At 49.5% G+C, this 230,686-nt stretch carries 216 protein-coding genes, 1 tRNA gene, 3 pseudogenes and 1 other annotated feature (1 of these 221 running past the window's edge); of the genes and pseudogenes, 59 read left to right on the top strand and 161 right to left on the bottom strand.

Annotated features, from left to right (window positions below; genetic code table 11):
* The first annotated feature begins 158 nt into the window (after window positions 1-158).
* Window positions 159-380 carry a hypothetical protein gene (locus ACSFXJ_RS25000; RefSeq protein ID WP_435923007.1) on the top strand — a complete coding sequence of 74 codons (222 nt, stop codon included), beginning with the start codon at window positions 159-161 and terminating at the stop codon, window positions 378-380.
* A 190-nt stretch (window positions 381-570) separates the two neighbouring features.
* A complete protein-coding gene (locus ACSFXJ_RS25005; RefSeq protein ID WP_435923008.1) occupies window positions 571-1,251 on the top strand; it encodes an ABC transporter substrate-binding protein in 681 nt (226 codons plus the stop codon).
* A 333-nt stretch (window positions 1,252-1,584) separates the two neighbouring features.
* Here the strand turns inward: ACSFXJ_RS25005 and ACSFXJ_RS25010 are convergent, their stop codons facing one another.
* From ACSFXJ_RS25010 to ACSFXJ_RS25025, 4 genes are all read right to left on the bottom strand, one after another.
* Window positions 1,585-2,346 carry an AAC(3) family N-acetyltransferase gene (locus ACSFXJ_RS25010; protein WP_435923009.1) on the bottom strand — a complete coding sequence of 254 codons (762 nt, stop codon included), beginning with the start codon at window positions 2,344-2,346 and terminating at the stop codon, window positions 1,585-1,587.
* A 142-nt stretch (window positions 2,347-2,488) separates the two neighbouring features.
* Window positions 2,489-7,651 carry a bacterial Ig-like domain-containing protein gene (locus ACSFXJ_RS25015; RefSeq protein WP_435923010.1) on the bottom strand — a complete coding sequence of 1,721 codons (5,163 nt, stop codon included), beginning with the start codon at window positions 7,649-7,651 and terminating at the stop codon, window positions 2,489-2,491.
* 142 nt (window positions 7,652-7,793) lie between these two features.
* Window positions 7,794-8,279, bottom strand: a complete 486-nt coding sequence (locus ACSFXJ_RS25020) for a pyridoxamine 5'-phosphate oxidase family protein (protein ID WP_435923012.1) — start codon at window positions 8,277-8,279, stop codon at window positions 7,794-7,796.
* 126 nt (window positions 8,280-8,405) lie between these two features.
* Window positions 8,406-9,851 (bottom strand): glycoside hydrolase family 1 protein, encoded by a 1,446-nt coding sequence (locus ACSFXJ_RS25025; RefSeq protein ID WP_435923013.1) that lies wholly within the window; start codon window positions 9,849-9,851, stop codon window positions 8,406-8,408.
* Window positions 9,852-10,004: 153 nt separating this feature from the next.
* Between ACSFXJ_RS25025 and ACSFXJ_RS25030 the strand changes: the two genes are divergently transcribed.
* The 4 genes from ACSFXJ_RS25030 (at window position 10,005) to ACSFXJ_RS25045 (ending at window position 14,502) form a co-directional block, all read left to right on the top strand.
* Complete coding sequence (locus tag ACSFXJ_RS25030) at window positions 10,005-10,700, top strand: winged helix-turn-helix domain-containing protein (protein WP_435923014.1); 696 nt, start codon at window positions 10,005-10,007, stop codon at window positions 10,698-10,700.
* Window positions 10,697-11,704, top strand: a complete 1,008-nt coding sequence (locus ACSFXJ_RS25035) for a sensor histidine kinase (RefSeq protein WP_435923016.1) — start codon at window positions 10,697-10,699, stop codon at window positions 11,702-11,704. The genes ACSFXJ_RS25030 and ACSFXJ_RS25035 overlap by 4 nt, the downstream gene beginning before the upstream one ends.
* A gap of 100 nt (window positions 11,705-11,804) precedes the next feature.
* Window positions 11,805-12,566 (top strand): ABC transporter ATP-binding protein, encoded by a 762-nt coding sequence (locus ACSFXJ_RS25040; protein ID WP_435923018.1) that lies wholly within the window; start codon window positions 11,805-11,807, stop codon window positions 12,564-12,566.
* Complete coding sequence (locus ACSFXJ_RS25045; protein ID WP_435923019.1) at window positions 12,556-14,502, top strand: FtsX-like permease family protein; 1,947 nt, start codon at window positions 12,556-12,558, stop codon at window positions 14,500-14,502. The genes ACSFXJ_RS25040 and ACSFXJ_RS25045 overlap by 11 nt, the downstream gene beginning before the upstream one ends.
* Before the next feature lie 37 nt (window positions 14,503-14,539).
* Here the strand turns inward: ACSFXJ_RS25045 and ACSFXJ_RS25050 are convergent, their stop codons facing one another.
* Entirely contained in the window at window positions 14,540-15,667 is a 1,128-nt protein-coding gene (locus ACSFXJ_RS25050; RefSeq protein WP_435923020.1) for an SGNH/GDSL hydrolase family protein, read from the bottom strand.
* Window positions 15,668-15,789: 122 nt separating this feature from the next.
* Here ACSFXJ_RS25050 and ACSFXJ_RS25055 point away from each other — a divergent pair, with 122 nt between their 5' ends.
* Together ACSFXJ_RS25055 and ACSFXJ_RS25060 are read left to right on the top strand one after the other, a co-directional pair.
* Window positions 15,790-16,338, top strand: a complete 549-nt coding sequence (locus tag ACSFXJ_RS25055; RefSeq protein ID WP_435923021.1) for a PadR family transcriptional regulator — start codon at window positions 15,790-15,792, stop codon at window positions 16,336-16,338.
* A 13-nt stretch (window positions 16,339-16,351) separates the two neighbouring features.
* Window positions 16,352-16,837: a DUF4188 domain-containing protein gene (locus ACSFXJ_RS25060; RefSeq protein WP_435923022.1), complete on the top strand. Its 486-nt coding sequence runs from the start codon at window positions 16,352-16,354 to the stop codon at window positions 16,835-16,837.
* Window positions 16,838-17,143: 306 nt separating this feature from the next.
* Here ACSFXJ_RS25060 and ACSFXJ_RS25065 read toward each other — a convergent pair whose 3' ends face one another.
* The 5 genes from ACSFXJ_RS25065 to ACSFXJ_RS25085 all read right to left on the bottom strand — a co-directional run bounded on the left by ACSFXJ_RS25065 (window position 17,144) and on the right by ACSFXJ_RS25085 (window position 24,497).
* Window positions 17,144-19,966 (bottom strand): sugar-binding domain-containing protein, encoded by a 2,823-nt coding sequence (locus tag ACSFXJ_RS25065; RefSeq protein WP_435923023.1) that lies wholly within the window; start codon window positions 19,964-19,966, stop codon window positions 17,144-17,146.
* A 432-nt stretch (window positions 19,967-20,398) separates the two neighbouring features.
* Window positions 20,399-20,968, bottom strand: a complete 570-nt coding sequence (locus tag ACSFXJ_RS25070) for a hypothetical protein (protein WP_435923024.1) — start codon at window positions 20,966-20,968, stop codon at window positions 20,399-20,401.
* Window positions 20,969-21,479: 511 nt separating this feature from the next.
* A complete protein-coding gene (locus ACSFXJ_RS25075) occupies window positions 21,480-22,967 on the bottom strand; it encodes a protein adenylyltransferase SelO (RefSeq protein ID WP_435923025.1) in 1,488 nt (495 codons plus the stop codon).
* Window positions 22,968-23,003: 36 nt separating this feature from the next.
* The gene (locus ACSFXJ_RS25080; protein ID WP_435923026.1) at window positions 23,004-23,417 is read right to left on the bottom strand and encodes a YugN family protein; all 414 of its coding nucleotides are present in this window, start codon (window positions 23,415-23,417) and stop codon (window positions 23,004-23,006) included.
* A 75-nt stretch (window positions 23,418-23,492) separates the two neighbouring features.
* Complete coding sequence (locus ACSFXJ_RS25085) at window positions 23,493-24,497, bottom strand: asparaginase (protein ID WP_435923027.1); 1,005 nt, start codon at window positions 24,495-24,497, stop codon at window positions 23,493-23,495.
* Between the two features lie 168 nt (window positions 24,498-24,665).
* Between ACSFXJ_RS25085 and ACSFXJ_RS25090 the strand changes: the two genes are divergently transcribed.
* A complete protein-coding gene (locus ACSFXJ_RS25090; protein ID WP_435923028.1) occupies window positions 24,666-25,022 on the top strand; it encodes a helix-turn-helix domain-containing protein in 357 nt (118 codons plus the stop codon).
* On the opposite strand, the gene ACSFXJ_RS25095 is transcribed toward ACSFXJ_RS25090, so the two are convergent.
* A complete protein-coding gene (locus ACSFXJ_RS25095) occupies window positions 25,008-25,715 on the bottom strand; it encodes a response regulator transcription factor (protein WP_435923029.1) in 708 nt (235 codons plus the stop codon). The genes ACSFXJ_RS25090 and ACSFXJ_RS25095 overlap by 15 nt on opposite strands.
* Window positions 25,696-27,258 (bottom strand): sensor histidine kinase, encoded by a 1,563-nt coding sequence (locus ACSFXJ_RS25100; protein WP_435923030.1) that lies wholly within the window; start codon window positions 27,256-27,258, stop codon window positions 25,696-25,698. Before ACSFXJ_RS25100 ends, ACSFXJ_RS25095 begins: the two co-directional genes overlap by 20 nt.
* A 208-nt stretch (window positions 27,259-27,466) precedes the next feature.
* Here ACSFXJ_RS25100 and ACSFXJ_RS25105 point away from each other — a divergent pair, with 208 nt between their 5' ends.
* The 4 genes from ACSFXJ_RS25105 (at window position 27,467) to ACSFXJ_RS25120 (ending at window position 31,980) form a co-directional block, all read left to right on the top strand.
* Window positions 27,467-28,756: an ABC transporter substrate-binding protein gene (locus ACSFXJ_RS25105; protein WP_435923031.1), complete on the top strand. Its 1,290-nt coding sequence runs from the start codon at window positions 27,467-27,469 to the stop codon at window positions 28,754-28,756.
* Window positions 28,757-28,839: 83 nt separating this feature from the next.
* Complete coding sequence (locus tag ACSFXJ_RS25110; protein ID WP_435923032.1) at window positions 28,840-29,730, top strand: carbohydrate ABC transporter permease; 891 nt, start codon at window positions 28,840-28,842, stop codon at window positions 29,728-29,730.
* 21 nt (window positions 29,731-29,751) lie between these two features.
* A complete protein-coding gene (locus ACSFXJ_RS25115; protein WP_435923033.1) occupies window positions 29,752-30,591 on the top strand; it encodes a carbohydrate ABC transporter permease in 840 nt (279 codons plus the stop codon).
* A 42-nt stretch (window positions 30,592-30,633) separates the two neighbouring features.
* Window positions 30,634-31,980: a glycoside hydrolase family 5 protein gene (locus tag ACSFXJ_RS25120; protein ID WP_435923034.1), complete on the top strand. Its 1,347-nt coding sequence runs from the start codon at window positions 30,634-30,636 to the stop codon at window positions 31,978-31,980.
* Between the two features lie 45 nt (window positions 31,981-32,025).
* Here ACSFXJ_RS25120 and ACSFXJ_RS25125 read toward each other — a convergent pair whose 3' ends face one another.
* From ACSFXJ_RS25125 to ACSFXJ_RS25140, 4 genes are all read right to left on the bottom strand, one after another.
* Window positions 32,026-32,925, bottom strand: coding sequence for a 3-hydroxyacyl-CoA dehydrogenase (locus ACSFXJ_RS25125; protein ID WP_435923035.1), 900 nt, complete (start codon window positions 32,923-32,925; stop codon window positions 32,026-32,028).
* A 137-nt stretch (window positions 32,926-33,062) separates the two neighbouring features.
* Window positions 33,063-33,983, bottom strand: a complete 921-nt coding sequence (locus ACSFXJ_RS25130; protein WP_435925865.1) for an SMI1/KNR4 family protein — start codon at window positions 33,981-33,983, stop codon at window positions 33,063-33,065.
* 57 nt (window positions 33,984-34,040) lie between these two features.
* The gene (locus ACSFXJ_RS25135) at window positions 34,041-35,378 is read right to left on the bottom strand and encodes an enhanced serine sensitivity protein SseB (protein WP_435923036.1); all 1,338 of its coding nucleotides are present in this window, start codon (window positions 35,376-35,378) and stop codon (window positions 34,041-34,043) included.
* Window positions 35,379-35,395: 17 nt separating this feature from the next.
* Complete coding sequence (locus ACSFXJ_RS25140; RefSeq protein ID WP_435923037.1) at window positions 35,396-35,995, bottom strand: TetR/AcrR family transcriptional regulator; 600 nt, start codon at window positions 35,993-35,995, stop codon at window positions 35,396-35,398.
* Between the two features lie 174 nt (window positions 35,996-36,169).
* On the opposite strand from ACSFXJ_RS25140, the gene ACSFXJ_RS25145 reads away from it, so the two are divergent.
* Window positions 36,170-36,586 carry a VOC family protein gene (locus tag ACSFXJ_RS25145; protein WP_435923038.1) on the top strand — a complete coding sequence of 139 codons (417 nt, stop codon included), beginning with the start codon at window positions 36,170-36,172 and terminating at the stop codon, window positions 36,584-36,586.
* An 80-nt stretch (window positions 36,587-36,666) separates the two neighbouring features.
* Here the strand turns inward: ACSFXJ_RS25145 and ACSFXJ_RS25150 are convergent, their stop codons facing one another.
* The 3 genes from ACSFXJ_RS25150 to ACSFXJ_RS25160 all read right to left on the bottom strand — a co-directional run bounded on the left by ACSFXJ_RS25150 (window position 36,667) and on the right by ACSFXJ_RS25160 (window position 39,533).
* The gene (locus tag ACSFXJ_RS25150) at window positions 36,667-37,851 is read right to left on the bottom strand and encodes an amidohydrolase (RefSeq protein ID WP_435923039.1); all 1,185 of its coding nucleotides are present in this window, start codon (window positions 37,849-37,851) and stop codon (window positions 36,667-36,669) included.
* 110 nt (window positions 37,852-37,961) lie between these two features.
* Entirely contained in the window at window positions 37,962-38,735 is a 774-nt protein-coding gene (locus ACSFXJ_RS25155) for an SDR family NAD(P)-dependent oxidoreductase (protein ID WP_435923040.1), read from the bottom strand.
* Between the two features lie 60 nt (window positions 38,736-38,795).
* A complete protein-coding gene (locus tag ACSFXJ_RS25160) occupies window positions 38,796-39,533 on the bottom strand; it encodes an SDR family NAD(P)-dependent oxidoreductase (protein WP_435925866.1) in 738 nt (245 codons plus the stop codon).
* A gap of 202 nt (window positions 39,534-39,735) precedes the next feature.
* Here ACSFXJ_RS25160 and ACSFXJ_RS25165 point away from each other — a divergent pair, with 202 nt between their 5' ends.
* Window positions 39,736-40,338 carry a TetR/AcrR family transcriptional regulator gene (locus ACSFXJ_RS25165; RefSeq protein ID WP_435923041.1) on the top strand — a complete coding sequence of 201 codons (603 nt, stop codon included), beginning with the start codon at window positions 39,736-39,738 and terminating at the stop codon, window positions 40,336-40,338.
* A gap of 51 nt (window positions 40,339-40,389) precedes the next feature.
* Here the strand turns inward: ACSFXJ_RS25165 and ACSFXJ_RS25170 are convergent, their stop codons facing one another.
* Both ACSFXJ_RS25170 and ACSFXJ_RS25175 read right to left on the bottom strand, forming a co-directional pair.
* Window positions 40,390-41,502: an amidohydrolase family protein gene (locus ACSFXJ_RS25170; RefSeq protein WP_435923042.1), complete on the bottom strand. Its 1,113-nt coding sequence runs from the start codon at window positions 41,500-41,502 to the stop codon at window positions 40,390-40,392.
* Between the two features lie 20 nt (window positions 41,503-41,522).
* Window positions 41,523-42,539: a LacI family DNA-binding transcriptional regulator gene (locus tag ACSFXJ_RS25175; protein WP_435923043.1), complete on the bottom strand. Its 1,017-nt coding sequence runs from the start codon at window positions 42,537-42,539 to the stop codon at window positions 41,523-41,525.
* 214 nt (window positions 42,540-42,753) lie between these two features.
* On the opposite strand from ACSFXJ_RS25175, the gene ACSFXJ_RS25180 reads away from it, so the two are divergent.
* On the top strand, window positions 42,754-43,212 hold the full coding sequence (locus tag ACSFXJ_RS25180; protein ID WP_435923044.1) for a CBS domain-containing protein: 459 nt from the start codon (window positions 42,754-42,756) through the stop codon (window positions 43,210-43,212).
* A 32-nt stretch (window positions 43,213-43,244) separates the two neighbouring features.
* On the opposite strand, the gene ACSFXJ_RS25185 is transcribed toward ACSFXJ_RS25180, so the two are convergent.
* Window positions 43,245-44,192: a VanZ family protein gene (locus tag ACSFXJ_RS25185; RefSeq protein ID WP_435923046.1), complete on the bottom strand. Its 948-nt coding sequence runs from the start codon at window positions 44,190-44,192 to the stop codon at window positions 43,245-43,247.
* Between the two features lie 136 nt (window positions 44,193-44,328).
* Window positions 44,329-45,834 carry a malate:quinone oxidoreductase gene (locus ACSFXJ_RS25190; protein WP_435923047.1) on the bottom strand — a complete coding sequence of 502 codons (1,506 nt, stop codon included), beginning with the start codon at window positions 45,832-45,834 and terminating at the stop codon, window positions 44,329-44,331.
* A gap of 924 nt (window positions 45,835-46,758) precedes the next feature.
* Between ACSFXJ_RS25190 and ACSFXJ_RS25195 the strand changes: the two genes are divergently transcribed.
* Window positions 46,759-47,997 (top strand): saccharopine dehydrogenase family protein, encoded by a 1,239-nt coding sequence (locus ACSFXJ_RS25195; protein ID WP_435923048.1) that lies wholly within the window; start codon window positions 46,759-46,761, stop codon window positions 47,995-47,997.
* A gap of 1 nt (window position 47,998) precedes the next feature.
* Complete coding sequence (nspC, locus tag ACSFXJ_RS25200) at window positions 47,999-49,126, top strand: carboxynorspermidine decarboxylase (protein ID WP_435923049.1); 1,128 nt, start codon at window positions 47,999-48,001, stop codon at window positions 49,124-49,126.
* A 158-nt stretch (window positions 49,127-49,284) separates the two neighbouring features.
* Here nspC and ACSFXJ_RS25205 read toward each other — a convergent pair whose 3' ends face one another.
* Window positions 49,285-52,191: a glycoside hydrolase family 3 C-terminal domain-containing protein gene (locus tag ACSFXJ_RS25205; RefSeq protein WP_435923050.1), complete on the bottom strand. Its 2,907-nt coding sequence runs from the start codon at window positions 52,189-52,191 to the stop codon at window positions 49,285-49,287.
* Window positions 52,192-52,349: 158 nt separating this feature from the next.
* Window positions 52,350-52,664 carry an antibiotic biosynthesis monooxygenase family protein gene (locus ACSFXJ_RS25210; protein WP_435923051.1) on the bottom strand — a complete coding sequence of 105 codons (315 nt, stop codon included), beginning with the start codon at window positions 52,662-52,664 and terminating at the stop codon, window positions 52,350-52,352.
* A 245-nt stretch (window positions 52,665-52,909) separates the two neighbouring features.
* On the opposite strand from ACSFXJ_RS25210, the gene ACSFXJ_RS25215 reads away from it, so the two are divergent.
* On the top strand, window positions 52,910-54,364 hold the full coding sequence (locus tag ACSFXJ_RS25215) for a hypothetical protein (RefSeq protein WP_435923052.1): 1,455 nt from the start codon (window positions 52,910-52,912) through the stop codon (window positions 54,362-54,364).
* Between the two features lie 148 nt (window positions 54,365-54,512).
* Window positions 54,513-55,370 (top strand): hypothetical protein, encoded by an 858-nt coding sequence (locus ACSFXJ_RS25220; protein WP_435923053.1) that lies wholly within the window; start codon window positions 54,513-54,515, stop codon window positions 55,368-55,370.
* 47 nt (window positions 55,371-55,417) lie between these two features.
* On the opposite strand, the gene ACSFXJ_RS25225 is transcribed toward ACSFXJ_RS25220, so the two are convergent.
* From ACSFXJ_RS25225 to ACSFXJ_RS25255, 7 genes are all read right to left on the bottom strand, one after another.
* On the bottom strand, window positions 55,418-56,254 hold the full coding sequence (locus ACSFXJ_RS25225) for a TIGR02452 family protein (protein ID WP_435923054.1): 837 nt from the start codon (window positions 56,252-56,254) through the stop codon (window positions 55,418-55,420).
* Window positions 56,255-56,296: 42 nt separating this feature from the next.
* Window positions 56,297-56,851, bottom strand: a complete 555-nt coding sequence (locus tag ACSFXJ_RS25230; RefSeq protein WP_435925867.1) for an NADAR family protein — start codon at window positions 56,849-56,851, stop codon at window positions 56,297-56,299.
* Complete coding sequence (locus ACSFXJ_RS25235) at window positions 56,851-57,744, bottom strand: NUDIX domain-containing protein (RefSeq protein ID WP_435923055.1); 894 nt, start codon at window positions 57,742-57,744, stop codon at window positions 56,851-56,853. The genes ACSFXJ_RS25230 and ACSFXJ_RS25235 overlap by 1 nt, the downstream gene beginning before the upstream one ends.
* Before the next feature lie 25 nt (window positions 57,745-57,769).
* Complete coding sequence (locus ACSFXJ_RS25240; protein ID WP_435923056.1) at window positions 57,770-58,786, bottom strand: AAA family ATPase; 1,017 nt, start codon at window positions 58,784-58,786, stop codon at window positions 57,770-57,772.
* Window positions 58,783-59,460: a nicotinamide riboside transporter PnuC gene (gene pnuC / locus ACSFXJ_RS25245; RefSeq protein WP_435923057.1), complete on the bottom strand. Its 678-nt coding sequence runs from the start codon at window positions 59,458-59,460 to the stop codon at window positions 58,783-58,785. The genes ACSFXJ_RS25240 and pnuC overlap by 4 nt, the downstream gene beginning before the upstream one ends.
* A 399-nt stretch (window positions 59,461-59,859) precedes the next feature.
* Window positions 59,860-60,522: a deoxynucleoside kinase gene (locus ACSFXJ_RS25250; RefSeq protein WP_435923058.1), complete on the bottom strand. Its 663-nt coding sequence runs from the start codon at window positions 60,520-60,522 to the stop codon at window positions 59,860-59,862.
* Between the two features lie 76 nt (window positions 60,523-60,598).
* Window positions 60,599-61,351 (bottom strand): spermidine synthase, encoded by a 753-nt coding sequence (locus ACSFXJ_RS25255; protein ID WP_435923059.1) that lies wholly within the window; start codon window positions 61,349-61,351, stop codon window positions 60,599-60,601.
* Between the two features lie 176 nt (window positions 61,352-61,527).
* Here ACSFXJ_RS25255 and ACSFXJ_RS25260 point away from each other — a divergent pair, with 176 nt between their 5' ends.
* Window positions 61,528-62,457 (top strand): copper amine oxidase N-terminal domain-containing protein, encoded by a 930-nt coding sequence (locus tag ACSFXJ_RS25260; protein ID WP_435923060.1) that lies wholly within the window; start codon window positions 61,528-61,530, stop codon window positions 62,455-62,457.
* A gap of 37 nt (window positions 62,458-62,494) precedes the next feature.
* On the opposite strand, the gene ACSFXJ_RS25265 is transcribed toward ACSFXJ_RS25260, so the two are convergent.
* The 3 genes from ACSFXJ_RS25265 to sfsA all read right to left on the bottom strand — a co-directional run bounded on the left by ACSFXJ_RS25265 (window position 62,495) and on the right by sfsA (window position 64,691).
* Window positions 62,495-62,962 carry a DinB family protein gene (locus tag ACSFXJ_RS25265; RefSeq protein ID WP_435923061.1) on the bottom strand — a complete coding sequence of 156 codons (468 nt, stop codon included), beginning with the start codon at window positions 62,960-62,962 and terminating at the stop codon, window positions 62,495-62,497.
* Between the two features lie 11 nt (window positions 62,963-62,973).
* On the bottom strand, window positions 62,974-63,888 hold the full coding sequence (hprK, locus tag ACSFXJ_RS25270; RefSeq protein WP_435923062.1) for an HPr(Ser) kinase/phosphatase: 915 nt from the start codon (window positions 63,886-63,888) through the stop codon (window positions 62,974-62,976).
* Between the two features lie 116 nt (window positions 63,889-64,004).
* A complete protein-coding gene (gene sfsA / locus ACSFXJ_RS25275) occupies window positions 64,005-64,691 on the bottom strand; it encodes a DNA/RNA nuclease SfsA (protein WP_435923063.1) in 687 nt (228 codons plus the stop codon).
* A 153-nt stretch (window positions 64,692-64,844) separates the two neighbouring features.
* On the opposite strand from sfsA, the gene ACSFXJ_RS25280 reads away from it, so the two are divergent.
* Window positions 64,845-65,918, top strand: a complete 1,074-nt coding sequence (locus tag ACSFXJ_RS25280) for a hypothetical protein (RefSeq protein WP_435923064.1) — start codon at window positions 64,845-64,847, stop codon at window positions 65,916-65,918.
* A 23-nt stretch (window positions 65,919-65,941) separates the two neighbouring features.
* Here the strand turns inward: ACSFXJ_RS25280 and helD are convergent, their stop codons facing one another.
* The 3 genes from helD to ACSFXJ_RS25295 all read right to left on the bottom strand — a co-directional run bounded on the left by helD (window position 65,942) and on the right by ACSFXJ_RS25295 (window position 70,305).
* Window positions 65,942-68,356 (bottom strand): RNA polymerase recycling motor HelD, encoded by a 2,415-nt coding sequence (helD, locus tag ACSFXJ_RS25285; protein ID WP_435923065.1) that lies wholly within the window; start codon window positions 68,354-68,356, stop codon window positions 65,942-65,944.
* 232 nt (window positions 68,357-68,588) lie between these two features.
* Entirely contained in the window at window positions 68,589-69,047 is a 459-nt protein-coding gene (locus ACSFXJ_RS25290) for a C40 family peptidase (protein WP_435923066.1), read from the bottom strand.
* Between the two features lie 355 nt (window positions 69,048-69,402).
* Window positions 69,403-70,305, bottom strand: a complete 903-nt coding sequence (locus ACSFXJ_RS25295; RefSeq protein WP_435923067.1) for a methyl-accepting chemotaxis protein — start codon at window positions 70,303-70,305, stop codon at window positions 69,403-69,405.
* 209 nt (window positions 70,306-70,514) lie between these two features.
* On the opposite strand from ACSFXJ_RS25295, the gene ACSFXJ_RS25300 reads away from it, so the two are divergent.
* Window positions 70,515-70,694 (top strand): hypothetical protein, encoded by a 180-nt coding sequence (locus ACSFXJ_RS25300; RefSeq protein WP_435923068.1) that lies wholly within the window; start codon window positions 70,515-70,517, stop codon window positions 70,692-70,694.
* Between the two features lie 156 nt (window positions 70,695-70,850).
* Here the strand turns inward: ACSFXJ_RS25300 and ACSFXJ_RS25305 are convergent, their stop codons facing one another.
* The 10 genes from ACSFXJ_RS25305 to ACSFXJ_RS25350 form a co-directional block, all read right to left on the bottom strand.
* Window positions 70,851-71,723: a cysteine ABC transporter substrate-binding protein gene (locus ACSFXJ_RS25305; protein ID WP_435923069.1), complete on the bottom strand. Its 873-nt coding sequence runs from the start codon at window positions 71,721-71,723 to the stop codon at window positions 70,851-70,853.
* A 27-nt stretch (window positions 71,724-71,750) separates the two neighbouring features.
* Entirely contained in the window at window positions 71,751-72,503 is a 753-nt protein-coding gene (locus tag ACSFXJ_RS25310; RefSeq protein ID WP_435923070.1) for an amino acid ABC transporter ATP-binding protein, read from the bottom strand.
* Between the two features lie 20 nt (window positions 72,504-72,523).
* Window positions 72,524-73,201 (bottom strand): amino acid ABC transporter permease, encoded by a 678-nt coding sequence (locus ACSFXJ_RS25315; protein WP_435923071.1) that lies wholly within the window; start codon window positions 73,199-73,201, stop codon window positions 72,524-72,526.
* Entirely contained in the window at window positions 73,182-73,847 is a 666-nt protein-coding gene (locus ACSFXJ_RS25320; protein ID WP_435923072.1) for an amino acid ABC transporter permease, read from the bottom strand. Before ACSFXJ_RS25320 ends, ACSFXJ_RS25315 begins: the two co-directional genes overlap by 20 nt.
* A 205-nt stretch (window positions 73,848-74,052) precedes the next feature.
* Window positions 74,053-75,714 (bottom strand): 2-isopropylmalate synthase, encoded by a 1,662-nt coding sequence (leuA, locus tag ACSFXJ_RS25325; RefSeq protein ID WP_435923073.1) that lies wholly within the window; start codon window positions 75,712-75,714, stop codon window positions 74,053-74,055.
* A 79-nt stretch (window positions 75,715-75,793) separates the two neighbouring features.
* Window positions 75,794-76,059, bottom strand: a binding site (T-box leader).
* A gap of 44 nt (window positions 76,060-76,103) precedes the next feature.
* Window positions 76,104-76,619: a DinB family protein gene (locus ACSFXJ_RS25330; protein WP_435923074.1), complete on the bottom strand. Its 516-nt coding sequence runs from the start codon at window positions 76,617-76,619 to the stop codon at window positions 76,104-76,106.
* A gap of 86 nt (window positions 76,620-76,705) precedes the next feature.
* Complete coding sequence (locus ACSFXJ_RS25335) at window positions 76,706-77,689, bottom strand: helix-turn-helix transcriptional regulator (RefSeq protein ID WP_435923075.1); 984 nt, start codon at window positions 77,687-77,689, stop codon at window positions 76,706-76,708.
* A gap of 139 nt (window positions 77,690-77,828) precedes the next feature.
* Window positions 77,829-80,750, bottom strand: a complete 2,922-nt coding sequence (locus ACSFXJ_RS25340) for a glycosyl hydrolase 115 family protein (protein ID WP_435923076.1) — start codon at window positions 80,748-80,750, stop codon at window positions 77,829-77,831.
* A 187-nt stretch (window positions 80,751-80,937) separates the two neighbouring features.
* Window positions 80,938-81,405, bottom strand: a complete 468-nt coding sequence (locus tag ACSFXJ_RS25345; protein WP_435923077.1) for a phage tail protein — start codon at window positions 81,403-81,405, stop codon at window positions 80,938-80,940.
* A gap of 21 nt (window positions 81,406-81,426) precedes the next feature.
* Complete coding sequence (locus ACSFXJ_RS25350) at window positions 81,427-81,912, bottom strand: GyrI-like domain-containing protein (RefSeq protein WP_435923078.1); 486 nt, start codon at window positions 81,910-81,912, stop codon at window positions 81,427-81,429.
* Between the two features lie 109 nt (window positions 81,913-82,021).
* Here ACSFXJ_RS25350 and ACSFXJ_RS25355 point away from each other — a divergent pair, with 109 nt between their 5' ends.
* On the top strand, window positions 82,022-82,996 hold the full coding sequence (locus tag ACSFXJ_RS25355; protein WP_435923079.1) for a helix-turn-helix transcriptional regulator: 975 nt from the start codon (window positions 82,022-82,024) through the stop codon (window positions 82,994-82,996).
* Between the two features lies 1 nt (window position 82,997).
* On the opposite strand, the gene ACSFXJ_RS25360 is transcribed toward ACSFXJ_RS25355, so the two are convergent.
* Both ACSFXJ_RS25360 and yeiL read right to left on the bottom strand, forming a co-directional pair.
* Window positions 82,998-83,861, bottom strand: a complete 864-nt coding sequence (locus ACSFXJ_RS25360) for a GNAT family N-acetyltransferase (RefSeq protein WP_435923080.1) — start codon at window positions 83,859-83,861, stop codon at window positions 82,998-83,000.
* Between the two features lie 28 nt (window positions 83,862-83,889).
* The gene (gene yeiL, locus ACSFXJ_RS25365) at window positions 83,890-84,561 is read right to left on the bottom strand and encodes a transcriptional regulator YeiL (protein ID WP_435923081.1); all 672 of its coding nucleotides are present in this window, start codon (window positions 84,559-84,561) and stop codon (window positions 83,890-83,892) included.
* An 81-nt stretch (window positions 84,562-84,642) separates the two neighbouring features.
* Here yeiL and ACSFXJ_RS25370 point away from each other — a divergent pair, with 81 nt between their 5' ends.
* On the top strand, window positions 84,643-85,815 hold the full coding sequence (locus ACSFXJ_RS25370) for an MFS transporter (RefSeq protein ID WP_435923082.1): 1,173 nt from the start codon (window positions 84,643-84,645) through the stop codon (window positions 85,813-85,815).
* A gap of 96 nt (window positions 85,816-85,911) precedes the next feature.
* On the opposite strand, the gene ACSFXJ_RS25375 is transcribed toward ACSFXJ_RS25370, so the two are convergent.
* Window positions 85,912-86,268, bottom strand: coding sequence for a winged helix-turn-helix transcriptional regulator (locus ACSFXJ_RS25375; RefSeq protein WP_435923083.1), 357 nt, complete (start codon window positions 86,266-86,268; stop codon window positions 85,912-85,914).
* A gap of 161 nt (window positions 86,269-86,429) precedes the next feature.
* On the opposite strand from ACSFXJ_RS25375, the gene ACSFXJ_RS25380 reads away from it, so the two are divergent.
* Window positions 86,430-87,344 carry a hypothetical protein gene (locus ACSFXJ_RS25380; RefSeq protein ID WP_435923084.1) on the top strand — a complete coding sequence of 305 codons (915 nt, stop codon included), beginning with the start codon at window positions 86,430-86,432 and terminating at the stop codon, window positions 87,342-87,344.
* A gap of 90 nt (window positions 87,345-87,434) precedes the next feature.
* On the opposite strand, the gene araA is transcribed toward ACSFXJ_RS25380, so the two are convergent.
* Genes araA through ACSFXJ_RS25395 form a run of 3 tightly spaced genes read right to left on the bottom strand, consistent with a single transcriptional unit; the run spans window position 87,435 to window position 91,206 of the window.
* On the bottom strand, window positions 87,435-88,859 hold the full coding sequence (araA, locus tag ACSFXJ_RS25385; RefSeq protein WP_435923085.1) for an L-arabinose isomerase: 1,425 nt from the start codon (window positions 88,857-88,859) through the stop codon (window positions 87,435-87,437).
* 36 nt (window positions 88,860-88,895) lie between these two features.
* Complete coding sequence (locus ACSFXJ_RS25390) at window positions 88,896-89,591, bottom strand: L-ribulose-5-phosphate 4-epimerase (RefSeq protein ID WP_435923086.1); 696 nt, start codon at window positions 89,589-89,591, stop codon at window positions 88,896-88,898.
* Window positions 89,560-91,206, bottom strand: a complete 1,647-nt coding sequence (locus tag ACSFXJ_RS25395; RefSeq protein WP_435923087.1) for a xylulokinase — start codon at window positions 91,204-91,206, stop codon at window positions 89,560-89,562. The genes ACSFXJ_RS25390 and ACSFXJ_RS25395 overlap by 32 nt, the downstream gene beginning before the upstream one ends.
* A gap of 291 nt (window positions 91,207-91,497) precedes the next feature.
* Between ACSFXJ_RS25395 and ACSFXJ_RS25400 the strand changes: the two genes are divergently transcribed.
* The gene (locus ACSFXJ_RS25400) at window positions 91,498-92,583 is read left to right on the top strand and encodes a GntR family transcriptional regulator (protein WP_435923088.1); all 1,086 of its coding nucleotides are present in this window, start codon (window positions 91,498-91,500) and stop codon (window positions 92,581-92,583) included.
* Window positions 92,584-92,605: 22 nt separating this feature from the next.
* Here ACSFXJ_RS25400 and ACSFXJ_RS25405 read toward each other — a convergent pair whose 3' ends face one another.
* The 6 genes from ACSFXJ_RS25405 to ACSFXJ_RS25430 all read right to left on the bottom strand — a co-directional run bounded on the left by ACSFXJ_RS25405 (window position 92,606) and on the right by ACSFXJ_RS25430 (window position 97,976).
* The gene (locus ACSFXJ_RS25405) at window positions 92,606-93,685 is read right to left on the bottom strand and encodes an ankyrin repeat domain-containing protein (protein WP_435923089.1); all 1,080 of its coding nucleotides are present in this window, start codon (window positions 93,683-93,685) and stop codon (window positions 92,606-92,608) included.
* 196 nt (window positions 93,686-93,881) lie between these two features.
* Window positions 93,882-94,304, bottom strand: coding sequence for a VOC family protein (locus ACSFXJ_RS25410; protein ID WP_435923090.1), 423 nt, complete (start codon window positions 94,302-94,304; stop codon window positions 93,882-93,884).
* 150 nt (window positions 94,305-94,454) lie between these two features.
* Window positions 94,455-95,840: an MATE family efflux transporter gene (locus ACSFXJ_RS25415; protein WP_435923091.1), complete on the bottom strand. Its 1,386-nt coding sequence runs from the start codon at window positions 95,838-95,840 to the stop codon at window positions 94,455-94,457.
* 124 nt (window positions 95,841-95,964) lie between these two features.
* Window positions 95,965-96,390, bottom strand: a complete 426-nt coding sequence (locus ACSFXJ_RS25420; RefSeq protein WP_435923092.1) for an SRPBCC family protein — start codon at window positions 96,388-96,390, stop codon at window positions 95,965-95,967.
* A gap of 72 nt (window positions 96,391-96,462) precedes the next feature.
* Complete coding sequence (locus ACSFXJ_RS25425; protein ID WP_435923093.1) at window positions 96,463-97,467, bottom strand: sigma-70 family RNA polymerase sigma factor; 1,005 nt, start codon at window positions 97,465-97,467, stop codon at window positions 96,463-96,465.
* Window positions 97,468-97,532: 65 nt separating this feature from the next.
* Window positions 97,533-97,976, bottom strand: a complete 444-nt coding sequence (locus tag ACSFXJ_RS25430) for an SgcJ/EcaC family oxidoreductase (protein WP_435923094.1) — start codon at window positions 97,974-97,976, stop codon at window positions 97,533-97,535.
* A 139-nt stretch (window positions 97,977-98,115) separates the two neighbouring features.
* Here ACSFXJ_RS25430 and ACSFXJ_RS25435 point away from each other — a divergent pair, with 139 nt between their 5' ends.
* Window positions 98,116-98,604 (top strand): MarR family transcriptional regulator, encoded by a 489-nt coding sequence (locus ACSFXJ_RS25435; RefSeq protein ID WP_435923095.1) that lies wholly within the window; start codon window positions 98,116-98,118, stop codon window positions 98,602-98,604.
* Between the two features lie 119 nt (window positions 98,605-98,723).
* On the opposite strand, the gene ACSFXJ_RS25440 is transcribed toward ACSFXJ_RS25435, so the two are convergent.
* The 7 genes from ACSFXJ_RS25440 to ACSFXJ_RS25470 all read right to left on the bottom strand — a co-directional run bounded on the left by ACSFXJ_RS25440 (window position 98,724) and on the right by ACSFXJ_RS25470 (window position 104,009).
* Window positions 98,724-99,956, bottom strand: coding sequence for an endo-1,4-beta-xylanase (locus tag ACSFXJ_RS25440; RefSeq protein WP_435923097.1), 1,233 nt, complete (start codon window positions 99,954-99,956; stop codon window positions 98,724-98,726).
* A 220-nt stretch (window positions 99,957-100,176) separates the two neighbouring features.
* Window positions 100,177-100,545: an iron chaperone gene (locus tag ACSFXJ_RS25445; protein WP_435923098.1), complete on the bottom strand. Its 369-nt coding sequence runs from the start codon at window positions 100,543-100,545 to the stop codon at window positions 100,177-100,179.
* 18 nt (window positions 100,546-100,563) lie between these two features.
* Window positions 100,564-101,262, bottom strand: a complete 699-nt coding sequence (locus ACSFXJ_RS25450; protein WP_435923099.1) for an FAD-dependent oxidoreductase — start codon at window positions 101,260-101,262, stop codon at window positions 100,564-100,566.
* A gap of 59 nt (window positions 101,263-101,321) precedes the next feature.
* Window positions 101,322-101,720, bottom strand: a complete 399-nt coding sequence (locus ACSFXJ_RS25455) for an SRPBCC family protein (RefSeq protein ID WP_435923100.1) — start codon at window positions 101,718-101,720, stop codon at window positions 101,322-101,324.
* Entirely contained in the window at window positions 101,717-102,046 is a 330-nt protein-coding gene (locus tag ACSFXJ_RS25460; RefSeq protein WP_435923101.1) for an ArsR/SmtB family transcription factor, read from the bottom strand. The genes ACSFXJ_RS25455 and ACSFXJ_RS25460 overlap by 4 nt, the downstream gene beginning before the upstream one ends.
* A 232-nt stretch (window positions 102,047-102,278) precedes the next feature.
* Window positions 102,279-102,824, bottom strand: coding sequence for a 50S ribosomal protein L25 (locus ACSFXJ_RS25465; RefSeq protein ID WP_435923102.1), 546 nt, complete (start codon window positions 102,822-102,824; stop codon window positions 102,279-102,281).
* A 237-nt stretch (window positions 102,825-103,061) separates the two neighbouring features.
* Complete coding sequence (locus ACSFXJ_RS25470; protein ID WP_435923103.1) at window positions 103,062-104,009, bottom strand: helix-turn-helix transcriptional regulator; 948 nt, start codon at window positions 104,007-104,009, stop codon at window positions 103,062-103,064.
* 126 nt (window positions 104,010-104,135) lie between these two features.
* Here ACSFXJ_RS25470 and ACSFXJ_RS25475 point away from each other — a divergent pair, with 126 nt between their 5' ends.
* Window positions 104,136-104,861, top strand: coding sequence for an alpha/beta fold hydrolase (locus tag ACSFXJ_RS25475; RefSeq protein WP_435923104.1), 726 nt, complete (start codon window positions 104,136-104,138; stop codon window positions 104,859-104,861).
* A gap of 76 nt (window positions 104,862-104,937) precedes the next feature.
* On the opposite strand, the gene ACSFXJ_RS25480 is transcribed toward ACSFXJ_RS25475, so the two are convergent.
* A complete protein-coding gene (locus tag ACSFXJ_RS25480; protein ID WP_435923105.1) occupies window positions 104,938-105,288 on the bottom strand; it encodes a DoxX family protein in 351 nt (116 codons plus the stop codon).
* Window positions 105,289-105,326: 38 nt separating this feature from the next.
* Entirely contained in the window at window positions 105,327-105,761 is a 435-nt protein-coding gene (locus ACSFXJ_RS25485) for a VOC family protein (protein ID WP_435925868.1), read from the bottom strand.
* 241 nt (window positions 105,762-106,002) lie between these two features.
* Between ACSFXJ_RS25485 and ACSFXJ_RS25490 the strand changes: the two genes are divergently transcribed.
* Window positions 106,003-106,884: a sigma-70 family RNA polymerase sigma factor gene (locus ACSFXJ_RS25490; protein ID WP_435923106.1), complete on the top strand. Its 882-nt coding sequence runs from the start codon at window positions 106,003-106,005 to the stop codon at window positions 106,882-106,884.
* 165 nt (window positions 106,885-107,049) lie between these two features.
* Here ACSFXJ_RS25490 and ACSFXJ_RS25495 read toward each other — a convergent pair whose 3' ends face one another.
* The 5 genes from ACSFXJ_RS25495 to ACSFXJ_RS25515 form a co-directional block, all read right to left on the bottom strand.
* Complete coding sequence (locus ACSFXJ_RS25495; protein ID WP_435923107.1) at window positions 107,050-109,341, bottom strand: DEAD/DEAH box helicase; 2,292 nt, start codon at window positions 109,339-109,341, stop codon at window positions 107,050-107,052.
* A 20-nt stretch (window positions 109,342-109,361) separates the two neighbouring features.
* Complete coding sequence (locus tag ACSFXJ_RS25500) at window positions 109,362-110,087, bottom strand: ABC transporter permease (RefSeq protein WP_435923108.1); 726 nt, start codon at window positions 110,085-110,087, stop codon at window positions 109,362-109,364.
* Window positions 110,084-110,929 carry an ATP-binding cassette domain-containing protein gene (locus ACSFXJ_RS25505; RefSeq protein ID WP_435923109.1) on the bottom strand — a complete coding sequence of 282 codons (846 nt, stop codon included), beginning with the start codon at window positions 110,927-110,929 and terminating at the stop codon, window positions 110,084-110,086. The genes ACSFXJ_RS25500 and ACSFXJ_RS25505 overlap by 4 nt, the downstream gene beginning before the upstream one ends.
* A gap of 139 nt (window positions 110,930-111,068) precedes the next feature.
* On the bottom strand, window positions 111,069-112,004 hold the full coding sequence (locus ACSFXJ_RS25510; protein ID WP_435923110.1) for a LytTR family transcriptional regulator DNA-binding domain-containing protein: 936 nt from the start codon (window positions 112,002-112,004) through the stop codon (window positions 111,069-111,071).
* A gap of 169 nt (window positions 112,005-112,173) precedes the next feature.
* On the bottom strand, window positions 112,174-113,442 hold the full coding sequence (locus tag ACSFXJ_RS25515) for an acyl-CoA dehydrogenase family protein (RefSeq protein WP_435923111.1): 1,269 nt from the start codon (window positions 113,440-113,442) through the stop codon (window positions 112,174-112,176).
* Window positions 113,443-113,577: 135 nt separating this feature from the next.
* On the opposite strand from ACSFXJ_RS25515, the gene ACSFXJ_RS25520 reads away from it, so the two are divergent.
* Window positions 113,578-114,135 (top strand): TetR/AcrR family transcriptional regulator, encoded by a 558-nt coding sequence (locus tag ACSFXJ_RS25520; RefSeq protein WP_435923112.1) that lies wholly within the window; start codon window positions 113,578-113,580, stop codon window positions 114,133-114,135.
* Between the two features lie 107 nt (window positions 114,136-114,242).
* Here ACSFXJ_RS25520 and ACSFXJ_RS25525 read toward each other — a convergent pair whose 3' ends face one another.
* Entirely contained in the window at window positions 114,243-114,929 is a 687-nt protein-coding gene (locus tag ACSFXJ_RS25525; RefSeq protein ID WP_435923113.1) for a TetR/AcrR family transcriptional regulator, read from the bottom strand.
* Window positions 114,930-115,059: 130 nt separating this feature from the next.
* Between ACSFXJ_RS25525 and ACSFXJ_RS25530 the strand changes: the two genes are divergently transcribed.
* The gene (locus tag ACSFXJ_RS25530) at window positions 115,060-116,412 is read left to right on the top strand and encodes an MATE family efflux transporter (protein WP_435923114.1); all 1,353 of its coding nucleotides are present in this window, start codon (window positions 115,060-115,062) and stop codon (window positions 116,410-116,412) included.
* Window positions 116,413-116,485: 73 nt separating this feature from the next.
* On the opposite strand, the gene sigJ is transcribed toward ACSFXJ_RS25530, so the two are convergent.
* The 9 genes from sigJ to ACSFXJ_RS25575 form a co-directional block, all read right to left on the bottom strand.
* The gene (gene sigJ / locus ACSFXJ_RS25535; protein ID WP_435923115.1) at window positions 116,486-117,394 is read right to left on the bottom strand and encodes an RNA polymerase sigma factor SigJ; all 909 of its coding nucleotides are present in this window, start codon (window positions 117,392-117,394) and stop codon (window positions 116,486-116,488) included.
* Window positions 117,395-117,420: 26 nt separating this feature from the next.
* Window positions 117,421-118,701 carry a phytoene desaturase family protein gene (locus ACSFXJ_RS25540; protein WP_435923116.1) on the bottom strand — a complete coding sequence of 427 codons (1,281 nt, stop codon included), beginning with the start codon at window positions 118,699-118,701 and terminating at the stop codon, window positions 117,421-117,423.
* A gap of 127 nt (window positions 118,702-118,828) precedes the next feature.
* Window positions 118,829-119,287, bottom strand: a complete 459-nt coding sequence (locus ACSFXJ_RS25545; protein WP_290406513.1) for an OsmC family protein — start codon at window positions 119,285-119,287, stop codon at window positions 118,829-118,831.
* Window positions 119,288-119,526: 239 nt separating this feature from the next.
* Window positions 119,527-120,720, bottom strand: a complete 1,194-nt coding sequence (locus ACSFXJ_RS25550) for a sugar ABC transporter permease (protein ID WP_435925869.1) — start codon at window positions 120,718-120,720, stop codon at window positions 119,527-119,529.
* A 2-nt stretch (window positions 120,721-120,722) separates the two neighbouring features.
* Complete coding sequence (locus ACSFXJ_RS25555; protein WP_435925870.1) at window positions 120,723-122,234, bottom strand: xylose ABC transporter ATP-binding protein; 1,512 nt, start codon at window positions 122,232-122,234, stop codon at window positions 120,723-120,725.
* A gap of 74 nt (window positions 122,235-122,308) precedes the next feature.
* On the bottom strand, window positions 122,309-123,412 hold the full coding sequence (gene xylF, locus ACSFXJ_RS25560; RefSeq protein ID WP_435923117.1) for a D-xylose ABC transporter substrate-binding protein: 1,104 nt from the start codon (window positions 123,410-123,412) through the stop codon (window positions 122,309-122,311).
* A 183-nt stretch (window positions 123,413-123,595) separates the two neighbouring features.
* Complete coding sequence (locus ACSFXJ_RS25565) at window positions 123,596-125,176, bottom strand: response regulator (RefSeq protein WP_435923118.1); 1,581 nt, start codon at window positions 125,174-125,176, stop codon at window positions 123,596-123,598.
* A 19-nt stretch (window positions 125,177-125,195) separates the two neighbouring features.
* Complete coding sequence (locus ACSFXJ_RS25570) at window positions 125,196-126,632, bottom strand: histidine kinase (RefSeq protein ID WP_435923119.1); 1,437 nt, start codon at window positions 126,630-126,632, stop codon at window positions 125,196-125,198.
* Window positions 126,629-127,615 (bottom strand): sugar-binding protein, encoded by a 987-nt coding sequence (locus ACSFXJ_RS25575; RefSeq protein WP_435923120.1) that lies wholly within the window; start codon window positions 127,613-127,615, stop codon window positions 126,629-126,631. The genes ACSFXJ_RS25570 and ACSFXJ_RS25575 overlap by 4 nt, the downstream gene beginning before the upstream one ends.
* Window positions 127,616-127,916: 301 nt before the next feature.
* Here ACSFXJ_RS25575 and ACSFXJ_RS25580 point away from each other — a divergent pair, with 301 nt between their 5' ends.
* The 4 genes from ACSFXJ_RS25580 to ACSFXJ_RS25595 all read left to right on the top strand — a co-directional run bounded on the left by ACSFXJ_RS25580 (window position 127,917) and on the right by ACSFXJ_RS25595 (window position 131,176).
* Entirely contained in the window at window positions 127,917-129,092 is a 1,176-nt protein-coding gene (locus tag ACSFXJ_RS25580) for a sensor histidine kinase (RefSeq protein WP_435923121.1), read from the top strand.
* Window positions 129,079-129,723 carry a response regulator gene (locus tag ACSFXJ_RS25585; protein ID WP_435923122.1) on the top strand — a complete coding sequence of 215 codons (645 nt, stop codon included), beginning with the start codon at window positions 129,079-129,081 and terminating at the stop codon, window positions 129,721-129,723. Before ACSFXJ_RS25580 ends, ACSFXJ_RS25585 begins: the two co-directional genes overlap by 14 nt.
* A gap of 87 nt (window positions 129,724-129,810) precedes the next feature.
* The gene (locus tag ACSFXJ_RS25590; RefSeq protein WP_435923123.1) at window positions 129,811-130,701 is read left to right on the top strand and encodes a CPBP family intramembrane glutamic endopeptidase; all 891 of its coding nucleotides are present in this window, start codon (window positions 129,811-129,813) and stop codon (window positions 130,699-130,701) included.
* Entirely contained in the window at window positions 130,694-131,176 is a 483-nt protein-coding gene (locus ACSFXJ_RS25595) for a DUF1772 domain-containing protein (protein ID WP_435923124.1), read from the top strand. The genes ACSFXJ_RS25590 and ACSFXJ_RS25595 overlap by 8 nt, the downstream gene beginning before the upstream one ends.
* Here ACSFXJ_RS25595 and ACSFXJ_RS25600 read toward each other — a convergent pair.
* The 6 genes and pseudogenes from ACSFXJ_RS25600 to ACSFXJ_RS25625 all read right to left on the bottom strand — a co-directional run bounded on the left by ACSFXJ_RS25600 (window position 131,151) and on the right by ACSFXJ_RS25625 (window position 135,730).
* A complete protein-coding gene (locus ACSFXJ_RS25600) occupies window positions 131,151-131,978 on the bottom strand; it encodes a permease prefix domain 1-containing protein (RefSeq protein WP_435923125.1) in 828 nt (275 codons plus the stop codon). The two genes, ACSFXJ_RS25595 and ACSFXJ_RS25600, sit on opposite strands and share 26 nt — an antisense overlap.
* Window positions 131,975-132,316: a PadR family transcriptional regulator gene (locus ACSFXJ_RS25605; protein ID WP_435923126.1), complete on the bottom strand. Its 342-nt coding sequence runs from the start codon at window positions 132,314-132,316 to the stop codon at window positions 131,975-131,977. Before ACSFXJ_RS25605 ends, ACSFXJ_RS25600 begins: the two co-directional genes overlap by 4 nt.
* 317 nt (window positions 132,317-132,633) lie before the next feature.
* A complete protein-coding gene (locus tag ACSFXJ_RS25610) occupies window positions 132,634-134,178 on the bottom strand; it encodes a tetratricopeptide repeat protein (RefSeq protein ID WP_435923127.1) in 1,545 nt (514 codons plus the stop codon).
* Entirely contained in the window at window positions 134,179-134,541 is a 363-nt protein-coding gene (locus ACSFXJ_RS25615; RefSeq protein ID WP_213653351.1) for a nucleotide excision repair endonuclease, read from the bottom strand.
* A 146-nt stretch (window positions 134,542-134,687) separates the two neighbouring features.
* A pseudogene (locus tag ACSFXJ_RS25620) lies at window positions 134,688-134,798 on the bottom strand (DUF6953 family protein); the annotation flags it as partial.
* 14 nt (window positions 134,799-134,812) lie between these two features.
* On the bottom strand, window positions 134,813-135,730 hold the full coding sequence (locus tag ACSFXJ_RS25625) for an AraC family transcriptional regulator (RefSeq protein ID WP_435923128.1): 918 nt from the start codon (window positions 135,728-135,730) through the stop codon (window positions 134,813-134,815).
* A gap of 217 nt (window positions 135,731-135,947) precedes the next feature.
* On the opposite strand from ACSFXJ_RS25625, the gene ACSFXJ_RS25630 reads away from it, so the two are divergent.
* Together ACSFXJ_RS25630 and ACSFXJ_RS25635 are read left to right on the top strand one after the other, a co-directional pair.
* Window positions 135,948-136,202: an Atu4866 domain-containing protein gene (locus ACSFXJ_RS25630; protein WP_435923130.1), complete on the top strand. Its 255-nt coding sequence runs from the start codon at window positions 135,948-135,950 to the stop codon at window positions 136,200-136,202.
* Window positions 136,203-136,282: 80 nt separating this feature from the next.
* The gene (locus tag ACSFXJ_RS25635) at window positions 136,283-137,020 is read left to right on the top strand and encodes an SDR family oxidoreductase (RefSeq protein WP_435923131.1); all 738 of its coding nucleotides are present in this window, start codon (window positions 136,283-136,285) and stop codon (window positions 137,018-137,020) included.
* 132 nt (window positions 137,021-137,152) lie between these two features.
* On the opposite strand, the gene ACSFXJ_RS25640 is transcribed toward ACSFXJ_RS25635, so the two are convergent.
* Window positions 137,153-137,785, bottom strand: a complete 633-nt coding sequence (locus ACSFXJ_RS25640; protein WP_435925871.1) for an NAD(P)H-dependent oxidoreductase — start codon at window positions 137,783-137,785, stop codon at window positions 137,153-137,155.
* A gap of 133 nt (window positions 137,786-137,918) precedes the next feature.
* On the opposite strand from ACSFXJ_RS25640, the gene ACSFXJ_RS25645 reads away from it, so the two are divergent.
* The gene (locus tag ACSFXJ_RS25645) at window positions 137,919-138,278 is read left to right on the top strand and encodes a winged helix-turn-helix transcriptional regulator (protein ID WP_435923132.1); all 360 of its coding nucleotides are present in this window, start codon (window positions 137,919-137,921) and stop codon (window positions 138,276-138,278) included.
* Between the two features lie 75 nt (window positions 138,279-138,353).
* Here ACSFXJ_RS25645 and ACSFXJ_RS25650 read toward each other — a convergent pair whose 3' ends face one another.
* Window positions 138,354-139,232, bottom strand: a complete 879-nt coding sequence (locus ACSFXJ_RS25650) for a helix-turn-helix transcriptional regulator (RefSeq protein WP_435923133.1) — start codon at window positions 139,230-139,232, stop codon at window positions 138,354-138,356.
* Window positions 139,233-139,424: 192 nt separating this feature from the next.
* Between ACSFXJ_RS25650 and ACSFXJ_RS25655 the strand changes: the two genes are divergently transcribed.
* Genes ACSFXJ_RS25655 through ACSFXJ_RS25665 form a run of 3 tightly spaced genes read left to right on the top strand, consistent with a single transcriptional unit; the run spans window position 139,425 to window position 141,106 of the window.
* Entirely contained in the window at window positions 139,425-139,994 is a 570-nt protein-coding gene (locus ACSFXJ_RS25655; RefSeq protein WP_435923134.1) for an NADPH-dependent FMN reductase, read from the top strand.
* Between the two features lie 24 nt (window positions 139,995-140,018).
* On the top strand, window positions 140,019-140,321 hold the full coding sequence (locus ACSFXJ_RS25660) for a Dabb family protein (RefSeq protein ID WP_435923135.1): 303 nt from the start codon (window positions 140,019-140,021) through the stop codon (window positions 140,319-140,321).
* Between the two features lie 41 nt (window positions 140,322-140,362).
* Entirely contained in the window at window positions 140,363-141,106 is a 744-nt protein-coding gene (locus tag ACSFXJ_RS25665) for an SDR family oxidoreductase (RefSeq protein WP_435923136.1), read from the top strand.
* Between the two features lie 169 nt (window positions 141,107-141,275).
* On the opposite strand, the gene ACSFXJ_RS25670 is transcribed toward ACSFXJ_RS25665, so the two are convergent.
* The 7 genes and pseudogenes from ACSFXJ_RS25670 to ACSFXJ_RS25700 all read right to left on the bottom strand — a co-directional run.
* The gene (locus ACSFXJ_RS25670; protein WP_435923137.1) at window positions 141,276-142,085 is read right to left on the bottom strand and encodes an aminoglycoside phosphotransferase family protein; all 810 of its coding nucleotides are present in this window, start codon (window positions 142,083-142,085) and stop codon (window positions 141,276-141,278) included.
* Window positions 142,086-142,294: 209 nt separating this feature from the next.
* Window positions 142,295-143,374: a phosphotransferase enzyme family protein gene (locus ACSFXJ_RS25675; RefSeq protein ID WP_435923138.1), complete on the bottom strand. Its 1,080-nt coding sequence runs from the start codon at window positions 143,372-143,374 to the stop codon at window positions 142,295-142,297.
* 168 nt (window positions 143,375-143,542) lie between these two features.
* Complete coding sequence (locus ACSFXJ_RS25680; RefSeq protein ID WP_435923139.1) at window positions 143,543-143,965, bottom strand: VOC family protein; 423 nt, start codon at window positions 143,963-143,965, stop codon at window positions 143,543-143,545.
* A 79-nt stretch (window positions 143,966-144,044) separates the two neighbouring features.
* Window positions 144,045-144,716, bottom strand: a complete 672-nt coding sequence (locus tag ACSFXJ_RS25685) for a DUF4386 domain-containing protein (RefSeq protein WP_435923140.1) — start codon at window positions 144,714-144,716, stop codon at window positions 144,045-144,047.
* Window positions 144,717-144,802: 86 nt separating this feature from the next.
* Window positions 144,803-146,995, bottom strand: a complete 2,193-nt coding sequence (locus ACSFXJ_RS25690; protein WP_435923142.1) for a LuxR C-terminal-related transcriptional regulator — start codon at window positions 146,993-146,995, stop codon at window positions 144,803-144,805.
* A complete protein-coding gene (locus ACSFXJ_RS25695; RefSeq protein ID WP_435923143.1) occupies window positions 146,949-147,383 on the bottom strand; it encodes a LysR family transcriptional regulator in 435 nt (144 codons plus the stop codon). The genes ACSFXJ_RS25690 and ACSFXJ_RS25695 overlap by 47 nt, the downstream gene beginning before the upstream one ends.
* Before the next feature lie 107 nt (window positions 147,384-147,490).
* Window positions 147,491-147,583: pseudogene (locus ACSFXJ_RS25700) on the bottom strand (DUF6953 family protein); the annotation flags it as partial.
* 158 nt (window positions 147,584-147,741) lie between these two features.
* On the opposite strand from ACSFXJ_RS25700, the gene ACSFXJ_RS25705 reads away from it, so the two are divergent.
* From ACSFXJ_RS25705 to ACSFXJ_RS25715, 3 genes are read left to right on the top strand one after another with little or no spacing between them, the layout of a single operon-like run.
* The gene (locus tag ACSFXJ_RS25705; RefSeq protein ID WP_435923144.1) at window positions 147,742-148,083 is read left to right on the top strand and encodes a PadR family transcriptional regulator; all 342 of its coding nucleotides are present in this window, start codon (window positions 147,742-147,744) and stop codon (window positions 148,081-148,083) included.
* A complete protein-coding gene (locus tag ACSFXJ_RS25710; protein ID WP_435923145.1) occupies window positions 148,076-148,558 on the top strand; it encodes a hypothetical protein in 483 nt (160 codons plus the stop codon). The genes ACSFXJ_RS25705 and ACSFXJ_RS25710 overlap by 8 nt, the downstream gene beginning before the upstream one ends.
* Window positions 148,555-149,082 (top strand): permease, encoded by a 528-nt coding sequence (locus ACSFXJ_RS25715; protein WP_435923146.1) that lies wholly within the window; start codon window positions 148,555-148,557, stop codon window positions 149,080-149,082. The genes ACSFXJ_RS25710 and ACSFXJ_RS25715 overlap by 4 nt, the downstream gene beginning before the upstream one ends.
* 145 nt (window positions 149,083-149,227) lie before the next feature.
* On the opposite strand, the gene ACSFXJ_RS25720 is transcribed toward ACSFXJ_RS25715, so the two are convergent.
* From ACSFXJ_RS25720 to ACSFXJ_RS25745, 6 genes and pseudogenes are all read right to left on the bottom strand, one after another.
* The gene (locus ACSFXJ_RS25720; RefSeq protein ID WP_435923147.1) at window positions 149,228-149,464 is read right to left on the bottom strand and encodes a DUF6953 family protein; all 237 of its coding nucleotides are present in this window, start codon (window positions 149,462-149,464) and stop codon (window positions 149,228-149,230) included.
* 48 nt (window positions 149,465-149,512) lie between these two features.
* Complete coding sequence (locus ACSFXJ_RS25725) at window positions 149,513-150,253, bottom strand: YwqG family protein (protein ID WP_435923148.1); 741 nt, start codon at window positions 150,251-150,253, stop codon at window positions 149,513-149,515.
* Window positions 150,254-150,465: 212 nt separating this feature from the next.
* Window positions 150,466-151,341 carry a DUF4261 domain-containing protein gene (locus ACSFXJ_RS25730; RefSeq protein ID WP_435923149.1) on the bottom strand — a complete coding sequence of 292 codons (876 nt, stop codon included), beginning with the start codon at window positions 151,339-151,341 and terminating at the stop codon, window positions 150,466-150,468.
* 107 nt (window positions 151,342-151,448) lie between these two features.
* On the bottom strand, window positions 151,449-152,642 hold the full coding sequence (locus ACSFXJ_RS25735; RefSeq protein WP_435923150.1) for a winged helix-turn-helix domain-containing protein: 1,194 nt from the start codon (window positions 152,640-152,642) through the stop codon (window positions 151,449-151,451).
* Window positions 152,643-152,857: 215 nt separating this feature from the next.
* Window positions 152,858-153,280, bottom strand: coding sequence for a DoxX family protein (locus ACSFXJ_RS25740; RefSeq protein WP_435923151.1), 423 nt, complete (start codon window positions 153,278-153,280; stop codon window positions 152,858-152,860).
* Window positions 153,281-153,324: 44 nt separating this feature from the next.
* A pseudogene (locus ACSFXJ_RS25745) lies at window positions 153,325-153,500 on the bottom strand (transcriptional regulator); the annotation flags it as partial.
* Window positions 153,501-153,764: 264 nt separating this feature from the next.
* On the opposite strand from ACSFXJ_RS25745, the gene ACSFXJ_RS25750 reads away from it, so the two are divergent.
* Window positions 153,765-154,220 carry a hypothetical protein gene (locus tag ACSFXJ_RS25750; RefSeq protein WP_435923152.1) on the top strand — a complete coding sequence of 152 codons (456 nt, stop codon included), beginning with the start codon at window positions 153,765-153,767 and terminating at the stop codon, window positions 154,218-154,220.
* Window positions 154,221-154,347: 127 nt separating this feature from the next.
* Here ACSFXJ_RS25750 and ACSFXJ_RS25755 read toward each other — a convergent pair whose 3' ends face one another.
* Window positions 154,348-154,761: a VOC family protein gene (locus ACSFXJ_RS25755; protein ID WP_435923153.1), complete on the bottom strand. Its 414-nt coding sequence runs from the start codon at window positions 154,759-154,761 to the stop codon at window positions 154,348-154,350.
* A 296-nt stretch (window positions 154,762-155,057) separates the two neighbouring features.
* On the opposite strand from ACSFXJ_RS25755, the gene ACSFXJ_RS25760 reads away from it, so the two are divergent.
* Window positions 155,058-155,432 carry a MerR family transcriptional regulator gene (locus tag ACSFXJ_RS25760; protein WP_435923154.1) on the top strand — a complete coding sequence of 125 codons (375 nt, stop codon included), beginning with the start codon at window positions 155,058-155,060 and terminating at the stop codon, window positions 155,430-155,432.
* Window positions 155,429-156,190, top strand: a complete 762-nt coding sequence (locus tag ACSFXJ_RS25765) for an SDR family oxidoreductase (RefSeq protein WP_435923155.1) — start codon at window positions 155,429-155,431, stop codon at window positions 156,188-156,190. The genes ACSFXJ_RS25760 and ACSFXJ_RS25765 overlap by 4 nt, the downstream gene beginning before the upstream one ends.
* A gap of 110 nt (window positions 156,191-156,300) precedes the next feature.
* Here ACSFXJ_RS25765 and ACSFXJ_RS25770 read toward each other — a convergent pair whose 3' ends face one another.
* From ACSFXJ_RS25770 to ACSFXJ_RS25800, 7 genes are all read right to left on the bottom strand, one after another.
* On the bottom strand, window positions 156,301-158,298 hold the full coding sequence (locus tag ACSFXJ_RS25770; protein WP_435923156.1) for a CBM35 domain-containing protein: 1,998 nt from the start codon (window positions 158,296-158,298) through the stop codon (window positions 156,301-156,303).
* A 260-nt stretch (window positions 158,299-158,558) separates the two neighbouring features.
* Complete coding sequence (locus ACSFXJ_RS25775) at window positions 158,559-159,386, bottom strand: carbohydrate ABC transporter permease (protein ID WP_435923157.1); 828 nt, start codon at window positions 159,384-159,386, stop codon at window positions 158,559-158,561.
* Window positions 159,387-159,398: 12 nt separating this feature from the next.
* Window positions 159,399-160,286: a carbohydrate ABC transporter permease gene (locus tag ACSFXJ_RS25780; RefSeq protein WP_435923158.1), complete on the bottom strand. Its 888-nt coding sequence runs from the start codon at window positions 160,284-160,286 to the stop codon at window positions 159,399-159,401.
* A gap of 64 nt (window positions 160,287-160,350) precedes the next feature.
* Window positions 160,351-161,685: an ABC transporter substrate-binding protein gene (locus ACSFXJ_RS25785; RefSeq protein WP_435923159.1), complete on the bottom strand. Its 1,335-nt coding sequence runs from the start codon at window positions 161,683-161,685 to the stop codon at window positions 160,351-160,353.
* 127 nt (window positions 161,686-161,812) lie between these two features.
* Window positions 161,813-163,183 (bottom strand): ABC transporter substrate-binding protein, encoded by a 1,371-nt coding sequence (locus ACSFXJ_RS25790; RefSeq protein WP_435923160.1) that lies wholly within the window; start codon window positions 163,181-163,183, stop codon window positions 161,813-161,815.
* Window positions 163,165-165,024: a sensor histidine kinase gene (locus ACSFXJ_RS25795; protein WP_435923161.1), complete on the bottom strand. Its 1,860-nt coding sequence runs from the start codon at window positions 165,022-165,024 to the stop codon at window positions 163,165-163,167. The genes ACSFXJ_RS25790 and ACSFXJ_RS25795 overlap by 19 nt, the downstream gene beginning before the upstream one ends.
* Window positions 165,025-166,572 (bottom strand): response regulator, encoded by a 1,548-nt coding sequence (locus ACSFXJ_RS25800; protein ID WP_435923162.1) that lies wholly within the window; start codon window positions 166,570-166,572, stop codon window positions 165,025-165,027. It lies immediately after the preceding gene.
* Between the two features lie 402 nt (window positions 166,573-166,974).
* Between ACSFXJ_RS25800 and ACSFXJ_RS25805 the strand changes: the two genes are divergently transcribed.
* The 5 genes from ACSFXJ_RS25805 to ACSFXJ_RS25825 all read left to right on the top strand — a co-directional run bounded on the left by ACSFXJ_RS25805 (window position 166,975) and on the right by ACSFXJ_RS25825 (window position 173,995).
* Window positions 166,975-167,955, top strand: a complete 981-nt coding sequence (locus ACSFXJ_RS25805; protein ID WP_435923163.1) for an ABC transporter permease — start codon at window positions 166,975-166,977, stop codon at window positions 167,953-167,955.
* Window positions 167,956-167,969: 14 nt separating this feature from the next.
* Complete coding sequence (locus tag ACSFXJ_RS25810; RefSeq protein ID WP_435923164.1) at window positions 167,970-168,884, top strand: carbohydrate ABC transporter permease; 915 nt, start codon at window positions 167,970-167,972, stop codon at window positions 168,882-168,884.
* Window positions 168,885-168,950: 66 nt separating this feature from the next.
* Window positions 168,951-170,546 carry an ABC transporter substrate-binding protein gene (locus ACSFXJ_RS25815; protein ID WP_435923165.1) on the top strand — a complete coding sequence of 532 codons (1,596 nt, stop codon included), beginning with the start codon at window positions 168,951-168,953 and terminating at the stop codon, window positions 170,544-170,546.
* 80 nt (window positions 170,547-170,626) lie between these two features.
* Window positions 170,627-172,363 carry a histidine kinase gene (locus ACSFXJ_RS25820; RefSeq protein ID WP_435923166.1) on the top strand — a complete coding sequence of 579 codons (1,737 nt, stop codon included), beginning with the start codon at window positions 170,627-170,629 and terminating at the stop codon, window positions 172,361-172,363.
* Window positions 172,364-172,366: 3 nt separating this feature from the next.
* On the top strand, window positions 172,367-173,995 hold the full coding sequence (locus ACSFXJ_RS25825; RefSeq protein ID WP_435923167.1) for a response regulator transcription factor: 1,629 nt from the start codon (window positions 172,367-172,369) through the stop codon (window positions 173,993-173,995).
* A gap of 237 nt (window positions 173,996-174,232) precedes the next feature.
* On the opposite strand, the gene ACSFXJ_RS25830 is transcribed toward ACSFXJ_RS25825, so the two are convergent.
* Window positions 174,233-174,733: a DinB family protein gene (locus ACSFXJ_RS25830; RefSeq protein ID WP_435923168.1), complete on the bottom strand. Its 501-nt coding sequence runs from the start codon at window positions 174,731-174,733 to the stop codon at window positions 174,233-174,235.
* Window positions 174,734-174,925: 192 nt separating this feature from the next.
* Here ACSFXJ_RS25830 and ACSFXJ_RS25835 point away from each other — a divergent pair, with 192 nt between their 5' ends.
* Window positions 174,926-175,282, top strand: a complete 357-nt coding sequence (locus tag ACSFXJ_RS25835; protein ID WP_435923169.1) for a DUF4190 domain-containing protein — start codon at window positions 174,926-174,928, stop codon at window positions 175,280-175,282.
* Between the two features lie 453 nt (window positions 175,283-175,735).
* Here ACSFXJ_RS25835 and ACSFXJ_RS25840 read toward each other — a convergent pair whose 3' ends face one another.
* A complete protein-coding gene (locus ACSFXJ_RS25840; RefSeq protein WP_435923170.1) occupies window positions 175,736-176,437 on the bottom strand; it encodes a DUF4386 domain-containing protein in 702 nt (233 codons plus the stop codon).
* Between the two features lie 89 nt (window positions 176,438-176,526).
* Between ACSFXJ_RS25840 and ACSFXJ_RS25845 the strand changes: the two genes are divergently transcribed.
* Entirely contained in the window at window positions 176,527-177,396 is an 870-nt protein-coding gene (locus ACSFXJ_RS25845) for a helix-turn-helix transcriptional regulator (protein ID WP_435923171.1), read from the top strand.
* A gap of 271 nt (window positions 177,397-177,667) precedes the next feature.
* Complete coding sequence (locus tag ACSFXJ_RS25850) at window positions 177,668-178,333, top strand: hypothetical protein (protein ID WP_435923172.1); 666 nt, start codon at window positions 177,668-177,670, stop codon at window positions 178,331-178,333.
* Window positions 178,334-178,531: 198 nt separating this feature from the next.
* On the opposite strand, the gene istB is transcribed toward ACSFXJ_RS25850, so the two are convergent.
* The 11 genes from istB to ACSFXJ_RS25905 form a co-directional block, all read right to left on the bottom strand.
* On the bottom strand, window positions 178,532-179,317 hold the full coding sequence (gene istB, locus ACSFXJ_RS25855; protein WP_435921273.1) for an IS21-like element helper ATPase IstB: 786 nt from the start codon (window positions 179,315-179,317) through the stop codon (window positions 178,532-178,534).
* Window positions 179,314-180,525: an IS21 family transposase gene (gene istA, locus ACSFXJ_RS25860; RefSeq protein ID WP_435921274.1), complete on the bottom strand. Its 1,212-nt coding sequence runs from the start codon at window positions 180,523-180,525 to the stop codon at window positions 179,314-179,316. The genes istB and istA overlap by 4 nt, the downstream gene beginning before the upstream one ends.
* Before the next feature lie 659 nt (window positions 180,526-181,184).
* Entirely contained in the window at window positions 181,185-182,348 is a 1,164-nt protein-coding gene (locus ACSFXJ_RS25865; RefSeq protein WP_435923173.1) for an Abi family protein, read from the bottom strand.
* Window positions 182,349-182,882: 534 nt separating this feature from the next.
* On the bottom strand, window positions 182,883-184,661 hold the full coding sequence (locus ACSFXJ_RS25870) for an ATP-binding protein (RefSeq protein ID WP_435923174.1): 1,779 nt from the start codon (window positions 184,659-184,661) through the stop codon (window positions 182,883-182,885).
* Entirely contained in the window at window positions 184,654-185,871 is a 1,218-nt protein-coding gene (locus tag ACSFXJ_RS25875; RefSeq protein WP_435923175.1) for a hypothetical protein, read from the bottom strand. The genes ACSFXJ_RS25870 and ACSFXJ_RS25875 overlap by 8 nt, the downstream gene beginning before the upstream one ends.
* 268 nt (window positions 185,872-186,139) lie before the next feature.
* Window positions 186,140-186,619: a 23S rRNA (pseudouridine(1915)-N(3))-methyltransferase RlmH gene (gene rlmH, locus ACSFXJ_RS25880; RefSeq protein WP_435925872.1), complete on the bottom strand. Its 480-nt coding sequence runs from the start codon at window positions 186,617-186,619 to the stop codon at window positions 186,140-186,142.
* Between the two features lie 79 nt (window positions 186,620-186,698).
* Complete coding sequence (locus ACSFXJ_RS25885; RefSeq protein WP_435923176.1) at window positions 186,699-187,424, bottom strand: hypothetical protein; 726 nt, start codon at window positions 187,422-187,424, stop codon at window positions 186,699-186,701.
* 834 nt (window positions 187,425-188,258) lie between these two features.
* Window positions 188,259-188,426, bottom strand: a complete 168-nt coding sequence (locus ACSFXJ_RS25890; protein WP_435923177.1) for a CxxH/CxxC protein — start codon at window positions 188,424-188,426, stop codon at window positions 188,259-188,261.
* A 185-nt stretch (window positions 188,427-188,611) separates the two neighbouring features.
* On the bottom strand, window positions 188,612-190,138 hold the full coding sequence (locus tag ACSFXJ_RS25895) for a CAP domain-containing protein (RefSeq protein WP_435923178.1): 1,527 nt from the start codon (window positions 190,136-190,138) through the stop codon (window positions 188,612-188,614).
* Between the two features lie 112 nt (window positions 190,139-190,250).
* Window positions 190,251-192,290 carry a glycerol-3-phosphate dehydrogenase/oxidase gene (locus ACSFXJ_RS25900; protein ID WP_435923179.1) on the bottom strand — a complete coding sequence of 680 codons (2,040 nt, stop codon included), beginning with the start codon at window positions 192,288-192,290 and terminating at the stop codon, window positions 190,251-190,253.
* Between the two features lie 461 nt (window positions 192,291-192,751).
* On the bottom strand, window positions 192,752-194,011 hold the full coding sequence (locus tag ACSFXJ_RS25905; protein ID WP_435923180.1) for a S1C family serine protease: 1,260 nt from the start codon (window positions 194,009-194,011) through the stop codon (window positions 192,752-192,754).
* Between the two features lie 386 nt (window positions 194,012-194,397).
* Here ACSFXJ_RS25905 and ACSFXJ_RS25910 point away from each other — a divergent pair, with 386 nt between their 5' ends.
* Window positions 194,398-194,607 (top strand): hypothetical protein, encoded by a 210-nt coding sequence (locus ACSFXJ_RS25910; RefSeq protein ID WP_435923181.1) that lies wholly within the window; start codon window positions 194,398-194,400, stop codon window positions 194,605-194,607.
* Here the strand turns inward: ACSFXJ_RS25910 and ACSFXJ_RS25915 are convergent.
* The 23 genes from ACSFXJ_RS25915 to rpsF all read right to left on the bottom strand — a co-directional run bounded on the left by ACSFXJ_RS25915 (window position 194,576) and on the right by rpsF (window position 218,989).
* Window positions 194,576-195,382, bottom strand: a complete 807-nt coding sequence (locus ACSFXJ_RS25915; RefSeq protein ID WP_435923182.1) for an MBL fold metallo-hydrolase — start codon at window positions 195,380-195,382, stop codon at window positions 194,576-194,578. The genes ACSFXJ_RS25910 and ACSFXJ_RS25915 overlap by 32 nt on opposite strands.
* A 9-nt stretch (window positions 195,383-195,391) precedes the next feature.
* Window positions 195,392-196,141, bottom strand: coding sequence for a two-component system regulatory protein YycI (yycI, locus tag ACSFXJ_RS25920; RefSeq protein ID WP_435923183.1), 750 nt, complete (start codon window positions 196,139-196,141; stop codon window positions 195,392-195,394).
* 23 nt (window positions 196,142-196,164) lie between these two features.
* Window positions 196,165-197,457 carry a YycH family regulatory protein gene (locus ACSFXJ_RS25925; RefSeq protein WP_435923184.1) on the bottom strand — a complete coding sequence of 431 codons (1,293 nt, stop codon included), beginning with the start codon at window positions 197,455-197,457 and terminating at the stop codon, window positions 196,165-196,167.
* Window positions 197,454-199,277 carry a cell wall metabolism sensor histidine kinase WalK gene (gene walK / locus ACSFXJ_RS25930; RefSeq protein WP_435923185.1) on the bottom strand — a complete coding sequence of 608 codons (1,824 nt, stop codon included), beginning with the start codon at window positions 199,275-199,277 and terminating at the stop codon, window positions 197,454-197,456. The genes ACSFXJ_RS25925 and walK overlap by 4 nt, the downstream gene beginning before the upstream one ends.
* 1 nt (window position 199,278) lies before the next feature.
* A complete protein-coding gene (yycF, locus tag ACSFXJ_RS25935; protein WP_435923186.1) occupies window positions 199,279-199,995 on the bottom strand; it encodes a response regulator YycF in 717 nt (238 codons plus the stop codon).
* Between the two features lie 135 nt (window positions 199,996-200,130).
* The gene (locus ACSFXJ_RS25940; protein ID WP_435923187.1) at window positions 200,131-201,705 is read right to left on the bottom strand and encodes a peptidoglycan DD-metalloendopeptidase family protein; all 1,575 of its coding nucleotides are present in this window, start codon (window positions 201,703-201,705) and stop codon (window positions 200,131-200,133) included.
* 252 nt (window positions 201,706-201,957) lie between these two features.
* Window positions 201,958-202,713, bottom strand: a complete 756-nt coding sequence (locus ACSFXJ_RS25945; RefSeq protein ID WP_435923188.1) for a hypothetical protein — start codon at window positions 202,711-202,713, stop codon at window positions 201,958-201,960.
* Window positions 202,714-202,938: 225 nt separating this feature from the next.
* Window positions 202,939-204,225, bottom strand: a complete 1,287-nt coding sequence (locus ACSFXJ_RS25950) for an adenylosuccinate synthase (protein WP_435923189.1) — start codon at window positions 204,223-204,225, stop codon at window positions 202,939-202,941.
* Window positions 204,226-204,436: 211 nt separating this feature from the next.
* Window positions 204,437-205,798 (bottom strand): replicative DNA helicase, encoded by a 1,362-nt coding sequence (dnaB, locus tag ACSFXJ_RS25955; protein WP_435923190.1) that lies wholly within the window; start codon window positions 205,796-205,798, stop codon window positions 204,437-204,439.
* A 3-nt stretch (window positions 205,799-205,801) separates the two neighbouring features.
* Window positions 205,802-206,245 carry a 50S ribosomal protein L9 gene (gene rplI, locus ACSFXJ_RS25960; RefSeq protein ID WP_435923191.1) on the bottom strand — a complete coding sequence of 148 codons (444 nt, stop codon included), beginning with the start codon at window positions 206,243-206,245 and terminating at the stop codon, window positions 205,802-205,804.
* Window positions 206,242-208,227 (bottom strand): DHH family phosphoesterase, encoded by a 1,986-nt coding sequence (locus ACSFXJ_RS25965; RefSeq protein ID WP_435923192.1) that lies wholly within the window; start codon window positions 208,225-208,227, stop codon window positions 206,242-206,244. Before ACSFXJ_RS25965 ends, rplI begins: the two co-directional genes overlap by 4 nt.
* Window positions 208,228-208,238: 11 nt before the next feature.
* Window positions 208,239-209,159, bottom strand: a complete 921-nt coding sequence (locus ACSFXJ_RS25970) for a YybS family protein (protein ID WP_435923193.1) — start codon at window positions 209,157-209,159, stop codon at window positions 208,239-208,241.
* A 6-nt stretch (window positions 209,160-209,165) separates the two neighbouring features.
* Window positions 209,166-209,468, bottom strand: a complete 303-nt coding sequence (locus ACSFXJ_RS25975) for a MazG-like family protein (RefSeq protein WP_435923194.1) — start codon at window positions 209,466-209,468, stop codon at window positions 209,166-209,168.
* Window positions 209,469-209,616: 148 nt separating this feature from the next.
* Window positions 209,617-210,045 carry a CBS domain-containing protein gene (locus ACSFXJ_RS25980; protein ID WP_435923195.1) on the bottom strand — a complete coding sequence of 143 codons (429 nt, stop codon included), beginning with the start codon at window positions 210,043-210,045 and terminating at the stop codon, window positions 209,617-209,619.
* A gap of 145 nt (window positions 210,046-210,190) precedes the next feature.
* On the bottom strand, window positions 210,191-211,288 hold the full coding sequence (locus ACSFXJ_RS25985) for an LCP family protein (RefSeq protein ID WP_435925873.1): 1,098 nt from the start codon (window positions 211,286-211,288) through the stop codon (window positions 210,191-210,193).
* A 198-nt stretch (window positions 211,289-211,486) separates the two neighbouring features.
* Window positions 211,487-212,530 carry an ABC transporter ATP-binding protein gene (locus ACSFXJ_RS25990; RefSeq protein WP_435925874.1) on the bottom strand — a complete coding sequence of 348 codons (1,044 nt, stop codon included), beginning with the start codon at window positions 212,528-212,530 and terminating at the stop codon, window positions 211,487-211,489.
* Window positions 212,531-212,544: 14 nt separating this feature from the next.
* Window positions 212,545-213,573, bottom strand: a complete 1,029-nt coding sequence (locus tag ACSFXJ_RS25995; RefSeq protein WP_435923196.1) for an ABC transporter ATP-binding protein — start codon at window positions 213,571-213,573, stop codon at window positions 212,545-212,547.
* Entirely contained in the window at window positions 213,540-214,490 is a 951-nt protein-coding gene (locus ACSFXJ_RS26000) for an ABC transporter permease (RefSeq protein ID WP_435925875.1), read from the bottom strand. The genes ACSFXJ_RS25995 and ACSFXJ_RS26000 overlap by 34 nt, the downstream gene beginning before the upstream one ends.
* Window positions 214,491-214,546: 56 nt before the next feature.
* A complete protein-coding gene (locus tag ACSFXJ_RS26005; RefSeq protein WP_435923197.1) occupies window positions 214,547-215,518 on the bottom strand; it encodes an ABC transporter permease in 972 nt (323 codons plus the stop codon).
* Between the two features lie 118 nt (window positions 215,519-215,636).
* The gene (locus tag ACSFXJ_RS26010; RefSeq protein ID WP_435923198.1) at window positions 215,637-217,379 is read right to left on the bottom strand and encodes a peptide-binding protein; all 1,743 of its coding nucleotides are present in this window, start codon (window positions 217,377-217,379) and stop codon (window positions 215,637-215,639) included.
* Between the two features lie 508 nt (window positions 217,380-217,887).
* Window positions 217,888-218,157: a 30S ribosomal protein S18 gene (gene rpsR, locus ACSFXJ_RS26015; protein ID WP_082207605.1), complete on the bottom strand. Its 270-nt coding sequence runs from the start codon at window positions 218,155-218,157 to the stop codon at window positions 217,888-217,890.
* A gap of 21 nt (window positions 218,158-218,178) precedes the next feature.
* Window positions 218,179-218,661: a single-stranded DNA-binding protein gene (ssb, locus tag ACSFXJ_RS26020; protein WP_435923199.1), complete on the bottom strand. Its 483-nt coding sequence runs from the start codon at window positions 218,659-218,661 to the stop codon at window positions 218,179-218,181.
* Between the two features lie 43 nt (window positions 218,662-218,704).
* Window positions 218,705-218,989 (bottom strand): 30S ribosomal protein S6, encoded by a 285-nt coding sequence (rpsF, locus tag ACSFXJ_RS26025; protein WP_155604535.1) that lies wholly within the window; start codon window positions 218,987-218,989, stop codon window positions 218,705-218,707.
* Between the two features lie 223 nt (window positions 218,990-219,212).
* Here rpsF and ACSFXJ_RS26030 point away from each other — a divergent pair, with 223 nt between their 5' ends.
* Window positions 219,213-219,410, top strand: a complete 198-nt coding sequence (locus tag ACSFXJ_RS26030) for a YjzC family protein (RefSeq protein WP_435923200.1) — start codon at window positions 219,213-219,215, stop codon at window positions 219,408-219,410.
* 384 nt (window positions 219,411-219,794) lie between these two features.
* On the opposite strand, the gene ACSFXJ_RS26035 is transcribed toward ACSFXJ_RS26030, so the two are convergent.
* The 4 genes from ACSFXJ_RS26035 to ACSFXJ_RS26050 all read right to left on the bottom strand — a co-directional run bounded on the left by ACSFXJ_RS26035 (window position 219,795) and on the right by ACSFXJ_RS26050 (window position 221,479).
* A tRNA-Ser gene (locus tag ACSFXJ_RS26035) sits at window positions 219,795-219,885 on the bottom strand.
* 161 nt (window positions 219,886-220,046) lie between these two features.
* Window positions 220,047-220,283 (bottom strand): DUF951 domain-containing protein, encoded by a 237-nt coding sequence (locus ACSFXJ_RS26040; RefSeq protein WP_435923201.1) that lies wholly within the window; start codon window positions 220,281-220,283, stop codon window positions 220,047-220,049.
* Between the two features lie 15 nt (window positions 220,284-220,298).
* Window positions 220,299-221,216 carry a mechanosensitive ion channel family protein gene (locus tag ACSFXJ_RS26045; protein ID WP_435923202.1) on the bottom strand — a complete coding sequence of 306 codons (918 nt, stop codon included), beginning with the start codon at window positions 221,214-221,216 and terminating at the stop codon, window positions 220,299-220,301.
* Entirely contained in the window at window positions 221,213-221,479 is a 267-nt protein-coding gene (locus tag ACSFXJ_RS26050; RefSeq protein WP_435923203.1) for a DUF3343 domain-containing protein, read from the bottom strand. The genes ACSFXJ_RS26045 and ACSFXJ_RS26050 overlap by 4 nt, the downstream gene beginning before the upstream one ends.
* 148 nt (window positions 221,480-221,627) lie before the next feature.
* On the opposite strand from ACSFXJ_RS26050, the gene yyaC reads away from it, so the two are divergent.
* Window positions 221,628-222,239, top strand: a complete 612-nt coding sequence (gene yyaC, locus ACSFXJ_RS26055; protein WP_435923204.1) for a spore protease YyaC — start codon at window positions 221,628-221,630, stop codon at window positions 222,237-222,239.
* Here the strand turns inward: yyaC and ACSFXJ_RS26060 are convergent.
* The 8 genes from ACSFXJ_RS26060 to mnmE all read right to left on the bottom strand — a co-directional run.
* Entirely contained in the window at window positions 222,211-222,711 is a 501-nt protein-coding gene (locus ACSFXJ_RS26060) for a DUF4446 family protein (protein ID WP_435923205.1), read from the bottom strand. The two genes, yyaC and ACSFXJ_RS26060, sit on opposite strands and share 29 nt — an antisense overlap.
* Before the next feature lie 17 nt (window positions 222,712-222,728).
* Entirely contained in the window at window positions 222,729-223,889 is a 1,161-nt protein-coding gene (locus tag ACSFXJ_RS26065) for an aminotransferase class V-fold PLP-dependent enzyme (RefSeq protein WP_435923206.1), read from the bottom strand.
* Window positions 223,890-224,051: 162 nt separating this feature from the next.
* Entirely contained in the window at window positions 224,052-224,891 is an 840-nt protein-coding gene (locus tag ACSFXJ_RS26070; protein ID WP_435923207.1) for a ParB/RepB/Spo0J family partition protein, read from the bottom strand.
* Window positions 224,884-225,645 (bottom strand): ParA family protein, encoded by a 762-nt coding sequence (locus tag ACSFXJ_RS26075; protein ID WP_435923208.1) that lies wholly within the window; start codon window positions 225,643-225,645, stop codon window positions 224,884-224,886. Before ACSFXJ_RS26075 ends, ACSFXJ_RS26070 begins: the two co-directional genes overlap by 8 nt.
* A 162-nt stretch (window positions 225,646-225,807) precedes the next feature.
* Window positions 225,808-226,626: a nucleoid occlusion protein gene (noc, locus tag ACSFXJ_RS26080; RefSeq protein ID WP_435923209.1), complete on the bottom strand. Its 819-nt coding sequence runs from the start codon at window positions 226,624-226,626 to the stop codon at window positions 225,808-225,810.
* A 217-nt stretch (window positions 226,627-226,843) separates the two neighbouring features.
* Window positions 226,844-227,566, bottom strand: a complete 723-nt coding sequence (gene rsmG, locus ACSFXJ_RS26085; protein WP_435923210.1) for a 16S rRNA (guanine(527)-N(7))-methyltransferase RsmG — start codon at window positions 227,564-227,566, stop codon at window positions 226,844-226,846.
* A 5-nt stretch (window positions 227,567-227,571) separates the two neighbouring features.
* A complete protein-coding gene (gene mnmG / locus ACSFXJ_RS26090) occupies window positions 227,572-229,458 on the bottom strand; it encodes a tRNA uridine-5-carboxymethylaminomethyl(34) synthesis enzyme MnmG (RefSeq protein WP_435923211.1) in 1,887 nt (628 codons plus the stop codon).
* Window positions 229,459-229,728: 270 nt separating this feature from the next.
* A protein-coding gene (gene mnmE / locus ACSFXJ_RS26095; protein ID WP_435923212.1) for a tRNA uridine-5-carboxymethylaminomethyl(34) synthesis GTPase MnmE crosses the window boundary here: on the bottom strand, window positions 229,729-230,686 show its 3' portion. It continues 422 nt past the right edge of the window; only the last 958 of its 1,380 coding nucleotides appear in the window; the start codon falls outside the window, past its right edge; its stop codon occupies window positions 229,729-229,731.

Consider the following 230,686-nt stretch of genomic DNA (forward strand, 5'->3'; position numbering starts at 1 on the left):
AGCGGTCGCAATTGCCGCGATATGTCCTTGATCCGCCTCGCTCAACGGATCCAAAATTATTTACAAAATTTACTTGTCACAGGGATAGAACCATCGTATCATATCTAACTGAGAATGAAAATCATTATTATTTGGCTTAGGAAGGGATTTGGAATTCCATGCAAAAAAATATAAAGCGCGTCAGCGCCCTGATGGCCATGTCCGCGCTTCTTCTGATTGTGTCCGCCTGCGGGAACGGAGCGGAACCGACGGCAAGCACGTCCTCATCCGATGCCGCGTCAGCCGGGAACCAAACATCGGAAAATGCCTCGACGACGCCGGCCTCCGCCGAAGCTGCCTCATCCGCCGATACGAAAGACGGCCTAACCGCACACGGATAGCAACTACGGCAGCGACTGAACTTGAGCAAACCTTCGATAAAGCACCGCGGCGGGTTGTCGCCAACACCCGAGGCGTAACGGAGCTGTCTGCTGAAGCTCGGGCCGGTGGATCGCATCGTTGGAACCGCCGCCTCTACGGAAAGCCGTATCCGGATGTGGTGAGGATTACGCGCCCTAAATCACGGTATTGGTGAGTGACGATACAAACAAGGAATTGGTGCTCGGCGCGAAGCCGGACCTCGTGGGGTGCCGGGGCGAGCAGTTTACGATTGAAGAGTGGGGGCATGGAACGGTGAAAGACTTGAACACATTGGGAATACGAACTTATATGCAGCATGCCAGCCGTCCCGGCACGACGATGGACGATTTGTTTACCGATATCGAGCAGTTCGGAAAAATCTTCAACATGCAAAGGCGGACATCCGAGTTCGGCGTCAGTCTAAAGGAGCGGCTCGATGCCATATCTGCCAAGTTGGAACCTATCGGCAAAGCGCGTACTTTCGTGTTTATGGTCAACTATAACGGAAATAAAGCCTCCCTTTTTGCGGGCGAATCGCTCGCGTATCAAAACGATGCCGTAAAACGGCTGAAGCTCGTCCCGGCAACGAACGAGATAGGCGACGGCGTAGGCGTAGAGAAGCTGCTTGCCATGAATCCCGACGTGATTTTGTACATGGATTTTTTAGGCAGCGGACTTGCCAACCCTGTCGAAAAGATCTATGCGAATAAGGCGCTGCAGGACCTGAACGCCGTTAAGAATAAGCAGATCTTTGTTATTCAATACAACACCTTTATGACATACAGCTTCAATATCGTTGCCGGCATTGAGGATCTGGCGAAAGAAATGTATCCGGATCTGATGGGAGAATGACGTTCATCGTTGCGACGGTCATCTGCTTGATGGCTTTCGTCAAAAACTCAAGAGAGTTAACGGAACTCACAGCCGTTATTCTCTTGCAAACGCTGAATTAGATAATCTAACGGAACTGAAAGCCGCTATTTTGCCTTCAAACCAGGTTATTTCCCTTGAAAGTCGCCAATAAGAGCGCTGAGTTCCGTTAGGGCTTGAAAATGTTACTTTTAGGCCAAATAAGGGCTGTGAGTTCCGTAAGCGTCTGTTGAGTCAATTCGATTATCGACAAAGAGGGCTGCTCCCGCGTCATCGTCAGACGTCGGTAGCAGCCCCACGCTATAGAGTTATGAATTACGCCTTTAACGGTTCATTATCCGAAAACAGATCTGGGTTGTCGCGAAGCATCTCCGATAGGATCTCCGTCATCTTGACCGTATCGCAGACCAATACGTCCGCATCGCCCAGTTTCGAACGGTACAGCGCCCCTTGTTCTTCAAGCACGCCTTCCACTTTCCAGAAGTGCTCCGACCAAGGCAGCCCACAATGACGCCGGGATGGGACCGGAATTTCGGTTCCGTCGGCAAGCACCGTATAAAGCTTCTCATGGCCATCGGTAAGCCTGCCGGGGATATCCACCCATTCTTCGATCCCGTGAATAAATGTGTTTCTCCGTAAATCGACGCCGACGAGGAGAATGGTCGCTTTTCGGTCCAGCAATCTGCCCCAGGCGGACTCCCGATGGCAAGGCGTGTCCCACCGCTCGTCTCCCGCCGTAAATGCCGCGGCATCCTTGCCTAGTGCAGCCACGGAATGCGTCGGGTGAAGCGAACGAACCACACCGAGACGTTTTCGGAACAATTCCGGCAGAATGCCTACGTTAACCTCGGAGGTCTCGACGTAAAACTTGGGATTGTCCGCATTGATGTATGCCCACGTATGCGTCGGCAACACCAGCAAGCCGTCCTTCATATACTCCGAGAGGGCATCCAGGACCGTGTCCGCCCCTCCCTCCACATCGCCGATCTTTTTCATCGAGGAATGTATCAGTACCGTTCCAAGCCGGTCAATGCCAGCGCTTTCAAGTTGAGCGATCAAGCTCTGCTTCGTATGCATGATAACCTCCAACTATTGTTAGCAATGAATGATATGACTCCCATTATACCTCTCCTGGATTTTACATCAAGCCTTCAAAAAACCGCCGTAAGCGATGGGTCGCTAACGGCGGCTGCTGTTACGTATCGTGCAAGATGAAAATTTAATTTTTGAAGCCCAGCAATCTTAAAATCATCGTGACCGCCTCGGCTCGGGTAGCCGTATCGTTAGGCGCGAATTGCCGATCGGCTCGGCCGGTGACGATGCCGTGCTCTTGCATCGCTGCCGCCGCACCTTTGGCCCATGCCGGAATTTGCCCATCGTCGGCAAACTGGGTAGCCGCATCCTCCTTGATCGGGAGCCCGGCTGCTCTGGCTAGCATCGTCACCATTTCGGCCCTGGTTACGTTGCCGGATGGACGGAAGCTCCCGTCTTCGTATCCCTCAATAATCCCGGCGTTAATAGCCATAGCGACGGCATCCCGCGCCCAAGGCCGAATCTCGACTTGATCCGTAAAGGCTACTGGCTCGGATGCTGCGTTCCCGTCCGCGTCCGCCAGCTTCAATGCTTTCGCAAGCATGACGGCGAACTCGGCGCGCGTAACGGCCCCATTCGGCTTAAAGGTTCCGTCAGGATATCCGTTGATAAAGCCCAGAGAGATAGCCTCGCGGATACTGGCCTCAGCCCAATGCCCCGTCACATCGGTGAACATGCGGGCAGGCGGTAAGGTTCCGTTGTCGGTGGAATCCTCAGGCGTGCCGTTCCCTGGTGTGCCGACTGCCGTGTCCGGACTGCTTCCGGCAGAACCGGAGCTTGAACCGTTCCCGCCGTTTCCGCCGCTATCACCGGAACCTCCCGAACTACCCCCGCCTCCCGGATTGGAAGGATGGCCGGGATCAGGCGTGTTGAAATCGATAAATTTCAAGAAGTCTCCCCAAATGATATTCCCGTTCTCATCGCGCTCATAATCGGTGACCGGAGTCAGACTGACAAAGTTGGCATCCGTCAATGCCTTGCCTGCCTTATTCACCGAATTGGTTCCGTCGAACAAATAGTTGTTATCCGCACGAAGCGAAGCCGGATATTGGTCTTTGCCGATGTCCGCCGTACGGTAGGAAATAAAGCCGTTCAACTTAAAATCCGGTGTAATATTCGAATAAGTTGTAAAGCTCAGGTTGCCGCTGCGATTGTTAAAGCCGATATTATTTATGGCAATGACGCCCGGGTTGCTGTTGCTGGTAAAGCCGTATGCCCCGTTTCCGAAAGCAATGGAGCCGCGGATCACATGAGGCACATGGATGCCTTCCCCTCCCAGTTTAAACCCGTTTTTGTCCCCTGCGCCAACCGTGCCGTCCGTCAAAAATCCATTATTGAACGCCGCACTGTTCTCGATCACTACTGCGCCGATGGCCCCGGACCCTGCTTTCGTATACAAATCCCAGCCATCATCGATATTGTTATGGGCCAGACAGCCCCTAAACACATTGCCGATGCCCGAGGTCAGTTTAGCCGCAAAACCGTCGGCGTTGTTGTCGGACGGATCCCGGTTGTCGAACGAAGTGCTGTTCAATATCAAATTGTACGAAGGCCATTCCGTTATGCTTACAGCGGATGAGTCCGTTCGGCTGATTTGCAAACCGGTATCCCCGTTCCCGTAAAACCTGCTGTTCTCCACAATGTTATGGCTGCCGCCAACCGTAAAACCCTTCGTGTTATCTGCCGACCGGGTGAAATCAATTCCCATCACATGCCAGTAGTTTCCGCTGAGCACGACCCCTTCCGACTTTTTGTCGAAATCGATGACGGGACGCGCTCCTTCTGCGGCAACCAAGGCTTTCAGCGCTCCGGGCTTGCCGTCGTTATAATTCGGAATTTCAAGCTTCGAGCTTCGCACGTACCGCCCATCCTGCAAAATGATGCGCTGTCCCGACTTCACGAAATCGATCGCCGTATCGATATCCAGAGGCCGGTCGACCGTCCCATCCCCCGCGCTCGATCCATCGGGCGAAACGATAATATCCGTTCCTACCGCATATTCTCGCATCGTCACCGTGAAATTCCGCACCATTTTGTCATAAGACGTTAATTTCTGAGTATCATCCGGTACAAAGACAATGCTGAAATTCGCGTCGCCCTTCGCTTCCAGTTTGGCCGGAATACTCAGACGCTGTCCCGCGTCCGCACGTTCATCCTGGGCGATCAGCTTTTGCCCCTGCTTGACACTAACCGTACCGTTTACATTGGAACGAAGTATCAGTCGGTAATCCTGATCCGATGTCCGGTCCGGCGATAGAATTTCGAGCGAAGGCGAGACCGGTTCAGCCGGCGGAATGACTTTGGGGGCATCCGTAGAAGCTGCCGTTACCGTCAAATCCGCATTGCTGACCACAATGCTCGCCACCCGGGCGGCAAAAAAGCCGACGTACATTTTGGAATCCTGCACATTCAAAATATCCGGGGCGAACAGCAGTTCATTCTTGCCGTCGTTCAGCTTGCCCTCAAACCCGCTGTTGGTCTTCGCTAACGTCAAGCGATAGGGCTTAGCCGGATGCGTATTGCCCGGTCCCGGCAGCTCATCCCTCAGCATCAAAGCCTGAATGCCTTGGCTGCCCGCACCGTCGGGAGACTCCACCCCCGTACGAACAAACAACTGAGTGCCGTTATCGCTTCTTGTTCCCCCGCTATAGCCTCCGACCGCAGCGATATTGGATGCGAATACGCTCGAATTGCCCATTACGCCGATCGCATCTCTAGCCATAAGGCCAAAGGACTCCTGCCCGTCATGCGGAGATTTTGCGTAAGAAACCACTTGAATGTCGGCGGAAAGCACGAAGTTATCCGTATCCGCATCCAGCTCCGTATAATAAAACGTAATCCCGTCGTGATCCTCGGTCACCTTTCCGCCGCCATCCGCCGCCACAAGTCCAATTGACCCGTCGCTGCGAATTTCCGTCGTATTTTTGCCGGCTGAAGTGGACTGACCGAAGTAAGTTGCATGCCATTCCGGCACGAACCGTTCCCTGACGGTTACCTGATAAACAATCGGATCGATAGACCGGTCCCCGGGAATAATCCGAATGTCATAGACCCCGGCTTTTTGACCGTCATAATCCGAAGTATCCAGCGTATAATCCGTCAACTCCTCCCTGTCGCCATTATCGTACACCTTGGATACTTTCAGCCCGGCCGCCTCAAACGGATCTCCCGACTGAAAGGTCGTTTTGGGAAAGCCGGTCATTTCAATCCCCGTCAGTTCTTTCGCTTTCACCGTCACGGGGATGGATGCCGTCAATCCTTTATGTGTCAGGACAATCGTTTTACTGCCGGGCGTAGAGGTATCTAACGGAGAAGCCGTATACTCCCCTTTCATTAATCTGACCTCCGAACCGTCGCTATATTTGGCATACAGCATCAGGCCGTCCAAGTTCAGCGCATCGCCGAGAAAATACACCTTCTTTACCGGCTGTTGCCTCACTTCAAGCTCCTTCAGCAAGGCTTCCTTTACGGTAATCTCAAACCTTACCCCCATGCCAGGAGTCTCGTGGGACAATACCATCACCTCCATATTGCCCGGCTTCGTAAACTTATATGGAGACGATTCCGAAACCTTCAGGCCATCGATCCATAAAGAAAACTTGTCGCTTGTCAGCTCCGCATTTTTGAAGCCGTTATTATACTCGGCCGTGATGACAAGACCCTCCGGGTCGAATAAATCATCGAGGAAATACTCCGTTTTGGCCGGAAAATACTTCACTCCCATCGACGTTACGGTGAGCGGTTCAATATACAGGGGCACCTTTGCCGAAGCCCCGTTAAAGTGGATCGTGATCTCGATCGTCCCCGCTCGGCTGCTGTCAAAGCCCGTGACGATATATTCGCCCGGCGATAAGATCGCTTCGCTGCCGTCCGAATAATGTGCCGTAACCATAAGCCCCGTCAAGTCCAGGCTTTCGCCCACCAGGTAAGTGGTTTTAGCCATTCCGCTTGCATCCGCCGTGATGGAACTCACGGTTTTATTTTCGATGGAAAAAGCGATATCCTCAAAAGTCACCGTGGCATCCCTGGCCGCATAAACGCCCGCCGCGATAGTGCTGCCAAACATATCGTCCTGCATCACCGTTCCGCTCTCGCCGTTCACGAACAGCAAATAGGTCGATCCCGACTTTTTGATGCGTAAATCGTATACTTCTCCGGCGGCAGGCGGATCGATGCCCCCCGGAGGATTCAGTTTAGTTTGTTTACCCTGGTGCTTATAAAAGCCCTTCATCACCTGGTCCAACGCGCCAATCGCCGCATAGTTCGCCGTGCTCTGCGCAGAATCGCCATGGCTGCCCACGCCGTCCCTAAGCATCAGGCCGAAAGATTTCTGGTTGGGCGTGCTGATGCTGCTGTCGCCGTTAAAGGAGAGGACGGTAGCTTTCGCCCTTAATTCAAAGTTTGCCGTCGCAGGCAATTCCTTGTAATAAAACGAAAGGCCCTCATCGCTGCCGGCGATTTTCCCGCCGTAGGTAACAAGGGTTACCGACGTTTCACTCGGGTTTACCGGGGGCGGATTTTTCGACTCGCTCGTGTTGCTGCCGAAGGCGCTGAATTTCCATTCCCCCAGTTCAATTTCTTCCGGGCTGTCCACCTGCAGCTTCACGTCCCTGAAGGTAACCGTCGTATTACGGGCGGTATACAGACCCGCATAGCGAAGGTCCCCCGCGTAATCCGAGATGACCTTCGTTTCATCCCCGATGCTCACAACAAGGATATTCCCCGTTTTTTTAATGCTCAAAGGATAGTCCTCGCCGATGGCCGGACGGTTCGCCGAAGCAAAGATGTCCGTCTTCTGAAGGCTGCCCCCGAGCGACTTATGAAGCGCTTTCATTTCTTGGTCCGCTGCGCCCAGCGCCGCATAATCTCCGGAATAGGCACCGTGTTCGTTATCCCACACGTTTCCCCGCAGCATCAGGCCGAACGAGACCTGATTGTGCGCCGTCCAGGCATCCACATGCGCCGTAGCCGTCAACTCAAAATTAGCGTCAGGAGCCACTTCCTTGAAGTAATAGGCAATACCTTCGGTGCTGCTCGAAATTTTGCCCCGGTCATTCGCGCTTCGGAGTGTCACTGTTCCGTCCGGGTTTTCCGTAATTCCGAAGTTAGCGGCCGTAATTTTGTCCTGCCCGCCTACATCTCCGAATACGCTGCCTTTCCAATCACTCGTGATCTGAATCATGCCCGGGAAAGGGTCGTTCCCGTCGTCCGCATGAACCGCCAAAGGAAAAGATGAAACCAGTAACAAACATGATACGATGATTGCCAGCCAACGTTGTCGTTTCCTCAATCCGCCTCTCTCCTTCGCTCAGTTTTGGTGATGCTCTGTGATTCTAATATAATTTCAGGATTTTGTGCCGTTATTGAACCAAATACAAAGAAGATGATTATGCGGTTTATCCATAAAAAAAGAACGGCCCTCGGCCGTTCTCTTACAAATCCACTGTCTTGTTCAATTCCGTGTCCGATTCGTTTCCCGTCAGTTTGGCGAAGAACCGCTTCACCACTTTGGTCAGGTTGCCCGTCTCCCAGTATTCGGCCGTTTCGGCCTTGACTTTGATTAACACCAGGTTCGGATCGTCGCTGGTCGTATCGAGCAGCTTGGCGTAAGCGGCGTTCCAGAATTCCTTGATCTTGGCCCGGCTGTCCACCAGCTCGGCTTTCCCGCGGATCGAAACGTAGGATTTGCCTACGTACGACACGTTCACGTGCGGATTCTGCTGGAGCTCCTCGTACTTGAACGTATCCTTCATGGTCAAAAACCACAGATCTCCGTCGAATTCGACCTCTTGGGTCTTCATCGGACGCGATACAAGGCCTTCGCTCGAAACCGTCGTCAGCATCGCCGTATCGATCCCTTTGATCAAATCCCGAACGGTTTCAACGGCTTCCTGATGTGCTGCCTGTCCGTTTGCCATGGATGATCACCTCATTATTGATTTGTTTTGTGACCCTGTTCGTTCTTTCATTATCTTAAACAATTGGGTATGGAACTAACCAAAAAAGAGTAGTCCTCCCCTGACCGTTCCTGCCCCAAGATATGTTCAAAGGTTCTCCCCGTTCGAAGCAATGACATCCTTGTACCAGTAGAAGGACTTCTTCCGGATCCGCTCCATCGTGCCGCTGCCGTCGTCCTGCTTGTCCACGTAAATGAAGCCGTATCGCTTGGACATCTCTCCGGTAGAAGCGCTGACGAGATCGATGCAGCCCCAACTGGTATACCCCATCAGCTCGACGCCGTCTTCACGGATCGCTTCGCGCATGGCGATGATATGCTTTCGCAAGTAATCGATGCGATAGTCATCCCGGATCGATCCGTCCTCCTCCACTTTGTCCCGCGCCCCCAGGCCGTTCTCCACGACAAACAAAGGTACGCGGTATCTTTCATACATCTTGTTCAAGGAGATCCGAAGCCCGGTCGGGTCGATTTCCCAGCCCCAGTCGCTCGCTTCGAGAAACGGGTTTTTGACGCCCGACAAAATATTGCCCTGCACTTTGTCCCCTTCCGTCTTTTCCTTCTTTTCCGTCCGCGACATGTAGTAGCTGAAGCCGATATAATCCACCGGATACTTGGCGATCAGGTCAAGGTCTCCCTCACGGATATCCAGCCGAATGTCGTGCTTCTCGAAATAATGACGGATGAAGGAAGGATATTCGCCCCGGACTTGGACATCCCCGCAAAAATAGTTGAACAACCGCTCCTCTTCCAGAGCGTACAGCTGGTTCTCCGGGCTGCAATCAAAGGCGTAAACCGGTGCGAACAGAAGCATGCAGCCGATTTTTGAACCCGGAATAATCTCGTGGCAGGCCTTCACTGCCATGCTGCTTGCGACAAACTGATGGTGAAAAGCCTGGAATCTGGCCTGATAGCGGTCCTCTTCCCGGTGAATGGCAAATCCCATGCTCATAATCGGCATTTCAAAAGCGCTGTTGATTTCGTTGAAGGTCATCCAATACTTCACTTTGTTTTTGTACCGGTTGAAGATGACATTCACATATCGTTCGAAAAAGCCGACCACCTCGCGGTTTCGCCAGCCCCCGTACTCTTTCACCAAATGAAGCGGCATCTCGTAATGGGAGATCGTCACCACCGGCTCGATGCCATGCTTATGCAGCTCGTCGAACACCCGTTCATAGAAATCGAGCCCGTCCTCATTGGCTTCCGTTTCGTCCCCTCTCGGAAAAATGCGGCTCCAGGCGATGGACAAACGGAAAGCTTTGAATCCCATCTCCGCAAATAGGGCAATATCTTCCTTGTACCGGTGATAAAAGTCGATGCCCTCGTGATTCGGATACGTATATTTGGAACGATCCATTTCAAAGTCGAACCCCGGTTCCTGCAAAATCCTCAGCCGTTCCTTCCCGCCGGGAAGAACATCGGCGATGTTCAACCCCTTGTTCCCTTCGCCGAATCCACCCTCTATCTGGTTGGCCGCAGTCGCTCCCCCCCAGAGAAAACCGTCAGGAAACGTTATCCCTTTTTGCGTCATTTTTTCTTGAAAACCTCCTATTGGGACCAGCATCCGTTCTTTATGATATTGTCGCACTGCCTTGTCCCCGTTATGCATTATGCTGGCATCCATCCATGGCTTCCTATAGAATGAATTTAGTTATTCGTCTCTTTTGAAAGATGGTGAACCCGATTGTTTAAACTGCTGCTTATTGAAGATGACGCCAGCCTGTTCCACGAAATCCGGGACCGCTTGACGGGATGGTCTTATGATGTGTACGGGATTTCGGATTTCGGCAACGTTATGCAGGAATTTACGGCGATCAAGCCGGACTTGGTCATAATTGATATACAATTACCCAAATTTGACGGGTTCCATTGGTGCCGGGCGATCCGAGCCCATTCGAACGTGCCGATTATATTTCTGTCCTCCCGTGATCATCCGACCGATATGGTCATGTCGATGCAGCTCGGAGCGGACGATTTCATTCAGAAGCCGTTTCATTTCGAGGTGCTGATCGCCAAAATCCAGGCGACGCTGCGCCGGGTCTACAACTACAATACCGAACAGGTGAAGTTGAAAACATGGTGCGGGGCCACGGTGGATTATGAGAGCAATACCGTTAGCAATGATGCCGGGACGGTCGAGCTCACTCGGAACGAAATGTTTATTCTGAAGCAGCTCGTCGAACGCAAAAACAAAATCGTCACCCGCGAGCAGTTGATCAAAAGCTTATGGGACGATGAGCGTTTCGTCAGCGACAACACGTTGACCGTCAATGTGAACCGTTTGCGGAAAAAGCTCGATGAACTCGGCCTCGGCCCGTGGATCGAAACGAAGGTTGGACAAGGCTATATGGCGGTGGAAGAGGGGCCTGACGGAAAATGATCCGAAAGTTTATTGCCGAAAGAGCCGCCTGGATCGCGCTTGTTCCCGTCATTCTGTTCTTCATTTCCTTCGTCGCGTACGTGGATTCCTCCATTCCGCTCATGCCCGTGCTTTATATTGTTTTTTTGGCGGCACTGTTGTTCATCGTTTTTATCGTCCTTCGTTATCAGAAGGAAGTCCGATTCTACAAAAATCTGGAGCAGTGGGAAAGCGGCCTGGATGTCGCAAGCTTGGCTGCCGCGGAAAGCCCGTTCGAGCGAATCGTGGAGGATGTCATCTTGAGCCAGACGGCCCGGCTGAAAAGGGAGGCCTCCGCCCACCTTCTGGCCCTGGAGCAGGAAAAGGACGATCTCCTGTCCTGGATTCACGAAGTGAAAACCCCGTTGACCGCCATGCATTTAATCATCGAGCGCCTGGACGACGAGCCGGTGAAAGCCCAGTTGTCCCATGAATGGCTGCGGATTCACTTGCTGTTGGATCAGCAGCTTCACCAAAAGCGGATTCTGTTTATGGAGAATGACTTACATATCGAGAAGCTGGATGTGAAGCCGATTATTTTCGGGGAAATCAAAGCATTGCAGTCCTGGTGCATTCAGAAAGGCATCGGGTTTGAGGTCGAGCTTGAAGCCGCCGATGTGTACAGCGACGGCAAGTGGCTGGCCTTTATCCTCCGCCAGCTTCTGACCAATGCGGTAAAATACAGCGAGCCTTCCTCCGATATATGGGTGACAAGCCGTGAGGAGCATGGCGTGCCCGTGATCCGGGTCCGGGATGCCGGACGGGGCATCGATCCGAAGGACATGCCGCGCATTTTCGACCGGGGCTTCACGTCAACGACCGAGCATCAGGATCATGCGGCGACCGGCATGGGCTTGTATTTGGCCAAAAAGGCGGCCGAAACGCTGTTGATCCGGATCGACGTTAACTCGGCCCGGGGAGAAGGCACGACCTTTTCCCTGACCTTCCCGCTCAGAAACGAATTTCACCGGCTGACAGGCATGTGACAAAAATGTCACGTGCCTTTGCCGTTTGTTAGGCGAATCGAAGGATTGTTATCCCGCGGCTTCTTATAATTAAGCTATCAGTGAAAGGAGTTACGTGGAGATGAAAATATTAGAGGCTTCGAAAATATTCAAAAATTACGGAAATCGTCTGAATAAACAAGAGGTGCTGAAGGGCATCGACCTCAGCGTGGAAGAAGGGGAATTCGTCAGCATTATGGGGGCCTCCGGCTCCGGGAAGACGACGCTGCTGAACGTGCTCTCCTCCATCGACCAGGTGAGCGCCGGCACGATCTTCATTGACGGCAAGGAAATGACCGGCATGCGGGAAAAGCAGCTCGCCGAATTCCGCAAGCGTCATCTGGGATTTATTTTTCAGGACTATAATTTGCTGGACTCCCTGACGGTCAAGGAAAATATTCTGTTGCCGCTGTCCATTACGAAGATCTCCAAAAAGGAAGCCGATCAAAAGTTTAAAGATGTGGCGACGGAATTGGGCATCTATGAAATCAAGGACAAATACCCCAATGAAATATCCGGGGGGCAAAAGCAACGCACTTCCGCGGCCCGATCGTTTATCCATCAGCCAAGCATTATTTTTGCCGATGAACCGACCGGCGCCCTGGATTCCAAATCCGCATCCGATCTGCTGAACAAGCTGGGCGATCTCAACCAGAAACGGCGGGCCACGATCGTCATGGTTACGCATGACCCCGCGGCTGCCAGCTACTGCAGCAGAGCCATTTTTATCAAAGACGGGCAAATTTATTCGCAGCTGCATCGCGGGGAGGCCTCCCGGCAGAACTTTTTCAACGACATTATGAAAACCCAGGCTGTGCTTAGCGGGGTGCAATATGAGCATTAGTCGGCTGATCCTGCGGAACTTAAGAAAAAATATCAAAAACTATTTTCTGTATGTATTTGCCCTGGTTTTCAGCGTCGCTTTGTACTTTGCCTTCGTCACCCTGCAATTTGACCCGGCACTCGATGAAATCAAAGGAACGGTAAAAGGCGGTGCGTCCATTAAGGCCGCTTCCATCCTGCTGATCATCATCGTGTCCATCTTCCTGCTGTACGCCAACCAGCTGTTCGTGAAACGGCGCAGCAAGGAAATCGGGCTGTTCCAGTTGATCGGCATGACGAAGGGCGGCATCTTCCGGCTGCTCAGCGCAGAGAATTTCATGTTGTATTTCGGTTCGATGGTCGTCGGCGTGTTCCTCGGATTTTCCGGATCCCGGCTCGTCATGATGATTCTGCTGAAAATTATAGATGTCGACGTGCAAACCGCGCTCCGGTTCTCGCCGGAGGCACTGCAGAGGTCCCTGATCGTATTCGGCGTCATTTATCTCTTTATTTTGCTGATGAACTACACGTTTATCAAAAGACAAAGCATCTTGTCCTTGTTCAGGGTCGTCTCCTCGGCCGAAGGAAAAGTCGGCAAAGTCACTTTGTTTCAAATGATTTACGGAGCGATGGGCATCGTGCTGATTCTTGGCGGTTATTACGTATCGACGGAGCTGTTCGGCGGCGCTTTCTCGACGATGGCGACCTTGTTCCTGGCCATGATCCTCATCCTCGGCTTTGTCATTAGCGGGACGTACCTGTTTTATAAAGGCTCGGTGACGTTCGTGACGAATTTGATCCGCAAAAAGAAAGGCGGCTACCTGAACATTAACGAGGTGCTGTCCCTCTCGTCCATCATGTTCCGGATGAAATCGAACGCGTTCCTGCTGACCGTGATTACGACGGTGTCTGCCCTGGCGATCGGATTGCTTTCTTTGAGCTATATTTCCTATTACTCGGCGGAACAGAACGCGATCGACAGCGTCCCTACTCATTTTTCGTTGGTTAGCGAAGGGGATGCCAAGTCATTCACGGACGGGTTGAAGGCCGAAGGCATTGCTTACGAGGAGAAAAAAGCGGAAATCGTCCGGATTCAGTTGAACATGAAGGAAGTTCTGACCACGCATATGAAAGAGGTCAATTTCGACAGCGAGCTGATCGACCTTTCCGCCATAAGCGATAAAGATACGGAAGGATTGGATGTCGCGCCGGATGAACTCTTTCTTACGGGGAAAAACGACGCGCTTAGCACCATTATGAATTTTGGCGATTCGGGGTCTGTGGAAGTGATCGGACAAAAAGAGTCTTTCCCGCTGCGCTACACGGGTCTCGGAGACGAATTTATCGTACCTTATAACCTCTCGGGCGGCAGCATGCCTGTAGCGGTGGTCGATGAGACGGTGTTCCAACGTTTGAAGCAGGATCTCGTTCCGAAGCTTCAGGATAAGCCTCCGTTCTTTATCGGGATAAATATTCAGGACGAGACGAAGATTTCCCGGGCAAATGAAATATATTTAAGCCTTGGCTTGAATGAAGGCACCAAAAATCTCTCCCGTCTTGAAGAAAAGCTGCAAACGAAGCAGACGATGGGGATGATGATGTTCATCTGCGGGTTCCTCGGTTTGACGTTCCTGATTACGTCGGGCTGCATCCTCTACTTCAAACAAATGGATGAAAGCGAAGACGAAAAACCGACCTTTACGATTCTCCGCAAGCTCGGCTTTACCCAAGGCGATTTACTGAGAGGCATTCAGGCCAAACAGCTGTACAACTTCGGGATCCCGCTTGTGATCGGCCTGCTGCATAGTTATTTTGCCGTCAAATCCGGTTGGTTCTTCTTCGGAACCGAGCTGTGGACGCCAATGGTCATCGTCATGGTCATCTATACCGCCCTGTATTCGATCTTCGGCATCTTATCCGTGTTGTACTGCAAGAAGGTAATAAGAGACGCGTTGTAAAGAAGAAGCCCCGGCCGGGAAGGCCGGGGCTTTGTTGCTATTTCATTAACAAATCCCGAATGTGCCCTGCCAGCTCCTTTGCCGTCTTTTCGTGAGCTAATGCACCGGGATGGCTTCTTGCGCCAACCGTCTCCTCGGTCATATTCGGAAGCTGGAAGACGGACACTTTGGTGTCGCCCGTTTGTTTTCTGTAGCTATCGACCGCACGATAGATGGCCGGCATCATCGGGATTCCGAGCATGCCATAGGCCCATACGATTTGCGCGTGCTTATTGTATTTTCTAAGCTTGGCAAGGAAGCCCGCAGCCGCCTCTTCAAAACGCTTCACATCTTCCTCGTTGTACGTGCCGTCTCCATTCAACCGCTGCTTATGGAGATTACCGGTGGCCGGGTCCTTCCAAGCAGGCGAGTGAAAAGCGCCGTCGTCGTTGGTTCCCAAATTGACGACCACCACATCGGGCTGCCAGGAAGCGAAGTCGTTCGGTTCGGAAGCGCCGAGGGCTTTGCTTTTTTCGCCGGTGAGAAGTCCGCATACCTGCTCGTATCGGTCGGGTATATTCCCGTTGGGATTGTTGTCCCAAGACGTCAGCACGCCCCAGCCGCTTTGGGAAATGACCCGGTATTCCGCATTCAGAGCTTCCGCCGTCATGTAAGTGTAGTTATGTATGGCGCTGAACCACATCGGAATCCAGTCTTCCTCCGCTTTGCCGCCAATCGCTCCTTCTCCCGAGGTTATGCTGTCGCCGATAAATTCCACCTTATACGGCTTCGCTTCGACCGGCACGAATTCCCCGTCGAATTTCACCGCATGGATTTGGAGCACGCAGCTCGGGTCTCCGCTCATGGCTTGCAAATCCCGAACGACGCGCACATTTTTCACGGCTCCCGGATTCATGCCCCTGAACACGCAAACCCAATGTCTTCCCGCTGTAACCATTTGCCGGCTGACAGTTGTTCCGTTGATGACGATGCTGATCCAAGGCTCGTATGTGTCATAGTCCGCTTCGACCTCGATCCACAGCTCAGATCCTTTAGCATTAAGCTCGATCGCGCTTCCCGTCCAGAACAAAGTTAACGGGGCAAGGTTCCCCGAAGTTCTGCCGTGGACTTTCAAATGCTCGATGTCCGGCAGCGCGTATAGTCTCAAGTTTTCGTTTTGCTGCATGAATTGCGGCCTCCTCTGCCATTGTTAACTTAACTATATCACCGGAAACCGGGTTGTCACGACCGTATTTTTAAGGTACTATATATCTAAATGATACATATCATAAAGATAGGGTGATCGACTTGGCTGGCTATAATCACACCACTTACGCGATACTCGGCATTTTAACGACGGATTGCAAATCCGGCTATGCCATTAAACAGTTGATGGACCAGAGCCTGAGTCATTTCTGGAAAATCAGCTACGGCCAGATTTATCCGACGTTGAAGTTCATTGTCGAGGAGGGATTGGCGGAGGTTCAAACCTCGACCCATCCGGGGAAACCGGACCGGCATGAGTATTTTCTCACCGCGAAAGGCATTGACGCTTTAAAAAACTGGCTGGAACAACCGATGGAGCAGATCCCTGTCGAACGCAACGAAATTTTGCTCAAGCTTTTCTTCGGACGCTATCAATCCGGGGAAAGCACGGAAGCGCTGCTCACGGACTATAAACAAAAACTGGAGGAGCGCTACCAAACTTACCTCGGCATCGAGAAGACCATTACCGATCACGAAAGCGACAGCGAAGATGCTGCCTACTGGCTATTTACATTGGATTACGGGAAAAGGGTTACCCAAGCGGCTATCGACTGGTGCACCGCAACTCTTGAAAAAACAAATCGGATTTAGGAGGAATGATGAGATGTCAGCTAACGTTTTTCCGGGGCGCTACACGACCGAAAATGATCAGGATATCGTCGTTTTCATCATTGGCATGAGAGTGAACAAACGCCTTGCGTTTCACAAGTGGCTCCCGGTCTTTTTCTCCATGCCGGGAATGATCCGCGAGTTGTATGCGAACAAGAAGGAGCTTGGCTTTTTATCGATGGAAAGCTTCTTCGGCCTTAAAACGACCGCGATGATCCAATATTGGCGTTCCGAGGAGGATCTGCTCGCTTATGCGAAGAACGAAAAGCATTTGACCGCCTGGAAAAATTTCAATCAAAAGGTCGGCAAAAATCCGGCGGTCGGCATCTATCACGAAACGTATAAGGTCAGCGGCGGCAACTATGAAGCCTTTTACGGGAATTTGCCTCTTTACGGCCTGGGAAAAGCGATGAAGCATATCCCGGTGACGCCCGCGCTCAACACGGCCAAGGGCAGGCTGTCAGGTGCGAAGCAAGGATGAAGAGGAGAACCCGTATGTATGGCATAGTTGCGGAATAGTAAAGGAGGCGCCCCGTGCGTAGTGTGCAGCCTGCAAAAGTTGCATTTAATACAACAATTTGCCTCGGATCGGCTGCTTAACTCGCCCAAAGCTGCAAAAATTGCAACATTTTAAACAAGATCAAGTGAAATAAAGGGAAAATGATTGAAAATGCTGTAAAAAGTACAACATTTTCACCGATATCCCTCCACAGCTTTAAAATTGTTGTATAAATTACAATACGAGAAAAGCCCCCGAATTCGGGGGCCTTTGTTTTTTTTGCAGCTATCAATAGGATTGGAACAAGCCTCTCAGCTGGTCCAGTCCAAGCTCGGCCGAAGGATTAAACTCCGGAGAGTTCATATATTGCGCGATGCTGAACAAAAACTGCTTGCCTTCCGGCGTCTCCAGCAGTTTGGCGTAATCCAGGGCGCCCATCACGACCCGGCCGTTCAAGGCGCGGAATTCGAACAGCAGACCGAGTTTGTGGTTGCGCTCGAAGTTGTCGATCGTCTGGACGATCGGCGTGATTTCCTTCGGCAGTTCATCCAGAATGACCGAATGGGAATTGTGCACAATGCTCCACCAGGAGTACGTGGAATATTCCTCGCTCGGGAAGTGTTTCAGCGCCGGATGCTCATTCTGAATCAGCAGTCCCATCGTTCCGACAGGAACGGGCTTGTTCATGCTCTCGGAAATGGACCGGAACATCGGATAGCACCAGAAATCCGTGCTGTACAAGCCTTCGATCGTACCGGACAGCGAAGCCGGACTAGGGAGGAGCAGGATATCCTCCCCTTTCTCGAGCAGCGTGACCGCTTCCTCCGAGAGCTCGTTGAACAAGCGGATTCCCGCTCCCGCCGGGTCGGCTTGAACCGCCTTCGGATAGATCCAAAGGTCGTACGTCTTCCAAATTTCGGTGCCCGGAATGGAAAGGGAAAGCTCCGCTTTTGTCATGGCCGACACGTCAGGCATCGACACGCCGATTTCGCAGATGCGGATATAGTTCACGCCAGCGTTTGCAGGTAAAACAGCCTCACCCCCGGCCAGCCGTTCCCCGCCGTCTTTCAGCTCCCAAACCAGCTTGCGTCCATCCAACGAGGCTTCCCGGAAATACGTAAGCTCGATCTGCGCTTGGAAGGCTTCGCCGGCTTCGTAATTGTATTTATCGAACCGGGCCAGCAGCACCGCATCGGAGCAGAAGGTGCGCCACTCTTCCGGCGAAACGAGCCCTTTGGAATCCATGAAGGCGTCCAAAACGCCGACCAATGCGGTTCCCTGTCCGGGGAAGTCCTGTAGATCCAGGATTTGAAAACCAGCCATCCGCCGGGAACGGAACGCGGCTTCCAGCTCCTCTTTGTAGCAGGCTACCGCCAATTTGCCGGAGTTCTCGAAGTATTTTTGCGCCAAATGGCCAAGACCCTTTGCTTCCAGACGGTCACGGAACACCTCGAAGTTTTTCGCCTTGAGCGGGCCCGTATACTTGCCGATCTCCTCAAAATTCGGATAGACGGCGTACTGCCCGATCTCGTGGGAAACGACCGGAATATGCGGAACCAGTTCGTCGGCGGCCGCATCGGCCTTCACGGTCCGGGCCTCCGTGCCGTACTGGATCTGAATTTCTCCCGCCTGAGCCGATTCTCCGGCTGCCGAAAGCTGCGTAGGAACGATCATCTCGTCGTAATCCTTCATCGTGCCCGGCCGATCGGTTTGAACATGCCCCAAAGGCGCGTCGCACATCGCATAGGAACCCCGGAACAGCCGGTCTCTGGAAAAACGCACGCCGCTGAAAAAGTCCTCATGTTCCAAAATCACCGGCACGAACTGGAAGTTGTTGGACCCCTGCGTATAGAGAGGACGGGAATCGAATTCCTTATAATCCTTCAAAATCGCATCGATCCGCTCTTTGCTGCCCCAAAGCTCGTTGCCGAGCGACATCATCACAAAGGACGGATGGTTTCCGAACGCTTTCAGCATCGCGAAGCCTTCGCTGATCAAATAATCCTGCTCCGCCTGGTTATGATTTTCGTGGGTTTCATCCGTGATCGTGCCCCAGAACGGAAGCTCCGGCTGCATATAGATCCCGAGCAGGTCGGCGGCGGTAAACGCAGCCTCGGGCGGGCAGCAGGTATGGAACCGGTAATGGTTGATGCCGTACGATTTCGATATGCTCAAAATCCGGACCCACTCCTCCACCTCGGTCGGCGCAAATCCGGTCAACGGAAACACCAAGCCGTCATGCTTGCCCCGCAGGAACGTCGCTTTCCCGTTGATCGTAAACTTGTCTCCGTCGGCTTTGAACTCGCGCAGTCCCGCGATCAGCTCCTGTTCGTCCAGCAGCTCGCCGTTTTTGTTTTTCAGGCGAACGGTCAATTTATACAGGTTGGGATGCTCCTCGCTCCAAAGCAAGGCGTCCTCTCCCAGCTCGTAACGAACTTCAACGGCATTTGAAGAAAGTGCATAGTCCTGCTGAGGTGCGGTATGAACGGAGTCTCCGTTAAAGCTGTCCGCCGACACGGTCATGACGGTATCTTCAAAGCCGCCGACCAGGCTTGCGGTCAGTTTGAACGAACGATCCGCCAGGGTCGGATACAGCTGAATATTTTCCAAGAAAGCGCCGCCAAAAAACTGAAGCTCGATCCGTCCGGTGATCCCGTTCCAGTTGGTCTGCGTATCGACGGACGTCAGATGGCCGCCTTTCGTCGGATAATCGGTATTGTTCACGCGGATGGTCAGCGTGTGCTTTCCTGTGTCCAAGTAGTTAGTGAGATCATAAAAATGCGGCGTATTCAGGCTGTTTTGCGTGCCGACTTCCTTACCGTCCACCCAAACCGTGGTGACGCGGGTCCGCTCCAAAAACAAGTAACTCGTCTTGCCGCCGAGCGCATCCGGAATGTCGACTTCTTTTTCAAACCAAGCATACCCCTCGAAAGCGTATTCATCCGTCAGACTACCGATCAGCACTTCCTCATTCTTAGGTCCTTTTCGGGCGTTCGAGGTCGTGTTGGGCAATGTAATGGTATCCTGAAAAGGCTGCTGCGGCGATAGTCCCTTTTTCTCGCCATCCAATTGAAACTTCCAGTTTCCCGCCAAATTGATCTTCTCCAGCACAAGCAGTCATCCTCTCGATATGATCTTGGGTTTATCGTACCATAAACGCGCGTTCATCACCATTTTTTAAAGAAGGCGAAGAAGGAAACAAGGCCCTAGGTGGGAATCATATGATAACTGATTCACCAGGATTTTCGCAATCTACCAGGGGGATCTTAAATTTCAATAACTCTCAACAACAATTAAATCCGACAGACCCAACGGTGCAATTTCAAACAAGCTGGCTGGAATGTATAAAAGGGCCGTTCAGTACCACTGAAGAGCCCTTCTCATAACATATAATAATTTCGTGTCCACAATTACTTGAACTCTTTGTTAAAAGAAAAAATAAAAGTCTGGTATTTGACTTATTAATAATAAATCCCAGACTCCTATTGAGTCACTTACAACTTAATGTTACCTGCACACCAATTTCTTCTACTTCGGTGTGTCTTATTTTTGACTTAGCTGAATCTTGAATTCCTGTAATTTATCTAATATTAATTTTAACTTCTCGGTATATTCCTTAGAGTACGCATTGTCCTTTATAACATTTTCTGAAACATTAATTTCATCACACAATTGAACAATTTCCAAAACTAATTTTTTATTTTCAATCACATTCCCCAATTTTTTTTCAATAATTAGTTGGAGTAACAGTTCGAGAATTATGTTGGTCTCTTCTATAACCGAAAACATTGATGGACGAAGTTCTGGAGGAATAGCTTTATCAATAACATTAGAATTGGTTCTTTCCAGTGAATACAAAACAAAACTAGTAGATGAAGAACTTCCTTCTATTCTCCCTTTCCAGTAAATTAGCTTTTCGTCGTTTTCGCTTTCATTTGTTAACACACTTAGTACATCGGTAAATTCTGATAACTGCTGAGAATATTGATTATAAAATAAGTTATTAACTAAAGCATATAATTGAGAACTAACATTATCATCTTTATTTCTGGTAGAATCACAAGCTGAAAGTAAAGTAAGTAATAAGAATATATATATAGTTCTTCTAATCAATCCTCTTCTCCTTTCAAAAGTTAGTCAAAAATAATAGTACTAACAGCTTGTTGATAAAAATCAACTCGTTGTTAGTACACTTAGTTAAGGTGTAATTGCATTAGTATCTGCTAACGTCCAGGATTCCTCGGTTGTGGATACTAAAATTTTCTTCAAAATTGTCACTCCTTATTTTAAATTTGGAATAAAAAATAATTATATCAATTATTTTCCATACCTGATATTTATAATATAATAAGAGGGAAAATAAGTAAATTATTTTTATCTTCATAAGCTTTTCTACCGTATACCCTATGTTGTATATTCGACAATTAAGAGTTTAAGTAGTACTTTCGTAACTTTCGTCACAATGAATAATTCTCCCCCTGTCTCTTTCATTAAATTGAAACATCGGTGTGGTATGCAGGCTACTATAACGGTATTCAGCGCAAAAAAATCCCCCTCATCTTTTGATGAAGGGGATTTTTTTGCGCTGAATCGCCTAAGGCAATCCTTAAAGAATAGCCTGTTTTCAAGTACCGCAATATGTCTTGTAACGACAAGAAGGCTCGGGTACCACGGCGTATTCATTTTGTTCCGGCGAATAAGCGAAAGGATCGGACAGGACGGCCAGAAGCCGGTGCATAACGCCATAATCCCCATCCTTCTCCGCCGCCTCCAGCGCCTCTTCGACCCGATGGTTCCGCGGAATGACCGCGGGATTGCTGCGGCGCATTAGCTCCCGGGACGCCTCACGGGTTTCCGGCTGTCTTCCGAGTCTGGACTGCCAGCGCTCATGCCATGCCGAAAACTCCTCCGTTCCAGGCAGCGGGGTATTTTCCGTCCTGCCCAGCGTTAGCGCCCGAAAGGTATTGGTATAGTCGGCACGGAGCTTATGCATCAAGCTCAGTAGATCGTCAACCAAGGCCTTATCCTCCGGCTCCTCGTTAAAGAGCCCCAGCTTTGCCCTCATGCCCGCGAGCCAGTGCCGATCGTACAACTCCGTAAACTCCGCAACCGCCTCCTCGGCCAGCTTGACGGCTTGTTTCTCATCGTCATGCAGCAGCGGGAGCAGCGATTCCGCCAGCCTTGCGAGGTTCCAAGCGCCGATATAAGGCTGATTGCCGTAAGCATACCGCCCTTCCCGGTCGATGGAGCTGAACACCGTGGCCGGGTCGTACGTATCCATGAACGCGCAGGGCCCGTAATCGATCGTCTCTCCGCTCAAGGTCATGTTATCGGTGTTCATGACTCCGTGAATAAAACCGACAAGCTGCCATTTCGCGATCAGGGAAGCCTGGCGTTTGATCACTTCCTTCAGCAGGACAAGGTACTTGTTCCCGCCGTCGCCCCCGGCAGCCTTCTCCGCCTCGGGGTAATGACGCCGCAGCGTGTAATCGGCCAGCGCCCGAAGATCGTCCACCGAGCCGCGCCCCGCCGCGTACTGAAACGTCCCCACGCGGATATGGCTCGCCGCGACCCGGGTCAAAATCGCGCCCGGCAAGTCCCGCTCCCGGACGACGGGCTGGCCGGTTTTCACGACCGCCAGGCTGCGGGTCGTTGGAATGCCAAGCGAATGCATCGCTTCGCTGATGATATACTCGCGCAGCATCGGCCCGAGGGCCGCCCGGCCGTCCCCGCCCCGGGAGTACGGTGTCCTTCCCGAGCCTTTTAACTGCACATCAAAGCGCTCGCCTACAGGCGTCACCTGCTCGCCGAGCAAGACCGCGCGGCCGTCGCCCAGCATCGTAAAATAGCCGAATTGGTGCCCGGCATAGGCCTGCGCCAGCGGCAGGGCGCCTTCCGGAATCTCATTGCCCGCAAACACGGCCGCCCCTTCCGCACTGTCCAACGCCTGTTCGTCCAACCCTAGCAAGGCAGCCAACGGCCCGTTGAACACGACCAGCTTCGGATCGCGCACCGGAGCCGGATTTTGCCTTGTGAAAAAGGCCTCCGGCAACCCGGCGTAACTGTTGTCGAAATTCCATCCTGCGCTCGTGACCGCACTCTTCTCCGCCACGGAATTCCCTCCCTCTTTTTTGCAGATATCTTTTGTTTATTGAAGATATTGAACGACCCGGTTGATCGCTTGCTCTCCAGCCTGGCGCCACAGGTCCTCATGCTTGATCTTGTCGTCGGGATCCACCGGTTCCTGGAACTGATTCAACCCGACCGCGGTGAAAGCCCCCATATCCGGGTCGCTATCGAGGCCGGTATGTACGATATGCTTGATCAAAAAGGGACGTTCGAATTCGACCAAGGCGTCGGAGTGATCCAACCTTCCCTCGATAACCCTTACCGGGAGACGGAGGTAGATCGTAATGCCTTCATTCTGATGCAGAATGGAATCAAAGAACGCGGTGTAATACTCCCAACTGCCGCAAATATGAAATCCCTGGTCTTCAAATGGCTTGCACAAGCTGCCGTAATAGGCGCGTTTTCCTTCAATCGCCGACGGAATGGATAACATGGTCGCTCCTCCTTACAAATAAATTGGTACCATGTTATCCTAATATTTCCCGCCGTCCACGGCTTTAACCCGGGCTTAGTCCTCTTTCTCCGAACGAACGGACAAATCACCGGCGACCGGCGTTTCGATCATTTCCTTGACCTGATCTAAATCGTCCGATTGGCCCAGCGCCCACATCAATTTGGCGACGAGGGCTTCCGTGTTCATATCGCCGGATAAAATCACGTTGTACTGCGCCACCTTATGCCCAACCTCGTACAACAGCAGGTCTTCCCCTTCTTCCAGGCACTGCGTCGTGATGACGACCGCTGTCCCCGCCTCCGTCAGTTCTTTGATTTTCGGCAGCAAATTTCTGCCTTCAAAGGGCAAGCCGCCGTTTCCGAAGCTCTCTATAATGACACCCTTATATAGCCCTTTCAGGCAATCGAAAATCTCCGGCTTCGTCCCGGGGTACAGTTTCATTAGAAAGACATCGGTACATAAACTCGTATTCAGCAAAAGAGGCCCCGTGTTCGGTTCAGGCTTCCACTGGTATTTCACTTCATTCCGGTTCACATAAGCCACATACGGATGATTGATGCTCTCAAAGGCGTCATAGCTCTTGGTCCGCATTTTGACCGCCCGGGTGCCGAGGATGACCCGTCCGTCAAACACGATAAACACGCCGCCGATCTCCTCGCTGGCAAACCGGAGCGCGTCCGCGACGTTTTTCCGGGCATCGGTCTTTTGGAAGCTGATCGGCACCTGCGAACCGGTGAGCACCACCGGCTTGGTCAAGCCTTGGAGCATGTAGGAAAGCGCCGACGAGGTATACGCCAGCGTATCCGTTCCGTGGGTAATGACAAATCCGTCGTAATCGTCATAGTATTTATAAACCGCTTCGGCGATATTCACCCAGTCCTCGGGCTGCAAATTCGTGCTGTCCTGGTTCATCAGTATTTTAGCGTCCACATGCAGCTCTCCGGACGATTCCGGCAAGTAGTGCAGCAATTCATCGGCGGACAATCCCGGGGCAAGCCCCTCGTTTCCGACCACGGAAGCGATCGTCCCACCCGTCGCCAGCAATAATATACTTTTCATAAAAACCACATCTCCATGGCACTGATTATAAGTCCATTTTTCCGCAAAACGCGCACTTACACTTGTAATTATAAATTCATATTTCGGAAAATCAATCATTTGTATTCGAATCGCGCACGATTTCTGGTATAATATTTTCAAAAAAAACTTTCTTGGAGTTGGAATTCGATGCTCGAGCATTTATCCGAGTTAAGAAAAAACCGCAAATGGTCCTTGCAGGAGACGGCCGACCGGCTTGGCATCGCGAAAAGCACCTATGCCGGATACGAATCGGGGTACCGCGAACCGTCCCTCCAATCGTTGATCCAAATGGCGGACTTATTCGAGACTACGGTCGATGATATATTGGGAAGAACAACGGACGCGGAACAACCCGGGCCCCTTGAACTGGCGGATCTGTTGGGCGGCGAGGACCACCGCAAGCTTTCCATCGACGGCGAGCCGCTGTCCCGGGAGGAACTGATCGAGTTTGTCGCTTTCATGAGAATGAAAAGAACGATCCGGGCGGAATCACCCCTCGAATGACCCGCCCTTGCGCTGGGACAGGATTTGCGGAATATGCAGTTCCCGCAGCACCGGCACAATCTCCTGCACGCTGTTTTTGTCAAACTTCTTCAGGATGCTGTTGATCTGCGACTTCAAGGTGGACGGCTCCACATGCCGCAGCTTGCAGATTTCCTGGCGCGTATAATCCTTCATCAACAGCTCCAGCACCTCCAGCTCCGTCGGCGTAAGCTGGGTCAGGATATGGAAATTGCGGAGCAGGCTGTCCTCCGTTTTTTTAATGCGTTTGAATTCCTTCGTAATTTTCCCCGCGATATTGGCGTGCAAGGTAGGCTGATCATAGTAGGCGTCCTTGATCGCCGCCAGAATATCTTCCGAAGGCATGTTTTTCAGCAAATAATTCGTGGCGCCCAGCTCGAACGCGCGGAATACCGCTTCATCCGTTTCGCAAACGGTCAGCATTACGATTTTCACATCCGACATGTAGTTTAAAATCTCGGACATGGCGCGGAGCCCCGCCTGTTTATCCTCCAGTTCGATATCCATCAGCACGATGTCCGGTTTGCGGAGCGCGGCGAGCATCGTCCCTTCGTATCCGCTGGACGCCCTTCCGACAAATTCGATTTCCTCATCTTTGGATAAAATCATTTGATAGCGTTTGGCAATCAGCTCATCGTCCTCGACGATCAGTACTTTAATCGCTGGCGTACTCATGCTGTCCTTCATCTCCCTTTCGTTTGGCGGTGGAAAGCAAAGGCATCGTGATTCGAAACTCGGTACCCTCCCCTTCTTTGCTGGCTACATTGATCTTTCCCCCATGAGCCGTAATGATCGTGTGGCAGATGGACAACCCCATCCCCCAGTTCTGGGAGGTCGGCTTGGAGGAATAGAAGGGTTGGAAAATATGCTTCAAGTTTTCCTCCGCAATACCTACCCCGTTATCCCGGATCACCAGTTCCACCCACTTGTTTTTGAGATCGGTTTCAATATCGAGCTGCCTCGATTTGTCGGGCACGAACTCCAGCGCGTCCACGGCGTTGGCTATAATATTTTCTACGGCCTGGGAAAAATAGTACGGATCGGCCATAATTACAACCCGCCTTTGCAGCTTGACGTAGTTCACGTGAATCGGCTTCAATTCCATACTCTTGTCTTCCAGAAGTTTGTCCAGCAGTTCGAATAAAGAGACCGGCTCCAGTTCGATCTTGGATTTCAGGTTTTTTTGGTGTACGGCGTCGAGCCGGTCGTAAACCTTGCTGCACCGCTGCTCAATCACCCGGATCTCCTCTACGACATCCGGCGAATCCTTGACCATGCTCTCCAGAAATTCCGTTTGCGCCATGATGGCGAGCAGCTCGTTTTTCATATAATGGCTGAACACCCGTGACGTTAGTAAGGCGGAATCGATATTGCGGGAGATGACGGATTCCTGATTCCGGATGCTGTTTTGGATGCGTGCGTATTTATATATGCTGTACAAGCTGATAAATAAACAGAAGACCGCAATATAGGGCAACAGCGTGTAAATGGACGGATTGCCTACCAGTGTTATCGGTTTATAACGGATAAAATGCGCCGCCTTCGAAACCTTGATCAAGACGTCCGGCGCCCAGTAGTTGATATAGTAATACGTGATTTGCACGGAAATGTAAGAAATGATGATCATCCACATGTTACTGCGGATTTGGCGAACCTTGGGCGCATCCCATAACGCATAAAGCAGCAGGACGACCCCGGCGACAATATACAAGGTATTCACGGTAAAAGTAACGCTATGCATAACCTCATAAGCGGATATGAATGCTTGCGAGGTGAAATGGTCCGGGTAGAGCTTGTAGTACAAAAAGGCATAATATTGCGGATCGTATAAAATCACTTGAAGGATGCAGGGCACGGCCAGCAGTATTAGCAGCGCCTTCCCCCGCTTGGCCGTGACATGAAACGCAAAATAAACGGCCGAGCAAAGCCCCGTATAGAGAAACGTCATTGTAAACAGGTTATAGATCCGGATCAGCGCGAGCCTGGATATGGGCAAAAACAACAGCTGGTTTTGAAACCCTTTTTGAATCGCAAAGTAGTCGCCCATCCGATTGTAGTAATAGGCATCCTTAGCCATGTAGGTAATCATGCAGGTCACGACGATGAGATACGAGCAACCCATCAGAAGCATAAAAAGAGTGGCTTTGGTGTACTTTTGCTGGGTCAGGCAAAACAGCGCGATGGCAATGAACAAGATGAACACAAAGAAAATAATCATGGAAGCCGCCATCCTCTCGATGTTAAATATATCAATTCTTTATGATCTTGCACCCCTTGTAAAGGTTGAAATTTTGTACACCCATACTCTTCTATTATACCGGGCAATCCGGTGTCAGCGCTCCGGCCGACGATAAAAGTTCAACCTTATCTCCCGTTCCGCGAAAATTTACAATAAAAGCATCCAAAAGATATAAGGAGGGGTCATCATGATTCACAAACGTTGGATCAGCATGCTGCTTGTCGGTTCGCTCGGTCTGGCTTTGGCCGGATGCGGCTCAAGCGAAAATGCCGCGCCAAACAATGCAAACGGTAACAACAAGGTCGTGCTGGAATACTACACCTGGACCGATGAAGAGGATTATATGAAAAAGGTCGTCGACACCTTTAATGCCCAAAACAGCGACATTGAGGTTCGCATGACTACCATCAGCAACAACGCCGACGAGTACGACACGAAAATTTTGAACAACCTGTCGGGCGGTTCCAAAATGGACGTTTACAGCATCAACGGCACGAGCGGACTGGGATTATACTCCTCGAAGAACCAGCTCGTGGATTTATCGGACCGCATCAAAGAAGCCAATCTGGATGTCGGCGCATACGGGCCGAGCTACCAGGACATTACCGAAGTGCTGACCCAAGGCAAATACTACGCGCTTCCTTACCGGACTTCACAGTATGCGCTTTTCTACAATAAGGATATTTTTGACCGGGAGGGAATCCCGTATCCGGAACAAATGACCTGGGAGCAGTACGCCGAGCTCGCCAAGAGCTTGACCAAAGGGGAAGGTCCCGAGAAGCAATGGGGCGGATACTACGCGGACTGGATCATCGCGCCGCTGGGCGCGCTGCAAAAAGGCGCAACCATTCTGGACGACAACCTCGAACCGGTCGGAGAATGGCTGGACTACCTGGACCGTCTCTACTATAAGGATCAGTCCCACATGAGCTACAAGCAAATGAAAGCCGAAAGCATCGACTGGATCAAGCAGTTCGAAAACGGAAATGTGGCGATGCTCGTGAACGGCGAATGGACCGTCAACATGCTCAAAGCGGATATCGAGGACGGTAAAACCGACATCAACTTCGATATGGCGCCACTGCCTCTGCCGGAAGGAATAACCGATCCGACGACCGTGGGCGGAGTCAGCACCTTTATCGGCATCAATCCGCAGAGCGAGAACGTCGACGCGGCCTTCAAATTCGTGCAGTTCGTCGCCGGCGAAGAAGGCGAATCCATGATTGCCGAATCGAGCGTGCTGCCTGCCTATTCCAGCGACAAGACCAAAGAATCGTTCTTGAACGCCACGGGCATCCAAGGCAGCGGCTATTTCTTCGAAGCGAACACCGTGGTGGAAAATCAGCCGGTTCCCCAAATCGACGAAGTAAACCGCGTGTATAAAGAACAACTCGGTCTGCTCCTGTTCCAGGAACAGGATTCGGCGAAAACGATCAAGGACTTCCAGGATCAACGCCAATCCGTGCTGAACCGGTAACATGAACACCAAGTCATCGGCTTCCGCCAGGGTATGGTCGGAAGTCGATGTTCTTTTCATCAACAGACAGGAGGGTGGAATCGATGGAAAGCAAGCGTCTGGTCAACTTCAAGTCGTATATTCCGGGCACGCTGTTCATTCTCCCGGCATTCGTTCTTTTCGCAATCTTTATTTTTATCCCTTTGATCTACGGCCTGGTCATGAGCTTTACCGATTACGGCGGTTTTAACATCAAGCCCAATTACGTGGGACTCGATAATTATTCCAGGCTGTTCAAAGACGATTATTTTCTGATCTCGCTGAAAAACAACTTTATTTACGCCGGTTTGTTCGTTCCGTTAACGATGCTTTTGGCACTCTTATCCGCGGTGGCCGTGAACAGCGTTTTGCATTTTCGCAAATATTTGCGCATGGCTTTTTACTTCCCGCAGATTACGTCCATGGTCTCGATCGCAATCGTGTGGGGACTTCTGTTCAATCCGATGTCCGGCCCTATCAATTACGTGCTGAAGGCGATAGGCATCGCGAATCCCCCGGAGTGGCTGATGTCCTCCCATTGGGCGTTGCTTGCCATCGTGGTCGTCGCCGTTTGGAAGAGCTTCGGTTATTACATGATCATTTTGCTGGCGGGGATTCAAGGCATTCCCGAGCATTTGTACGAATCGGCCAAGCTGGACGGTGCGGGAAAATTCAAACAGTTCATTTACATTACGCTGCCGAGCCTTTCGCCTACCTTGTTCATGGTGCTGGTCCTGACGATCATCAACTCCTTCCAGGTGTTTGATTTGGTATCCGTCATGACCGACGGCGGACCGGGACGTTCGACCAACGTGCTCGTGTTCCACATCTATCAGGAGGCGTTCCTGAACTACCGCATGGGATACGCTTCGGCCATGTCCATCGCGCTGTTCGTCATCATTATGGTGATATCGTTGATTCAATTCCGCCTAGAGAAAAAATGGGTGACCTACTAAGTTGGGAGAGGAGGACAAAGGATGGTTATCAATGCGCCAAAAAAATCCTCGCTGGGGTACGGCCTGTTTCTCGTCGTTTTGCTTGTGCTATCGGTCATTGCGCTGTTTCCGTTCCTGTGGATGATTTCCGCTTCGCTGCGGACGGACGTGGACCTGTTTAAAAATCCGATGAACTGGATTCCCCAAACGTTGTACCTGAACAATTACCAGGAAGTTTGGACCGCGATTCCTTTCGCGAAATACCTATGGAACACGGTCAAACTGTCCGTCGTCATTACGTTCCTGCAAGTAATCATCGGCTCCATGGCGGCTTACGCCTTCGCCAAATTGAAGGTGCCGTTCAAGAACACCCTTTTCATTCTGTTCATGACCAACCTGATGATGCCGTGGCATTCCATTATGGTTCCGCAGTTTTCCGTCGTGAACAGCCTGGGCCTGTACAACACGCACAGCGGCTATATCTTGATCCAATTGTTCAGCGGCTTCGGCATTTTCCTGATGCGCCAGTTTTTCATGAGCCTGCCGAACGAGCTGAATGAAGCGGCAAGGGTCGACGGCTACAACGAGTGGAAAATATTTTGGAAAATCATGCTGCCGCTGTCGGCGGCGGGCTTGTCCACATTGGCTATTTTCACCTTTACGTTTATGTGGAACGACTACCTGGCTCCGCTGATCTATTTAAACGACAATGCTTTAAAAACGCTTCAGCTCGGCCTGAAGGCTTTCCAAACCGAGCATACGATGGATTACGGCCTGCTGATGGCGGGAACCGTGCTGGCCACCATCCCGATGGTCATCGTTTTCCTCGCGGGGGAACGGTTCTTCATTCAGGGGGTCGCGACCACGGGCATGAAAAACTGATCTATGAATCTATGAATCTATGAAAGAAGGAGTGGCTCTGCTATGACAATCAACTTGGATAAATTCGTGCAGGTTCGCGGCGAAGACTTTACGGTCGGCGGCGAGAAAATCGTGTTCCGCGGCTTCGGCCTCGGCTCGTGGATGAATCTGGAGCATTTTATGATCGGGCTTCCGGGCACGGATACGATGATCAAGAAAGCTTTTGCCGAAGTGTACGGAGAGGAGCGCACAGAGACGTTCTTCGACCGTTTCCTGATGGAATTCGTCGGAGAAGAAGACTTTGCGTTTCTGAAAAAAATCGGCGTCAACCACTTGAGACTTCCGTTTAACTACAAGTACTTTATCGACGATCAGGAGCCGGGCAAATATAAGACGGAAGGGTTCAAATACCTGGACCATATCGTCGGCCTGTGCGAAAAATACGAAATCTACGCCATTTTGGACCTTCACTCGGTGCCCGGCGGGCAAAACCCGGATTGGCACTGCGACACCTATTCCGGCTTGCCCCTATTCTGGGAATACGGCGCCCTGCGCGATACCGTGATCGGGCTTTGGGGTCACATCGCCGAGTACTACAAGGACCAGCCTTGGATCGCCGCTTACGACATCGTGAACGAACCGTCGATGGTCACGAACGCGGAGGTGTTCAACGAGTTTTACCGCAAGGTGGTTGCCGAAATCCGGAAATATGATGCGAACCACATCATTTTCATCGAGGGCAACGCGTTTACGACCGACTTCAGCATGCTGGACCCGATCGATGATCCGCAGGTGGCGTACGAGTTCCACTTCTATCCGTTTGTCGCCGAGCCGGCCGTATTGACGCAAGAGATGAGCCGCGAACGCCGCAGACAAATTTTTGCGGAGGAGTTCCACCGCTTGATCACGATCCGCGAAAAATACAAACGCCCGATCTGGTGCGGAGAACTGGGCCTGGTGTTCGAGAAGGAAGAGATCGATTTTCAAATGACGATCATCGAGGATATGCTCGATCTGTGCGAAGCCAACGACGTATCCTGGGCATTGTGGACCTACAAGGATGCCGCCACGATGGGGATTGTCTACCCGCGCGAGGATACGCCTTGGCGTAAGCTGACCGATTCGATCAAACAGGTGTGGAATCAGCACAAGGAGCAGGAAAAAGGCGAAGCGCTCGTCGATTACATGGCCGAAACGTACTTCAAGCCGATTTCCAAGGAAGAACGCTACCCGCTGCAATTCCGGATGAGAACGATCATGCAGGTGATCTGCGTGGAGCAAAATTTGAAACCGTTCCTCCAAAAGCTGTCCTGGGAGGAAATGTACGAGCTTCCGGCATCGTTCCACTGGGACCAATGCGAGCACTGGGACGAGCTTGCCGTTCTGATCGGGAAGTATACGAAAGCTTAAAAAAAGGGCCGCAGTATTTTGCAGATACTGCGGCCCTTTTTGCCGTTACGGCTTCAGGAAACCTGGGTCCAGGAAGCTCGGGTTCGGATATTTGTAAAAGCCTTCGCCCGTCGCTCTCCCGAGCTTGCCTTTGTCGATGTATTCGGTTTTGAGCAGCTCGGCGATTTTGCGGAATTCCTCGCTTCCGGTCGCGTCCGCCTTCGCCTTGCCGATGTTATAAGCCGTATTGATGCCGACCACGTCAAGTATCGCGAACGGCCCTTGCGGCGCTCCGGTCGCAACCATCCACGTTTTATCGATCGTTTCGACGTCGGCGATTTCTCTGACGAGGAGCTGTTGGGCCGCCTCCAGCAAAGGAACGAGCAGCGAGTTCAGAATGTAGCCCGGCTGCTCCTTATGCAGAGGCAGAGCCACCATGCCGATCGCTTTGGCGAAGGCGATCACGTCGTTGAACACATCCGTGTTGGTGCCCGGATGCTTCATGATTTCGGCCGTGTTGTTCTTCCAAATTTCGTTGGCGAAATGCAGGGCCAGGAATTTTTCCGGCCGGCCGGTCGCCTGGGCAAATTGGCTCGGCAGCAGGGTGGAGGAGTTCGAGGCGAAGATCGTTTTTTCCGGAGCCACCTTCCCCAAGTTCGTATAAAAGTCCGTTTTGATCTGCACCACTTCGGGAATGGCCTCGATCACAAGGTCCGCATCCGCCACCGCTTTGGCCAGGTCGCTATAATACGAAATGCGGTTGTATGCGCCGTCCACCTCTTCCTGGGTCGCGCCCAGATCCCGCTGATAATCAGGCTTCAATTTGGCGATACGGTCTTTCGCTTTTTCCAATGCTTCGTCATTGATGTCGTATACCGTGACATTGAACCCTTTGAAGGCCGTTTGGTATGCGATTTGACTTCCCAATACGCCGCTTCCGGCGACCGTAATGTTTTTAAAATTCATGACCGACTCTCCTGTTCTTAATCAATTAATGGGATGGGTTATTCCATAGTTTCCGCGCTCAATGCCTATACTATTCCCGATATCTTATTAACCAAAAAAATAGACGCAGCCCAAAAGGCCGCGCCTACACTACCGTATTACCGCTTTTCGCTCACCAGACCGCGGACAAACGTTTCAAAGTCGGGGGCAAGCGGAGTCACTTTATTGTTATTTTCTTTGTCGACATGGACAACTTCCGGCTCGCCGTCATTCAGGGACGGACGGTAATCGAGCATCACCACGCCCGATCCCGGAGGACATTCGGCAATGATGACGCCGAACTCGGGATAGCCTTCTTTTTCGATGACGGCGCGACTTCCCTCATCACCGCATAGGGAATGGCTCTTCTCCCGTCCGATTCCCGGAATGCCGGAGATTTCGATATAGGAGCCTTCCGCCGGGAAAAACCGGTTGCGCGGAATCCCCCCGTTATGTACCTTCATCATGTTCTTATAAAATACGGGCAGACGGAAGACCAGTTCTTCTTCCACCGATTCGATCAGCTCGTCCGTCGGCGGTTCGGAAACGTATGTGGCAAGCGCGAATTCGCTGTCGTCCCAGAAGTTGGCGATATCGAAGTCCGTACCGATCACCGCATCGGAGACCAAAGGAGCAGCGGACTTGTCCTCTGCGCTCTCTTCGCTCACCGGCTCCTCTTCCGTCTCTTGAGCGGTTTTGCTGCGTATCCACTCCAGGAATTCGAGCGTATCTTCATCTCCGGGCTCCAAACGATCGGCAGCCTCGAACGCTTGTCGGGCCTCTTCATATTGTTCCAAATAGTAATAAGCCAGTCCCAAACGGTAGTGCCACAACGGGTCGTCCTTGCCTTCTTCCGCCACCGTCAGAAACTGTTCGACAGCCTCCTCATACCGTTCCAGATTGTTTAGCGCCCGGCCCAGTTGGCTAATCAGATCATAATCGCGTTCCTCTGCCGGAATCTCCTCGATCGCTTGGACGATTTGCTCGTACTCGTCTTCTTCATGCCACTGTTCCAGCCGTTCCAAAAGCTCATCTCTCATCATGAACACCCTCCTGCCTCTCCGGCAAATACCTTGATAAAATTATATCATGCCGGCCTATAACAACCCAAACCGCTTCCTTTTATAAAACGGCTCGAGATCCTTCAATTCTTCCTCCCAGGTGTCTAAGGCGGCTATTTCGAGAGGCATTCCGTTCAGGTGGGGAGATGCGACTTCCGCAATGTCCTTAAAAATCTGTCCCATGTCCCCATCCGCGTCCACGATCATAAAATAGCTCATTTCCCGATGGTCCTTGATCGCCAACCGAATATACGCCTTTTTGATGTCCTTCTGCGTCTTCATGTACTCTTTGACCGCTTCCACCATTTGTGCGGGATACGCGGGCGGCTCCCCGAGCTTGGACGCGGCGTCCTTCTCCGCCTCCGCCTTCTCTTCGGATGGTTGGATCGTTGGCGAATCTGTCCGCTCCTTCTTGAACGCTTCGATCCGCTGTTTGTTTTTCTCATCCAGCCGCAGCGGAATGCCGCGATAGTTGATGACCACGCCATCCATCTTGTCGGACAAGGCCAGCAAATCCTCATAAGTAACAACGTTGCTGCTCCATACGGTCTTATCGTAAGCCTTCTCGAATTCCGGCCAGTCCGTGAACGCCGGCAGCCAGGTAGAGTCCCCCTCGCCTCCGAGAACGGCGAACTGAATAACGGTACCCTCTTTAAGCGTCTTCATGCCTTGTTCGTCGGAAGGAGCAGGCTCTTTCTCGATCAGCTGCATCGGCAGCAAATATTTGGCCCGAAGCACTTCATCCAGCATTTGCCCTTCCAGTTCCCGCATCAGCTGGGGCTTCCCTTCAAAATTCCGGCCGGAATTCATCTCCTGGAAAAAACGGATCAGCGCATGCTGCAGGCCCGGATTCGTCACGGGGATGTTAATCTCCGGCGTCCCGCTGAAGTCCGGCGGCGGCAATAGCTCGTCCCGGTCCAGCACCGCATGATATTGACCGTTATCGACCAGAATTTTCGGAAGACCCAGAATATGAAGCTCGGCCAACATCCTGTCGATTTCTTCCCCGCCGATTCTCTTCATTTCAAGCATCATGAGCTGTTGCATAAAATAGTCCCCTGCATTCGAAGCATACTCCTCCTTTGAAAAGACCCAAACCCGGTCTTCCCCATCCGTATAGGGGTACCCTGTTCTTTTGTCATAGGCGATGTAAAGCTCTTCCGAGCCGCGGATCTTGTCTTTCAAGACGTCCCGGAACAACTTCAATCTTTCGTCCAGATAGACGGCCGGAAATGCCTCTTTTTCTTTGAAATACTTGCCCGAATGAATCAAGAAAATCAGTTCTTGAATCGTAAGCCGGCCGCATTCTTCCGCGGATACTTGCGGCCCCAACAAATACTTTCGTCCGATTTCGTCCTTGTGCGCTTCATTCATGTCAGAGCGCCCCTTTTCTATATATTCGTATTAAAAATACGTTTGCTTACTTCGGTAAGAAACTCGCCCCATCTTTTTTGAAACCCGGGCTCGTCCAGCGTATGGCCCGTGATCATTCGAGTCACGTTCTCATAGAGCAGCGGGTATACCGTAAGACTCGACATCATGAGGGTGACCATTGCCGGATCCAGCTCTTTGGGGACCAGCCCCGCCTCTTGTTTGGACTTGATATCCTCGTTATAGGAATGCAGCACTTTCTTTCTCGTCTCTTCCCCGTTGGGATTCTCAGGCAATTCCTCGACCGCTTCCCAAGCCGTGAATTTCAAAAACTCGCGCAAGTGCTCCATATTCACCTTGAACCGGAATTCCGCGATTTCCGCAGGGTCTGCAGGCAATGAAAGATTTCCCGTCGGCACCATGGCCATGAAATTCGCAATCGTTTCGTTGATGAGGTGTTCTTTTCCTTTAAAGTAATGATATATCAATTGTTTATTGATCCCGGCCCGTTTCGCGATCGACTCGATTCTGGCTCCCGTATAGCCCTTTTCAAAAAATTCCTCTTTCGCCGCCTGCAGGATCGAGTTGCGCGTACGTTCCGCGTTTCGTATTTCGCCCAATGTTTTTCACCGTCCGCGTCATTCCGTGTAGTTTCATCGTAGAGTTTAATAGAATCAAAGTCAAACCGTTTAAGACGGCTTGCTAAATTTAACTTGACGCTTGTAAAGTTAAAATATAGAATCGGAATGTATTATTTTCCATAAAATTTAAATAATATTTCGAGGTGATCGAAGATGGGATTCAAACCAAGCATGACGTTTATCAACTTTCCCGTAAAAGATTTGAAGCAAACGATGGATTTCTTCGCGCAGCTAGGATTTACGTTCAATCCCCAGTTCACCGACGACAACGCCGCTTGCATGATCATCAATGACAATACCTTCGCCATGCTGCTGGTTGAATCGCACTTCAAAAACTTTACCGACAAAGAAATTATCGATGCCACAAAGGGCGTGGAAGTCCTCATTGCACTGCAAGCAGACAGCAAGGAGGAAGTCGACGAAGTCGTAAATAAGGCCATCGCCGCCGGCGGAAGTCCCGCAAGCGATCCGAAGGACTACGGGTTCATGTATCAATGGAGCTTCCAGGACCTGAACGGGCATGTCTGGGAATTAAATTATATGGATCCGTCTTTTGTGCAGGAAGGATAATTTCGGGGAATAACACGCAGGCCACCGGTCGCAGTCGACCGATGGCCTGTTTTACTGTATTTAGGATCCGGATGAATCTACTACAATCCGAAGTACCCGCAAACCACATATCCCACGGATTTCGCGGCCACGATCAAAGCATCTTCATCGATATCGAATCTCGGATTATGGTTGAAATACGGATTCTCTATCCCTTTTGGCGTGCAGCCGACATAAAAATAACAACCGGGGATTTTCTTCAGGTAATAAGCAAAATCGTCGGACGGCGACATCATGGGGTATTCGACGACTTTTCGGATGTCCGGGTCATCGGCTTTTTCCAGGAATGTTTTGACGGCCGCCGTAACCTTTGGATCGTTATATAGCGGCGGGTAGTCCGAAGTGTAGGTTAATTTGCATTTCACGCCGAATTCGGCTTCGATCCCGCTGACGATGCGGCGTACCTCTTCCTCGATCTTTTCCTTGGTTTCCAACGTCATGTAGCGAATGTCGCCTTCCAGTTCCACAGCATCTTTGATGACATTAAAGGTCCCCTTACCGTCAAAAGAACCGATCGTGATAACGCCCATCTCCAACGGATTCAGCCGGCGGCTGACGATGGTTTGCACCGCGGTGACGAAATAAGCCCCCGCCACGATCGCATCGTTGGCCAGATGCGGAGAAGAGCCGTGTCCGCCGACACCTTGAATCCCCAGCTTCATATAGGATCTCCCCGCCATTGAAAATCCACCGTGAACGCCGACGACGCCTGCCGGATCGAGCGGAAGCAAATGGATCCCGAAAATGCATTCGACATCGTCCAACACGCCGGAGTCGACGATGCTTTTGGCCCCGCCCGGAGGAACTTCCTCCGCGTGCTGGTGAATCACTTTAACCATTCCCGGAAGCTCCTCTTTCAATTGAATCAGGCAGTCGGCCAGGATCATCATGTACGCGGTGTGCCCGTCATGCCCGCACGCGTGCATCACGCCTTCGTTCTTCGATTTAAACGGAAGCTCCGTTTCCTCCAATATGGGCAGGGCGTCAAAATCAGCCCGCAACGCAATCGTCTTGCCCGGTTTTCCGCCTTGAATCGTCACGACGATTCCGTACCCGTTTCCGACGTTGGACTGAAGCTCCGCATCTTTACCCTTATAAAATTCCATGATATACTGGGCCGTTTTCTCTTCTTGAAAAGACAACTCCGGATTCTCATGGAGATGGCGGCGAATTTGGATCATTTCCTCTTTGCGGGATTCCAGCATGCTCATAAGCCGTTTTCTCATGTTGGCCTCCTTTCATGAATGGGTCTTCGATCTTCATTAGGGTTACCAGCCAATACGAAAAAATAAAGGCCTTGGCCCGGATTAATTCCGGACAAAGGCCCCTCACATCATTATTGGTTAATTTGACCGCCGTCCACCGTATAGATGGATTGAGAAACATAGGAAGCGTCGTCGGAAAGCAGGAATACGGCTACGTTCGCCACTTCATCCGCTTCTCCGTATCTTCCCATCGGCACCGCTGCGCCAAACGCTTCTCTTGCGCCTTCGGCATCCTCAGGAACGGTATTTTTTTCAATTTGCCGCATCATGCGGGTGTTGATGACCCCAGGCGCTACGGCGTTGACTCTGACGCCGAACGGAGCGGCTTCCAACGCAACCACCTTGGTCATCCCGATCACGGCATGCTTGGAGCTGTTATAGCCGACAAATCCCGGCGAGCCGATAAGTCCCGCACCCGACGAGGTGTTGACGATACTGCCGTACCCTTGCTTCTTCATGACGGGAACCACGTATTTCAATCCGAGGAACGCGCCCTTCACATTGACGTTAAAGACCAGTTCAAACGTCTCCGTAGGATAATCCTCCACGTTGGCAGTCGTTCCTTCTACCCCGGCGTTGTTGAAGAAGCCGTCAATCTTGCCGAACTTTTCGACAGTCGCGTCGACATAAGCCTTGACCTCTTCTTCTTTGGCGACATTGGCTTGAAGGGCAATCGCTCTGGAATCATCCAGGCCCAATTCCGAGATCACTTGTTTGACGGCCTCCAGATTCAAATCCACCAGGGCCAGCTTCGCGCCCTGCTCGGCCAATTTTTTTGCGGTCGCTCTTCCGATTCCGCCTGCCGCGCCCGTAATGACAACTACTTTTCCATCAAATTTGCTCATATTAAACTACCTCCCGAATGTTATTAAATATCACCTTGTCTAAAAACCTATGTTGTACAATTATTGGGCCGTATATCCGCCATCCACGATCAAGCTGTTTCCCGTCATGAAAGAGGAGTCATCGCTAGCCAGGAACAGAACGGCTTTCGCCATCTCATCGGCTTGTCCAAGGCGTTTCATCGGGGTTGCCGAAGCCAACGCTTGCTTGCTTTCCTCCGGAATGATCGGCGTGTCGATGAATCCGGGACACAGTGCGTTAATGCGAATATTTTGCTCCGCATATTCCAAGGCCAGCGAACGCGTTAAGTTCACCACGCCCCCCTTGGCCGCGTTGTAAGCCGCCGAGCCGGGCGAACCGACCCAACCATACATGGACGCCGTATTTACGATCGTCCCCCCGCCCGCTTTCAGCATTTCGCGGATGGCTTCGCGAGCTACCAGGAATACGCCGTCCAGGTCGACGTTTACGGTATTGCGCCATTCGGAATAGTCCAAATCATGCGAAGCATGAACGCGTCCGATCCCCGCATTGTTGAATACAACGTCCACCTTGCCGAAAGCTTCAATCGCTTGTTTAAAGATTTGAGCGACTTCTGCTTCACTCGTAATGTTTGCTTTTATAAACAGAGCCTCTGCGTTAAGCGCTTTCAACTCCTGTTCGAACGCCTTCCCCTTTTCTTCATTCAGGTCGACCAAAACGACTTTGGCTCCTTCCGAAACGAACAAACGGGCCGTTGCCGCCCCGATACCGGATGCTCCACCGGTAATGACAGCTACTTTACCTTGAAGTTTACCCATCATGGATCCCCCCGTATAATTATTTTAAATAGCACCTTTCACATTTTAACTAGGTACAATTTACATATTTAAAATTTGTGCTATTTTGTTCACAATTAAATTGTACTCTTCTGTTCAGTATTAACAATCATTAAGATACGATTAAATGTCTACCTAATCGACACTTGGAGGAAAAGTGTCTTTTTTAGGGGGAGGTCCTTTCATGAATAATGATCAAAGTGTGACGTCGGGGCGGCGGAACCGGACAAAAGAACATTTGAAATCCGCCTTCATTAAACTGATCAAAGAGAAGGGCTACCATGCCGTTACCGTAAAAGACATCGTTGATGCCGCAGCCTATAACCGCAGCACTTTTTATGTCCATTACCAGGATAAAATCGAATTGGCCGACGAATTGCTGGCCTCCATGCTCCAAGGGTTGGAAGATTCGGTCGGCAAACCCTACGTACCCGGACATAAGGTATATACGGAGCACCTGAATGCCCCTTCTTTCAATATCGTTTCCTATATTTTCGAACACCGGGATTTTTTTGAGCTGATCAAATATGAAGACACTTTGCCGGGGCTGCATACGGGATTCCCGCAAACGCTCCTGAAAATCTATGAGGAAAAATTCATATTCGAAACGATCAACAAAATCCCCGTCAACATGGATTACTTCAAACGGTATACCGCCTATGGGTTTTATGGGCTTATTTTGAGTTGGATCAGAACCGATTTCCGGGAATCCCAAGAGGAGTTTATCCGGGAAGTGATTGACTTAACGAAAACGCATATTTACTCGGTGGAATATGTGGGGGAATAGAGCGTAAGCAAAAAGGGAGAGGCCAGGCTGGCATCTCCCTTTTTTATGGCTTTAGGAATCCTTTTTCGCCGACTCCGTCAACTGAAAAATCAATTCGTTCGCCATCCGTTTATTCAACCGGTACGTCTCGAATTTTCCCGCCTTGGCGGATAAATCTTTGATCGTCTCGATCTGGGTGTCCGTCGGCGGCTGCCGTTCGACCAGGCCCTCATAATTTTGATAAGCGACCTTCAAGGCGGTTTCCGGGGAGAGCAGATCGATCAGATCATAAAGCCCCTTCGCAGCCTGCTCGACATTCAGGCCATATCCCGCGTCCGTCGATAGCATAAAACGGTCCGGGTATTTTTCGATCAGGGGGACGAAATCCTCCAGCTTGTTGCCGCTTTCGGGGTTGTAGGCCGTAAATCCGGCAAAAAAGTCGATGTATAAATTGGGATGTTTGCTTAAAAGCGCCTCGATATTTTCCGGAGGGTTATAGGCATTGGCATGCCCGAAAATGATGATCGTGTCGGGATGCTGTTCAAGAGCCTCCTCCAAATGCGCGATCGGTTCGCCGTTGGGCGGATCGATGTGAAGGAGAATCGGCACGCGGTACTCGGCTGCAAGATCATAGATTTTCGGGAAATTGCCGTCGTTCGGATGCTCCGCCTTCCATTCCACCTTAGACACGACGGGAGAAAAGCTCGAGGCCGCCGCTACTTCCCCGATATTCAAATATCCCATTTCAAGGTTGTTCTTTACGACAGACACGCCTTCCTCTTCATAAATCGGAAATCCCGCAAAGGAAGGATAAACATTTAAAGGCGCTAACTGATATTGCTGCCAAGCCAGTCTATCCGTCTGCAGCGCGCTTGGCTCGGAAATATTCCCGAACAAGACGAGACGGTCGATGCCGTACTGCCCCCACTTCTCGATGACACGGGGTTCGGCGGCATCGTGGTTATGAATATCGATGACCGTAAGATCGCGATATACTTCGTAAAGCTCCTTGGTTTCGTCCTTGTTTTTCCGCATATTCTCGATTAAAGCGACTTCATCCTTGGGGCTGTACTCGGTCCAAGGCTCGACGATCACCTCTTTCTTCACTGATGATGCGCATCCTGATAGTGTGATAGCCGTGAAGGTCAGCGCACAAATCGCAAAGTAGCGCACCGTTTTGGACATTGGCGGATTCCTCCTGGGTTTTATAGTTTTTTTACGCTCTTTCCTTTAAATAATTGGGGCATGACCCTGACCGTCTTCCCGTTGCCCCCGTTAATCAATTCCAGCAGCAGTTCGGCCGCCCTCGCGCCAATGGCCGGATTATCGATGACGACGGAAGCGAGCGGAGGATTATAATATTTTCCGATAAACAACCCGTCATAGCCGATGATCGAAAGCTGTTCGGGTACCCGTATGCCCGACTCGGCCAGATGCGAGATAGCCCCCATCGCCATTAAATCGTTCGCGAAAAAGACGGCCGTCGTTTCAGGATGATTACGAAGCAGCTTTTCCACGCTTTCTTTTCCGCCGTTTCCGGTGTAATCGCTCCAAAGAATAGGCGTCTCGTCCTTCGGCAGACCGGCTTCTTCGACCGCTTTAAGGAAGCCCTCCAGCCGCTCCCGGCTAATTTCGAATTGCTCGAAGCCGTTCACGAACGCGATCCGCCGATGACCGCAGTCGATTAAATAACGTGCGGCCATATAAGCGCCCGTCACTTCATCGGTATTGATGTTCGAACAATAACGGGTCAGCACCGAGCTTTCCAGCACGACGATCGGCTCCTTCATGGCTTTGATTTCTTCATAGACGGGATGATCGGAAGGAAAAGTATTCATCAGGATGCAGCCGCTTAAATTACGCAGGTTCAGCATGTCCGACAATTCGCCCTTTACGTAACTGTCGTCGTTCAAGGTATAAATGATCGCCCGGTAATTGTGTAAGGCAAGCGTTTTGTTGATATAGGGGAGCAGTTCGAAAAAAGCCGGGCGTGCTTCGTAATCGCTGTCACTGATCAGAAGTCCGACCAGCTTGCTCTTTCGGCTAACCAGTTCCTTGGCGGATAGATTCGGCACATACCCCAATTCCTTGGCGGCTTCCAGGACGGACGTTCTCGTCTTGGCTTTGACGCCGTAGTCGCCATTGAGCGCCCGCGACACGGTGCTTACGGATAGATTGCAGTGCTTGGCGATATCCCGAATGGAGACTCTCACTTTTTTCACCCCTCTCCTTTTTGGGAACGTTCTCTAAATATATTTTGAATATATACCAACAAGAAAGCGGTATCAACAAATAATTCGGGAACGTTCCCGAAAATCGAGAATGATGGAGAAACAGATTAAAGTGCGACACAAAATTTTGATTTACCTAACCTTTTTATGGAGATTTGTTGTGTTAAAATTAACTTAGCAAGCAAACCTCATTAGGAGAATGTTTATGCAAGCATTTGAAATCATGATCCCGCAAGTGTATAAAGTCAAGGAATACGACACGGTCCGGGAGGTCATCGAGAAATTTCTAAAATACCGGATCAGCGGATTGCCTGTGGTGAATGACAGAAACGAAATCGTCGCGTATGTGAGCGACGGGGATATCATGCGGTTTATCGGCAATCATGAGGATCGAATCGTCAGCTATTTCAATTATTCTTTTGTAGTCAAAGGGGATGAAGACGAATTCGAGGAAAGAGTCCAGAAACTGCTGGATATCAATGTTCTTGAAATCGCAAAGAAGAAAGTGGTTAAAGTATCGTGGGATGAAGGGATCGAGAATATCGCCTCGATTTTGGGAAAAAAACAAATCAAGAAGCTGCCGGTCGAGCGGAACGGCGTCTTGGTCGGAATTATTAGCCGCGGCGACGTCATCCGGCATTCTTTTAAATCCATGATGGAATAGCTGTTTCGGACGTGATCGTTCTTAAGGGCCCTTCATGGGCCCTTTTCCGATTTCATAAGACTGCCTCTCATCAAAGTCCTTTTCGATAAAACCACCACTTCTGCCGTTTGACTCGCCGGATCGGTCCAGAGGGCCATCGCCGAGTGCTCATCCACGTCTCCGAATTCGTTAGGTCCAATTTCCGTATACCGGAACACGCTTTTATTTTTGAAGCTCTCGATATCCAACCGATATACTTTTGTTGAATTCGTGATGGTTGCGCTTTGCTTTTCCAATAACGCATTCGCCGTCTCGTCATCGCCCATAAGCCCCGTATAATAGGTTACTTGATTCCCGGTTAGCCCAATTAAAGTACCCAGAACATCGGATGCCCGTTGGGGCACCTGCTCATTGCCTATGTAGACCGTCTCATACTTCGTCAGTCCGAGCATGTTCCCAAACTCGGCCCTGGCTATAAAGAATGCCGGAATGGAGCCGACAATCAACACCGAAAGCACGCCGATTTGGATGCTTTTTGAATTTTGCCGTGCCATTAAGGCAATTAGCCGATAGATTATCACACCGACCCATCCGCCTAACGTATTCAAAATAACATCGTCGATATCCGTGCTTCCCAGCGCAAATGCATATTGGAGGCATTCGAACAGGATACTCACGACCAATGTAACGGCGACGGGAACCGCCATCGTTCCCCGAAGTCTTCGAAAAAGAACAGGGAGCAACAATCCCATAGGGATAAAAATGGCGATATTACCCAAGATGTTCGATACCCCTCGGAGCCATTGACCGGATTGAAGCATCTCCCCATAATCCACGAAGATCCGGAACGGGATCCCGTTAAAGGACCGGTATCCTCCTCCGAAATTGCCGTCCAAGATATCCGAAAAGTCCGCAGTTTTGAACAAAATAATTTTCATAAGAATTCCTAGATACAGGATGGAAGTCATAAAAAAGAACCCTTTGCTCAGGTTATCTTTCATTTCAATCTGACAGCCTCCTTTCCAATTCTTTTGCGTAAACAATCAACGAACAACCTCTTCCAAAAGTTTCTGTTCCCGCATCCGGACAAAAAAAGAGCCCTTGATCCCAAATGGATCAAGAGCTCTCGGTTTATCCCTAACTATAAACTGTCACTTTCTCGCTCAAGCCAAGCGACTGCGCCGTAGACGTATGAATTTCACGGAACAGCTCCGGATGTTCGGCCAGCGATATGCCGTAAGAAGGAATCATTTCTTTAATCTTCGGTTCCCAAGCCTTGATATGTTGCGGGAAGCATTTTTGAATCACTTCCAGCATGACGTGAACGGCCGTGGATGCCCCCGGTGAAGCCCCAAGCAGTGCGGCCACCGAACCGTCCGCGGCGCTTACCACTTCCGTCCCGAATTGGAGCGTTCCTTTCCCGCCGGCCACCGTATCTTTAATGACCTGCACGCGCTGTCCCGCCACGACGATATCCCAATCTTCGCTTTTGGCGTTCGGCACAAACTCCCGAAGCTCCTCGATCCGCTTCTCCTTCGATAGCATCACCTGTTGGATCAAGTACTTGGTCAGGGACATATTTTTGGCCCCCGCCGCCAGCATCGTAAACACATTGTTCGGTTTGACGGACCCGATTAAATCCATGTTCGAGCCGGTTTTTAAAAACTTCGGCGAGAAGCCGGCAAAAGGCCCGAACAACAGCGATTTCTTGTTGTCGATATATCGCGTGTCCAAATGCGGAACGGACATCGGCGGAGCTCCGACAGCCGCTTTGCCGTATACTTTGGCATGATGCTGAGAGACAACCTCCGGGTTGTTGCACACCAGGAACAGCCCGCTTACCGGGAAGCCTCCGATGTGCTTGCTTTCCGGAATGCCCGTTTTTTGCAATAAAGGCAAGCTTCCTCCGCCACCGCCGATAAATACGAATTTAGCGGTACGATATTCGACGTTGCCCTGAGCGTTACGCACCTTCAACTGCCACAAGCCTTCGCCGGTGCGCTTGATATCTTTAACCGTATGGTTATAGAAAAGATCTACGTCTTTATTTTGTAAATGGTCGAACAACATGCGCGTTAAAGCACCAAAGTTGACATCCGTACCGGAGTCGATTTTGGTGGCCGCGATAGGTCCCTTTGAGGTACGATCCTTCATAATCAGCGGAATCCATTCCATCAACCGTTTCGGATCATCGGAAAACTCCATGCCCTGAAACAGCGGATTTTTTGAAAGCGCTTCAAAACGGCGTTTTAAGAAGGCTACATTTTTTTCTCCTTGGACTAAACTCATGTGCGGCAAAGGCATGATAAAATCTTGCGGACTACGAATCAGGTTGCGGTCGACCAGATAGGACCAAAACTGTCTTGAAACCTGAAATTCTTCATTAATTTTGACCGCTTTGCTAATGTCTACGGAACCGTCCGGTTTCTCGACGGTATAGTTCAACTCGCACAAGGCGGCATGACCCGTTCCCGCGTTATTCCATTCGTTGGAGCTTTCCTCGCCCGCTTTGTCCAGTTTCTCGAAAACAGTGATTTTCCATTCCGGGACCAATTCCTTCAGGAGCGTCCCCAACGTTGCGCTCATGATGCCTGCCCCGATTAAAATAACGTCCGTATCAACTCTATTTTCCCTGTGGCTCATGTTCAACATCCTTCTATCTAAAATTTGCAGAAAGGATGCAGGCGCTTCCGTCAGGTTTCATGACCAGGCAGGAAGCGGCATCGTCACATACCTTTTCTGTACCAATTATAATCGTTTATTCATAGAATTTGTAGGATATTAACAACATTTTTAATAGTTAAAAGCTGCTAGTTGCAAATTTAAGAGAACCGTCTCAACATCGGTAAAGCCCAGGAGCCCAAGTTACTCCATTAATTTCACTTTTTTTTTGTGTGTATTAATTCGCCTAGTTGAAAACAGTAACAAAATAATTAACACGGAATATGCTTAACAATCGGCGGCTGAACGAATCGTCCATATGCCAAAATGAAGCATGGAACGACTCATAAACTGCCAAAAAATTATTTTGAATTTGATATTGCACTATACTATGCTTTGTGATACTATTTCTGTGCACAAAGGAAAGCGACTATTCAAAAATTTAGAGTCTTTCCAAGCAGATAATTTTTGACCACTTCCCAAAAGGAAGTTAAGGCCATACGGACAGCCGGGTCAAATGCCGATCGGCAACTTTCGTTGCCTTATTGATTGAGTTAAAAGCTCAACTTTTATAAGTTGGTTACTTTACAACCAGTGCATCTGCACATCAACTTGTGAAACGGTCAATAAGAGTGGTAAAAGTAATTATTTGCTATATAGACTCTGATCCTTTTATGATATTTTTGAATATTAAAAAGCTTTCCACGCAAATGTGCCGTGCCCTGGCAAAAATTTTGCTATGGGTGTGCCCATGCTTTTTAATATTGAATATATCAAAGCAAGTGTTGATGCGCGACTATGCGTTTTTACACTTGCTTTTTTTGTTTTGCAAGTGGCGAAAACCGATCGTTAGGTTGTTACGGTAACACATTTCTCAAAAAATCTATTTAGTAAGGGGAAAAAACAATGGGAAAAGCACTTATCATCGGCGCCGGCGGCGTAGCTTCAGTTGCGGTTCATAAATGCGTTCAAAACAGCGAGGTCTTTGAAGAAATCTGCATCGCCAGCCGCACCAAATCCAAATGCGACGAGCTGAAAGCGAAACTTGACGGCGGGAAAACGAAAATTACGACGGCTCAAGTGGATGCGAACAATGTGGATGAACTGATCGCTCTAATTAACGAAGTGAAGCCGGATATCGTCATGAACCTGGCCTTGCCTTATCAAGACTTGACCATCATGGATGCTTGTCTTGCCACGAAAACCCACTATATGGATACCGCAAACTATGAGCCGGAAGATACGGCAAAATTCGAATATAAATGGCAGTGGGAATACCGCGAGCGCTTTGAACAAGCCGGTATCACGGCTCTCTTGGGCAGCGGCTTCGACCCGGGCGTAACCGGCGTATTCTCCGCGTATGCGTTGAAGCATTATTTTGACGAAATCGAGTACATCGATATTCTGGATTGCAACGGCGGCGATCACGGTTATCCTTTCGCCACCAACTTCAACCCCGAGATCAACATCCGCGAGGTTTCGGCCAACGGACGTTACTGGGAAAACGGCGAATGGATCGAAACGAAGCCGATGGAAATCAAACGCGTTTACAACTTTGCCGAAGTCGGCGAAAAAGATATGTATTTGCTTTATCATGAAGAGCTTGAGTCCCTGGCGCAAAACATCCCTGGCCTGAAACGCATTCGTTTCTTCATGACCTTCGGCCAAAGCTATCTGACACACCTGAAGGCCCTTGAAAACGTGGGGATGACGTCCATCGAGCCGATCGAATTCGAAGGCAAGCAAATCATTCCGCTCCAATTCTTGAAAGCCGTATTGCCGGATCCGGCATCCCTCGGACCGCGTACGGTGGGTAAAACGAACATCGGCTGTATCTTCAAAGGGAAAAAGAACGGCGAAGACAAAACATACTACGTCTACAATATTTGCGATCACCAAGAGTGCTTTAAGGAAGTGGGCTCGCAAGCCATCTCCTACACGACGGGCGTTCCGGCCATGATCGGCGCGGCGATGGTCTTGACCGGCAAATGGAATAAACCGGGCGTATACAATGTCGAAGAGTTCGATCCGGATCCGTTCATGGAAGAGCTGAACAAATGGGGACTTCCTTGGGTTGAAGATTTCAACCCGGTGCTTGTCGATGAGCTGCCTGAAGAATCCAAGAAACCGGAGCTCGTGCGCTAAGATGCGGTTCGAGCAACTACCGACACCCTGTTTTGTCGTCGATGAGTCCCTCATCGAAAAAAACCTGAAAATCCTGAACGGCGTCATGCAGCGGACGGGAGCGAAGATTGTATTGGCGCAAAAGGCTTTTTCCATGACGGCCATGTATCCGCTCATCGGAGAATACCTGAGCGGCACTACCGCGAGCGGGTTATTCGAAGCCCGGTTGGGGCATGAGGAAATGGGCAAGGAAACTCATGTCTTTGCCCCTGCCTACCGCGAGGATGAGATCGACGAAATCGTATCGATTTGCGACCATATTATCTTTAATTCCTTTTCCCAGTTGGAGAAATTCAAAGATAAGGCCCTGGCTGCCGGCAGAAAGATTGGCTTGCGCATCAACCCGGAATGCTCCACGCAAGTCGGACATGAAATCTATGATCCTTGTTCGCCGGGTTCCAGATTCGGCGTAAGACGGGATGATTTCCGTCCGGAGCTGCTTGAAGGCGTTACGGGGTTGCACTTCCATACGCTTTGCCAGCAAAACTCGGACGATCTGGAAACCACGCTGAACGCGGTGGAAGAAAAATTCGGGGACTGGCTGCCGCAAATGGAATGGATCAATTTCGGCGGCGGGCACCATATCACGAGAGAAGATTACGATATTCCGAGGCTGGAAGCTTGCATTCAAAGAATGCAGGACAAATACGGCCTGGAGGTCTATCTCGAGCCGGGCGAAGCCATTGCGCTGAATGCGGGCTATATGGTCACCTCGGTCCTGGATATCCATCGAAACGGCATCGAGATTGCGATCGTGGACACGTCGGCGACCTGCCACATGCCGGATGTCTTGGAAATGCCGTACCGTCCGCCCCTTTTCGGATCGGGCGAAGCCGGCGAGAAGCCCTATACGTACCGTCTCGGCGGGCCAACTTGCCTGACGGGCGATGTAATCGGCGATTATTCCTTCGATCAACCGTTAAAAAGCGGCGACCGTTTGGTATTCGGCGATATGGCGATTTACTCTATGGTGAAGACCAACACCTTCAACGGCATGCCGCTGCCGGCCATTGCCGTGAAGAAAAAGGACGGGGACTGCGAAGTCGTCCGCCAATTCGGGTATCAGGATTTTAAGGTGAGATTGGCCTAAAAAATGATGAAGCCTTAGCCCTTTTTGTAAGGGTTAAGGCTTTTTTTCATTCAGCATGCGTTAACCGATGCACTGACCGCCATGCCGACGCAATCAGCAACAACTCGAAAATGATGAAAAACCGGGCCCCAAAAGGGAACCCGGTCACCTAAGCTTCTTTATAAAAATTGAATCGTACTCAACGATACTTTGCCGTTCAGGACGATATGAACGTCCTGGCGTCCGCTTACGCCGCTCACTTCAGCGGAATAGTCGCGCCATTCCTGTTCTCCGCCCGCTTCCAGCTGGACCCGGCCCGCCAGGGGACCGTCCGGGCTTTGCAGCCGGATCTCGGCCGAACCGGCCGTCCGGCTGGCTGCGCGAAGCTTCACGGCGTTCGTGCCTGTGCCGAACTCGGCGTCTTCAAAAGCAATCCAGCCGGATTGCTCCTTCACCTGAACCGCGCTGCCGCCTTCCCGGCATTCGCCGATCAGCACGCCTTCGTAAGCGTCATAGTTGATCGCTTTCACGGCCTGCTTCAAGTCGCGCGGCGGGATCGCCTCGCCTTGCACTTCAAGAGCCGCGCTTAGCGGAAGATTACCCGAGGAAGCGCCGGCCATGAACGTGTATGTGCCGGTTTCGATGCAATAGCGCTCGCGGGTAACGTCCCACATGGCCAGCTCGGACAGCGGCAGCGTAAAGCTGACGTCAGCCGATTCGCCCGGCTGCAGGAGCACCCGCCGGAAGGCAAGCAGCTGTTTCAACGGACGTTTCACGCGTGATTGCTCAGCATGCCCATACAACTGCACCACTTCTTCCCCCGGACGGTTCCCGGTATTCGTCACCCGAACCGTGAGACCGATTTCCCGGTCTCGATCCGCCGAAACCTGCTGCCGGTCAAGGCTCAGTCCGTCATACCGGAAGGTGCTGTAGGACAGCCCGTGCCCGAACGGATAAAGCGCCTCGCCTTCAAAATAGCGGTAGGTCCGGCCGCCCTTAATGACATCATAGTCCATGAACTCCGGCAGCTGATCGACCGATTTATACCACGTCATATTTAGACGTCCCGCAGGGTTCACGTCACCGAAGAGCACATCCGCGACGGCATGACCCAGTTCTTGGCCGGCATGGGTGGTGTACACGATGGCCGGTACGTTCTCTTCAGCCCAGTTCAGCGCGTAAGGATAACTGCCCACCACGACCACAATCGTGTTCGGGTTCACGGAGAGCACTTCCTTGATCAGCTGCTCCTGCGATGCCGGAAGGGTGATATCCGGACGGTCGATCGTCTCCTTCCCGTTGATCAACGGATGGTTTCCGACGAAGACGACGGCCAGATCGGCATCGCCGGCGGCTTCCTTCGCGGCCTGGTATTTGTCCGTCACCGTTTCCACTTCAAAGACGTCGGCGACGATCTTTTCCTCTTCCCCACCCGCTACGGACGCGGCACCCGCTACGTTGATCTCGTTGGCGGTTTCTTCCGCACGGCCGCTGCCGACGAGCAAATCGCCGGTGTCGGCCTTCACAGTGACCGGCACATCGTTCCACGTCGAGAAGTTGACGCTGCCCGTTCCTTCCTCCGAAGGACGAACGAGGAACACTTCTTTCGTGAACCACTCCCAAATTTGCTCGGCCGACGCCTTCACGATCCGGTCGTCCGTCGTCAGGTAACGACCGTTATCTTCCGCAATGATCGTATGGCTATCCCAGCCCCAATCGGTCACTTCGAATACGGTGGCCTGCTCGCCCGTTTCGCCGGTTGCGGCCAGAGCAGCCTGCTCTCCGCCCTGAACCTGTACGTAACGGCCGTTACGTTTTGCTTTTAGCTTAATGCGGTCCGTACCGCCCGAGAAAGTCGTTTGTCCGCCATGCCCGTTCAGCTTCTCTTGAATACCTTGCAGCGGCGTGATGGCGTAAGGCAGGGAACCGCTGTACCAGTCGCGGTACACGGTGCCGCCAAGCGGCCCGATCACGGCCACTTTCTTCAGCTTGTCAGCCTGCAGCGGCAGTATGCCGCCTTCGTTTTTCAGAAGCACGACCGCCTTCCCTGCCGCTTCGCGAGCCAGCTTTGCATGATCAGGATGCATAATGATCGACTCATCGATGGCTGCATACGGATTGTCTTCCTCCGGATCGAACTCCCCGAGGCGGAAACGTACGCGGAACGTATTGCGCAACGCCGCATCCAGGTCGCTCTCCGTAAGCAATCCGTCCTCCAGCGCTTCGCGGAGCGCCTGTTTGATCAGCTCGCCGTCATCGGTAATGCTGTCGATGCCGCCCTCCTTCACGGAACGGGCAACCGCTTCCTTGTGGGTCTCCAGGTAGCCGTGATCGCGTACCGTACCGGACACGTCGAAAGCATCGCTGACGACGAAGCCGTCCATACCCCACTCCTTTTTGACGATTTCATTGACTTCGGGCATCAGGTTCGCCGGAACGCCGTTAACGGCATTGTAAGCCGTCATCATGGACTGGGCTCCGCCTTCCTTGAACGGAACTTCAAACGCCTTCAAATAGTATTCGCGCATATTTCGGGGATCGATGCTGACCGACTGGTCGCCGCGACCCACCTCGTTATTGTTGGCAATGAAATGCTTCAGTGTGGCAACCGCTTTCAAATATTTCGGATGGTCGCCTTGAATCCCCCGAACGAGAGCCGCCGCCAATTTACCCGCCAGCACCGGATCCTCGCCGTACGCTTCCTCGGTCCGGCCCCAACGCGGATCGCGCTCCATGTCGACGGTCGGCGCCCAAAGCGTCAACCCGTTAATCTCCGGATTCCGCTTATAAAAACCTCTCGCCTCATCGCCGATCGCGCTGCCGATTCGTTGCATAAGTTCGGTGTCCCAGGTGCATCCCAGGCCGATCGGCTGCGGATAACCCGTGGCTTCGCCAAGCCAGGCCATGCCGTGCGCCGCTTCCGTGCCGTGTTTATACGCTTTCACGCCAAGCCGTTCGACGGCCGTTTGATATTGAATCATGAGCCCCACTTTTTCCTCCAGCGTAAAGCGGGAAACCAGGTCGTTCACCCGCTCCTCCAGCGGAAGAGAAGTGTCCCGGAATGGGTAGTTCGATGTTGTAGACATATTGAACCTCCTTATTGTCAGTTCCCTCACGCGTCATTCTACCCAAGATCGTCCCCTCCGGCTACCCGAAAAATTAGAGGCGTTTTCATAGACTATTAGGGATATCGGGAGAGGCCGACAAATCGAAAGGCTTCCCCCTGTTCAACCGATAGTATCATCTAAAAAGAATAAGCTCGTTCAACCTTGCAAATTTTGACGTTATAATTTTGATACCAGACCTGTTTGCCTTTCTCCTGAGCCGATTGATGGGACGGATTTTGCTTCCATTGGCGGATCGCCTCCAGGCTATCCCAATAGGAAATGGTAATGCCGGCTCCCGAAGCATCCCTCACACTTTCCACGCCCAAGAATCCCGGTTGCTCCGCCGCAAGCCGCTCCATTTTTTCGGCCATGTTGCTGTAGCCCTTGTCCCCTTCAGTACGTTGACTTGAAAAAATAACCGCGTAATACGATTCGTTTGCATCAATGTTCATCTCGGTATCTCCTCTACGAAAATCGTTTTAGCACTGCTTCCGAATATCTGCCCTGTGAACACGGGAGGCATGATCATACCGGAGATTACCGGGCATTATAGTTTGATGTCAAACCAATGTCAAATGATTGCTTTTCGCAGAAACGTCACTAACCATAAAAAATTACTATCTTACCAATTTATAGGATATGGTATATACTTATTTTATAGTAATATATTACTAATTTTGAGGGAGGCGTTATATTTATGAAGAAAAAGATGTCTATCGTTATCTGCCTGAATCTAGTTCTCTCCTTGGTCTTTGGTCTCAATGCGTTTGCCGCCGAGCCTATTACGGTGCCCGGGATCGGCCCTGATGCTCTGGAGGCAGAACAACTGCTGCAGCCTGAAGCAGAGGTTGTTTCCTCGCTTACCAAAGCTGCGCCGGAACTGGATTCATCCAAATTGGATCAACACCAAGTCAAAGCATCCGCAAATTTGAAATCGCCTCTAACCGCCTCAAAATCGCAAAAAGGACTGATTGCGGAAACGCAGTCCGTAAGTGCCACAGCAGCGACATATACATACACGGGCTACATTCAACAGGAAGGCACGTCCGCTTATTTATACCCTTACTACGTACAGCCTGGGAGCATCCTGCAGGTTCAATTGGACAGCCCGGCATCATCGCAGCTTGATTACGATCTCTATCTCTATGAATTTGATATGGCCACCGGCAATTTGAATCCCAATCCGATTGATTATTCTATTTATGGAACTTATTTAAATAACTATGGAAATGAGACGAAAACTTTATCCGAGCATGTGGGCACAAAGAATGTCACTGCCGGTACAAAAGCCTACTTGATTGAAGTCTATGGCGCGGTCGGAGCCAGCATTAACGAACCCTTCTATTTAACCGTCTCCACAAGCTCCACTTATGACGCCTACGAGACGGATGAGAATGCGCTTCATGCCTACCCTTTCACGGTGGCGACAGGAGGTTCAACGCTAGTGAGCCGCTCCATCAATTCGGAGATAGATCAGGATTGGTATAAAATTACGGTTCCGGAAAGCAGAAATTATGACGCTATGCATATTGATTTGGATCAATTGTCTGTAGGAAATGGATACAAAGCGGAATTGTATGGTGCCCTAAGCAATAATCGGATGCTTTTAATCCCTTCGCAAAATGGCAACGTTTCGCTGGGAACCGGCACTTATTATCTGAGGGTCTATACGACAAACACCTATTCGGATACTAACTATTCACTCCACCTGCAGCCGATTTTAAGAGCCGATAAACTTGTCATTACGGGCTATAACTCAAACGGCGGCCCGAACGATTATCCGACCTATGCCTACGGAAAATACTATCGGATCACGGGAAATAGCTTCACCGTGACCGGCGTTGCCGCGACTTCGGATAACTATGCCGTAGCCAATGCGGAAGTCCAAGTCACATGGGTAAATGACTATTGGTCGGAAGGCAGCGGCAACAGATATCGGAGCGCTACGGCAATAACGAACAGCAGCGGCCAATTCTCCGTTACGTTATCCTTGCCGTCTTCAACCGGAAGCATTAGCCAGTTTTTGCCGGGTGCCATAAGTTTCACCCACTATTATGATCTTTGCGGCGTGGCGGCACAGGTAACGAATCGCCCAAGCGCGAGCGATACGGATATTGTGTATCATTTTGCTTATAGCATTTACGGGGGTTAATTAAACGGTTTGGAAGAGCAACGGGTGGTGAACCTAAACTGCCCGTTGTTTTTTTGTTCTCCGATATAAACAATTTGGAAGAATATTCCGATATTGTGGTTAGAAAAGGAAATCGGAATACTGTGAAGGGAAAAGGGGATGGATTGTTATGAGGATTTACAGTACCACGAAACAAGGCCTGAATGCATACGAAGATTTAAAACCGCGTCCCGAGAAACCAGCCTTGGTTACAGACCGGATTCCCGAGCTGTCCCATGAAACGGATACCTTGGAAATCAGCCTTGCAGCTAAGCAGTTGGCGGCATCCGATGTCGTAAACCATGCGGCAACGTATTTTGGAACGGTTCAAATCAACGATTCCCTGAATCGCCTCCTTCAAGATCAACCGTCCCAGGTGAAAGAAGCGGTTTACGGCATCATTCAATCCAACTTCATTACGGACGTCAACGGTGAAGAGGAAAGAAAAGCACTACTGGAATTGGGGCTTACGCAAGCCGAATACATAGCGAAGAACTACATGAACGAGGAAGCAGCCACAGAATTTATGGATACGATCCATCTGATCGGGGCCATTTCCAAAACCAGAACCGTTGATCCTGTATCGAAAGAAATCCGTTACGAAACTCCTCCGCAAAGACCCGTCGGGGCACCTGAGGATTATATCGATTTGACCGACATGATGCGGAAATTCGAGCCGGACACGCTGGGCAAGCTGCAAGAAGCGGTTGTGAACGGAGGAGATTGGAACAGCATTCTTCAATCCTTCGCCAAGAAAGCGGCCAATCGCCAGGATTGGGCGAAAGAGTACAGAGAGGACGCGGCGAAACGGATCGAGCAGATGCGTCAAAGCATCGGTGAAAACCGGTTTGCCAATGCGTCTACGGCCGGCTTGACGGAGTTCGCCAAGGATATCGGGAACATCCTTGCAAATACCGGATTTAAAGATGCGAAGTTTTTGAGGGACAACCTGGAGGCATTTATCAGAACATTGGGCAGCGGAAAATAATCTTAAACACGTGAATAAGGCCATCCTTTGCAGGATGGCCCTTCTTTTTAGTTATGACCCGAACGGAGCAGTTTCTCAAAAGCCTGAATACACTTTCCGTCTTTCGAAGTGTCCAATACCGCAAACCGGATTTCCGAAAACAGCGATCCCCAGCCTTCCTCCTCCAAAAGCTCCCGCCACCACCCGGCCACCTTCACCGGATCGTTTCGGAAGACGCCGCAGCCGTAAGCTCCCAAGATCAGGCTCTTGTCACCCATGTTGGCGAATATCGCCAGGGCCAGACGCATCCGGTCCTTCATGACGCGTTCCGCTTGAACGGGATCTTCTCCCTTAAGCAGGACCTGGCCATAGTTCACGGCTGGGAGCGTCAAGACCGAAGCGGTCACCGGCCGCTCGAGCAGTCCGAACCGCTGATCGCGGAAAAACACCACGTCCGGCGAATAGATGGCAAAATCGGTATACATCATCGATCGGTAAGCCCGATTCGCCTTATAGTAACCTTCATTACGAAGCTGCGTTTCGTATAAACCGCTGGAGGCGGCCAGACTTTCTTCCTGGGCCATCGCTCCGTTCAAAAATCCGCCTCCCGGATTTTTGGCGCTGGCGAAATTGAGCACTCCGATCCGCTCATTCCCCGCCTCCGCAAAATCAAGGATCGCCTTAACCGTAGCCTCGTTGGCGACGGAACAAGCTGCCGGCTTCGGCAACCGGGGCAGCCCCGCGCCTTCCCGTACCAGCGCCTCTCCCCGTTCCGGCGTGATCAGCTCGCTGTTCTCCTCCGAATGCTTTTGCGCCTCGGCGAATTCCACCCGCCGCCCCTTCACTTCATAAAAGCCCTGCCGCTGGATCCGCAACGTTTCCTCGGCAATTTCTTTTCGGTTCATCTTTCTCCCCTTCTTTCTTCTATAACTCTCCGGGACAGTTAGTCATTTCCCAAGCAGTTCGTCCCGCGCTTCCGTCAGCGCGAACCCAAGCAAGTTCCTTCCCCGCCATTTCACCGGATTCTCCGCATCCGGATTGGATTGACCCATGCCGATCCCCCAAATACGGTCCCGCGGGCTGGCTTCGACGAGAATGCGGTTCTTCGTCGACTTGAGATACTCCCCAAGCTCCGGATTCTGCGAAAATTTGGCCAAGCTGCCTCTTTTCACGATCCCGTAGCACTCTTTTTCCCATCGTTCCTTGTCAAAATTTCTGACCGCACGTCCGTAAGCCTTCATCTCTTTGGGATGCTTCGCCTTCAGGATTGCCTCCAGCATTTCCCCGTCCCCGAACAGCCTTGCCTTCTCGGCCATCATAAACTGCTCGGCGCAGGAATATTCCGTCCCCTCTACCTCGAAAGGGCTCATCCACCATTGGCTGAAGCAGCTTTTGTCCACTCCCCCGTCCTTTGGCGGCGTATGGCCCCAAAAGAACACATATTTGAACGTGCTCCCCGCGTTATATGCTTTTCTTAAATCTTCGAGATTGTAAATCTTCATCACCGGTAATCCTCCAAATTTCTCCGATACAAGCGTGATGGACGATGTCCCGCATTTTCGGTGTAATGATCGGTTTCCGCCACGAGATCGGCCACTTTGCGCCGGAAGGCGGCCTTCAACAGCTCTTTGTCCAAAATAACCTCATAAACCTGTTGTAGCTCCGTCAAGGTAAACAGCTGCGGCATCAAATGCAGGGCAATGTCGGTGTAATTCACTTTTCCCCGCAACCGCTCGATGGCGCAGGCGATAATTTTCGCATGGTCAAAAGCCAACCCTTCATTGGATACGATCGCATAAGCCGTTCCCGTCGAGTTGGATTTGGACGTCACCGTCCTCGCCACGACCGCCGTGAGCTCCTCATCTTCACTGCTCAGCTTAAGCTCATACTCCAGCGTCTTGACGTATCCGTCTTCGAGTAGCTCTTTCGTCTCCCGCAAAAGCCGGTAGGTCAGCTTGAACCAGGCGGCCTCGGCCGCATCGTCCCCCGCCTTCAGCTGTACCTGCCCGCTGTTGATCAACGCCATGTAGCTGCAGCTCATGACCCAGGTGCGGGGATCCCGTCCGATATCACTAAAGGTGTACAACTGCTCCAAATAAACGTCGTCGACGCCGGTTTCTTCGCGCAGCTCCCTCGCCGCGGCCTGCTCCGTCGTCTCGTTCGGCCGGACGAAGCCGCCCGGCAGCGCCCATTTCCCCAGGAAGGGGTGTCCTCCCCGGCGAATGAGCAGAATGCGCAGCTCTTTTTCCGGAAGCTTGCGGTAGCTGTCCGCCTCCGCGTCCGTGACGGTGAAAATGACCATGTCCGCCGCCACCGAAGGGCGCTCGTAATCCCCAGCCCGATACCGCTCTAAAAATTCCTTTTCCGTCAGTCCGTCACGATCCAACAAATCCAACGTAACCTTCTCCTTTATTCCATTTTTAAACGATGCTTTCGCCGAAAAAATTCTGATAGGGCCGGAACTTTGCCAGCACCTCCTCAACCTTGCGCATACGTTCTTCCAAGCTTCCCCGCAGCGTAATAAAGGGAATCCGCCGTTCCTTCAGATCCGCAATGATTTGCTTGTGAAAAACATGCCGCTTCTGATCCCCGCTGCGATCCCACGTATCGTCATAAGGAATATCGTCGTCGCACAGGAAAAACAGATCGTATCGCTGCGCATTTTCCAGAGCAATCCGGGTCAAGAGCTCAGGAGCCCGGCCGTGATAATCCAGCGCGAACATATACGTCGTGATCGCATTGGTATCGACGAAAAGGACCCGGTTCGCTTCCAGCAACGCTTGCTCCTCCCGCTCGATATGGCCCAAGGCGATTTCATCGAACGCTTCAAGACCGATGCGGCGGTCCACCTGGTGTTCGGTCCAATAGTCGCGGCCGTACTCGCTCGCAAACGCGGTATTATACCGCCGGGCCAACGCCTCGGTAATCGTCGATTTCCCCGTCGACATCGCTCCCACAAAAACAACCTTCGTAATCAAATCCCGGTACACGACATCGCTTACGAATGCCCGGTACTTGTAAGGATCGGAACGGACCATCGTCGCCGAAACCGGCACCCGTTCGCGGGCTTCGTCCACCCGCCGGTCTATGGCGCCTAAGGCGATGCTCATATGTTCGCCGTAAAATTCGCTGGAATAAAAATGCGTCACCTTCTCGCCTTTCAACAGCCCCAAAATGTATTGCTCTTCCCGGATTTCATGCTCCCGCTCGTTCGAGTAGCCGTCAGGACCGTCCCAGGCCTCGATCACGCGGACCGCGGGATAAAGCTTCCGGATCCAATTGGCCCGGATATGAAGCGGAATCGGGGTCACCGTCGTCTCGTAGATGACCACGATCAGCTCGTCGACCTCTTGGAGCGCGGTTTCGATCATATATTGATGCCCTTTGTGCAGCGGAGCGAATTTTCCCAGCGTTAATCCTAGCGTCTTCGTCTTCATGCCAATGCCTCCTTGGCCCCTTTGTTCCAATTGTAGTAGCCGTATGTCGCATTCACCAGATAAGCGCTCCACATGACGATCATCAGCAGACCTTCGCCGCTCCCCTCCAGCATCCGGATCACCCATAGCAACACCGTGAACATATTCAGCACAATGTAAACCAGCCACTGCTCCTTGAATCTTCGGACCATCAGGATCGTAGCCACGATGGATAACAAGGTCGTAATCGCGTCGATATAAGGAGAGTTCTGTCCCGGAATGAACGATAACCCGAATCCCAGCAGCAGGCAGCCCGCCACGCAGATCAAGCCAACGACGAGAAGACCTTGAAGTCCCATTTGGCGCATGAAAAGCTTGCCGCCTTGCCGGTTGTTTTTCCACATGTAAAAGCCCACGATATTCATAGGCACGAAGAAAAGCAGATTCAGCATAACTTCTCCGAACAAACCGTTAATATAGGCCAGATAAGCATACCCGACGGTATTGTACATGCCGAATACATAGCTCATCAGGTTTCCTTTCGCGGCTAGCACCACGCAGAGCACCCCGGTGATAAAGACCGTAAAACCGAATAATGAATCCTTGGAAAGAACCGTAAATCCGATCGCAATGGAAGTAAATAATACTAACCACGAGACTTCGAATACATTCCAACCGCCTATAACCTTCTTCACCTGCATCCCTCCGCTTTCCAAGCCATGCTTGGAGTCCAAACTGACAACTTTAACTTAGTATATTTATGATAATAACAAATTGATACTATCAAAAATACCAGAAAAGCCCGCGCATGACAAGAACATTTTTCCTGTCTGACGCGGACCTTTTGATTTGGCGGCAATTAAAGGGAGAACCTCCGGCTAATTCGGCTTTGAAGCCTCTTGGACAGCCAACTAGCGGGAAAACCTCCCTTTAATTTCGCTGGATTAACGTTTTAGCTATAAATAACCGGAATACCTCCCTCTATTTTGGCGGATAACCTGTATCATCGGTCAAAAATGTCATTTTAGCGGGAGCTTTTCCCGTTAAAACGGACATTCCGACCGAATCAGCGAAATTAGCGGGAGAAATTCCGGTTATCGGGGGGATCTATGAAATCGCATGTCCGAAACTGTCACGCGAATCTGACGGATGATTTCATCCAGCGAGGCCGGGTCGTTCACATCATATTCCTCGATATTCAGCCGCAGCACAGGGCAGGCGGTAAAGCCGTCGATCCATTCGGCATAACGGGCATGCATCCGCTCCCAGTAAGAGCGCTCCGTCCGAATCTCCATGTCACGGCCGCGTTCCTGAATGCGGGATAAGATGGCCGGCAGGCTGCCTTCCAAATAAATCATCACATCGGGGTGCGGAAAATACGGCGTCATCACCATCGCCTCAAACAGACTGGTATACGTCTGATAGTCTATACCCGACATCGTCCCTTGATCGGCGTGCATTTTGGCGAAGATCCCGGTATCTTCGTAAATCGAGCGATCCTGAACGAATCCCCCTCCCGCTTCAACGATCGCCTTCTGTTCCTTAAACCGTTCGGCCAGGAAGTAAATTTGCAAATGAAAGCTCCAGCGCTCAAAGTCCGCATAAAATTTTTCCAAGTAGGGGTTGTGGTCGACCTTCTCCATCGACGTCCTGAACCCCAACCGCCCGGCGAGCGCCATGGTTAGCGTCGATTTGCCCACCCCTACCGTACCGGCGACGGTAATCAGCGCATTGTCCGGTATTCCATAGTTATTCATGTTATATTAAGCCCCTTTATCTTGTACCTTTCACAAGTGATGAATTATACCGTTCATCGCGGCATTTTACAATCGTTTAGTTCGCATTCCGGTCTTGGATAATGTATCCTTCCTGCGGTTTGAAAACGGCGAAGCCGGCCATCTCCTTTTCGCGAAAACGAATCGGCTGCCGCGCGCCCATCAGGAGGATATTTCTTTGGTCGGCAGCTCCCGTTTGCGGCAATTCAAAACAGCAGGTATATGTAAATACGGTCCGCAGCGTGGCATGCACGGCACTGATCAGTTTATCCGATGAGCCGCGGCCGAACAGATTCATCACAATTCCTCCCCGCTCGTTCAGCTTGTCCTTGCACAGCCTGAGGAAAGGCTCGGAAAGTAGATGAAGCGGCGTATCCTTCTCCGTAAAAGCGTCAAGAACCACAAAATCAAAAGCAAGATCAGGCTCCCTTTCCAACAGGTTTCGTCCATCGCCAACGTCTACATTCGTCGGGGTGTATCCGAAGTAACGGCGGCTGATCTCCTTGACCCGAGGGTCGATCTCCGCCACCTTCACCCGTTTTCCTTGAAGCCGGGATGGAATGATCCCGATTCCAAGTCCGATCACGTACACGTCGTGGAAGTCCGGAACATTGGCCTCCATGAGATGCAATATGGCCCGGGGATATTCAAACACGATACGATCCGGACGGTCGATATCCAGAACCCCCTGTGCGGCTCCATCCGAAAAGGCGAGAACGCGGAACCTTCCGTTTTCCCCATCATATTGGGACGTATCGTATACGACCAGCTTGCCCCAATCCTCGCCGCTATCCTCGTAAAGCACGCGCATCCGTCTTACTCCCTCTCCATATTCCGTAAAGTCCTGTTCCCCGACATCGGGCAGCGCAGTCTCGAAAAAATAATTCCGGGTTGGAAATTTTAGGAACAAAGTTCCAGCCCAGCCATGTTATATTTAAGAGAATCGTCCTAAAATTTGATATCCATAAGCATGGTAAAGGAGACGCTATGAAAAAAATAGTTTATTTAACCCTGGTGGGGTGCCTGGCTGTTCTCGCCAATCTTTTCTCTTTTGCTCCCCAAACTTCCGCTGCCGCTTCCGTGACGTACACGCTGTACATCGACGGCACGGTTTCAACGGCTAAATTTCCGACCGTCGTCGAAAAAAACACCACGCTCATTCCGATGAAAGCCGTTCTGGCCGAATTAAATTATACCACGACCGTCGATAACCGGACGAAGGCCATCACGGCCAAAAATTCGGCCGGTTCCTACATCACCGTAACGACGGGAAGCAAAAAGGCCAAAATCAACGGTTCCGCAGTCACCCTTTCAGTAGCAGCCAAAGCGATGAACGGAACCACGTACATCCCCCTATCGGCAGTCAAGCAATTAACCGGAAAGGCCATCGGTGCGGATGCTTCGGAGCGTATCGCCTGGATCGGGGAGAAGCCGGCGGCAACCGCCCCTCTTCCGGTATGGGGAGTATCCCCCAAGCAAATGAAGGTGGCATCCGCAAATAAGTTTCTGCTCGACGAAGGCGGACAAGGAGACATTTATCTTCTCTTGTACCAAGATAACTATGACGACCCTGAAGAATTATATATCTTCTACAAAAACAAACTGGCTAAAATCGCATTTACCCCCGAAGTATCCGGCTATGATGAATCCTTTGCAAAGGGAGTATACGAAGGCATGTTGGCTAGCCTGACTAAAAATTACGGCCCGCCGGAAAAGGATATCATTGCCGCAGATAAAGACACGCTTGAGGAAATCCCCCTTGCCGACGGCGGTTACTTAACAAGCGAGTGGAATGCGGGAGGCACGAAAATCAAGCTTTTATTAAAAGGAACGGACAATGGTTACGCCTTGAGCTTGCAATACGTGGATACGTCGGTTGAAGCTCAGCTCGAAGCCGCCTTGGATGCCATCGAATAACCAGAAAAAAAGGAGCCGGTCATCGCCGGCTCCTTCGCTACATTTGTTTGATCGCCTTAATTACGGCGAAATGCATGCCTTCATGGTATAACAGAAAGCTAAGGCATTCTTTAACCGTCAAAATTTCGAGACCGGCCGATGTGACATAAGGCTTTTCAAGCTTTTCGTCTAATCGGCTCCCCAATTTCCGTTCGATCCGGTCTATCTGCTCGCCGAGCAACGAAATCAATTGATCCAGGCTTGGTACGTACGCTTGCTCTCCCCAGGTCGCCGGCTTGGTGCCCTGGCCGAATAACTCCACAAAATGATCCGGAATCTCCATCTTTTCTTGAATGAATCCAAAGGAAAACCTCTCGTGAACAAACAGGATATGTCCCAGATTCCACAATATATTGTTATTCAAACCTTGAGGCACCTGGTTTAATTTCTCGTCGCTGATCCCCGTAACGTGCTTCAGGGTATTGTCTCTTACGAATCTTAATTGCTTGAAAATATAATGGTCCATTTTTCTTCCTCCTATTGCATTTCGTTTTCGATCCGCTTCATGAAATCTTCCGCGGCGCTATAGCCGAGCTGCTTCAGATACCAGTTGTTCGCCGCCGCCTCGATCAGACCGGCGACGTCGCGTCCCGGCTGTAGCTGGATCTCAATATGCGGGATCTTGACGCCGAGGTATTCCGTGAATTGAGGGACTACTTCCAGTTCGTTATTCAGCGAGTCTTCCTGCCATGGGGACAGCTCAATATCGAGCACGATTCGCGTCTCGTCCTGAAATGCCCTGCGACCATACTGGCGTACGACATTGATCAGCCCGATGCTGCGCAGCGCGAGAAACTCGCGCGTCGTCTCGTTATGCGTACCGAGAAGCGTTGCCGGGCCCAGTTTCTTAAGCACCACGATATCGTCCGCGACAAACCGGTGGCCTCTGCGGATCAGCGTATGGGCGGTTTCGCTTTTGCCGATTCCGGATTTGCCCCTGAGCAGGATCCCTATACCCGATACGTTCACGCATACCCCATGAATCGACTGCTCCGGCGCCAAGGCCTTCACCAGATAGCCGTCCAGCTTGGCGATAAATTCCGTGGTCGTCTCCGGCGTGCGCAGCAATGGAATGCCCTCCTGATCGCAAAACAGGGTCAGGTACGGGATCTCCTGCTGTCCCGAGGTCACGATGAAGCACGGCGGATGATATTTGACGATGTTCCCGATATGGTGCTTACGTTCTTCGATGCTTAACGTCAACAAGTAAGTGATTTCCTTGCGGCCGAGCACTTGTACCCGCTCCATAGGAAAAAAATCGAAATACCCGACAAACTCCAGCCCCGGTCTATGCGTTCGGGGACGGGTAATCTCGCGGTCCATGCGGTCAGCTCCCGCTAGCAGTTCTAAATGGAACTTTTCCTTGAGGCTTTGAACGGTGATCGACTTCATGCGGCTCTCCTCCTGCAGTTAGGGCGTACGCCTCTTTATTACCGAGATTTTCGGATTATATTCCACGACGGATAGGTACATTCCTGCAAAATATAAGGCCTCTTGCTAAATATAACCTATACTACTACAGAAAGGGGTTCGCCCAAAAGCCATTCACCCTCTTTATAAATCGAGTCATAGGCTAAGATCCGTACGCCCTGCCGTGAGGCTTGGGATAAAGCGTCCGCAAAGAGCGCATCCATATTCCGGTTAGGTACAAAGGCATGACATCCTGGCGTTTGCACGATAAACAAAATAACGCCTGCGTACCCCTCCCGGACCGCCTCGGCCATTTCCAAGACATGCTTCGCCCCTCTCGCCGTCGGCGCATCGGGAAACATGGCGACTCCATTTTCCTCGAGGGTAACGCCCTTGACTTCGATAAACCCTTTTTCGTCGCCCTTTTCAAAATAAAGATCAAATCGCGAGCCCCCGAAAGTCACTTCCCGTTTCACCTTGTCTACCTTGCCTAACTCCGCCAACTTCCCCGTCTTGACCGCTTCATAAGCGACCGCATTCGGGGCCTGTGAATCCACGTTGACCCAATGTCCGTTTTTAGCTACGGCAATCAGCGAAAACCGGGTTTTTCTGACCGGGTTACCGCTCGGCTCCAACAGAACTTCCGTCCCCGGGTTGAGCAGCTCTTTCAAGCGTCCGGTATTTTTTATATGTACTTGTTCCATGATCCCGTCGACGACCGCTTCCGCAATAAACCGGTTCACCCGCCGGACCAGCAGACCATGAACAACCTTCCCGTACTTCATGTTTTCACTTCCCAGTTTGTTTTCTATATTGTAAAAGAGGAAGTCAAGGCCGGCCACACACAATACGATAGGTTACATCATGTCAAGGAATACCCCTTCATATGTCGAATATCTCTTAGAAAGCCTTAAAATAAGAAACCGGGGATACGATCAATGAACCTTCAATCTCTATTTGATGAATATTTGAATATCAAATTCCTCAGGGGCTTGCCGGTCTCTCACACGGGCCCTTTCGAGTATGGCCTTCTTGAAGATGGAGGCGCAGAACTGTTTTTTGCCGATCAGGGGAATAAGGCGTTCGTGGAGTGGACGTATGAATTACTGCCGAGAGATCCGAATTATGTCGAGAATCCGGACTGGAAGCCTGTTCTCTCGGACGTGTTCAAACCACTGGATGTGTATGATGAACTGAACTTTTATTATCTATTGTTTACCATTAATGCGACGACGTCCATTGTCAGTGCCAATCCATATAACGCCATGAATGATTTCATGAAAAACTATTGCTTCTTTCAGTTATCCCAACTGATGGACGCCACCTGCTTCAACGATGAACAGAGGCGTCAACTCAGGGACTTTTTCTTCTTTTTCTACCTTTATGCCCATCCGGTGAACGAGGAGACCCTCACCTCTTTTTCATTCCGCGGGCAAGACTTGGTGCATACGAAAACCGGGATCCGATTGGAGCCTTATTTTTCGACATATCACGACTTTTACATCGAGAATTTCGACAAGTATAGGGACCGATTATCCATTGTTCCACGTGAAATTCATGCCTGCAAAATGCTTACTTCACAGCTGTTAAGGTCCATCGAAGGTAAGTCGGCCAGGCTTAACATGCCTACTGAAGAAGGATTGGAGAGCGTCGTGCGGCTGATCAATCACGTTGATGAATTCATCCTGCTTTACTCAGAGAATAAATCGACGCTATTCGACATCTTGAACGACTTTCTCTCCGATCCTCGCTCTAATCCTTATCGCGATCACTGCTTCAGTACGTTGCTGCAAAATTACGTTTGTTATCTTCTTTATTTCAATTTTGATGAGATTAACGACTTGGTGAATTACTTTAAAGACACGCCGCAAAGGTGCAAAATCATCATCAATAAGATTTTTGGGGATACGATCTTTATTCAAAAGATCTTAAGGCAAAACCGCATCGATCTTACCGAGTACGAGCATGTCATCGAATTTTTCGATGAGGAGGCCCGACGGATCCATTTGTAGTCCATGAGAGTCCTCCTCTTGCTCTACTTCACCTCATACAAAGACGTATCCAGGGGTTGAATGAACGGAGTCCACTCTCCTGCCGCGAACAGCAGAAGCCGATGCATGGCTCGCGTGCATGCCGTATAAAACAGCTTCCGCTCGTTTTCCCGGTGATACGTCTGCGAAGAGGCATCGTAGATGAGAACCGCGTCGAATTCCACGCCCTTGGCCAGATACACAGGAAGAATCAATGCGCCCTGCTCGAAGGTGGGCGTATTCTTCGTCACCAGCTTCAATCCCTGGCATCCATGGGACATCAAGAGTTCATATGCCTCGCTGCTTTCGGCCGCCGTTTTCGTAATGACGCCAATGGAGGCAAAACCTTCAGCCTGAAGCGCTGCGAGGTGCTCCGCGATTCCCGCAATCCGCTTCTCGGCACTGGCCGCATTAACGAGGAGCGGCTTTTTACCGGCTCGTTCAAAGGGGACGATCTCCTTCGCGTTCGGCAGCAGGGACTTCGTGAATTCTACGATCTCACGGGTCGAACGGTAACTGCGCACCAGGCGGAACAGATTCGTTTCCGCTTCACCGTAGAGCCGAATGAGCGGCGATTGTTCACCATGCAGCTCCGTGGCCTGAGTAAAAATCGCCTGGCCGAAATCGCCAAGCACCGTCATGCGGGCACGGGGAAACAGCTTTTTGAGGAACTCATATTGAAACATCGAATAGTCCTGGCCCTCGTCGACGAAAACATGCCGGACCTCCGTATTCGTCCGAACGCCCTCGATGAGTTCTTTTAAAAACAGGTACGGTGTCGCATCCTCATAGGACATCTCCGACCGGGCAAGCTTCTCTCCGGTCTGCGCGCAAATTTCCGGCCAATGCGAGGGGATAGGAGCCCCATCCGTCATCCTGTGGAAAGCTTCCTCGTTTTCAAACAGCTGGACATACAATCCGGCCATATCAATGAATAACACTCGCTTCACGATGCGCTTCAGAGGTTTAAATTGCTCTTTCACGATCATCCGGCGCAGCAGTTGTTCCTCCCGGTCGGCATAGTCAAAGTCGGCTTCGTCCGGCCTGCGCTCGTTGTTCAGCATTTCGCGGACCTCTTCGTATTGCTCCGCAAAATCAAAGACGCCCCTGTCTTTATGCAGTTGGCGAAATGCTTCGGCGTATTGATCCTTATCGAGGTAGTCCAGCTCCTCTTCAACCCAGAGCTCCTCCCGCTCCTTGACCTCCAGTGAAGCCAGCTCCCTCAACAGCCACTCTTGCATCAACGTGATGCGATTCGTCATGCGTATGGAGGGATCAAAGCCGTAAAACTTGGATTTCATCTCCTCCGCCGTAATCAAATCACGATCCCGGAACCGGATGCTTTTGAACCGCATGCCTTCCCGCTCCAACCAATTCGCATATTTCCGGAGGGCCTGGAGGAACGCTGTCGATGCCTTGTATCGGATCCCTTCGACTCGGGCCTCATATCCCTCCGTCGACGGTTCGGTCAGCACGTATTCGATTTGGTCGAAGGGGTCCTCAAGCCGAAACTCCCTGCCTAGCCAGTGGTCGAGGTATTCCTGAAAAGTGGTCTGCTGCATGTTTTCCTCGCCAAGTTCGGGAAGAACCGTAGAGACGTAGCTGTTGAACATCGGATTTGGCGAAAAAAGCACGATTTGATCCGCCTTAAGCCGCTCACGATGCTTATACAGTAGATACGCCACCCGCTGCAGGGCCGCGGAAGTCTTTCCGCTTCCGGCAGCCCCCTGAACGATGAGCATCCGGCTTTGATCCTCGCGGATAATCGCGTTTTGCTCTTTTTGGATCGTCGCGACGATGCTTTTCATCTGATTGTCCGCACCCTTGCCAAGCACCTGCTGCAGCAATTCATCGCCGATCGTTACGCTCGTGTCGAACACATTTTTCAATTCACCCTCGCGAATCCGGTACTGCCGCTTCAGTTCCATTGTTCCGGTGATCGTTCCGCCCGGGGTATCATATCCGGCAGTTCCCGGGGAATGGTCGTAATACATGCTCGCGATCGGCGTACGCCAGTCATAAACCAGAAAACTCATACCATCCGAATCGACAAAGGAGGACACGCCAATATAGACTTGCTCGGTAAAACTCAGGCCGTCCTCGCGGAAATCGATGCGACCAAAGTAAGGGGAGGACAGCAGCCGTTTCATGTTTTTCCATTGCTGCACGCGCAGCCGGTGGCTCCGCTCCCGTTCGGACAATAACGCCTCTTGCTGCCTGATGCTGTAGAAGGTCTCCTCAAAGTCTTCGTCCGTGCTTGTGTTTACGGTGACTTCCTCCCAAAACTGTTTGCGGATGCCCGCCACCTGCTCATGCAGTCCGGCGACCTCCGGCTCCAGTTCCGTAATTCGTGCTTGCAGTTTTTCAGTAACCCGCTCCAGCCGTTCTTGTTCCTGCTTCCAATCTTCCGCATCGATCATATGCATACGCTCCTTTATCCATATTTGTTGAAAAAGAAGGTTTGACAAACCGGACTTTCCTGTGATAAGATTAATGTGTAAAGATAAGATGGGACACATCTGCATCAATTCAAAAATCATTAGTCGTTCTCATAGCATATCACAGTGCTTTTTTGTGTGCAACCGATTTTAGACATGATTAAACCCGGCAAAATTTGCCGGGTTTTTTTGGTTCCGCTTATGTGCTCTTTCCTTATCTTACACGGCGGGCAGTAACATAATGGTTTTTCCAATATCCCGATTTCAGCGTACTGAATCCAACCTTGTTAATAGGGGAGCTATGAATGAATCGGCCATTCCCCATATAGATGCCTACATGGTTGATCTTACCGTCATTGTTTGTATCGAAGAATACGAGGTCACCTTTTACGAGATTGCTCTTTGCAACATGTTTCCCCTTTTTGGCCTGCTCACGGCTTGTCCGCGGAAGATACACACCCTCCCGCTGAAAAACCAGCTTAGTAAAAGAAGAGCAGTCGGAGTATCTATATCCGCTATTCCACGGCTCAGCGCCAAACTTGTATTTGAAATCCCCCAAATAATTATCAGCCCGACTTGCGATTTCAGAACCGGAAGCCGCGAACGTCAATGTTCCTAACAGCATCGATCCGGCCATCAACGAAGCGGTTGTAGTAGCAAGTTTCTTGAACATCTATATTCACTCCTATTCCGTATTGCTGCATCCCCTTCGCCTCAGGGTTCCGCCCCAAGTGAATGCGCTAACCCATGCTAACATATAAGAAAAATGGGCTAAACCCACACTATTTTCCAGTTTCCTGGTATTTGAAACAGCTAAAAACTCCCTCCCCCTTGTCAATACTGGCTGGACCGGTGCTGAAAGCTAATTAACCGCTTTAAGGGAATTCCTGATATTACTAGCGCTGCCATGCTACATGTTACCTTCCCGTCCAAACTTTGATATATAAAACATTGGTTCGGAAAATAACTCCAGTTCCATTCATCCCGCAACAAAAAAAGCCCCCTTTTTTTAGAGGGCAAAATCATATCTAAATATTCGCGGCAACGTTTCGCGCCTGCTCATCCAGCTTTTGGGCAAAGGAAGCAATGTTATTAAAGTCCTCCATGGCCACACGTATTTGCTGCTGACTCTCCATGACAGATGATTGGACGCGGCTGACGCCGCCCGAAATCTCGGATATTTCCTTTGTAACGCCGCTTATGGCCCCCTGAATTTGAGCAATGGATTCCGTCACCTCGTTGGACAGCTTGCGTACCTCCGCCGCTACGACTTCGAACCCTCTGCCATAAGGACCTGCATGGGCCGCCTCGATGGCTGCATTGAGGGCAAGCAGATGGGTCTGAGATGCAATCTCCCGGATCGTCTTTACTATCCCCTGGATCGACTTGGCCTGCTCCTGTAGAGTCTGAAGGGTGAGGGTGTTTTCCTCCGAAACCTCGGCGATCCGGTCCACGCCAAGCAGCAGCTCCCGACTCCGGCCGATTCCCACTTCCGCACGCTCGTTAAGGCCTTGGGAGGTAGTTTTCAGTTCATTCACCACGGCGGTCAGAATAAACTGACGCTCAGTTATATCCGTTGCGACTTTGGAGATACCGATAACCCTAGACTCTTGTTCGTCATATATCGGCATATAGGTGGCCTCCAGCCACACCGTTTCACCACGTGCATTTTTCCGTTCAACCTTATCCTGAAAGCTTTCTCCGGAAAGCAGCGCTCTCCAGAACTCCTCATAGGCCTGCGAGTTGGCGAAGGAATCGAAGCAAAAGTCCCGATGATGCATTTTCTGTATTTCCTCAATGGGGTATCCCATCGTATTCGCGAATACCTCGTTTACGTAAGCCACCTTTCGATCGGTGTCGAAACGGATTATGGCCAGATTTTTTTCCATCGCCCGAACGACCATTTCATTTGTTACTGCTTGTTTATTCATAATTAATCCTGTTGACCTCCACTGTTGAATAAAGGACATTGAGGTATGTGTAAAATTCATACCCCCATAAAATCAGTCTAGCAACCCTATCTATACAATAAATCTACATCCCGCTTTTACCGTCACAATACCGAAATGTTTAGTTTTTGTATATTTGGCTCAGTTATAATGAAAGTCCAGCTTAGACAGAAACAATGGAGTGAGCATAAATGAACAAGAGTTATTTTGAAGAGATGCGCAAATTCGACCATGAGGACGAAATGAGATACAGGCTTTTGAACCGAGGAGTCAGGCTGATCTTGGAGGATCGCAAGCAACGCAATAAACTCAGGCGGGTTCTTGACTCCCGGAAAAGAAAAAAGGGCCTGCAGGCCGCGAAGTGGTCTTGAAGAGCCCCTGGGCAGAGTTCACACCCTAGGCAGGAATGAACCCATATGGCAGCATTAAGCCATCCGAGTCCTACGTCACATGCGGGAGGTCCGTGATGGGGAGGAAAGGCCACCCAAGTCGGGTGGCCTTTGTTCATAAAATCATCTGCCTGGGTGCTACTCGATTTTACCGCCTTCCACCACCAGCTCTTCGGTGAATCCTTCTCCGTAAATGGAATTCAGCGTTTCACTATAAGCCTGGTGAATGAACTTCTCGTTCCCCAGACTTTCCAGTTCTTGATTGATCCAATCGAGCAGCTCCTGATTTCCCTTGGCTACGGCCGGAGCTATCGTATCCTGGCCGCCAAAGGCCGGGATGGTTACGGTGAATCCAGGGTTGGATTTTGCCCAGGCGATCAACTCCGTATTGTCATTCGCAATCGCCGCTCCGCGTCCATCCTTAAGCGCCGAGAAGATCTCCGTGTATTGATCGAATTTGAGCAACTCTATTTCGGGATAATTTTTCGTGAAATAAGTTTCGGCTGTCGTTCCTTTCGCAACGATCAGCTTCTGCCCCTTCTCCTTCAGTTGATCGATGGAAGTAATCGGGGCACTGTCGGGAGACACGATCCCGAAGGAAAGCTTCATGTAAGGATGGGCGAAGTCTACCTTTTCTTTCCGCTCATCGGTTACGGTAAAGTTCGCCATGATAATATCGACCTTATTGGATTCAAGGTAGGCTACGCGGCTGGCTGCATCAACCAATACAAATTCCGCCTTGGATTCGTCTCCGAGCAAATCCTTGGCAAACCGCTTGGCTATGTATACGTCAAAGCCCTGGTTCTTCCCGTTTTCATCCACATAGCCGAATGGCGGTTTATCCGCAAAGACGCCGATTCTGATCTTATCGTTCTTCTTGATCTGTTCGATGGAATTGAATTTCCCGGCACCGGAATCTCCATTTCCGGATCCGCAACCCGTGAGGACCGCCATCAACAGGACTACTGCCATAAATACGGATAAACTCGCTCTCTTTACGTTCGTCTTCATTTCTCTCCATCCTCTCCATTTCTTTTATTAATGATCGTATTGCAATATATCCAGAAAGTGCTGTGCACGCTCTGACTCCGGTTTGGTAAAAAACTGCTCCGGCGACGCAATTTCGCGGATACGGCCCTGATCCATAAATACGATTCGATCCCCTACCGATTTGGCGAAGCCCATTTCATGGGTTACGATGACCATGGTCATGCCCTGCTTGGCGAGGCCTCGGATCACATCCAATACTTCCCGCACCATTTCCGGATCCAGCGATGCCGTAACCTCATCAAACAGCATCATATCGGGATTCATGCATAGCGCCCGCACGATGGCAATCCTTTGCTTTTGCCCACCCGACAATTCCCGGGGATAGGCCAGCTTCCTGTCCAACAGCCCGACCCGGTCCAATAACTGCTCGGCTTGCAAAAGAGCCTCTTTCTTATCCCTCTTCTGCACCTTTAGCGGCCCCAGCAAGATGTTATCGATCACCGTCATATGCGGAAAGAGCTCATAGCTCTGAAACACCATGCCGATATGCTGGCGTACTTCGCGCCAGTCCGTATCGGGACCGGTCAAATTTCGGCCTCCGTACGATATGCTTCCGCCCTGGATCGATTCCAGGCCGTTTAGACATCGCAGCAGCGTGCTTTTTCCGCAGCCGGAGGGGCCCAGCACGACAATGACTTCTCCACGTTTGACCTGTAAGTCGATTCCCTCCAGCACCTTGCGATCGCCGAATTGCTTGGTCAATCCTTGAATATCCAGCAACACGTCTTCGGATTTCACCATTTTTGCCATCCCCTCTACTGCTAACTTTGCCACTGGCGTTCAAATCTCTTGGATAATCTGGAAAGCGGGTAACATACCAGAAAAAACAGGATAAAAATAAATCCGTATACCCAGAAGGAGGCATTGGGCGCCTTGATGACCCCAAGCTCAATAATTTGCTGACCCACCTTAACCACCTCAATGACTCCGATCAATACGACCAGCGAGGTGGTCTTGATCATACGCGTGGCCAGGTTTATGGTTCCCGGCAGCATCCGCCGAACGGCCTGAGGAATTAAGATGTAGCGGTAGATTTGGCCGGAGCTTAATCCGATCGCTTTTCCCGATTCCGCTTGGTGTTTAGGCAAGGATTCCAGCGCCCCCCGGACGATATCCCCCATCTCGGCGGCGCCCCACAGACTGAATACGAAAATCGCCGTCAGCTCGCCGCTGATCTCCAGGTTAATCTTTGGCGTAAATATGAAATACACGACATAGAGCCAGACCAAAATCGGAATAATGCGGAACGCTTCCAGGTATAGACGGAGGACGAACCGCAACGGCCAGGATTTTACCGTCCGGAGCAACCCGAGAATTACGCCCAAAACCGTGCCGATCACGATGGAAATGAAGGCAATTTCCACCGTTACCAACAGCCCCCCGAGCAGTCGCGCAAAATTCGAGCCCTGGAACAGTACCTCAATCCCCGTACTCTGCATAACGCACCTTCCTTTCTATCCAAGTCAGCAGAAACGACAACGGCAAAATCAGGACAAGGTAGGCCAGGACCAGCAGAAGCAGCGACTCTTCCGTCTTGTAGAACATCCCGATCAGGTCCTTTGCCAGGTTTGTAAGGTCCAGTAAAGCGATCGCTCCGACAATGGAGGTTTCCTTCAGCAAAAAAATCGCATTGGCTCCCAACGAAGGAATGCTGATCGCAAACGCTTGCGGCATAATGACGTATCTGGCCAGTTGGATCCTGGATAGGCCGATGCTAAGCCCGGCTTCGATTTGCACCTTGTTCACGGCTTCGATCCCGCTTCGAAATGCTTCGGTCATGTAGCTCCCGCCGAGAAAGGTAAGTCCCACGATCGCACAGCTCATTTCGCTCATGTGAATGCCGACTTTAGGCAAACCGTAATAAAGAAAAAACAACTGCACCAGCAGCGGCGTATTTCTGGACAGTTCGATATAAGCGCGAATGGGGGTTTGAAATCCCTTCACCTTATAATGCAAAAGCAGGCTGAACACCAGGCCGACAATCAATGAGAGCAGGATCGCCCAGAAAGCGAGCTTCACGGTAAGCCACATCGCCTCCCCGTAGAGAGGAAGGTTGTCGTAAATGTAATTCCAATCTAGATTCATCGCCATTAACCTCTGTAAAACTTAAAAATTTAACTATTATTCCTATGCGTTAAATCGGATTAATAATTACAGTGATATTACGACTTTCGCGCGAAACCGTCAAGTAGGTTTTACACACAAATTGTCCCGGGTCTTCTGAAAAAACGAAAGGAGCCGCCTACGGCAGCTCCTTGAATCATTTGTTGTTTCCTAAAACGAGACGAAGTTAGTTACGGCTATATCGATTCACGGCACTAAACAAGGCCTTTACGGATGAGGTCATAATATCAACGTCAACGCCGCAACCCCAATATACGCTTCCGTCCGGAGCCGTGATTCCGATATAAGAGACGGCTTGCGATTTGGAGCCCGTTTCCAGAGCGTGTTCTTTATAGAGCAAATCGGTATAATTCACGCCGAGATTCGTTTGCAGCGCATTGCTGATCGCATCGAGTCTGCCGTTTCCGGTTCCCTCAATCTCCTTCTCTTCATTGCCGGTCCGTATTGTGACGGTGGTATGAAAATCATCATTGTCCGTCATACGGTATTTGACAAACTCCACTGGCGTTTTAATATTTACGTATTCCTTCATGAAAATATCGTAGATTTCTTCGGGCATCAGTTCCTTTTGCTGCTGATCCGATACGTTTTTCACGAAGTATCCGAAGTTTTCGCGCATTTTCGCCGGGAGGTCGAGTCCGTACTTCAGCTGCAGCACGTATCCGATCCCGCCCTTGCCGGACTGGCTGTTAATGCGGATAATATCGCCTTCATACTCCCTGCCGATATCCTTAGGATCAATGAGCAAATAAGGGACCGACCAATGCCGGGGTTCTTTTTCCTCGCGCCATTTCATGCCTTTGGCAATGGCATCCTGGTGCGAACCGGAGAACGCGGTAAACACCAGCTCGCCTCCGTACGGATGTCTTTCGCTGACTCTCAGTTTGGTCAATCGCTCATAAACGGAGATGATCGCAGGGATGTTCGTGAAATTCAGCTTCGGGTCCACCCCATGTGAGTACATGTTGAGAGCCAGGGTCACAATGTCTACGTTCCCCGTTCTTTCCCCGTTCCCGAACAGCGTGCCTTCGACGCGTTGAGCGCCGGCCAGCATCGCCAGTTCGGCGTCCGCCACGCCCGTGCCTCTGTCGTTATGCGGATGAACCGATAAAATCACGTTTTCCCGGTAATTCAGGTGCTCGCTCATAAACTCGATCTGGCTGGCATAAACGTGAGGCATCGACATGGATACCGTTGCAGGGAGGTTGATAATAACCGGATTCTCCGCCGTCGGCTGCCAAACGTCAAGCACGCTGTTGCAGATGTCCAGCGCAAACTCGATTTCCGTACCCGTAAAGCTCTCCGGCGAATACTGGAACTGAAAGTTCCCTTCCGTTTCCTGCGCGCATTCCTTCAACAGCTTGGCGCCGCTTACGGCGATATCGATGATCTCTTCCTTGGATTTGCGGAATACCTGTTCCCGCTGAGCCACGGAGGTCGAATTGTACAGATGGACCACGGCTTTTTTCGTGCCCTTCAGCGATTCGAACGTTTTGCGGATAATGTGTTCTCTCGACTGGGTCAGGACTTGGATCGTCACGTCGTCCGGGATCAAATCCTGTTCGATCAATGTGCGCAAAAAGGCGAATTCCGTCTCCGACGCCGCGGGAAATCCGACTTCGATCTCCTTGAACCCGATATCCACGAGCGTTTTGAAGTATTCCAGCTTCTCCTCCAGATTCATCGGAACGATCAGCGCCTGATTGCCGTCGCGAAGATCCACGCTGCACCAAATCGGCGCCTCCGTAATATATTCCTTCCGGGTCCACTTCAAACTTGTTTCGGGCGGCATAAAATACCCTCTGGCGTACTTTTCAACATTTTTCATGGATATCCTTCCTTTCATCGATTCATTGGGCTTATCTGCCGAAGACCGGATGCACAAAAAAAGCCTTTCATCTCCACTACACAGAGACGAAAGACTTTGACATCTTACGCGGTACCACTCCGAATTCACGCCCTAATCGGCATGCACTCTACGGATACGGATTTGCAAATACGGACAAACCCTTTACCCTCCTGATGATAACGGTCAGGCTCCGGCTCCACCTACTTTTAGGGTTCAGCGAGCAACTCCAAGGCGAGTTCCGATTTTCTTCGCGGCTGTTTCGCACCTTCCAACAGCTCTCTGTTCGCTTAGAGAAAACGTACTATTCCTTTTCAACGTAGTTTAAATATTAGATTTATGTTATATCACCAATGCGATGGTGTCAATTGTTAGTTTCGATGATTCCGTTCGATCAAGAAAAACAAATAATCGGTCGGGACTCCGGCATACCCTTGCTGCCTCAACATCGCGGTTACATTGCCCCGGTGATACGTCCCGTGATTAACCACATGCCGCAGGATGTCGGAGAAATGCGTATTGAGACTGCCATACTTCGGATGCGTTATCGTCATCGCCTTGTCCGGATCAGGCGTACGTTGCAGCAAGTCGCGGTACCTTTCGGCGACGACGGCAAACAACTTCCGCATCTCGTCCACGGTTCTTCCCTTCGCTTCTTCCGTCCACTCCGGAATTTTCGGGAAAATGTCCTCGTTCGGAACTTCCTCCAGCACGGACAAATAGAGCTTTTCAAACAAATACATATGCCCCAGGGTTTGCGATACGGACGGGAACACGCTTGTCACTTCCCCATGGAACGCGTCCTCCGGAAGCTGCTTCAGGTGAGCGAACAGCTGGCCGTTTGCCCAAACATGATATTCGTACAATTGATGCGGTTGTTGAAGCATGGATAAATCCACCTTTCTTTTCTGCGTCGTCGTTTGGCTGCTATAGCCTTGACTCCATCATATACCGGGTTCGCTGACAAAGGCTGTCAGTGAAGCGCTCCATCGGAATCATCTTCGTAAAGTTCCGCAATACCGTATGCCATCTCCCGGATTCGGCGACCCAGCTCCAGCGGCTCCTTAACGCGAATAGAAGTGCCGAAGGTCATCAGATACACGGGAAGATATTTGTTCATCGTCGGGACATCGAGCAGAAGCTTTACCTCCCGATCGGTCCGTTCCGTTACATAGTGGCGGAGATGCCAGTGCCCGCAAACCGCGTTCAGCGCGTCTTGCCCTCCCTCGATGCGAATGAGCGTCACCGGTCCGTCCGCCTCCCGTCTCCGCTCGGACTGATCGCGGAAATAGTCGGATGCGGAGAAGCGCTCCGGCTTTTCGAAGCGCAATTCGGTTGGCTCCAGCCTTGCGATACGGTCCACGCGAAACGTCCGTACCTCCCGGGACCGATGGCAAAACGCGACGGCGTACCATTCGTTCCGGTCATAAGCCAACCCGTACGGATCCACCTCACGTTCATCGGCCTGCTCCGCATCCGCTTTGCGATAAGCGATGCGGACCGTATGTCCGTCCTTCGCCGCCTGCTCAAGGTCCCGCAGCAACGGAACGACGGAAGGCGGACGCGCCGGTGAAATCACGTCCAAGCCGCTCGTCTGGAGGGAGAGGTCGTGGCGCTGCTCCTCGTGCAGTCCGTTTTCCACCTTCGTAAGCGCGCTTTCCAGCTCCGCCGTGTACGGATAGCCGGCGCCTTGCGCAAATTTAAACGCATCCACAAGCGCCTTCAGCTCAACGGAGTTGAAGAACAAGGGCGTCTCCTTGAAGCTTTCCAGAATGCGGATGCCGCCGTCATGGCCCGATTCCGCGACGACAGGCACGCCGCTGGCGCATAATGCGTCGATATAGCGGTACACGGTGCGGACGCTGATCTCCAAGTGGTCCGCGATCTGCGCGGCGGTGAGCTTCCTTCCGGATCGCAGCATCCAAAGCATGGACAGCATGTTATCCCATTTCGCCATTGGAGGCGCCTCCTCTCCTTGAACATTGTTTTTTTATTCCACAATCATATCAAAAGACGGAGAAATATTCCGAAGACGATTCGCGGATACCTAAAAAGGGATGCCCTCGGCATCCCTTTTATCGTTCATGCAATTGACTTTATTTCCCGATATAGTAGGTTTCCGCAGGTCCCAGATAGCTGTCCGCAGGTTTGTTGCCCTCCCGATAAATGACCAGTTTTTCCAACACGAACCCTGGACTTCCGGCAAAAATCCGGAGTGTATTTAATCCTGACTTACAATGGATTTGTGTAACATGTCTCCGAATGTGGTTAAGCACTCCGCGCGCCCACTCGCTTCCGTCCACCCGGTACCCTTCTGGAAGCGTATCGACGATGCGGAGTTCCCCCTCATTCGCCTGGATCCCATAGAATATCGAGCCGTCTTTTGTTACCGGATTCGAAGGCTGCATATAGAGCTCTACCTCATAACATCCATCTTCCTGTACGACGAATTGATATTCCAGATAAGGCGCGTCTTTGCCTGCGGTAAAGTATGCCGTTGTCGGAAAGGCCTTCACGGCGGATAACGTTTTGCCGTATCCGTGAATCGCTTCAAACCTGCCGGCTTCCCCATTTTGAAGGATTACTTCCTGGTTTAAAGCATAATGTTCGGCCTCTATCGCAATATACCCGTTCGTCTCGATAAAGGTCATATCGGGCAGTCCGCTAAAATCATCCTTCGATGCATGTACGATGATCGTACATGTACCTACCGGCATTTCGATCACAATCCGGCCCTCTGTCTCGCCATTCATCAAACGACGGTCAACCTTCACTTGAACGACTTCCGTCGTCTTTTCTTTCCCGTCCAGGGTGCCGCTCGTTTTGGAACAGGTTAGCCACGGACGGGTACTCGTAATCTTATACTCCGCCGGAAGATCGCTAATGCTCGAAATGGTAAATGAAGCTTCCTCCACATCCGGCCGCAAAAAATCATTCATCACCAATCGGTTGATGTGCCACGAGCTTCCCTCGCTGCGCTGAGTCGTTCCGTCCACGACGACCAGTAACCTCGGTTTATTCGCAGGCAATACATGCATTAAAACCGGATTTTGCGCTTCGTCTTCATTCCACTGCGTAAAGCCGATATGCTCGGAAAGTCCCATGCCGTACCATCGGCCGTCATCCATTGCGTGATACTCGGCCACAAGCTCTCTATCCTTTTTCAAACACGCTCTAATTTGTTCCGTAAGCCGGTTGGCCTCCATTTCCCCGAGCTTGGCTTTGTAATGGTTTTTACCGGTGAGCAGCCACATTTTCTGCAAATTCAAATTTCCTACAGCCGGATAGTAGACCAGGGCAAAATAAGCCGGCAAATGCCCTTTGTCCACGGATTGATAGAGTTCGTTCGCCAGGTCGAGAAGATGATCGATTTGATTTAATAAAAGGTCCGTCTCTTTGTAATTCACCGGATGATAGACATTGGCATTCATATGCTCCGGTCTTCGTTTATGCGCGATCTTGGTATAACCGTTCAAGAGCTCAAAGATTTTCTCCATCTCGTCCCCATGGAACACGCCGGCAAACTGCCTTTGAATCCATTGCTTCGTATAGAGATCCGTCTTGTTGATAGCCCGGGTTCCCCACGTTTCAAAGTCATAGGCCAGATCGAGAAAATAGGATAGCGGGAATTCCTGCGTAGCAATATCGCCTACATTGACGATCCAAAGGTCGCGGACCCCAAAGTCGTACGCCATCGTCATTTGCTCCCATATTTTCGGGAGGTAGGAGCTGTTGATCCATTCATACGAAATCGGCCCGCCATGATAATCGAAATGATAATACATGCCGTAACCGCCTTTATGGTTACGCATTGCTTCCGTCGGCAACGTCCGCAGGTTCCCGTGGTTATCGTCGCAGAGCATTAAAATGACGTTCTCGAGCTCCTCGGAACCGATTAATCCCGGCGTGCCCTCATCTCCATAAAAGAACGGCTCCACTTCTTTATACAAAGCCAGCATTCTTGGCACTTCGGAAAGGCTTGGATCGATATGTTCCCGGATCAGCCGGTTTTGGGTTTGCAGCACTTCCCGCAGCAACCGGATATTATCCGCCAGCGTCGCTTCTTTACCCATGATGGCCGTATCCGCTTCACCGCGCATCCCGACCGTGATTACGCTTTCAAATTTGCCGCTTCGCTTCAGGCCGTCTTCCCAGAATTTCGTGATCCCTTCCCGGTTCGTCATGAAGTTCCACGCATCCCCATAAGGCGAATCCTTTCCGCGAAGATATTTATATTCCTCTCCATACCGCAAACAAGGCTCATGATGGGACGCCCCCATGACGACGCCATATTCATCCGCCAATTCCGCATTGGCCAGCCCCGGTCCGTCATCGTAAAAACGAGCCGACCACATCGCGGGCCAGAGATAATTCCCTTTTAATCTCAGCAGCAGCTCAAACACATGCTCATACATGTCCGCATTAAAACCGCCGAAATTTTTCGTGGCCCAGTTGCCGAAGGCCGGCCATTCATCATTGATAAAAAAGCCGCGAAAACGAACGGACGGTTCTTTCGTTATATATTTCAAATCCCCGGGCAAAGAGAAGACGTCTTTGCGCTGCGGCTTCACATTCGCCCAATTCACCAATGGCGAAACCCCGAGCCGCTCCGACAAATGGAACAGGCCGTAGATCGTGCCGCGTTTATCGCTTCCCGCAATGACCAGCGCTTTTTCCACGCCTTCAAGGGGATGATCAATGACCTGGAATATAAATACTTCTCTCTTTCCTCTGATTTGCGAGAAATCCATTACCTTTTTCTCTTCGAGCTCCTGCAGCAGGGGGCTGTGGCCCACCGTCCCGTACAGAACGGCATGTGTTCCTAGACGGCTTTTGTCGGTTGTCGCTTGCGGCGCATAACCAAAGACCAATTCCACGTCATGCATCACCTTATCGGCAATTTTATTCACACCGCCGAAAGCTTCCTCTTCCCGGTAAAATAATGCGCCACGTATGGATGCACTGCCGTTTGAAGCGGTTACAATTTTAAGATTCTCTTGAGTTATCGTAAATCCCATTCGTAACTTCCTTTCTGCTGTCGTCTTCACTGCAGCGAATGCTTTCTAAATTATATTACAGCGATTATTCAATAACTTATGATTTTCGAAATATATAAAGTTATCACGATAAATGACTTAATATGTACCATCGAAAGCAAATAAAAAGCGGAACCGATAAGGTTCCGCTTAATAGAGGTAACGATCTTCAATATTCTCCTTTAATGACGAAGAACGAGCCCCGAATGGTTCCGGCCAGCTTAGACTTCTGTCTGGCAAATTTGAACTTCTTCTCTTCCAACTCCTTGGGAACTTCCATCCCCTCGGAAAGCTTAAAACCAACAGCCCGTTTCTTCGGGTCATCGACCGTATACATGACGTTAACCCCCAGGCCATCCTCATAAAAGACGAAGGCCCATTGGATATTTTCCACTTGAAAACGCGAAGTTTGAAGCGGCTTGGCCGCAAACTCGATGCCACGTTCTTCTTTTAAAATCCGGCTCACATAATCAAGCGTTTCCTGGCTCTCATTTGCGGGTTCAACGGTAAACTCATGCTTGTATTTGTTCATAAAATATCGGGCTTCATTGGCGCGCAAACCGGCAAGCGCTTCCGCTACAGGCGAGGACTCTAAGCCAACCGTAGACACATTCTTAAAATCAACAATATAGGACATCTCCATCCCTCCTCGAATCTTTTATTTTCTGACCACAGGAATCCACATTTCGCCAAATACTTGGCCGTCTCGCTCCCCCATTACAACCGTGGTATTCGGCCCTCCGACATAGGCAACCTGGTTCGCCTCCGGCAAGGCTTGGCCAAAGGCAATGCCGGCAAGCGCATTACTTAATTCATCGGCCGTGTTCCCTTCTCCTTTTACAACCAGGTATTCCCCCTTAGGGAATTGGATAACCCTGGACCCTTCCGTTGCGGGTGCCGTCGCCTCTGTCATGACACCGGCATAATACATCATCTTGTTATTCACGGCCTCGTTCACGGCAAATACGTAGTCATTCGCGGCCATGGCCTTCAAAGTATCCAGCCTGCCATCCTGGCTGACCGCTTGCCAGAAGTCCGACTTTTCCTTGTTGATCCCGGCATAATCCGTGTAATCGCTCTTCAGTTCCGTTCCAAGACCAAATACGATAAAGCTCTCTTTTTCTTCCAATTGATAATTTGCCATGTTTATAACCTTCCTTCTTTTCGATTGATTTTGTGATTTGTGTTCTTGATTTGATAGGTTTATGATAACTTTAAATCATGTCAAAAATTGATACTGTTTAGGAGCCGCCATGAAAAAAGTTGAACGGATTAATACAATCATGCGCTATATCAACAACCGGTCCCAATTTACGATTACGGAGCTCATGCGGGAATTTAACATCTCCCGTTCGACGGCCATTCGGGATATCCGTGAAATCGAGGCCTTGGGGATGCCGCTTGTCGCGGAAGTCGGAAGGGACGGGGGATATTTTGTCATGCACAACTCTCTCCTGCCGGTTGTCCGTTTTACCGATACCGAGGTCAAAGCGCTTTTTATCGCCTTTATGGCTACAAGAAATGCGCAGCTTCCCTATTTGAAGAGTCGTCAGTCTTTAGCCGAAAAGTTACTGGGCCTCATTTCGACAAATCAGCAGGACGACCTGGTTCTTTTAAATCAAATCCTGCTGTTTGAAGGAACGAACCCGCATAATCCCGATCTGCTTGAGCTTTCGGACCTCCCCCACCCCATGTTGGAAAAGCTCATTCAAAACCTGCTTACGGATAGTTATTTATGGATTACCATCGAAGAAGATAAGAACATCAAGTCATATGCAATCTACCTCTTGCACCTTTATCACCAAAAAGGCCTTTGGCTGATGGAAGGCTTTGACTTAAAGGATGAAAAGAAGAAGATCTTTCCCGTTGACGCACTCACCGATGTCGAATCCTACTCGCCGAAAAAAAGATTAAGCCGAAAAAAAATCTTAGAACAGTTAAGTAAGCAGGAGGAGGAAATCAACCTTGTCCTTGAACTGGGTCCCAAAGCCATTGCCCAGTACAGAAAGTACCATCCTTTAAAAATTTCGATTTCCTATACGAATCCATACCAGACCACAGCTCTTCTGAAGACTTTTGTCCATGTGAACAAGCTCGAGGAGCTGGCTGAAATCACGAATTGGCTTCTTTTCCTGGGCGATGATATCAGGGTCCGGGAAGCACCGGAGGAAATTCTGAAAGGTGTATCGGAGAGATTAGGCCGCCTTAAAGAACAAATAAGCGGATAAATCAGAGGGCCCGGGTCATCCACGCCTGTGACAGGGTCTCCTCGAAGCCAAGTGCGCGCAACGTAGGCAACAACAACCGATCCGAGGCCAACACAGGCATGGACCGCTTGTAGGAGGACCGTTCGGGATGCAACGTCTTGGACAAGAGAAAACGGAGCAACTGCTCCTGATCCTCTCTTTTTTCAAGGACCCGGACCTGGGCAACCACAACGCCGCTATTTACTCCATTCGCATGATAGGTGCGTTTGAATAAGGCATAAGCGATTAAACGCCCATTCTCATGAACAAGAAGCGTCTCTCCATCCCTGCGAAAGTTTTCCCATTGCGATTGCCACGGAATCGACGCCGCATAATCCTTAACATCATGAGGGGTGCCGTGAAGATACGCGTAATCTGCCCGGCCTGCGTCGACGAGGGTGGAAAGGGCCTGATCCGCGTTCATGTAAAGAATGTGATCGACGATTTCATATCCCTTTCCTTTGTACAAGCGGATCGCCCTCTCGTTCCCGCTAATGGCCTCCAACGAGGCTAGCTGAACGTTCTCGTCGCGATATAACTGGAGAGCGTGATCCAGAAGCTCCCGGCTTACCCCCTTTCCCCGGTATTCCTCAATCACGCCGGTTCCGCCATTCCAAGCCATTTTGCGGCCCTGGATTTGCCTGATGCCGTTCAATAAGATGCCAACCGGCCGATCACCATCATAAGCAACGATAGAAAGGGTTGGGGACAACTCCTCCAGGACAAGACGGTTCAGAAACATCTCGACGGTCATCGTGGCATCAAAAAAATACCCGGCAAATCCTTCATTCCACGCTTGCACCACTTCATCGAGCTTGCATTCGTTCAGGCGTTTGAATGAAATCATACCCCTACCAACATCCCCTCTGTTATGGTTATTTATTATTCAACACCCGGGAAAGCTCAAGCAAGGAAGCGTTTTCTTTAATTAGATAATTTCTGCCAACTTTTTGCAAGTACCCTTTTTCGCAAAATTGCGTAAGTACATGCAATAAGTGCCGATAGGATACGCCTAAATAATCACAAACGGTGACGTGCTTCTCCCTGTAAATCCCTTGATCGGCCGTCTGCAAAATAAAATCCGCCAGCCGGTTTTCAAGCGGGAACGCGAGGCTTTGTGAATACCTTTTTGCCATATGCGTTGCCTTTTCGCTTAAAAACTTGGTTAATTCACGCAGAAATTTCGCATCCTCCAGCAATTGCTTCCGGTAGCGATGATACGGAAGCGCAAAACAAATCGTTCTCGTGGAGGCTTGAATCCCCTTTGTATAGTAAATATCATTTAGCAATTCCATTTCCCCAATGAAGTCGTGTGCATTGATAAAATTAATCAAAGATACCTTTCCGTTTTGATGCGTGACATAAATTTTTGCTTTCCCTTCGACGACATAAAATAAAAAATCGGGCCTCATCCCCTCGCGGATCAACCATTCATCACGTTGATATTCATGCACTTCCATAAACTCTTCGACCGGGAAGGAAAATAAATGCGCTATCAAATTCTTCTCCAAGAACAGCCGTTTCTTTTCGCCTGTGTAGATTTCCATGTCCCACCTCAAAACAAGAGATATCTCATATTTTATGTATATATTCCATGATATCATGCAATCCGAGAAGGGGGATTCAGCATGAATACGCAACGCTGGATGAGCGCACGTTTTTTTAGTTTTTTTCTGACATGGGGCGTTTTTCTGCCTTATTGGTCGGGATGGATGATCTATACGAAAGGAATTACGGTCTCGCAAGCCAGTTTAATCATGAGCTTCGGATTAATCGCCAGAGGCCTTTCTACATTGTTTACGTTTCCTTACCTATCCGGGAAGCTTAGCAGCAAAAAGCTGATCCTTGTGGCGGGAATCGGCACCTTGATGGCTCTTCTTTGCTACATTCCGGCAAAATCATTGACCGGTTTATTCATCGTAACAGTCCTGTTGCACTTCTTTTATCCCGTGCTCATGCCTGCCTTGGACAGTGCCGCAAGTGTCCTCGTGCAAAGCAAACAATTGAAACACTACGGGAGAAGCCGTCAGTGGGGATCGATCGGATTTGTCTCCGTCGGCATGGTGCTGACTCTGTTCACAGGAAGATTTGGGGATGAAGTGATTTTTTGGGCGCTCCTGCTTGGAATCATCGGTTTTGTGGGTCTCGGGCTTATGCGCGCGCCTGACGTATTATCCGGGAAGCCGCAAGTAAAACAAGCCCGGCAAGCAAGCATGCTGCAATTATTCCGTATCAAACATTTTGGCTGGGTACTCCTTATTGTGATCCTGCTGCAAGCCGCACATGCGACTTATTACAATTACGGATATATTTATTTGCAAGAAATCCACGCGCCTAAATACCTGATTGGCCTCATTATTAACATTGCGGTGATTGCGGAAATCATCTTCTTCGCCGTTGCGGATAAAGCCTTCGCAAAGTTTTCGGTAGGTTCCTTACTGGCATTGGCGGCAGCCGGTTCTTCCGTTCGTTGGATTTTAGTGTTTGCCTTTCCGAACGCCATAGTTTTCTGTATCGCCCAAACGTTGCATGCGTTCTCGTTTGCCATGGGGCACTATGCCTTTATGAAATACTTGATCAACAACATTCCGAATGCGCAGATCCCGAAGGCCCAAGGCATCTATTCGGCGCTTGCGCTTAGCTGGAGCACGGCCGTGTTTACCATTTTCGGAGGCTATTTGTATGAAATCGAACCGCGATTTGCCTTTATCGGAATGATCGTTTGCACCGTGCCGGCGATGCTGTTTGCGCTTGGATATCGGAAGGCAGAGCTTGAACGCCAAAAACCTTCTATTCTTTAAAAAGAGGATATCGTCGAAACCAAAAATGAGATTTATCTGATATAGATAAGTCTCTTTTTCATTTTTACGTCGAAAGAGCCGTTCGGATTGTTTCTCTCAGCAAGAACCGATCAGCCTTCGATTCAGTGACTTGGAATGCTCAACGGCCCAATCCGCCAGATGTCCGAATATTTCCAGCATTCGCTGCCCCGATTCCGTTAACCTATACTCCACTCTCGGTGGAACTTCAGGGTAAACGGTCCGAGTAATGAGCAGGTCCTCCTCCAGCTGTAGTAGCTGCTGCACAAGCACTTTACGCGTTACGCCGGGGAGCATTCTTTCCAATTCCGCAAACCGCCGCATCTCCCGGAGCTCCCATATAATCAATATTTTCCACTTACCCCCGATAAGATCCAGCGTTAACTCCGCCGGACATTCATACTCCCGAATAAGATCCGTTCTTCCCATCATCATCCCCCAGTCATTTTATCGAGCCCGTATCCTGCAGGTAACATAGTTTCTTCAAAGTGCCTTCTTGTTCGCGTGATAACGCTTCCTTTATTGTAAACATTAGGAAGGAGAAATTGAAGATATTTTCACAGGAAATCTTTTATTAAGGGAAGGAGCTGACTACGGTGATTTCAAAAAAGAGGAAGAGGTTGGCGGTTGTAAGCGGATTGTTGATTTGCGGTTTGCTGACCGTTGGAAACATCCCGCTGTTAGGGGACAGCAGCACCCAAGCTTCAAGGTACGATGCACTGACAAAATTAAGCGATGAATTTAACAAAGCATCGACACTGCAACAATGGATCAGGCACGATCAGACGGAAGGATGGCCCAGTCAGATTGACCGCCTCGATATTGACAAAACTCAACGAGGATCATTGACATTGGTGCCTTACACCGGCACCTGGTATGGCGACTACCGCGGGGTTTATCTGTATAAGGAGATCACCGGCGATTTCGTCGTGACATCGCGTCTAAAGGTGACCGGAAAGAAAAAGGACATTCCTACCGGCATTTATGAGCTGGCCGGTTTGCTTGTCCGGGCTCCGAAAACGATTACCGCCGAAACCTGGGAACCGAACCAGGAGAATTGGCTCTATTTGAATTTTGGTACGCCAGACCACACGGATCATATGGTGCTGGATAGCAAAACCGTTCTAAACAGCGAATACACTTGGGAGGAAATTCCCGCCCCGACCGGGTGGGTCCAGATCAAAATCGCACGAATAGGATCCGTATTCTTTCAATTCTATAAATATGATCATCAGAAAAAATGGACCTTCCTCAAGCGCTATGACCGTCCCGATCTCCCGGATACGCTTCAAGTCGGCATGAATGCCCACGGAAATACGGACAAGTCGTTCGGAATGGACCCCAAAACCTTCAACTCCACCTTATTCAACGGCCCGGAGGAGCACGCCGACCTTGTCGCCGAATTCGACTTTGTCCGTTTCCAAACTCCCGATGTTCCTGAATCGATCAAGCAGAAAATAATCAACGGCAAGGCCACCGACAAGCAAATCCTGCACTTTCTAACGGAATAGTTCAAGCAAATACGAACCGGTACTCATTTCTATAAACATGATAGGGCACCCCGCAATAAGGGTGCCCTACTTCATTTCAATCTTTTAAAATTACTTGATAACTACGTACTCCAAGTTAACCAGTTTGGCATAAGTCACGATCTGATCCGTCGTCAGGTTCAAGGAAACGACGGTATGATGGCCGCCGCCGTTTTCGATCCAGGCTTTGACTCCGTCCTGGAAGTTCGGCTTTACCTTCCACAATACGCGGGCCACCGGCAGATTCGGAGCCGGAACCGTCGGTTCGAAGGCCGTAACTTCGTTGATTAACAGCTTGTAATGGGTGCCGAAGTCCGCCATCGACACGACCACGCCTTCTCCTGCCTTGCCGTCGAAGACGAGGCGGGCCGGATCTTCGCGGTCGCCGATGCCGAGCGGAGATACGAGAATCTTCGGCTTGTTGCTTGCCAAGCTCGGGTCTACCTCGAGCATATGGGATTGCAGGATGGCTTCCTGACCTGCAGCGAGTTCGTACGTATAATCTTCCATGAACCCGGTATTTTGGTTATGGCTCATCACTTTCAGCAAGCGGTCAAGCGCAGCCGTCTTCCAGTCGCCTTCGCCGGCGAAGCCGTAGCCTTGCGCCATCAGACGCTGTACCGCCAGACCCGGGAGCTGTTTCATGCCGTGCAGATCTTCGAAGTTCGAAGTGAAGGCATTGTAGCCGCCGTTATCCAGGAAGCGTTTGAGGGCGATTTCGTAGCTTGCCTGTACTTTAACGCTCGCTTCCCAAGTTTCCTTGTCGTAATTGCCGTAATCGAAATCATACAGCTTGGCGTACTCCGCGAACAGAGCGTCGATTTCCTCTTGGGTAACCGCGTTGACGTACTCCACGAGATCGCCGATTCCGTAGTAGTCTACCGTCCAGCCGAATTGGATCTGCGCTTCGACCTTATCCCCTTCCGTCACGCCGACGTTGCGCATGTTGTCGCCAAAACGGGCCACCTTGATGTTAAAGCTTTCGTTATAGGCAACCGCCACGTCCATCCATTCCGCGATTTGCTTCTGTACTTCGGGACGTTCCCAATATCCGACGACCACTTTGTTTTGCTTCCGCAAACGGGCGTTGATGAAGCCGTATTCGCGGTCGCCATGGGCGGCTTGGTTCAGGTTCATAAAGTCCATGTCGATCGTAGCCCAAGGAATGCTCTCATTGTATTGCGTAGCCAAATGCAGCAGAGGCTTCTGCAGCAGCTTGGTGCCGCGGATCCACATTTTGGCCGGGGAGAAGGTATGCATCCAGGTGATTACACCGGCAACCTCGTCACGATAGTTGACTTCCTTCATGATGGAGGTGATTTTATCCGCGCTGACCGCAAGATCCTGCAGTACAAGCGGATACGGCAGAATGCCGCTCTTGTTGAGGGCATCGGTCATAGCCTGCGCGTTTGCTTTGACCTCCGAAAGCGCCTCTTCTCCGTAAAGATGCTGCGAACCTACGACAAACCAGAACTCTTTAGCGATTGTTGTTGACATTATGTTCATCCTCTCTCCTTATTTGATATTAAAGGATTACTTTTGGCCGTAATAAGCGTCTTTCCCATGCTTCCGCAAATAGTGCTTATCCAGGATCCGCTGCGGCAATTCTTCGGCAAAATGGTTCAAGCTGCGGGCAAACAAATTCATTTTGCAGACTTCCTCCAGCACCACGCTGTTCATGACCGCCGACTGCGCATTTTTCCCCCAAGTGAATGGGGCATGGCCCTTAAGCAGAACACCGGGAACCGCCATAATATCCAGGCCCCGCTGCTCGAAAGTCTCGATGATGACGCGCCCGGTCTCCGTTTCATAGCCGCGGTCGACCTCTTCTTGAGTCAGGAAGCGGGCGCAAGGCACGGATCCGTAGAAGGTGTCGGCATGCGTCGTTCCCATCACCGGGACGTCCAATCCGGCTTGAGCCCAAACCGTCGCCCATGTCGAGTGCGTGTGCACGATGCCGCCGATCTCCGCGTAATGCTTGTAGAGCACGGCGTGAGTCGGCGTATCGGATGAAGGCCGAAGGTCTCCTTCAACCACATTTCCGTCGAAATCGACGACCACCATATCGCTGGGCTTCATTTTGTCGTAGCTGACGCCGCTCGGCTTGATCACGAACAGCTGGCTTTCCCGGTCAACCGCGCTCACATTGCCCCATGTATATTTCACAAGCCCATGCTTGGGCAGATCCAGATTGGCCTCATAGACTTCTTCTTTCAGTCTCTCTAACATCTTTTTCCCTCCAGTTCTCCACCAGATGATCTACAGCAGCCTGCTCAATCGCAAGACCCTTGATGTATCTTTCCATGAAGAGCTCAAAGCCTTTCACATCCGCGGCATCGGGATGAATTTCTTGTCCCTCCGCGTCCTTAAAGACCTTGTTCTCGAGGAAGTCGTCCAGACGTTCCTGCTCCTCTTTGTTCGTCAGATAAGCCGCCAGGATCGCCATTCCCCATGCTCCGCCTTCTCCGGCAGTTGCCATAACGGAAACCGGGACATTAAGCGCGGCCGCGACCATTTTCTGCCCAACGACCGGGGTCTTGAACAACCCGCCATGAGCCAGTATGCTGTCGATTGCCACGTCCTCTTTTTTGGTCAGAATGTCCATTCCGATCTTTAAAGCGGCAAAAGCGGTAAACAGATGCGTCCGCATGAAATTGGCCAAATTAAATCGGCTCTCCGGCGAGCGGACGAACAAAGGACGCCCTTTGTCGATGCCGGTAATGTTCTCTCCCGAGAAATAGCCGTAGCTGAGCAAGCCCCCGCCATCGGGATCGGCCTCCAACGCTTTATTGAACATGACGCTGAATAATTGGCCGACATCCGCCTTTTGCCCCATCGCCTCATAGAACTCGCGGAACAGGCCCAACCAGGCATTGATATCGCTGGAGCAGTTGTTGGCATGCACCATGCCGACCGGGCTGCCGTCCGGCGTGGTGACCATGTCGATCTCCGGATATACCGCCGAAAGCTCCTTCTCCAGTACGATCATGGCGAAAACCGAGGTTCCCACCGAAATGTTGCCGGTCCGCTTTCTTACGCTGTTCGTGGCAACCATTCCCGTTCCGGCATCGCCTTCCGGAGGACACAAAGGAATCCCCGCTTGCAAATCCCCGGACGGGTCTAAAATAGCGGCCCCTTCCGCGGTTAATACGCCGGCCTGTTCGCCCGCGTTATAGACCTTGGGCAGAATATTGCTGAGCTTCCAAGGGTATCCCTTGGCCGCAACGAGTTCATCAAACTGCCGGATCATCGAGGCGTTGTAATCTTGCGAAGCCTCATCAATCGGGAACACGCCCGAAGCATCACCGATACCCAAAGCACGATTTCCGGTGAGCTTCCAGTGAATATATCCGGCCAAGGTGGTCAGGTAGTCGATCTGAGGGACATGCTGCTCTTCGTTCAATATCGCTTGATACAGATGCGCAATACTCCAGCGTTCGGGGATGTTGAACCGGAACAAGTCCGTCAAAGCTTTCGCCGCTGCGCCGGTCGTGGCATTCCGCCAGGTCCGGAACGGAACCAGCAGCTCTCCCGCGCTGTCAAAAGCCATATACCCGTGCATCATCGCGGAGAAGCCGATCGAACCGACCGATTGAAGGGTAACTCCATATTGCCGCTCCACCTCTTGCTTCATTTCGCGATAGGCCTCTTGCAGACCTTTGATGATATCCTCCAAGTTGTACGTCCAATATCCGTCTATCAGGAGGTTTTCCCACTCATAGCTTCCCGATGCGATCGTCTCGAACCGGGAATCGATCAGCACCGCCTTGATGCGTGTGGATCCTAATTCGATCCCAAGGGAGGTTGCTCCGTTGGCAATCGCTTGTTTGACGTCCTGATCCATGCTCGCCCTTCTCCCCTCTGCAACTGTTTTTTTACATGTATTTTAGTAAGAATACGCTTTCCTTTATTGTCAGCCCTAGTATATTTTTTGTTCGTACATTTGTCAATACAAGTGAAAAGATATACTTACAACTGTAACAAAAGCTATTCTCTCAAACGATATTTAGTTTCATATTTATAGATATGGGCTATTCGATTATAATATCGTTATATTCATGTTAAAATATGTACATACAACTTCAGAACAGCAAAGCAATTCGTATTCGAACAACGGTGAAAGAAGTGAATCGAGATGAAACCAAAATATCAGGTCATCCTTGAGGATATAAAAAGCGATATTCTATCGGGCACTTACAGCGTGGGCGAACAAATTCCGACGGAGTCGGCCCTGCAGGACAGGTATAGCGTCAGCCGGCAGACGGTTCGAAAGGCGATTATGGAATTGTCCAAGGAGGGCTTTTTGAGAAGCGAAAAAGGCTCCGGCACCTACGTCAGCAGCCAGTATCGGGCCAAATCCGGCGGAAACGCCAATCAGCGGACCATCGGGGTCATCACGACCTACCTCTCGGATTATATCTTTCCCTCCATTATTCGGGGAATCGAAAGCCGCTTGAACGAGGATAATTATTCGCTGCTATTGGCCAGTACCAATAATGATGTCGCCCAGGAAAAAAAAGCGCTGGAGATGATGCTGTCTTATGGCGTGGACGGTCTGATCATCGAGCCCACGAAGAGCAATCTGTACAATCCCAACATCGCTTATTACTTGTCGTTCAAGGAACAGAATGTTCCCTTTATCATGATCAATGCTTATTATGAAGAGCTTGAGGTGCCTTTCCTGTGTCTCGACGACGTCCAATCCAGCTATCTGGCGACCCGGGAACTGATTTCCAAAGGGCATACCCAAATCGGAATCATTGCCAAAATGGACGATCTACAAGGAAAATACCGCATGAAGGGGTACATTAAAGCGCTGGGGGAAGCCAAGTTGCGGTTCAGCCCGGAGCAGGTGCTTTCTTTCGATACAGAAACGAAGCAGGACTTATCCGTAAACTTAAAGACATTCCTGGCGGACAACCGGGATGCGTTAACGGCCATTGTCTGCTACAACGATGAGGTAGGCCTTGAGGTGATCAATGTATGCCGGCAGCTGGAGCTCGCGGTACCGGAAGACTTGTCGGTAATCGGCCAGGATAATTCTTATATTGCCAAGAATGCGAACATCAAGCTGACGACGTTGACCCATCCCCAGGAGCAAATGGGCCGCGACGCCGCCGACTGGGTCATTAAAAAGCTGCAGGGGAAGAAGGATCTCCGGGACAATGTCTATTATCAGCCTGTTTTAATTGAAGGAGAGACCGTGCAGGAGAGGAAATAAGACGAAATTTGCGATAGGCATATTACAACTCTCCCTCAAGAAACTTGATGAGGTGTGTTTCGGGCTGTACAAGGAACTCGGTAAAGCTGCATAAATCCGCATAATTCTGATGCTCCACGTCATAACAGCCTATCCGGCCTTTGTTCTTCGGATTCCAAACGAGCTGCAAATCGGAGTAATTATCGATATCGGCGGATAGACGCAGCAGCTTTTGCCTGCCGATTTTCATCTCGATCGTGTCGGTCAATGCGAAAAAGTCGATATATCCGATTTCATACTCATTTTGCGCCAATTCAAGACGCAGCTTGTCTCCAGTAAGAAAGTTGACCAGTTCATCGGTTAATTTATATTTTTTCAGCTCATTCTTTTTGTTTTCCGCGTTGTGAAAATCGGCCGGCTCCAGCGACTTCAAGTAATCGGCCAGGACGGTATTCTTGTTGCTGACCGCAATCGTATACGGCCGATCCCCGTCCTTTTCCGCTAAAGTCACATCCGCGCCGCGTTCAATCAAAAATTTGACCATGGCCATACTGCCCATACGTGCAGCAACCGTTAACGGAGTCGCTTGATAAGGATAGACCATATCCGGTTTGTTGTAATTGATGTTCACCCCTTGATCGAGCAGATACGTGAGCGTCTTAAAGTCATGGTCCGACACGGCATCGCGCAATATGGCACCGCCATGCTCCTTAATATCCAGACCCAGCTCATGGATAAGCGGGATATTCTTCTTGTTGCCGTAGTAGGCCTCCGAATAAGCACCCGATCCCGTGTGATTGAGCATGTCCAGCTTGGCTCCTTGCCCGGCAATGTAGCGAACGAGGTCCTCCTTGCAATAGCGGACAGCTCGCAAAAAAGCCGGATTCTGTTTCACATTCAGGTTGGCGCCATGCTCTACAAGCAGCTTTACAACATCGGCTCTTTGCGTTACAAGCGCCAGGTCCAACGGACTTAACTTGGTGTACTTGCTGAGTACGAAGCGCTCCTCGATATCCCAGCCTGCTGCAATTGCAGCTTGTAAAGCCGGAATATCTCCTTTGTAAATGTGCATTGCAATTTCCGGCAGTTCCTTGAACCTTCCAATATCTCTCAGAACGATCATCCCGTATCACTCCTAGTTCCTATCTGAGTTGAACTATGTATCTTATTTCCATTATAGTGTTCGTTTGTCCTGGAACCACCTACTTTTTATCTGATTTCTGGAAGAGTCGGCCGAATTCACGGGTCGGATCACGGATAGACCATACCATGCAAAAAAAAAGAGCCGCGCCGTCATTCGGGCAACTCTTCCATGTAATTTATTCTTGAATTTCCGTATAAATTTGAAAGGTGACGCCGAATTTGTCCGTCACGTCGCCAAATCCGGGGCTAAAAGACTCTTCCTGAAACGGCAGATTGACTTGACCGCCTTGCCGCAGGGCTTCAAAAATTCGTCTTGATTTTTCCACGTCGTTTGTTGTGATGCAAATGGTGACCTTTTTTCCGTTTGCAATAGCTATACCGCGCGGATCATCGGAAAACATGAGTTCCGAATCGCCGACTTGTAGCCTTGCGTTCGCCACCAGGTTTTTCAGCTCGTCATTAAAAGTATTCGCCATTTCCGGCATGTCTCCGTAAGCAAAGATCGACAGAACCTTTGCATCGAGGACTTGTTCATAAAACTGAATCGCTTCCCTTGCTTTTCCCTCCAAAGTAATATACGGGGTGAGTTTAACAGACATCAATTGTGCCTCCTTGAGTTTGGATTAATTTCGATTCATTTATATTGACGACTTAGGTACCGTAAATTCATCGGTGTATCGTGAAATCCGGACTCACAAATAAAAAGCCACTCCTCATGAGAAGTGACTTTGTTTGTGAAATTATTTTAACTACGCTCCCACGCTTCCTTCCGGAACCGAAACCGGCTTCACGAGCGCTTTCTTCTCCCAGGCCCGGCTTCTCCAGCGAAGCAGCATAATGACCCCGCGCAGCCATTCGTCCACCGCAAAAGCGATCCATATGCCAAGCAGCCCCATCCCGAAGTGAATGCCCAGCGCATAGGCTAGCGGAACCGCGACTCCCCACATGGAGATCACGCCCATCAACACGGGAAAGCGCGCATCCCCGGCGGCCCGAAGCGAATTGATAATGACCATGTTAAAGGTCCGGCCGGGTTCAAGGACGATCGACAGCAAAAAAATACTCGCTCCGGCGGCAATAATCTCCGGGTCCTTTGTAAACATCCCGATGAGGTCATGCCGAAAGATCGATGCCACGCCAACGACAGCCAGCGTTAACAGGAAGCTGATCCTCACGCTTTTTAACAGCCTCCGGTAAGCTGCCTTCATTTCCCCGGCACCGACCATTTGTCCGACGATGATTTCCGTCCCGGCCCCGATCGCCAACGCCAGCGCCATAAAATAGTTCGATACATTCATCACATATACATGCGTATTTAACGCGGTGATGCCGATCATATTGACGAAACCGATAATCATGAGGTATTGCGACTGCCAGGCCAGATGCTCCCCTGCGGCCGGCAAGCCGATACTCATAATCTGTTTGACGTAAGGACCGTTCCAGGTCACGTAATCCTTCCGGCGAATCGGTGCGGGAATCCGGCGGTACAAAATGATGAATAGAATGACAATGCCGACCAAACGGCTAACGACCGTGGAGATGGCCGCCCCTGTGACGCCCCATTCCGGGAAGCCCAGGTTGCCGAAAATGAGCAAATAATTGCCGATCACATGGAGGACATTGACGCCTAGCGTGACGTACATGACGCTTTTGGTGTTTCCGCTCGAACGGATGACCGACGAAACGGCGTAAGACAGCGCCTCGACCCACATAAAACCGCCGATAATTTTAAGATAATGGCTGGCAATGCCGATTTGTTCGGGATTCAAGTTCAACAGCCTCAGGAGAGGTTCTCCGAAACCAACAAGCACGATGCTGACGAGGATGCCGAAGATCAGATTCATCGAAATCGCCAGCGCCGCGATCCGGCTCGCCTCTTTCTCCCGCCCGGCCCCGATATATTGGGAAACCGCGACGCTGGTGCCGATGCCGACAAAACCGAACATCAGAATGCAAAAGTAAATGATTTCGTTGGCCAAGCCTACGGCCCCCGTCGCCTTGTCGGAGATGCGGCTTAACATGAACACATCGACGGTGCCGAGCATCATCCGCAGCACGGAGTCGATGAAAATGGGCCAGGTCACGGCAAAAAGACTAAGTTTTTTCCATGATGGAGTATGGTTTGTTATGGTCACGTTTTACAAGCTCCTACTCTGTTTTTTCTCTGTCGCCTTCCTAGTGTAGCGCCCGCAAGCGGATACGTCTACGGGGGAAATTAAACAAAAATAAAAGCGCCCGATTGGGCGCCAGGGGTTACTCTTAGGATTCTTCCGTATACTTTTTGAAATTGTCCATAATCGCTTGCCAGCCCGCTTGCTGGAATTCGACCGGATGCGTGCTTTCCGCGTCGAACGTTTCAACGACTTTGGTTTCGCCGCCTTGAGCCGTGAAGGTGATCTCAACCTTTCTCCCGTCTCCCATGGTATATGAGATCAATTCATGCGTTTTCACTTCGTCATATACCCCGCCCATATCAAAACCCATGCTGCCATCCTTCGCTTCCATCCGGGTTACGAACTTGCCGCCGGGCCGCAAATCATTCTCCGCCCTCGGCGCGTGCCAGTCTTCGGATGCTTGATTCCACTTCGTAATGTGCTGCGGCTCCGTCCAGCAGCTCCATACCTTTTCAATAGGCGCCTGAACGACGGCCTGAACCGTTACTTTTGTCGGATGATTCGTTTCCATTTTAAAAGAACACCTCGCTAATGATCATCGTTTTTGAATTTCAATAATATAGACGTCATTCGGATTCGAAATTCATCGGCGAATTTGCTCCGGCAGTCCAAATCGCAAAAATAATTTTTTGTTAATGAAATTTTGGACGTGGAGGATTTGATGATCTTTGACCTCGAGCACATGTATTCCCCAAGGGATAAGGATAGATGCATCCTCCGGATTCGGCATGTACTGCGCAAGGGCGGGATAACCGCCATTCACGGTAACCGGCACGAAGCGGGAGCCTTCGCAATGCGGTCGGGTCAGCGAGAAAAATGCGAACAAATCGTCCTTGCCGCGAACCCACATGGCAAAAGGCGGCATGGACATGCAACCCTCCTCATGGAATAACGCGACCAGCGCATCGATATCGAATTGTTCAAAGGCATCCACATACCGCGACAGCAGCTCGCGATCAGGCTCGGCATCCATCCGGCTGAGCTCGTCGGACCGGAGCTGAGCCCTGCTCATCGTCTCCCTGGCTCTTTGCAAGGCGCTGTTCACGGCGGCCGGCGACATCCCCAACGTTTCCGCGATCTGTTTGGAGGACCAGTCAAACACATCCTTCAAAATAAGAACGGCGCGTTGGCGAGGCGGTAAAGTTTGCAAGAGTGCGATGAAGGCGAGTTGCAGGTTATCTTTGCGAATAAGCGCATCTTCGGGATTCTCCCCAAAGTCGGGAGCAAGCCAGATCCAAGAGGAGTCGGGTAACGTTTCGCGAGGTTCGATAATGGACATTGCCGGGTCGGACAGGTCCACGGGCAACGTGCGACGTTTGGCTTGTCTTAATTTATCCAGGCACAAGTTGGAGGCGATTCGGTAGATCCACGTTTTGTGCGACGATTCCTGCCTGAAGGAACCCCAGCTTTGCCAAGCCCGGATATACGTTTCCTGAACCGCATCGTCAGCGTCATCGATGGATCCCAGCATTCGGTAGCAAAACGAGGTTAGCCCCGGTTTTAAATTCTCCAGTAACTGCAGATCCACTGCCGTCTCGCTCATAGTATCCTCCTTCTGGCGGGGAAAAGTTGGTGTGTATTTTGTCATAGTTTACCACAGGATCGCCCGGTGATCATCCTTCTAATAGGCTTAAGTAAGCCTGCCTGTCGTTCTCATGCTTTGCTGAGCTTCATGAATATTTTTTGCATAAGGCCCGGCCGGGAAATCCTGCTGTTCTGAAACGCCGCGATGATCCACTTGTCATTTTGCTTCACAACGACGTTGGTATTAATTGAATCTCGTTTGACGGGGGCCTTTTTTTGCCACTTTAATTTAACAACGCCGAGACCATGAAAGACCGCCATCTCCGGGGAAATAAAACGGATGTTCTTGATCTCCCCCTCCAGCGTCGATCCTTTCAAAACACTGTTCCATAGCACTTGATGGGTATCGGAAATCGCCTCTCTTCCCTGCAAATGTTCTCCCTGAAACGTTACATAGTCGGCATCTTCCGTAAAGCAGGAACCATATGCCGATGCATCCCCCTGATCCCAAGCCATTTTCAATTTCCGAAAAAGGGACTCAATCTGTTGAATATCCTCTGCTTGCTTATCCATGTCGATCCGCTCCTTTCATTGTGGTATACTTGGTTCCAAAAAAGTTCGATGCATAAACTTTCTTAACTTTGTGATTATCTTTATATTTTAAATATCTTAATGAATTAAGATAAATTTATCTTAACTTGGAGGTATGTAAATGTCAAGGGACTCTTCCCCTTTCCCCGAGCTTTCTTCTTTGCAGCAAGATTTACTGAATGAACTACGGCAAAACAGCGCGCGCGCCGTCATGTTTCATCAATTCATTTCCGAAAAGCTGGGGCTGAACGCCACCGATCACAAATGCCTGGATTACATAAATCGCGCAGGCTCCGTAACCGCCGGACAGCTGGCACAACTGACCGGCCTTACAACCGGGGCGGTTACAAGTGTCATCGACCGGTTGGAACAAGCAGGATACGTTGTTAGGGATAAAGATCCGAATGATCGAAGACGCGTGGTCGTCAAGCCCGTACCGGAAGGGCCGGATCGTATTTCGCCTATGTTTGAATCCGTCATGCAGTCCACGCTTCGAATCCTCTCGCAGTATTCAGAACGGGATTTGCAGCTGATCCTTGATTTTATCAAGCAGTGCAATGAAATGACATTAACCGAGATGAACAAGTTGAAGGCAGAAAATGAAGGTTGATCAACAGGCGGCGGCCGACGGGGAGCATCCCTCCATCCGCCAACGCAAAAAGGCAGCCGATCATGTCCATCATGATCGACTGCCTTCATCTGCATTGATGTTGTCAGGTGAATTCTTTTTTAAATGGCCAGCTGCACCGTTCCATGATCCTTGTCTACTGTAAAGCTAACCTTTTTATCTCCGCAAACCAGCTCATAGTCACCGAGGAATCCATCGAAAGAAACCGTTCCTGCATCGTCGGTTGTCTCCGTCACATGGGTAGACCATTCATCTTTAATCAGTCTCTTCAGCAATTCGTATGCAGGTTTCGGGGTGTTATCTTTTCTGACCAATCCGGCGGGAGCCCCAAGCCATGCGCCCTCATCACTGAAGTTCCAGGCCGTAATGCCTTCCACCAAAGGATGTTTAAACAAAATCGAATACATCTCTTCTACTTCCCTAGCCTGGCGTTCTTCGAATTCCGGCGTAGACGGCCAATCCGGAATCCGGTAATCGTTCAAATCTTCAATGTCGGCCGGCATGGTATGCCCGGAGGTCAACGTGTTTTCCGTAAAGTGAATCGGAAGCCCGAAATGCGAGAAGCGTTCCAAAACCTCTTCTAACTTTTCACGTCCCCAATATCCCTGATGCTGATGCGATTGAATGCCAATGGCGTCAATGGATATCCCCGCGTTTAAACATCCGTCGATAAGGATTTCATAGTTTATTGACGTATTAAAGTCATTTAACAAGAGGGTGGCGCCGGGGTTCATTTCACGCGTTTTCGCAAACATTTCTTTAATAATGCCTACGCGGCCAAGATCTTTGCTGATTCTCGTAATCCCGTTATCGTACTTGTCGAAGATCGGCATAATCACCACTTCATTGATAACATCCCACATATCGATTAAGCCTTTAAAGTCGGCGACATCCCGCTCGATTCTGGCAAACTGCGCCTTGAGGATTTCCTCGTTGCTCAGATCCAGGAGCCATGGCACCGTGGCGGTATGCCAGCATAGTGGGTGACCTTTCACGGCAATATTCCTTTCTTTCAACCACTTTGCGGCCACCTGTAATTCCTTTGTCCTTGGTTTGCCTTTCTCCGGCTCGAACATCCCCCAGTAAAAAGGCAGCGTTGCAAAGTTAAATACATCCAGGAATAGATCCAATTTCTGCTCCAAAAAAGCAAGACGATCCGCCGGCACATTTTGATTGGCTACTTCAATGGCATCAAAAATGCCGCAACCGAATAAAAATTGATGGTTTGTCTGATGAATTGCTACTTCCTTTCCTGAAACGGGATTTCCCGTCGCATCCACAAGCTTGATCGTCTTGCTTGCCATTCGGTGCGCCAATTCGTTCTTCTGCAGCATTCGATTACCTCCATATCCGTTACGAATCATTTTAGAAAGCGCTTGCAGGCTTCTGGAGTCGATTTTACTAAACATTCCGCATACGCAAAACTAATCATTTAAAGCTTTTGCATTTGAAATTACATATCATGGAGCCTATTCAACGCTTCCGGCTCTCTAACGAAAACAGGCTAACCATCGCGGCTAGCCCGTTTCCTCACTTTCATCAATTCAGTTTCCATTATCTCCAAAAGGTTGTGCAGCCTGCCTTATCCGTAACATTAAACTCTATCATTTTTTCAAGTAATGAATAATCCACCGGTTGGTCCCACGGGATCCGCATTAACTCCTTCGTTTGGTCATAGCCGGCCTTCGAAATCTCCCCGGAAAAACGGACCATGCCCGCTTGCTCAGGAGAAACGGCGATATGTTTCTTGGATACGCTAAAGCCGATAATGTATGTTCCGTGATCGGTAAACATGGGCTGGTTCCACTTCAGCGTCGGCTCTACATTCGGAAACTTCTCCATAACCCAGGACAACATCTCTTCCATGCGTGCCCGATGCTGCGGGTTAGCGATTCCATTCAAAAATTCCGCAAACACGTCCATACTGTCACCCCCCGTAACCTAATACCCGAAAAAGGCATCCTTTTTGATGTTCCGTTTAGAGACTTGATTGCTCTGTAAGTAGCTTGAAACCGACTCTACCAAAGATTTTGGCCCGGCAACATAGTACTTCCCATTGTCTTTATGTAACGTGCTGAACTTATGTATCTCCTGATGCAATTCGTCCCTCGAATTCAAATAAGTTACACTTACCTGAGCGCGTTTCGCCATTTCATCAAGTTCATCCTTAAATAGGTACTCCTTTTTCCCATCCAGATAGAGAAGATGAATTTGTATTTCAGCTTCCCCAATTTGCTTAAGGATCGACCGAAACGGTGTAATGCCGATCCCGCCGGCGATCAAAAGTATCGGGCTATCGTCATTGAGATAAAAAGGTCCCACCGGTCCGCGCATCGTTATTTTCATGCCTTGCGTTAATTCCAGCAATGAACTTTTAAATTCACTCCGTTGCTCACCGATCCGTGTCGTAATTCTCACCACATCCTCAGACGGAGCGGAGGACACACTGAAAGGACGCGTACCGTTTTTTATGGATTTATGCGTAATAGTAAACAATCCATATTGACCTGCCTTCCACGTCAGATCTTCCCCTTTTTCAAACACAAACGTGTATACATCATCCGATTCCTTATAACTTTCTATAAACTGCAGCTCTCTCTTTTTGAAAAACGGCACTAAATTATCCTGAAAAAAACCCACGTTCCCAACTCCTTCTTCGTCGTATCCTCCCGTCTGCTCTTGCTGTTTTCATCCCGAATTTATGATTCCAACACCTTTTCAAGCTTGTCGATCCATGCCATCCAGCCATACTTAGCGCCTACAAGTCCTTGTTCATTCGTAATTCCGGTCTGCTCGAGACGCAGGTTTACCTTTCCATCTCCCAAATCCTGTACCGTCAAGGTTACCGTATGTCTCTCGTCCCCGACAGCCCAAGTAAAGGACAGCAGGGTCGGTTCATCTACGATAAGTACTTCGCTGTCTACGATCCCATCCCAATACTCGTTCGGTTGATGGCGAAACTGGAAGCGGTGTCCGACGACAGGCTTAAAATCATTATCCGCTATCCACTTGGCTAATTTGTTTGAATCGGTCAAGGCAGACCACAGCTTCTCTACCGATGTCGTGAATTGAAAATCCATGTTTAACGATAAACTCATTCGTCTTCCTCCTCCAATAGCTGGCCCAAACGCATCATATTGTTATTCCAATACTTTTTGTAGAAAGCAACCCAATCCTCCACTTCTTTAAGCGGAGATGCGTTTAACTTGTATCGCGTTTCCCTGCCGACTTTACGATCATGCACCAGACTTGCCTCTTTCAGAATCGTCAAATGCTTCGACACCGCCGTTCGCCCCATTGGAAAATATGGTGTGATCTCATGAAGCGGCAACTCGTCTACATCCGACAACAAATGAATCAGTCGGCGTCTCGTCGGATCTGCAATCGCGTCAAACACATCCCGTATATGAGCAGCTTGGCCCATAGCAATTCACCAGATTTCTCTTTTGTTGTATTCTTGATCGGACACCTTTTGGAGTCCATTTGATTATAAGACACCATTTGGTGTCTAGTCAACTCTGCACATAAAGAAGGTTTGCTCAAATCAAGCATGAGGCATAAATGAAAATGAGCCCTTGCATTGCACCGGGCTCATTTATATAAACTGTCTATTATTTTTCTGTCTGGCTATTTAAGGTCATTACACTTGATGAGTATTATGGCTTCGATACCGATACGAGAAGCTCGTTATCTCCGGAGATGACCGTCACTTCCGGCGGTAGGGCCAGGTCTTTGATGAAGCGCGTATCTCCGATTTCCATCGTACTGATGTCCAGTTCGATGGATGCCGGCAGGTCTTTCGGCAACGCTTCCACTTCTACGAACGGATCCTGGATTTGCACAACCCCGCCCGACTTCGTTCCGATTGGCGTCCCTACAAATTTCACCCCGAGCTTCGTACGAATAACTTCACCCGACTGAACGAGTTGAAAGTCTACATGCACCAGCTCACGGGTTACCGGATTCCGCTGAAGATCCTCCAGCAACACCGTCAGTGATTGCTCGCCTTCCATCTCCAGTTCAATAAAACCGGATGCCCCTTGCTTCAGCCATTTTTCAAATTGTTTGGTGGAAATATGAATGCTTTCGTTACCTGCGTTTTTACCGAACACAACCCCCGGCAAACGCCCCTCCTGACGCAAATTACGCAGCCCCGAAGAATTTAAACGAGGACGTCTTTCTGTATGAATGCATGCAGCCATGCTCTACCTCTCCTTTACATGAGTGATCTTAGCGCTATAACAGCAACCATCGAACCGCCCCTGAGCGGGGATCAATAGAGAAACATAGCATCGCGACCTCCATCCTTCCAAGTAGATAGTCATACATTAAATGTAAAAAACCCGTAAATACAGACGAAGGCACTCCACTCGGAGGAGTGGAATGCCCATGGGTTTTATCCACCATATCATAGATTGGTCGCTATGTCGATGCCGCCTCTATTGATGATAAAGCGATCGCATGGTCTCAATTTTTCGAAGGATGTATTCCGTAGCCTCAGCAGGCGCCACTATTTTGACTTCATCCCCGAATTGCCAGATCAAGTCAACGTGAAAGCTCATGTCCTCTTTCGCTATTTTCATCGTCACGACTCCGCTTCCATCCTCATTTTGCCGTATGGATGGACCAAACCGAGGGTTCGATTCCAACAGCCATACTCCTTTAGGCGTCAATTCAAGTTCAAGGGTAATCTGTTCCCGGTCCTTCTTATCCGGTTTATCCAACAACGTCTTCCGGCTTATGTCCGGCCGGCAAGCAACGGTTTCGTCGATAGTAGCGGAAAGGATTCGATCGGCCCTGAACTGTCTTATGTCCTCCTTCGTGAAACAATAAGCAGGACAATACCAGTACCCGGAACTGGCATACAGGCCGATCGGCTGGATATTCCGCTCCGACACTCCACTGCTGGACCGGTACTCGATGTTGACAACACTACCGATCATAATCGCTTTCAGAAGAGTTTGAAGAATCTCCGCCGACATCCATCGGTACGGACTCCAGAACATGACCCTGTTCTCTAGGCGGTCAATCTGTTCTTTTATATCGGCAGGCAAATAATGATAAAACTTTTGAAGTGCCGAATCGGCTCCCTTTCCAAAAGGCAAGGAGCTATAATGATCCATCGATTGACACGCGAAAAACATGGCGAGAGCCTCGCCCTCCGTAAAGCTGATCGGCGGCAAGAGTCTCTCTTGGAGCAGCCTGTAGCCGCCTCCCTTTCCCTGAATGGAATATACCGGAACGCCGAGTTCGCTTAGTTCTAGCAAGTCTCTCGTAATCGTTCGAGTGGACAAGCCAAATTCATCGGCCAGTTCTCTGACGGTAAAGGATGGTTTGGCGTTGATCCGCATAATCAATTGGATGAGACGCTGTGATTTTTTTTGCAAGAGTCCACCTCATGTCCGATCGTTTATTTCATTTTAACGTATAAATAAGACAAGAATTGTCTTATTTAAGTGCTATCATTATCCTATAAGTCATCTAAACTTACAACTAACGGGGGCATGATTCTAGTGAATAAGCAATCATCGGAAAAAATCGGCTTTGTTTTCGTCCATGGAGCAGGCTTGAAAGGCCAGATTTGGAGTAACGTTGTGGAGGGGTTCGACTATCCCTGTCTACTTGCCGAGTTTCCTCAAAGAGAAGGGTCTTTCGATGCAAGAAGCGGTCTTTCCTTGGAGGATTATGTGACATATCTGAAACGGCAAATCGATGAATGGGGGACTCATAAAATTGTAATCGTTGCCCATTCGCTTGGAGGCGTTCTCGCTCCTAGGCTTGCTTCTTTATTGAGTGATCGGTTGGCGGGGGTGATCGCTGTAGGGGCAGCCATACCTAAGAACGGGGGTTCTTTTTTATCCGCATTGCCGTTCCCCCAGCGTCTGCTCATGTCTCTGATCATGCGTGCTGCAGGCACGAAACCGCCGGAGTCTTCCCTCCGAACGGGTTTATGCAACGATCTCTCACCGGACCAAACTGCGGAAATCATAAAAGGATTCACTCCCGAGGCCGTACGCGTATATACCGACCGAATCGACGTGCCGGTTCCGGATGTACCCAAGCTATATGTAAAATTAAACAAGGACCAAGAATTCAGCCAAACTTTACAAGAGAAGATGATCGCAAACTTCGCCCCGCAAACCGTTCGAAGTTTGGACACCGGACACTTGCCGATGATTAGCAATCCGGAAGGTTTGAAATCGATATTGGAAGAGTTTGCAGCGGAGAAATTAAGGTAACTTTTATGATTGCAAAGAGGCCACCGATGTCATCGGCGGCCTGCATTTGCCGGTGATTCAACTATCGTCTGAAGCATCAGATCACCGCGTCAATGATGGTTAGAATGATAATTAACCCGGTAAACATAAGGGCCGGTGCTGTTTTTGCGATCCGATCTTTGACCCTGAAATGCGCAAGACACGCCAGCAACATCGTAATGCCAAGCCAAATGCAGGCCCATGTGACGGCCTCCGTATACCAGTAACCGGTGATAAGTAAGCCGGCACCCATTAATTGGACGACGCCCGTAACGAAACGAAACCACTGCGGTATTCCAAGATTGTTGAAAATATCGGCCCAATACTTGGCCCCTACGACCTTTGCAACTCCAGAAAATACGTAGTATGCGGCCAGCAAGCTTTGAAGAACGATATAAAGAACAGTCATTCGAATTTCCTCCCTTTATTTTAAATAATCATGATTGGTCATTGGCGGCCTCTTGCGAGGATCCGGAAGGTGACGCCGAATTTATCCGTTACGTTGCCGTAAGCAGGGCTGAAGAAACTCGCCTGCAACGGGTCGTTCACTTGACCGCCCGCTTTCAATGCTTCAAAATATTGGGTAGCTTTGTCTTTGTCGTTGGTTTGAACCACGATGGTGACTTGCGTCCCCTTCTGATAATTACTCCCGGTGAAATGGTCGGAGAGCTGAAGCTCCGATTCACCGATTTTCAAGATGGCATAGTTGATCCAATTTTTCTTTTCCGGCGGCAAAGGAGCTTCCGGATTTTCCGGCATGTCTCCGAACCGCAGCGTATAAATAACCTTCGCAGCCAGAGCCTTCACATAAAAATCAATGGCCTCATTAGCGTTTCCGTTCATTTCTAGAAAGGGGATCAGACTCGTACCCACAACAATCATCTCCTTCATTTTTATCAAGTTTATCAAGTCCCCGGTGTGCCTCTTCTTTCGCGGTGACCTTTAACCTTTGTCATTAACTATGTCGAAGGCCGGATCGGAAACGTGACCGATTCAACGAAAAAAAATTTAGAATGTGCATCTCAGGAAAAAACTTCAGATTTCGTACATCTCTGTCCTGTCACATCTGTTGAGTTCCAAACGACATATAAGTAAAAAGAAAACGACGGAAGGAATGTGGCGTATGAACGATCATCAAGGGCTTGCGGAACAATTCGAGGCACATCGTAATCACCTGCACACGGTAGCTTACCGGATGCTGGGCTCTTTAAGCGAAGCGGATGACGCTGTACAGGAAGCATGGATACGTCTTAGCCGTAACGATACTAGCGGAGTCGAAAATATGGGAGGATGGCTGACCACGATAGTCTCCAGGGTGTGTCTGGATATGCTGCGTTCCCGCAAATCGCGGCGTGAGGAGCTTACGCTGACGAGTATGCCTGAGCCGGTGACGAGCCGCCAAGACGGAAGCGATCCCGAGCATGAAGCGCTGCTGGCGGATTCGGTTGGTCTTGCGATGCTCATGGTACTCGGAAATTTGAATCCCGCCGAACGCATTGCGTTCGTATTGCACGATATTTTCGCCTTATCCTTCTCGGAGATCGCCCCGATCATAGGGCGTAGCGAAATTGCGGCCAGGCAGCTTGCGAGCCGTGCGCGCCGCCGGGTTCAGGGAGCGAAAAAGGCCGCGGATTCAGACGAGTTCAAGCAAAAACGGGAGCTGGTAGATGCGTTCCTAGCCGCGTCGCGCTCTGGAGATTTCGAGAAGCTGCTTGCGGTCTTAGACCCCAATGTCGTACTCCGGAACGACCCTGCATTTCCGCCGGTCGCCGCATGGCCGGTCGTTCATGGTGCGCATGATGTGGCCAAGGGATTCGTTGGTCGGGCACAAGGTGCACGGCCGGTACTCGTCAACGGATCTATGGGCGCTGTCGTGGCTCCTCGCGGTCGGCTGCTTTTCGTGCTCGAAATCAAGATTGTGGACGGCAAAATCACCGAGATCGACATGATTGCCGAACAAACGCGCCTTCGCCAGCTCGACCTGGCAGAATTGAACAACGAATAAGCGAACTTCAAAATATAAAAACGCATTGTCTACGACAGTGCGTTTTTTTGTGCCTTCAGTAAATGCTCCATTACAAAAAATCAGACAATCATTGTTAATCAGTTGACCACTGCACATCGTTCATTAAATTATCCGTCGTTCTATTCGGCAAGGCACGGTTCCCGTTCAAAATTTCTGCCACCCGAACACCGGCCTCAACATCTTCCGCATCCAATAAGCGAGTACCGTTCCTGCGCTCCATGAACTGGGGTTCTGCAAGTACTCCATGTATTGATCGTTGATCATATAAGTCCGAGTGGAGGTAGGATTCTTCAGCCCGAACTTCTCCCACATCGCCGGGTCATTCGAACCTCCGAGCCTCTCAAGCATCATCGCCGTCTCCCTATTTATTTTAGCCGGAATTTGCTCATAAGCTTGAATGACTTCCGCATGAAATTCGTTGATCGGATAGCGGTTAACCAGGCTCGTCAAATGGATGCTTTCCCGGATGTAAGAAACATATGCCAGATGGTCAGCCCAGAATTTGTCGATATAATATAGCCGTACCCTTTGTTCCGAAGGACTCATCTTCGTCTCGCCTTTCAAAATTTTGAGCCGCTCCTCATATAGAAAACGTCTCTGTTTCTCCACCGTATCCGAATAACGGTTCAGCTCCAGGCGGAGATCGAAGTTTTGGCCCATAATAACACGCTGAATCTGTGCGATTTTGCCGCGCAGCACCGAATCTTCCAGAGCCTCATCCTGCTTCAGATCGCGATAGGTCCGCGGAATCGCTTTATCGATGCCGAACCTTTGCAGCAAATCGTCTTCCAGGCTTACAAAAAATACGGAAGCTCCCGGGTCGCCTTGACGGCCGGAACGCCCGCGCAGCTGGTCGTCGATCCGTACGCTTTCGTGCAGATGCGTACCGATCACATACAACCCGCCCAGCTTGGCGACAACTTCCGCTTGCGCAGGGTCGCCCCCGCCGAGCCGAATATCGACGCCGCGTCCCGCCATATTCGTTGACACCGTCACGGCACCGAGTTCTCCCGCTTTGGCGATGATCTCGGCTTCTTCCGCGTCGTTTTTGGCATTCAGAACATGGCAAGGTACGCCAAGAGCCGCGAGCGCCTCCGCCAGCATGTCGGACTCTTCCACGCTTGCCGTTCCAATAAGAATTGGACGTCCCGTCGCATGAACGGACGAAATTTCTTGTATAATCGCCTTAAACTTGGCTTCTTTATGGGTATAAATCCGGTGCGGATGGTCGATCCGCAGGTTTGGCCGGTTCGGCGGAATTTGCACAACCTGCAGCGCGTAAATCTCTTCGAATTCCATGGCGGAGACGTGCGCGGTCGCCGTCATTCCGCAAATCTTCGGATATAGGCTAAGGAAGTGTTGAAGGGTGATCGTGCCGAGAACCTTCCCTCCGGCCTTCAGCTCCAGCCCTTCTTTGGCCGCAAGCGCGGCTTGCAGCCCCTCCGGCAAATGCCTGTTCTCCGCCACGCGGCCGGTATATTCGTCGATCAACTCGATTTTGCCGTTCCGTACGATGTAATCGACGTCTTTTTTCAATAACGTTTCCGCATGCAGCGCGCAATTTAACGACGTTAGCAAATCACTATTACGGCTTTCGTACAAATTGCCGCATCCCAGCAGTTCTTCCGCTTTCGCAGCTCCCGCTTCATTCAAATACACATTCCGCTGGAACTCGTCAAAATCGTAATGCTCCTCTTGCTTAAGCAGCTTTGCCACTTCTGCGAGAGTGCCGTCGCTTTCGGAAGAGTCCGGCTCGCCGGCGATGACCAGCGGCACCCGCGCTTCGTCGAGAAGCAGCGAATCCGCTTCATCGACGATGACGTAGTGGAAAGCACGATGCACGGTGTCGGCTTCGTCCAGTGCGATCGTATCGCGTAAATAATCGAAGCCAGCCTCTTTAGCCGTAACATAGGTGATATCCGCGGCGTACGCTTCCCGTTTTTCGGACAAGCTCATGCCCGACTGCACCGATTTTACCGTCAACCCGAGGAATCGATAGATCGGGCCCATCCACTCCGCATCCCTGCAAGCCAAATAATTGTTAAACGTCAGCACATGAACGCCTTCGCCGGTCAGCCCATTGAGATAAGCAGGCATCACCGCAGAGAGCGTTTTTCCTTCGCCGGTATGCTGCTCGATCAGAAATCGCTCGTGCAGAGCGATGGCAGCCATGATCTGGACATCGTAGGGCTGCAATCCGAGCGTTCTCTTCGCTGCCTCGCAGACTAGCGCATAAGCATCGACAAGCAGCTCGTCCAAAGGCGTACCCGATCTTGCTTCCTTTCTCAGCCGGAGAGATTCCGCTTGCAGCCGCTGATCGTCCCAAGCATCCAAATTCCGTTTTCGGATGAACTCCGCTTTGTCCCGATAACCATTCAGCCTAAGCTTGTTATCGCGGTCTTTGAATTCTCGCATTAGCTTGACGGCTAAATTCATCGGAATGGGTTCCCTCCTTCCTATTCATCTTTCAACCGTCGTTGATACAAAACAACGGACACCATCGTTAATACAACCGCCCATGCCAAAATAATGAGGAGGGGCTTTAACACATCTCCCGCCGTAAAGCCTGTACTCTGTATACTCATTAAATGTATAAGCTGACTGCTCGGTACGTAATCCAGCACTTTGAAGATCGGATAATCATCCGCCAGAAACACTCCCCAAGGCGCCCCGGTAAATACGAATGCCACAGGAAGTATGGATAACGATGCATCCAGCAGCGTCCTGGAGAATAAACCGCAGATCGTTCCGGCCGCGATGTACAGAATGATCGAAAGAATAACGGCCATCACAAAAGCCCACATATTGGCCGGCTCATACCCGAATATAAACGTAGAAATAGCCAGCATGACGGCAGACATGACAAAGACCAGACTGCTTTTACCGATTAAAACGTCCAGGGTCGTGGCCGGCGTCATCATTAAGGATCTTAACGTGTTACGCTCCTTTTCCTCCGCGATCAGGCAGGCTTGCGCAAAACATGTCAGCAGCACAAACGAAAGATTTAGAACGGTAGCGAAAGTTCCAGCCACGGAAGCTAAGGGTAAAGAGGAGTCTACACCTCGAATAAGAAGGGCGAGAATAATCGGGATAATCAACATGATGGAAATCGCATAATTGCGCGAAAACTCTTTGTAATCCTTTACGAATATCGCTCGGGCTCGTTTTAATGAGATACTCATAGCAACTCACTTCCTGTCATTTTGATGAAGATATCACCCAGACTTGGCTCTTTCGTTTCCAATCGATCAATGACCCCTCGTTTCATCCAATCGGCGATTTGATGGGCCGTTCCCTCGCCGATCGGGAGCTCGTAGGCTTCCCCGTTGATTAATTCAACACTTATTACGTTTTCCCTATGCTGTTTTTTTAGCTCCTTGGGCGAGCCGATGGCTTGGATTTGGCCTTGGTACAAAATCGCCACACGGTTACACATCAATTCTGCCTCAGCCATATCATGCGTCGTTAAAAAAATCGTTGTCCCTTGCTCATTTAAGTCGCGTAAGCCTTTATAGATATGTGCCGAGTTTACGGGATCCAAAGCCGAAGTAGGCTCATCCAAAAATAATAATTCCGGCTCATGGATCACGGCGCATGCCAACATGACACGCTGGCGCATCCCTCTCGATAAGCGGTTGACTTTCTTTTTGCGCTCTCCGTTTAAGTTCACAAATTGCAGCACCTTATCGATCGAGGATCTGGGAAGATCATATAGCTTACGATACAGCTCCAGATTTTCTTCAATCGTTAATCTCTCATATAGACCGCTATTATCCGTCAAAATGCCAAAGCGCATCTTCTGTGCAGACTGATGCATCATTTCGGCTGGCTGGTTAAATACGCTTGCCTGTCCGCTTGTCGGATTTAATTGCGCCGTTAAAATCTTGATTAGCGTCGTTTTCCCCGAACCGCTGGGTCCCAGGAAACCGAAAATTTCCCCTTTCGGAATGGAAAAGGACACGTCCGATAACGCATCCTTATTTCCAAATCTCTTTCGAATATGTTCTACTCGGATCACATCCATGAACACCACTTCCTTAGCGTTGATGCCTTAAGCATATAAATAAATGCATGCTTTCAGCCATCAAAACCCGCCGAAATGTAGCTGTGCCCGCCTGAATGGTACCATGGAACGCTTAATTGGATCGATATTGCCCCGGAAATTAAATATGAAGAAGTGCCTTTAATTCCTGCAATTTTGAACGGGATAACGGAACCACGGCATCTTTCCCCGTATTTAATCGCAAGCTGTAGCTATTCTTCGTCCATGTGATAATCTCTCTTACTTTTTGCAGATTCACGATGTAGGATCGGTGGCACCTAAAAAACCCGAAATTGTTCAACCTCTGCTCCAGCTCGGTTAGCGTCAAAGCACAAACATAATTTTCTCCACCTACATGTACAAGGATCGAACCGTCCAAACTTTCGATGTAATCGACTTCAGGCGGATCGAATAAAATCACCTTGTCGTTTCTTTTCGTATAAATCTTCTGCAGGGTGATATTGGCCCGATCCTGTTCCGGCGCTTCCTGCTTATCCTCTTCCGAGTCCCGAATATCCAAGGGATGAAATCCGAGCTCGTTCAATCGATAAATGGCATCGCAGGAAATCATGGCATCTTCCAAATTCGAAGTTAAGATTAAAATCCGCTTCTCTTTCGCAAGATCATCCAAAATCCGTTTGAAATGACGACGGTCCTCTTCTTCCAAGTAAAAATAGGGCTCTTCCAACACAATGGTGGGCTGATGCGCAAAAAAGACGCGCAGCAAGGTCACATACATTCTTTTCGAAGAGCTTAGATTCTTGATTTTGACCTTCCGTTCTTCTTTTAAAGCAAAATAATCCATTAAAGGAGCGACACGATCATCTCTCTCCGTTACTCTGATTAGAAAAGTGATCAGCTCTTCCACTCTTAAGTGTATGTACTCGTTTTGCCCCGCCCGAAATAAATAATATTGGGAACGATCCGATAATTGATTCATTAAAAGCTGCTTTCGCTTTAAGTCCGTGATAATGCCCATCGACTGGTTCGATGTCATTTCTAATTCGATCTTCGGTAGAAGTAATTTCCCATCATCATAGATTGGTTGAAATTGCATGCCGCCCCTCCGGTTAGTGCCTGTATAGGATATATATAACAATTATAATGTTGGGATACTTTTTTGTCATAGATATCAACCATGCATAGGGCGGGAAAATACGATCAAACAGCAAAAAGGCAGGATAGGGCCCCCCCCCTGATCTTGCCTTCTTGCGGTACAAGGACGACTATTGTTGGACCGGCTCCGTTAGTCGGCTTTTTAATAAAGCTGCGGCCCCTAGTGTCATGACATGCTGTGGAGGCATGCCCATCAGTACTCTTCCGTATAGCTCGAGCCCCGTCGATGCTGTAGTCAGCGCATGATTGGAACCGCCTCTGATGTCCCGGAATATTTGAGACAACCGGTTGGAATCGGCAATGACACTCCCTCCGCTCTCCGCCATTAGCAAATCTACGGCTTCCCAGCACAACATGGCCGCATAGGTCATATCTGTCTGTAGCTGTGCCATTTCCTTTAAACTAAATGGTTCTGCGTTTTGCACGTGACGCTCCAAATTGTCGATGGTTCGGCTGATATGGAGATGAGCGGATTCGACCTTCATCGCCGCAAGTCCTACTTTATATTGAATATGGCCCACTGCCGCTTGAGAAGTATGGATCGTCATTGTAATTCCCTTGTGAGGTGCCTTTTCTACAAAATATTCAACGGCTCCTCTGGCGAGTCCGAGAATTGCACTTATTCCCGTTGTGATGCTGATAATATGCTGTACGTAAGGTTTGTATCTTTCACGCCCCTTTAACGGGGCAGGCAAGGAATCTTCTTGATTCATTTCTTGCGTGATGACATATTTGTCGGGTATAAACACATGTTTAAGTTCCAGACTGTTACTTGCGGATCCTTTTAAACTCATCGTATACCAATCGTCAACAATCGTGACCTCATTCATCGGAACTACGGCCAGCATCATCTCCATTGCTTTGCCTTCTTGCATGGAATTTACGTCCATCAAGTTTAATAAAGCATGGGTTGCATGCTTTGAACCTGAACCGAACCCCCAAAAGCCCTCCTCTACCAGATACCCTCCATCCACTTTCTTCACGACCGCTTTACGTGCTAGCAAGACGGAACAAAAACGTATCTCCTCTACCTGGTTAAAGATCGAATCTAATACGTCGGGAGGTAAGGATAGAGAGGCATTATAGTTATTTCCGTTGATGATTTGAACGACCCAGCCGACGGAACCGTTCCCCTTGGCCACCTCGGAAATAATCTCGACCATGGCGCGGATGCTAACATCATGGCCCCCGTACTCTTTCGGTGTGCCGAGCTTAAACAGCCCCGCATCCGAAACTTTTTGAATCACTTCGTCAGGAATATGTCGTTCTTCATCAATCATCGTACCGAATTTCTGCAGATAAGGAACTAACTCAGTAGCATGGTCTAGCAATTGCTGTTCAAGAGCAGTGAGTTGACGATTTGTACTTAAGTTGGCCATTAAAATCCACTCCTTATTTATACACATGTATATTTAAAGTGCATTTGTAAGGAAAATGGTATAATGTATAATTAATTTCCACAACCGATAAAATCGCGGATATGTCGAGAAACGATACAGGGAGAGGAATCTGTCATGGTCGATAAAAAAACCGAAGACCTCCGAGTCAAAAGAACTCATAAGCTTTTATACAGCGCCCTGTTAAACTTAATGGAAAAACACCCGTTCGAGAATATCACGGTAAAGCAGATCTGTGACCTGGCGATGGTCCATCGAACTACGTTTTACACTCATTTTCAGGACAAATTCGATTTACTTTCACGTGCTATGAAGCAAATTGCCGACGAAGAATTTAAAGGCATTGTCAATGCATCCTTTTCTCCAGCCGATAATTTTAGGGAATTATTTTCTTTAGCCATGAAACATAAAAAATTGTTTTCCATTCTTTTAGCCGACGAGAGGGATTCCTTGAGAAATCTGTTGCGAAGGGAAATGGGGAGGGGAATAAAGGAATACTTGGCCCGGCATCATTCGATGGATGGAGATTCCGTCGACATGCAAATTAAAATAGAGGCTTACATCGGGGCAGTGCTTGGTGTGATAACTTGGTGGATTGAGAGCAAAGTGCCTATCGACCACGAAGAACTTTATGCAAAAATGAATATCTTTTCGGAATGGAAATTCGCGGAATAAACCTTAGTCCGCCCTACTGGCTTTCCGAAATTCGAAGAGCCCAGGAAATGGTTTCCCGGGCTTTTTTTGACGGGATTGAAACCAGTGACCGTTATTGATTATTCATTCTACTTCCCCTTCTCCTTGACCACCTGCTCGATCCCGAGCAGAATTAGCTTCAAGCCGAATTCGAACGCCTTGTCTGTCCCCATTAATTCGAATAGCCCGCTCGTGAACATTCTCCGAAACAGTCCCGCATCCGCCTCGCTCATGGATTCCAGAAGACGGGTCATTTCCTCACCCGGAAGTGCCTCCTCCCCATGCTCCTTAAGAATTGCGGAGACATTGCGCTTGTGCTCATAATCGTCCAGAACGAAGTTGTAGACATAATTCATAAGCGTCAGAACCACTTGCATTTTCTGTTCTTGCTCAAGCGGCGTCGATTCCACGCAGAGCAGCATACGGTTGGTGAACCGGATGATGTCCGTTTCGTGGGGCAGCGTCATCATCATGATCTGAGTCGAGCAGGGATATCTGCTAAGCACGCTCCGCACCGTGACAGCTAGCTCTGTCAGCTGTTCCTTCCAGTCCCCCTCGGAGTGAAACTCCTCTAGAATCACCTTCGACACATGGTTGGCCAGACGCTGGTAGAGATGCTGTTTGCTCTTGAAGTACCAGTACAGAGAGGGAGCCTGAATCCCGAGCCTGTCGGCCAATCGCCTCATGCTGAGTTTCTCGATGCCATCCTCTCCAAGAAGCTCCCACGAGACCTCCAAAATCTTATCCTCCGAAATCTGAGGCTGCTGTTTTTTCATCCGGTATCCGCCCTTTTATCTAACAGTGTAAGTTTATGCTTTACATGCTTATACGTCCATGTTATCATCTAACACTGTAAGGTTTCAACCTAACACCGTTAGATTATATTTTGAGAAAGTGGTGATCCACATGGATGCAGAAAACCTCCATTACTTTGAAAAGGCACCGGTTGCAAAAGCTGTAGCTCACTTCGCTGTACCGATGATGCTAGGCACGTCAATGAGTGTCATCTATTCCATCTTGAACGCCTATTTCCTGGGTACGCTTCACAATACCGCCATGTTAACCGCACTCGCGCTTACCCTGCCGTTATTCGCAAGCATTATGGCGCTGGGCAACTTGATTGGCATAGGTGGCGGGACATTCATCTCCCGGTTATTGGGAGAGAAAAAATATGATGACGTCAAGCATGTGTCTTCATTCGCTTTTTACAGCAGCCTCGTTCTCGGTCTGATCGTGATTGCCGTCGGCCTCCCGTTGATCGATCTCATTGTTCATGGTCTGGGGGCAACGCCCGACTCCTTCGGATTTACGAAGGACTATGTCACGATGATGCTGATAGGTTCGCCCTTCGTCATACTATTTTTCACGCTGGAGAATATCGTACGTTCGGAGGGTGCGGCTGTCACGTCGATGATCGGCATGATTCTGAGTGTTGTCGTCAATATCATTCTCGATGCGTTGGCCATCTTCGTCTTCCATTGGGGCGTGACCGGCGTGGCGTCCGCCACGGTTATTTCCAACCTGGTTGCGAGTGCATTCTACGCCTTCCATATAGGAACGAAGAGCCAATTCTTAACCGTCTCCGTTAAATGGTTCAAGGCCACTAAGGATATTCTGAGCAATGTATTCAAAATCGGAGTTCCCGTCTTTATTATGAGTATCTTTTTGGGGGCGATGTCGCTCATCTTTAACCATTTTCTTGTTGAATATGGGGATCCGGCCGTTGCGGCTTATGGAATTTCATCACGTTTATTGCAATTTCCCGAATTTATCCTGATGGGGTTATGCGAGGGGGTCGTGCCGCTCATTGCCTTCTCGTTTACGGCGAATAAATTACGCATGAAGCATACCATTGGATTTACGATCAAAACCATTCTGGCTTTAGCCGTCGCGTTCGGCGTCATCGTCTATCTGATTTCCGACCACTTAATCGGATTGTTCACGAATGACCCGCAATTAATTGAAATGGGCAGCTATATTCTGCATGTCACGTTCTTATCCTTGTTCATTACGGGAATGACTACGTTGTTCACAGGGATCTTCCAAGCCACGGCGCAAGGAACCGCCGCGTTAATCATGTCGGTGATTCAAGGAGTGACTTTGATTCCCGTATTGTTTATCGCCAATCACATGAACGGCTTCCACGGGGTAGTCTGGTCGCTCGTCATTGCGGATGCCGTCGCGTTCCTTGTCGGTGCCACCATGCTATATGTTCTACGGAACAAATTGCAGCCGGATTTGGAAAGCTTAGCGCATTAAAAACATTTGCCATTAAAAATGGAAAAGGGGCACCTTTGGGGTGCCCCGTGTTAGTAGCCAACAACCTTGCCTTTTATCTCAAATTCAAATGCTTCATTTTATCCGGATTGCGAAGGAAATACATTTGCTGAATCCGTTCCTCTTTCACTTCCAGACTGATCAGGGTCGGAAAAGGCTCGGAAGAGCTGCGTACCACAAAACCCAACTGGCCGTTAATCTTGACCAGACGCACGCTGCCTGTTGTATTTCCCTTCGACAAGAGCCCTTGAATAAAGGCGAATACACGCTTGCTCGATGCGACCGGATGAATGGCCGCCATGACTTTGCCCCCGCCATCCGAATAGAGCACGATGTCATCGGCGAGCAGTGCAAATAACCCTTCCATATCGCCGGTTGAAGCCGCATGGAGAAATTGCAGTATGAGCTGTTCGGAACGGTGGCTGGGGGAAGCCTCGTGATAGGGACCGTCCTCCTGGATTTTCCGTTTGAGGCGGCTGTAAATTTTACGGCATCCCAGCTCGGTTTTATTAACAAATTCGGCAATATCCCGATACTCATATTGAAAGGTCTCGCGCAAAATGAACACGGCCCGCTCTATGGGGGTCAACCGTTCAAGCATGACAAGCAAGGCATAGGATATGGTATCCTCCAGCACGATTCTTTGGAGCGGATCCTCACCGGCAGCATAACCGGGAATGTCCGTATAATCCTGCACGAGAGGCTCCGGCAGCCAGGGTCCGACGTACACCTCTCTCTTTTTGCTTGCGGATTTCATGCAATCGAGACAGCGGTTGGTAACCATCTTGCATAAATAGGCCTTCAGGTTACGGATCCCTTCCTCCTCTAGGTGGATGCCCCGCTGCTGTACGATTACGAACACATCCTGCACCAAGTCCTCAGCTTGGGTGACCGACCCTAAAATTCGATATGCCATGGATAGCATCAAAGGTCTATATTCCTTGTATACAGAATCCAGCTCCACGATGTACCCCTTTCTTAACGGTGTCCTTAATTGGCTATTAATCTTGCCGCTTCTTTTGCGCTCGCCAATGAAGCGTTTAGCAGTAACCCCTCGGATCCGACCCAATCCCCGGCGACATAGAGGCCCGGCCGCCCTTTGACCTCAGGCCCCAATCTGTTCGGGAGTCCCCCGTTCGCGGCAGTAACCAAACTATGCGACACAAGCATAGACGGCAGGAAGCGCTGCTTAGTGACATGCTCACGCCACCCCGGCTGGATGCTGTCGAGAAAACCCTGAAGTTCGCGTTCATCCTGCTTGGGGTCCGTTTCTTCTAAAACCGGCAAATACTTCATGACATGGATCACCTCTGTTCCGGGGCGATCGGAGAGTGCTGCGACAGCGGAATGATTGGAGTAGTACCACGGAACATTAGCGCCTAGTACAAACTTTGTTTTGGGCCTTGGCATCCCGGATACCACAAGATCGAGGCATGCTGCACGCACAGGAATAAGCTGCTGATACATGGCCGCTTCGTCCGGGTTCAAAGCCGGATTGAGCATAGCCATCGTATCCGCCGGTACGGCCGTGGATACAATGTGGCTGGACGCCAACTGTGTCCCATCCTTCAAAACGAGGCTCATATTCGGATAGCTCCCCTTAATTTCCCGGACGGGCGAGCTTGAGCGAATCGATACGCCCGCCTTCTGCGCTTGCTCCTTCAGCTTGTCCACGAGAGTCTGCCAGCCTCCGTCCACATACAAAACCTGGCTATACTGGAGTTGACCGATAGCAGCTCCCGCACTTAGCAAATCTGGAGAGTCGCAGTAAGTGGATAGCCGAACTAGCGCTTCTATGACACTGCGCACCCGTGAACTGGAAATATGCGACTCCAGGTACACTCGAAGCGGCACATGCTGCAGCGCGGAGGTGTCTGTCTTACGAAGGCTGCTGTAAAAGCGAACCAGCTGAATTTTCTCATGAAACGTCAAGAAGGATCCAAGTAATAGTTTCGTGAGCGGCACAGCTCTTTCCCTACCGTCCGATTCTTTGAACATAAGCAGTCCAGGCGGCTTCGGTGCCGTTCCTTCCACAGTGACGCCTACCTCGTGCAGAATCCGGAGGGCATTTCTATAAAGGGCATGACCGCCCAAATTCACGCGCGCACCTGCCATCTCCGTAGAAATGGCGCGACCTCCCGGATAGGATCCTTTTTCGAGAAGCAGCACATTCTTTCCTGCCCTTGCCAAATAAATAGAGGCTGTTAATCCTGCAACGCCGGCTCCGATAATGACAACATCCCATCGAAGCCCGGTATTATTTTCTGTCATGTGTACCATTCCTTTCGGGTCTGATACAACCAAGACGAAAAACTCAAATCTTCTGTGACATGATCAGCAAAAAGAGCAGCACGCGTAATAATCATTGCATGCTGCTCTCTCTTCATAAGATTGTAGCTTATACTTCTACTGACTTCTCGATGATAATGTTCTCCAACTTGAGATTTACCGGATTTGCGATGGTATCGCCTACAGGGCATTTACTCTCCAAAAACTGTACGAATTCCTCTACCTTCTCTTTGGGCGAGTCGGTTTGAATCCGGAACGTATAGCGGATATCGGAGTAACCGGGACGAACGGAGGATCTGTCAAAAAAACCGTCGAGATCAATGTCGCCTTCAACCTCCACACGAAAGTCATCCAGCTTCACGCCAAACTTTGGAGCATAAACCCTTGCCACGATAGACTGGCATGCACCTAACGAGGCAAGCAGCACTTCGACCGGATTCATTCCCGTGTCCGTTCCGCCTAAGCTCTTCGGCTCATCGATCGTGATCTCGAAATTTCTGGAGGTAGTTTTGACTTGAACTCCATTTTGTAAATGTGCCGTTGCCTTGAAAGTATGTACATCAGCCATGTTAAACACTCCCTAAGTTTTAGTTAAACATAAGAGCCATAACCTCAACTAATTAATTCCTAGTATTATACTATGCATTATAGGAATAACGATCGGAGTTGTCAATATGTTCAATGTTCTCTATTCTCAGTCGCTTCCTTACGAAGTGGTTCTCCTCTCTAAAATAAGTATAAGAGGCCGGCCCCCTTGCTTCGGTGATCTAGGGGGCAGCCTCTTCCTATTAACTATATGAGTGAGTCCTATTTTACTCCCTTACGGCGGTTAGAGATATCAAGCCAAACGGCGATAACCAGGATGGAGCCCTTAACTACGTACTGCCAGAAGGATTCCAACCCCATAAGGGACATCCCGTTGTCGAGGGTAGTCATCACCAATGCGCCTATAATGGCACCTATGACGGTACCGGCCCCGCCCATCAATGAGGTTCCACCGATGACGCAAGCGGCAATAGCATCCATTTCCGCCATGTTGCCGGCAGTGATGGTCGCGGAAGCTAGGCGGGAAGTCAGGACGATGGACGCAATCGAAGCGAGCAGTCCGTTTAGTACAAAGATCAGCATCGTCTTCCGCTTAATAGGAATGCCCGACAGGCGTGCAGCCTCCATATTCCCTCCAATGGCATAAATATGACGTCCAAAGGTGGTCTTTGTTGAAATAAAGTAGAAAATGATCGCCAATACAATGACGAAGATAATAGGAAAAGGAATCCCTTTGTAATTGTTCATGACGAATACGAACGATCCTACCAGGAGCGACAGGAAGAAGACCTTAATGATATCCACGCCGAGCGGCGCAACCTCGAAGCCGTATTTTTGCCGGGATTTTCTCTTCCTAAAGGCGCTCCACAGAAGAAATCCCACGGCCAGCAAGCCAATCACGATACCGAACCCTTTAGCAAAATAAGCATTTCCCAGCAATCCAAGCACCGGATCGGATATCGGAATCGTCTTCGACTCGGTGACACCCATTAACACGCCGCGGAACACCATCATGCCACCCAAAGTGACGATGAAAGCAGGGATCATTTTGTAAGCCACAAGCCATCCTTGAAACAGACCTAGTACTGCTCCGGCAGCCATAGTTGCAAGAATGACGATAATCGCCGGCAGTCCCAGCCAATTACTCAGTATAGCGGCTATGCCTCCGGTCAAACCTACGATCGAGCCTACTGAAAGATCGATATGAGCCGCTACAATGACCAGTACCATCCCAATAGCCAGTATGGAAGTTACGGACATTTGCGTGAATAGATTGGATAAATTTCGCGCGGTTAAAAAGGTAGGATTCAGAATGCCAAACAAGACCCATAGCAGCACCAGCGCTCCAACCATGGTATATGCACGAACGTCCATTTCACCAAACAAGCTGCTCCAGAGCGACTTTCGGGTCACAGGGACATCCGTTCTATCCTGAAGTTCCTTTTGAAGCTGCATCATTATTTACCTCCCGCAGCGGCTATCATGATATTCTCTTGAGTAGCCTCATACCATTGAAATTCCTTCACGAGTTCCCCTTCGCACATCACCATAATCCGATCGCTCATGCCCAGCACCTCCGGCAGCTCCGAGGAAATCATAATAATGGCTACACCCTGATCTACCAGCCGATTCATTAGATTGTAGATTTCGTATTTCGCTCCGACGTCAATCCCCCGGGTAGGTTCGTCCATAATCAGGATTTTCGGATCGGACATCAGCCATTTTCCAAGTACAACCTTCTGCTGATTCCCTCCTGATAGGGTCCCTACCAACGTTTCCAACGAAGATGTTTTCGTCTTTAACTCCTGCACATACTGGCGTCCCCATTTGATCTCTTCATTCTCGTTAATAACACCAAACCTCGATACCTTGCCCATCGCAGCCATCGTGGTATTACGTTTCACATCCATGCCCATCACTAGTCCTTGGCGTTTGCGGTCTTCCGTCACCAGAGCAATCCCGGCTTTAATGGCTTCTGCAACGGATCTGATCCTTACCGTTTTCCCTTCGATTCGTACCTCTCCCTCAGCCCTGCCTTCATAAGCCCCAAAAAGACTGCTCGCCAACTCGGTCCGTCCCGCACCCATCAGTCCGGCGATTCCAAGGATCTCCCCTTTACGCAGTGTGAGGTGGATATCCCGGAGCACTCTTTGATTACGCTTTTCAGGATGCCATACGTTATAATGGCTTACCTCAAGCACCGTATCTCCCGGGGTATGGTCTACTCGCGGATATCTCTCCGTTAGTTCCCGGCCCACCATCAGGGATACAACCTGATCATCATCCGTCTCTTTACGATCCAGAGTCGCTATCGTGCGCCCATCGCGGAGTACCGTGATGGAATCCGCAAGAGCAAACACTTCGGGCATTTTGTGCGAGATATATACACAGGAAACGCCCTCACTGCGCAGCTGATTCAATATCCCCATCAGGATGGAGACTTCACTTTCAGTCAAAGCCGCCGTCGGTTCGTCCAGAATCAAAATTTTTGTATGCTTGGAAAGCGCCTTTGCGATTTCAACGAGCTGCTGCTGTCCGATCCCCAGATGACCGATTTTGACGTTTGGGGAAATATTCAACCCTACCTTTTTCAACCACACAGAGGCGTTATGGTACAGTTCATCCCACTGAATCACCCCGTGCCTGCACGGCTCGGCTCCCAGAAAGATATTCTCGCCTACCGTCATCTCCTTAACGAGGGCAAGCTCCTGATGAATGATGGCGATCCCGGCTTTTTCAGCATCCGATATTTGATGAAACTGCCTGCTTTGTCCCTCAATAATAATCTCTCCACTATAGGTTCCTGCCGGATAGAGGCCGCTTAATACCTTCATGAGCGTCGACTTCCCGGCCCCATTCTCCCCGCACAGAGCATGAATCTCTCCCTTCCTGACCTTAAAATTCACACGGTCCAGGGCCTTAACTCCAGGGAATTCCTTGGTGATGTCCGACATTTCTAATACATGCATCATTTCCGCACCCTTTCTGACCAGGAATCATCAGCAGAGAGCGGAACCCTAAGGTTCCGCACCCGTGCACCTAGTTATTGTTTGGGCCATTGGTCCTTAGGGACGTTCTTGTATACATCCTCCAGCTTGTGGAATCCATCTTCGATAAGGACGTTTAAATTGTCCTTGTTCACCGCAATGGGGTCGAGCAGCACGGAAGGAACATCAATCTTCCCGTTATTTACAGTCTTTTCAGTTGTGATCTTTTCGCCCTTGGCCGCAGCCATTGCCATTTCTGCAGCCTCTGTTGCGATCGCATTAATCGGCTTATACACGGTCATCAGCTGGGTGCCTTCCGCAATCCGTTGTACGGCGGCTAAATCCGCATCCTGTCCGGATACCGGAATTTTGCCGGCCATGCCTTGGGCGGCTAAGGCTTGAATCGAACCCCCTGCCGTTCCATCGTTGGCTGCAACCACGCCTTGAACATCATTGTTGTTCGCAGTCAGCGCATTTTCCATATTTTTAAGGGCCTCTTCCGGCTTCCAGTCCTTGGAGAACTGGTCATAGACAATCTTGATATCCCCTTTCTCTTCAAGAGGCTTCAAAATATTCATGGCCCCCTCCTTAAACATATGGGCATTGTTGTCCGTATCCGCTCCGCCGATATAGACGATGTTGCCTTTCGGTGCCTTTTCGATCACCGCTTTCGCCTGGAATTCACCTACCCGCACATTGTCAAAAGAAATATAGTAGTCCACATCCGCGTTATTAATCAGACGGTCGTAAGCGATAACCTTGATTCCTTCTTTGTGCGCTTTTTCCACAATCGGCGCTGTGGCTTCAGCATTGTGGGCAATAACGACAAGAACGTCTACTCCCTGAGATATTAATTGCTCCGCCTGACTCATCTGCGTAGCATCGTCCCCGTTGGCCGCGAGCACCTTCACTTCGCCTCCGAGCTCTTCTACTTTAGCGGTGAAAATATCTCGGTCCTTTTGCCAACGTTCCTCTTTCAAAGTGTCCATCGACATTCCGATAACAATTTTGTCTCCGTCTTTCGCGGCTGTCTTTTCCTTATTTCCGGTATCCCCATTGGAGACCAATCCACAGCCTGCAAGTGATAATGCCAATAACAGAGCTGCCCCTAGACGAAATACTTGAACGTACTTTCTCACTCTTTCATCTCCCCTTTTCATCAGCTAAAGTAATTGGTTACGCTTACAAAAAGCTTAGCACGGGAGTGATTTCGGCGGCTTGTTCATTAGCAGCACTTCTTTCCTCTCTATCTTCATTTCCTTGCTGTCCTCTGGAAAGAAGACCGCTTGCGTTTTTTTTACAGGACAAATTTGGTTATAAAGCACAAAAAAATCCTTGTTGGTTTAACAAGGACTTTTCTTCTCGATTTGCTGCCGGTATTCGCTTGGCGTAATTCCTGTCGCTTTCTTAAAGACCCTGCTGAAGTAATTAGGGTCCTTATAACCAACCTCATAGCAGATCTCTTTTAAACTGAGACTTTGTTGCTCAATCAGCTGCTTAGCCTCCTTAATGCGAAGCCCGGTGACATGGTCGATAAAAGTCTCTCCTGCATGCTGCTTGAATAATTTACTGAAGTAATGGGGGCTAAGATTCACGTATTCCGCAATGTGCTCCATGGAGATATCTTTCTTATACTTTTGCTCAATATAGAGAAGCGCCCTCCGGAATACATGTGAACGACTCTGCTCCCGCTCTTCCCTCAAACCATCGATGAAGGAATCAAGCCAATATAAAGCCGTTTTACGAAGAACCTCGCTATCCTCTACTACACTCAAAGATCTAATCAGATTAGCACCTTCACCGGATCGAACCGAGCGGCACAGAAACATCAGAAGCCCTATGACCTCTGCGCGCAAGGTAGCAAATGAACCGAAGCTCTTCTCTTCCAAAATGGAATACAAAGAGTTGAGTCTCTCTGCGCTCTCCTGTTTGTTATGCCGCAGCAAAGCATCCAAAAGCTTCTTCTCGTCATCCACTGAGATCTTCGTCTGCCCCGAGCTTAGGAGCATATCATCGTAATGCCGTACATTCAGGAGCACGCTATCCTCCGCGCACACCCGAACGGCTTCCCGGTAGGACCGGCTGACCCCGTCCCAGCCCTCCTGGACCGATCCAATCCCTATGGAAAGAGACAACTGGAATCTCTCCTCGATAATCCCCCTGATACGCTCACCCCATTCCAGGGAAGTAATGCGCTCGGAATAACCGTGCCTGCCGGGTGGAAGAGGAATGAATAAAGCCATCTGATGTCCAACGATAGGCCCGACAATCGGGGACAGATTGGGCTTCGTGAACTGCTTAACCGCTTCATAAATGTCCCGCTTGAGCAGTTGAAATTCGTCCCACTCCTTTTTGGATTTCAAGAAAAAGGATAATACCATCGCATAACCCTTATACCACTGTATATCCAACAGACTAGCAAGCTGTTCAAGCTCCACCTCCTGCACCGACTCCAGCATAAGCATCAGAGAGAGCTCGTTCTCGGCAAGCGGAATCAGCTGCGACAGTTTCTCCTGAAGCTCTAATTGCTCATTACGCACACGTTTCTCTTCTTCCTTTTTCGCAATTAACAGCTGTAATACATGGAGTATTTCCTCCGGTCTTGCCGGTTTAAGCAGATAATCCCTGACTCCTAGAGTCAAGCCCTCTTTCGCGTAGGAGAAGTAATCGTGAGCCGTGATCATCACAATTTGGGTTGAGGGAGCTATGTCGGCAATATGACGTACAGCTTCAAGCCCTTGAATGCCTGGCATCTTAATATCCATAAAGATAAAATCAGGCCGCTCCTCTTCCGTAATTTGAATGGCCTTTCTTCCGTTTTCCGCATGAAGAAAATGAAAGGTGTCCGGCATAAGATGCCTAATCATCAGTTCGAGACCTTCCCGCTCCAGCGCTTCGTCATCCGCGATAAGTAAGCTGAACATGAGCCATCATCCTTTCTTGTCATGTAGTTACCGTACGAAAGGGGATTCTGAGGAAGATAGCGGTCCCTTTCCCCTTGGCGCTATCTATTTCGATGCTCTGCTCCCCGTTGAAGAATAAATGCAGTCTTTTGAATACATTATGCGTCCCTAGTCCAGTAGATTGGCCTCTCCTGCCAAAGCTGGAGGATTCCTCCCGGAAGGACCGGAGAAGCAGCTCCACAGTTTCCTGGCTCATACCCGCGCCGTTATCCCGTATCTCAATTCCTACACCTTCATCCGCATATTGAATGGTAAGCCTGAGCTCGCCGCCCTCCTCCATCTGCTCGATCCCATGTAAGAATGCGTTCTCCAGAATAGGCTGCAGAGTCAGACATGGAACCATTACATCCAGCGCTCTCTCATCAACTTCCATGACAAAAGAAATCCGGTCACGAAACCGCGCCCTCTGAATGTTGATATACTCGGTCACATGTTCGACTTCTTCACGCAGCGGAACCGCTTGGTCCAGCTTTTGCAGGTTATATCTCAATAGCCGGGATACCGATACCGTAAGATAGCTTGTCTCGGTGGCTCCCTCGATATATGCCAGCTTGGTAATCGCATTAAGAGTATTAAATAAGAAGTGCGGATTAATTTGGCTCTGAAGCATCTTTAGCTCCAGCTCCTTAACCAGGCGGTCCTTCTCCAAACTTTTGATGTTATCCGCCATTAAGCTTTGAATATTATCGATCATGCCATTAAAGGTTCGGCATAAGATGCTAATCTCATCATTGTTAATGCTTTCCGGTGCCTTGGTGTCCATCCGCCCCTTCGATATTAACTTGGCCGTGGCCACCAGCCGCCGAATCGGCCCCGTTATACTATTCGACAGCCATATGGCCAGAATAATGCTTAGAACTGCAACCGTAACAACCAGTTGCGTCCCTAGCGTATTCAATTTGTCCGTGGTAGACATAATCTCCTGATAAATCGGCTTGTACTGATCGAGCTCGATATCGACTAATCCCTGAGCCTCCTCGCGTATAAAGCGCTCGGTCTTCTCCGCTTCAATGTAAGCTCCTGCCATCGTACTCGAATCTTGATCGTCGATCTTGCCGATCATAGCCTCTACTTGCTCCAAAAACGTATCAATAATATTGCGATAATTGACAAGCGGCAGATCGCTGCCGCCGATCGTCTCCAACCCATCGAGTTCTTGTCTCAGCCGCCGAACACCGCTTAGGTGTTGTTCCACTTCAGGAAAGCTATCCGCATCGACTTGAATAATAAAACGGTTCATCGAACGCATAATTTCCCCGACCTCATAGGACACTTCTTTATACAGCAAGATACGATTCATCATTAAATGATAGCTCTCCTGCACATTCTTCCCGCTTTGGAACAGGAAAAAGGAAACCGTGCTCATCAAGACCACAAGGAGCGGAATACAAACCAACAGCTTTTGGCGGATACTCACAGGCCTTCTCCCTTCTGGGCATTGTGTTTATCTAACACCATTACCTCTGTATAATATTCAGACCGCAAGGCTTTTCCCTGAAAATGCTCATGAAGCAGTTTGACTGCGGTATCCCCCATTAAAAATGGCTGTTGTGCTATAGTCGCCTTGATCTCGCCTCTAAGAATGCCGTCAAGCGTCTCTTCCTCATTATCAAATCCAATGATCGTAAGATCATCCCGTTTTAAGCTCTTCGCGGCCTGAAGGACGCCCAGGGCATCTGTTGCACTAGTACCAACCATGATCGTGATGTCCGGGTGCGCCGCCAGCATGCCCGCCGCTTGTTGAATCGCCTCCATATGTGAAATGTTGGAGCTACGGACATCCACAATGTCCAGATCCTCGTATTGCTTCACAATGTTTTCTAGCCCTTGCAGCCGTTGCAGCTGGTTCTCCGCAAGCTCACTTCCGATAATGACGCCTATTTTTCCGGATCCGCCCGTAGTTTCTACAACAAGACGACCCATGCTTTCGCCGGCCGCCTCATTATCCGTACCTACATAAGCGAGTCTCTTGCTGGCCGGAGCATCCGTATCAATAGTTATAACGGGAATTCCACGCTGTACAGCTTTATCGATGACCGGAGTAAACCTATCCTCATTCAGGCCTTGGACAATGATTGCATCCACTCGGGCAGCAATCGCCTTTTCCAGTAAATTAATCTGCTCGTCCATATTGTTGCGAACCGGACCGGTAAATTCGATATCTATTCCATACCTTTCCGAGGCTTTCTCTGCACCCTTCTCAACCATTTCCCAATAAGGATGATAACGTTCCTGCTCAATTAGTACGATGTGATAACGGTGTCCCGAATCTCCGGGATGACCATGTAATTCCTGAACAATGCTGCTCATCGTACCGGATTGATGTGCAAATCCAATAAATTCATACAATAGTAATATGATTAGGAGTACAGCCACACAAGATAGCCATTTTTTATCCATAATTATTCACCTCAACTATACCCTAACCACTTTATGGTAGCGATTTCAATATAAAAATGGATATTCCCTGCCGAACAGCTTGCTGTTGTGCTATGTCTGCGAATATGATTCAGCTTCTTGCCGATCACAAAGTTCCCGATAATCGGAAAAATCGCGAAGATCAGCACATAATGGTCGATTGCAAACATCACGCCGCTTTTCGTATAATTTCCTCCATTTTCCCTTTGTCAATCCTATTTCTAGGGCACGGAAATCCCAAAAATTTTACCCAATTTTTAGGGATTTCCTGTATGATGATGCTATGAAAAAAATCTTATCTTTCATGGATTGGGGAATATTCGCCCTTCGTTCATACCATTATATTTTGCTGTTGTCCCGGATTCTGGCAGAAAGTGACTTTTCGAACCGAACGTTATTAAACGTGATCTGGCTGAGCTTAGCCCTTATCGTCCCTTTGCTGTTCTGGTTTCCTGGGCGCCGGATGAACAAAGTCTGGTTTTGCATCCTGGAGCTAGTGCTTGGCGGTTCTTATTATGTCCATTCAGTTATTGATCCGGATCTGACTTCAAAAGCGGACTATTTGCTGCCGAGTCTGACCATGGGATACTTATTGACCAAGCAAATCCTTTGGATCATTCCCTTGCTTGCTTCCATTCCTTTTTCCTTTCAGTCTTCCTTAAGATTATCTTGGGAGCAAGCCCTAAGTATCGGAACAGACAATCTGCTGTTCTGCTTCATCGGGATGTGGGCAAGCTTCGTCGCCAATGCGTATCATCAGAAAAATAAACTGGTAGCCGAAGTGGAACAGCAAAATAAGCTGCTAACTCATTACTCGGTCGAGATCGAGAAAATGACGTTGCTTGAAGAACGTAACCGCATGTCCAAGGAGCTTCATGATTCGCTGGGTCATTCCTTTATCTCCCTCATCCTGAGCCTTGATGCTTCTATTGCCCTTATGGACAGCAAGCCTGCCGAGGCCAAAGACCGGTTAATCCGCTTAAGAGCATTGGCTGAGACAAATCTGGACGAAATGAGAAACATCGTGCACGAGATGGGGGAAGAAGAGGAATCCAGTCTGGTCCGACAGGTTGAATCCCTTGCGATCCGTTTCCGGGAGCACACGGATACAGACTTGACTTTGAGTCTGCCGGAGACGGAGCGAACCATACGTTTTGATGTACGGCAAACGGTCCTACGGGTCATCCAGGAGTCTTTTACAAATGCACTAAAACACGGAAAAGCATCTCAATTGCATCTGGAGCTTACATATTCTGAGACCCATCTGCATTTGTCCGTTCAAAATAACGGTATACCGATCGACAGCTTAAATTATGGCTTCGGCTTGACCACGATGAAGCATCGGGTTGAGCGGCTGGGAGGCAGCCTGCTGCTATCATCCGGGAAGGGAACTCCAGCTATGACCGAAGTTAGATGCGAAATCCCGCTGAAAGGAGTGATACCGCATGACGAAGATTAAAGTGCTGCTTGCCGATGACCAAGAGTTAATTCTCGAGAGCTTACATATCGTGCTGTCCATGGAAGAGGATTTGGAAATTGTCGGTTTAGCCAAGAATGGAGAAGAAGCCGTAAAAGGCTGCGAGCGGTTTAAGCCGGATGTGGTGTTGATGGATGTCAACATGCCCATCATGGACGGCGTTGCCGCAACGGCTCTGATTAAGGAGCGAGTACCGGCAACCAAAATCATCATGCTGACCTCCTATAAAGAAGTAGAATATGTGTTGGCGGCGTTAAGCCATGGTGCGGAAGGTTATCTCCTCAAAGCCATTCATCCCAGAGACCTGGCGGCAGGCATACGGGTGGTTCAGGCGGGAGGAACTTTAATTACGCAGGAAATGGCGAGTAAAATGATCAAGAACATGAACAATGCCAGCCCCCCGAAAAATAATGAATTCGGGCTCTCCGGCCGTGAAATTGAAGTGTTGCATAAGCTGGCTGCCGGCCTGCGTAATCAGGATATTGCCGAGGCGCTGTATCTTAGCGAAGGAACGGTTAAAAATTATATCTCAACGATTTATTCGAAGCTTAACGTGAAAGGAAGGCGGGAAGCCGCCCGTAAAGCCCGGGATTCGGGAATGATGGATCATTAAAAATATTATGACTAAAGCGCACTGTCTCTCTGTGACTTTTTCCGCCTATACTCATAGCATCAAACAACGGAAGAGGCGATGTGAGACATGAAGAAAAAGATGTCTGGAAATAACGATTTGCTGCAGGATGGCAGGAAGTTAGGTGCATGGGGTTTATTTTGGCGCTTTCCCATCGTCTGGATGGTTGCGGGGGCGATCGGAGTTATTCTCATAGATACGTTATTCCGGCAGCTGACAGAGCAAGCAGAAGGTATAGCTTCCCTCATTTTTACACTAGTGATGGGTTGTCTGGCCATCTTGGTATATAAGCTCACGCAGACATACTTGGCCCGGCGGTCCACTCCGGAAATATCGAGACACCGCGCAGGGATGGAAACTGTTCTGGGCGTACTAACAGGGACCATTTTTATCATAGGGTCGGCTTTAATTATTATGGCTCTGGGAGGGTACTCCTTTCAGTGGGCAAGTTCTGCGGATATGAGTTCTGTTCTAATATCCTCTATTACACCAGCTTTAGCAGCCGCCGTTGTCGAGGAGCTTATCTTTCGCGGACTGATGTTTCAAGCCATTGATAAAATGGGAGGGAAAACGCTCGCCCTTGCTGTGACCTCCCTATTCTTTGGAGTTGCCCATCTCGGAAATTCAGGGGCAACCTTATGGAGCGGGTTCGCCATTGCCCTGGAAGCAGGTGTTCTGCTCGGAGCCGCTTTCTTGTGGCGGAGGAACTTGTGGTTTGCCATGGGACTGCATTTTGCTTGGAATGCCGTCGAAGGCTTGCTTGGCATCCCTGTTTCCGGACACCCTGCTGCCGGTCTATTTACGGTTACGGTGAACGGTCCCGCACTTCTCACAGGGGGCGACTTTGGACTCGAGGGCTCTATTATTCCGGTTGTAATCAGTCTTCTGATCTCCATTCCTATGCTAGTTGGGGCTGTAAGAAATCGAAGGGTTAAAAAGGAGATGAATGTTCATGGTTAATTGGATGATCGGCCTCACCTATGTCTCCGCGCTCGGCTCGGGGTTGATCGCTGGCATTTTCTTTGCTTTCTCAACCTTCGTGATGGCCGCGCTTGCCCGGCTCCCGGCGGCGCAAGGAATTGCCGCAATGCAGTCCATCAACGCGACCATCCTGCAAACGCTTTTCAGTTTCGTTTTCATGGGAACGGCACTTACCTCTCTCATCCTGGCAGGCGTATCCCTTTATCGGTTGAATACGCCTGGCGTAATATACCTATTGATCGGCAGCCTGCTCTATTTCGTCGGTGCGTTTCTCGCCACAATCGTCTTTAACGTGCCTCTTAACAATGCACTTGCCACCGTCAATCCAGACAGTGCCAAAGGAGCGGAAGTCTGGCAGCACTATTTATCCCGCTGGGTAGCTTGGAACCATGTGCGGACGATCGCTTCCCTGGCTTCTCTGGCTGCATTTATTCTTGCATTGCGCCGTTTCTAAACTTTCTAGTCAAAAGGAAACCTGCGAAACCAATAATATTAAAAAACAAAAATGTTAGCGTCCATACGACACTCGCCTTCCCTGTTGTATGAAATGCATAGATAATTGCCCAGATTGTGAATAAAGCCCAATATAGCGCGATTCCCGCTACGAGAATCAAAATGGAGATTACATAATAACCGAAGGCCGATGTGTAAACAAACCAATCTCCGATTCCGTTACCACCTTGGTAATACCCGGCCCAAAGCCATCTTGGCGTATTAACATCGTTAGAGTAAGAATACGCAGGTTTAGAATTCTCCAAGGAATAAAATAAATCATCCCCCTCTAAACCTTGGGTATTATAAATTTCTATTTTATCTACCCTTCCATTGCTTTGTCCGATGGACTCAAGTTCCTTTGTTACTTCTTCAGTAATTGATTCATGGCCTTGTAAGCTGTCGATGATCTTTTCATTAATACGATGGGGAAAGTCATTACTGCTCAAATAATCTCGCGGATACACGAATTGAAACGAAATTATAGAGACGATAAGTGCCGTTATAGCTGCAAACAACACTCCTTTTGCAAATAGTCTTTGCTTTTGATAAAGCCGGGAAATTTCGAAGCGCATCTCCTGTTCCCCGCCAAAACGTTCGATGGCGAGCTGAATGGCTTCCTGCTCGGATTTTCCTTCTTCTTTCAATTCGTGTACCGCTTCAAGAAGATGGCTTCTCATTTCAGCCTTTAGTTCGTTAATTTCTTGTTTGTTTCCACCCGCATTCTGATAGACAGAATCGACAAAGATTTCGATTTGCTTCACTTCCTATCTCCCCCCTCCAAAAATGAATCAATAATTCCCTTGATGAATCGCCATTCCAATCGTTTTTGTTGGAAGATTTCTTCGCCCAAGGGTGTGATTCTATAATATTTCCTTCTTCCGCCGGGTCCTTGTTCGTCACCCCAGTAGGAAGAAATCCACTCGTTCTTTTCCAGCCGTTTCAGTGACAGGTACAGTGTGCCTTCTTTCAATTCGAATTGATCGCTGCTTTTTTCCCGTACGGATTTGGCAAGTTCGTATCCATACATTTCTTTGTTGCACAAAAGGGAGAGTATGATCGTGTCTATATGACCTTTTAATACCTCTTTATTAACTTCCACATTCTCACCTCCACACCATAAAGGAGTTGGAAACATCTGTAACTCATTTATATTATAGATTACTCTATAATGCAAGGTATTAAATCCGCCCGCCCAAATTTAGTTAGAAACGCATTTGAAGGAATTGCGACGCACCGGGCTAAAGCCCATAAACAAAGAGAACAGCCTGCAGGCTGTTCTCTTCTCAAATGGAGCATCTTTTAGCGGCCTTTCAGAATATGCTCGATTCGCTTATCAGACATGCCCACGTATCCGATTTACTCTTGCGAGTCAATAGGGCAGCCTTCTATCGTGGTTTTGACTTTGAGATACCCGTATCAGAGGCTCATCAGCGCCAATGCCTCTTCGTTTTCAGGCTCAAGTTCCAACAACCTTTGTAAGTACCTCTTGGCGTCTTCAACTAAGTCTAACTCGAAACAGCAAATGGCTAGACAATAAAATACAGTAGATACGACCTCATCTTGCTCTTCGTGTACCGAAATCTCCAAATAATATTTGGAGTGTTCGTACATGTCCATCTCGAATAGGATCAATCCGGCATCGAGCGCCAGATCATATCGCTGCTCCATGACGTAGTACGATGACCACATCAGTTGAATGCCCCTAAGCAAATCCTGCTTTTCGTCTTCATTTGATTCAGGCAACAGGTTGGAAATCCGCTTCGTACTCTGAATGAAAAATTCCGCATCATAGCCGCCCAAACGCCAAAAGCTTAAGATTTGCTGCAGCCCCATGCTATCCAGATTGCGGTCCACCCACCATTTCATACTAAAGAAATCATCAGGACCAAAGCGTTCAATACAACGACGGTAAGCTAATCGCAGGTTGTGATAATCCATTGGTTTATCCAGATGGAGAATACAGCCCACATTAATATTTTTATAATGATGCGGAGGGAATAACGCCGCAGCTCCTTTTTGTTCATAGACAGCTTTAATCGCGTGATAGTTTGCCGTTAAGGAAAAGCTTCCATGTAAAATCAGCTCGGGTGGTTCTGCAAATTTCCAGCTATCCAGCAAGTGATCTCCTTTGTCTGCCGTGATCAATAGAAATCCACACTGGGATAACCGGTTCAAATGCTCTAGACAAGCGAGACCCGCAGAAGGAAATAAAATATGCGAGTCTTCTAGTTGTTCCTGATACGTGGAAATTACATTGCGGTAAGGATAGGTTTCATGTTCGTACTCGGGCGCACGTCGATGCTCATAGCGTAAAGTGATTTGATCTAACCATTCTGCTGGTTTAAGTGAATCATGATGTTCGGATTGTTCAACGTAGACATCCGTTTCATAAACTTTACCGTCGCCAATGTAAATCAAATCTTGCGGGATGCTATCGAAGAAGTAGTTGGCAACAAGGATTAACGGTTGTTTTAAATCTCCTTCACGAATCGTTGTGCCTGATACAATGAGGTTCAGTTCGGAATCATGCACCGCATCAAATCGCGCAAAGTCCAGTAACCCTTCGGCAATAAACTTTTGAAACGCGGGATGCCCCTTCCATGCCATAACATTGTCCATGGCCAAATCCGTCATGATATAGCGGAACGAAGGCAGCGGGATCCCCGCATAATCTATTAACTGACACAATTCGATTAACAAATGGAAAGCAAGACGTCCCGCTCCTGCGCCAAGCTCCACAATAGACACTGGCTCAGAGCCATTTCCCTTATTCGCTCGATCTTGTAGAAACCCAAAGATCATTTCTGCATAGGCAGCAGCGATCATGGGATTACTCGTTATATATTGAGGAACTTGGTCATTATTCCAGGCCTTCGTTCCCTTCTCTTCATAATATTCCCGCTGGACTTTCCAGATCGGTGCTTCACTGAAACGGTAACGTTGTTTAGGATTGCTTGTCATTTAGGCCTGCCTGAAAAATACTTTGTCTTCGTTATACTTGGCCTTGCCTTCATTAATGATATACGTTTCATAAATTTCTCTGTGGACCGGATCCTCAACGATGCAAACTTCGATTTTCGTTACTTCGTCTCTGTGCATTCTGATCGGGGATACGGAATCCTCAAAATGTTTTTTGATTCGCGGTCTTAGCTTTCTGGCTTTTCCTACGAACAACAATTCATCTTTATCGTTGTAAAACATGAAAATCCCACCTAACTCTCTGGTGATCAGGTGAAATTCGGTGAAGCCGTAAATGTTGCTTTCCTGAGGATCAACCTTTTTGGTAATAGTGACATCAGGGGTGGGAATGGTGATATCGATCATGATCGTTTACTTCCTTTGCATGTATTAGATTGTATTAGGTGCCCGTACTGCCGAGCTTACTACATCATATCATTATACCCAACTTCTTACGATTCTCGCTTCACGGATATATTCCTTCCCTCAGGTCTACTTCGGCCAATACCTCCTCAGGTCCAAGCCCAAAAGAATCCGTCGCGATCCCAAGCAATTCTGCCGCCGTGGTGTTTGCGGAAGGCCTTCTTCACCTCTTTAGACAGCGATGTATTTCCATTCTCATCTCCTTTCTACTCGCTTATTGCCCCATTATCGGGATCCTTCCGTTCCGCAATCGGCGTACGTCCCGAACCGGCGGCATCCCAAACATCCGTGCATATTCCCTGCTAAAATGCGACGGGCTCTCGTACCCGACCCGAAACGCAGCTTCGGCCGCATCGATCGATCCGGAGAAAAGCAGCCGGCGCGCTTCTTGCAATCGAATTTGTTTTTGGAACTGGATCGGGCTCATCCCCGTGACTTGCTTAAAATAATCGTACAAAGACGAAGTGCTCATACGGGCCTCCGCTGCCAATTCTTCTACGCGCAAAGGTTGGGCAAAATCGCGGTTAAGCTTCTCAACGACCCCCGCGATTCGTTGTGCATGGCTTCCAAAAACGGCAAATTGCATCAGAGATGCGCTATTTTCGTTCTGAAGCACCCGGTAAATGATTTCCCGCATGGCATATGGCGCCAGCACCGGGATATCCCGCGGCGTTTCGATCAGTTTCACAAGCCGCAGCGCTGCATCCAGAAGCGTATCGTTCACCCGGCTTACCTTCAACCCCCGGGGGGTCTCATTTCCTGCTCGGATGGCATCACCGGATGCCTGAATGACATCAACAATTTGGTTTAAGTCAAAAAGGATCTGCAGGCTCAAATACGGGGTTTCATTCGAAGCCTCCACCACTTGCCCTGTAATCGGTAAATGTACCGAAGCGGTCAAATAGCTGCTCGGGTCATACTGATAAACCTCTTTTCCCAGTATGACCACCTTTGAACCCTGCGCCACGACGCAAAGGGAAGGCTCGTAGACAGAGTATACCGGCTCGGATAACCGCGAAGCACGAATCAAGCGCAAACCGGGAACTTCCGTATCATGCGTCCCGTCCTCCGGTGTGAACCTCTCGATGATCCGAAGCAAATCTCTCCGTTGTTTCTCGAACCATTCATCCATCTATTCCTCCCCCTTTTTATCCATAAGATAAACTTAACTTTATCCTCTTCTGGAGGATTAGGCAATCTTCGTGTATGATCCGGCTACCGCCTTGCTCCCCGAAGGAACGATAATGAACATGTAAGAAATGCGATACATGGTACGGAAATCCTAACCGTAGGAAACGAGTGACAAGGCAGGATTCAGTCCAGCAATCGCAATGGAAGGAGAATATTCAATGAGTACTCAAAACGAACAATCCCATCCCTATGTCGGCATGTGGGTGACAAAAGACGGCTTCATCCGGCATGAGCTGCTGCCTAACGGGCGGTACGACGAAGCGCGAGGAAAACGGAAGAGCGCGTATCAAGGCAGATATACCATCACAGGCGACCATATCGAATATGTGGATGATACCGGGTTTACAGCGGACGGCGACTTCCGCGACTCGGTGCTCTATCACGCCGGTATGGTTCTCTACCGTGAAAAATAGCGGGAAGTAGCAATTTTCATCATGATGTTATTTTCATGAGATTAACTGGAATGATTTAAATTCAAAAGGAGAAATGTGCAATGTCCGAAATCAATGGAAAAGTAGTTGTGATTACAGGAGCAAGTAGCGGGATCGGCGAAGCATCGGCGAAGCTTCTCGCCAGCCGGGGGGCCCATGTCGTCATTGGGGCCAGACGCGTGGAAAGACTGGAAGCTCTGGCATCCCTCATTAAAGCCGAAGGAGGTTCCGTCGCTTATCAACAGCTGGACGTTACGAATATCGGTCAGATGCAGGCAATCATCCGCTTGGCGCAAAGCCGGTTTGGCCGTGTGGATGTGGTAGTGAACAATGCCGGTGTGATGCCTCTCTCTCCTTTGGAAACCTTGAAGGTCGACGAATGGAACAGAATGATCGACGTCAATATCCGTGGGGTTCTGCACGGCATTGCTGCGGGTCTCCCCGTGATGAAAGAGCAACAATCCGGTCACATGATTAACGTGGCTTCCATCGGTGCCTACGCCGTCACACCGACGGCAGCGGTATATTGCGCGACTAAATACGCGGTTCGCGCCATCACGGAAGGTTTACGGCAGGAGATTGGTAGCGACATCCGCGTAACGCTCGTCTCTCCCGGTGTGACGGAGTCCGAGCTCGCTGAAAGCATTTCAGACGACGAAGCCAAGGAATTGATGAAAACGTACCGGTCCAATGCCCTCCCGGCTTCCGCCATAGCCCGTGCCATCGCTTATGCGATAGAGCAACCGGCAGACGTCGACGTGAACGAGCTGGTAGTCCGGCCTACAGCCCAGCCTGCCTGACGTTATCCTTGAACCCACGCGCCTATTTAGAACATACCTGCGGTAAACACCTGCAGTTGGAAGAAAATCCAAGAAGAAAGGCTGACTTGGAGAACAAGAACGGAAAGAGGCGCTCTATTGAGCGCCCCTTTATTAGAAACGTTTGGCAACTTCCTTAGCCTGCGCAATTGCTTTTTCTTTAATAGCGGGAGCCTTCTCCAAGGATGCCGTTCCCTCAACAAAAATGGACTCGACAGATTGAATTCCATAAAATTGTAATATTTTGGTAAGATAGCTGTACCCCATTTCAATTGGTGCAAGAGGACCCTCCGAATAAACGGAACCGCTAGCTTGAATGTGTAGGGCTTTCTTGCCGGACAACAAACCTACAGGGCCATTTTTTGTATATTTGAACGTCTTGCCCGGAATTGAAGTCGCATCCGTATATGCCTTCAAAACCGGCGGAAGCGAGAAATTCCACATGGGGGAAACATACACGTACTTATCGGCAGCCACGTATTGATCAACAATTGCTTCAAGACGAGCTACTTTTGATTTCTCGGAATCAGACAGTTGCTCGAAAGACGAACCCGTTCGAAGCTTTCCCCAACCGCGTAAAACATCGGCATCCAATTGCGGAATATCCTCTTTGTACATATCCAAATGAATCACTTCATCCGTTGGATTTGCCTCACGGTACGCTTCAATAAATTCTTTGCCTACCCCGAGGCTATAAGATTCCTCAGGATCAAGGGGATGCGCGGTGATATACAGTACAGTTGCCATCATCAAAACTTCCTTTCTGTTATTAAGTGAAATACAAATTCTAGATTGATCATATTATATATACTTACTTATGGTAAGTAGGCACAAAAATGTGGTATAGTATTAAAAAAGGTACCGTAAAGGAGGCCAGCGTATGCAAAAGAACCCTGTCCAATGCCAATTCGTTGCGGCGCTGGATTCGATCGTCGGCAAATGGAAGCCGATCATCCTTTATCATTTGCTGCAAGGTAAACCTTTGCGGTTCAACGAGCTAAGAAGATTGCTGCCAGACATCACGCAAAGGATGCTTACGCTCCACCTGCGTGAATTGGAGGAGGAAGGGATCGTTAAGCGAGTCATTTATCCGCAAATCCCGCCGAAAGTGGAATACTCCATCACGGAGTACGGCATGAGCCTATCCCCGGTGTTGGAAACCTTGCATCAATGGGGAGTGGCCCATGTGGAGCGAAAACGGCTCATAAAGGAGAAAAATGAACAAACAAAAACGGACTAGCGTTCGATATTACGCTAGTCCGTTTCATTTTGCACCGAGTCACAAAATCATGCTATAAAAGCCGGTTGCCTCTTACTAAACTCTTTGAGAAGATTCAAGCGACTCTGTCTTCTGGCTCTCATAATCGATTAACAGCCGCCGCATTTTTTCCACTGTGCCGTCTTGATGGGGAACATGAATGGAAACGGTCAAATTTGAATCGTTCAAATACTGAAACGATACAAGATCAAAATTTAATTTCCCAAGATTCGGACAATGCAGCGTCTTGGGAGCATCCATGGTATCAAGAACCTCGTGGGAATCCCAAAATTCCCGAAACTCCCCGCTAGCCTGTGACAGCGCCTCAAACTGCTCAGACCACCATGGATCGTCCCCGTGACGCGCATACCCGGCATGGAAATTAGCGACGATCCGCCTGGCATGCAGTTCCCATTGGTCGCCTTTGACATAGCGGAAACGGGAAGACGTAAATGTCATCCATACAAAATTTCGTTCCCTATCCGACATAGCCGCGAGATCCCCATTCAATGCGCAGTAGGCCTCATTCCAGGCAATGATGTTCATGCGTGTATCCATGACATTCGAGGGGGACAGGTTTTGGCTATCCAAAAAGCGTTGAAGTTCCGGCGTTACCTTAGAGGGTTGCTTCGTATCGATCAAGGGAATTTGCTTACGGGCTAGATGGTACAGATGCCTGCGTTCCGATTCGTCTAGCCTAAGCACTTCTGCAATTCGATCAAGAACCTCTGCGGATACGTTGATATGACGCCCTTGTTCCAAGTAAGTGTACCAATCCAATCCTACGTCTGCAAGCAGAGCCACCTCGCTTCGGCGAAGTCCCGGTGTACGTCTGCGTCCGGTTTCCGGCAATCCTACTTGCCTTGGGGTCACTCGTTCACGGCGTGAGCGTAAAAAACGGGACAATTCCTCATAACGATCCAATCTGTTCGACATGATTTCCATGCCCCCTACTAATTAATGAACGTAGGATTCCCAATCCTACGATAACCGGATCTCTCCCTAACCTCATCAGACCCATATACACTAGTCTATGTCCTCCTTAAGGAGAATAGCAAGAATGGATAGGACAACGATTACCCTTTTGAATCTGTTTTCCATTCGGACCATACTATTGAGGTGATGAAAATGAAAGTAGCTGCCATTGTCGGAAGCATTCGCAAAGAATCATACAACTTGAAGTTAGCCCGCTATATCCAAAACCGTTATCAGCATCTCTTTCAGTTGGATGTACTGAACATTCGGGACCTCCCTTTTTACGATCAGGATATCGAGTCTGTTCCGCCGCAGCCGGTTATTGACTTCAAAGGCAAAGTCGCTGCTGCCGACGCCGTGTTATGGGTGACTCCAGAATACAATTCGACCATTCCCGGCGTTATGGTGAATGCGATTGACTGGTTATCCCGCGTCGATCGAGTCATGATCGGGAAGCCCTCATGGATCGTAGGGTCTTCCATGGGATTGTTGGGGTCGGTCAAAGCGCAGGGCCATCTGCGCGACATTCTGTTTGCATCCGGCATTTCTTCACCGCTGTTACCGGGAAATGAAGTGTACATCGGCCTTGTTCATGAGAAGTTTAATGATATGGGTGAACTGACAGATGAGCCTACCGTTAAACATCTTGATCTCGTAGCCGAAAATTTCGTGAAATGGATGAAGGAAATTTCCCAAATGAAGCAGTTGAACAATCAAATATAAAACGAGAACCTGGGAGGGAGAAAGATGTTTGAGCATATTGTGCTATTGAAGTTCAAGCCCGATGTTTCCGATACGGAGAAAGAAGATGCGGTAAAACGCGCGCATGACTTTAAAGGGAACATTCCGGGGATCGTGGATCTTAGCGCCGGGATTAACATGACGGAAGAAAAGGAGCACATGCAAGGCTTTACGCTGGGGATCCGAGTTACTTTTGAGGATCAACAGGCTTGCCGGGATTATGTTCAACACCCCCTGCATCAACGTTTTTTACGTTCCATGGGCCCATTTGTTGAGGGAATCGTCGTTATGGATTACCCGGTTGCTTAACGCGCGCCCTTATCCATATTTTAGAAAAGGAGATCACTGCAATGGAAAAGAAGCTTGCCGGTAAAGTTGCCTTGATCACCGGTGCGTCCAGAGGTATCGGAAAGACGATAGCCGAAGATTTGGCACATCATGGCGCCAAGGTGGTCATCAATTTTGCGAACCGTTCCGATCAGGCGGCAGAGGTTGTACAGAACATTCAAAAAAACGGCGGAGAAGCTATTGCGATACAGGCCGATATCAGCCGTTTGAGCGAGTTGGAAAAACTCTATCAAGAAACCCTTAAAACGTTCGGAAAGCTTGATATTGTGGTGAATAACGCGGGGATCATCATTATCAAATCGATTGGCGATATTACGGAAACGGATTACGACCAGCTATTCGCGATTAATGTCAAAGGGACCTACTTTTCTTGCCAGCTTGCCGCCAAGCATCTAAATCCGGGTGGTCGCATCATCAACTTCTCCACTTCGGTAGCGGGTCAGATGTTTCCGGCTTACAGTCTTTACGCGGGCTCGAAAGGAGCCGTCGAACAATTCACGCGTCAACTGGCCAAAGAGCTTGGAAAGAGAAACATCACGATTAATGCCGTAGCGCCTGGCCCTATAAATACCGAGCTTTTCACGGTCGGCAAAACGCCCGAACAAATCCAGGGGCTTGCCAATATGAACGCATTCGGACGACTCGGGGAAACCGAGGACATTGCAGGCGTCATCCTATTTCTTGCGAGCGAAGAATCGCAATGGGTTACGGGACAAACACTCCGTGTTAATGGGGGTTTTATTTAAGAAAAACGTAAAAAGCGGCGGTCGTTTCCTGGTGTTGCATCAGGGCGACCGCTTCGTATTTTTTGGGGAATATCGGGAAGTGTACATAGCAAACTAAAGCTCTTACCCCCGCCAATGACGAGCCCGCGATCAGCTACAATATCTCCTCCGATGATGGTTAAATCGGGTTTTATTTCATCGATACCCAATCCTTGAGATGATCTTTTATAAAGTTAATCTCATTCTCATAGTGAGCTAACTGCCCTTCATCAATCATTTTTTGAAAGGCTTGGTTTCCGTTAGCGGCAAAGTTTTTCATCGTCTCGCACAGCACAGTCAATCGTTCAATAATCCACTCCTGCAAATTGTTAGGGACGGGAATTCCGTAAGCTTCAAAAAACAGATGGATTCTCTCGCGGCGCTCTACAGCATTTTTTTCACGCTGATATGGCATCACTTCCATTTTTCCCGAAGAAAAGTCAGGCGCGAAACCGCCAAGCGGAACCGATGTGTAAAGGGTATACGCAATGTCCCACATACGCGGACCAGGTCCTGCCATGTCAAAATCAATCAGCGCAGCCGGCACCCCATTCCGAAAAATAAGATTATAAAACGCAGCATCATTATGGCAGATTGTTTCATGCTCAGCATCATTAGCGTATGCAAGCTGCCATTTGGCCTCACCACTGGGAGTGAAGGATCGGGCCGTATCATGGAACTGACGTAAAGGGCGCGCAAAACCCGCGAGTGTTTCGTCCGTCCACCATGTGTACGATTCAAGTTCTGGCTGATTAATATCTCCAGTAACAAATGTCAATATTTCACGATCCGAGTCATCGATTCCTAGAAATCTTGGCGCTCCATCAAATCCTTGTTTCTCCAAATGGTTGAGTAATTCATGAACACTTGGACTCCAATATCCTGTGGGACGGCGAACGGTATCCCCCACGCGAACGATATGGTTTACATTTCCGCCGCTTAGCACTTCTTCTTGGGTCATAAGGTGTTATTCCTCTCTTTCCATGCACTATTTTTACAGATTTTAGAGAGACCTAAATCCGATAATTGTAAAATCCCCCGCAAGTAATTATGCAAAAAACTTACCCTTATTTATGATACGGTTCACTGCGCTGTCTGTAACGGCAAGTTTAAAGGCCACCCTTTTCAGGATGGCCCTTCCTAATCAAAGTGGATTTCAGTAACCTCTTATCAAAGCTTTCGCTCTTCATACTCAAAGGGTTCTTCACAAGAGTAAATGTCATGGAAAAATCCCTTATACGGGATATCCTCTTCCATGCATTTTATGAGATATGACAACTCCTCGTCACACTCCGGCTCTTCGCCGTTATTTCTCATTACCTCGAACATATCCACGATATTTTCCATAAGGGTTACTTGAATAAATAAAGGCAGCTTATCCAGTATCGATTCTTCGATCCCGGTCTCAGATCTGTATCCCGCAAGGACAGCCTCAAAATAATCATCCATAAACTTTTTGCGTTTTCCAGCATCCGGTTCAAACTGTATCCAACCCACTCCGTGTGTCCAGAGATCTGCCAGGTCATACATATACCAACCGAAGCATGAATTATCGAAATCGTACACCGTGATTTGCCCAGTATCAAAATCAATCGAATAATTCCCATCGTTGTAATCAAAATGGATCATACCGAAAGACTCACGGTGCCGATCCAAGCCTTCTAAAGTTTTAAGCAGCTCTAACAGCTTTTCCTTCAGCAAAGGCAACGAATCGGGAATCAGTTTCTCGATATAGTCGGCATTGTATTTGTCAAAAAAGCTATACCTGCGATGAATGGGACGATATCCTTTCGATATTTGATGTAGCTTCCCCAGGACTTTACCGCAATTATAATAATATTCGGAAATTGGAGCTCCTTCCCGGTAGCGATAGTTATTATCTGCAAGCATTTTTCCCTTTGCCTTCTTAAATAGGCAGATAAAGAACGTATGGTGATTATGAGTGATCTCTTCCAGCAAGTTCCCCTTCCGAGAGCTGACGACGTCCGAGACACTTCCGCCATGCTCGAATAAATATCTCACATACTCAACTTCGGCCAGAATATCTTCCCGACTCCTGTCAGTTAAGAACGCGATTCTCAATATTTTGGCTTCGTCGCCCTCGCTTTCACACGTATAAACGACATTCCGACCTCCGTCGTGTGCCTTAACCGGTTTGATTTCATAGCCTTCTAATCCATACAACTCTGTTACTAATGGAAGTAAATATGCATCACTGATTTTTACAACTTCGATATAATTTATAAACATCTCCTCCAGTTAAACTTTTCGCAACGACTTCCCACATTGAATGATGACCACCTTGTTTAGCATTGATACAACACTCCTTTTCAGTTACTTCTCTATACTTTACCTAAAAATCCCATTTAACTATAGGGAAAATTTAAATATAATCATCAATCCCTGTCAGCATCGAATTTATTGGGTATTCTCAACCGTTACGGGGTTAACTGCAAAGAGGGAATGAATGTTGCCTTCTGGATCTGCAAAGAAGCCCGTAGTATGACCCCAGGGCATTACCCTTGGCTCTGCTATCCCGGTAGCCCCTTTGGAAACAAAATCACCATACATCACGTAGACATCCTCAGGAGAATCACATTCGAAGTTAAGCTCAAAGGCTTGCCCTTTACGCTTTTCTCCAAAAGAAGGGTGACCGTTTGTGTTATCTGCCATTAATGGTGCCGAGAAAATGGCTAGGCGAACGCCATGATTCTCAAATTCCGTGTAATGTTCTTCCTCTACAATAACCTTAAATCCCAGGACATCACGATAAAAGCCGGTCAATTTAGCAACATCCAGCGCCAAAACAGTGATCCCTTCTAATTTTACTCTCATGCCCATACTTCCCCCTCCAACATAAGTTCAATATTTATATAATCATCAAATCCTGATCAATGAGGTAAAGGATCTTAATCCAATTTTATTTCGCGGAAGCTTGCGTATACGGATTAAATCCCTTCACTATGAGCCAAACCGGCAAGGCTATTTCAAATATCGCTCCAGGGATGTAAAGAATCGCTCCAAGATCTAGGCCGGCTATGGACAGAGAACTGCTTGCTAACAGGGCCGTATACCCAATCAAGCCGATCATGGACAACCATCGTGGAACGAGTCTCGATCGATAGAGAATGTAACAAAATAACAAGCTGCCTAAACTCAGCACAAGCATGGCCATATCAAATAGCAAATAATGGGCTTCTACCGATAAATTCCCTAACATTTGCAGGTATGAGTCACCGGAACCGGCAACTCCTGCGGATATTGACGGCTTACTTAATGCGAGAAGGATGAGCGGACCGATTAAACTTAACATTAACAATGCCGACTCCATGACCCGGGAAGCGAAGTACCCAAACGCAAACGACTCATGATATTTCTTTAGCGTCGGCTGCAGCAACATGGCAATCCCCACAACTGCTATGGCGTTAATTAGCTCCAAGAACCATCCTGCAAACATGCTCATTCGGTCGGAATCCACACTGACCAGCAAGTCCGTTCGATGCAAAACAGGATCCAACATCCCGCTTCCCACCAAGAATGCCCCCGTCGACAATAAAAATAACGCCCCTACCACTCTCTCCATTTTCCTCATGCCTGGTCTCCTCTCCTAGCTAATTAATAGCAGTATAGCTCGAAGAAGATCGGGCCTGTAGACACTTTAGTGTGGTTTTGGAGTGTTCATATTAAATGAAGTTCGCGGGCGCGAGCGATCGCTTCCGTGCGTCTTTGGACGTGAAGCTTCTCAAAAATCCTTCGATTGTGCCCTTTCACCGTATCCAATGCCAAGAAGAGCTTCTCGGCGATTTCCCGATTAGAGAGTCCCTGGGCGATGAGCTGCAGTATTTCGATTTCCCGTTGGCTAAGCGGCTCGATCCGGTTGCCCTTCATTCCGGATTCGATGACACGGCGCATCCGCTCCAGACCCATTTGAGCTTCGTTGATTGCCGGGTGCGGCAGACCGTCTGCAAGCTTTAGAGCCTCCCGGTAACGCTCTGCTGCCAGGTCGTGACGCCCTTCCGCTTCTCTAATCTGGGCGATTCCGATGATGGCCGTTACCGCCATCAGCTGATGATCGAGCATTCGGCAATTGGCTATGACTTCGTTATAAGCTTCGCAAGCCTCGGCATAATCTCCCCGCCTTTGGCAGGCAACGCCCAGCATCCAAGCGGATGCCGTCCGGGCTGGTAGGTTATCGGGTCTTAAATAGGCAAGGGCACGACGTGATTGGACGATAACTTGGGCTATTGCGTCTGTTTCATTTTTCCCCGCATTCCAAGGAGGCGTAATTAATCCTACAAGTTCATCGGTCTTATCTTCGAGTAGCGAGGCTTGCATGGCCGCTTCGGCCACTTGTAAATTCGACTCCGCACCATGGTGATTATCAGCTAACATCAAAGAGGCCAATGTCGCGCGGGTAGCCGCAATCCATCCGATCAATTCCTTGACGCCGACGTCTTGCTCCATGCCTTCCAATGCAGCTTCTGCCGCTCGGAGCTTGGGTTCGACCCCCGTCGGTTTACCGGCAATCAATAGAGCAGAACCATAATACACCCATAACTCCGGTCTTACATCCAGTTCCTTGGATGGCAACGAACCCAGCCAAGCGAGCGCCATTCTAGCAGCCCCTCTCAGATGCAACGGCATCCCGCCGCCTTGAAGCAGTCGCGTGCTTCGCGTGATGTCCCGGGCTTCTATGGCATGATGAAACGCCTCGATCTCGAAGCCATGGCCTTCATACCAAATGCTTGCTCGTTGGTGCAATTCGCAGATATCGTTGTCGTTCCTACTTTCCAGCAGCCGTCTACGGAGGATATCCGCGAACAAATGGTGGTAGCGATACCACCGTCGTTCCCGATCCAGAGGAATAACAAACAAGTTTTTACGATCAAGCCCGATTAACATTTCGTTACCGGAAATCTCAGGATGGGGAATCATGTCATCACATAACGATCCGCACATTCGATCGAGGATAGAGGTTCGTAGTAAAAAATCCTGTACAGCCGAAGGCTGCCGTTGCAGAACCTCCTCCGCCAGATAATCCAGCACGAAATGGTGATTGCCCGTGAAAGACTGAAGGAGCCGACCGGCATCGTGGTCTTCCTGTATAGAAATCGCAGCTAAACGCAGGCCCGCAGCCCATCCCTCGGTACGTGATTGCAACTCGGTTATATGGTCGGTGGAGAGATTAAGTTCCATGACATGGTTAAAGAGGACTTCGGTTTCGGGAAGAGTAAATCTCATATCGGCAGCGCGCAGCTCGGTTAATTGATCCCGAGCCCGCAATCGCGGCAGTGATATGGCAGGGTTCTCGCGGGTCGTTAGGACAAGGTGCATTTGTGCGGGAAGGTGGTCCAGCAAGAAGCATATAGCTTCGTCGACCTCTCTTGAACTGGCCGCATGATAATCATCAAGGACAAGGATGAAAGGAAACGAAATGGTCGAAAGTTCATTCAGAAGAGCCGTCAGGATGGATACGGTCGGTGTCGGTTGAGGTGAGTGGAGTACAGAGAGAACGCCTTCTCCTATATTCTCCGATAGGGTCTGAAGAGCGGAAATCATATACGTCAAAAAGCGCGTAATTTCGGCATCTCCTTCTTCTAGCGAAAGCCATGCGGCCGGCCGTTCGCAACCGGCGAGCCATTCGCAGACTAACGTCGTTTTGCCATAGCCCGCCGGTGCAGAAATTAGGGTCAACTTGCGGTGCTGACCCTTGTTTAGTCTTTCAGTTAACCGTTGGCGTATAACCGCCCTTGACCGGAGCGCAGGCATATATAATTTGGTCGTGTTTATTTGGGTAGACATACGACTATTATAACAACTCCAATTATCCTTCATCAATGAGGTTCTCGAGATCCCCAATGCGAACTTCATTTTGCCCCGCCAGCTTATGGTCCGGACTGACGAGGATGTCCAAAGCTTCTTCCCTCAGAACGTGGATATCGAGCTCCTCGTCCGCGAACGGCAGATCTAGAATAATTCCGAAGTCCAGTTCCCCTTCTTTGACCGCTTGGATGATCTCAGGTTCATTCCCCGGCTGAATCATGACATTGATGTCCGGGAAATCCCTTCGATACGCACCAAGATATGGTGGAAGATAAAAAGCCGCCAATGTCTCGACCGTTCCGATGGAGAGCATTCCTTTGGATTGCCGGGATACGGCTTCTTTCGACTCTTCGTGTATTCTATGAATCTCGTTGGCGTATTGCAAAAGTGTCTTTCCAGCCAGCGTCAGCTTCATGTTCCGCCCAAAGCGTTCCATGAGAACCGCCCCATAGGACTCTTCAAGTCTCTGAATCTGCGTCGTGACGTGGATTGAGCATATCCTAGAACCTCCGCGGCGCGCGTATAGCTCCCCTGTTTCGCCACTTCGCGGTCCCAAGCAATTCTGCCGCCGTGGAGTTTACGGAAAGCCTTCTTCACCTCTTTAGACAGCGATGTATTTCCATTCTCATTCACGAAGCATCCCCAAACATAATACCGCATTGATCCTCTATATCCAGCTGCAATAAAAACATTGATTGACATCATACTGTTATCGACAGTATACTGCTATTAACACCAAACTGTTAATAACAGTTCTACAAATTACTTTCATTAAATTAAGGGGGGTATTTTTTATGAAACATACAGGGAGACATACAGGTGCATTTCTTTTGCTGTTTTTAGCAGAGGGAGATAACTACGGGGGGAAACTTCTACAGAAATGTGAGGAAGAGCTTCCTATCAACCCCATTGATAGTGCCATATTGTATCGGACACTAAAAAAATTAGAGGAAGAAGGCGCTGTTGAATCTTATTTGAATACATCTACTCAAGACAAACCGATAAGGATGTATAAAATCACTACAATTGGGAAGCAAAGACTGAAGGATTTTCACATAGATATTGAAGAAAAAATGAGAAATTTAGCATTTTTTCAAGAGAAATATACGAAGTGGAAGGTTCAAAACAATGGTTAGCGGCATTATTCTCTATAGTATAGCCATTATATATTTGGGAATTTCCTTCATAAAAGACAAACACAAAACAAAAACGGCATTATTAAAATCATGGAAAATGTTTCTGAATGTTATACCGGATTTATTAGCAATCATGTTATTTATTGGGCTGGCATTATCTTTATTGACACCGTCATTCATTTCTTCAATTATTGGTGAAAATTCTGGTTTTATAGGTATCGTCTATTCTACAATTATTGGCTCAATTGCTTTAGTTCCTAGCTTTATAGTCTTTCCTCTCGGGCATACTTTAGTTCAAAATGGAGCCGCCCTTCCACAAGTAGCCGTATTAATGTCGACTATGATGTCTGTAGGACTGGTGACGTTATCTATGGAGCAAAAAACTTTTGGAAAAAGCTTTGCTTATGCTCGAAATATTTCTTCCATATTAATGTCTCTTCTATTTGCATTGATAATTTGGGTGGTGTTGACATGATAAAGCTAAAAAGATATCGTCTCTTTTTCATTTTATTATTAGGATTACTTTTTATTGCATTTATGAATCAAGCTATCGCTATAAAAACAGTTCATATAACTGGTGAAAGTATCTTAGACATGTTGCTTCTTCTTCCCCCTATATTCATATTAGTCGGATTATTGGATCAATGGGTAAAGAAGGAAACACTTATTCGATATATGGGCGAAAAATCAGGTATATACGGTGTCTTATTCACCTTATTATTAGCAACAGTAGCAGCAGGCCCCCTTTATATAGCTTTTCCAATCGCAGTTCTATTATTGAAAAAGGGAGCTAGCGTCCGCTATATAGTATTTTTCTTAGGGGCTTGGTCAACAGTGAAATTGCCAGTTTTAGTGTATGAATTCACATCATTTGGTCTTAAATTTACATTTATTCATATTTGTTTTGGCCTCGTATTTTATTATTTAACAGGAATTCTTTTCGAAAAAATATATAGTAAACAAAAGTTGTTAAAGTATGATACAACCGGTGAATTATAGATTTTAAAAAGACCACAAAAGGGCGAACCGACCACTCACGTGGCCGACCTTTCGCCTCTTCTGTTTTGTCTCTCTTCGTGATTTTAGACTTTGTGATACCCGTTATCAGTAGCTTATCAGCGCTAATTAATCGGCATAATACTCCTCAGGTCCAAGCCCAAAAGAATCCGTCGCGGTCCCAAGCAATTCTGCCGCCGTGGAGTTTGCGGAAGGCCTTCTTCACCTCTTTAGACAGCGATGTATTTCCATTCTCATTCACGAATACGAATTGTTCGCCGAAATTGGTCTTCACATATTCAATTGCATCGGCCTGGTATAGCGTTCCCGTAGACCTGATTTCCTTGACCATCCATTCAGCTACTTCCTGTGCGGTTACTTCCATAGGATGATGCTCCTTTCTAATCGCTTATTGCCCCATTAAGGTATGGTTTCAGCAGCATTGCCAGTCATACACTACTTTTGAAAAGTCCCTATTCTTCAAAGCAGTCTTTGGAATAGAGAAAACGCAATTCCCGGCGTCTCCAAACATAATACCGCATTCATCCTCTATATCCAGCTGCAACAAAAGGAAATCATTTTCATCAAAACCTATGTAGTCATTCTGAACAAAATAAGGATATCCGCCAATTCTGCTGTCACTACTGTAGCAATCCTCGCTCAGTTTCTCATATTCCACTTCGGATAGCTCATGCTTAAAAGTCTCACGAAATAAATCCAGTGAGGAGGACATCGGCATTTCCCTTGTTTTAAAATACATTTTTCCACTGTGCGAAAAGGGAAGATTCATCTGATACTCTTCATTTTCATAAGGATTAGTCCTTACTAATTGCTCTTCATCTTCTTCAAAATCTTCAATATATTTTACTAAAACAGGGCTTTCCAAACCAAACATCTCTTCATTGACAACATAAAATTGCAGCAGTCCCTTTTCGGGTAATTCGCCCAGGTTTTCAAGATCCGCCAAATTTATTTGTGCTATAAACAACATAGGTTCTCCAGCCTCATCCACCGGGTAATCCTTAATATCCTTCAAGTAGGGGCAGCCGCCTAATTTGCTCTCCCAAGGTTTAGTTTCTTCACGTTTAAAACTAATCTCGTTGCTAAACCTAAACGTTCCTTTAATTAAGTCCTCATGATTTTTCAACATTTCAGGAATCTCATATTTTATCAAATTAGGCTCCTCCATCCTTAATATCATAGCCGTTCTCACCGAACCACTGCCGGGTTCAGAAAAAGAGAGCACTACGAGTGGCTGCCGCTCCCGTGCTGCTCTCTTTTGTTAAAGTACGGTAATCCCACTCTCAAAAATGACTTTCAAATCGTCACCCTCAAAGCGAAATTCAACACTCAACGTCAAATCATTGGGTTCGCCATCCCCTATCCTTATTCTCGTTCTCCTGCCGCATATTCGCCCGGACAGACGTCCATCACTTCTCTCGAAGGCTGGATCAGCGCCATTTCAAATCTGCAAGGCCATTGCACGTCCGGCGCCATCTCCCCGTCCAGCAAGCCGGCGATCGTCTCGCCGTCGTTCACCGGCACCTCCGCTTCAAACAAGTAGGCTGCGACATTGAAAGCATGTTGCGACACTTCGTTCGGATCCAACGTATGAAAATGGTACTGGACATCCGGAAGGCCAAGCGCAAAGAGGCCAAGCGAATCGATCAAGCTGTCTTCGGTCCCGTGAATCGTAAAATAGCGGATATTCATGCCGAACTGCAAGAACCTGGCAGCTCCCTCGAATGGGTTATCCGTAACTTCGGCCGGGTACAGCAATTTCCCGCTGGATGGAATCCAGACCGCTTTGCAGGTAGGGAACAGGTTTACCGCAGTCTCCAGCCAGTCTGCCAATAAAGAACTGCGCGATTTATAGTCCAGCCCCGCCGCCATAAAATCGCTGATCAGCAGCTTATAGTGACATTCCTGCAGGACGTCCTCCGCATCCGGCATCGTCCAAAACTGGGTGCGCTCCAGGTCGGTAATCGTCTCCGGTTTGAACGGAGTCACGTCAGCCATCATGACCTGAGCCGGCAGTTCTCCCTCCTGGTAAGCTACTTTATAAGCATCTATGGCAAACGCTGATAATGTGTCGTCTGGAGACACGGTATCCGTTTTTCCGCATCGCGATTCTAACGCGTTCCGGACAACTTCCGCATTCGGCCGCTCCACTTTCTCCTCAAATAGCAGATATATTTGAAACAACCGCTGAAACTCACTTTTTTCATCTAAAATTTGCTGAAGTACGCGTTCGCTCTCCATTTTCCCTACCACTCCGTTCGTATGTCGTTCCCTCTACTATAGAGATTGCCGCACGATTCACGCAAGTCTGGCAAGGAAAATGATTCCAAAGTCTGATCTAGAAAATATCAGTTTATAGACTCCGTCGACATCGTCTCACACCCGTTGAATAACGCAAACCTTTGGAGACAACGGTTCAAGGCTGTTCGCAATGGCGTTGTTTGCTTCACACCGTTCTCGAACCAGATGTTTTTAACAACGAGCGTTCCGGTTTTTCGCTCCGCGATGATCTCGGCTCGTCCAATGAAGCTCTCTCCATATAAGAGAGGCAGCACATAATAGCCGAATTTCCGTTTGATTGCAGGCGTGTAGATCTCCCAGGTGTAATCGAAGCCAAACAATTCGTTGATCAGCTTTCTGTCCCATATCAAATTGTCCAGCGGGGCAATCAGCTCGCAGCGGAATTTCGGCTTCGGATTTTGCAGGACGGCTTCAATAAGCGGCAAATCCTCGACGCGGCAATAGAGCATATCCTTGATATGTTCCACGGCAACAGCAACAATGCGGGCTTCGTCCAATAGCTGGCGAAAAACCTCGTTGCGCTGTGCTGCCTTCAACCCCCATATATTCAGCCATGCATCCGACGCCCGATTCCATAAAAGGCCGACAGCGCCGATCCGGCGCAATACCCGCCACTTATGATGCTCAAGCTCATCCTCCAGCGGCTCTGACGCATTCAGCAGATTTGGATGTATGTAATTTTTCGCCAAGTCGTAGTATTTACGCGTTCCTTTTTTATGATGGATGATCAGCTCACCCGTCGAATACATCTGTTCCAGCACCGATCGGGATGAATTGTTTCCGCCGCTCCAGTGGATGGCCGATTGCCAAGTGAAATCTCCATCCAATTTCAAATCATCCGAACTTAGTACACCGTGATTTTGGATATGAGCCCGTACTTGCTCTGCCAGCGCTTCCATTTCCGGATAGCGTTCGGCATGTTGCCTCGCGGCCTTCCTGTATCGCTCAAAATAAGGCCAGTCCTCGACGGGGATAATGGCCAGATTCTTATCGGGATAATCGACAAGGCTTCTATCCTTATACAGCAACTCGGCGAGCATCCCCTTGGTAAATCCCTTGATTCGCGACTGCAGTACCAACTCGGCGTTTTTTCCGCAAACATCGATGGGGTCGTATTGAATGCAGCCAACCTGCCGGGCAAAGTCCAATACGCCTTGCTTCCCGCTAAATTTATACTCGCCCAATAGTCCATGCTTCAACAACAGAAATTGCCGTGCCTGGCGGTTTGTGAATTGGATCATGTTTGCAAGGCCCCTCTTTCGTTCACGTTTCTTTCATCATACAAATGATTCGCTCAAAAGAAAAGGAAAAATGCAAACACTTGTTCTTTGACTGGGAAAAACGTACAATTAACCCTCTGCAGAGCAAAATAGGAGGCACCCGGCTGGGTGCCTCCTTTCCAAAAATGGCGGCCGAATGGTCCGGCCAACGCTTAACTATATTGAATATCTGCCCCTTAGAGCCTGCGGCTTTTTGGACGCAGCGCCCAGGAGGCCATGCCAAGCGCGGCATAGAACAGCGGGAGAATGATATGGAATCCGTAATCGCCGTAATCGTTAGCGAACGCATGGGATAAAGCCGCCCCCGTCATTAGAAAAAAGATTCCGCTATACGCCCATTCCTTAAGCCGGGGCAAGCCTGGCATTAGAATTGCAATGACTCCAAGCAGCTTCCAAGCTCCAAGAATGTTCGTGATATATAACGGGAAACCAATATCGGTCACTAGATCGACATTACCCCCATATCGCATCAGTTGACCGATACCGCTTAATGTAATTGAGAATGCGAGTATAATGGTGACCGTCCAATAGGCGACCCTTCTTCCAACAGGGCGGGATGCTGCTTTCACGTTGTTTTCATGTGCTATAGTCATACTCATTTTTATTCCTCCTCTGATCTAGTTTTATTTTTTAACAACCGGAATCCACATTTCCCCATCCTCTTGTGATTTACCGCTTCATTTACGGCAAAAATGTAGTCGTTTGCAGCAAAAGCCTTCATAGCGTCAAGTCAAGCCTTCCATCCTGTTCCACTGCCCGCCAAAAGCTTTCCTTCTCCCTGTTCATGCCGGCATAATCCTGATAACGGTAAGCTGCCATCGTAAAAACTCCTTTTTTTGATTTGGTTAAATGCTTTTCCCTATCTGATGTGTTTATAATAATCATTAATCATGTCAAATTATGATACTGTTTAGGAAACTAATTACACTCAAATCTTCTTCGAAGAGCCTGGGTAGATTGGGACGTTCTCTTAGGGCAAGCGGGTGATAGGACAAATAAGGGCGGGGACGACGAAGGACGAAGATGTGATATAATCTGGGGAATAACTTAGTCAGTTCATTTCGTATGGGAGGAGCAGTCGAGATGCTTTCGGAAAAAGTAGTAAATTATTGTAAAAGCAAAAACTGGTGGTTTGAAGACACTACAGAGGAGTATGAACACGCATTAGTAAAGTTAGGCATCGATTTGGGTTCGGATTTTGCTGCGTTTTATTTGCATGCAGAGGATGGGCCTACTTTCTTCAGTAGGAAACGTGAAATCTATCAAATTTGTTGGTTTATGATCAATTCTTCGGACTATATGTTAGGTATGAAGAGAACTCATGCCGTTTTAAACCTGCCTGAAGAGTATATTCCATTGGATAACTTTGAAGGGGAGTTCGGCTTTTTTTATAATAAGAACACAGACGAAGTGATAGGCTTAGGATTGGGCCAGCAGATGGTGGATTTTTTTGCCGGTAAATTCAATTCGCAATGGAAAAGCTTTAACTCCTTCCTAGAGTGGTATTTTGATCTAACAGATTCGTGTGTGACTATATAGAAAAAGTCCGTCAGCTACCGCTGCACTGGAGCGAACCTAATGGTCGAACGCTCCAGAGAAGGCATGACGGTCTTTTATTATTTGGTGTAGTGATAACTCCTCCTTTTCCAACATTCCCGAACAGCAATCACGCTGGATTCGATCTACCTCTAAACCGTTTAATCGCTTCCTCGGTCACCGGCTCGAAAAAGTTAAGAAGGTTGCCGTCGGGATCGCGGAACAGCATAGAACGGTTCCCCCACGGCATCATGGTCGGTTCCTTGACCCAATCAACAACAAATGGCTTCAAGCGCATATATTCGGCTTCGACATCGTCGACGCGGAACTCGATAATGACTGTGCGATTGTTGGCCCCCACAACGGAATCGGGGCCAAATAGCTGCGCCGTCTGGGAGTGGCCGATGGCGAGGGTGCAAGCTGGCAGAACAAGTTCGGCAAATACGGGCGCGGGTCGCTCCGCCGCAACCCCCATGACTTTCTCGTAGAACTCGACGAGACGATCCACGTCGTCAGTAATGATGCGTATAGAAGCCAAATTCACTAGATATCATCTCCTTTTCATTTACATGTCCAATGATAAAAAAACGCTACTGACAGCGTTATGTCAGTAGCGTTTTAGAATTTTTTAGGCTTCCTCAAAAATTCGAACGCTTCGGGTGCCAGCTCGATGGTCAACATTCGCTGCACAACAGAAACTTGCCGTTAGTCACGATACAGTTCACCGGGGTGTCTGTAACGTCAATTTCACGCATGGAAACTAACAGTTGACTTAAACCATGGTTTAAGTCGTATCCTATTCATGTCGACATCGAAATGTAAAGATTTGGAGGACTCCAAATGAAGTATTGCTCTATCAGCGAAGCTGCAGCCAAATTCAATATTCCGGAATCAACGTTGCGTTATTACGAAAAAAAAGGACTACTGCCACTCATTGAGCGTGATGAGGCAGGCAGGCGATTATTTTCAGAAGTCCAAATGGCGCTTCTTCAAACCGTAATTTGCTTAAAAAATACCCGAATGCCCATAAAACAAATTAAGCAGTATATGGATTGGATCCAAGAAGGAGACACCACGATTGAACGCCGGCTTGAAATGATGAAGAAACACAAACAGGCCGTGCTGGATGAGATTGCGTTAATGACAGACTCCTTGCAAGGCATTGATGAAAAAATAAACCGCTATACAAATCGAATTGGGGAGGAACGATCATGAATCTTTCAGGGAATACCATTCTTATTACAGGTGGAAGCGCTGGAATCGGATTCGCCTTTGCAGAACGGTTTATAAAGGCTGGAAATAAAGTCATCGTTACCGGACGGCGAGAAAATGCGCTTCAACATGCAAAGGAAAAACTCCCAAGCCTTGTAACTCACGTAAGTGATCTGAATAAGGAATCCGAGCGTGCAGCATTGTTTGACTGGGTAACAGCGAACTATCCCGAAGTGAATGTGTTAGTGAATAATGCAGGGATCCAACAACGTTTTAACATATTGAAAGCAGATGCGAAGAACAATTGGAGTTATTTCAATCAAGAAATCATAACGAACCTGGAGGCACCTTTCCATCTCTCGATGTTGTTCGCTCCGTTTTTTGCAACAAAAGAATCGGCGGCAATCATTAACGTAACCTCCGGGTTAGCTTTTACACCGTTTGCGGTGGCTCCGATCTATTCAGCAACGAAAGCGGCACTTCATTCGTTTACGATGAGTCTAAGACATCAGCTTTCGGATACGTCTGTCGAAGTCATAGAAGTTGCTCCTCCGGCAGTAAATACAGATTTAGGCGGTGCGGGACTGCATACGCATGGCGAACCCTTAGATGCCTTCGCGGATGGAATCTTCAACGAATTAGCAAATGGCAAAAAGGAAATCGGATATGGTTCTTCTGTGGCCCGCTTGCGCATGTCACGAGATGAAATCGACGATTACACCGAAAATATGTATAAGGCCACGAAAAACACCATTGAATAACTACTCGTATGAAAGTCAACTTCCATTACGCAAAAATGACTCTCTCTACAAAAGACAAAGGCCGCCGAAGAGCCCGGCGGCCTTGTTGTTCCCTGTATCATAACCTTTAGTTAGTTTATTGTAATATTGTCCAATTCCGCATAACCCGTGCTTCCTTTGGCGATCCGAATGATATTGTCGCCGGCCGTAAGGTTCACGTTCACATCCACTTTCCCGAATTGACCCCAACCGGCTGTTGCAGGGTAGGTGATCGATGACCAAGCCCCGCCGTTATAGGCAAAGTTTTGAACGGCATTGGAACCTGTCCCATTGGCATAACGAACTGTCATCGTATACGACTTCGTCGTCGGTACGTTGACATAGAAATCGACATAACTGTCGCTGAAGTCGATTTGCCCAACGTATTTCCCGCCCGATGCCCCCGTGCCAGAGAGTATATTCGCATGATTGACTGCGGCGTCCTCCGCCTCGTAAACGTTGGTCGGCTGACCGAATGGTGTCAAATAGATCCGATAACCGTATTGGTTGTTCAACCCGCTTAGCGCAATGGAAATCTGATTATTATTGATAGTATAATCGCCTTCCAACACGGTGTTGGTCGTATTTACGGCCGTGCTCCGGTTCACCCAAGGAGTCGAGCTCACCTTGACATGGACTTTGCTGCCGTTCGTGCCTAAAAACGCCGGGAAGTTCTTGATGACGGCATTGACGGAGCCATCCGTAACTCCCCCGAACAGGACGCTTGCGTATTTCTTATTCGCGTCTACATTGGCAAATCCGTCAACAGCGGCCATATCATTCACATTGGGAGGTGTCACACTGACCATATTGCCCGACATGTCGCCATACCATTTGAAAAACCACCATCCGCCATTCCGCTGTGAGTTGGTTGCGAGCAGGCTTCCCAATCTGCCCGGATTCGGAACATCCCAGTAGCTTTGCATCGCCGTGTCGACCTTCAGCCGCTCGAACTTCGCGATGAGCGGAGCGACGGCGCCAGGCTTGCCTTCATCCTCCAGCCATCCCTTGCCGCTGTATTCGTTGATCGAGACGGGTCTCGCCGAAATGCCTAATGAAGACTCGATGGCTCGATAATCGTTGAAGTCGGCGGTAAAGTTTCCGCCCCCCAACTGGTGCCAGGACGTGATATCCGGAAGTGTATTTTGTATCTTCTGATAGGTTAGGAAGTCCAGCATGGCGGCATGCGAGTAGCCCGCAAGCGAAGGTCCAATGGTTTTGGCGGATGGATCAAGCTGCTTCAATTTCTTGGAGGTCAAACTGAAAAATTCGTTGAAAGTCAAGTTGCCGGAAGCGTCCGAAGAAGTATAGCCGCTGTTATGGATCGAACTGTGATTCACCTTGGCGTTCTCGGCTTCATATCTAACCGGATTTGCTCCTGCGACATCAATATAATCCAATTCCGCATATCCGGCGTTGCCTTTGCTAAATCGAATGGTATTGCTGCCGGCCGTCAGGTTAAGATTTAAAGTAATGATGGATGCCGACCCTACGTTGAACCAGCCGCCGGTATTCGGATACGATACGGACACGGCATTTCCGCCATTCACGCTCACTTGATGCGTGGAATTCGCTCCGGTTCCGTTAGCATACCGGACCGTGATCGGGTAAGACTTGGCGGTAGGGACATTGACGGTAAATTCGACATAGCTGTCACTATAATCTATCGTACCGACATATTTGCCTTTCCACGTTCCGTCCGGCTCATTCCATATCTCGTAGCCATATACATTCGTAATTCCCGCCGTTTTTACGTCATTGACCGTCGTGGTCAATTTGTTGAACCAATCCGTTAGATTCGTATAGTTATACCAACCTGCATACCAATCGGCCAGTCGGATCGTGACTTTACTGCCGGATGGGGCCAATCGCTTTGCAACGGGAATTACGGCCCCCCAAGGCTGCTGATAACCGGCAACTGCAGGATTGATGTACGCTTTAGCGCGCAAAGGGAGAATGAGATTGTTGTCGGGCTGGTTTTCAATCACACCATACAATGATCCTGCTGAGCTATGGGTAACCGGACCGATGACACTGGACAGATCGACAGTCAGATTGGATGCAGCCTGGGTAGGAGCGGTTAAAAGCATACCTCCTAATAGAACGGCGACCAAACTAGATATGATTGTTTTCCTCACAAAAACACCTCCGCATTATAGTAGTCCATTCAAAGTGAGTTCTTCATTTTCACCTCCGTCCGCCCCAAAAAATGATTGCGCTTACAATTTGAATATATCAAACGATCCGGTCGTTCAAATTGCATTATCTTTGGATAATAGTCATATTATTGGACTTCAAGCTAACCGATTTCCTTCATCCGTATCCCGCTTATGCGCTTATGCTTACTTGATTAGCCTTCCTTCAAACCGGACAGCGTCACGCCACGGACAAAGATGTCTTGGGCACTCAGAAATACGATTAGAATCGGCAGAATGGTAATCACCGTCGCCGCCATTAGGGCTGGCCAGTCCGTTGAATACAGTCCCTGCATGTTGGCGAGGCCTAACGTGAGGGTCATTTTACTCATAGAATTGATAAAGATGAGCGGATTGACGAAATCGTTCCAAGTTCCCAGCATGATAAAAATACCAAGGGTCGCCATCGCCGGCTTGGATAACGGAACAAAGATCCGCCAATAAATGCCGAAGGGGGTACAGCCGTCGATCTTGGCCGCCTCCTCCAATGCTTCCGGAATGGTCGAGAAAAACTGGCGCAGCAAAAACGTACCGAATGCCGACACAAGCCCCGGCAGGATCAGGGACCAATGGGTATCCAGCAGCCCGTAATATTTCATCAGCAGGAAGGTTGGAATCATCGTCACCTGGGCCGGCACCATCAAGGTGGCCAAGTACAAGCCGAATAGCCCCTCTCTGAAGCGGAACCGCAGCCGGGCAAACACATAACCGGCCATTGAGCTTGTTATGAGTTGGAAAACGACGACGATGACCGTGATTTTGAGCGTATTGAGGAAGAATCGAACGATCGGGAAGCGATCGGTCATATTCGTATAATTCGAAAATTTCAATTCCTCTCCGAAGAAACTCGGTGGAAAGGTGAAGACCTCATTCACATTCTTCAGAGATGTGCAGATCGACCAGATAAACGGAAACAGCATGATGACGGAACCGATCAGCAAGACGACATGCGCGGACAGCTTTAACCAAATACGCGGCTTCATGATAGCCTCCCCCTAATAGATGCTCCATTTTTTCTGGCGCCAGAATTGGATGAATGTAATGAACAGGACGATAAAGAACAGCACGTAAGCCATGGCACTGGCATAGCCCATGCGGAAATATTGGAATGCATTCTGGAAAATATAGTAGACCAATACGGAGGTAGACCGTGCCGGCCCCCCTTGTGTCATCAAATAGACGGTATCGAAGACTTGGAACGAATTGATGATGGACATGACCGTTACGAAAAATGTGGTCGGCGATAGAAGCGGCAACGTAATATGCCGGAATTTCGAGTACCACTTGGCCCCGTCCATATCAGCCGCCTCGTAGTAGCTTTCGGAGATGGATTGAAGTCCCGCGAGGAAGATAAGCAAGTTGAAGCCTAGACTCTTCCACACACTTGTAATAATCACCGTCGGCATCGCCCAATGAGGGTCCGTCAGCCAAGCGGGGCCGTCGATGCCGAACCAGGAGAGTGCGTAGTTCAGCAATCCATACTCCGGATTATATATCCATTGCCAAATGACGGAGACCGCCACCATGGACGAGATGACCGGAATGAAGAACGCGGCGCGATAGAACCGAATAAACCGCAGCTTCTGGTTCAGAAATACGGCCAGCAGCAGCGAAATGACGATGCCGATCGGGACGCTTACAATCGTAAAGTAAAGGGTATTCCCCATGACCTGGCTGAACACAGGATCCAGAAACAACTCCTTATAATTATCGACTCCGTTAAAATTGAAGGAATCGGTCAAATTCCAGCTGGAAAAACTGATGGCGAACGTGGCCGCTACGGGAAGCAGCAAAAACATAAGGAAACCGACCAGATTCGGCAAAAGCATCAAAAATGCCCAGAAACCATCTTTATAAAGAATCGGCTTTATGGATCTCATCATCTCACCCCTTGGCATACACCGGGAGAGCCTGGAAACCCTCTCCCGATGCGCCGAATGTTGTTTTTTATTGTACGGCCAAGCTCTTATTCACGACGTTTTCGATATTCTGCACGGTCTGGTCCAGCGTTTGATTGCTCAGGAAGTATTTATCTAGCTCCGCCGTCGTGTCCTCTTGTATTTTCTGACTGCTCAGCAAAGCATACGGATACGTTTTGGAAGAAGTAAAATACGGGATCAGTTCCTTAAATCCATCCGGATGAACGCCTGGTGTCAGCCACTTCTGAATTCCTTCTTCGGTATACAGCGATTTATGATTCGGCAGCCACAGTCCTGCCTTTACGTTTTGAAGCTGATATTCCTCGGAGGATAGAAACTTGATCAGTTTCCAAGCTTCTTCGGGGTGTTTCGTATTGGCCGACGCAACATGCAAATGCGCTTGGCCGTGCGTAATGGCTTCATCAAACTTTGGCAGGACGCCAACGCCAACCTTGAAGTTCATTTGAGATAATTCCTGAAGGGCCCAAGAGCCGTCTACGAGCATGGCGATTTTACCGGTTTGCAGCATTTGAGCGGCGCTCATCCCGCTGTTGGTCAGCAGCTTGCCTTCCGGACTTACCCCGTCCTTCTTACGGAGATCCGATACGGCTTGAAGAACTTCCTTCACTTCCGGCGTATTTGCTGCAGAAGACTTCAGATCGTCCGTAAACCAGTTACCGCCATTACTCATGATTTCAGAGATAAGATTATAATAGGTTTCCATGCCATAAACGCCGTACTGCTCGACTTTATCGCCGTTTTTGACCGTCAGTTGCTTGGCCGTATTCACGAATTCGTCCCACGTCCATGCTTTCGACGGGTCGCTTGGCGGATAGGCGACTCCTGCTTTATCAAAAATGTCCTTATTATAAAAGAGAACCGGAGCCACAATACAGGACTCAACGCCATAGTACTTGTTGTCTACGGTACTAAGCTGCACCGCAGAATCGATCAGGTCATCGGCGATGCCCTCATTCTTTACCTTGTCCGTTATATCGAGCAAACTGTTCCTTTTGACGAAGTCGTGATAGTAATCACTCTGCAAAAAGAAGACGTCCGGAGCTTCGTCGCCCAGGACCATCGCTTGCATCTTGGCGACATACTGGGTTCCCCCCGGGATCGTGGTGTACTCCACCTTAATGTTCGGATTTTCCTTCATGAACTGCTCCAGCCCGTTCTTGACGCTTTGCGTTTCCAAGGGACTGACCTCCCAGCCCATAAATCTTAAGGTAACCTGCTCCCCTCCTTTGGCTTTACTATCGCTCGGGGAGGCGTTGCCGTTGGTGGCATTTCCGCCGCCGCAAGCGGCCAATGGTAAAGCCAGTATCATGAGCGAAATAAGTGCGACTAGCCATTTTTTCATATAAAGACCCTCCATCATCGGTATGGTGTCAGTTATGCCAGCGTTAAAGTATAGCGCTTTCATAACCACAACTTTACTTTACCGAAAGGATGGAGGGCAGAAATTGCAGTATTTTTGGTTTTGGCGACTATTTTTGCGAGTTAAAATCGCTTACTATTCGGGCGATCTCCTGCAGGGCAGTTTCAGCCTTCATCTCTCCTTGCCAGACGGGGAGCAGTCCTTCCATCACCACAGGAAATATCTCCATCTGGTTTTGAAGGTAGTACCCGACGCTGGGCATCCCATTGTCCAGCAGCTGCTTCATCATTGCATCCTTAAACCCGGGCGGATGCGCCGCCGGATTGGCGTTAACCCACTCGTTGACTAGCGCCGGATCCGTATACCACTTCTTCAGCACCGGCATCCATAATCCATCGGAGTACAAAGACAGCGATTTGCTCGGATCGGACAGCCATTTATACAGCAGCCAGGCTTCTTTCGGATGAGCGGATGAGCGAAAAATGACTGTGGCACCGCTAAGTCCGACCGTCACGCTTTTCTTCAGTTTCGGCAGTACGCCGATATCAAAGTTAACCCCTGCTTTGCCCAGATCCAAATTGATCCATTGCCCGTCGATGACCATGGCGGAAAGGCCGGATTGCAATACCATACTCATCGAAGGTAAGGATTTCGCCTCGTAGGGGGAGGGGGCCACATGATGGACATTGATCAGATCGGCCAGCATCTGGAGGGCTTCGGCCGCCTCCGGCGATTGTAGCGCAAACTGCTTCTTGTCGCTGCTGACCCAATCTCCCCCATTGCTAAAAATAAAGTTGTTCAAGGGATCGGACCAGGTCTCGAACATGATACCGTAGCGAACGATATGGTCCTTATCAAAGGCCGGATCGTTCGCGTTTCTGCCCTGGTTATCGAGCGTCAGCCTCTTAGCCGCATCCACCAGTTGATCCCAGTTCCACGCCTGTTCGGCTTTGGAGGAAGGCGGCTCAACGCCTGCTTCCGTCAGTATATCTTTTCGGTAATAAAGCCCGAAGCATTCCGCCGCTGTACTCACGCCCCAGGCGTAATCCTCGGCGGATTTGTACCAGATATAGTCGAGAAAGTCGTCCTTGTCCAAGTCTTCGTCGTCCGCCAGGTAATCGAACAGATTCAGAAATTTGTTCTCATGGCTGAGCACTTCACCTAGCTCCGTCGTCATATACGCCAGATCCGGTTCTTCGTTGGAAGCGGTCATAGCCATCATTTTCGTGTTATAATCCGAGTTTGGAAACTGAACCGACTCTACAGCGATCCACGGATAGGCTTCCATGAACTGCTCAAGGGTTTGCTCGATCGCCTTCTTTTCTTCAATCGAACCCCAATAGGTAAATTTCAAATTTACTTTATCCGGGTATTCGGTTTTCGGATTCGAATCGGAGGTCTGGATGTAAGCCTTCCACAAGAGTACCGCCATAGCCAGAAGAATTATCACCGTACTTAGGATCATTGCTCTGTTCCGCAAGTTGGCACCTCCTTACGCAGGACGGGCGGTAGCGTAACGGTCACCGTTGTTCCTTGACCGGGTACGGATTCGATGTGAAGTCCGTACGACTCGCCGTAAAGAATTTGAATTCGCCGGTTTACGTTCGAGATCCCGACATGGTTGCTTCCCTCCAGTAAGGATTCCAACTTGGCGGTAACCATTCCTTCTCCGTTATCCTCAATTTGATAGATTCGGGCTTCCTCCGTACGGCGGCACGAGATGCACAGCTTCCCTTCCCGTGTCATCTTCTTAAAGCCATGAACGAACGCATTCTCAACGAGCGGTTGTAGGAAGAACTTCGGTACTTCGTCGCTCAGCATTTCATGATCGATGTCGTAGATCACTTCAAACACGCCTTCAAACCGGGTGCTCATAATCGTTACATAGCTCTCCAGATACGTTAGATCCTCCTGAAACCGAACCAGGGTCGACTCCTGTTTCACCATATATTTCAGCATTTTAGACAGACTCACGACAATATCGCTAATCTCATACTCTTCTTTTTCAAGCGCCATCAGACTAACCATATTGAGGGTGTTGTACATAAAATGCGGGTCCAACTGCAGATTGAGCGCCTTAATTTGGGCTTCCTTCTCCCGAATTTGCGTCTCGTAATTTTCCTGAATCAATTTGACGATATTCTCATTCATATCGTTGAATTTCTTCATCAGGATGCGGAACTCATAGCTGCCGCTCTGCTTGAAACGTGTCTCAAACCGCCCTTCGCCCGTATTCACGATGGCGCGAATCATCGTGTGGAACGGGTTCGTAATGAGCCTCGACAGAAAATAAGATAGCGCGATAAAAATCACTGTAATGATGGCGACGGAGATTAGCATATTGCGAACATATTGTTTGGTTATGGGAGCAAGCAGTTCGCTTGGAGGAATAACCGCTATACTCAACCACCCTGTAATATCCGATCGTGCAAAAGCAACCACTTGCTGCTCCCCGTGGAAACGGATCATCCGAACGCCGGTGTGGGCATCCGCCAGCTCCTGGAGCATCGGAATGTCCGCCTTCGTCGTCAATAAGGAGGGATCGGAATGCGCAATGATTTGACCGTTCGGATCCACGACCATATAGGAAGAACCCTTGACGGGAATGCTGCCTGCAAATACATCCGTAAATAAGGAATCCTTGAAATTCAGCAGCAATGTCGGTTTGTCCTCCAGATCCGTGTAGGCTCGAAACTTTCCCTTATAGTAAGAACCTTGAATGGTGGACAGGGCCGAGAACAAATATTTATAGTCGTATTCCACGTTCTTTAGATACGGAATGTTGTACATGTCGGCAAAATTATAGGTAGGCACCCATTGCGTTTTCCCTTTCCCCTCCTTGGCCAGCCGGTCCAATTGGGTCCCCGCAAAACCGTTGATGGGGATAAAGTTTTTCGCGTGCTCGCTGTTCGCCGAGGAGGCCGTACCGAAAATAAAATAGGAAGTCGCGACCTGAACGGAATAAATATCTTGCGACTGCGCGAAGTACTTGTCGAGAATTCTTTTGATTCGCAGATCGGCCGCAAGGACTTTCGTCTTCTTGTCCTTATCGAGGGTTGAGAATATTTCGTAGAAATCGGCATCCTCCATAAACCCATAGATCATCTCGCGGATTCGGGAAAATTTCGCGTCTATGATTTCATTATTTTTGCCGACAATGGTGAGGACGTCCTTCTGAGCCATTTCGAGTATGGTGTTTCGATTCAACCGATAATCGCTAATCCCGAAAATGAGGATCGTGCCGACGAGCAGCATGACATAGGTCAGCAGCAGTTTCGTATGCAGCCGGCCTTCTTTGAGCGTGCGCAGCGGGGCTATCATTCAGCTGTACCGTTGCCTTTGCATTTGCCGAAACGTCTTCGGGGATATACCCGTTTCACGCTTGAACATTTTGTTAAAGTAGGCTGCGGTCCGAAATCCGCTCCGTTCAGAAATTGACGCTATTTTTTCATCCGATTGCTCCAGCAGCGTCTTTGCTTTTTTAATCCGTAAGTCCAACAAATATTCCGAAAAGTTCATACCTGTTCGCTGCTTGAACAAAATGCTGAAATAGGAAGAGTTAAAATGGAACATGGCTGCGACCGATTCGAGAGAAACGTCATCCATGTAATGCTGCTGCAAGTAATTCTGGCAGCGTAGAATAAGCAGACCATTCTTGTCCAAGTTCGTCTTTTCGGAAATTTCCAGCCATTGAAGGACCCATTTCTTGAATTGTTGCCTGAGCTCCCGGTAATCCTGGCAGCCCTTTATTTTTTTTCGCAGCAAGGTGTAGTCCCATTCGGGAGAATCGGCAGGCAGCAGAGTTTGCAGGCTATGCAGCAGTTCCCAAACCATATGGCTAACCTCATCGCGGATCAGAGCGGGGTCCGGAAAAGGCGGCATGTCTCTTGGTTTGAAGAAATCGTTAACGAGTTTCAGCACTTGATGGCGTTCGCCTGCTTTAATCGCAGAGACGAGCGGTTCCAAAATCTCCTTAGAGCGAGGCGTCACTTTTTCTATAAATAACTGGATGTCGGAGCCCCAAAAAACAGTCTCATCCGCGGCATAAAACCGGTGCTGCAAAGCTAATAGTGCCTCATCGTAGGCTTCTTTTACCACCTTCCGAAAAGCGGGATTCACACGACTTATACCCACGGACACGTCTTCGAATCCGTCCGCCCTTACATGATCCAGCAATCGGCTGATCTTTGTCACCATCTCCGAAGGTTTGGCCGCAAGTGTTTGACTCAGCCACACCAAGGTGACTAAGCGATCGGCACCCTCTTGAAATGTCTCGCAATGCCCAAGTGAGTCCGATGCGGCTTTCCACCTTTCTTTGAACGATGCCATTCGGTTTGTGGCAGCTTCACCGCTCATTTCGAACACGATCGCCAGCCCAGGACCGTCGGAAGGAGATAAGGAATGGATTAAACGCCGTTGTTGTTCCGATACAGCATGGGTTACGACATCATGCCAAAAGAGCTCATGATTCAGTTGGTGCTGCTCTTTGTCCTGAATGAATAGATGATCGAGCTTCAAGATAACGCGTTCGATATCCGCTAACCCAATCGGCTTTATTAAATATTCGATAACCCGGTGGCTGATGGCCTGTTGGGCATAATCAAATTGCCCGTAGCCGCTAATTAATACGGTTCGAACATGAGGCTTCTGATGGTTAATCCGTTCCACTAGCGTCAGGCCATCTCCATCCGGCATCCGGATGTCCGTTAGAACCGCATCCACCGATTCCCGCTCCAGCAGCTCCCAGGATGTCTTCACATCCGTCGCTTCCAGGATCCGATAAGTCGGCCTCAGCCTCCGGATCACCGCCGACAGCGCCTTCACTTGCCGCATCTCGTCGTCGACGACCATAATCGTCCTGATCTTCATCACCCCCAAAAAGAAAGCGTTATCATAAAATTAATATACTCTTTTTCGGGATGTGATAAGTATAATTTTTATTTTAAAATTGCAATATTTTTGTTTTGATACGGACTAATTGCAAAGTTAAAACTACTCTTTAACACCGGTTCGTTTGGGAAGTCCCGTTCATTCGATGCTGTCAGGTATTTTAATTTTCGATTAAAGGTTATTTTATAGGCAGCTTAGCGATAAGCCAGTTCCTGTCACCAAGGGAGATGTGATTTTAATGTGCAGCTACTTATATGGTGGTTTGTTCTTAAAACTTCGAGGTAACTTTTGAATAAACGAGGTCACCTGCGATAGAGAATTCCCCCGTTTATCTCACTTATAATGAAGCCATCCTGATGAACAAGAGTGAGGTTAAATACTATGGCTATCCCATCCCCTGTAAAATCTTCGACCCGGCAAACGCAGGTAACGCAACAGCGGAGACTGGTCCGGTTGCTGCGAAATATTGTGAAATACCGCGTTCTGCTCTTCATGCTTTTGCCGACCGCCATTGTCTTTTTTATCAATTGTTACATCCCGATGTTCGGTCTCTTCATCGCTTTCAAAAATATTAACTACGTCGATGGAGTCATGGGCAGTCCTTGGGCCGGGCTGGACAATTTCCGGTTCCTCTTTGCCACGTCGGACGCTTGGCGAGTGACCATCAATACGGTGGCCTACAACGTTGTTTTTATTATTTCCGGATTGATTCTCTCGGTTGCGGTCGCCATTTTAGTCAATGAAGTCCGTGCCAGATTCGCTTCCCGGTTCTATCAAACGGTGATGATCATGCCGAACTTCTTGTCCATGGTCGTCATCAGCTATATCGTTTACGCCTTCCTCCATCCGGAATACGGCTTTTTGGTCAAATATGTTCTGCCTTTGTTCGGCCACGAATCCGTCAATGCTTATATGCACCCTCAGGCATGGCCTTATATTCTCTGGATCACGAAAATGTGGCATTCCGTCGGCATAGGCAGTGTTATCTATCTGGCGGCGATCACCGGGATCAGCGAGGAGCTCTACGAGGCTGCCGTGATGGATGGCGCAAGCAAGTGGCAGCAAATTTTCCGGATTACACTGCCCCTTCTGACCCCTATCATGGTCATTTTAACCATTCTGAATTTAGGCGGCATTTTCCGCTCCGATTTCGGCTTGTTCTATCACGTTACGCTCGACTCCGGCGCACTCCGCTCAACGACAGACGTTATCGATACTTATGTGTATAGAGGCTTGATCCAGCTCAACGATTTGGGTATGTCATCGGCAGCGAATTTCTATCAATCGGTCATCGGATTTTTCCTTGTCGTGGGAGCCAACAGTTTGGCTCGCAAACTAAATCGCGATACGGCACTTTTCTAGAATGGAGAATCTATATGAACAAGGCATCGAACGTTAAATCGTATCAGAAGGTCTCCAAGTGGGCCGATATTCTGATTCATACTTTTTTCATCGCTCTCAGTCTCGCTTGTATTCTTCCTATATTACTGATCGTCGCCATCTCGTTTTCCAGTGAGAAAATGCTTACGTTAAAGGGCTACAAGTTTTGGCCGGATGAGATCGATATGTCCGCTTATCACCATCTGTTCACCAACTCGGCGACTCTCGTTAAAGCCTATGGAGTCAGCATCATGGTGACGTGTATCGGGGCCTCTCTGGCAGTTCTGTTAATCGCCTTGTATGCGTATCCCCTCTTCCGGAAGGATTTTCCGTTCAAGAGAACCTTTAATATTTACCTTCTGATCACCATGCTGTTCTCTGGAGGGCTTGTCCCGTTCTATCTGCTGTACGTGAACTTTTTGAACCTGAAGGACTCCCTGATCGCCCTCATCCTGCCGGGGCTGTCGAATGCGTTTTACATCTTTATTACCCGAACATTCTTTCAACAGACGGTACCTGAAGAGATGATCGAATCCGGCAAATTGGACGGAGCGTCGGAATGGAGGATTTTCTTTCAGCTCGTTCTTCCCATTTCCCTGCCGGTTCTCGCCACCATCGGTTTGTTCACTACGCTGATGTATTGGAACGATTGGTTCAATTCCATGCTGTTCATTAATAATACCGACAAGTATTCCCTGCAGTACGTCATGATTCAAATGATCCGGCAAGCCGAATTTTTCAAAAATCAATTAGCGGGAAGCGGCGTAGCTCTGATGGTACAGGAATCCGTTCCGACCGAAAGTCTGCGTATGGCGATGGTAGTCGTCTCCATCGGACCTATTCTGTTCGTCTACCCGTTCTTCCAGAAGTATTTTACCAAGGGGCTAACTGTAGGAGCCATCAAGGGTTGAACCGTCTAACTCTGGCACAAAGGCCGGTTAGAATATATGATATGACTAATGAGGAGGCATAACCAAATGAAATCATCGAAAGGATGGAGCATGGCGCTTGCTTGTCTTACCGCGATCATGCTGGTCATTTCCGGTTGCAGCAGCAACAGTTCCGGTTCATCCAATTCGCCTAACGCGGAACCCGTGACGACCAATAAGTCGTCCGGAGATATCGGCACGGGCAATCCCGACATCTCCACGTACCGCAAGCTTACCGTGTACACGGTAGGGAACTTTCCTCAGAATAACACTAAGGAAGTAGTAGCGGAAATTAATAAGTACCTGAAGGAGAAAATCAACGCCGAGATCGATTTCCAAGGGCTCCCATGGTCCTCCTGGGCCGAAAAGATGGCTCTGGTCTACCAGTCCGGAGAACAAGTGGATTTGACCTTTGCTCCAAACTGGGCCGATTTCGCCAATAACGTAGCGAAGGGCGCTTTTCTCCCGCTCGATGATTTGTTGGCCGAACACGGTCAAGGAATTATGGAGACGCTGGACCCCCGTTTTCTTGACGGCGGCACGGTAGACGGGAAGATCTACGCCATTCCGACCAACAAGGAAATCGGCGAAAGCCACACGATTATGTTCAGGAAAGATCTCATCGATAAATATGGATTTGACGTCAACTCTATCAATACTCTGGAAGATTTGGAACCTTGGCTGCAAACCATCAAGGATAATGAGCCCGGCATCGCCCCGATCTGGCTATCGGGCAGCGGCTCCGACACCCTTGGCTACTTCGACAAAACCAGACCGAGCCTAGCAGAAAATTTCCGGTACGAGTTGGTAGCGGGAGCACCGGCCGGTATCGTGTTGGATACGAAGACGGATAAAATGATCATCAGCTCCATGGAATCCGATATGGCTATTTACCGGATGAAGCTCTACAACGACTGGTTCAATAAAGGCTTCATTAATAAGGATGCCGCAACGACCAAGACAAGCACCGAGGATGCATTCAAGGCCGGCAAAACCTGGATGAAATTCGGCTCCGATAAACCCGATTCCGATAAGGAAGATTCTATCGCCACCGGGATCGAGCTCGTTAAACTTAAAGGGAACGATCCGGAGATCAGCACAGCCAGCGTGAGCAATTCCATGATGGCCATCGGTCGTACTTCCGTCGATCCGGAACGGGCCATGATGCTATTAAACCTCCTACACACCGACAAACACCTGATCAACCTGATCGATTTCGGCGTGGAAGGCAAGCAGTATGTCAAAGTGGAAGGCAAAGATAACTTCATCAAGCTTCCCGACGGCGTCGCTACCCGGGCGGATACGGGATGGGCACCGGGTATTGAATGGATGTTCGGGAATCAGACGCTGACTTATTTATGGGAAGGTGAAAGCGCAGACAAATGGGAGAAGTTCAAGGCTTATAACGAGAAAGCCCACAAGGTGAAGTCGTTCGGCTTTAACTTCAACACGGACCCCGTCAAAACACAAGTCTCCGTGGTCAGCAACATCATTAAAGAGTACCGCCCGCTGCTTGAAACGGGAAGCCTGGATACAGACAAGGTGTTGGCGGAATACAATCAAAAATTAAAGGCCAACGGCATTGAAGACATCCGTGAGCAAGTTCAAAAACAGTACGATGAATGGAAAGCGAAGCAGCCATAACAGCCAAGGGGAAAGACCGACGAGGTCTTTCCCTTTCGTGCCGCTCAGGCGTCGATCCATCCGGAAAAGGAGAGGGACCGTTGAAATTATCATTACGATTTAAAGTGAGCGCTCTCGTCCTGCTTCTAGTGACGCCTCTTTTTCTCTTTCTTTACTATACCAACATTTATTCAACGAACATCGTTCGTGAGAAGGTCGCCAAATCCGCGTCGGATACGCTGACCCTGCACCTAGGCTCTCTCGACGAATTGCTGGAGCAGACCAGCATCTATTTGCTGCGGTCGGCCAACGAGAACATGCTGCTGGAGCTATATTCGGAGAGTCCTCCCGACAGCGTCAGCTACTACTTATCGATCCGTAAGCTGATGGATCAATGGTATAGCGATGTCAGCTACTACACCATTATCCGCAGTGTATTCGTGTACCATCTTGACCGGAAAGAACTGTTTCTCAGCAGTCAAAAAGAGTATTACCAAGAGAAGGACGCCATCAGTTCCGGGTTATCCTCCCAACTGAAAGGTTCCCAGCTTCCTACATCCCTGAATTGGGAATTCGTGACCATCGGGGGTGAGCCTGTGTTGTATAAGGTGTTGCCGGATAAAAGCGGAAGGCTTCTGATCGGCGTGCTCGTCAGCATTGACTCATTAGCCCAGCCTCTAATCCAATTGGAATCCGCAGAGGGCGACGACGGAAGGGTTGGCATCATTTCCAAAGACGGCAAATTGCTGTGGGGCGAATTCTCCAACGAGGATCTCCAGCGGATCCGCAGCCATCTGAATGATCAGTCCAACGGTACAGGCACCTCCATTCGCCTCAGCAATGGAAGCAACTATCTGTTCGTGGACAAGCCTTCTCTATTTTCAAACCTCAACGTATTTATTCTGCTGGACGAAAAATCGATATTGGAAGAGCTGCCTATTTTCCAACGCATCATTAAGAGCATACCTATCGCCATTGTTATCATCATGGTTATTCTGCTTATTCTATTGAGCCGGCTTGTATTTAAGCCGATCCAGCAGTTGGCGAGCGGGATGCGCATCCTCGGCAAAGGACACCTGGAACACCGTCTGAAGGACGGGAAAAGCAAGGAATTCCAGCTGATTACGCAACAGTTCAACCGGATGGCCGAACAAATCGGCGATCTTAAGATTGATGTATACGAAGAACAAATGAAAGTGCAGCAAGCCGAGCTGAAGCATCTTCAAGCTCAGATTAATCCTCATTTTTTTATGAACTCATTAAATATCGTCTATCATCTCGTAGAGCTTAAAAAGTACTCACTAATTAAGAAAGTGATCAGCCATTTAGTATCTTATTTCCGGTTCATTATGAGCACCAACGATACGTGGATCACGCTTACAAGCGAGTTGAATCATATTCGCAATTATATGGAAATTCAGATGGTCATGTACCCGGACAGGCTGGACTTTCAAGAGCAGCTTCCGAAGGAGCTCGAGAACGTTCTCGTCCCGCCCTTACTCATCCAGCCTTTTGTGGAGAATGCCATCAAGCATGGATTTATAAATAACTCACAACCATTTAGAGTCAGCATCACCGTGAAAGAGGAGACTTTGAACGACGAAGAATCCTGCATAGCCATCCAAATCAAAGATTCCGGGCCGGGATTCTCCGGGCAGCAACTGGATGTACTTAATCTTGGATTATACGAAAAAGATCCGACGGACCGCCAAATTGGAATTTGGAACGTTCGCAGACGACTGAATATGTTCTATGACCAACGAGCGGAGCTCTCCTTTCATAACGATCCTCAGGGGGGCGGTGTCGTGGACATCAAACTGCCTATGAGAGGAGGCTGAAATATGCATAAATACCGAGTCTTAATCGTGGATGACCAGTATTTCGCCTTACTCGGTTTGCAGCAGGGCATTAACTGGAACGAGTTGGGCGTTGCGGACGTCTGCCTCGCGGAGAACGCGGAGCTTGCAATAGCGTGCCTGAAGCAGCATCCGGTGGATTTACTGATTTGTGATATCGAGATGCCGGGGACAAACGGATTGGACTTGCTGGCCTGGGTGAAGCAGTACTCACCAGGTACGCTTACGATTATGCTCACCTGCCACGCTGATTTCGAGTATGCACAGCGGGCTCTCCAGCATGGGGCATTCCATTATTTGCTGAAGCCCGTTGATTATGAGGAATTAAAGAAAGTCGTGTGCGAAGCGATAGCGGGAATCGACAGACAGAAAGAACAACAGCAATTTGAGGCGCTTATGCGGGACTACCGAAGAAAATGGGAGCATCAGCTGCCTATATTAGTGGAACGATTCTGGCAGGACATTCTAAGCCAGCGGGCTTCACTCCGTCCGGATTCCTTACAAGTATTTGCGCAAACCTACAATTTGGATTTAAAGCCGGGGGACCGATATTATATCGCCCTGTTAGGCTTGGAGCAATGGAAGGAAAACCTGAGCGCGCGCGATGAGACCATTATGGAGTACGCGCTTCGCAATCTGGCCGAGGAACTGCTCCTGGATGGGCTGGAAGGCGCCATCTTGCAGGATCATGTAGGCTACAATCTGGCTGTCATCTATGAGAGGGACGAAGGCAGCCCTGTAAGCAACAAGCTTGAACGTAACGGCAAGACATTCCTGAGCGCATGTGAACGGCTGCTTCAATGCTCCTTATCTATCTATATCAGCCCGGCGGTTTACCTTCAGGATATCCTAAGCGCCTACACCTATGTAACGGAGAGAGAGCAACGCAATTTAAACAGTTCCCGCCAAGTGTTCACACCGCTCGATCCGCCTGCGGCTAAAATCCTCGATCCAATACCAATGGCAGCACCAATGAATTTGTTTGCAGAGTGGGCAACCGTGTTGGAACTCGGCGAACTGGAAGAGTTGGACCGGCGTATTAAGCAATGGTTTTCGAACCTCAGGGGAGATCAATGGAGTAATGAATCGCATCGTCAGCTCATCCATGGGGTACTCTTCATTATTCATACTACATTGGCCAAAAAAGGCTTGTCCTTGCACAAATCAGAGGAGTTAAAAACCTTAACGGACAAAGAAAGTTACCCGAAGCACCCCGCTGCCCTGCAACACTGGACAAAAGAATGTCTCGCGGCAACCGTACGTCTGCTTAGGACAAGCAACTGCGTATCTTCCGCTGTCGTCGCCAAGATCAGACAATATATTCGTTCCCGCCTGAACCAAGAGATCACCCGGGAGGAGCTGGCCGCCCATGTCTACCTGAACCCGGCCTATTTATCAAGAATGTTCAAGAAGGAAACCGGCTTATCCTTGTCGGATGTCATCATTCAGGAACGGATCGAAGAAGCCAAGCGTTTGCTGGAAGCAACCGAATACAAGATCACTGACATTGCAGAGAACGTAGGGTATGTCAGTTTAGGAAGCTTTTCAAACTTATTCAAACGAGTGGTCGGCGTAACGCCGCAGCAATACCGGGCCCGGAAAAAACAGAAGTAGTAGGCTTCCACCGTTATTTCCCAACATTTGCATGAAGTAATCACCAGTTAATCCAAAGGTGCCTTGAGATAAAAGATAAAAGGCTCTCCTGTCATCACCGTTTAAAATCATTGGAGAGCCTTTTAAGTTCACATGTATATGAGATATACGCTAGTATTGCGGCGTACCGCCCGACAACCAAAGCGCTTATCTTTCCAGCCATAAAAGTGGCAGGCAGATCGCGCCCCTTCTTATGCCTCAGGTGAACAGTCCGCCTAACCGATCATCGGCTGGAGGCGGGTAACCCAGACGTTTTGCCATCAATACGATTTGACCTTTGTGATGGAATTCATGTGTCATCGCATGAGTGATCAGCAGCAAAGGAGTAGGTGCCTTGGGATAACCTTGCCAGCTCTCGTCTTGTTCAATCGGTTCAGACCAACGATTGTTGTATTCGTATAAGAACCTTTGTACGAGTTCATCTACTTGAGCAAATATTTTACGGTCGTAGCTCACATCAGCGTTTTCAATTTCCTGTATAGGGATATCCCTATGTTCGTTTATTTTCTTAAACGCGAAGGATCCCAACCAGAACATATAACTGTCAACCACATGAAGATGAGTTCGAATGATCGTTCCATGACCAAAGTCGGGAACCGTTTGATGTAATCGTTGAGGGGGCAGCTCTTCCAGGAACGTAAACAGGTTTTGTCTGGCGGATCTGATCCAATCGTATTGTTGCCGCAGCATTTCCAACAACGCAATCACTCCTAAAAAACAGGTTTTTATTTTTGTTCTATACATTAACGTAAATTGGGGGTAAAGGTTATGATATGGGGATTAGAGAGGAGTTTGCGATTCGGCAATATTAAAAATTTACGAGATAGATTTACAGTAATTTACTACGAGAAGTATAATAGGAATAATGACTCATTAATAGGAGGATATTCCTTGGATAACAATTACAAAGAGCCACAATACGGGTTTTCTCCGCATACCCCATCTCACGTTCCGCTACAAGCGAAGACCAGTGGCAAAGCAATTACCTCTTTAATACTAGGTATACTATCCTTAATTACTTTGCCATTAGGAGGAATCATAGTCCTTGGAATCATCGGCCTCTTTAGCGGTATCGTTGCGATTGTGCTCTCGTCTTTATCGTTTAAAGAAATGAAGCGAGTACAGGTGCGAGGACGCGGTATGGCAATTGCAGGATTAGTATGCGGAATCGTCGCGACCTCTTTGAATGTGCTTGCCTTTGTTATCTCGTTTGTGGTTAGCTTCATGAATGCTATGAATAGTGTGTAGACGCAACAAAACCGCTTTCTCAAAACTGGAAAGCGGTCGGACCGTCGTATTTCCCCATACAAAAGTCTCCCCTTAGAGCCGTCCCTTGAGGGATTGACGCATAAATAACAACCTCCATCACTAATCTTCCATTACCCTTTTCACTTTCCAACGCCAACATTTGTCGCCGTCACTTATGATAGGCTCTACATATCATCTCAAAAGCGAACTTTCTTGCGCCGTCGCGGACCGAAAATTTCGCCTCATTTGTGATACGGTTCTCCATAACACCTATAAAGCGAAGTCGAAAGGCACCCATCGGGTGCCCTCTACTCAATAAAACCTTTCCTGAAACTATTTGATGATCCCTTCGGTTAACGCGTCCGCTAGTTTGAGGATATGGTCTTCAACATGGTCGTAAGCAAGTATCTCCGCTTTGTAATCCACCCGCTATCGCTGTGAAATAAGCGAGAATCAAGCAGCAGGCGATCTCATTTTTTGCAGGTTATCCCGATGAAATCCCTTCACAATCAACCAGACTGCCAAGGTCATCTCATAAACGCCTACAGGCAGTGCGACCAATCCTTTTACAGCCGAATATGGTCCAATAATTCCGAACATTTGCAATAAACCAGCCACAAAAACCATAACTGCTGTAAGCATTCCGAAAATCGCTATCGGTTTAGGCACATAGCCTGTTCGATAGAGCAAATAACTATATAGACTTGTATTGATGCCTAACATGAGATTGGGACCCAACATAGCCGTCCAGCGATAAATATCCTGCAGCAATAACCCTATAGGCTCGAGACTGGCTGTATTTGCTAAGCCGGCCGTACTATAATACGTACTAAGCCGTAACAAGCCTAATATACTTAGGATTCCGATTGCAATAAAAACAGCCTCCATAAACCGAAAACATAAATATCCCAATGCAAGGTGTTCATTCCAGAGCCGAACGTAAGGAAATAGCATGATTGAAGTACCAACAGCCGTAACCACAAGCAGGAGATCATTTAATACACCGATTAAGACCTTCGTTTCCGATCCATTGGCCGCGGCCATCTGCCATTGCTCCGACAGAACAGGCCCGTACAAAACCACCGCTATGATTGACGACAATGCAGCTACGATATAAAAAATCCCCAGTATTCTGGCATTCCTTTTGTCTCGCATTTTTCCTCCTGAGAAATCATTTTTTGCTGATGCCCGTATGGTATACTTGGTACAAAATAGCCTGCAAACACTTGATAGAAGGAGTTATTATGAACCATAACGAAGTCATCGAACGTGCTTTGATCCATATCGAGGACCATTTACAACATTCCTTAACCGTGGAATCCGTAGCCAATGCCTTCAACATGTCTAAATATTATTTTCATCGGCTGTTCTCTGCTATGATGGGCTGTACGTTAAGCCAATACATCCTATCCAGAAGATTGAATGCATCCTTAACCTTGATTCTTGATAAAAACAAGTCTCTGACCGACATTGCCTATCAGCTTAACTTCGGTACGCAATCCTCTTTCACTCGCGCTTTCAAACGACAATACGGTGCAGCTCCAAGTTCTGTAAAAGCAGGAATCACAACCATCTCCCCAGTCCCCATACCTACAGTCGTGAATAGACCCATTAAAAACATTAACGGCGATGTCGTCGCGGATTTCACCCTGACTGAATTCGAGGAGACCCGAATCAGCGGAATCGCTTTTGAAGTGGATTTAGCCAATGATGATTATAAGGAGAAGATTCGCGCACATTCAGAAATGCTGCTAAGCCAAATTGATGAAACCATAAATGGTCCCTGCTACGTCATTTATTCAAACTGTCAACCCGATTCAACCCGGTTTAAGGTTCTATTCGGGATCCCAAGCAGTATTGAAATCGATGAGCCTTATTATTTCACGGTTGATGTGCCGCAAATTTTTTGTGCAAGATTCAACTATTGTGGTAATCTGCTTGACATTGGGGATGTACTGAAAAGTGACTATGCTCGTTTTTTAAAGATCTCCAGGCAGGAAACGGCAGAAACCGATATTGAACTCATTCAAGTTTTTGGGGACGTCCACAATTCTGACTCGGCCTATCATATATATGCGCCTGTCAAAAAACTTCCTGCTGACTCTCATCTTTAGTGCCCTGGCTCTAATATCATCTTCTCTACTCCTTTCTTTTCTTGGAAATAAGATAACATACCGGTTTTCGATCTACTTTCCACATCTTGCTGTAATTTAGGGACGAAAAAATGTACCTCTCTCGAGATGCATAATCAAACTGTTCGCCCTACTTGTGATACGGTTCCCCATAACATCTAACGGGAACTAAAAGCTTGAAGACAAATGAAAATGGCTGTGTAGCTATACCTTTTTAGATTAAACGAAATAAGAAATATGGAGATGAAGCGATATGACAGATTATCCAACTGGCAAGGATATTTTTCGGGAATGTTGTTCGAGGATTGCCGCGGCCTGCGCGCCATGCGGTTTCAAATACAATAAATCCAGAAGAAAGATGATTAAACCACTCGGTCCCTTTACAGCTGAGATATGTTTTTTAAGTCACTCTTCCAATATAGCCGGCATTTATTTGGAGTTTAATACCAATTGCCGAATCATAAATACGCACAGCGGAAAAGTATACTGGGAGATCAGCTTGAGCAACTTCCGGGACAAAGGCAAGGTATGGAATTTGGCCAAGGAAGCCACCCGAGAGCGGGAATTGGCAGAAATAGTCACGTTGATTCAAAATAGGGTCGTTCCATTGATGGACAAGTACGAGACTAATCTTGAGGAGATCCTTGAGGAGGTCATCCAGACCGGATGGTTTTTGCCGCAGGCAAATCCAATGGAATTCTATATTCTTGACGTTCTAGACCTGGTGGTTGACTTCGGCTCACCTGAACAAATACGCGAATGCGCGCATCGATACATCCGCCACTTATCGGAAGAAATGCAGGAAACTTTCGAGAACGATTATAATGCTTATCAACGAGATGGACAGGCTGCAAGCACAATAGCATTTCGTAAATTAATCCCTTTTATGACCGAGCGCAACATTTCACTACCACTATAAAATGAAAGGATACCGGCTAGCGCAATCCAAGGATGCCGATTCTGAATGCAATCACTTCTCACTTGCTGAAGAATCTGAAGCGACTGGATCAGTTGCCAAATTCAGCAGGCTTTGAAACAATTGTTTTTTTGACAATAGTCATTCGTGTCAACATCGGTTTAAAATTCCCCAAAAGTATCGGTCTAAAATTCCCCAGTTTCATCGGTCGGCTTCATCGTCCTCTGTAGGTTCAGGGCGGAAGAAGCCGGCCTTTTTCTTCTCCTTAATACGGTAGCTCTCTCCCTTGATGTTAACGGTACTGGAGTGATGGAGGAGGCGGTCGAGGATGGCCGTCGCCAGCACCGTATCGCCGAATATATCACCCCAAGCGCCAAACGTCTTGTTAGACGTAAGCAGGATAGAACCGCGCTCATAACGCTCAGAGACGATCTGGAAGAAGAAGTGGGCAGCGGTCTCGTCCATCTTTCGGTACCCGATCTCATCGATGATGAGCAGGTCGGGCTTGGTGAACATCCTCATTTTCTGTTTGATCGTGTTGGTCAAGTGAGCCGTCTGTAGTGTCTGCACTAGGTCATGTGCTGTGATGAAGTAGACGGAATGTCGCTTCTTTATGGCCTCAAGGCCCAACGCTACAGCGAGGTGCGTCTTACCTACACCAGGCGGTCCGAGGAAAATGAGATTCTCTTGATGCGCCACGAAGCGAAGCGTTGAGAGGTCGCGGATCCTGCGCTCATCGACCGATGGCTGGAAGGCAAAATCGAACTGGTCCAGCGTTTTATGGAACGGTAGATGAGCGAGGCGCGTCCTTGTTTGGATGTACCGGTCGTGCTTGGCAATCATTTCTTCAGCCAATAGCTTGTCCAGGAACTCCAGATACGGTATATTCGCTTTAGACGCTTCTTCGGCGTGCTGATGGATGATTTCCGGTATGCGAACCCACCCAAAGTGGCGGATCGCCGCCTCCAGTCTCTCTTGCAGAATCATTGGAGCACCGCCTCTTCCATGAGCGAGTCATAGACCGATAGCGAGCGCTCTGACACTTCTGGTGCGATTTGGCTGACATAACGAGGCGTGGGCTCTCCAACCGGACGACTCGATGTGCTGCGAATGCCCTCGAAGTGTTTTTTATTGCTTATAATTTGGTGTCGTCCCATGGATTTGGTATGCTCGGCGATGAGCTGTCTGCCGCAGTAGAAGCGCAGCGTGCCGTTCCTCTCATCCTGCACCTCCACGATAGAGCCCACGTAAGCAAACGGGACAGTATATCGGTTCGCCTCATACGAAACGTAGCAGTCGCTGGATACTCTTCTCTGATGCCGCTCGGCGTAAGCAAAGGCGACGTCATTTACAGGACTGAGACACTCTTCTTTCCATAGCTCGCGTGGCACCCTGAACGTCGTGCCGTGCAGACGATTATTCGCGACCGTATCGAGCCATTGCTTGGCCTGCGCGTTGAGATCTTGCAATCCCGTGAAGGTGCGTATGCGCGGCCAAAAGTTCTTTCGCACGTAGCCGACACCGTTTTCTACTTTACCTTTGGTTCTTGGCCTATAGGGTTTGCAACGGCGAAGCGTGAAGCCATAGTGCTTTGCAAACCGGGCAAACTGCTCATTCCAGATCGCCTCGCCGCTTTCGTCCTGTCCGGTTACGACTGTTTTCATATTGTCGTAGAGACAGCTTTGGGTAATTCCGCCGAAGTACTCGAAAGCTCTCGTATGACAGCCCATGAGCGTGTCCAGACGCTCGTCCTCGGTGAACTCTAGATACATTGCTCGGGAGTAGCCAAGCACCATGACAAATGCGTAGAGACGCTTCAATCGGCCGTCGTGGTCTACTCTGAAGTGACCCCAATCTACCTGCGACTGCTCGCCAGGCTTCGTCTCAAACCGCTCGGTCGCCTTAGACTGAACCGCTGGTCGAAGCGGTTGCATGAAGACGCGAAGAATGGTACTGCTGCCCGTATAGCCCTTCTCTCGGATCTCGTCTAAGATGACGCTCGCATTGAGACAGCCTTCTTCCATACGGTTCCGTATGTATTCCTTGTAAGCGTCCAGCTTGCCGGCTGCCGGATTTCGTCTCACGTAACGGATGTGCTCCTCTACCTGCAAATACTTTCTAACCGTCTTACGGTCACGTCCCAGCTCATCTGCGATCTGGGTGACGCTCATGCCCCTTGCCTTCATATCCTTCATCTTGAAACACTCCCCGTTCTTGACCAATCTCGACTCTCTCCCTTCGGAGAGTATGTCGGCAATAGGTGGGGAATTTTCAACCGATGATATTGGGTATATTACAACCGATTTTCACATTCGTAACGCATAATGCCTCAAACAGACGTTTTTTAAAGATCTCCAGGCAGGAAACAGCAGTTCGCCTTACTTGTGATACGGTTAAGCGTATCGTCTATAGGCGAAATTTAAACGGCACCAGGAGAGTAACCATGCTTCAGCAAATATCTCGGCACGGCATTGTCAGACGCTATTAAGTGATAAATTCACAAAATAATTCATTCTAATAATTGCATCAAATAGTACGACTCAAAGAGTAGGAGTTACAGGTGGCCCAAAAGAAAGCCTATCCAAAATAGTCATAGTCCTGGATAGGCCTTCCACGCTTTCAACTCGAGACCGCATTTATCATATGATCTCTGTGATATAGTAAGACTGATTTAATAATTAATTTAGATATAAAAAAATCCCTGAAACAATTACACAAGTAATAATTGTTTCAAGGATTTTATTCCTTTAATCTAGAAATAGCTGTTACCCTATTTTCCAGACGACCTTGCGGAAGGGTCTTTCATCTACAAAGAATCTTATCACTGTAAAATAATCATGTCAATAAGGAAATTTCAAGTTTTCACTTTGTAGTTTCTGATCAATTTGAATAAAATATATATTATTTCCTCAAACTCTTGATGTTCTTCATAATAGGATTTCTTCAATCTACACCTTTTAATAAGACTCAGTAATTCTTTTTTACGTTCAATTCTTGTAGTTCTTCCTTTAACATAATAATCATGTAAATACAATAGGGCACTAATATCATGTACTTTAAGGTTTCTAAGTCGAATATTAGTAATTGAATTACTTATGTTACAAGTTTGAGTTAAATAATTTCGAACTTGCAATTTAATATGCTTGTCATCAGATATCAAAAATTGATTAGGCCCAACAATATTAAAAATAATAGGTCTACTATGCGCTGATGAATCTCTAATATTTTTCGAATCAAATAATAGACTATTCGCCAGTTTTAATTCTTTATATTTGTATTTCTTGTTTTGAATATAAAAAGTAATAAAGAAGCATAATTGACCATAAGACATTAATTCAATAAGAACCCAAATGGAAGGTTTATTTTTTCTTTTTACAATCAAGTCATAGCTATAATCTCTTTTAGACTTGTATGCTTCAAATAGCTTTTTATCAATAGTTTCATATCTTTTCATTTTATTATCAATTTCTTCAAGTGAAAGTTCTTTTTTTATAAGTTTTTGTCTATAACCTTCTAACTCAAATTTCTTATACTCATCAATAATTTTATAACCATCTTCGTCACTTTCAGTTATCAAACGAATAATCAAAGACTTTATATTATGTTCAATATCTAAAGACAACTTTAAAAACAAATACCTAAAATGCATATCTATTGTAGCTAAATCATTTAAAATTGAAAAATCAATATTTTCGTATTTGTTATCTTTATCTTTGTTGAAGTTTTTTCTAAAAGCAGTAACTTTATAATAATAAGTTCGATCCGTTAATATTTCTTTGGCCAGTGACTCATTATAGGAAATGAAAGTGATTCCTTTAAATTTTAAATATTCGATCTGTTCTTCTACTGATAACTTTTCTTTTGATTTCGCCTTTTCTACAAAACTCATAACAAGTTCTTTACCCACAATCGGTAATTCTTCTACCGCAGTTGCAACTTCATCTTTAGTCTCTGATGCTTGAAGTGAACTTAAAGATTGTTTGAAATTCAATAAATCCTCTTTTGATGCTCTTTTCAAAAATGTTTACACCACCTATCAGTTAACATTACAGAAATTATATCATGTAACTAATCCTAGCGATGAGCTAATTCTGACTCTTTAATGTAAGACCTTCTGAATAAACAAGCCTCATTACTATTTTTAAATTATAAAAAATCTCCCACACTTATGATGCGTCCCCCTTCCCATATTTAAAGATTAAATTTTAAGAACACCCGAATCTGAGTAACCTTTGAACCTTCAAACTATACTTGACAAAAATGATTTCGCCTCTTAAATACGCTTCCTTTTCAATCTAAAGGCGAATACTTAAATAAAATTTGACTGTATATTCACCTCCCATTATTTAAAAGCTAGTTACGTCTGATTGAAGTTGCTACATAATGATTGACTCAAACTCATTCATGTAGCCATTATAACCTTCAAGCCTCTACTACTGAACGTACTTATCGTACTCAAAGTAGATTAGAAAAATAAGAAACTCATGAATTTTGAGTCGCTTGGTATTAATAGAATAGATAAAAGGGATGCACAAGCATCCCTAACTTAGAATTACTGTTCTAATAATCCTTCCTCTTTTCTCCAACGTTTAATAATATCTGAGAAGGTTACCTGTTTCCATGGTTGCTCCCATTCTTGATTGAATGGGACACTTTGCGATTTCGGTTCCGGCATCGGTTTTTCCATCTTTATCACCGTAGGCATTATTATTGAATCGCCTACGACTATGCACTCACCCTGCCCAAGATTCGGGAGTATTTCCCCAAGACTTTTTGTACTATCTGGCATGAGGTTTTTCACAAAATTTTGATCATTTGGATTTGTTAAACGAAGTGAAACAAAATTATTACACTGCGCTAGTATTGTATCCGATACTTCAGAAGGCCTTTGACTTACAACCATTAAACTTAACCCATATTTTCTCCCTTCTTTGGCAATTCGTTCAATAGATTTTTTTGATGAATTATATTCGGCTCCACCGTTACGCGGAATATAATTGTGAGCTTCCTCGCAAACAATCATTACTGGGATATCATTAAGTAACTCTCTATCATGTTGGATTTTTGAATAATGGAAACTAAAATCAAATACTAATCTTGCGACCAAACTAACTGTTATACTCAGAACCTCAAAAGGCACTCCACTAAGATCAACTATTGTGACATTTGCTCTATTTAGATATCCTAAAAACTGCTTCATGAGTTCTTCAAAGTCATCAGTCGAATACAGTCCACCATCTTCTTTGGTAGGATTCAACAAGAAATTTAACCTTTTATCGGTAAGTTTCGTTTCTAATCTGGACAAGAATCGATTAAACTCGCCATGGAAGGGACCATTAGATGCTTTAGTTGCAGCGGCTGTAGACTGCGGCACAAATTCATATACGTCATCAAAATAGAGTTGTTTACGATCTCTTACCAATGTATTGTCTGCTAATTTTGGACAATTTTCGGTTTCAAGCTTACTAATCACTTCTCTGTTCATGTTTTCGATATAATTAAATACTTCTTTAATATCAAAATAGACAGGCGTATCATACGTAATGTCGTTAATTGTAGGATTATGTTTTTCCTTGTTAAAGATGACGGCATTTTTAAACATTGAAATCTGATTGTGGGAATTATTCTCGTTGCTCTCTATAAATAATGATTCCAACTCTTCTGAATTCATTAGCCAATAGGGTAGTTTCATTTTATCCACGGACAGATTGTTTAAAGTGAAATTTTGCTCTTCCGCTAGTGTAAAAGCAGCGGAATATTCGGAGTGTATGTCGAATATTATAATGTGAGAATTCTTTTGCTCTCCTAAATTAATGTTTAGCGAATTATTAATTCCCACGGCTCCTTGTAGTATTTTTGCTACTGTACATGATTTACCTGCACCAGTAGAGCCTACAATAGCAATATGTTTCCCAAAAAACTTGTCACCATTTACTTTTACTTGAATGTTCTCATTCTGAGACAGAACACCAATAGGGAAATTATATTCTGCACCTGCCCCAAAAATACGATCAAGCATTCCTGCATCTAATACATATACAGGTTCTGTTGGAACAGGCAAATTTTTAGTTCCCCTACGGAAGTCGTTTTCAACTATACTGCCTATTGGTTGCGTTTCAATTATTAGTTTAATGTCATCCACAACACTGTAATCCATTACTTTAATATTATTTATCACGCTCACAATGTAATTACTGTTTCCATCTGCTATTTTTAGATATTGTCCAATTTGTAATTTATCCTTGTTATCTTCAAGGGCCTTTAAACTTTGTATTGTAACAACAATACTATCAGGAGAACTAGACAATACTTTACCAATCACATTACTCATAAGTGTCCACCATTCCCATAACAAATTTGATTTGATTGATTTCATTCAGATTTATATGCTCAACGTTTACGTCTTGAAAATCAAAGTCAGGCACAGTGTCTGTAAACAGAAAAAAATCATCACATTTTGTTTCATTTAATATTCCGATTTCATTCTCATCAAATCGTAGAAGTCGTACTTGGAAATCAGAATAGAATTGCTTCCCTATCTTTCCTCTTACAGGTCCTGTCAGAAATTTATTCTTATCAAAATATTCGTCAGTTACTAATCCATCATTGTATCTAATATTCTTTTTATGTAATCTTACTCGTAGCTCTTTAAAAACCTCTTGTGAACAATCTATACAAATTAGTGGTGTTTTATCGTGAACCTCTTTAAAATGATACTTATTTATAAAATCGGATATGAAATTTACTATTTCATCGTTGAAATTATTAATAGATTGTTGGGATAAAAATAAATATCGCAACCTAGAGTTCTTGTCAAGATTAGTTTTCAACTGTTTCCTTCTAGAGGACAAAATCTTATCCAATGTTTGCAATGATCGTGTCCATCTTGTAATTGCTGTTTTCCTAATTTGCTGTAGAGCCTCTAACATTGATGATTTCTTAACAACCCTTTGTTGAGGCTCATGAAGTATACTCAGGTCTGCAATCATCTGGATGGCATTGGGGTAAAATAAAGTATCAATGTCATCCCTCGGTAGACCATTTCTCTCCAGAGACATAGTGATACGTTCAATAATTACCTGCAATGAAGCACCAAATTCCAAAGTAAAACGTTCAAGAAAACCTGGAATATCAACATTTCCATTTATCTTATTAATAATTTTCTGAAACCTCTGATCGCGCGATTGGAGTATTGTCTTAATGTGTTCCTCACTTATCTCATAATTACTGCCCTCTCTTTCATTTGGGAAATGCGCATAGAGTTTATACTCTATATCCTTGTCTACGTTATCAAAATAATGTTCCATCATCTGAAGAATAGGTTTGTACACATTACCTAGGGTGAAATTGTCCTGTTCTTCATGATATTTACACTGTATCGCCCTTGTTGTGCGGGCAGTGGTTATTTCTATATCCTCAATGATGCCTTCAATTGAAATTATTGCATCATCTTCATCATTTAAAATTTCTAGTAGTGTTTTATTAAATTGATAAATAAAGCCTTGTATCGTATAGTCAGCGCTTCGTGACAAGGTACTCACAACCCATCTTCCTAATTTGCCATCATATTCCTATTTTACAGAATAAAATTAGAATTGAATATGAATTAATTCTTTTTCGACATATTTTTTTCAAATTAGCCTGTTAGATTCGAGAGGGAACTGAGCTAATAAATAATAAAGGCACCCTACCGGATGCCCATGAATTCATTTATATATTTACTTTGTTATTAATTATCATTCGCTACTTGAAAACCTACTATTTTACTGCTTACAAAAATTCATCAGTTCTCTCTTAATAAATTTCGCCCTATTTATGATACGGTTCCCCCCGATTAATCTTCACCGCCCGATAAATCTGCTCCACCAGCACCAGGCGCATTAGCTGATGGGGCAGCGTCATGCGCCCGAACGACAGCCGCTGCTGCGCGCGGCGGACGACGGCTTCGGCGAGCCCGTGGCTGCCACCGATGACAAACACGACATGGCTCGTCCCGTAGGTGCCGAGCCTGTCGATCGCGGCGGCGAGCTCCTCCGAGCTCCACAGCTCGCCGCCGACGTCCAGAGCGATGACATGCGCATCGCTCTTCACCAGCGCGAGAATGCGTTCGCCCTCTCGCGCTTTTACCTGAGCGACCTCCGCGTCGCTCATCGTTTCCGGGGCCTTCTCGTCGGGTACCTCGAGAACCTGGAACTTCACGTACGGCCCCAGCCGCTTCGCATACTCCGCGATGCCCTGCACCAAATATTTTTCCTTCAATTTGCCGACCGCAATAATTTGAATGAACAAATCAAATTCCCCTTTTCTTCTTTTTATATCGTTGAAATTCCATATGTAATCAAGCCCGAAGGCCTGTGCTGAGCTAAGCCTATCTTCCCCGTGCCCACTTCCACCCGAGTACAAACGTCCACAAAAACACTGGTCCCGAGGTCAGCGGGAAAAGCACGATACTCCAATCCGGGAGCAGCAGCGAAACGGGAGTGCCGACCGCGCCCCAGATTCCGCATCCAATTCCGATCATGGCAAGCCATCTACGAATGTGAACAAAACGAGGATCGTCCCCAGCCGTTCTCAATAGCCCTGCTCCCAGCAAACTCACGCCGATCCAAGCCAGCATCATCGCAAAATCCCCCGCCATAATGCCAAAAGCAAACAGGCCGACACCGAGCGCATCCGCGCCGAATTCGCCCGAAATCCGGCCCCACTGTCCGGACAGGACGGGAAACACCGTCATCTCCATCGCCAGGATCAGCACCCACATCGTCAATGCGGCGACGAACAAACGCGAAGCGAGTCCCGCGAGCGGTCTCACGTGATTGGGAAACTCCCTCACTTTCGCCTCCCGATCCAGCCTCCACTCTTCGTAAGACGCCGCTCCTGCCGCCAATCCGCCCAGCCACAACAAATCGGCCAGCAGCATCAGGGCATGGTCGAACTGCCAGTAAGCTTTCATCTCCGCAACCATGGCGATGACCTCATTCCCGGTCCACGGGTTCGTCGCCGGCGGATGCATCAGGGTAGCCGCGATAAACAACAGCCCTCCCGTCAGCACGCAAATTCCCGCCGTCCACTGCAGCCGGTTTCTTTTTGCCATTCAAAACCACTCCTTCGGCGTACCGTCCTCCACTTTTAATATCCTTCCCGCCAAAAAGTGAATCAAACGACGACTGCAACTCTACTCTAACGGAATGTACGGGCCTTATCATGCCCATTTCCGATCATATCGCAACTTTAACGGAACCAGCGGACCTTATTTCCCCGACCATCCGACCGCTAGGCCACCTTTTGGCGAAATAACGTCTCCTGCTTCCGTTACCAACCGAAAATCTGGCATTTCAAGCCAAATAACGTCGCTGAGTTCCGTTACGCTCGAAAAACCCTCGCCCCCGCAAGTAAACTCCCACGCCCGCACGTACGCACACTCGCACATTCACGTACACAGACCCTCGTCACGGACTCACGCGCTCACGGACTCGCCCCCTCGTAAGCAATTTCGCGCCACACACGCTCACTTATCACTTATGCACGCATGCATGCACTCACACTGGCGCACATATCACGCACTCACGCATACACTCACACGCACATGCACACATGCATGGACTCGCCTTCGTAAACAAGTGCGTGCCACACACGCTCATTTATCAATCACGCATTTACGCATTTACGCATTTACGCATTTACGCATTTACGCATTTACGCATTTACGCATCCACACATTCATGCACTTATGCAAACCGCACACCCACTCATGCTTGCATGCTCGCTCAAAAGCAAGCCACACACGCACGCATGTCTCACGCCCAACATATTGCTACCCCCGCCCACAAGCAAAAAGGCCGCTTTCTCCCGCTCCCGCGCAATTTGAGAAAACCGCCCTCTCGGCATCTTTTTCACCTGAAATAAACCGATCTACCCCGCCAGCCGATTACACCACTAAAAATCTCGCTTCCTTCTCGCATTCCTGGCACTTCACCGGGGGCTCCCAGTCGATGAACTTGGTGTGTTCCAAATCGACGACGTCCGGCGCATCCTCAAACTCGTCCACGAACATATCGATAGCCAGCTCCACATGATCTTTGCAAACTACATACATAAACTCAAAGCATCCTTTCTTTTGCCGCAGGCCGCGGCGGGCTCTGTAATTACAAGGTTGTCCTTTCTCTGTTCTACCATACTCCGCAAAAAAAAGGAACCGCCCAGATCACGCCAACCGGACGATTCCTGCGATTCCCAATTCTTTTGCTCTCTTAGCTATCCCATGAAACCGCCATGCTAAGATCACCGAGGCGTAAAAAAGTTTTGCGTGTAATAAATCCCGTAATCTCCCCCGTCCGCCACGCCGACACCCAGCGTCGTAAACGTCTCTTTCAGCATATTGGCCCGATGGCCCGAGGAATTCACCCATCCGTAATGCGCGTCGATCGCATTGTCGTAGCCGGCGGCGATATTTTCGCCCCAGGTTTTGAAGGAGCCCGCACCTTGGGCCATCATCCGATCACCGGCAGACTTCCCTTCCGGATTCGTGTGTTCAAAATAATCCCGCGCCGCCATATCCTCGCTGTGCAAACGCGCGGCTTTGGCAATTATGTCATTCCAGGCCAGCGTCTTCACGCCCTTCTCCACCCGGAACGTGTTCGCCAAATCGAAAACTTCCAGCTCCATCGCTTGAAGCTCAGCCGCTGCGGGCGTCGCCATTCGGTATGTATCCGCAAACGACTTTTCCATCACCAGCACGCCGTCTACACGGTCTCCCTCAAATTTATCAATATACAAGCGGATCGAGCTTCCCTCGGCTTGATAAGCGACATAATAGTCCGTGTCAGATACCGCCGCTCCCCACAACTTGTCCGCTCCGGCCGGGTTGGTCAAGCCCTCCAGCCCGCGGGTATCTCCGGATGCAAACTGCCACCCTTTCCCATTAGAAAACAGAGCGACGACCTTTCCGTCCTTCACCCCGATTTGGGCATAACGCGTATAGTCGGCATTGTAAATAAACCATTCCATACCCGCCAACGTTTTGTCCTTGCGTGCAGGTTGACCCAGCGCTTCAACGACCCGGTCCGCCGCATCGCCGATAGCGACCCCTTGCAGCCGGATTCCGCTCTGCGCTTGAGCCGCATCCGTCCCCGATCCCGCACCGGTACCCGTCGAGGATCCGGACTGCAAATCCGAGCCAGGCACTGCCGGATTCTCCTTCAGCCGAATCCCTTCCGCCGTCACGCTAGGCACCGTCTGCTTCAACCGGTACAAAAACGTCTGCGCCTCCGCCCGGGTCAGCACATCGCGAGGGGCATAACCCTCTACGTCGCTCCCCTGCTTGCCTTTCGCCAACCCTTTGTCAAGCACATACCGAACCGCGTCCGTCTCTGTTAATGCCTGCCCCGCCATGGCCGCGAGCAATTGCGCAACTTGGCCTCGCGTCACCTGCCTTGACGGCTCCTGGTAAACCGGCCAATGCGACTCGTCCGCAAATGTATAATAAGGAGCATACCAAGGCTGGCCCGTTTGAGCTCCCGCCAGGGAGATCTCCGGATAAGCCCGCAGCAGCATTGCCAAAAATTCCGACTCCGTCACCACCTGCGAAGGCCGGAAGGTTCCATCCGGGTATCCGGTGGACACCCCTTGATCCTTGGACCACATTACCGTCTCATAAGCCCAGTGCGTACGCGGCACATCTTTAAAAGCCGTAGCTTCCGCCGCATGGGCAGGGGTCCACGAGCCGATTCCCGCAAACATCAGCCCCGCTGCAATGACCCCGGCCATCATCGGTCTCCTCGACCTTCTATTTCCATTCATGTTCGTCATCCTCTGTCCTCTCCTCTAAGCTGATAAAATTTTCCTAGGTAGAATTCGACAAAAAATGACTAAATCCTCTAATTTTAAGTAATTCCAAAAAAACATCGCGCGTTCCAATCCCTCATGTCCCGTTTTCCTCAGCCGCCTCAGGCACAACCGCCCCTTCCAATGCCCGCGCAAGCTCATTCCCATACCGGATCCTCTGCTCCGGCGTCCAGCCGAAATGATGTTCCATGTATGCCGCCACCGCTTTCTTCCACTCCCGTACCCTAGCGGTATCAAACAGCAGCCAACCCGTTCTTCGGATAAAAAAATCCCCCGGCGTCACCACCATCTCCTCATCCAAAGCGTACTGCAGCGGAACCTTCACCTCCAGCGGCAGCGCGTCAGGCCCGGTCACGGACCGTGCTTCCTCTTGGGGAATCGACCGCCCATGCGATGCCACCGGCCCCGCCTGCTCCGAGAGCTGATTCGCCTGCGGTTCCTTACGCAATAGGCCCGCTTCTTCTTGCCGCAACTCTATCTCTTCTGGCGGCTTATCCGCCTTCTCCTCCATGAATTCCGCTTCCGTCCGCTGCATCGCTTCATCCCGTTGCACGTCCGCTTCTTCCCGCAGCATGCATGCCGCCAGCTCAATCAGCCGGTCCGCGTTCGAACCGTACATCCTGGCCCATTTCGCCGCCAGCTCTCCCGGCACGCCCCGGGCTTCGGCTTCGCTACGCTTCGCCCGAACAAAATCCTCAAACCCTTCCCCGCTCTCCACGCATCCGCCCGAAACCGGGAGCTTCCGGGTCGGGCAGGCGCGAAACCGCAGGCCGTGCTCCCGCCAAAGGCCGGCCGCCACCCGATCGACGACCGTCTCGGCCATCCGGCGATACCCGGTCAGCTTGCCGCCCGCAATCGTAATCAAGCCGGAAGCCGATTCCCAAATCTCATCCTTGCGCGAAATCTCCGACGGCGATTTCCCTTCTTCATGGATCAGCGGCCGGACCCCCGCCCAGCTCGACTCCACGTCCTCCGCCGTCAACCCGAGCGTCGGAAACATCCCGTTCACCGCGTCCAAAAGATACTGCCGATCGCCGGCAGTCATCCGCGGATGGATCAAATCGCCGCGGTACACCGTATCCGTCGTCCCTACATACGTTTTGCCTTCCCGCGGAATGGCAAACACCATCCGCCCGTCCGGCGTATCGAAGTACACCGCCTGCCGGAGCGGAAAACGCCCCTGGTCGAACACCAGGTGCACGCCCTTGGTCAGCTGCAGCATTTTGCCCTGCTTGGACCCGTCCAGCTCGCGGAGCGTGTCTACCCACGGCCCCGCGGCATTGACAACCTTTCTGGCCCGCAGTTCAAACTCGCGGCCGCTCACCAGATCCTTTACGACGGCTCCAATGATCCGTCTCTTGGCTTGGTTGTTTACTGCTGCCTTCTCCGCATGACGGTTCATCTCATCATCAGCACTTGCCGAACGGCCACCCTTCCCATCCTTAAGTTCGTCCCGAGTGTCCTGCCCATTCACCAACCCTTTTGCCGCAGCCACCGCCTCCTGGTCTCCCTCATACAGCAGCTTCGTAACTTGCGCATAATTGGCGGCCAAAGCCCTTTGCGAGATGGCGGCCTTCATCACCTCGATCGTCAGCCGCGCATCATCCGTACGGTACTCAACATAGTAGCCGCCGCCAAGCAGTCCTTGCGGCTTCAACAGCGGCTCCACCTCCAGCGCCGCCGAAGCCGTCAGCATCGTCCGCCGCTCCGCCCGCTTCACTCCGGCAAGCATGTCATATACCCGAAGGCCAAGCGATGTGCTCCGGCGCCCAAACGTCCCGCCTTCATAAATCGGCAGCAGCATCCGTTCCGGTATCGTCACATGCGGCCCGTTCTCATAGACGATCGCCCGCTCCCGTCCGACCTCGGCCACGACGCCGATTTGGAGCTGCTTCAAATACCGCAGCCCGCCATGGACCAGCTTCGTCGAGCGGCTCGACGTCCCCGCCGCAAAATCCTGCATCTCCACCAGTCCGGCCCGCATCCCCCGCGCCGCCGCGTCCAGCAAAATCCCGGCACCTGTAATTCCTCCGCCGATCACCAAAACATCCAGCGGTTCCTCCGCCATCCGCTCAAGCATCCAAGTTCTGTTTTTCCCCGAAAACCGTGAACTCATCGCTCCAACTCCCCTCGCCAAGAAGTACGCGCACAGTATCCGCAGCAAACCTTCCGTCAGTCCAGCCTTGCCTCTCACCTGTTTGTGTTCAGCCGATACACACAAACCCGAAAAATGTCCACCTAAAAGAGGACAACCCGATATTCTTCCCCTCAAGGCCGGGTTTTCAATATCTAGTAGTTCCGTTCCCTCTTAACATACTATATGCACAATCCGATAGAAGAGCTCTCCTCGTTACCCGTTTAGCCACTGTCTTTTTCTCAAAAAACAAACGCCTCAAGAATCCACCCCTGATGGACAAAAAAGACCCCATCTACACTTTCAGACGCTCCTACCGCTACGACTGTTCATGTAATGGGGCCTTCACTCTTCACACTTGACTGTTCACTCTTTACTCTTGCTTTCCATGCCTAAACAATACCTATACCTCATGTTCGGGGCCTTAACCCCGCTCATTCAACCTACTTTTCTTCCAGGCCTTCCTCGATCTCCGCCTCGGACGGCTTGTCGGAGAGCTTGACGGTTGCCGTCTTGAGCTCCCCGTCACGGTAGAAGGTCACTTCCATGTCCTCACCGATTTTTTTGTGATCATACAAATATCTCCGCAGCTCCAGCGTCGAGCCGATCGGCTGCTTATCGAGCTGAGTAATCACATCGTTCAATTTCAGGCCCGCCTCCTGGGCAGGACCATGCGCCTCCAACACGATGACGCCCTCGTTCACATGGCTCGGCAGATTTAACTCCTTCCGCTGATCATCGGTCACGGGCGAATACGGATTGTTGAGATCCAGCGAGTACACTCCCAAGTACGGACGCACCACTTTGCCGTACAGCATCAGATCGTCCACGGTCTTCATGACCTCGTTAACCGGGATCGCAAACCCGAGCCCTTCCACACCGGTATCCGCAATCTTCATCGTGTTGATGCCGATCAGCTTGCCGTTCAAATCCACCAGCGCGCCGCCGCTGTTCCCCTCATTAATGGCCGCGTCGGTCTGAATGACCTCCTGCTCCCAATCGTACACCCCGTCCTGGCTCAGCGAAACCGGAATCAGCCTGCTCGTATAGCTGACGATCCCCGAGGTGAGCGTCCCTCCAAGGCCTAGGGGATTCCCGACGGCAATCACTGTTTCTCCGGGAAGAAGCTTCTTCGAATCCCCGATCTCGATCACGGTGCCCACGCCTTTTCCGTCCATTTCAAGCACCGCGATATCATTGATCGAATCTTGGCCAAGCACCTTGGCTTCTCTCGATTCCCCGTCGCTCGTCACAATCTCCAGATCATCCGCGCCGCTGATCACATGGGTATTCGTGATAATGAAGGCTTTCCCTTTATCCTTCATAAAAATAACTCCCGAACCCAGCGCCGCCTGCTCCGGATCTCCCCCGGCAAGGTCGCTGTGGTTCAAAATGCTGACCACGGCCGGAGCCACCTTCGCCGCCGCCGTGCTGATCCGGTTAAAGGGGTCTCCCTTGTCTCCGGCCGCGACACTCACGGGATGGCTGCTTCTCCCTCCGCCCGAGGGAAGTCCGGTCACCAAACTGAACAACAGCACGGCGACCACGGCGCTCAGGATCGAGGAAAACAGGGAAATCTGCAGCGTGGACCAACTTTTCCTCTGCCGGTTCCCATAACTCCAGCTCCGGTCGGTGTCTCCGCTTCTGCGCAGCTGCCGTCTCGGCACCCTCGTGGAATAAAAATCATCATCGAACAATCCCATGCTCCGTCTCTCCCCCTCCATGGCCATACGCGGCTTCCGCAACCCATCTATCTATTTCTGTATTTACCCGCAGGCGGGTGTTCCTTAATCGCCACTCTTCACTCTATGCCGTGACGGCAAAGCCATATTCCCGTTCGATTTCTTTACTATCTTAACGCAATAAACCGTTCGAATGTTGCTCACCGTTCAAGCATTTTCGAAGCAATTTTCATTCCGCCGGAATGTTTTCGCAAATGCTGGACTACACTAAGTATTAAGCAATAGATTGATAGATTTATTCTAACATAACCGAAGGGTATTCGGATGGTCTCTTCCAAGGGAATTTTTGGGGAGGACCGCCGTTTCCGCCAGTATGTATTTTTCACCATAAAGGAGGTCCATGCACCATGAATTCGAACTATTCCTCGCCGATGCATGAAATCAACGTGCTCGCCAAACTGGCCGATATGAAAGAAGAGCATTACCACCAACTGGTAACGCTCAGCGCGATCATGGAGCTATTGATTGAGAAAAATGTGCTCACCCGCAGCGAAATCGAACAAAAGGCTGCGGAGCTTGACCGGTTTATAGATCCGCCACCGTATCCCACGGTGTAGGACGGTCGAAATACGTATCCCGCAATTTAAACTCGCTGTCCTTATAAAAGCAACCGCGATCCTCCATGGAGCCCCGCACCGCCAGCCGGGCAAGATCCGGCATGTTATGCTCGCGGCTCAAATGGGCGAGATACGTCCGCTTGATCCGGCCGTTCATAAGCTCGCTCAGCAGCTCGCCTGTCGCTTCATTGGACAAGTGTCCCATATCGCCAAGGATGCGCCGCTTGATATTCCACGGATAGCGGCCCATCCGCAGCATCTCGATGTCGTGGTTCGCTTCCAGCACCAGCACATCGGAGTCCGCGATCGCCGCCTTGACCTTATCGCTGGCGTAGCCAAGGTCCGTGCAGACGCTCAGCTTCTCTTTCCCGTCGTAGAAGCAGTAGCCCACCGGTTCGGCCGCATCGTGCGAAATCGCAAACGACTCCACCCGCAGCGACCCGAAATCGTGTGCGTCTCCCGTGCCGAATACGCGGCGGTTCTCGTCCGGAATTTGCCCGACGGCTTTTTCCATCGCGCTCCACGTTTTCTCGTTGGCATACACGGGCAGATTGTATTTTCTCGCGACTGCGCCAAGACCTTTGATATGATCGGAGTGCTCATGCGTGACGAGAATCCCGGTCAAGTCCTGGCCCGTGACTTCCCGCTCCAACAGCAGCTCGTCGATCCGCCGTGCGCTGAAGCCCGCATCGATCAACAGCGTTACTTCCCCGTTGGCGACCACCGTCGCATTCCCCGTCGACCCGCTCGACAATACCGTAAATCGTAATCCCATGTCTCCCCATTACTCCTTTGTTTTCTCTGTGTTCGGACTGATGACGTCCCCGCTGATGCCCTGCACATAGTACTCTTTTCCGCTCTCCAAAATAAACCTCCATGCCGGAGCCGCCGGCAAATGCGCATCGGAATTGAACACTTCGCCGTAATAGCCCAGCTCAATTTCCGTCACGACGGAGCCTTCCGGCAAAAAGTTCTCGATCAGATTGCCGAGCGCCTTGGAAGCGGACAGGACCTGCTGCTTTTTCTCGCCCTCCAGACTTGCGACTTCGATCATTTGCCGGCTGTAGGACAGTATTTTTTGATTGCTGTAATACAGCTTCAACTCGATTTTGAACATCGGCCATTTGCCGTCGACGAGCGGGCGGAGCACAAACTCCCCGTCCCGGCTCGCCGCCTCATCGTACCAGTAGCTTCCGATATCCGGCAGGCTCGCCTTCAGCGCATTGGCCAGCTCTTTCGGAGAAAAGATCAGCTTGCTGTCCACCGGTTTCGGCAAATCAATCCGCTTACCGCTCTGGCCATCGTCCACAAAGCGATACGAGATTTTCGGCAGCGACGGCGTCTCGCTCGGAATTTTCGCGAGCACCTTGACGCTTTTCTCGTCCATCGACTTCTGAATGCTGCTCTCCAGGGAGATAAAGTCCGGATTGGAGTCCGCCTGCTCCTGCAGATCGTTCCACAACTGATATCCCAGCACCAGATTCAGCAGCAAAAAAGCGTAAATCAGCACGTTTTTCGCACGGCCCCAATCCATTCCCGATCCCTCCTTCAAGCCATCTAATACAACGTCCGGGTTGCTCCGTTCTTCAATTCGGCGGCCCAGACCGGTTTCAATAACAATCCGTCCGTGGTCAGCGACGGCAAGTACGCCGGGAACAGCCCGACCACCGGCGACTCCTCTTCAATCCGCTGGATCTGCTCCCTCAGCTCGTCGCCGCCCGGGAGGTCGACCATCTTTTTATCCCAGTAACCTTCCTTGGCATACATTAACGAACGCTCATAGCCCGCAATCGTTCCCTGGCGCATCTCCAGCGTAATTTCCCCATAGTGAAACGAAGAAATGTCGATAATCGGGAATGCCCCGAATTGCCCTTCCCCGTAATACTGCTGGAACACGACCGTATTCCGCTCGGCGTCCGTTTCTTCCGTTTTCTTCAGCATGTACTCGCCGTTCCAACCGCCGTGCTGGTTTACAAAATCCACCGCGGACAGCGCATTTCGCCCGGGGTTGTTCTCCCCTGCCGCCGGAGCGGCCGGATCGGTGTAATTGATCCAGTTCCGGTCCTGCTTCACCTGCAAGCTTCGCTTACCGTCCGTATAAATCTCGGAACCGTCTTTTTCCCGGATATAACGGGTGATGCTCGGGTCGGAGAAAAGACTGCTCTGCATCTGGTCCGCGGAGAACAGCCCGATGTTCAAGCCCGTCTCGACCATGCGAATCGGCTTCTCGGGAATGTAATACCCGTTTGCGAGAGTATAAGGTACCCAGTCCCTGCCGAAGTCGACTTGCTGCCGCACGTCCTGTACGGTCAGGTCCGCCTTGGTGGCTTCGTAGACGACATCGCCCTGCGAGCTGAAAAAGAACGCCCTTACCTGTTCATCGTTCCCGTCATTGTAAATCAGCACCCGGCTGATCGTCTCCGCTTCGAACAACGGGTCGGGCGAGATCTGCATCACCTTCTGCAGCAACGACACCGGCATGCCCCCGCCGAATTCCAGTTCAATCCCCGAGTTGCGGCTGCGGATATCGTTCCAATTGATATTGTCCAGCGCATTCCGCTGGAATCCGTCGAATTGACGCCCTTTGAGACGGGAATAGATCAAGTTGTAAAAAGCGGAATCCGGATAAAACACCGTGTGGCGGTTTTCACCCCTATGAACGGCGATCTGCGACGGATACAGCATGTCTTCCGCCTTCGCTTCCTGCCCCATATTTTCCGTTTTGATGTAATCATTTTCGGTTTTGACGACCGGGTCGCTGCCCGGCAGCCGATAAATCAGAAAATAACTCTGCACCAGGCTGCACAGAACGAGCAGCGCGAGTACCAGCGATTTGACTCTTTCCTTCACCGCTTCCCGCCTCCTTGTTCATGCTGCGGCAGCGTAAAGGTCACCTTGGTGCCTTTGCCCAGCTCCGACTGCAGCGAGATCGTCCCGCCGTGCGCCTTCACAATTTCCCGGGCAATGGATAGACCGAGGCCTGTCCCGCCCATATTCCGCGAACGGGCCTTATCCACCCGGTAGAACCGCTCAAAAATCCGGTCCAGATCCTTTTTCGGGATTCCGATCCCGTTATCCTGTACCGAAATGGCCAGCACGCCGTCGTCCGTTAGACGGGCTTCTATGGTAATCGTGCCGCCTTCCGGCGTGTATTTCATCGCATTCGACATCAGATTGTCCAGCACCTGATCGATCTGGTCCCGGTCTGCCCAGGCCGAGCCGACCTCGCTGGCGATAAACAGCGTCGGCTTGATTCCTTTCTCCTGCATCTGAAAAGAGAACCGATCCGCGACCTCCTCCAGCATTTCCATGACGGAAACCGGCTGCTTTCGCAGCTGGGCCTCCTTGGAGTCCAATCGCGAGAGATGAAGCAAGTCCGTGACGAGGCGGATCATCCGCTCGGTTTGGTTCTGGATGACCGAGGCGAACTTCGGCCCCAGCTCCGGGTCCTCCATCGCACCGTCCTCCAGCGCCTCGGTGTAGCTTTTAATCGTCGTCAGCGGCGTGCGCAGCTCATGCGACACATTGGCGACGAACTCGCGGCGCGAGGCCTCGAGCTGTTCCTGCTCCGTGACGTCCTGAAGCACGGCGATCGTGCCGACAATCCCGGCCTCCCGCCGATGGATCGGCGTAAACGTCACCCGAATCAGGAACGTGTCGCCTTCTTCCGTCTCGTTTTCCAAAATGGTGGAATGCATCGTACCCAGCTGCAAAATCTCGCGTTCTTCCTGGGAAATACGCAGCAAGGTGATCATATCCGCACTTTCCGGCAGCTCTCCTTGAATCCGCAGCATTTCGCCCGCCCGGCGGTTCATCAGAATGATTTTTCCCGTTTCGTCCGTGGCGATCACGCCATCGCTCATGTTCGTGAGAATCGAAGCCAGCTTCTCCTTCTCTTCCTCGTTCTGGGCGAGCGCATCACGGAGCCGGCTCGTCATGTAGTTAAACGCCTTGCTGAGCTGCCCGATTTCATCGTTGCCGAGCACGGGCATCTTTTGCTGAAATTCGCCTTCCGCCACCGCCGTCGCCCGCCGGGTCAGCTCCTTGATCGGCGAGGTGATCGTATGGGCCAGGATAACGCCCAGCACCGCCGTCAACGCAAGCGCCAGCAAAATTCCCGATATAAAAATATTGTTAATCCGCTCCATCGTGTCGTACAGCTCGTTCATCGATGCCGCGATATAGATCGCGCCGACGATTTTGCCTTCGTTGACGACCGGCTTCGCCACAACCTTCTTGCGGATATTGTCTTCGTCGATAATATATTCCTCGTTGTCGCGAATGCCCTGCAATGCACGGCTCACGACCGTTTGCGTATTCTTCGTGCCGACATAATCGGCATGCGACGGCTTGGACGTCGTCAGCACTTTGCCGCTGGCGTCCAGCACCTGAATTTCAGCGCCGTTGATGTTGAACAGATTGTTTACCAGCACCCGCAGGTTTTCCAGCGATTCCTCCGCCGAGTCTCCGGTCACACCCAGGTTCTGCGCCGCCAGCACGGAGAGCAGCTCCGCGCGTTCCTGCAATTCTTTCGTGAAATTGTTCGTCAGCGACGTCTTCATCGCACTCACGAAATAGACCCCGATCAGCTGCATCGCGATCAGGATCAGCAACACGTAGATAATGATCAGCTTCGCCTGGATCGTGCGAAAGAAGGAGGGCAGCTTCATGCTAGAACCCACCCGCCTTGGAGCTGCGCATCATGTAACCGAGCCCGCGCCGCGTCAATATATATTCCGGCTTGCTCGGATCCTTCTCGATTTTTTCCCGGAGGCGGCGGATCGTCACGTCGACCGTGCGCACATCCCCGAAATATTCAAACCCCCATACCGCCTGCAGCAAGTGCTCCCGGGTCATGACCTTTCCGGCGTTTCTCACCAGGTAATGCACCAGTTCAAACTCCCGGTGGGTCAAGTCCAGCGGTTCTTCGTTCTTGTATGCGGTATACGTATCCGTATCGATAAACAGCTCGAACAGGTGAATTCCCTGCCGTTCCTCTTCAGGCCCCTCGGGGGTGGCAATCTGTTGGCGGCGGCGCATTTGCGCCTTCACCCGCGCGAGCAGCTCTCGCGTGCTAAACGGCTTGGTGACATAATCGTCCGCGCCAAGCTCCAGGCCCAGCACCTTGTCGATCTCTCCGTCCTTCGCCGTCAGCATGATGATCGGGGTTTGCAATTTGGCCCGAACTTCCCTGCAGACGTCCATGCCGTCCTTGCCGGGGAGCATCAGATCCAAGAGAATAAGATCCGGCTGCTCCGAATACGCCAGCTCCACCGCTGCAATACCGTCAAAGGCGAGGATAACCTCGTAGCCCTCTTTCTCCAGATTAAACTTCAAAATATCCGCGATAGGCTGTTCGTCGTCGACAACCAGAATTTTTCCCTGCATACGCTTCGTTCACCCCGTTCTTTAAGACCTTGTCCGATCTTGTCCTTACCCCATTCTATCTTACCATACCTGGGCATGCCCTTCATAACCAAGTTTACACAAAAACCCGGCCATAAATGGCCGGGTCACGGTTGATCATAAATATTTCATCGGATTTTGAATGTTGCCGTTCTTGTGAATTTCGAAGTGCAAGTGAGTGCCGGTCGAACGGCCGGTGTTCCCCATCACGCCGATCTTGGCTCCCTTCTCGACGACTTCGCCTTTCTTCACGCTGATCTTGCTTAAATGACCGTATAGCGTCTCGTATCCGTTTTTGTGATCGATAATGATGCAGTTTCCGTAACCGGATTTGGTACCCGTGAAAATGACGACGCCGTCATCGGCGGCGAGAATGCTGCGGTTGGAGGAGACCAGGTCGACGCCTTTATGGGTCCTACCCCACCGTTGACCGTAACTGCTCGTTAATGTCGCTCCCGATACCGGCCAGGCAAAGTCGCCGGTTCCCTCACCGAGCACCACTTTGGTCCCGCGTACGACGATTTTCGGCTTGGACTCCTTGATGACCTCCTGGCCGAGCCATTCTTCCGCGATGACTTCCCCGTTCTCCTTCGTGATCCGGTACTTCATCGTCTTCAGCCCGCTCTCGCCGGCGGAGATGACTTTGGATTTGCCGGCTCGCATATCGTCGCTTTTGCGAATGATGACTTGAGGCGCCGTCTCGATCTGCTCCGATACCTTCTCCACCGTCTTGACCGTCAGCGCCGGCTGCACCGCGTTGATCTTCAGCTCGGTTCCGATTTGCAAAGTCAGTTCCTTAACGCCGGGATTATTGCTGAACAATTCCTTCTGAGTTATGCCGAAGCGGGACGCGATCGATGAGATCGTGTCGCCCTCGCGTACTTCATACGTAACGGCGGTTTCATCGCCTTGGATGATTTTTGCGACCGCCTCGTTCACATCCAGCACTTTGTTCGGATCCGCTTCAATCGCTTGGGTCGATACCTTTTCCTTAATATCGACCGATTCCACCGTCACGCCGGATGCGTCCGAGGATGCCGCGGAGCTTTGCTGCGCTCCCCCGGTCTTTTTCACCTTGGACGCAAGCGTGTTCGCGGCCGATGCCGTCTGCGCCTCAGGAGCATACTTGTTTTTGATCTGCTCAAGTACCGCTGTCGCGGTAGCCTCGTCCTTGACGATGCCGATCGTTTTGCCGTCGACCTTCAATTCCACGCCCTTGGCGTAGCCGGTAAGCATCCCTTCCAGCTTCTTAAGCGTGGCCTCGCTATCCACCTCGGCCTTGTATTCCTTGTCCTGAACGGTGGTAATCCCCTTGGTGTTTACGGCCATCTCTACCTGAGGGTATTTTTCCGCATATTCCTGCTCCTTCTGTTTAAAGAGCGCTTGCAGTTGTTCTTCATTGGCAATTTTACCGATTTCCTTGCCTGCGACGTAAACGTTGTAATAGGTTACCGTATGGGCCTCTACGTATTGCTGGCCCGCTATATATATGCCGCCTCCAACCAAAAGGGCTGCCGCGGTGCTTCCCGCGATGAGGCGTGTCCTGGAACGGCGTCTGGCGCCGGCTGCTGTCTGTTCTTCGTTTGTTTCGGATCTCTTTTGATCGTTTTCCGGACGGCCGTGATTCATCTCTTGCGCCGGTTCATCACCCTTGCGCCACAGCTGCCAACGTATCCCCCTGAAACCTCTCATGCTGATCTCCTTTTCACTTCGACTCTATTCGACAAAAAAAAGTATCAAAATTTTAACCTTTTTATCGCTATTGATTACTTTAACATAGTCGAGTTGAAGATTTCAACTTACGCCAAAAATGCCCATAAACGCCAAGAACCCGCTCCATGAGCGGGTTTTGCTTTCGTTTTTCCGAATCCTGAATCAGGAACAAATTTACAATCCTGTGAATGAGACCGCTATCATGCAAGCGGGTTGCTGCTTCACGGCTTCTTAACCTTGCAAAATTTTTATGATTTTTGCATATTCGGCCTTATCCAAATACTTGGATAGAATCTGTTCGATCTCGATCATCTCCGCTTCGGTCAGACCGTCTTCCATCGCCGCCGTCATTTTCTGCATTTCCTCCTGCGGCAGTTTGGACATCAGCAACGAAAACACTTCCTCCTTGTCCTTATCGGAAAGCCCGTCCTTCTTCGCCTCCATCTCATCCGGAGTCACCACCACCTGCTGATCCTGGCCGAGCGCATCCTGCCCTCCCGAACCGGCTCCGGCAGAGATGCCTCCCATCACCGATAATGCATCTTCAGGAGGTTGTTCCCCGTCCGGTGTTCCGGCAGGTTCCGTCACGGCCCCTTCGTCGCTATTTACACCTGCTTTCGATCCATTGCCCGTTGCATCGGCGCTTCCCGTCTGACTTCCGGTTCCGTTGCCGGCTTCTTTATCCGCTACACTGACGTCTCCCTCCGTCCCGGCAGCCGACTTGCCGTCCTCCGTACTCCCGGCTTTGCCGTTCGCCGATTTCTCCACGCCGTTCTGATCCGATCCGGACGCCTTTCCGCCGCCAAACCCCAGCATGCCCTTCATCATGCCGCCCAACGTCGGCGTCTGGGCCGTCAGCGGAAGATTATAGCTGTCTAGTAAAGATTGTATATACATATTGACCACATACCCTGTGGTCATCACTGTCAACAAACTGACGATCACGACCGTCGCGCACAGCTTCGCCAGCCATCCTATCCATTTCATCTGTTATATCCTCCTTCTACCTTTCTTTCTATCGGTACTCTATTCTCCTATTGATCAGTATGGACGGCCAAAGGTGAAAGTAACCTCGGAAAGGTAGAAAAAGAGACGAATCGTGTGGTTATATACGATTTTTAAAAGGGCCCCTATCCAAAGAGCCCGCAAACAAAAAACCGTCCAGAAAACAGGGTACCCTGCGCTCTGAACGGCTCGTTTTTCAGCTATATCTTATTCATAAATCGGCAGCACTTGGTTCGTCTGGCTGCGGTTACGGCCGACCGAGAAAATCGCGATCGGAATGCCCGTCAACTCGGACACGCGCTTCACATAATTGCGTGTTGTTTCCGGAAGATCCTCCAGCGTCTTCGCACCGGAAATGTCCTCCGTCCAGCCCGGCATTTCCTCGTACACCGCTTCGCATTCCGCGAGCATTTTCAGGCTGGCCGGGTAGTGCGTGATGATCTCACCGCGGTATTTATAACCGGTGCAGATTTTTACGGTTTTGAGACCAGTCAGCACGTCCAGGGAATTCAGCGACAGGCCGGTAATCCCGCTTACGCGGCGCGTATGGCGAACAACCACGCTGTCGAACCAGCCCACCCGGCGCGGACGCCCGGTCACGGTGCCGTACTCATGGCCGGTTTCGCGAATCATCTGGCCAACTTCGTCGAACAGCTCGGTCGGGAACGGACCGTCCCCGACACGGGTCGTATAAGCTTTAGCCACGCCGATGATCTGGTGAATTTTCGTCGGTCCCACGCCGCTGCCGTTGCAGACCCCGCCGGCCGACGGATTGGACGACGTCACGAATGGATAGGTGCCTTGGTCGATGTCGAGCATGACGCCTTGTGCGCCTTCGAACAATACCTTCTCGCCAGCATCGATCGCCTCGTTCAAAATCACTGACGTATCCGCTACATACGGACGGATGATTTCCGCGTACTCCAGATATTGCTGCAGTACTTCCTCCACGTCCAGCGGCTGTCCGCCATAGACAGTCTCGATCAGATGATTTTTCTCCTTCATGATATGGCGCAGCTTGCTCTCGAACTCTTCCGCATCCATCAAATCGGCGATCCGAATGCCGCTGCGGGAGGCTTTATCCATATACGCCGGCCCGATCCCCTTCCGAGTCGTCCCGATCTTGTTCTCTCCCTTGCGTTCTTCCTCCAAAGCATCCAGTACCAAATGGTACGGCAGAATAACGTGAGCGCGATCGCTGATCACCAGATTCTTCGCGCTGAATCCGTTCTCCTCCACATAGTTGATCTCCTCGATCAGTGCGGCCGGGTTAATGACAACCCCATTGCCGATAACGCAGCGTTTATTTTGATTGAAGATGCCTGACGGAATCAAGGTGAGTTTGTACTTCTTGCCGTCGATAAGAATGGTGTGACCGGCGTTGTTGCCGCCTTGATAACGGGCCACCACATCTGCACTCTCTGCCAGATAATCCGTGATTTTACCTTTACCTTCGTCTCCCCATTGGGTTCCAACAACGACTACCGTTGACATGTACATTCCCCCGCCTTGTGCCTATCGCACCTGTATTTGACATTTCTATAATTTAACATCCGACAAACAATTTCCATAAATCAATCATTCCACTGCCTGATGGCAGCAATACCAGTTTACCAGTCTACATTTTTAAAGTCAAATAAAAAAACGAACAATCACACAAATGTACGCGTGATTGTTCGGGATTAGTCGATAGCAGTATTATATATTAGCCTGCGAATGAGTCCACATGTGCCCGCTCGTAATTGGCGAACTTGTTGAAGTTCTTCAGGAACACGAGCTCTACCGTTCCTACCGGACCGTTCCGCTGCTTGGCGATAATGATCTCGATGATGTTCTTTTTCTCGGTTTCCTGATTGTAATAATCGTCCCGGTACAAGAACGCTACGATATCGGCGTCCTGCTCGATCGAACCGGATTCCCGAAGGTCCGACATCATCGGACGCTTGTCCTGCCGCTGCTCCACGCCCCGGCTAAGCTGGGACAGCGCGATCACCGGCACTTCCAGCTCACGGGCAATCTGCTTCAGGGTCCGGGAAATTTCCGAAACTTCCTGCTGCCGGTTTTCGCCCGGCTTGCCGCGTCCGTGAATCAGCTGCAAGTAGTCGATGAGGATCATGCCGAGCCCCTTCTCCTTCTTCAGCCGCCGGCATTTGGCCCGAATATCGGCCACGGTCACGCCCGGCGTATCGTCGATATAGATTTCGGCTTCCGACAATGCCGCAATGCCCATCGTCAGCTTCGCCCAATCGTCATCGCCCTTGAAATCGCCGGTACGCATCACGCCGGCATCGAGGTTGGCCTCGGCGCAGATCATCCGCTGAACGAGCTGGGCCGCGGACATCTCGAGACTGAAGATCGCGACCGTTTCCTTGGCGCGAACGGCCACATTTTGCGCGACATTCAGCGCGAACGCCGTTTTACCTACGGAAGGCCGCGCGGCCACGATGATCAAATCGTTGCGCTGGAAGCCTGCGGTCATCTTGTCCAAATCAACGAAACCGGAAGGAATGCCGGTCGTGTTGCCGCGGTTTTGGTGCAGTACCTCGACCCGGTCAAACACCTCCATCAGCACGTCCTTGATGGCTATAAACCCGCTGCCGGAGCGGCGGTTCGAAATTTCAAGGATACGACGTTCGGCATCGCTCAGCAATCCCGAAACGTCCTCGCCGCCGGTATACCCGTCGCTGACGATTTGCGTAGCCGTCCGGATCAGGCGGCGCAGCATCGATTTTTCTTCGATAATGCGCGCATAATAATCCACGTTGGCCGCCGTCGGCACCGCATGAGCGAGTTTCGCCAAATAGCTGACCCCGCCGATTTCCTCCAGTTCACCACGGTCTTGCAAACGAGAAGTCAGCGTCACCAAGTCGATCGGCTGGCCTTCCTCGCCAAGCTGGACCATCGTTTCATAGATCAATTGATGGGGCTTATCATAGAAATCCTCGGTACGTACTCGCTCCATTGCTGTAATGAGCGCTTCGGAATGGAGCAAAACCGCTCCGAGCACCGCCTGCTCGGCCTCCAGGTTTTGCGGGGGCATCCGGTCATAGAATGGATCGGTACTCATCTGTTACTCCTCCGTAACCTGAACCTTGAACGTCGCCTTTACTTCAGGATGGAGCTTCACCGGCACTTGGGTTACCCCCAGCGTGCGGATCGGTTCATGAAGATCGATTTTGCGTTTATCGATTTTCACGCCGGCTTTCTCCAAAGCCTCGGCCACCTGCTTGCTCGTGATTGCCCCGAATAAACGGCCGCCCTCGCCCGCTTTCGCTTTCAGCGTGACCGTCATTTCCTCCAGCTTTTTGCCGAGTGCGATAGCCTCTTCCTTTTCCTTCTCCTTGCGCTTCACTTCGGCCGCCGTCTGATTTTCCAGCGTTTTCACATTGCCGTCCGTCGCCGGACGAACCAGCCCGCGCGGAATCAGGAAGTTTTGAGCATACCCTTCGGATACGTTCTTAATCTCGCCTTTTTTACCTTGACCTTTAACATCTTGCAAAAAGATTACTTTCATTCGAATAACCCCTCTTCCTTCTCTATTTCATCCAGCACGGCCAGCAGACGTTGCTCCGCCTCCGCCTGGGTGCCTTCCAATTGTACTGCCGCATTGGTTAAATGCCCGCCGCCGCCGAGCCGTTCCATGACGACCTGGACGTTCATGCTACCGAGCGACCGGGCGCTGATCCCGATCAGGCCGTCTGGCCGTTCGCTGATCACGAACGATGCCAGCACGTTGGTCATATTGAGCAGCGTATCCGCCACCTGGGCGATCAACAGCTGCGGGATTTTCCGGTTCGGCTCGGTCACCGCCAGGGCGATATGCCCGTGTATCATGCGGGCGTGCTTGATAATGTCGGCCTTGGCGATGTATTCTTGCAAATCTTCCTTAAGCAGCCGCTGCACCATGGCCGTGTCCGCGCCCATCCTCCGCAAAGAGGCGGCCGCTTCAAACGTGCGCGACCCGGTATGCAAGGCAAAGTGCTTCGTATCGACCGTGATGCCCGCCAGCAAGGCTGTCGCTTCAAGCGGACTCAGCTCGACCTTCTCGTGGATGTACTGCAGCAGCTCGGTGACAAGCTCGCACGCCGAGGAGGCGTACGGCTCGAGGTACACGAGCACCGCATCGTTGATGAATTCCTCGCCTCGGCGGTGGTGATCCACCACAACGACCCGCCGGGCCGCCTCCACCAGGCGCGGCTCCATCGTAATCGACGCCTTGTGGGTGTCGACGACGACGAGCAGCGTATGCGGCGTCATCATCCCGAGCGCCTGCTCCGGCGAGATAAACCGGCGCGCCAGCGCTTCATCCTGATCGATCCGCTCCATGAGCCGTTCGATCCCGGGGTTCGGGCCATCGAGCACGATGTGCGCCTCGACGTTGTACATATCGGCGGCCTTCATCACGCCGATGGAGGCCCCGATGACGTCAAGGTCGGGCACCCGATGGCCCATGATGAGGACGCGATCGCCCTCCTGCATCAGATCGCGCAGCGCATGCGCGATGACGCGGGCGCGCACCCGCGTCCGCTTCTCTACGGCGCCGGTCTTGCCGCCGTAGAAAGACAAGCGCTGACCGGCCTTCACCGCGGCCTGGTCACCCCCGCGCCCGAGCGCCATATCCAGACTCGACTGGGCGAGTTCGCCCAGTTCGCTGAAGCGCTCGTAGCCGAAGGCGAGGCCGATGCTCAGCGTCATCGGCACCTTCAAGTCCGCGGTCATCTCGCGGACCTCGTCCAAAATCACGAACCGGCTTTGCTCCAGTTCGTTCAGCGATCTCTGATTCAGCATCATCAGATATCGTTCGGATGACAGCCGCCGCAGGTAAATGCGGTACTGCTTGGCCCATTCCGTGATCGCCGACGCGACGCGCGCGATCAGCGCGGTCCGCTGCTGGTCGTCCATTCCCGCCGCGGCTTCGTCCAAATTGTCCAGCATGATGATGCCGAGCGCCGGCCGTTCATTCTCATAACGTTCCCGCAGCACGGCCAGCTCCGTCATATCATGGATATAAATCAGCCGTTCGTCATGGTCGATCGTCAGTTCATAATGGCGTTCGTTGGCCACGACCTCCACGGTCGATTTTCCCGCCGTCTTCGCATCCTTCTTGTCCTTGCCCGGCTGCGGTAAAGGCGGCAGCAGCTCCGTAAGCGGCATACCGACGACCGTGTCCTTGCCGTACATCCCGCTCACAAACCGGTTATGCCACTCTACCGTCCGGTCTTCGCTGTACAGCATGATGCCGAACGGTAACCGGCCGACCGCTTCCCCTTCAACCCGCTTAATCCGGTAGGTCAAATCCGTGACGTATTTGACCAGATCCTGACGGAAACGGCGTTCCGCCTGCAGCATCAGATATCCCAGCACACATACGAGGCATAAGCCGATCAAGCCGAGAATCCAGTTATAGAAGGAGACGAAAATGACGAGGAGCAGCTGGAGCATGAACATCCACGCGGTCTGGTAACCGTGCCAGCGCTTTTGCAATAAACTTGGCATGCCTTCTCACCCTATCGTCTTGGTCTTGTAAGCATCTCGCGCAGCGGAAAAGCAATGTCCAGAATCCCGACGATGCGAAGCGGCGGAACGATAAACAACGCCACCACAAGCAGCACCGGGATCGCCGGATTCCATTTCCGGTGGTAAGCCGCAAAGAAGAACAGACTCGCCGACTGAATCATGAACAAAAATTGCAGAAGCGGCATCGCATTGAGTAAAATCGTGCCCAGGAAGCCTTGGTTCACGGCTTCTCCCCCGAACATTTGCAGCAGAATGCCGACCAGGTAATACCAGATCAGCGACCGCGGCATACGCCAGTCCCGGAGCGGAGGAAGCTTCGGAACAACCAGCCCCATGCTGCCCAGGGTCGGGCGCGCTACGGCATGGGCAATCGTCGCCATCACCAGCGAACAGACGATCATCGTAAACGGAATAAGCCGAATCGTCAGGCTGGAAACCTGCTGGCTCATTTCCGGAGACCAGACGATGCCTCCCGTCATGGAAGTGTCCGCCACGTTTTGCAGCGGCTCCATCGCCGTATTGATGATATCCTCAATGGCCGTAGCCAGATTGAATTTGAAAAACACCGTGCTGATGAGCAGCACCAATAAAAATAGGGCCATAATTGCACCGGCTCCCGACAAAATCGTCCGAAGCGCGGAAGCTCTTTTCTTATACAAATGCCCCATAACCACGCCCGGTATCAAAAAATAAACCGCCTGGAGCAATGCCACCGGCCCCAGAATCAGGCTGCATAAGATCCAGACCGGCGCGATATGCACAACGAACGCTTTGGTCGATAAGGTCGCATATAACAGAACGACCGGCACAATCAGAAAAAAGGTTGTGACGACCGTTAGCGGAGTAGCAAGTGACAACAAGAGCAACAAATAAACGACGCTCCAGGCCACGGATGTCCAGCGCAGCTTCAAATGGGTTCACCTCTTACGCATATGTTCTTCCAATGTAGAAATATCCTGATACCAATCCTCGAGCTGGTGCCCTTCCTGCTTATGTTTTTTCAACTTTTCCAGGATAGCTTCATCCATATCCCGATAGGTTACTCCCAGTCTGCGTCCCAGAATATAACTGCTGACGATCAGGCTGGCGATTGCGTCCGTTATTCTTGTCGTGCTGCCTTCCCATAATGCTTTGAATAATCGGGATACGTGATCGACGACTTCGGTTTTCAACCATTCAATCACTTTGGCACGTTTGGCAACATCCATTTCCCTTTGCATGGTCGACAGCTTCTATCCTCCCCACGAAAGTGCTTATCCAAAAAGCCGATCGGCTTTTTGAACGACCTCCCACAGCTTATTCTTCATTATAGCATAAAGCAATTAGGGCAATTGACGCAACGGTGGAACATGGTTTTTACAACTCAATTTATAGCTTCGTCACAGAGGTGTTTCGGGTCACGAACTTTTCGCAATATTCGATGATCTGACTGCGGCGGACGATTCCGATAAACCGGCCCATGTCATCCACGACCGGCACGAAGTTCTGTACCTTCGCAAGGTTGATCAAGTCCTCCATATCGGCGTCGATCGACACCGGCTTAATATCCATTTTGAGCGGGACATCCCGCAGGTGGAATTTTGAAGCGGTCTCAAAATTGACCTTGCCGTCCGAGTTCTTCATATACCAGAGCAGGTCTCCCTCGGTGACCGTCCCGACATAAACGCCGTTCCGATCAAGGATCGGCACCGCCGAATACCGGTGAAACTCCATCCTTTCCAGCGTCTGCCGCAACGTCGAATCCAAGGTTACCGTCACTACATCATTCTTCGGCAGTAAAAAAAACGCAATATTCATGCAACTAGTTCCTCCTCAAAATCCTTATCCCCAACCTAATGATTGTACGTTTCAAACCCGTATCCGTTCCGCCGTATGGCGCGAAATCGGCAGCCGGAAAACCGGACTGCCGAGTCTGATGAATGATTATATACATGAATAAGTGCTAATTCGTCGTTGATTCCGAGTTGTTTCCGTTATTGCTGCCCGTAGCATCGCTTGTAGCATTTTCTTTCTCTTTGTCGCGGTCTCCCGGCATCAGCAGTTCGCCCGAAGCCGTATCGGGATTGCTCCAGCTTGCAATCATCTGCTTCGCATACTCCAGATCCTCTTCATTGGCCGCATCATAGTACACGCCGTTCTTGCGGAAACCTTCCCCCATAATCGTGAAGCCTTGAATGGAAGGGCTTTGATCCGCGAGCAATACCTTCTTGGAAAGATCAATAATATAACTCGGCATCATATCCGTCTTGAAATTGTTTCCGAGCATATCCATCAAATCGGGAATTTTCGAAACCTGGTCCAGTTTCAGCATGCGATCCACAATGGCATTCAGGAATACTTGATGCCGTTTGGTCCGGTTAAAGTCGCTATCCTCGCGATACCGAACGAAGTTGAGCGCCTCCGTCCCGTCGTATAACGGTTTTCCGGCCTTAATCGTAAATTTCTCATGGTCCTTATGCTTGTTGACGATATCCTCCGTAATCGGAAGCTCGATACCGCCCAATGCATCAACGACATTCCGCAAGCCTTCAAAATTGATGGCCGCGTAGTAGTCGACCGGGCTGCCCAGGAAATTCTCCACCGTATCCTTGGCCATCTTCTCGCCGCCGAACGCGTAAGCATGGTTAATCTTGTCTTCCTTATCCTTGCCGACGATTTCCGTGTACGTATCCCGCGGAATCGAAATCAGCAATACTCGCGATTCCTCCGGGCGTATCACCGCATAAATCATCGTATCCGAACGGGCCGGTTCGTTTGCCCGCTGGTCAACCCCAAGCAAGAGCGTGCTGAATGGCTTCAGTTTCTCCTCTTTCTTCACCACCGGCTTAGGCTCTTCACCTGCCAACGGCGCGTAGGATTGCTCCAGTTTCTTTTCCACTTGGCCCGAAAGGAACAGATCAAACGCCATGACGGCCAAAGGTTTGCGGAACACATATCCTCCCGCCCCGAGAATAACAAGTACCAAGAGAACGATCATCCACTTTTTGCCTCGGTTGCCCGGGTTCCCCTTCTTCTTTACCCGTTTCTCTCTTTTTAACATCATATGCCTCCATCTCAACGAATTATTTCATGTAAAACTTATATAAATGAACGACTTGATTTCCAAGTAAAAAAACCTCTACCGTTTCGTACTATACCATATAGACGTTTTTCGGTACAACAATGTTACTATTGGAAACAAAGCCCGCCCTCTCATTCTTGGAGGGCGGGCTCGGTGCCGATCCATGCGCGGCGACGGTTAGTTCGTTTTTTTATCGTTGCTATTAATTAATGGAAAATGACACGCAACCTGGCGGCCAGGTTTAACTTCTTCCAACAGAGGCTCTACCTGGGAGCATTTCCCCTGGGCTAGCGGACAGCGCGTATGAAACCGGCAGCCGGACGGCGGGTTGGCCGGAGACGGCACATCGCCTTGAAGCACGATCCGCTCTTGGCGTTTGCCGGGCGTCGGTTTCGGGATCGCGGACAGCAGCGCAGCCGTATAAGGATGCAGCGGGGCTGCAAACAGCGCCTCCGTCTCCGCCACTTCCACAAGCTTACCCAGATACATCACGCCAACCCGGTCCGAAATATGCCGGACGACATTCAATCCGTGCGCGATGAACAAAAAGGTGAGGCCCAGTTCTTTTTGCAGCTTCATCAGCAAATTAATCACCTGCGATTGGACGGATACGTCCAGCGCCGAGACCGCCTCATCCGCCACGATAAACTGGGGATTCAGCGCAATTGCCCGGGCAATACCGATCCGCTGCCGCTGCCCCCCGGAAAATTCATGCGGATACCGGTTCCGCCGGGAAGCATCCAGTCCGACCAGTTCCATCAGTTCCACGACCCGATCATCGATTTGTCTCGCGGACATTTTACGGTGAACCCGAAGCGGCTCTCCGATGATATCTTTCACGAGAAACCGCGGATTGAGCGAACCGAACGGGTCCTGGAAAATGATTTGCATTTCTTCGCGCAAGGCCTGTAATTCTTTTCCACCCATCGCGTGGATGTCTTTTCCGTTAAAAATGACCTCTCCGTCCGTCGCTCCCTGCAGACGCAAAATAACGCGTCCCAGCGTGGATTTGCCGCAGCCCGATTCCCCGACGAGCCCGAAGGTTTCGCCCTTGCGAATCGCAAGCGATACATCGTCCACCGCTTTGACCTGGCCGACGACCCGGCTGAGCAGGCCTTTATGAATAGGAAAGTATTTTTTCAAATGTCTAACGTCGATTAAAATATTTTCTTCGGTTGCCGTGTTAGCGGTACTTCTTCCGGCCATCGGCTCATGATTCATCTTGATCTGCATGCTCATGCCCGCTTCACCTCTTCTCTGCCGCCTCTTCCGTCTACCAGCGCCACCGGCCTGTCTTCAAACAACCAACAAGCCGTACGGTGATCTTCGCCGACGAGAAAATCAAACGGCTCTTTCTGGCGGCATATGTCCATGGCATGCGGACAACGCGGATGGAAGCGACAGCCTGAAGGAAGCTGCCCGATCGGCGGAATCGTCCCCTGGATCGTATACAATTCCGTCCCCCGTTCGCCTTCAAAGCCCGGGATCGATTGCAGCAGGCCGTTCGTGTAAGGGTGGCTCGGGTTGCCGAAGATCGCCTCCACCGTACCTTCCTCCACAATCGCTCCGGCATACATCACGGCGATGCGGTCCGCCATCTCCGCCGCCACGCCCATGTCGTGAGTGATCAGCAAAATGGACATCCCCAATTCCGACTGAAGCTTGCGGAGCAAATCGAGAATTTGCGCCTGTACGGTCACATCGAGCGCCGTCGTCGGCTCATCCGCAATCAGCAGCTCAGGATTGCAGGCAAGCGCAATAGCGATGACGACGCGCTGGCACATCCCGCCGGACAGCTCATGCGGGTATTGCTTCGCACGGATTTCCGGAGCCGGGATCCCGACCATCCGCAGCATATTCACCGCCGCGTCCCAAGCTTTGTCTCCGCTCATGTTTTGATGCAACCGCAAACTTTCCGCGATCTGGTCCCCAACCGTAAATACCGGATTCAACGAGGACATCGGGTCCTGAAAGATCATGGCGATCCGGTTTCCGCGAATATGGCGCATTTCCTCCTGAGTCTTGTTTGCCAGATCCTCACCTTTATATTCGATACTTCCCCCGGCAAGGACGCCGCCGGCATAATCGATCAAACGCATAATTGCGAGGGAGGTTACGCTCTTCCCGCTACCGGATTCACCGACCAGGCAAACGGTCTTGCCTTTTTCGATGGACAGCGAAATTTCGTCGGTCGCCTTGATCAGCCCTTGATCCGTTACAAATCCAACCGTCAGTTGCCGGATTTCGAGTAATTTTTCCGCCATAATTTCAGCCTCCTCCGGGTTTTGGACATGTTTTGCCGCGGATCAAGCGCATCCCTGATGCCGTCGCCGATAAAGTTGACAGCCAATACGACAATCAGGATACACAAGCCGGGATAAACCGCCTGCATCTTATCGACCAACATAAACTCCTGGGCATTACTCAGCATTAACCCCCAGCTCGTATCCGGTGCTTGGACGCCAAGGCCAAGGAAGGACAACGCCGATTCGCTCAAAATCGCGCTGCCGACCATCAGTGTTGCGTTAACGATGATCGGGAAGCTTGAATTCCTTAACAAATGCCTGAAAATAATGCCCCAACTGGATACGCCGATTGCCTTTGCGGCTTCCACGTACTGCATCTCCCTAAGCTGTAGGAATGCGCCCCGTACCAATCGCGCGATGCTCATCCAGCTCGTCAACGCTAGAATCATAATCATGTATTTGATTTCCGACCCGAAAATCGCCAGCACTAAAATATTCAAAAACAAAGTCGGTACCGAGTTCATGACGTCGACGATCCGCATAAAGATGGTGTCCGCCCAGCCGCCGAAATACCCCGAAATCGCTCCGATGACCGAACCGATCACGACGGAGGCGATGGCTACGGAAAAACCGATCGTCAACGAAATCCGTGCGCTATACAGCAATCTTGAAAATATATCTCTTCCCAGCTCATCCGTTCCGAGCAAGTGTCCTTGATCGCCGGGCTTCAAATTCGGGAACATCATGTCGATCCGGTCGGGTTCAAACTTCGTAAGGACCGGAGCAAGGATGGCCATGACGACAAAAAACAGCAGCACGCCCAGCCCCGTCATCGCATAAGGGTTGCGGGAAAACTTCCTCCAAAGCATTCTCCAAGGGCCCGGAGGCTTCTTGGACGGATTGGCCGGCATAGGCTCCTGGAGGCCCGGCGGCATTCCTGTCTCGGCGAGATCTTGTCCGGCATTCGCGGATACTTGGGCATTCAGATCGCTCATGCGGCTCTGCCTCCTTTGCTACCAAGCTTGACGCGCGGATCCACGACCGCATACAAAATATCCGCCAACAGGTTGCCGATGACGACCATCACCGCGATTACAATGGTAATCGCCATTAGCACGGAATATTCCCGGGCAATGGCCATTTCCACATATAAACGCCCCATGCCGGGCCAGTTAAACACATTTTCGGTCAGCACCGCGCCCGAAACCAGGATAGGAAGATCCAATCCAAGGATGGTGATAATCGGAATCATCGCGTTTCGAAGGGCATGCCGGAAAACCACCTTGCGCTCCTTAACCCCTTTAGCCCTGGCGGTTCGGATATAATCCTGATCCAGCACTTCCAGCATGCTGGCTCTTGAATATTTCATGTAAGAAGCAAGAGATCCCAGCGCCAATACGGTCACCGGAAGCACCAAATGCATAAACAGGTCGCCGATATTTCCTTCTTTGCCTCTAGTGTGCATATCGGACAGCGGGAACCAGTCCAGTCCCAGCGAAAGATATTGCTGCAGCAATATCCCGAACCAGAAGGTAGGCATGGCAAAGCCCACATAGGAAATAAATGAAGCTGTCTGGTCGGAAAATCCGTATTCTTTCGTACTGTTATATATCCCCCAGGGGATCGCAATAATCAGGGATACGATCAAAGCGGCGCCCATAAGGATAAAAGTATTGGCAATCCGCGGCCATAACAGATCGCCGACCGGAATGTGATTTTTGAACGTATATCCCAAATCGCCCTGAAGCAAATCCCCGACCCATTTGAGATATTGAACAGGCAGCGGTTTGTCCAGGCCCATATTGATTTTCTGTTGCTCCATCGCTTCCGGGGACAAGCCCGGGGAGAGCATCACTTGCGTCGGACCGCCCGGGGCGGCATGGATCAATAAAAACGTAAGAACCGTAATCAAAAAAATAACCAGCACCGATTGCAGCAGGCGACGGACCAGATATTCTGTCATCGTTCGATCCTCCTATTTATTACAAGTATAGAAATCACAGGAATTCCCCTCTATAAGGAGAAGGAGAAAGAGATCCCCCTCTTTCCCCTCCAGTGATTCTATTTCCCGTATCCGTTCGTTAGTCGGTTACCCACCATTTGATGATGTGGAAGTACTGCCCGTATCCGAGCGACGGCTCCGGTCTGTCTTCTTCGGCCCAGTGAACCCGAGGTCCCGTACCGATCGCCTGACCATATTGATACAGGAATACATATGGCAAATCGGTGGAGATTTCTTTGGCTACTTCCTTGTAGATTTCTTTACGTTCGTTTTGATCCACGGTGGAGTATCCGTCCACCCACAATTGATCCAGCTTTTCGTTCTTGTACCAGCCGCTGTTTTGACCGGCCGGCGGGAAGTATTTCGAGGAGAATACGCTCTCCGCATCCGGATCCGGCGTATTCAGCGACCAGGCCAGAAGCAGCGCCTGATACTTACCCGGCGTTACGTTTTGGTCGATCCATGCCGCAAAGTCGATCCCCTTCGGCGTAACCTCGATACCCACATCCTTCAAGTTTTGCTGAATGACTGCCGCCACTTGCTCACGACGGCTGTTACCCGCGTTGTATTGAAGTTCAAATGCAAAACGATGTCCGTCTTTCTCCAGAATACCGTCTTTTCCTGGAACCCATCCGTCTTCAGCAAGCAGTTGCTTCGCTTTTTCAGCACTGTAATCGTAGTTCACGGCCGCATCCTTCGGATCTGCCCAAGTATCCGGGAGGAACGGTGCATTCATCAAGGCGCCGACGCCCTTCAGAATGTTGTCGACCATACCTTGACGGTTGATCGCATGCGCGATTGCCTGTCTTGTCTTTTGTCCTTCAAACAATCCGAAATTATCCGGGAAGTTCTTAGGATCAAAGTTGAAGTTCAGATACTCGTATTGCGCGCCCGGTTTTTCGATAATTGCGATTTCGTTGTTTTTCTTGACCGCTTCAACCTGTGTGACCGGGATGGCGCTGATATGGTCGGTATCGCCTTTCAACAGGGCCTGCACTTCCGTATTTTGGTCCGCATAAATTTTATAAACGATTTGGGAAATGTGCGGCTTCACTTCACCCCAATAATCCGGGTTGACGTCCAGCGTATGGCTTTCCCCTTGCTTCCAAGCCGTCCATTTCCAAGGTCCGCTCGTCACCGTTTTGGCAGGATCTTTACCGTATGCATGCGCCTGAAGTTCTTTAACCGGTACATCCTTCAGTACGTGTGCCGGAACGATTTCCGTAACCAAAGAGTATTGGAACGGTGCATAAATCTGTTTCAGCGTGATTTTTACCGTCTTGTCATCCACTTTCTCGACTTTATCGACTTTATCAAATGTACTGATGCCTGGTGCGCCCGTATCGGGGTTCCGTACGGTATCAAATGTATAAATAATATCGTCTGCAGTGACCGGTTGGCCGTCGCTCCATTTTGCGGTGTCCTTTAACTTGACTGTATAGGTTTTCCCGTCCTCGGAAACCTGTGGCGCCTCAGCGGCCAGCGACCATGGTTCGGCGGTCACGTTTCCTTCCCGGTTCAAATCGTACAATTTCGCAAACACAAACTGGATTACATCACCGGAAGTCGTATCGTTGGTATATATCGGATTCAAGCTGACGATATCGGAAAATGAACTGATCGTAATCGTCCCGCCGTCAACCGGGCCATCTGCGGGAGGCGTATCTTTCTCCGCATTTGTGCCGCCATCATTCGTGGACGTGTTTGTTTCCGTCGGAGTGGGGTTAGAAGCGCTGTTGTTTGTACTGCACCCTGTGAACAGAATCCCGATCAGCGATATAATTAGTAATAATGACCACCAATTCAACCGTTTTGACCTCATGCGAAAGATTCCTCCTCTTGAATATGTAGTTATTTGTTTCAAAAATTACCACTTAAATATAAAAAAATTTTCTCTCTCTCATACCTCCTCTGTTTACGACTATTTATAGTGAAAAATTTGAAAACCGGAGTCAAAGATCCTTCTACGTGCTGAATTCAAGATGTGCGGATGTCTTGCATGATTGGAGTTGTATTTCGTTCTAGGTGTCTAAGAGGAATGACTAAAACAGATTAGAAGATTAACCAAAATTTCATAAGTTTCGATTACCGTGATAAAGCATCACAGCATCAAAATATAAACCAGCGGTTAATAACTTGCGTTAGCGGGTTCTTGCTGTTTGGGGAATTGTTCCAACTTGATTATTGTAAATAATACTTGTTAATTAACCTGACGTCAATAACTTTTTAAATTGTTCTTTACCCTCCCTTAACATGACAACTTTCGAATAATTCCGATATAAACAAAAAACAGCCGGATTCGCAAGGAATCCGGCTGTTCCGGTCTTCGATTACTCCGTAGTGTACGGCAGCAATGCGATTTGACGGGAGCGTTTGATCGCTACTGTCAAAAGACGTTGATACTTCGCGCTTGTGCCAGTCACACGACGAGGCAAGATTTTGCCGCGTTCGCTGATGAATTTCTTCAGCAGCTCAGTATCTTTATAGTCAATGTGAGTAATTTTGTTCACAGTGAAGTAGCACACTTTACGACGCTTGTTGCGGCCGCCGCGGCGAGCCGGTCTCTTGTCGTCTCCGCCTTCTCTTTGTTTGAAGCTCATGCTTTTCAGTCCTTTCCGTAATTAAAATGGCAAATCGTCATCCGAAATATCGATCGGTTTCCCGTCATCGGAGAATGGATCGTTTTGATTGCTGCGCGAGAAATTGTTGCTGCGGCTTGTATCTCCGCCGCCTCCGAATGGAGACTCCTCACGCTGTCCGCCACCGCCACCTGCTCCGCCTTCGCGGTTCGATTCCAAGAAACGGACATTATCGGCAATGACTTCGGTGACGTAAACACGTTTACCTTCGTTATTTTCGTAATTCCGCACTTGAATGCGTCCTTCAACAGCCGTTAGACGACCTTTGCGCAAGTAGTTTGCACAAGTTTCGGCAAGCTGTCTCCAGGTGACGACCGGGATGAAATCCGCCTCACGTTCGCCGCCTTGCGATGTAAAAGGTCTGTCCACCGCAATAGTGAACTGGGTGACCGCCACACCGGATGGCGTATAACGCAACTCCGGATCCCGGGTAAGACGTCCGATCAGAATGACACGGTTCAACAATCAAATCCCCTCCTTCGGGCATGTGTTCTACAAAACTTGAAGATTAGGCTACGTCTTTTGTAATGAGATAACGGATAACCTCGTCGGAAATCTTCAGAATCCGTTCGAGCTCAGCAACTACTTCAGGAGTAGCTGTGAAGTTCACGAGCACGTAAACTCCGTCACGGACCTTGTTAATCTCATACGCAAGCCGGCGTTTGCCCATAACGTCATGTTTGGTAATTTCACCGCCGTTTTGGATGATGCCTTGGAATTTTTCGACTGTAGCTTGAACAGCTTCTTGTTCAACATCAGGACGAATAATGTACATCACTTCGTATTTGCGCATCTGGTTCACCTCCTCGTGGACTATGGCCCCCAATACGTTTAACGCTCAGGAGCAAGGAGCGAGTCTAAACTCGCACCATAATAATATATCAAATATGCCGATCCTGCGCAAGCATTCAAAACATTCCATAATAACCAGGGCCCTCCCCCTTATACACGACACATGTTTAGGCGTCCGCTGCGGCACAATATAACGGATTTACAATTAGAAAGGAGGTATCCCCTTGGGAGAAAGAACCGAGTTTGAAGAAGGCGATAAGGCGCCGAATCCGGGCGTCTACGTGGAGGTTGGCGAAGCACGGAGCTTCCATACCCAAATTCAAAATCCGAAACGCATTACGATGGAGCGTGGTGAAACCTTCCCTGAACCTTCCAACAAGGACCGCAAGTGGAAAAAGGCCGAGAAAGCACGTGTCCATTAAGCAGGCCAAGGGTTTAAAGGATTTTTTGATTAAGGCGTATATAATCCCGTATCCTGCCCATAATACAATCAGACGGTGTTGCAGAGAGAGGTGTGGTTCCGTTGGAGGTATCCGAGGGCAACATTTCATTCTGGAGTCTTGACCACTTCATTGTAGAAGCCAAGATCTCGGGTTAAACGAAGACCCCTCTTCATTAATCCGGGTTGCACACGCAAAAGTCGACCGTTTCTTGAGATGTGAGAAAAGAATTCCAAATAAGCACACCGTCGACCAGGAAAGGACCCGAAAGGGTCCTTTCTTTTTTCGCTCTGATAATAAGTGTTCAGCAAACAAACAGCCCTCTGTATGATTTATACAGAGGGCTTCAATATTCATTCAGTTAAATGGCGGAGAGGGTGGGATTCGAACCCACGCACGCCTTGCGACGCCTAGTTGATTTCGAGTCAACCCCCTTGGGCCTCTTGGGTACCTCTCCAGCAAGCAAGAATGAGTATATCATGAATTTCTATTGATTGCAACACCAAATGCATGAATGTTGTTTTACAAATAATGTAAATTCATCCGACTCTCTTTTTACCCTTCCGTCTTCCCACTCATCTAAGGAGCCGGATGATCAAATTTCTAATCCCATCCTAATTAAGCGTCCTGGTCTTCCACATTGGACTGGCTTGCATTTTCAGGAGCAGCGGACCGGAGCACTTTACGCATGTTCTTCTCAAACTTCGCACGCGGCACCAATACGCTGTGCTTACATCCCACACACTTGATCCGGATATCCATCCCCATGCGTATAATCTCCATCTCATTGCTTCCGCAAGGATGATTTTTCTTCATTAATACGATATCACCCAATTGAAAAGATTTCCGCTCCACCTTGATCCCTCCAGTTCATGATTCCCCAAGTTTCGGCTGGTCTTGTCCAGCCCGTGCTTCATTTGCCAGCCTCAACTCTTCTTCCTCCAGCGCCTCTTTGGCCGCCATTTGGATTTGACGCTCAACATCCGCCCGAACGCCTGGCATACACTCAACAGCAATCCGAACGACGTATTCGCTCGTTGTGAGGGATTGTACGCCCATTACCGTAGGAACCTGAGTGATTTCCCCGCTGTGCTCCGATAATGCCAGCATGGCCTTTTTCAACAGCTCTAACGTTTCCTCAAGCTTTCTGGCGTTGCTAAACGGCAAATCGACCACGGCCAGCGCGTTCCCGATCGAGTAGTTCGTCACGTTGGTGATCATTCCGTTCGGAATGATATGTACCTCCCCCGTCCAGCTGACAAGCCGGGTCGATCGCAAGCCGATCATCTCCACGGTTCCCTTCAGGGTCCCGGTTTGAATCACGTCCCCAACCGCGAATTGATCCTCCAATATGATAAAGAAGCCTGTAATCACGTCTTTGACCATGCTCTGGGCACCGAAACCGATGGCCAAACCGACGACGCCGGCCCCCGCCAACAACGGCCCGAGTTCCACGCCGATTTCACCCAGAATAAGCATGACCATAATAAAGTTGCTGGTAATCGACGTTACATTTTTCAGCAGCTCGCCAACCGTAACGAACCTGCGCGGATTGACCTGCAAGCGGCTTTTCTCTCTTCTCTCCAATGAACGGTCAATAATGCGAAAGATGATTTTTACGAATAATCGGGTTAACAAAAAAATGAGGACAATCCTCAGCCCGGAAAACAATACGCCTTCCCACATATTCATATCCGTAAACCAATTCCATATTTTGTCTTTCCAGGTGACCGCGGCTTCAATGACATCCGCCGGATCGTTGACTTCATCAAGCAACCAGAGATTCATCCTCTCTCCTCCTCCAAGCTGATGTTATCATATCCGCCGTCCTTCCGGAAATAGATCCCCCGAATCTCCACCGACTCTTGATGTACTATTTTTTTTACCATATCCAAGGATTCCTTCGGAAATTGAATGGACAAAGCACAGCCTGCCGTAATTTCCTTGGGAGTCGGGCAAATATCAATCTCCACTTCCGCATATTCGAGCAGCATTTCGGCACGTAGCGCCTGCTGCGTGGAGTCAAAAGCCATAACCAGCCAATCTTCCATACCGAGCCTCCCCCACCTTTTTCGGCCTTTTTTATCCGTGACTTTAGTCCGAGTATATAACGTTACTTATTTCCATATACTATCTACTAATATCCGCCAGATCTACCTAACCAATGATGCGAAACCAGATTCGGGAAAGGAAGATTCTATGTCGCAAATTCAACCTTCTGTACCTGGGCAAGACATTCCGTATTTAAAAATACCGCATACCGAGCCCGGTATTCACTCAGCAATTATCCATCGTCTGCTCCTGCATTTCGCCAAGGTATCTCCCGTTCAGGATATTGTCATCGTCTGCATCGGCACCGACCGTTCCACAGGAGACTGTCTCGGACCGCTGGTCGGGACCGCCTTGTCCAAAATGAATTTCCGAAACCAATTTCATCTTTACGGAACTTTGGAAGAACCGGTTCATGCCATGAATTTAAAAGATACGCTTGAAAAAATCAATCATACGTTCACCAATCCGTTCGTCATCGGGATTGATGCTTGTTTGGGTCAAACTTCCAGCGTAGGCTCCATTCAGGTTGTACAAGGCCCCCTGCGTCCCGGAGCGGGCGTAAATAAAGAACTGCCGCCGGTCGGCGATATCCATGTCACGGGTATCGTCAACGTCGGCGGCTTTATGGAGTATTTTGTGCTGCAAAATACTCGTCTTAGCTTGGTTATGCGTTTATCTGAAATCATCGCGCACAGTCTTTATGCAGCCATTAAGGAATGGAACCGCGGCTTCATTCCTCTGAACCGGCGAGAGCAATAGCCTCGACTTCTTCGTTTGAAAGCGCATGCGTCGATTCGCCCTTAGTTAGGGCTTTCGCATAAACGTAAGAGCCGTCACGGCTGTATAGTCCCGTAATAACCACGCCATCCTTCAGATCGTCAACAATGGCGAGAGAGAAGCTTAGCTCATTTCCGCGCTCGCCAAAGGCATTGTACCGCTTGATTCCGATTTTGGACTTTTGTTTGGGGAGTAATGCGCTTATTCTCGCGATATCCTGCTGCTGCTTCGCCTGCGCATCCTCAAGCTTGCCTTGTCCGTTCTTCAAATCGATGAGCAGGTCTTCCAGGTCTTCTATTCCTGTACCGTTCATCATAAGCATGTATTTTCGGCGTAGCTTCCGCAGCTTGGCTCCCTGAACAATGTTCCAGACAAGCAACAATAGTATAGCTACGGCCACTCCTCCGACAATCCATGCCAGTTGATCTAAAATGAGTTGATTCCACTCCCGCATGTTATTCTCCCCTATGTCTAAATATCCTTTGCGATACTTTGAACAGCGGAAACCAGTGAACTGATTTCATCTTCCGACGTCATGCATCCCACGCTAGCACGCACGGCTCCACCGGTTGACGTTCCGGCTGTCATATGCCCGAGGGGGGTGCAATGATACCCTGCCCTCACCGCAATTCCAAACTTCCGATCCAATTGGAAAGCCACCTGCGATGCATCGAGGCTTTTTATATTAAATGTGACGATGCCGGTCCTTGGCTTACCCAGTTCCGGTCCCAATAATGATACACCCTGTATTGTATTCAGTTCCGACATCAGCCTTTGAGTTAATTGCCACTCATGTTTATAGATTTGCTCTACGCCTTGTTCAAGAACATATTGGACTCCAGCTCCAAGCCCTGCGATCCCGACGGCATTTTGCGTCCCCGCTTCATAACGGTCCGGCCGGACATCCGGCATTTCGAGCGCTTCCGATTGACTGCCCGTTCCTCCGTGATGCAGCGGTTCCAGATTCACAGCCGGATGGATGTATAACCCCCCTGTCCCTTGCGGGCCAAGCAAACCTTTATGACCCGGAAATGCGAGCATATCGATCCCCATCGTTTGTACGTCAATCGGAAAACCTCCGGCCGTTTGCGCAGCATCCACAAGCAACAACGCCCCGTGATCATGAGCGGTTTTTCCAAGTTCTTCTATAGGTAGAATGCTTCCCAAAAGATTCGAACTGTGTGCGCATACAACAAGTTTTGTATTAGCTCGGAATGCATTTTCGAAAGCTTTCAAATCCAATTCTCCATTTGGGCTTACAGGCATGTAATCTACCGAGATGGAACGAGTCCTCTTCAAGTATTCTAAAGGCCTGCGTACAGAGTTATGCTCCACCATGGTCGCGATAACGTGGTCCCCCGGCTTCAGAAGACCCTTGATCGCTAAATTCAAGGCTTCGGTCGTATTCGAGGTGAACACGATATCATTCGGGTTGTGAATATGAAACAGCTCAGCCAAGCGTATTCGGGTTTGAAACAACACCCGCCCAGCTTTCAATGCCATTCCGTAACTTCCGCGCCCGGAATTGGCTGATGGTCCATTTAGTATTTCCAACATGGCCAATCCTACACTCTCAGGTTTGGGCCATGAAGTCGCAGCATGATCCAAGTAAATCGCGGATGGCCGTTCCATATCGATTACCCCCTATCGCAGATCAGCAATCACTTCAAATTGGTAGATTTTTCGATGCAGTTTTTCAAATATCCATCTTAACGTCACAATGACATACCCTTGTCCCTGTTTTGAAGGCGTCAACGCATGCCTGCAGGAATGCCGGATATGTCATTGTTTGGGTCAATTCAACAAATCGAGCAGGCGCTGTAAATCTTGTTTGCTGTAAAAGTTAATTTCGATCTTCCCTTTATCTTTGTTCGATTTGATCTTAACCGTCGTTTTATAGCGTTCACGTAGATTCACTTCTACTTCTTCCATATACGGATCACGCTTTTTATTTGCGGCTTTTGGTTTTTCCTGTTTATTGCGGTCGAGCTGTTGAACGGCATCCTCAAGCTCACGAACGCTCCATTCATGATCGATGCACTGTTTTGCCAACTGCTTAATCTTTCCAGGGTCTTTAATTCCGACCAACGCTCTTGCATGGCCCATAGATAATGTTCCACGTGAAACATATTCCTTAACTTCCTCCGGCAAGGACAGCAATCTCAGAAAGTTAGCGATATGAGAACGTGACTTCCCTACCTTTAAGGAAAGTTCTTCCTGTGTCAGTTGAAACTGATCCATTAAGCCCTGATATGCAACCGCAATCTCCATAGCGTTTAGATTTTCCCGCTGCAGGTTCTCGATCAGAGCGATTTCCATTACCTGTTGGTCGGAAAACGTTCTAACAACCGCTGGGATCGAAGTCTTGCCACAAAATTGCGATGCGCGGAAACGTCGTTCGCCGGCAATAATTTCATAGCCCTTCAACACGCTTCTTACAATGATAGGTTGAATGACCCCATGCTGTCGAATTGATTCCGCCAACTCGCGAATTGCTTCCTCATCAAACGTTTTTCTCGGTTGGTAAGGATTGGCACGCAGTTGGTTGAGAGGTATCTCAATCACCTTGTCATCGTCTTGAACCGAAAGTGAAGGAATTAAGGCGTCCAAGCCTTTGCCCAAGCGCTTACTCATAGGAAACCACTTCCTTTGCCAACTCTAAATACACTTCTGCGCCTTTTGACTTAGGATCATAGGTGATAATCGATTGACCGTGGGAAGGCGCCTCACTCAGACGGACATTCCGGGGTATAACGGTTTTATACACTTTTTGCTGGAAGTACTTCTTCACTTCTTCAATGACTTGAATCCCCAAATTGGTGCGGGCATCGAACATCGTTAACAATACCCCTTCAATCTGAAGCGATGTATTCAGATGCTTTTGAACCAAGCGGACCGTATTTAACAGTTGGCTCAGTCCTTCCAATGCATAATACTCACACTGAATCGGGATCAATACGGAATCGGCGGCCGTCAAGGAGTTAATCGTCAAAATGCCAAGCGACGGCGGACAATCGATTAGTATATAATCGTATAAATGTTTGATTTGAGATAGTGATTTCTTTAAACGAACCTCACGGGAAATGGTTGGAACCAGTTCAATTTCCGCACCTGCGAGCGAGATCGTTGCCGGAATAATATCGAGTCCATCAATTTCAGTCGAAACAATGGCTTCCTGGGGATGAACCTCATTAATTAATACATCATAAATGCAGTTAGCAACATCTGCCTTGTTTATGCCTACCCCACTGGTCGTATTTCCTTGCGGGTCAATATCGATGAGGAGCACTTTCTTACCGATCGTTGCTAATCCCGCCCCCAAATTAACGGAAGTCGTCGTTTTGCCGACGCCCCCTTTTTGGTTAGCTATGGCAATTATTTTAGACAATCCATTTCACCTCAATATAATAGAAGAATCTTCTTGTAGATTTGTTATTTGAGTATTCACCATGCTGTTGCTACAAAAAGACCACAGCGCTCCTGGCGACATAACCAACTGCCATGAAAAAGAAACTGACCTCAGACCTCTCGGTTGGTCAGCGTAGACATTTTACCTTTTAGGAATTTGAATGACGATCTCGTAATGGTCCTCATGATCTTTCTCCGCAGTCTTAATGGCAAGGCCGGAACCCGAGACCATATCGATCGATTGACGAATCGTATTTAATGCCAATCTAACGTCCTTTGTAAATGAAATACGCCGGGATACCTTTTTGTTCTTCGCTGCTTCCTTATAAAAAGCAATTCTGGCTTCCGTTTGTTTTACATTCAGTTCTTTGGAAACGATCTCTTCCAAAACCTTTAACTGCAATTCTTCCGAATCCAATGAAAGTAGTGCTCTTGCGTGGCGTTCCGTAATTTTTCTTTCCATCAAAGCCGTTTTGACGGTATCCGGGAGATGCAGCAATCTGATTTTGTTGGCGATCGTGGACTGGCTCTTCCCTAACCGTTGGGCCAAGCTCTCTTGAGTCAATTGATGCAAATCGATCAAATTTTGATACGCCAACGCTTCCTCAATCGCCGTCAGACCTTCACGTTGCAAGTTTTCAATCAACGCAATGGAAGCAGCTTGGGAATCGTTAAAGTCCCGCAAAATCGCCGGGATGGTCTCCATTCCCAACTTTTTAACCGCACGCCAACGCCGTTCACCTGCGATGATCTCATACTTATCATTGCGGTAACGGACAACGATCGGCTGAATAACACCATGTGTGCGAATCGTTTGGCACAGTTCATCAATTTTTTCGTCATCAAAAATAGTCCGGGGCTGATAAGGACTTCCTACGATATCCCCCACCGGAATTTGTTTTACTTCATCACCGTTCGAACGTTCGGTCAAACCAAACAATTTGGAAAATTGTTCTTTCATTCCGCTGATTACCACCTAATTTCATAGTGACAACTGGTATCCACAACCCGTGGAGCCCATTGCCCCGACAATGAATAGCGATATTACTATTCTACCACTTTTTGCTCTATAATCCTATTCTATTAAAATAAAAAATAACGTAAACTCCAATCAAAAAAATACCCTCAGCAAGTTGTTTCACGTGGAACAATTTGCTAAGGGTTTTTGACAATCTTGCTTATATAAGAGGTGATTTTAAAGGTGTACCTGCTTTGCGCGGATATTTCTTGGGGGTTACTCCCGTTTTCGAAACTAGAATGATATGTCGTTCGGAATTTTCCAATGGAAGGGAAAAATGAAAGCTCCCTGCGATTTTCCCTTTCAACTCGGATAAACTCCGTGCAGATTCCCTAACTTCTTCTTCCGGGTTACTTCCCTTCATGGCAGCGAAGGTACCGCCTTGCTTGGCGAAAGGTAAACAAAATTCGTTTAACACGGCCATCCGCGCGACTGCACGTGCCGTAACCAAATCGAAGGCATCCCTTAATCCATCTTTTCGTGCCATATCTTCCGCTCTGCCGTGCAGCAGTTGCACCTCTGTTAATCCAAGCTTATCCACCACATTTTGCAAAAAGTGAATTCGCTTGTTCAATGAATCGATAATCGTCAACTTCAAATGAGGGAAACAGATTTTTAAAGGAATCCCGGGAAAGCCGGCACCCGAACCGATATCCGCCATGTTATTGACTTGTTCCATCTTTATATAGAAGGATAGCGTGACGGAATCATAAAAATGCTTAACATATACCTGCTCTCTTTCGGTAATTCCGGTTAAGTTCATTTTTTCGTTCCAAGCCACAAGCTCCTCATAATACGTTTCGAACTGTTGCAGCTGTTCCGCAGTAAGGTTAATGCCTTGTTCCTTCAACAAATTCGTAAAATGAGATTGTATCGGATCCAATCGATTTACCCTCCTGCCGCGGTTACCCGATTATAATGTTCCAAGTAAACGAGCAAGATCGAGATATCCGCAGGCGTAACCCCGGAGATCCGGGAAGCCTGACCGATGGAAATCGGACGGATCTTATCGAGCTTTTGCCGCGCTTCAATCGCAAGCCCCTGTATATCCGCGTATTTGATATTTTCCGGGATTTTTTTCTTTTCCATTTTTTGTAATTTCTCAACATGAAGCAATTGCTTCTCAATATAGCCCGCATATTTAATCTGGATTTCAACCTGTTCCTTCATTTCCTCATCCAACTCCACATCGGAAGGGAACAAGTTACCCACATGTGCATAACTAACTTCAGGCCGGCGCAATATGGTCAGCAAGTTACTCCCATCCTGAATAGGCGCAGAGCCGATCGATTCCAGGAGCGGATTGATATCCACAGGGCGTACCTTCGTCTCCCGCAGCCGTTCGATTTCGCGTTCAACCTTTGCTTTTTTATCAAGGAATCGGTCGTAACGCTCTTGGGAGATCAAGCCGATCTCATACCCCACCGGAGTCAGACGCAAATCGGCATTGTCATGGCGGAGCAAAAGGCGGTATTCCGCACGGGAGGTCAGCAAACGATACGGTTCATTTGTCCCTTTCGTTACCAAATCATCAATGAGAACGCCGATATAGCCTTGCGAACGGTCCAAAACAACCGCTTCCTTGCCCTGAACTTTGCGGGCCGCGTTGATTCCGGCCATAATGCCTTGCCCCGCCGCCTCTTCGTAACCGGACGTTCCGTTGATTTGTCCCGCCGTAAACAGTCCAGGGAGATGCTTTGTCTCCAAGGACGGCCATAGCTGCGTAGGCACGACCGCATCGTATTCGATGGCATAACCGTTACGCATCATTTCGACGTTTTGAAGCCCCGGAATGGACCGCAGCATCCGCAGCTGCACATCCTCCGGCATACTGGTCGAGAGCCCTTGGACATAATACTCAGAAGTATTTTTCCCTTCCGGCTCCAGGAAAATCTGATGCTTCGGCTTATCGGCAAACCGGACGATTTTGTCTTCGATAGAAGGACAATAGCGTGGTCCTGTCCCTTCGATAATGCCGGAAAACATCGGAGCCCGATGCAAATTTCCGTTAATGATCTCATGCGTCTCCGCCGAAGTATACGTCAGCCAGCAAGGGAGCTGTTCGTTGTCCGAGCTTTTCGTTTCATAAGAGAAAAACTTCGGATTTTCGTCGCCCGGCTGAATTTCCGTTTGCGAGAAATCGATCGTATCCTTATGCACTCGCGGCGGCGTACCGGTTTTAAAGCGAACCAGGTCAAAACCGAGCTCCTTCAAATTTTGCGACAGCTTCACGGAAGGCTGCTGATTGTTCGGACCGCTCTCATAAGTGAGTTCACCCATGATGATTTTACCCCGAAGATAGGTTCCGGTCGTCAACACAACCGCCTTGGCCCGGTATTCAGCACCTGTTTTAGTAATGACGCCGACGCAATTCCCGTCCTCCACGATCAGTTCCTCGACCATTCCCTGGCGCAAAGTCAGGTTCGTTTCTTTCTCCAGCGTTTCCTTCATCGTGTGCTGGTACGAAAATTTATCCGCCTGCGCACGAAGCGCATGAACGGCCGGGCCCTTCCCGGTATTGAGCATCCGCATTTGGATGAATGTTTTATCGATATTGCGGCCCATTTCGCCGCCAAGCGCATCGATTTCGCGAACGACATGGCCCTTAGCCGGTCCGCCGATCGACGGATTACATGGCATAAATGCGACCATATCCAAGTTAATCGTGATCATCAGCGTATTGCAGCCCATCCGGGCCGCGGCAAGCGCCGATTCACAGCCGGCATGTCCTGCACCGACGACAATCACGTCATAATTTCCGGCTTCATAGCCCATTTTATAAACCCTCCTCTAACACGTTGTGCAGTACTCTTCATAATACCATGATCTCTATATAAGATGAACTCAAGAATAAGATGCAGGCAAGGGAGTAAAATGATTCCGGAGAAACGTTAGTGCTCGCCTTTGCGATCGGATTTCAACTTCTTATGATTCTTTAAAATCAAGAAATTTGGGAACAACAGCGATCGGAGGAACATTTTACGCACTTGCCCCCACATCCATTTCATTAGTTCATCTTATATAGTGGATAATAGGCCTGAACTTCTATTTTCCCAAGCAAAATTGCGAAAAAATCTGATCGATCAGCGCATCCGGCGCCGAATCGCCGATCACTTCCCCAAGCTGTTCCCACGCGAGACGCACATCGATCTGCAAAATATCGATCGGCACGCCGCTGTCCGCTGCCTCATACGCATCGATCAGCGACTGCTTCGCCTTCTTGAGCAGAGCGATATGGCGCACATTGCTCACATACGTCAAATCGCCGGACTCCAACTGCCCGCCAAAGAACAGCCGGGAAATTGCCTCTTCCAAATGATCCAGGCCGGCCTGCGTTTTTGCGGAAAGCTCCACGATGTTATCCGTAGCAAAGTACTTTTTGATTTGTTCCCGGTCCAGTTGCTGCGGCAAATCGATCTTGTTCAGAAGCAACAAAGTCGGGCGTCCCGAAAGCTGCTCGATCAGTTGAAGCTCGTCTTCGTGGAGCGGCTCCGAGCTGTTTAAAACAAGCAAAATCAAATCCGCTTCGAGGACTGCGGCTTTGGAGCGTTCCACCCCGATTTGCTCGACCACGTCCATCGTTTCGCGGATTCCCGCCGTGTCGAGCAGCTTCAGCGGAATGTTGTTGATCGTCACGTATTCCTCGATCACATCGCGCGTCGTTCCGGGAATATCGGTGACGATCGCTTTATTTTCACGGGCCAGTGCGTTGAGCAGCGAGGATTTGCCGACATTCGGCCGGCCGACGATCGCGGTCGTAATCCCTTCCCTCAAAATTTTGCCCTGATTTGCCGTTTTCAAAAGCGCATCAATGCCGTCCGTCACCTCGGAGCATTTACGCTTGATAAACTCGGTCGTCATGGACTCCACGTCATGCTCCGGATAATCGATATTGACCTCAATATGGGCCAACGTTTCCACCAGCGAATGGCGCATCGTCTGGATCCGGCGCGACAAGTCGCCCTCCACCTGTTTGAGCGCCACCGAAAAAGCCCGATCCGAT

The organism is Paenibacillus salivarius, from assembly GCF_051307165.1.
Classification (GTDB): Bacteria; Bacillota; Bacilli; order Paenibacillales; family Paenibacillaceae; genus Fontibacillus.

What these genes read in the sequence shown, in the direction of transcription:
- ACSFXJ_RS25000 (WP_435923007.1), top strand. Translation starts at nt 159, where the DNA reads ATGCAAAAAAATATAAAGCGCGTCAGCGCCCTGATGGCCATGTCCGCG.
- ACSFXJ_RS25010 (WP_435923009.1), bottom strand. Translation starts at nt 2,346, where the DNA reads ATGCATACGAAGCAGAGCTTGATCGCTCAACTTGAAAGCGCTGGCATT.
- ACSFXJ_RS25020 (WP_435923012.1), bottom strand. Translation starts at nt 8,279, where the DNA reads ATGGCAAACGGACAGGCAGCACATCAGGAAGCCGTTGAAACCGTTCGG.
- ACSFXJ_RS25025 (WP_435923013.1), bottom strand. Translation starts at nt 9,851, where the DNA reads ATGACGCAAAAAGGGATAACGTTTCCTGACGGTTTTCTCTGGGGGGGA.
- ACSFXJ_RS25035 (WP_435923016.1), top strand. Translation starts at nt 10,697, where the DNA reads ATGATCCGAAAGTTTATTGCCGAAAGAGCCGCCTGGATCGCGCTTGTT.
- ACSFXJ_RS25040 (WP_435923018.1), top strand. Translation starts at nt 11,805, where the DNA reads ATGAAAATATTAGAGGCTTCGAAAATATTCAAAAATTACGGAAATCGT.
- ACSFXJ_RS25045 (WP_435923019.1), top strand. Translation starts at nt 12,556, where the DNA reads ATGAGCATTAGTCGGCTGATCCTGCGGAACTTAAGAAAAAATATCAAA.
- ACSFXJ_RS25050 (WP_435923020.1), bottom strand. Translation starts at nt 15,667, where the DNA reads ATGCAGCAAAACGAAAACTTGAGACTATACGCGCTGCCGGACATCGAG.
- ACSFXJ_RS25060 (WP_435923022.1), top strand. Translation starts at nt 16,352, where the DNA reads ATGTCAGCTAACGTTTTTCCGGGGCGCTACACGACCGAAAATGATCAG.
- ACSFXJ_RS25080 (WP_435923026.1), bottom strand. Translation starts at nt 23,417, where the DNA reads ATGTTATCCATTCCGTCGGCGATTGAAGGAAAACGCGCCTATTACGGC.
- ACSFXJ_RS25085 (WP_435923027.1), bottom strand. Translation starts at nt 24,497, where the DNA reads ATGAAAAGTATATTATTGCTGGCGACGGGTGGGACGATCGCTTCCGTG.
- ACSFXJ_RS25090 (WP_435923028.1), top strand. Translation starts at nt 24,666, where the DNA reads ATGCTCGAGCATTTATCCGAGTTAAGAAAAAACCGCAAATGGTCCTTG.
- ACSFXJ_RS25095 (WP_435923029.1), bottom strand. Translation starts at nt 25,715, where the DNA reads ATGAGTACGCCAGCGATTAAAGTACTGATCGTCGAGGACGATGAGCTG.
- ACSFXJ_RS25100 (WP_435923030.1), bottom strand. Translation starts at nt 27,258, where the DNA reads ATGATTATTTTCTTTGTGTTCATCTTGTTCATTGCCATCGCGCTGTTT.
- ACSFXJ_RS25105 (WP_435923031.1), top strand. Translation starts at nt 27,467, where the DNA reads ATGATTCACAAACGTTGGATCAGCATGCTGCTTGTCGGTTCGCTCGGT.
- ACSFXJ_RS25110 (WP_435923032.1), top strand. Translation starts at nt 28,840, where the DNA reads ATGGAAAGCAAGCGTCTGGTCAACTTCAAGTCGTATATTCCGGGCACG.
- ACSFXJ_RS25115 (WP_435923033.1), top strand. Translation starts at nt 29,752, where the DNA reads ATGGTTATCAATGCGCCAAAAAAATCCTCGCTGGGGTACGGCCTGTTT.
- ACSFXJ_RS25120 (WP_435923034.1), top strand. Translation starts at nt 30,634, where the DNA reads ATGACAATCAACTTGGATAAATTCGTGCAGGTTCGCGGCGAAGACTTT.
- ACSFXJ_RS25125 (WP_435923035.1), bottom strand. Translation starts at nt 32,925, where the DNA reads ATGAATTTTAAAAACATTACGGTCGCCGGAAGCGGCGTATTGGGAAGT.
- ACSFXJ_RS25130 (WP_435925865.1), bottom strand. Translation starts at nt 33,983, where the DNA reads ATGAGAGATGAGCTTTTGGAACGGCTGGAACAGTGGCATGAAGAAGAC.
- ACSFXJ_RS25135 (WP_435923036.1), bottom strand. Translation starts at nt 35,378, where the DNA reads ATGAATGAAGCGCACAAGGACGAAATCGGACGAAAGTATTTGTTGGGG.
- ACSFXJ_RS25145 (WP_435923038.1), top strand. Translation starts at nt 36,170, where the DNA reads ATGGGATTCAAACCAAGCATGACGTTTATCAACTTTCCCGTAAAAGAT.
- ACSFXJ_RS25150 (WP_435923039.1), bottom strand. Translation starts at nt 37,851, where the DNA reads ATGAGAAAACGGCTTATGAGCATGCTGGAATCCCGCAAAGAGGAAATG.
- ACSFXJ_RS25155 (WP_435923040.1), bottom strand. Translation starts at nt 38,735, where the DNA reads ATGAGCAAATTTGATGGAAAAGTAGTTGTCATTACGGGCGCGGCAGGC.
- ACSFXJ_RS25160 (WP_435925866.1), bottom strand. Translation starts at nt 39,533, where the DNA reads ATGGGTAAACTTCAAGGTAAAGTAGCTGTCATTACCGGTGGAGCATCC.
- ACSFXJ_RS25165 (WP_435923041.1), top strand. Translation starts at nt 39,736, where the DNA reads ATGAATAATGATCAAAGTGTGACGTCGGGGCGGCGGAACCGGACAAAA.
- ACSFXJ_RS25170 (WP_435923042.1), bottom strand. Translation starts at nt 41,502, where the DNA reads ATGTCCAAAACGGTGCGCTACTTTGCGATTTGTGCGCTGACCTTCACG.
- ACSFXJ_RS25180 (WP_435923044.1), top strand. Translation starts at nt 42,754, where the DNA reads ATGCAAGCATTTGAAATCATGATCCCGCAAGTGTATAAAGTCAAGGAA.
- ACSFXJ_RS25185 (WP_435923046.1), bottom strand. Translation starts at nt 44,192, where the DNA reads ATGAAAGATAACCTGAGCAAAGGGTTCTTTTTTATGACTTCCATCCTG.
- ACSFXJ_RS25190 (WP_435923047.1), bottom strand. Translation starts at nt 45,834, where the DNA reads ATGAGCCACAGGGAAAATAGAGTTGATACGGACGTTATTTTAATCGGG.
- ACSFXJ_RS25195 (WP_435923048.1), top strand. Translation starts at nt 46,759, where the DNA reads ATGGGAAAAGCACTTATCATCGGCGCCGGCGGCGTAGCTTCAGTTGCG.
- nspC (WP_435923049.1), top strand. Translation starts at nt 47,999, where the DNA reads ATGCGGTTCGAGCAACTACCGACACCCTGTTTTGTCGTCGATGAGTCC.
- ACSFXJ_RS25205 (WP_435923050.1), bottom strand. Translation starts at nt 52,191, where the DNA reads ATGTCTACAACATCGAACTACCCATTCCGGGACACTTCTCTTCCGCTG.
- ACSFXJ_RS25210 (WP_435923051.1), bottom strand. Translation starts at nt 52,664, where the DNA reads ATGAACATTGATGCAAACGAATCGTATTACGCGGTTATTTTTTCAAGT.
- ACSFXJ_RS25215 (WP_435923052.1), top strand. Translation starts at nt 52,910, where the DNA reads ATGAAGAAAAAGATGTCTATCGTTATCTGCCTGAATCTAGTTCTCTCC.
- ACSFXJ_RS25220 (WP_435923053.1), top strand. Translation starts at nt 54,513, where the DNA reads ATGAGGATTTACAGTACCACGAAACAAGGCCTGAATGCATACGAAGAT.
- ACSFXJ_RS25225 (WP_435923054.1), bottom strand. Translation starts at nt 56,254, where the DNA reads ATGAACCGAAAAGAAATTGCCGAGGAAACGTTGCGGATCCAGCGGCAG.
- ACSFXJ_RS25230 (WP_435925867.1), bottom strand. Translation starts at nt 56,851, where the DNA reads ATGAAGATTTACAATCTCGAAGATTTAAGAAAAGCATATAACGCGGGG.
- ACSFXJ_RS25240 (WP_435923056.1), bottom strand. Translation starts at nt 58,786, where the DNA reads ATGAAGACGAAGACGCTAGGATTAACGCTGGGAAAATTCGCTCCGCTG.
- ACSFXJ_RS25250 (WP_435923058.1), bottom strand. Translation starts at nt 60,522, where the DNA reads ATGAATAACTATGGAATACCGGACAATGCGCTGATTACCGTCGCCGGT.
- ACSFXJ_RS25255 (WP_435923059.1), bottom strand. Translation starts at nt 61,351, where the DNA reads ATGCGCGTGCTTTACGAGGATAGCGGCGAGGATTGGGGCAAGCTGGTC.
- ACSFXJ_RS25260 (WP_435923060.1), top strand. Translation starts at nt 61,528, where the DNA reads ATGAAAAAAATAGTTTATTTAACCCTGGTGGGGTGCCTGGCTGTTCTC.
- ACSFXJ_RS25265 (WP_435923061.1), bottom strand. Translation starts at nt 62,962, where the DNA reads ATGGACCATTATATTTTCAAGCAATTAAGATTCGTAAGAGACAATACC.
- hprK (WP_435923062.1), bottom strand. Translation starts at nt 63,888, where the DNA reads ATGAAGTCGATCACCGTTCAAAGCCTCAAGGAAAAGTTCCATTTAGAA.
- sfsA (WP_435923063.1), bottom strand. Translation starts at nt 64,691, where the DNA reads ATGAAGTACGGGAAGGTTGTTCATGGTCTGCTGGTCCGGCGGGTGAAC.
- ACSFXJ_RS25280 (WP_435923064.1), top strand. Translation starts at nt 64,845, where the DNA reads ATGAACCTTCAATCTCTATTTGATGAATATTTGAATATCAAATTCCTC.
- helD (WP_435923065.1), bottom strand. Translation starts at nt 68,356, where the DNA reads ATGATCGATGCGGAAGATTGGAAGCAGGAACAAGAACGGCTGGAGCGG.
- ACSFXJ_RS25290 (WP_435923066.1), bottom strand. Translation starts at nt 69,047, where the DNA reads ATGTTCAAGAAACTTGCTACTACAACCGCTTCGTTGATGGCCGGATCG.
- ACSFXJ_RS25295 (WP_435923067.1), bottom strand. Translation starts at nt 70,305, where the DNA reads ATGAATAAACAAGCAGTAACAAATGAAATGGTCGTTCGGGCGATGGAA.
- ACSFXJ_RS25300 (WP_435923068.1), top strand. Translation starts at nt 70,515, where the DNA reads ATGAACAAGAGTTATTTTGAAGAGATGCGCAAATTCGACCATGAGGAC.
- ACSFXJ_RS25305 (WP_435923069.1), bottom strand. Translation starts at nt 71,723, where the DNA reads ATGAAGACGAACGTAAAGAGAGCGAGTTTATCCGTATTTATGGCAGTA.
- ACSFXJ_RS25310 (WP_435923070.1), bottom strand. Translation starts at nt 72,503, where the DNA reads ATGGTGAAATCCGAAGACGTGTTGCTGGATATTCAAGGATTGACCAAG.
- ACSFXJ_RS25315 (WP_435923071.1), bottom strand. Translation starts at nt 73,201, where the DNA reads ATGCAGAGTACGGGGATTGAGGTACTGTTCCAGGGCTCGAATTTTGCG.
- ACSFXJ_RS25320 (WP_435923072.1), bottom strand. Translation starts at nt 73,847, where the DNA reads ATGAATCTAGATTGGAATTACATTTACGACAACCTTCCTCTCTACGGG.
- leuA (WP_435923073.1), bottom strand. Translation starts at nt 75,714, where the DNA reads ATGAAAAATGTTGAAAAGTACGCCAGAGGGTATTTTATGCCGCCCGAA.
- ACSFXJ_RS25330 (WP_435923074.1), bottom strand. Translation starts at nt 76,619, where the DNA reads ATGCTTCAACAACCGCATCAATTGTACGAATATCATGTTTGGGCAAAC.
- ACSFXJ_RS25335 (WP_435923075.1), bottom strand. Translation starts at nt 77,689, where the DNA reads ATGGCGAAATGGGATAACATGCTGTCCATGCTTTGGATGCTGCGATCC.
- ACSFXJ_RS25340 (WP_435923076.1), bottom strand. Translation starts at nt 80,750, where the DNA reads ATGGGATTTACGATAACTCAAGAGAATCTTAAAATTGTAACCGCTTCA.
- ACSFXJ_RS25345 (WP_435923077.1), bottom strand. Translation starts at nt 81,405, where the DNA reads ATGTCCTATATTGTTGATTTTAAGAATGTGTCTACGGTTGGCTTAGAG.
- ACSFXJ_RS25350 (WP_435923078.1), bottom strand. Translation starts at nt 81,912, where the DNA reads ATGGCAAATTATCAATTGGAAGAAAAAGAGAGCTTTATCGTATTTGGT.
- ACSFXJ_RS25355 (WP_435923079.1), top strand. Translation starts at nt 82,022, where the DNA reads ATGAAAAAAGTTGAACGGATTAATACAATCATGCGCTATATCAACAAC.
- ACSFXJ_RS25360 (WP_435923080.1), bottom strand. Translation starts at nt 83,861, where the DNA reads ATGATTTCATTCAAACGCCTGAACGAATGCAAGCTCGATGAAGTGGTG.
- yeiL (WP_435923081.1), bottom strand. Translation starts at nt 84,561, where the DNA reads ATGGAAATCTACACAGGCGAAAAGAAACGGCTGTTCTTGGAGAAGAAT.
- ACSFXJ_RS25370 (WP_435923082.1), top strand. Translation starts at nt 84,643, where the DNA reads ATGAATACGCAACGCTGGATGAGCGCACGTTTTTTTAGTTTTTTTCTG.
- ACSFXJ_RS25375 (WP_435923083.1), bottom strand. Translation starts at nt 86,268, where the DNA reads ATGATGATGGGAAGAACGGATCTTATTCGGGAGTATGAATGTCCGGCG.
- araA (WP_435923085.1), bottom strand. Translation starts at nt 88,859, where the DNA reads ATGTCAACAACAATCGCTAAAGAGTTCTGGTTTGTCGTAGGTTCGCAG.
- ACSFXJ_RS25390 (WP_435923086.1), bottom strand. Translation starts at nt 89,591, where the DNA reads ATGTTAGAGAGACTGAAAGAAGAAGTCTATGAGGCCAATCTGGATCTG.
- ACSFXJ_RS25395 (WP_435923087.1), bottom strand. Translation starts at nt 91,206, where the DNA reads ATGGATCAGGACGTCAAACAAGCGATTGCCAACGGAGCAACCTCCCTT.
- ACSFXJ_RS25400 (WP_435923088.1), top strand. Translation starts at nt 91,498, where the DNA reads ATGAAACCAAAATATCAGGTCATCCTTGAGGATATAAAAAGCGATATT.
- ACSFXJ_RS25405 (WP_435923089.1), bottom strand. Translation starts at nt 93,685, where the DNA reads ATGATCGTTCTGAGAGATATTGGAAGGTTCAAGGAACTGCCGGAAATT.
- ACSFXJ_RS25410 (WP_435923090.1), bottom strand. Translation starts at nt 94,304, where the DNA reads ATGTCTGTTAAACTCACCCCGTATATTACTTTGGAGGGAAAAGCAAGG.
- ACSFXJ_RS25420 (WP_435923092.1), bottom strand. Translation starts at nt 96,390, where the DNA reads ATGGAAACGAATCATCCGACAAAAGTAACGGTTCAGGCCGTCGTTCAG.
- ACSFXJ_RS25425 (WP_435923093.1), bottom strand. Translation starts at nt 97,467, where the DNA reads ATGACAAAATACACACCAACTTTTCCCCGCCAGAAGGAGGATACTATG.
- ACSFXJ_RS25430 (WP_435923094.1), bottom strand. Translation starts at nt 97,976, where the DNA reads ATGGATAAGCAAGCAGAGGATATTCAACAGATTGAGTCCCTTTTTCGG.
- ACSFXJ_RS25435 (WP_435923095.1), top strand. Translation starts at nt 98,116, where the DNA reads ATGTCAAGGGACTCTTCCCCTTTCCCCGAGCTTTCTTCTTTGCAGCAA.
- ACSFXJ_RS25440 (WP_435923097.1), bottom strand. Translation starts at nt 99,956, where the DNA reads ATGCTGCAGAAGAACGAATTGGCGCACCGAATGGCAAGCAAGACGATC.
- ACSFXJ_RS25445 (WP_435923098.1), bottom strand. Translation starts at nt 100,545, where the DNA reads ATGGACGTGTTTGCGGAATTTTTGAATGGAATCGCTAACCCGCAGCAT.
- ACSFXJ_RS25455 (WP_435923100.1), bottom strand. Translation starts at nt 101,720, where the DNA reads ATGAGTTTATCGTTAAACATGGATTTTCAATTCACGACATCGGTAGAG.
- ACSFXJ_RS25460 (WP_435923101.1), bottom strand. Translation starts at nt 102,046, where the DNA reads ATGGGCCAAGCTGCTCATATACGGGATGTGTTTGACGCGATTGCAGAT.
- ACSFXJ_RS25465 (WP_435923102.1), bottom strand. Translation starts at nt 102,824, where the DNA reads ATGGCTGCATGCATTCATACAGAAAGACGTCCTCGTTTAAATTCTTCG.
- ACSFXJ_RS25480 (WP_435923105.1), bottom strand. Translation starts at nt 105,288, where the DNA reads ATGACTGTTCTTTATATCGTTCTTCAAAGCTTGCTGGCCGCATACTAC.
- ACSFXJ_RS25485 (WP_435925868.1), bottom strand. Translation starts at nt 105,761, where the DNA reads ATGATTGTTGTGGGTACGAGTCTGATCCCCTTTCTAGAAATGAACGGA.
- ACSFXJ_RS25490 (WP_435923106.1), top strand. Translation starts at nt 106,003, where the DNA reads ATGAACGATCATCAAGGGCTTGCGGAACAATTCGAGGCACATCGTAAT.
- ACSFXJ_RS25495 (WP_435923107.1), bottom strand. Translation starts at nt 109,341, where the DNA reads ATGAATTTAGCCGTCAAGCTAATGCGAGAATTCAAAGACCGCGATAAC.
- ACSFXJ_RS25500 (WP_435923108.1), bottom strand. Translation starts at nt 110,087, where the DNA reads ATGAGTATCTCATTAAAACGAGCCCGAGCGATATTCGTAAAGGATTAC.
- ACSFXJ_RS25505 (WP_435923109.1), bottom strand. Translation starts at nt 110,929, where the DNA reads ATGGATGTGATCCGAGTAGAACATATTCGAAAGAGATTTGGAAATAAG.
- ACSFXJ_RS25510 (WP_435923110.1), bottom strand. Translation starts at nt 112,004, where the DNA reads ATGCAATTTCAACCAATCTATGATGATGGGAAATTACTTCTACCGAAG.
- ACSFXJ_RS25515 (WP_435923111.1), bottom strand. Translation starts at nt 113,442, where the DNA reads ATGGCCAACTTAAGTACAAATCGTCAACTCACTGCTCTTGAACAGCAA.
- ACSFXJ_RS25520 (WP_435923112.1), top strand. Translation starts at nt 113,578, where the DNA reads ATGGTCGATAAAAAAACCGAAGACCTCCGAGTCAAAAGAACTCATAAG.
- ACSFXJ_RS25525 (WP_435923113.1), bottom strand. Translation starts at nt 114,929, where the DNA reads ATGAAAAAACAGCAGCCTCAGATTTCGGAGGATAAGATTTTGGAGGTC.
- ACSFXJ_RS25530 (WP_435923114.1), top strand. Translation starts at nt 115,060, where the DNA reads ATGGATGCAGAAAACCTCCATTACTTTGAAAAGGCACCGGTTGCAAAA.
- ACSFXJ_RS25540 (WP_435923116.1), bottom strand. Translation starts at nt 118,701, where the DNA reads ATGACAGAAAATAATACCGGGCTTCGATGGGATGTTGTCATTATCGGA.
- ACSFXJ_RS25545 (WP_290406513.1), bottom strand. Translation starts at nt 119,287, where the DNA reads ATGGCTGATGTACATACTTTCAAGGCAACGGCACATTTACAAAATGGA.
- ACSFXJ_RS25550 (WP_435925869.1), bottom strand. Translation starts at nt 120,720, where the DNA reads ATGCAGCTTCAAAAGGAACTTCAGGATAGAACGGATGTCCCTGTGACC.
- ACSFXJ_RS25555 (WP_435925870.1), bottom strand. Translation starts at nt 122,234, where the DNA reads ATGCATGTATTAGAAATGTCGGACATCACCAAGGAATTCCCTGGAGTT.
- xylF (WP_435923117.1), bottom strand. Translation starts at nt 123,412, where the DNA reads ATGAAAAGGGGAGATGAAAGAGTGAGAAAGTACGTTCAAGTATTTCGT.
- ACSFXJ_RS25565 (WP_435923118.1), bottom strand. Translation starts at nt 125,176, where the DNA reads ATGTTCAGCTTACTTATCGCGGATGACGAAGCGCTGGAGCGGGAAGGT.
- ACSFXJ_RS25575 (WP_435923120.1), bottom strand. Translation starts at nt 127,615, where the DNA reads ATGGATAAAAAATGGCTATCTTGTGTGGCTGTACTCCTAATCATATTA.
- ACSFXJ_RS25580 (WP_435923121.1), top strand. Translation starts at nt 127,917, where the DNA reads ATGAAAAAAATCTTATCTTTCATGGATTGGGGAATATTCGCCCTTCGT.
- ACSFXJ_RS25585 (WP_435923122.1), top strand. Translation starts at nt 129,079, where the DNA reads ATGACGAAGATTAAAGTGCTGCTTGCCGATGACCAAGAGTTAATTCTC.
- ACSFXJ_RS25590 (WP_435923123.1), top strand. Translation starts at nt 129,811, where the DNA reads ATGAAGAAAAAGATGTCTGGAAATAACGATTTGCTGCAGGATGGCAGG.
- ACSFXJ_RS25595 (WP_435923124.1), top strand. Translation starts at nt 130,694, where the DNA reads ATGGTTAATTGGATGATCGGCCTCACCTATGTCTCCGCGCTCGGCTCG.
- ACSFXJ_RS25610 (WP_435923127.1), bottom strand. Translation starts at nt 134,178, where the DNA reads ATGACAAGCAATCCTAAACAACGTTACCGTTTCAGTGAAGCACCGATC.
- ACSFXJ_RS25615 (WP_213653351.1), bottom strand. Translation starts at nt 134,541, where the DNA reads ATGATCGATATCACCATTCCCACCCCTGATGTCACTATTACCAAAAAG.
- ACSFXJ_RS25625 (WP_435923128.1), bottom strand. Translation starts at nt 135,730, where the DNA reads ATGGATGAATGGTTCGAGAAACAACGGAGAGATTTGCTTCGGATCATC.
- ACSFXJ_RS25630 (WP_435923130.1), top strand. Translation starts at nt 135,948, where the DNA reads ATGAGTACTCAAAACGAACAATCCCATCCCTATGTCGGCATGTGGGTG.
- ACSFXJ_RS25635 (WP_435923131.1), top strand. Translation starts at nt 136,283, where the DNA reads ATGTCCGAAATCAATGGAAAAGTAGTTGTGATTACAGGAGCAAGTAGC.
- ACSFXJ_RS25640 (WP_435925871.1), bottom strand. Translation starts at nt 137,785, where the DNA reads ATGGCAACTGTACTGTATATCACCGCGCATCCCCTTGATCCTGAGGAA.
- ACSFXJ_RS25645 (WP_435923132.1), top strand. Translation starts at nt 137,919, where the DNA reads ATGCAAAAGAACCCTGTCCAATGCCAATTCGTTGCGGCGCTGGATTCG.
- ACSFXJ_RS25650 (WP_435923133.1), bottom strand. Translation starts at nt 139,232, where the DNA reads ATGTCGAACAGATTGGATCGTTATGAGGAATTGTCCCGTTTTTTACGC.
- ACSFXJ_RS25655 (WP_435923134.1), top strand. Translation starts at nt 139,425, where the DNA reads ATGAAAGTAGCTGCCATTGTCGGAAGCATTCGCAAAGAATCATACAAC.
- ACSFXJ_RS25660 (WP_435923135.1), top strand. Translation starts at nt 140,019, where the DNA reads ATGTTTGAGCATATTGTGCTATTGAAGTTCAAGCCCGATGTTTCCGAT.
- ACSFXJ_RS25665 (WP_435923136.1), top strand. Translation starts at nt 140,363, where the DNA reads ATGGAAAAGAAGCTTGCCGGTAAAGTTGCCTTGATCACCGGTGCGTCC.
- ACSFXJ_RS25670 (WP_435923137.1), bottom strand. Translation starts at nt 142,085, where the DNA reads ATGACCCAAGAAGAAGTGCTAAGCGGCGGAAATGTAAACCATATCGTT.
- ACSFXJ_RS25675 (WP_435923138.1), bottom strand. Translation starts at nt 143,374, where the DNA reads ATGTTTATAAATTATATCGAAGTTGTAAAAATCAGTGATGCATATTTA.
- ACSFXJ_RS25680 (WP_435923139.1), bottom strand. Translation starts at nt 143,965, where the DNA reads ATGGGCATGAGAGTAAAATTAGAAGGGATCACTGTTTTGGCGCTGGAT.
- ACSFXJ_RS25685 (WP_435923140.1), bottom strand. Translation starts at nt 144,716, where the DNA reads ATGAGGAAAATGGAGAGAGTGGTAGGGGCGTTATTTTTATTGTCGACG.
- ACSFXJ_RS25690 (WP_435923142.1), bottom strand. Translation starts at nt 146,995, where the DNA reads ATGAAGTTCGCATTGGGGATCTCGAGAACCTCATTGATGAAGGATAAT.
- ACSFXJ_RS25695 (WP_435923143.1), bottom strand. Translation starts at nt 147,383, where the DNA reads ATGGAACGCTTTGGGCGGAACATGAAGCTGACGCTGGCTGGAAAGACA.
- ACSFXJ_RS25705 (WP_435923144.1), top strand. Translation starts at nt 147,742, where the DNA reads ATGAAACATACAGGGAGACATACAGGTGCATTTCTTTTGCTGTTTTTA.
- ACSFXJ_RS25710 (WP_435923145.1), top strand. Translation starts at nt 148,076, where the DNA reads ATGGTTAGCGGCATTATTCTCTATAGTATAGCCATTATATATTTGGGA.
- ACSFXJ_RS25715 (WP_435923146.1), top strand. Translation starts at nt 148,555, where the DNA reads ATGATAAAGCTAAAAAGATATCGTCTCTTTTTCATTTTATTATTAGGA.
- ACSFXJ_RS25720 (WP_435923147.1), bottom strand. Translation starts at nt 149,464, where the DNA reads ATGGAAGTAACCGCACAGGAAGTAGCTGAATGGATGGTCAAGGAAATC.
- ACSFXJ_RS25730 (WP_435923149.1), bottom strand. Translation starts at nt 151,341, where the DNA reads ATGGAGAGCGAACGCGTACTTCAGCAAATTTTAGATGAAAAAAGTGAG.
- ACSFXJ_RS25735 (WP_435923150.1), bottom strand. Translation starts at nt 152,642, where the DNA reads ATGATCCAATTCACAAACCGCCAGGCACGGCAATTTCTGTTGTTGAAG.
- ACSFXJ_RS25740 (WP_435923151.1), bottom strand. Translation starts at nt 153,280, where the DNA reads ATGAGTATGACTATAGCACATGAAAACAACGTGAAAGCAGCATCCCGC.
- ACSFXJ_RS25750 (WP_435923152.1), top strand. Translation starts at nt 153,765, where the DNA reads ATGCTTTCGGAAAAAGTAGTAAATTATTGTAAAAGCAAAAACTGGTGG.
- ACSFXJ_RS25760 (WP_435923154.1), top strand. Translation starts at nt 155,058, where the DNA reads ATGAAGTATTGCTCTATCAGCGAAGCTGCAGCCAAATTCAATATTCCG.
- ACSFXJ_RS25765 (WP_435923155.1), top strand. Translation starts at nt 155,429, where the DNA reads ATGAATCTTTCAGGGAATACCATTCTTATTACAGGTGGAAGCGCTGGA.
- ACSFXJ_RS25770 (WP_435923156.1), bottom strand. Translation starts at nt 158,298, where the DNA reads ATGCTTTTAACCGCTCCTACCCAGGCTGCATCCAATCTGACTGTCGAT.
- ACSFXJ_RS25775 (WP_435923157.1), bottom strand. Translation starts at nt 159,386, where the DNA reads ATGAAGCCGCGTATTTGGTTAAAGCTGTCCGCGCATGTCGTCTTGCTG.
- ACSFXJ_RS25780 (WP_435923158.1), bottom strand. Translation starts at nt 160,286, where the DNA reads ATGATGAGATCCATAAAGCCGATTCTTTATAAAGATGGTTTCTGGGCA.
- ACSFXJ_RS25785 (WP_435923159.1), bottom strand. Translation starts at nt 161,685, where the DNA reads ATGAAAAAATGGCTAGTCGCACTTATTTCGCTCATGATACTGGCTTTA.
- ACSFXJ_RS25795 (WP_435923161.1), bottom strand. Translation starts at nt 165,024, where the DNA reads ATGATAGCCCCGCTGCGCACGCTCAAAGAAGGCCGGCTGCATACGAAA.
- ACSFXJ_RS25800 (WP_435923162.1), bottom strand. Translation starts at nt 166,572, where the DNA reads ATGAAGATCAGGACGATTATGGTCGTCGACGACGAGATGCGGCAAGTG.
- ACSFXJ_RS25805 (WP_435923163.1), top strand. Translation starts at nt 166,975, where the DNA reads ATGGCTATCCCATCCCCTGTAAAATCTTCGACCCGGCAAACGCAGGTA.
- ACSFXJ_RS25810 (WP_435923164.1), top strand. Translation starts at nt 167,970, where the DNA reads ATGAACAAGGCATCGAACGTTAAATCGTATCAGAAGGTCTCCAAGTGG.
- ACSFXJ_RS25815 (WP_435923165.1), top strand. Translation starts at nt 168,951, where the DNA reads ATGAAATCATCGAAAGGATGGAGCATGGCGCTTGCTTGTCTTACCGCG.
- ACSFXJ_RS25825 (WP_435923167.1), top strand. Translation starts at nt 172,367, where the DNA reads ATGCATAAATACCGAGTCTTAATCGTGGATGACCAGTATTTCGCCTTA.
- ACSFXJ_RS25840 (WP_435923170.1), bottom strand. Translation starts at nt 176,437, where the DNA reads ATGCGAGACAAAAGGAATGCCAGAATACTGGGGATTTTTTATATCGTA.
- ACSFXJ_RS25845 (WP_435923171.1), top strand. Translation starts at nt 176,527, where the DNA reads ATGAACCATAACGAAGTCATCGAACGTGCTTTGATCCATATCGAGGAC.
- ACSFXJ_RS25850 (WP_435923172.1), top strand. Translation starts at nt 177,668, where the DNA reads ATGACAGATTATCCAACTGGCAAGGATATTTTTCGGGAATGTTGTTCG.
- istB (WP_435921273.1), bottom strand. Translation starts at nt 179,317, where the DNA reads ATGATTCTGCAAGAGAGACTGGAGGCGGCGATCCGCCACTTTGGGTGG.
- istA (WP_435921274.1), bottom strand. Translation starts at nt 180,525, where the DNA reads ATGAAGGATATGAAGGCAAGGGGCATGAGCGTCACCCAGATCGCAGAT.
- ACSFXJ_RS25870 (WP_435923174.1), bottom strand. Translation starts at nt 184,661, where the DNA reads ATGAGTAATGTGATTGGTAAAGTATTGTCTAGTTCTCCTGATAGTATT.
- ACSFXJ_RS25885 (WP_435923176.1), bottom strand. Translation starts at nt 187,424, where the DNA reads ATGGCAAAAAGAAACCGGCTGCAGTGGACGGCGGGAATTTGCGTGCTG.
- ACSFXJ_RS25890 (WP_435923177.1), bottom strand. Translation starts at nt 188,426, where the DNA reads ATGTATGTAGTTTGCAAAGATCATGTGGAGCTGGCTATCGATATGTTC.
- ACSFXJ_RS25895 (WP_435923178.1), bottom strand. Translation starts at nt 190,138, where the DNA reads ATGACGAACATGAATGGAAATAGAAGGTCGAGGAGACCGATGATGGCC.
- ACSFXJ_RS25900 (WP_435923179.1), bottom strand. Translation starts at nt 192,290, where the DNA reads ATGAGTTCACGGTTTTCGGGGAAAAACAGAACTTGGATGCTTGAGCGG.
- ACSFXJ_RS25905 (WP_435923180.1), bottom strand. Translation starts at nt 194,011, where the DNA reads ATGGGATTGTTCGATGATGATTTTTATTCCACGAGGGTGCCGAGACGG.
- ACSFXJ_RS25910 (WP_435923181.1), top strand. Translation starts at nt 194,398, where the DNA reads ATGAATTCGAACTATTCCTCGCCGATGCATGAAATCAACGTGCTCGCC.
- ACSFXJ_RS25915 (WP_435923182.1), bottom strand. Translation starts at nt 195,382, where the DNA reads ATGGGATTACGATTTACGGTATTGTCGAGCGGGTCGACGGGGAATGCG.
- yycI (WP_435923183.1), bottom strand. Translation starts at nt 196,141, where the DNA reads ATGGATTGGGGCCGTGCGAAAAACGTGCTGATTTACGCTTTTTTGCTG.
- walK (WP_435923185.1), bottom strand. Translation starts at nt 199,277, where the DNA reads ATGAAGCTGCCCTCCTTCTTTCGCACGATCCAGGCGAAGCTGATCATT.
- yycF (WP_435923186.1), bottom strand. Translation starts at nt 199,995, where the DNA reads ATGCAGGGAAAAATTCTGGTTGTCGACGACGAACAGCCTATCGCGGAT.
- ACSFXJ_RS25940 (WP_435923187.1), bottom strand. Translation starts at nt 201,705, where the DNA reads ATGAGAGGTTTCAGGGGGATACGTTGGCAGCTGTGGCGCAAGGGTGAT.
- ACSFXJ_RS25945 (WP_435923188.1), bottom strand. Translation starts at nt 202,713, where the DNA reads ATGAAATGGATAGGATGGCTGGCGAAGCTGTGCGCGACGGTCGTGATC.
- ACSFXJ_RS25950 (WP_435923189.1), bottom strand. Translation starts at nt 204,225, where the DNA reads ATGTCAACGGTAGTCGTTGTTGGAACCCAATGGGGAGACGAAGGTAAA.
- dnaB (WP_435923190.1), bottom strand. Translation starts at nt 205,798, where the DNA reads ATGAGTACCGATCCATTCTATGACCGGATGCCCCCGCAAAACCTGGAG.
- rplI (WP_435923191.1), bottom strand. Translation starts at nt 206,245, where the DNA reads ATGAAAGTAATCTTTTTGCAAGATGTTAAAGGTCAAGGTAAAAAAGGC.
- ACSFXJ_RS25965 (WP_435923192.1), bottom strand. Translation starts at nt 208,227, where the DNA reads ATGCCAAGTTTATTGCAAAAGCGCTGGCACGGTTACCAGACCGCGTGG.
- ACSFXJ_RS25975 (WP_435923194.1), bottom strand. Translation starts at nt 209,468, where the DNA reads ATGCAAAGGGAAATGGATGTTGCCAAACGTGCCAAAGTGATTGAATGG.
- ACSFXJ_RS25980 (WP_435923195.1), bottom strand. Translation starts at nt 210,045, where the DNA reads ATGAATATTGCGTTTTTTTTACTGCCGAAGAATGATGTAGTGACGGTA.
- ACSFXJ_RS25985 (WP_435925873.1), bottom strand. Translation starts at nt 211,288, where the DNA reads ATGTTAAAAAGAGAGAAACGGGTAAAGAAGAAGGGGAACCCGGGCAAC.
- ACSFXJ_RS25990 (WP_435925874.1), bottom strand. Translation starts at nt 212,530, where the DNA reads ATGAATCATGAGCCGATGGCCGGAAGAAGTACCGCTAACACGGCAACC.
- ACSFXJ_RS25995 (WP_435923196.1), bottom strand. Translation starts at nt 213,573, where the DNA reads ATGGCGGAAAAATTACTCGAAATCCGGCAACTGACGGTTGGATTTGTA.
- ACSFXJ_RS26000 (WP_435925875.1), bottom strand. Translation starts at nt 214,490, where the DNA reads ATGCCGCCGGGCCTCCAGGAGCCTATGCCGGCCAATCCGTCCAAGAAG.
- ACSFXJ_RS26005 (WP_435923197.1), bottom strand. Translation starts at nt 215,518, where the DNA reads ATGACAGAATATCTGGTCCGTCGCCTGCTGCAATCGGTGCTGGTTATT.
- ACSFXJ_RS26010 (WP_435923198.1), bottom strand. Translation starts at nt 217,379, where the DNA reads ATGAGGTCAAAACGGTTGAATTGGTGGTCATTATTACTAATTATATCG.
- rpsR (WP_082207605.1), bottom strand. Translation starts at nt 218,157, where the DNA reads ATGAGCTTCAAACAAAGAGAAGGCGGAGACGACAAGAGACCGGCTCGC.
- rpsF (WP_155604535.1), bottom strand. Translation starts at nt 218,989, where the DNA reads ATGCGCAAATACGAAGTGATGTACATTATTCGTCCTGATGTTGAACAA.
- ACSFXJ_RS26045 (WP_435923202.1), bottom strand. Translation starts at nt 221,216, where the DNA reads ATGAATCTCTGGTTGCTTGATGAAGTCAACGATCCGGCGGATGTCATT.
- ACSFXJ_RS26050 (WP_435923203.1), bottom strand. Translation starts at nt 221,479, where the DNA reads ATGGAAGATTGGCTGGTTATGGCTTTTGACTCCACGCAGCAGGCGCTA.
- yyaC (WP_435923204.1), top strand. Translation starts at nt 221,628, where the DNA reads ATGTCGCAAATTCAACCTTCTGTACCTGGGCAAGACATTCCGTATTTA.
- ACSFXJ_RS26060 (WP_435923205.1), bottom strand. Translation starts at nt 222,711, where the DNA reads ATGCGGGAGTGGAATCAACTCATTTTAGATCAACTGGCATGGATTGTC.
- ACSFXJ_RS26065 (WP_435923206.1), bottom strand. Translation starts at nt 223,889, where the DNA reads ATGGAACGGCCATCCGCGATTTACTTGGATCATGCTGCGACTTCATGG.
- ACSFXJ_RS26070 (WP_435923207.1), bottom strand. Translation starts at nt 224,891, where the DNA reads ATGAGTAAGCGCTTGGGCAAAGGCTTGGACGCCTTAATTCCTTCACTT.
- noc (WP_435923209.1), bottom strand. Translation starts at nt 226,626, where the DNA reads ATGAAAGAACAATTTTCCAAATTGTTTGGTTTGACCGAACGTTCGAAC.
- mnmG (WP_435923211.1), bottom strand. Translation starts at nt 229,458, where the DNA reads ATGGGCTATGAAGCCGGAAATTATGACGTGATTGTCGTCGGTGCAGGA.